The organism is Mucilaginibacter sp. P2_A4, from assembly GCF_056405015.1.
Map to the genome: position 1 here is coordinate 633,883 of NZ_JBFUCX010000001.1, position 230,686 is coordinate 864,568.

Genomic DNA, 230,686 nt, shown 5'->3' on the forward strand with positions numbered 1-230,686 from the left:
AATAAATATGGCATTAATAACGAATAACTGTTATAAATTATTCACTTTTTGCTGAAATTTAATTTTAGATATTTAAATTCACCCCCGGTATTGTGCGCTGCCCATTGCCCATCAATTTTAACCTTCAACTTATTTGTACTATGTCGTTAACTTTAAAACTCAGTCAAAGAGAAACAACTTTTAATCACGAAGTTGTAACCCGTTTTGAGTTGTATAACAGTTTATTCCAAACGCTTCCTTTTTACCAGGTAAAGGATACAGGAATTTTGTTGCCTTTTTTTAGCTCACATTGCGAAAAGGGGGCTGTAATGAACGCATCACCTACGGATATTATTGAAACCTTTTTTAAGAAGTACGTTCCGGATATTGATCATCGCGAGCAAATAAACAGGATGTTTCGTTTTATACAATACATTGAGCGCCAGGTTGTGTTGTTTGATGCTATTGAAGATTCTTCTTTTAATAAAATAGGTAAGTTTGATGATACCGGAACTTTGCAAAGCCTGCTGCAACAAGCTGCCATAAGTGATGAAACCCGCAAAAACATCAGCGAAAAGTTAAAAGACTTTTCGTTAAGACTGGTGCTTACCGCGCATCCCACCCAGTTTTACCCTGGCACGGTGCTGGGTATCATGACCGACCTTATAGAGGCTGTAAAAGTTAACGATATTAATACTATTGATGTGTTGTTACAGCAATTGGGCAAAACACCATTTTTTAACAAAACCTCACCTACGCCTGTTGATGAAGCCATCAGCTTATCGTGGTTTTTAGAAAATATATTTTACCATGCTGTATCGGGTATACAATCAAAACTCGAAGACGAGTTTGATATTGATGCCAGCAATCAGCTGCTTGAAATGGGCTTTTGGCCAGGTGGCGACAGGGACGGAAATCCTAATGTAACTACTGAAACTACCAAAGCTGTTGCCAGCTATTTAAGGCAGCGCCTGTTTAGGTGCTATTACCGCGATTTTAGAACGCTTAAACGCCGTATTACTTTCCGTGGTGTTGAAAAACCTATGGCTAAGCTTGAAAAGCTGATTTACAAAAATGCCAATGAGCAAAATGATCCTAAAAATTTGCAGGCGGAGTTATTGAGCTTGCTTCAATCCATTAAACAAACCATCATTACAGATCACGATAGCTTGTTTGTTGATGTGGTAGAAGATTTGATGCAAAAGGTACGTTTATTCGGTTGTTATTTTGCCACTTTGGATATAAGACAAGATAGCCGTGTATTGCGCAGCGTTTTTGATTTTGTGACTGAACAGGCAGAAACGGGCGTTGTTAAAGGTTATAATCAATTTGATGAAGCTGAAAAACTAAGCAAGCTAACTTTTAACGAGGTTGATTACAAATGCCCGGCAGATGCTGATGACATGACCCATGATACGCTGGATACGATAAGACTGATGAAACAAATTCAGCATAGCAATGGCGAAAAGGCCTGCCAGCGCTTTATCATCAGTAATTGTCAGCAGGCATCAGATATTTTACAACTTATAGATTTATTTTTATGGAGCGGATGGGAAAAAGATAGTCTTACTGTTGACTTTATGCCGCTGTTTGAGACTGTAAACGACCTGACACGCGCAGGCGAGATCATGGAGCAGCTATATACTCATCCATATTATGCCCAGCATTTAAAAATGCGCGGAAACAGGCAAACTATTATGCTCGGTTTTTCTGACAGCACCAAGGATGGAGGTTACCTGATGGCTAACTGGAGCATTTATAAAGCTAAAGTTGAGCTAACAACCATAGCCCGTAAGTATGGAGTAAGCCTTGCATTTTTTGATGGCAGGGGAGGCCCACCGGCACGTGGCGGGGGTAAAACACATCGCTTTTACGCTTCAATGGGTAATGAAATAGCTAATGATCATATTCAGCTCACCATACAGGGGCAAACCGTAAGCTCGCAATACGGATCAATTGAGACAGCGAGGTTTAACATGGAGCAATTGGTTAATGCGGGAGTTATATCGGCCTTGCATCCTAATCGTAATGATCTTTTGGATAGCAGGCACAAATCGCTGATATCGGAAATGGCTGATGAAAGTTATAAGCTATTTATGGCTTTGCGTGCTCATCCTTTGTTTGTGGAGTACCTGGAGAAATTTAGTCCGCTTAAGCTATTGTCCAGGATTAATATCAGTAGCCGCCCAACCAAACGTAACGCCGGCGCGCCATTGAAGCTGGAAGATCTGCGTGCCATTAGCTTTGTAACCTCTTGGAGCCAGCTTAAGCAAAGCATTCCTGGTTTTTACGGTGTAGGTACAGCGCTTAAAAAGATGAAGGATGGAGGTAACTGGCACGAAATTCAGGAACTATATCAAACATCTGGTTTCTTTAAAACCATGCTGGATAATTGCATGATGTCTATGTCAAAATCAGATTTCAGGGTTACCGCCTATCTTGAAAAAGATGAAACATTTGGGGATTTTTGGAAAATGCTGAAAGATGAGTTTGAACTAACCCGTGAAATGCTGTTAGAACTAACAGGCTCTACTGTTTTAATGGAAGAATACCCTGTTGAGCGCCGTTCTATCGCCATTCGCGAAAAGATAGTACTCCCATTGGTTATTATTCAGCATTATGCCCTGCAATGCCTAAACAACAGTAAAGATAGTGAGTTGGTGGATATTTATGATAAGCTGGTAATTCGTACGGTTTATGGTATTGTGAACGCCGGTAGAAATTTGGCGTAAGCAGAAACCTCGCCCAGCCCTCTCCAAAGGAGAGGGCTTAAAAAAGCGAGTAGAAAAAAAACAAAAAAAAGATATTGCGGAGGGATTCAACACTCTGCCGCAGAAATGATGTTTTAAAAGGTTTGTCATCCTGAACGTAGTGAAGGATTTATTCGCAGACTTTACAGGGCGAAGAAGCATGGTGAATAATAGATCTTTCACTACGTTCAGGATGACAAAGTTTTTTTGCAAAAAAACTGACGATAATTTATTTACAACGCCGGTTGCATCCCTGTGGAAATAGCAAGCCTGTTCCATGCGTTAATTGCTATGATGGCCAGTATCACTTGTGCAATATAGGCTTCAGGTAAAACTTTGGCTACGGCTTCATAGGTAGCGTCAGCAACATGGTTTTGTATCAATGTAACCTCTTCTGTTAAGGCCAGTATTGCTCTCTCTTCTTCGGTAAAAAATGGTGTTTCCCTCCAGGCATTAAGCGCATAAATACGTTGTTCGGTTTCACCGGCTTTACGGGCGTCTTTGGTATGCATATCTATACAAAAAGCACAGCCATTTATTTGAGATGCCCGGATTTTGATCAATTCGCGGTGAGTTTTACTTACAGTGCTTTTGGCAATATATTGATCAAGGTTTAATAATATTTTGTAAGCCTCCGGGTCGGTTTTACCGATATTCACTCTTGTTTTCATTTTTATGTTGTTTTGATACATCAAAAGTAGTATCAAAACAGGCGTCAAAAAATGAATCAAGATTAATAAAACAGAAGTGCGCTAACCTTTTTTCGCCCTTATTTTGCTCATAAATTGTGGAGTAAAACCAAGATATGATGCCAGCATGTATTGAGGTATTCGCTGCATAAAAGCCGGGAACAAACTATTAAAATGCCAGTATCTTTCTTCATCGCTCATACTGTAGATATATTTAATACGGGTTTGGGCTGCGGCAAATGCCCGTTGCTGTACTATTCTGAAATAACGTTCCAATTTAGGCACTGCTATAAAAAGCTCTTCGAGTTTGCTTTTTGTTATGCTGATAACCTCAGTATTTTCAACGGCCTGGATATAATAAAATGATGGGCTACTGCTATCCAAACTTACATAGTCAGTAAGCCACCAGTTTTCGATTGCAAATTGGGTTATCTGCTCGTTTAGTTTTTTGTTGATGAAATACAGGCGTAAGCAGCCATTACTTACAAAATAAAGCTCCTTACAAATATGATCCGGTTGTAGCAGAAAAGCTTTTTTCTTAACGGTTTTCACTACCATAGCCGAATTGATCAATTGCTCATCGGCTTCAGTAAGTTCGATGAATTTTTTAATATGATCAGTAAGTTTGGAGTGCATATAGATGGTGCTTAAAAGCAGTTGGAGTTTTTTTCAAGAATGTTTTATACTCAAGCTGCACAGGTTGTATCGCAAAGCTACGTTGTAAGCCGGAGATTACTTAATATCTATGGATGAAAAGTTGCAGAATCTCAGACTTACGAAGTTTTCAAAACTTCGTAAGCCTTTCCTGTGATCCTGTCAAATTATTTTTCGAGGTAATCCTTCAATGATATGCCTGTTATATGTGTCCAGCCGGCAACAAAATTTTCTTTTTTGAATGCATCTGTTTGAGGGAAGGTTTCCAGGCCTGTATGGGTGAGCTTAAGGCGGGTGCCTTCACCTTCGGGGAACAACTCCCATGTAACTTCCGAATCGCCTTCGCGACCATCATAGCGCCAGGTATAGGCAATTTTGCTGCCTTCAACAACTTGGGTTACCCTGCACAGGTGGCGATATTTAACATTGTCGTCACCTGCTGTGAACTCAAACTCGAAGCCAACTTCCGGTTTAAATTCGGCAATGTTAAAATACCATTCCTGCATTTTATCCCTGTCGGTAATGGCTTCCCAAACTTTGCTCACAGGTGCGTTGTAAGTGCGTTCAATTTCAAAAGGTTGTGTGCTCATAATTTTTCATTTTTAGGATTTATACTATCAGTGTTTTGTTCTTTGGTGAGGAATATATCCAGGGCATCAAGTTTTTGTGTCCAGAACCGGCTATACTGTTCGGCCCAATCGGTTACTTCTTTAAGTTGTTTTAAATCGGCTTTGCAAAACCGTTCGCGGCCCTGCTGCTTAATAACCAATAAACCACACTCTGTAAGGATCTTGATGTGCTTGGATACAGCGGGGCGGCTCATATTAAAATTATCTGCCACTGCATTAAGGTTCATACTTTGGTGCGCTATCAGGTTGATGATTTCCCTTCGGGTGGGGTCGGCAATGGCTTTAAAAACGTCTCGGTGCATGGTAATGATGGCTATATGAAACCTTATGGTTACAAATATATATGAAACCTTTTGGTTACGCAATAGCGAAATGAAAAATAACCTCAGGTCATTTCAATGGCCCCGGGGTTACTTGCGTCAGAATAAAGTTATGGTACTTATTTATCCGAAGGGTTTTTCTTGTTATTCAGTAACATGGTCACCATCTTAGCTAAACGTTCTTCACGCGTTTTTTCCTGTTTGGCGGTTAATATCCACAGTACATATTCTTTTTTATTGCTATAGGAGAGTTGTTGAAACCAGGCCAGGGCGGCAGGCTGTTGCTCAAGTGCACTCTTAACATTAGCGGGGAGGGTTACTGTTTTTTTATCGACATCAATAAACTCAGCGTATTCATTATTCCGGATACTTTCATTTCGCCCCTCAGAAATTTTCGACTGTCCCTCGGGCCTGAAACGCAAAGCGGTCCATGTTTCATCAATTGCTGCAGCAGCAACCGGACCCCATCCATATTTAGTTGGTTCATCCCAACTGCCCATCATCTCGAGGTCTGTTTTTATGCCAGAGCTTTTTTTGGGATAGATGATCCAGAAAATGGTATTATTATTTAATAACGGAAACACCACTTTCAGTTCTGATGCCAGTTCGGCACTGCTGTTAACAAATAATTGTATCCCGTTAAATTCGCCGGCAGTATTAAAAACAACCTCGGCACCGTCTGGTAAAGGTGATAAACTATCCGGGTAATTTGCAGGTGCATTTTGAAGCAGCCACCGGGAATCAGGTTTTATTTGCAATTTTTTTGCGAGGGCGTTCATTGGGTTAGTGGTCATTACAATTGGAATAGCTAATTTACAAAATAAATTAACTTCCCGGCAGATGAGAAGTGGGTACACATTGCAAGTAAATCACCCCCGACTATTTTATAGCCAGCTTCGCAAAGAAATCCCAAAGTACAATGCCTGCCGAAACCACAATATTGAATGAGTGTTTAGTACCAAATTGAGGAATCTCGATACAGGCATCAATATTTTGCATCACTTCATCGCTTACGCCGTTTACTTCGTTGCCAAATACAAGTGCATATTTTTTAGTAGCATCGGGATTAAATTCATTGAGCATGATACTGTTTTTAGCTTGCTCAACAGCAATGATCTGGTATCCGTCAAGCCGTAATTGCTCAACGGCTTGTAATGGCGTTTCGAAATAGGTCCAGTTTACAGATTGGGTGGCACCAAGCGCTGTTTTCTCAATTTCACGATGAGGAGGTTGAGCAGTGATACCACAAAGGCAAACCTGCTCAACCGCAAAACCATCAGAGGTACGAAAGATAGAGCCTATATTGTGCATGCTGCGCACATTATCTAATACAACCGTAACCGGTAGCTTATCCTGTTCCTTAAATTCCTCAACAGAAGCCCGGTTCAGCTCATCTAACTTTAATTTGCGAATCTCCATAGTTTATTAGTTTACTGGTTCATTAGCTTTATCAATAAACTAATAAACTTCGAGGCGCAAAAGTATTGATAAATAGCTTAAATAGCCACCTCGTTTAGTAAACCTACGCCGTTGCCAATTAAAGAGCTATATACAGATGGTGCATAGCCTATTTTACTGGTGTAGTAATCTATTACACCTTTGCTGTAATCTTCAAAGGCATCGCCTTTAACAAGGGCTATTGCACAACCGCCAAAACCTGCACCTGTCATGCGGGCACCGGCAACATCAGGGTTTGTTTTACTGTATTCTGCCACTGTATCAAGCTCAATACCGCTTACTTCGTACAAATCCCGCAGGGAATCATGAGATGCATACATGAGTTTGCCAAACTTCGCTAAATCATTATTAGCTAATGCCTTGGCAGCAAGTTTTACACGGTCGTTTTCTTCAATAACGTGTTTGGCACGCTTAAGTACAAATGCGTCAGTTATCAGGTGTTGGTATTTTTGAAGTGTTTCGGCATCAATATCGCACAGGTGATTGATGTTTAGTTCTTGCTGAAGAGCAGTTAAAGCTGTTTGACACTCCTCCACACGTTCATTGTATTTTGATTCGGCCAGTTTGCGGGGTTTGTTGGTATTGATAATGGCTAAAACATAATCGCCAAGGTTACTGTCAACCGCCTCATAGTCCAGCGTATCGCAGTTAAGCATCAATGCTTTGTTCTTTTCGCCAAATGCAACTGCAAATTGGTCCATAATGCCACAGTTTACACCGATGAAGTTGTTTTCTACCGATTTGGAAAGTTTTACCAAATCAAGCTTACTGTATCCGCTTTTAAAAATATCGTTGAGTGCAAAAGCGGTAACTACCTCAATGGAAGCAGAGGATGATAAACCCGAGCCAATAGGAATATCGCCATAAAAAAGCATATCGAGACCGTTAAGCTCATGATTTTCTTTTATAAAAGAATCGATGACCCCAATAGGGAAGTTAAACCAGTTTTCGCCAACTTTTTCATATGAGGCTTGCAAAGGGACATCCTGTTTTTCGTCGAAATTTAAACTCCTGAAACGGAAAACGCCATCTTCATTAGGTGATGTTAGCAGGTAGGTACCAAAAGTGATGGCACATGGCATTACCAGGCCACCATTATAATCAATATGTTCGCCAATAAGGTTTACGCGTCCGGGCGAAAAGTAAGCGTTGTCTGCTTCTTTGTTAAAAATTTTATTGAATTCCTGGTGTAAAGTATTCTTCATTATTCAGGTTGGTTTACTGGAAAACAAATATTGTAAAAATTGTCACATTTACAGTTATAAATTTAAATTAATTTCAAAAAAGGGCTAAAAAAGAGCCAAAAAGAAGCATTATGACTTAAAATTTTGTCTGCGTTTTTAATTTTATAGTTTTACGGCAATCAAAACAACAAGGATCAGCTTAACACACTGATAAATTAATGCCAAATTTAAAAGCCATGAAACAATACCTGATTACCGGATATGATTATACCGACGAAGGCGCTTTACAACGCCGTATGAATGTACGCCCGCATCACCTTGATGGTGCTAAAGCGCTTAAAGCAAGTGGAAATTATGTTTTGGGCGGAGCTGTGTTAAATGATGAAGGGAATATGATAGGTTCGGTTATGATATTGCAATTTGAAACCGAAGAGGAGCTTGACGCCTGGAAACAAAATGAGCCTTACATTACCCAAAAAGTATGGGAATCGGTTGATGTGAAGCCTTATAAGGTGGCGGCGGTTTAGTTTGCAGTTTTCAGTGGGCAGTTTACGGTGGGCAGCTGGCAGTTTATAGCTCGCAATAAACGGAGGAAAGCAATTTGAAAATTCATGATCAAATAACGCTCAGACAAAATAGCTCTATAAAGCTAACTGCTCAGTGCAAACTGCCTACTGTAAACTGCCCACTGTAAACTGCAAACTGAAAACCGCCTACCTGCCCAGCTTCCATCTTTTCATTTGCCAGTAACCATCTTTATCTTTAATATAAAAAGCGGTATAGCCAATACCCATCATATTGAAATCAAATGAAAACTCATTTACAGCGGGATCATCGGGCAAAAAATTTGGTAGTACGCTATCAGCTACTAAGGCAATATGTTCGCTGAGCTCATCTTTTTCTACTTTCGATACTTTAATCTCGGTGCTTTTTAAATACTCATTAAAGTTTGCAAACTTATAATGGGGTTGGGCCGGCGATTCATCTTTTAGCCTGCGGGCAGCGTTAAAGGCATCTTCCTGGCATTGCAGTTTGTAGATTTCCATCGCGCTAAGCAGGTCGGCGGCAGATATTTCGGGCATGCCATTGGCACCCCCTGTATAAAAGCTATTTAATATTTCTTCTTTGGTTTTCATGTTCGTTATATCGCTTTCAACTAAAACAAAAGGATGCCATAAACATAATGACATCCTTTTGTTTTTTTAGGCTTAAAGAGAAGTTTTTTTATACTTCGCCCAATGTGTTCAATACATCTATATCATCTTCTGATAATTGAATATCAATAGTTTTCATGTTTTCTTCCAGATGCCCAACACTTGATGTACCAGGAATCAATAAAATATTGGGCGAATGGTGCAATAACCAGCTTAATGCAACCTGGTGGATGGTAGCGTTATGCTTATTTGCTACACGTTGCAACACTTCTTCGCCTTGTACGTTACCGCCACCCAGCGGGAACCATGGAATAAAGGCGATGTTATGATCGCGGGTATATTCCAGTTCTGCCTCCCATTTACGATTATCAACGCTGTACATGTTTTGTACTGATACCACTTCGAAAAATTCCTGTGCTTTTTTTATTTCAGCAACACTCACTTCGGATAGGCCAATATGTTTGATCTTACCCTGTTGCTGTGCTTTTTGTAAAAATTCAAAGGATTTTTCGGCCGGTACTTTTGGGTCGATGCGGTGAAGTTGATAAAGATCTATCCGTTGCAATTTTAGCCGTTTCAGGCTGCCTTCTAATGCCTGCATTAAATGCTCTGGCGATGAATCTACAGGCCATTCATTGGGACCTGTACGCAGCAGGCCTCCTTTGGTGCCTATCACCAGGTCGGCAGGGTAGGGTGCAAGTGCTTCGGCAATTAACTCTTCAGATACATTGGGACCGTAGCTATCGGCTGTATCAATGAAGTTTACACCCAGTTCAACCGCACGTTTTAACACACGGATGCATTCAAATTTATCTGCCGGAGGTCCCCAGATACCTTGACCGGTAATGCGCATGGCGCCGTAGCCCAAACGGTTTATAGTGAAATCGCCGCCTAAACTAAAAGTTTTTTCAAATGAACTTGTTGTAGTAGCCATAATGTTGATTTTGTTTATTATTATTTCAACTCAAATATGGCTGCATTGTTTATGAGAAATATAACGTAAATGTCATTATAAGCAGCAAGTAATTAGCATCAGGTATCAGGATTGCGTCTGTATCGGTAATCGATAGCTGGTGCTAACTACTGCCACAAAAGCGCTATCTTTCCATAAAAAATAAAACCAATGACCGATCAAAATTTTGTCAATCACAAGCGTAATGTAATAGGCTATCATTATGTATTAAGCTTTTTCCTTTTAGCAGGATTTGCTTTGGCTATAGTAAATGTGGTAAAGCAATGGCAAACCGAGGGGCTTATGTCCTCACTGCTGATATTGCTTGTTTTTGTTTGTTTCTTTTTTATGTTCTGGTTTATGCGTGTTTTCCCGATGAAAGCACAGGATAGGGCCATACGCGCCGAAGAAGGCCTGAGATATTTTATATTAACCCGCCAGCCCTTAAGCCGCCAGCTTACCATTGGGCAAATAGCAGCCCTGCGTTTTGCACCCGATGAAGAAGTGGTACAGCTTATCGAAAAAACATTAAGCGAAAACCTTAGCCCAAACGATATTAAGAAAGCTATCCAAAAGTGGAGAGGCGATTATCACAGGGTATAATGCAGTTATAAACTATAACATTGGTGTAATTAATCTGTATTGTTAACTACACCACTGTTATTTGATTAAGTATGGATTTGACTCCACTATAGCCAATTATCTCCAGGCTCCCAAAATAGCTCCCATCAACGTTAACGATACCAGGCTGTAGCCGCCGTTGATAAGTATCAACCTCCAGCTTTTTAGTTCAAATAAACTGTGGATAGCGATAGCACTAAAAGTCCAGATACCGGCCAGGAATCCTGCCGTTGTACCCCAGGCCAGGTCTGTTTTGGCATCGGCTAAGAAAGCCGCGAGGTTAGCAGCCATTATTAATGAGAATACTGCTGTCATCCCGAACGATCGTAATTTGCTGCCTGCTTTTAATTCGTCGGCATTAAGTTTACTATCGGTCATCCAGGCATTGGCAAACAGGGCAGGGGAATACCAGATACCACCAACTAAAAATGCAGATAAGGCAGCCACTATAACCGCCAGCCAATTAATGAGAGAAGGATTCATAATGATAAGTTTATGTGTTCAATAAAATTAAGTTTTTTTATGGTAAAAGACAAAGGAGTTTCGGAGGACAGACGTTCGGACAAAAGACATTCGGACGTTCAGACAAAGGACTAAAAGACAAAAGACGTTCGGATATTCGGACAAAGGATTAAAAGACAAAGGACAAAAGATCTACTCCTTTGTCCTTGTTCTGAATATCCGAATGTCTTTTGTCCGAACGTCTTTTAGTCCTTTGTCTGAACGTCCGAAAATCCGAATGTCCAAAAATCCAAAAATCTTATTTCACATTAAAATGCAATACTTGCCGGCCTAAATTACCATCACCATCAATGCCTTCAATTATTGCACGGTAGGAGCCTCGCGCATCGCTGTTGAAAAAGCTAAAAGTTGCCACGCCGTTTTTATCGGTGGTGATTTTAGGGTTCCAATAAATTGTGTTACGCAGATCGAGCCCTATTACACTGCTTTTGCCTACTTCATATTTAGGTACATAAAAGTCTTTTGCCTTGGAATATCCCTGAACAGAGAAGGTAATTACGTTTTGTTTTGGTATAAGCGCCATCAATTGCGACAGCGAAATTTTTTCTTTTTTTATCACCTTTTTGTGGATGATCATTACACCTTTTGTACCGTTTACGCGATTGATGCCACTTAAGCCATCGGTAACAAATATCTCAACAGATTCAACTTCATCGCCACTCATTGATGCCAGGTTGGTAACATCAATTTGTGCACTGTTAAGGTAAATCTGTACAGGCTGCTTATTACCCTGATTATAGCTACGGGTAACATAAAAGTTATTATCAACATAGGTTAAACCAAGCGCCATGGTACTTAAACAATTTATTAAAATAGGGCATCCCTTAAGCTGATCGGGATTTATTTCATGATCAGCCTGTGCGCTAAGGCCAGAGAAAGTTCCGTAATCTGAGTGACTTACTTTTTTTACTATTGTTTTAGCCTTTATCACTACTTCTTTAAGCACCCTTGAGCTTTGAAATTGTTTACGGCTATTTTCCAGGTAGGGGCGTATAACACTATCAATATTTACTATCTCATCTGCTATATTGTTGTTTTTACTAATCTTCTGATAAATTTCACCATTTACATTGATCACCATGTTTCTGCTATTCACATTATTACGTGCGCTCAGGGTAATCTTAGAAGTATCTCTCACAACTACATCCGAGAATTTGAAATTCCCTGTCATATCCGTAAGTGTTTCGGCCGAGAAGTTGTTATCAGGTACTATCAGCCTGATACTACCTTTGCTTACCGGTAAACCTGTATTGGTGCGTAAAATGCCCGTTACTTCAATGCTTTGTTCGGGAGCGACATAAATAGGCGGGTTTTTGTCGGCCAGAATATCCTCGTAATTAAAACGGCTATAGCCCTGGGTAAGCATCAGGATATCGAGGTTATCCAGTTTTTCCTGGTCGGGTTTGTTAAAGTAGTAGTTTGGTTTTTCTATATAACCTTTCAAATCTGATGTTAGCAAAATGTTGCTTAAAATAGTTTGCTCATTATTTTCATCTGAAGGTATGGTGGCATCGTCCAAAACGGCAACTGAAAAACTGCCAACAACAGGAGCTGTTTTATTAAGCGCTGTAACCGACATTTTTACATTTTGCCTTACTGTATAAGAGGGTTTATCTGTTTTTAAATTGAGGCTTAACTGATCATTATGCTGAATAAAAACAGTACGCTCACAAAGTGCATAGCCTCCGGATGAAAACAACGTAACCTGTAAAATACCTGTAGGGAACTTGCTTTTTGGGATATTGGCAGAGTAGGTAAGGTTTTGCAACACCGTTGAAGCGGCATAATAAACAACCCCGCCACTTTGCGCTACAAGGTAAAAGCTTTTGTTTTGTTTACGCTGTAAAAAAACATCATTAGCTGATATTTTAACGGTTAAATTATCAGGCTCATTATTGAAAACTGCCAAGCCAATACCCATGCTTTGAACCCTGGGCAGTTTATAAGTGGCTGTTGATCCGTTAGGGAAAGTAACATTTGCTGTATAGGCTCTGTCGCTTTCGGGTGTTAAGGCAAATACGCCCATACCCAAATGTGCCGATGTGAATGTAGCAACTTCAGTTCCCTTATCATCGGTAATGTTTCCTTTAATATCTGCACCCAGTCCTTTGGCATTAATAGCCTTAAATGCTATTTTGGTACGTACTCCGTTGGTTAACTGCCCGCTTTCGGGAAAAAACTGTACATCAAAGTTGGTAATGGAACCATTTAAGGGGAAAGTATTGGTAACAAATTGGCGGTCGCCCATATCAATAGCCGTAACCAATGATGCGGATGTAATAGTTTCCGAATTATTTTCCGGCAGTTCAACCAGCAGATTCCCATTTGCATCTGTTGTGCCGCGGCCTTTGCTTATCGGGTCGCCATTGCGCATCAATTGCCAGGTGATTTTTTTATCGGCATAGGGCACGCTCGCCGGATCTTTATAAACAATATTGGCATTAAGTTTTATAAGACCACCTCTTTTGCCCGAACTTTTATAGGATATTGAAGTGTTTACCTTGTTATCAATGGCGTTCCCCACGTTTATAGTGCGGTCATAAAAATAATCCGGATCAAAATTGCGCATCCAGTTAGTATATGATCTTATGCGGTAAGCGCCTTGCTTAAATGTTGCACCATCAAGCGTTATGTTTCCGTTGGCAAAACCGTTTTTTAACTGTAGCCTGAGGCTTGTAAGTACCGAATCCTGGCTATTAAGCAGATCCACATACACAATGCCACTAAGCGCCGATGGTTGATGCTTTTCAACGGTAACATAGGCCTTAAGCCAAATTGTATCGCCGGCGGCATAGTAAGGTTTATCCAAATGCAGGTAAACCTTTTCTATAGGGAACGCGGCCGAGTATTTGGCGGTTTTTTCTATAATGGTGTTAATGGGGATGCTATCCTGCTGGGCCAGTGCGGCTAAGCTAAAAGATAATAAGAGGGATACTACGAGTAAAAATTTTCTTGATATCATTAATATAATATAAAGCAGCTAACAGGGGCTAATATAAACATTTAGGGTTGTTGCATACCGGAGGCAAACAGGATTTAACATTTTTTTACAACCCGGCGGTATTTTGAACGGGTTTATAGTTTAAATTGTATGCAATGGGTACGCAAAATTTACCACCACAGACTTTGTGCTGCGAAAGGTAAGCGCAATTGTATACATGCAGTTTAAAATAACATAATTGTTACTTTTTGGCATTATAAATGAAGTTAAAATAATAGGAGCTATTGTTATTTAGCAGCCACGGTTTTGCCCTCTACATGCACAGATACCATACTGGAATGTACAATACCAAGGGTTGATCCTGGCTTGATGTTTAAATAAAATTTAAAATAGCTGTTCATAATGCCACTCGCAATTCGGTTGTAAGCGCGCTCAAACTCAGGGCCGCTTGAGGCAAGATCAACGAGTGCGTTGCCGTAATACATACCGCCCTTATCATCAACATACATTGTGAAGGAATAATAAAAATCCTTATATGCCTTGTTGATAACGATATCATAAGTAGGGGCAAGGTAATCATCGGATGGATCGAAGTTATTTTCGATTTCGGGTTTGGTTGTGCGGCGGGTAACTTTTATCTGTGAACTTTTGCTTATAAGTTCAACCGGTTGCCTGGCCGAAAAAGCCTTCTTGTAATCCTTGTTTGCTTTTGCAGCCAAAGATTGGATATATAAGGTATCCTTACGGCTCGGGCGCCTTAATATGGATGTATCCGTGTGCAATACGTTTTTTACATAGTTATCCGCAAAAAAACGCATGTATACTTTGGTGCCTTTAATATCCAGCGAATCTCCTTTTTGTTTGATGATCTCGAGAACAAGGCTGTCTTTACTTATTTTTTGAACCTTTAACCATGATCGTGCCGCATTAAAGATGGAATCATAACCACGGGTTAACGGGAAATTGATGAATGCTTGTTTTGTTGGGCTGTATATGCTCACCGAATCATCAGATACGAACTTCATTTTCCATTGAGGCTCCAGCTGGTAACCGTATTCGTTAAAAGAAAGTCCGTTTTTTTGCCGGCGGGATACTTCTGAATAATTGATGCCATTATAGGGCTTAAAATCAATTAGTTGTTTTTTACCGCTGTTTGCTCCTCCGTTGCAACCGGTTTGTATAATTGAAATTGTAATAAACAGTATTAAATACGCCTGTTTTGTTGTTTTAAGATTCATTGGTAGCATAGCGGCTTAAAGATATATATAATTCAATAAACCGGTAAAATGGCATCAAATTTTTGAATAAAAGACCTTAATGCAAGTGACTTTAAGAATAAGCAGTAAATAAAAAACACTTGAAATTAAAAATTCAATGTTTAAAATTATTTGCCGGTACAAAAATCAAAGTAAGCAAGCGATTAAGTGCTGCCTGATTAATCTTCTCTAAAGCTTTATCTTAAATTCATCTGCATCCTTTAAAAAAGGCAGGGCGCGGCGGGCTTTCTTCACTTCATCAGCAATAATAGAGAAGGTGTATACATCATCTTCATCGCGTTTGTAATAAACTACATTACCGTTAGGGTCAATACAGGTAGAATCGCCGGAGTGATAAACCTCATTGCCATCATGACCAACCCGGTTTACACCAATAACGTAAGTCTGGTTCTCAACAGCGCGGGCCGGTAATAGGGTGCGCCAGTGCATAGCGCGGCGCTCGGGCCAGTTGGCTACTACAATGAGCAGGTCGTAAGGGTTATCGCCAACGTTGCGCAGCCATACAGGAAAACGCAAATCATAGCAAATAACTGGGCAAATTTTCCAGCCATTCAGTTCAACAAAAAGCTTTTTTGTTCCGGGAGTATAGGTGTTATGCTCTTTGCCTAAAGCAAAAAGATGGCGTTTGTCATAATAATCGTAAGTGCCGTCGGGGCGCATCCAAATGAGGCGGTTGTAGTATTTATCTTTTTCTTTGATAATGATACTGCCGGTTACTGCGCAATCATATTGCTGTGCAATCTTGTGCATCCATTTTGTAGTTTTGCCATCCATGGGTTCGGCAAGTCGTTCGGCATCCATGGTAAAACCAGTGCTGAACATTTCGGGCAGGATGATAAGGTCCGTTTTTTCGCGAATACCGCCAGATAATCGCAGAGAAATATTCTGTAAATTTTTGTCTGTATTTTCCCAAAAAAGGTACCCTTGAAAAACAGTTATTTTAAGATTATCCATAAGCGTTTTTAAGTCGACAGACCATAATCAATGGTCCATGGATGTTATAAATTTGTGGACTATATAATGTCCATGATATTAAATTTGTTTAAAGTTATTAGCTGAAACAACAAACTATCGTTAAAGGTTCAACTATTCTAAAATTAAACTTTCATTAACCTATCAACGGCTTTATCCAAAGTTTCTTGCCTTTTAGCGAAACAAAACCTTAAAACATGATGGTCGATACCTTTAGTATAAAAGGCTGAAACAGGTATGGATGCAACCCCAAATTCTTTAGTTAAACGCAATACAAAATCGGCATCTTTTTCATCGGTAATGTTGCTGTAACGTACTGATTGAAAGTATGATCCGTAGCATGGTAAAAGCTCAAAACGGGTTTGTTTCAACCCATTGCGGAAATAGTCTCTTTTTTGTTGAAAAAACTCAGGCAGACCTAAATAAGTCTCTTCATTTTTTAAATGCTCGGCAATAGCATATTGTATAGGCGTATTTACGGCAAATACCAAAAACTGGTGAATTTTTCTAAACTCCTGCATCAGGAAAGCAGGGGCCATGCAGTAGCCTACTTTCCACCCGGTAGCATGAAACGGCTTGCCAAATGATGCTACTATAAAACTGCGCTGCTGCAATTCGGGATAGCGCGCCATACTGTGATGAGTTTGCCCGTCATATATCAGGTGTTCGTATACCTCATCGCTTAATATTAAAATATCCTGATTTTTAACTAAAGCGCTTAGCTCATCAATGTCCTCCTTGTGTAAAATGGTTGCCGTTGGGTTTTGCGGCGAATTAAGGATGATCATTTTTGTTTTTTGGTTGATAAGCCTTTTTACCATATCCCAGGCAATGCGGTAATTGGGCGGCTCAAGCGCCAGTGATTTTACAACTCCGCCCATCAGTTTAATAGCAGGGGCGTAGCAATCAAATGCGGGTTCAAATATAATAACCTCATCATTTGGATGTATTACCGCACTTATAGCTGTAAAAATAGCCTGGGTTCCGCCGGCAGTTATGGTTATCTCGGTTTCTGGATTGTAAACAGCGCCATAAAGTTTTTCTGTTTTTTCGGCTATTTTTTCGCGCAGGCTCATTACACCGGCCATTGGAGCATACTGATTGTGGCCGTTTTTCATGGCCTGGTTAACCAGCTCAATCAGCGCAGGTGAGCAATCATAATCAGGAAATCCTTGCGACAGATTTATGGCACCAACCTCATTGGCCAGGGCAGACATAACGGTGAATATGGTTGTGCCGGTTTGCGGTAATTTTGAAACAACAGGTATCATGTAAAGGCTAAAATAAGCAAAAAAGCGCAACCTATGAGCTTAATCCTATGTATTTGTCTCTTTTTTGAAAATATTTAGCTTAGTATGAAATAAAATATCGCTGTTGCTTTGCAGTGGTAGGAGAGCTATCGAAAGCGATTTAATCTATTACTAAGCCAAATGTAGTATGGCATATAAAGCACCTGCTGATATGCCTATCCAAAGTAATACTCCCTGCAAAAAGGGTTTTAATCCTACAGATAATAAAACAGTTCTGGATAGTCCGGCACCGATCAGAAACAAGGTGAGGGTTAACCCGGCTTTGGCAATTAATATAAAAAAGGGGCTGATGGCCTGTACAAATGGAATATAGGTATTGGCAATCATCGCCAGTATAAATAAACCAATAAAGTAAGGTACGCCTATTTTTTTGGTTTTATTTTTAAACAGAAAGGAGGACATGAAGGCTACAGGAATAATCCATAATGCGCGGGCAAGCTTAACTGTAGTGGCCACCTCCAGGGCGTGGGCACCGTATTTGCCTGCCGCGCCAACAACAGAGCTGGTGTCATGAATGGCGATGGCGCACCATAAGCCAAATTGTGTTTGTGATAAATTGAAGTAATGGCCAATTACCGTAAAACTAAAAAGTGCCACAGAGTTGAGTATAAACACACATCCTAATGCTACCGAGATTTGTTTTTCTTCGGCTTTTATTACAGGGGAGATGGCCGCAATGGCGCTCCCACCGCAAATGGCTGTACCTGCCGATATGAGGAAGGAAGTTTTCTTTTCAATATTGAACCATTTACCTATCAGCCAGCCAAATGTGAGGGTACTTATGATAGATACGATGGTAAATAGCACACCTTGTTTGCCAGCCTGTAAGGCACTGTGCACATTCATCCCGAAGCCTAAGCCAACCACAGATACCTGTAGCAGTACATGGGTAGCCTTATGATTTAGATGTACATAAGGATGGCCTGTAAATTGGGCTATCGCCAAACCCATCAACAGGGCAATCGCCGGACTGATAAACGGCGTTAAACAAAGTGTAATGCATATTACGAATATGGCAACGCGTGTATTTTTATGAATGTTCACAAGCAACGCGCCCGAATTATTGGCTATCTGATTTTGGGTATTCATTCTTTTCGTTTTTTATATCCCAAAAGTGAGTGTTTGCAATCCGGTATTTTCATCACAATATAGAATGTGGAATAACTTTTGGTTATGGTATTGGATTTGGTTTATATATGAATTACAATTCTGATCCTGTTTATGAATCACTCATTCAATTGCTATTAGTTATGGATATGAATTATTTCAAATGGTATAATAAATAATTATAAGTGCAAACAAATGATTTCAATTTCGCATATTTATACAGAGTATTAACATATACCCACCATTGTTATGAAAAATGCATTTGTAACAGGTTTAATTCTTGGGATACTGAGTGGAACCTGGCTGTTTATCATGCGGTCGTTTGGATACACCAGTACAGGTAACCATGTAACTCCAATTGAATATTTATCATTACTGATACCTTTTTTGGGAGTCTACTTTGGTGTTAAAAGTTACAGGGAGGATGATAAGGAAGGGGAGATCAGCTTTTTGGAGGCTTTATTCCAAAGTTTTAAAATTTTACTTATAGGGGGGCTTTTTGCTTGTTTGGCTGGAATTGTTTACATCAATTATTTTAACATGGGAAGCGAGCTTTTTGCATTTTCCGGGCGTTTAATTGGTGGACTGGTGATTGGTATTTTTATATGTATTGGCGTGTCGGCTGCTTTAATGAACAAGTCGGGTAAGCTGAATTGACTAATAGCTACCTTTTAAAACTGAAAATTTACCTGTAAATACATAGCAAAGGATTTTTTTTAAAATTCAAATCGGTGCAAATGAATGCGTTAGGAATTCATAAGCGACTTCTTTGAAAAAAAATTTTGCAAGTTGATTTAAAATCCTACTTTTGCAAACCCAATCGGGAACGGGATGTAGCGTAGCCCGGTATCGCGCCACATTTGGGATGTGGAGGCCGCAGGTTCGAATCCTGCCATCCCGACAAAAGCGATACCAATCGAGTCAAAAACCCTTAAATCAACTGATTTAAGGGTTTTTTGTTTTAAAGCCAATTGGCTTATTTTATGATTTTGCCTATTCCCAGTACTCCAATGGGGGGCTATTTTTACTATTCCGCATGCTGCAAAGCGCTTCAGAATTTATAATTCACATCGCTTCTATTCAGCGAAGATCACCTTTGTACCATTATATTTTACCTTAGGCCGCTGCAATAGCCGCATTGGTAATTCTTAAAACTTAATATTACGAGAATGAGAAGCGGCACATTGAATCTTCTTGATTTCATCTATTTAACAGTGGCCCTCTAAGCAAAGTAAAATAAGCCTTTAAAACAAAGTCCAGGGTTTACAAACAGAATACCTTTGGATATACAAAAAACAAAATTATGATTGATCATATTATATTAACAGTAAGCAGTTTCGAGCGTTCAATAGCTTTTTATACAAAAGCTTTTGAGCCACTTGGCATCTCCATGTCTATGGATTTTAAGGGACAGGATGGTCACCCGGATTTAAAAGGCTTTGGTGATGGACAAACTATATTCTTTTGGCTTAAAGAAGGTAATTCAAATCCAAGTGGAGTACATATTGGATTTGTAGCCGAAAGCCATGAGCAAATTAACTCATTCTACCATGAAGCATTGAAAGCGGGTGCTCAGTCCATGCATGCACCGAGGATTTTTCCCGAATACTATCCGGGTTATTATGCCGCCTGGGTACTTGATCCTGATGGGTATGAATTAGAACTTGTTCGTAAAAGCTAAATACAAATGGAACAGAATAATTATAACGGAGCATTACAGCGTCCCTTGGGTTCAGGCTTTGATGCAGCTTCCACTATAAATGATGTGATTAAAGGCATCAACCTCACAGGTAAAACGGCAATCGTAACAGGTGGTTATGCTGGTATTGGCCTTGAAACGGTGAAGGCATTAGTTTATGCAGGGGCAACAGTTATCGTGCCTGCCAGAAACATAGAAAAAGCAAAAAGGAGATTAGCAGGAATTGCAAACGTAGAAGTGGAGACGATGGATCTTATGGAGCCGAATTCCATTGACGCATTTGCTGATAAATTTTTAAATTCTGGTAAGCCACTGCACTTGCTGATCAATAATGCGGGTATCATGTGGGTTCCGTTGCAACGTGATAAGCGTGGATACGAATCGCAACTTTCTACAAATTATTTGGGCCACTTTCAATTAACTGCAAAACTTTGGACCGCATTGGTTAAAGATGGGGCAGCAAGGGTGATTAATATTTCATCATGGGGGCATCACTTTTCTCCCTTTATATTTGATGATCCTAACTTTCTTCATAGAGAATTTGAATCCTTTTCTGCTTACGGGCAATCGAAAACAGCCAGTATTCTTTTTTCGTTAGAATTGGATAACAGAGGTAAAAAGCTTGGCGTTCGTTCATACTCATTACATCCTGGTATCATATCAGAAACCGAATTAGGCAGAAATGTGCCGCATGAGGATTTGGTAGCCTATGGTGTGTTTGATGAGGATGGACAGGTGATCAATGACCCTTCAAAAGGATTGAAATCTCTTTCTCAGGGTGCTGCGACAACGGTTTGGTGTGCAACAACTCCTAAACTTAATGGTTTCGGGGGGGTATATTGTGAAGACAATGATATTGCTGACCTTGACCATTTAGTGACTGAAGAAACAGTTGAAACCGGCCTGATGAAAAAGGTGATGCCTTATACGCTGGAAGAAGAATCAGCTAAAAAACTTTGGACTTTGAGTGAAAAGTTGACAGGTTCAGTTTTTGCCATTTAAAGTTCTTTTATTGTTTAGATTTATGTTTTAATCGATATGGCTGGAAAAGAACAAAATGAGTATGCCGAAATACTGCTATCCTGTATAGAAGAAAAATATTTCAAGGACGAGATTGCGATGGAGCACCATTCTTTTGCCAAAATTATTTCTGGTGAAATGAAGGTGGTACAGGCAGACCGATCTTATTTGTTTGGGGCTGGCGATACGCTGCTTTTTCCTTGTAATCAATTATCTACGCTGATCAAAAATCCAAAGGATGGATTACCTTATAAAGCAATTGTTATATTCTTTAGACCAGGTAGGTTAAAGGAATTTTATGCGGGCAATCCACCCCAATTTACAGAGGTTAACAACCATCAGATTAAAACTTATGAGAAGCACCCGATGCTGGAAAGCTTTTTTGCTTCGCTAATTCCCTACTACGATCTGGAAAGCAAACTACCGGAAAAAATCATATCGGTGAAGATTGAAGAGGCTATCACGATTCTACGGGCACTTGATCCCAATATTGACAATGTGTTAGCCGATTTTTCACAATTGGATAAAATCAACATCGTGGATTTTATGGAACGGAATTATATGTTCAACATGAACATTGAAAAATTTGGACTTATGACAGGGCGAAGCTTGACCACATTTAAACGTGACTTCAAAAAGGCATTCAATACCACTCCCCAGAAATGGCTCATCGAGAAAAGATTAGCACTTGCTCATCACCAGTTGGAAAAACAGGGAAGGAAACCTATCGAGGTATATTTGGAAACTGGCTTTGAAAATCTTTCGCATTTCTCCTTCGCCTTTAAAAAATATTTCGGCTATCCGCCTACTATTCTTGGCGGTAAAAAGTAGTATTTAGGTAATTTTTGAAAAATGTCGTATTTAGCTTTTTCATTATGGAAATCAAAAAGCGATACCAATCGAGTCAAAAACCCTTAAATCAGTTGATTTAAGGGTTTTTTGTTTTAAAGGCAATTAGCTTATTTTATGATTTTGCCTATTCAAAGACAGTGCAGGATAGTTCTTTAAAAGAAATCAAATATTTTCGATACAACCAATTATTCTAAACGATACCACTATTGTTGAACATCATCGTAATATGCCTTATCTGTAAAATATTTAAATGCGCAACGATATTCCAAAGTTTTAATCGGTTAAAGAATTTAAAAAATTACGTAAATACCAGCGCCCGTCAATTAATGCCATTACAAACCAACATTTAAATTTTATGAAATTTCTACGGATGATTAACGGGATGCGCATGAAACAGGTTTATCAACCAATCCTGAGCATTCGGCTTACGTTTGCAGTAACTTTTGGCCTGTCATTGTTGATAGCCGCAAATTCGGTTGCTCAAAACACCAAACAAGTACCCAAAAAGAAATATGATGTAGCGGCATTTCTGTATCCGGCTTACGCCAATGATGACCCGCGTTTACGCCCGTTCTGGCCTTCGGGTATTGGTGAATGGGAAACGGTAATGAACATGCAGGAAAGATATCCCGGGCATTACTGGAACCGGAAACCTGTATGGGGAACGGTAAATGAAGCAGATCCGGCGATAATGAACATGGAGATCAACGAGGCCACGCAGCATGGTGTAAATGTGTTCATTTTTGATTGGTACTGGTACGATGGTCGCCCGTTTATGGAAACTACATTGAACAACGGCTTTTTGAAAGCTGACAATGTAAATAAAATGAAATTTTACCTGATGTGGGCTAACCATGATGTGGTGAATACCTGGGATACAAGGCTGAACAAGATAAACGACGGAAACGTGATCTGGAACGGGAAAGTAAGCAGGGATGAGTTTGAAAAGATCTGTAAACGAAATATTGAAAAGTATTTTAAGCTTTCGCAATATTACAAGATTGATGGGAAACCGGTGTTTATGATTTACGATGTACCCCAATTGATTGCGGGACTTGGGGGAATAGAACAAACAGCTGCGGCCTTAAAGTGGTTTAAGGAAGAAACAAAAAGGGCGGGATTCCCGGGGCTTGAGTTACAATTAACCATGTGGTCGCAAAATCTTAACTATAGTGGATTTGATGGCGGCAAGGGCAAGGCTCCGGAAAGCGCTTTTGTTAAAAAACTTGGCTTTACCAGCGCCACGCATTACCAGTTTGTACATTTTGTTGATGTAAATGACGACTACATGAACATTATAAAAAAGGTAAAAAAAGAATGGGCGCGGATAGATACAACCTTTGAGTTAACCTATTATCCGCACGTAAGCATCGGCTGGGATAACAGCCCGCGGTTGGGGCGAAGCGCGGTTATGAAAAATAATACGCCCGAAAATTTTGCCAAAGCACTGCAAATGGCTAAAGACTATGTGGATGCCCATCCCCGCCAGGCTCCGCTGATCACCATAAACAGCTGGAATGAATGGACAGAGACAAGTTATCTTGAGCCGGATAATGTTTACGGTTATGGTTATCTTGATGCAGTTAAAAGCATATTTGTGGATGATAAATAAACCTATCTTTGCAAATTAAAAAGGTGGGTTGTTTCAAACAGCAGTAGTATTGAAATGACTTTTTGTGTACTTTTTCCCATTAATGATGAGTATTATTTTAAGGCAACATTTTGAACAACTGATCACCTTAAATGATGCCGAGTTTGATTATTTATTATCTCATTTCTCATTTAAAAAAGTTAAACGCCGCCGTATTCTTCTGGAACGCGGAGATCCGGTAAACAATGATTATTTCGTATTGAGTGGTTGTTTAAAGGCCTATACCGTTAATGATCTTGGAAAAGAGCACATCCTCCAATTCGCGTTTAAAGATTGGTGGATCTCTGATTATCAATCTTACTACAAGGGCACACCTGCTCAACTTTATATTGACTGTATCGACGATGCAGAAGTGTTGAGTTTGACGATTGAAAACCGAGAAAAGCTTTGCAGGGAGTTTCATAAGATTGAGTATTTCTTTCGCAAGAAATCCAATTTTGGTTATATCGCCCTTCAAAACCGGATCTTGTCATTGTTAAACAATAATGTTAGGGAGCGTTATGAACAACTTATCTTGCTATATCCCTATCTGCTTGAAAAAGTTCCCAAACAACAGGTGGCTTCCTACCTCGGAATAACGAGGGAAACACTCAGCAGATTGACCGCACCTGCAAAATAGCGTGATTCAAATCACATAAAGAGTGTGATTTGAATCCTATCGACCTATTTGTTTTGCATTGATCTTTGGGCAAAATAAATATTAAAAAAATGAAATATTCTATGAAATCAATATTGGCAGCTTTGCTGATATTAGTAACCGCGTATGCGCAGGCAAAACCTAATCCGGTAAAATTGGCAAAAAATGCAAAAGGTAAAAAGATTCTGTTTGTTGTAACGTCCCATTCAGAACTCGGTAATACCGGCAAAAAAACCGGACTGTGGATTGAAGAGTTTGCTGCTCCTTATTATGCCCTGGTAGATGAAGGTTACGAGGTGACTATAGCTTCTCCCAAAGGCGGCCAGGCCCCAATTGATCCTAAAAGTGAAACAGCTGATTTCAGCACAGGTGCTACAAAAAGATATTACAGCGATAAAGCTACACAATCAAAATTAAGCCATACAGTAAAGTTATCAGCAGAAAATCAAAAAAATTATGCTGCTGTGTTTTATCCTGGCGGCCATGGCCCTATGTGGGATCTTTCGGAGGACAAGAACTCAGCAAAATTGATTGAGTCTTTTTATAACAATAATAAACCTATTGCATTTGTTTGTCACGCGCCCGTGGCATTAAAAAATGTTGTTACCAAAGATGGTGAGCCTTTAATAAAAGGTAAAAAGGTAGCTGCTTTTACCAATACGGAAGAGGCTGCTGCACAATTAACACAAGTAGTGCCTTTTTCGCTGGAGGATATGCTTATATCTAAAGGAGCTAACTATGTAAAAGGAGAAGATTGGAAACCGTTTACTACCACAGATGGATTACTGATCACCGGCCAAAATCCTGCTTCATCAATATTTGTTGCCCAGGAGCTGATGAAAATGTTGGATAGTTCAAAGTAATTTAAACCTCCGTTTCACCAGGTTTAGATATCATAGAGATTTCATTGCGAACATCAATTTTGTCTGCAATGAAATCTCTTTTTTTGGATACGGTAAGCTGATTTAACGGGAGATGGCTTTCTGATAATTGTGCTCGGATAAATTATTTAGTTTGGCATTTCCAGTAAAAAGCGAGAAAACCTATTGCTTTTTCTTGATGAGGGGGATGAAGGGGGATTAGTCACTTATAATCTGACATTGTGGTAATAATTCTTTGATCTTTTTTAATGCAGGTTCTGAAATAACATTCCCTAACAGGAACAACATTTTTAAGTTTTTTAACTGACCTACTTCGGGAGGAATGTTATTCAAATGATTATCTGCAATAAAAAGTTGGCGTAGTTTTTTTACTTGTCCTATTCCGGCAGGCAAATTTTGCAATCCATTATTGCTTATATCCAAGGTCTCTAAATTCTTTAATTTCTCTATTTGAGTAGTCCAACTCTTCATTAAATTATGACGAAAATTTAAATTTTGCAGTCTTTTCAGCCGCGCAAATTCGATGGGCAAATGCGCTAATTTATTATATTCCAGGTTTAAGTTCTGTAGGTTGGTTAATTGTCCAATTTCAGCAGGCAAGCTTTGCAAGCCATTACTTGATAAATCTAAATTTTGCATTTTTTTTAATCGCCCTATTTCAGCAGGCAATCGGTCTAATCCATTATATTTCAAATTTAAATTTTGCAAGTTTGTTAATTGCCCAACTTCAGGAAGCAAACTTTGCAACCCATTTTCGCTTACATCCAGGGTCTCTAAGTTTTTTAGTCCCGCTGTTTGGGTGGGCCAGCTCTTCAATAAATTGTTTGATAAATCTAAGCTTTGCAGTGTTTTTAACCTCCCTATGTCGATAGGTAAACGCTCTAATTTATTATGATTTAAATTTAAGTTTTGCAGGTTCATTAATTGCCCAATTTCGGCAGGCAAACTTTGCAAACCATTTTCGCTTACATCCAATGTGTTTAGGTTTTTTAATTCCTTAATTTGCGGCGACAAACTTTGCAATTCATTTTTCCCTAAATTTAAGGTCTTTAGTTTATGCAACTGTCCTATTTCGGCTGGCAAATGCTCTAAACTGTTATGATGTAAATCGAGGTTTTGCAGGTTTGCTAATTGCCCAATTTCGGGAGGCAAGCTTTGTAAGTTATTGTCTGTTAATATTAGGTCTTGCAGCTTTGTTAATTGCTTTATTTCGGGAGGTAAACTCTGCAATACATTGTCGCTTACATCTAAGATCTTTAAGTTTTTTAGCCGTCCTATTTTGGTGTGCTCAAATTCCAGTACATTATTATGCAAATCTAAGTTTTGCAAATTAGTTAACTGCTCAATTTCAGGAGGCAAATTATGCAAGCCGTTACCTGATAGATCTAAATTTTTCAGGTTTTTTAATTGGCCAATTTCAGCAGGTAATTCCTTAATATAGTTGTGACCAAATAGAATAATTTGTAATTGCGGATATTTGAATATTTCAGCCGGAAATTTTCCCAAATATTGATTGCGCAAATCCAATGCGACAACGCGTTCGTCTAAATCTGCTAATTTGTATACTACTGTGTATTCTAATCCTGCTGTATCAATTAAATAATCAACTGTCTTTTTTGTTCTCCCCCCTACAACTTTTTTAACTTTAGCAAAGCCGGTATAGTCAAACTGCTCCACGTTTTTATACAAGTAATCAATTGCAGCATCTCCGTTTTTGTCGATAAAACCATATGCTTTATTTGAGCCTTGTGCCAAAGCGAGGTTTCCATGATAAAAATAAAAGGCATTGATCAGCTTCTTTGCATGAGCAAGGGCCGTTTGGGTGGAATCCTCAGCATTTATTGCATTCTTTTTCGCCTGCTCTGCTTTTTCTTTTTGTGTGTTTGCAATTTTTTCTGATGCATTGGCATTTGCAAGGGCTATTTTAGTTGAATCCCTGGCTTTTACTGCAATAATATTGGCAGCGTTAGCCTCTTCAAGAGCCAGCCCGGTTGAGTCCTGCGCTTTTATTGCAGCGGTTTTAGCATCGTTAGCTTCAGCAAGAGCTATTCCTGCTTTATTTTCCGCGTTGTCTGCTTGTCTTTTTTTACCAATTGCCCATATGGCTATTATCATCATTATGGCAAGCGCGGAGCTTATCACCCAAATAAAGCGCTTCTGCGAATTTTGATTTTTTTCTAATAGCCTTTGCCTTTCAAGTAAATCCCGCTTTTCCTTTTCCAGTTGTTGTTTCTCTTTTTCTTTGTAACCTGCAACTGTTTCCCGGCTTTCATCAATTAATGCCATTTCTTCGGCAGTGAGCTGCAGTTTGCCCAAAAAAGGTTCGATGAAATTTAATTGCTTTTCCGAAAATAATTCCCTCGCATTTGCTTTTAAAGAGGTATGGGCTTTTACCAGGCGTTTTATTTCTAGCAACGCAATTTCTTCGTCACTTCTTTTTTCGGCAATCCGCTGGGCCAGCGAGTCATGGGCCAATTCATATAGGTCAACATCTTCTGTATAACGTAATATCCGGCCGTTAATAAATGCTTCTACCACAGCATCAATCAATATGGCGTTTATATCTGGAAGCCGTTCGTATAACCCTTTTTTTCTGATAGGTTCTTTGGTGCCCTCAAGAGTGGCAAATGGAGATAGTATATTCCAGATGGTTGCCGGCAGAATGATTGTATCTCCCTGGCTTAGTTTTTTGCTGATGCCGGCTACCTGCTCTTCCAAAAAATTCTGTAGTATATCGCCAATGTCTCCAATCGTACTCAATGCCTCTGCGGTAAATACGGCTTCTCGCTGCCGGGTCTCGTCTCCCGTTATTTTCAGGTAAAATTTATCCAAAAAAACCTGCAGGTAAGGTAGTTGTATGGTCAGTGATTTCTCTTTATCCTTTATTTTCTCAAAAATACTCTCGGCAATCAAATTGGCCTCATCAGTTTTCAACCGTACATTGGAGTTTTTATAACTTGTAGCCCCCTCAATTACCTGCAGTACTTTGTTGAGGTTCATAGGCTCAACCCGCAATTTTTTACGTAATAGTTGTGGTACCGCCTTTTCAAAATCGTATAAATATCCCAGGTATTCTTCCCTTATCGAGAAAATCATTTTTACAGGCTGTTCTATTTGCAATATTTCCTGTACTGTGGTAATGAATTGTTGTTCCTCTTCTTTTGAGCCAAGGATAAAAAGCTCTTCAAACTGATCAAAAATGAGATAGATAGGTTTAAAAGAGTTTAAGTAGATAGCTTTAAACGCCTGCTCCAGCGGGGTTAACAGTGGGGAAGTTGAAATAACTTCTTTTTCCTCCATTAACTCGGCAAGCCAATCCATATTATCCTGTTCTGCCACAAAAGTACCTCCCGCGTCAGCCAGCGCCTTTTCAAAATTCGCGTTAATATTATTGCCCCTGCGTACCGTTAATGCCAGCCAATCATGCGATGGGAATTTACTGGCCAGTCCACACTGAATCAGGCTTGTTTTTCCTGTGCCGGAGGCGCCATAGACCAGCAAAATGGACGATTGAAATACCATTTCATAAAGGGCATTGATTTCCTCGTCCCTGCCAAAAAATATGCCTGTATCTTCTTTGCTGTAAGCATCTAAAAATTTAAAAGGATATTTTTTCATTTGATGGCCTCCTGTTGAAATTAACCGATAGGATCATTTTAGAAAAGATGGCTCAAATCATCTTCTTTATCGTCGTCGTCTATTCCTGTAACCGCTCTTTTAGCTTCATTAAAAAGATTAAACACATTGTCGAAACGCATATCTCTGAATTTTTTTGGATCGAGCAGTAGTTCATTGAAATCAACACCTGGCTTTACCGTTCCGGTATCAGCAATATTCACAACACTATTATCCTCCAAAAAAATATAATTTAAGCTTTCATCAGTATTATTGTGCGAGGCATAAAAACATATTTTTGCTCCACCTTCAAATGCCAGGGCATTTACATCAATTACAAATGGAAAAAGATTGAGGTTCTGTTGGTAGCTTCCTTTGTAAAGTAAAACAGCATCAGTATTTATAGGCGTTTCAGCGTAATTTACTCTTTCCTGGTTAACATTGGATTTATTGTCAATACCTAAAACCGTGTAGTTATACAGATAATGAGGTTTGGTGTTGCGCATTTCGAAATAGCCGATGGATTTAATAGACACCATCCTGTAGTTAACAAGGAATTTTAAATTTTCCAGAACAGTTGTTAATTGTATTTCTGCTTCCGTGCAGTCTGATTCTGTAAAGGAAGAGTTATCCTGCAAAATATTGACAGCCTGTAATCCGGAACATGCCTTTAAAAAATCGCTTTCTGCATGCAGGTTTGTTGAAAACTCATTCAATTCTGTTATAGGGAAATCCAGTTCATTATCGATAAAAATTGCAATAAGGGTTTTTAATAAACTGACGAGACCATTGACGTCCAGCTCAAATTCATCTTCAAAAAAATTCTTGCAGATAATAGTTTGGTCGGGAGTAAGAACGTAGTTTTTATCCTTTCTGTCATCCCACAATTTTGAAATAAGCGAAAAGCATAAGAGTTGAAGAATTCTTTTTGCGGTGAGCTGGCAGTTTTCCAGGTATTTTTTAAATTTATTAACCGACGACTCCTCTTTACCAATTGCCATCAGTTTACGAAGTTGGATACCTAACACGCCTACAAAGCTAAAGGCAATAATCTCTTTGGCGGGGTCGCTGAAACGGCTTTGTGTTTCCCAGTCGGTTACCATTCTTGAAGCATTTTCTAAGAATTTAGCTGCCCTGGGGCTGTAAATCCTGATACTTTCCATCAAACGGCGGGTGAGTATTTCATTAAAGGAATTTCGTTTGGGTTCATCTGCCGAAGTTTTAACTTCCGCCACAGTTTTCTGTAGAGATTCGTCCGGCATGATTATGCCCGGTAAAATGTCATCCAACTGGCTTTTAAATTGATATTTTAAATTATCAATGCCAGTATACACTGTTTTAAAGTGCCCCAGTTCACTAATTTTTTTCTTAAAGGCCAGTAGCGTATTAATTTCCTCGGTAATTGATCCCGAATTAAGAGGCGCATCTTTAAAATAGGTCCATATTTGGGGTTTGCCCGTATTTTTAAAAACCTGGTAAGCGGTGTCAAATTCTTCGGCAGTGTATTTTCCTACCTTTGTAAAAAAAAGGCAAAGAACGATATCGCATTCGCCGATGGCTTTATTATATTCGTTTTGAAGTCGGGTATCAGATATAGCGTCAAGAAAATATTCCCATTGAAGTATTTCAAGATAAATACCTTGTTTGTGTAGCCTGTCATTTTCCCTGCTAATAAAAATTCGAAATTCATCCCTGTCCGCCTTCAATTCGGAAGAAGAAGCGAGGAAAATTTTGATTGTTTTAAGTAACATGACAGGTTATTAATAATTGATTAATTTAATTTTTATATTTAGTAAAACCAAAAAATATCAAGCTTGCTCTTTTAATTCTCATTTATTTTAATTTTTTATTATAATAAAGCCTTTTCGTTATATTTAAATAATCAAATCAGCTGTAAAATGGACCAAATTACTTTTGATAAATACGTTGAAGACCGTTATATCAAACAAATGGATTATTATCAGCAGGCCTCGGCAAAAAATCAAAAAAAGTATAAGCAGTTTCAATGGGTGTTAATTATTTTATCAGCATTAACTCCTGTTATAGCTGCTTTAAATGGCGTAAAATCCGGTGCAATTAATATTTATCCACTTATTAATGTAAATATCCTGGTTGTAACAGTTTCCAGTATAGTAGCAATTTTAACAACTGGTTTAAAGACCTTTAATTACCAGGAGTTATGGATCAAATATCGATCAACATATGAAAAACTAAAACCCGAAATTTATTATTACAACTTCAATATTGGGCCTTATGCTGCAAATGATGTGGACCGGAAATCAATTTTTGTTACAAGAATAGAAGCAATTTTAGATACTGAACATACTCAATGGCCGCCCGCAAAAAGTATTCCCAATACTCAAGACAAATCAGTTGATCCTCCTATTTCAAAAAAATAGTGACGGAAGAGTTTTGTGGGGTGGTAATTGCCTTAAGGGCTTTTTGACGCCGCCGTATTATCAAAGAAAGAGAATAATTTAAGTACCGTTGGTATGCCTACTGTTATCACTGTAAGGTATTTAATGAGTGTGGAATAAGCTTCTTGTTGCGAGGCAAAAAGGAACGCTAAAACAGCAATGATCAATATCAGGAGCGGGGTTTTTAATTTATTCCAGTTGCCATTATCCTTAATCTGGTTTTTTATTTTCATGGCTTCTGAGCTGCCTATCGCGGTAAGAATAAAATATCGAAAGCCCCTGTTAAAAAGTTTAAGAACACTTCCTTCCTGTACAATTAATCCTTTGCTAAGTAGTAAAGTGAGGTTATACTCATCAAATGGATTTACAAGGCCATCCTGGGCAAGGTCATAAAGCAGAAACTTTTCCTCTTTAGTTAATGACTGCCACATGTACATATAAAAATAGTGAGCTGTAATCCCTAATTTAAATGACAGGGCGTCACTATCTGGCGGCATTTTCCCTTTACTATCGGCTTTAAGTTGGTTTATTATTGGTTGTTGCAGCTTTTTAAAAAAGTGACCATTGTTTGTTTCATACAGGATTGTTTTTTCCCATAAAGGCATATCCTCTTCTATCTTCAGGTTACCGGGGTCTAATTTTTTTATCACGATCTTAAAATGTCCTAATAATACATGCCATCTTTCCAGGTCATGTTCTGGCAGCCTTTTTTCCTCATCTTTATATTTTTCAAGGTCATTTAATGAATCCAGAAAATCTACCGGATGCACTGTGGAAATTATAAAAACCTTTGCACTATTTCTTTGCATTAAATCCTCCAAAAAGTTGAGTTTTAAGCGGTTTGTAGCCGGGTTTTTAATATCATACTCAAAATGGTTTACAATGATCAACGAGTACCGGGCATCTTTTACTGCGGTTTTTAAATTATTCCACTCTATTTGTGCTCCCATGTTGTTTTCATCATTGGGGATATGTATCATATCAGCAATCAAACAATTATTTGAAGTTTCACCAACAGGGTAAGCTATGGTTGAGGCATCTTTCCCTTTAATTTTATGTTCATGTATTAAGTTCATAACCCTATCCAGTTTACCAGAACCCGGAGAGCCGATTATGAAAAGTAATGAGTTAAGTTGATTATCGGTTAACAGCAGGTTGTCGATATTTTCCCAATAAGTTTCATTAGGCAGATTTAAGGCAAACAGCTTTCTTAAAATATGATGAAATACAAACCAAAAAAGCAGCAAAGAACACAAAAAACAACTCCAATAAGTTACGCCCAGGTACCATTTTCTATCCATTGTAATTCCAGGTAAGCTGTATTGGATAGTGTCAGATTTGACTACCAGGTAGGAGTTTGCCGATCTTTTATAGTCGGTATAATTTTCACCTTTTGTAAATAATGCTGTGTATGTCCATAAACTATCCGGAGGGAAGTGATATAGCTCCTTAATGCCGGGTATAAGATTTTCTTTATCAATAGTTAACTGGTTAAATAGGGTTGTTGCATGATAATTATCTACAAACTTTTCTCTATGAGGTTTTTTTGACACAATATTGTACGTGTTAATCCAAATGCTATCCCGATAAATATTATTGTGTGGATAATTATTTAGTAGCAGAGGGTTTTGTGCTATAATGTTTTTAATGAATTGTGTATGCCTGTAACGTGCAATAAGTTTTGTTTCGTAATTAAATGCAGAAGTATAAAAGAGGGCTACTGGCAAGCCGCTGGTAATTATAATGCGGGTAAATGTCATTAGCGAATAGCTGGTACTAAAATTCCAAATTTTTAATTTTTTAATTAAATCTTTCTCGCAAAGAACAGTGTGAATTTTCCTGGTTAATATTAAAAGAATAAATAAGGTAACTTCATAGGTTAACAGCGGCACAACTTCTGTTAAAATAGATGTGGTAACATTTATAAGACCAATAATGACGCTTAGCGCAATGGATGCATTTCTTTTTTGCTTATATAACTCAGGGTTGTTTTTTTTATAATATGCAGAATATAAATAGTTTATGAAAAGAATAGCCGCTGTGCCCGAAACTAAAAGAATAAAAAAGGACTGCAGAAAGCTGGTGTAGTTACACCAAATGATGAGTAGTGCAATAGTAATCAGATTACAGAATACGGCCAAGTTGTACTGCTGGTGAAAACAATCGTTGGGACCGATCCATGATATATCAAAATATTGTTTTTTATAGTAGATTTTTTTGATGGAAAACAAAAAGACAGCCGTTAGTATCATTGCTATGATACAGAAAAAGGCAAATAGCATAGAAAAACTAAAGCTAAAGTTATTGATATCGCGAATGTTCTTAAACGATTTATCTTCAAGTATTACAAGGTAATAAGGAAGGCCATGAATTGGACTTGCATAAGCTATGTATTGTTTGCCAGAGTACCTTGTTTCAAAGTATTTATCGGTATGTGCATCTATACTGGCTTTCAGACTTTGATAATCCGATAGCTCTTCAAACAGGTTTTGATTAAGGTTTTTAGCTGGATTAATATGATATAATACCCTTCCCTGGTTGTTGATGATACAATAAAGATAACCAGCAGGTAAAATAGTATGATCAAGACTTGTTAAGTTAATTGATATGGCCACATAAGGAGAGTTTTTATTTATTGATGGCTTGGACAAAATAGAAGTAAATGCTCCCGACGTCCAGGATACTACCTGCTCAAAGTAGTATGGCTTCCTGGGGTCATTATCCAGATAAAATGGTCTGTGATCACGAAGTTTAATAAAATAATCCCTGTATGCATAATTGCCCGGAGGCGCCGGTTCTGATTTTGTGTACCAGCCTTTTACTTCGGTACCTTTATTATCTAACCAGTAGACCTGATTCATATTTAGATCCTTGGTAAGTTGTTTTAATTTGTTTTGAATATCAGGAAATACCACCTTATTGTCCTGATCATAAATATTGGAGGTGACATTCTCCCCGGGATTATTTGTGGAGGCTATGGTGGTTTGATCATTCATCAATAGATCTGCTTTGTCCAAAATATGATAAGCCTTAGCAACCTCGATACCGAATCGATACTTTAAACTATCAGCTATATATCTACTGATTCTTGATTTTCGATACTCGGTTTTGAAAAGGGAATTGTATTTAAAGAAAGCGAAGAACAGTAATGATACCAATAGCATAGATACTGCAAATGAAAATATTCCATCTGCTGCTGTCAGCCTGTCCTTATTTCCCATTTGATAAAGTTTTAACCAGGGTAAAGCAAGTATAGCAGCGGCTGCGATTGTTAATAGTAAAAGAACTATGTTTTCCGGAAGCTTATTTCTTTCCTGTTGATAGTTTTTGGTAGTAAGTAACCCCGATACAGTGATCACTGAATCGGCATTGATGTTTAGCCTTTGTGAAAAAATCTTGTAGTCGTTCCCGCTTAAGTGTATATTTTTTACCTGTCCCTCTAAAAAAGCACTTTTATCAGATTTTAACGAGTCAGGTACAATGGTTGTTATGCCGCTGGGAAACGTTTGGTAGATGATGTTTTTTTGCCTGAGAAAAATATACTGGTCAAATATTTCGTTGGTAAGCAAAGGGTCAATAAACTGTTTTAAGGTATACCTCATATGAATAAAGTAACCTCCCTTTTGCAGGTGAATAGTTAGCCTGCGGTTATCAAATTCTACTTTACAGAGGCTATCAGTGGAGGTACTTACCTTGTTCTTATCTTCCGGCTCCTGCACCGGTTTTATAGGCTCCAGGATGAAGTTTTTGCGGGGATAACGTTCAAGGTACTTGTTTAATCTTTCACGGTTGTATAGGGGATGGTTTAATTCATATGTATTAAGTATGGTATTTAAAAGTGCAATAGAATTATCAACTTTTGATTGTATGTTTATTTCGATATTTTGCAAACATCTAAAGCGCTGAGCTTCTAATTCATTTTGGTTATTTGGAACATAGATAAAAAAGTAAATTGCACCAATTACCAGTACAAAAAATAAAGTGGCCAATACAATCGTTTGGTTACGACTAAATGAAAATCTATTTTTCATTGCACTAATTTTATCGTCCTTACTTACCGCTGCTCAGCCATTTTTCTTTAGCTGCTTTGTAAGTATCAAACCCCAGGTGAACACCTGCACCATCGCCGCGTATTAACTGATTAGGTAAACACAAACCCAGCCCGTTTACAATGAATTTAACACAAAGGCGTTTAATCAGGTCAACTTGATCATTATCTACAGCATCCATATCAAGATCCATTATCGCAACGAAATCAGCGCTGCCGTTTGGGTCGTTTTTATAAACATCAGGTGCCTCATATATTTGGGTATCCGGGTTTAATATCGGTTTTAAGCACGGGTTTATCCTCACCAAACAAGCTTCATTACTTAATGAAGGATCAATCATGGCATAGGTTATAAATGTGGCAGAATCGGGTGGGTCACCCACAATACTGGTCGACAATTTTTTTATATCGGCAAAAAACGAAGAGCTGTTGTCTGTAATGGCCAGTTTGTTGCCTTTGTTTTTATTATAAATAGCGGCAATTACAGGATCGGTTGAATTTTGATAGTCGGCAATAATGGCTTCACCACCCGTACCAGTTCCCAACGAAAGGATTTTAAAATCGCTTAGTGGCAAGTCGGGATTATTTGTCCGGGCTTCTATAAAGCCCGCAAGTACTGGGTTGTTAAAACCGGATATTGCGCCATCCCAAAACCAGGTTTTACGTTTGTCATTTCCCCCAAGTAAGTTGGTAGTAATTGCTGCAGGCGAATCAAAGTAGTTAATAGGTGCGTTACTTGATGAATGTATGGCATCCGCCAGGCTTACCTGGTAAAACTTTTTGTTATTAAAATCTGTCCTACTTGCCGGGTTTGATCTGAAGAAAACCGCTCTTTGCCTAAAATAATCGTAACCGGCAACAAGTATCTGTAAATCATTTTTGCCAATGATAGCCGGCAGTTCATTTAAGTAAGTATCTAAAATAGGCTTGGTAGCCTTTTTTTGTACAATAAGGCTATCATATTTATTCAATACATTTTTGAGTCCGCTTAGCTTTCTATCGGTGCTGTATTTGGGGCCAAGCACATTGGTAAGGCTTGCAATATTTTTAAATTTTAATTTTTCCCAGAAGGATAATTTTGAAAAAACTTGTTTTCGTTTACCTTCATCTTCAAAAACAGAAATTATTTCGCTAATTAACATGTTGTTGCATAGCGAAGCCAAAACAAGGCTACCACCTGAATTTGCAATAACGAGGTTGAATTGGCGTAAAATTTCATGTCCCGAAACATCACCATAAATATCTTTAAGTACCCTGGCCTGTATCAGGGCCCAGGAGCCGCCGCCATCTAATGAAAGTATTTTATATGCCATTTTGAAAATTGGTTTTATGAATTAGGTTTAACATTATATATTCTTCAGGTGTGTTAGTGATAAATCAACTTGTTGTTAAAAGCTATTTGAGGGGGGAGCCAATAATGCTATATGTAAAAAAACTCTTAAAAGCAAGGTTCGGGGTTTATCTTGTAGAAGCTGTTGGATGTAGCGCTAAGTACTTGCAGTTCAATGATTTAATTATTGTGCTGTATCCTGGCAGTTGGCTTTGCATAAAATACTTATTGGGTTACATATAAAGATTAAGCCAATTGCACCTCAATGATTTTAAATTCCAACATAGTGCCTCCTTTTTTATTAATTAAAGAATAAATTATCCAGGTATATCAGATCAAACTGCACAGCGGATTTACGCTGTTGCCATCTTAAATAAAAAACACTTTTATAATTAAAAAAGATTAACGCTGTACGGTAAATTAAAAGGCCGATGTCTTTTTTATTTAAGGTTTATGTACTATAAAACTCTTAAACATCATAGATACATGCAATAGTTATTAATAACTATTTATTAAGTTGTTTTAACTTTATAGATTTATAAATCAAATACTTAAATCTAAATTTCAGTATCAATACATACATTGATACTGACGAGTGTCTACAAAAAAAATAGTTATGGAAACCTATGAAACCGGGAATAATGAGCACCAGATAAGTTTGGCTGTTAATATCTTTACGTTTGGCCTTGCCGCCACCAGTGCAACAATTAAGATTGTTGATCCGCCTACTGTGGGTACCTCCGTTGCTCAATCAGAGGATGCATCTGGGGATATCATTACTCAAGCTATTGGAAAAGCGTCAGATATTCAAAACAAGCGACTTACCATTTTGACCAAAATTGATCTTATTGGGTCATTGGAAGATAGAAAAAACGCATATAATGATATAGATGCAACCTATACTTTAAGCGGTGGATCAGACGGCTTACAAACCTATGTTGATCCGTTAAAAAGTGTAGATGATGATTTTACTACAGTGCTGTTAGCTAAACCAATTGATTTAATATGAAAAAGTTAATATCATTTAGCGCATTCTTGTTATTAGCCTTAATTACAAATGCGCAGGAGGGAGTAAAATTGCAGGATCTTGCCCTTCCCAATTCACCAGGTTTTATCCTTACTGATTTAACTCCCTCATTGGTACAAACGCCAAATACGCCAAGGAAGTTTATTTTAGGATTAGCCCAATCTTTTGATAAGTCATCTTCTGGCTTCCCCGATAATTATTCGGCTGAGTTTGCACCTTACTGGTTTATCAATCCCGATGGAAAGAGTGTTTACGCGGCAGTGGGGCTTAATACTAAAATAGGTGAGGATCAAAAGTTAAAAATAGGTAGTGAAGATATTTTTTCGGGACTAAAGTTTACAAGTTTATCGGTGTCATTTATCCATAAGGATCTTATTCCTGATAATGTGGATGTATCTCAAAAAGTATTTGCATTAGGAATAAAAACTACCTTGATAAAAGTGCCGCAATCCGGGTATGCTCAAAAAATCAATAATTTAATAAGTCAATGGCATGAAGCTGCGCAAAAAGATCTGGAAGACTTTAACAACCAAAAGACATCGGTTAGCACACAATTAGATTTAGATAATTTATTAAAGAACTACATGGAGAAAAAAGGCCATAAAAGTTTGGATCTGGCAAAGCAAATTGGCGATCTATATAAGCAAAAACCCAAATTTGTATGGGATTTTGCCGGGGCTTACGCCACCTATGGTATAGATAATGAACCATGGAAAAGCGGGCGTACAGGTATATGGAGCACACTATCATATTACGCGCAATTGGCCGGCACAAATAACAAACCTTCAAATAATTATGTAAGCCTTAGTTTTTCAGCTCGGTCTTTATGGGATAATTTTGCAAAAGATGAAAATAATAATATTGTAAAAACGAACAATATTGATGTGGGAGGTAAGGTTGGTATCGATCTGGATGATCTTTCATTGGGTGTTGAGTCATTGTACCGGTACATAAATGGCAGGGGAGGCAACGAAAACAGAACTGTTGGTATTGTTACTTATAAAATAACTGAAAATATCATTTTAACAGGCGCGTTCGGAAAAAATTTCGAATCACTGGGCAAGTCGATAGCATTGTTTAGTATAAACTGGGGCTTTGGTTCCGAGAAAATAAATCTGCCGGATAAATGATAAAATAGTTATAAATGGCTATTTCACTTGTTATTAAAGATGCTCAATTTTAACGTATAGTTTAATTATGAAATATAATTTAAAAGCTATCGGGTCATATCTATAACTGATTAAAAGCCTGCAATTTCTTAAAATACATCTATACTTATCATTTTTATGGAAACTGCTTTAAAAAATAACTGGTACATTATTTATACTTTTCCCAATCTCGAAAAAAGAATATATAATGAATTAACCAGGAAAAAGATCAAAGCTTACCTGCCTTTGCAAAAAGTAATAAGGCAGTGGAGCGATCGGAGGAAGGAATTGCAGGTACCTATGTTTCCTAACTATGTTTTTATTAATTCAACCGAAAACGATCGCTTTAAGCTATTAAGTATAGGTGGCATTTTGAAGTTTATTACGTTTGAAGGCAAGCCAGCAACAATGACTGAAGATGAAATTTTAAACATCATGAAATTTGAAAAAGTGGCCTTTGAGCTGGAGCCAAACCTTATTCAGGGAGATGATGTAATGATTGTTGAAGGCCCTTTTACAGGATTGCAGGGAAAACTGTTTTTTAAACGCGGAAAAGAAAGAGTAGGAGTGCATTTAAATTCAATTAACCAATCACTTTCTATTGAGGTTTGTTCATCATGCCTCCGGAAATGTTAATGTAAAATAGTTACTATTGGCTATTGTTCCTGATTTTGAATGCACTTATTTTTATAATATAATAGTTGAGCTATTAGAGTTACACTACCATTGAATCTAAATTAGTACCAGGAATTTTACGCTTTAAACGGATATGTATGTGACAATCCTTAAGCGAAGCTTTATTTTACCGCCAAAATTCAGGTATTCCGCTTAATTACAATAAGAAAAATATTTACTGTCAATCAAAAGTATGGATAAGCTTCCGCTTGTATCATGCATCATGCCTACATATAACCGCAGGCGTTTTATACCACATGCCATCCGGTATTTTCAGCGGCAGGAGCATCAAAATAAGGAATTAATTATCATTGATGACGGAACGGATTGCATTGAAGACCTGGTTTTAAACCAACCTGGTGTAAAATATATTCGCCTTGATCATAAAATAACACTTGGCGAAAAATTAAATATGGCCTGCAGCAAGGCATCCGGCAGTATCATAGCCAACTGGGATGATGACGATTGGTACGCCCCGCATCGTTTAAAATACCAGGTACATGAATTGAATAAAAATAATGCAAAAGTTTGCGGAATAAACAACCTGCTTTATTATGATTTTTTTAATAACCAGGCCTATCAATATAAATACCCTGCAGATCAGCGTAAGTGGCTTTTAGGTAGTTCATTATGCTATTACAGATCGCATTGGGAAATGAACCCGTTTAAAAATATCGACGTAGGCATGGATGGTTTATTTGTATGGGGTACCGCGCCGGAGTATGTTACCGAACTTGAAGACACAACCATGTCTGTTCATATGATACATGATCAAAACATTAGTCCCAAACAAACTTCGGGAGATTGGTGGCATCCTTTTCCTGTAAATGATATTGAACAAATTATGCAGGCTGATTTAAAACACTATCGTGATTATCACATGGCCACAACGAATAAGCCTGTGGTCAGAAGTGCAAATAATGCTCCTGTTCAAAACAATACCCAAAAAGAAAAGAATATTTATGCATGCCTGGTGCATGAAAACCCGGATTGTATAATTGACATGGTTCGTAATTTACATTATAACGATCCTTCATCCATAATTTTAATTTTCAACGGGGGAACCGACTTTGAGCTCAGCGCCACACTGTTTCCTTTTGAGCAATTTGGTGCTGTTATATGCCCGGTTAATTACCCGGTAAAGCACGGTTACCTGCATCCTTTTGCACTTGAGTGTATGGAATTTGCGCTTGACAATTTTTCATTTAGTACATTAACAATTGTTGATTCTGATCAATTAAGTGTTCAGCCTGGATACTCATCATTTATATCCAATTTTCTTTCTGATAAAAGTAACGTTGGGCTATTATCAAGCCGGCCAGAACGCATTACTGCGGAAAACAAGGATGTATGGACATCTATTAAAGCATTTGAAGAATATGATTTGTGGAAGCCTTTGTTAAAAACCTTTCCCGATGGGGAGGATAAGTTTGTACACTGGTCTTTTTGGCCTTCTACAGTGTTCACTTATGATGCTGTTAAAGATTTGGTTAAACAATTTAAAAAAAATATTCTGCTCAAGGGAATCATGCAGCACACTGGGATATGGGCGACCGAAGAAATTATTTTACCTACAATGGTGAGTTTGCTTGGTTATGATATTTTACTGAACCCGTGCTGTAATACTTTCAACAACTATCAAAAATCCTACTCAACATTTGATCTGGATTGTGCAATAAATGATCCTCACGCTTTTTGGATACATCCGGTGGCCCGGGAGTACGATAATGAGATCAGGAATCGTACACGTTTACATCTCAATAATTATATCCCAGCCAAGAAAAATACGGTGCAGAAAGCTATTGATCAGTCATTGTTTTTTCCGTTGCAGGTAATATCCGAAACAAAAAAAATTGAGGGATGGCTAAGCGATGCCGAGTCTGAATTATTGATGGCTTTCGCGTTAAAGGCGTGTATTAAATTCCCTGACGCCCATGTGGTTGAAGTTGGTAGTTTTCATGGTAAAGCAACCATATTGCTTGGTAAAATTGCCAAATCCATATCAAATGAAATTAAGGTATACGCAGTTGATCAGCACGACGGAAAGTTGGGCGCTTTGGGCTCAAATTTGTGTGTTTTTGAACCATCTCTTGAAAGCTTCAACCTTAATATTGAAAATGCCGATCTATTAGATACCGTGATTTCATGTGTGTGTAAATCAATTGATGTTAAATGGGATAGTGCAATTTCGCTTTTATTTATAGATGGTTTACATGATTATATCAGTATCAATGATGATTTTCAGCACTTTTCATCCTTTGTGGAAGTTTACGGATATGTAGCTTTTCATGATTATGCAGATTATTATCCCGATGTGCAGGCGTACGTAAATCAACTGCTTACAAGTGGAAATTACCGGCAGGTTCACCAGGCAGATTCCCTTATCGTTATTCAAAAAATAAGCTAAATACTTTAATCGTGACTAACCAGGAATCAACAGATTTACCGGTATGGCTTTATTGGGAAGGAGATCTTCCTGATTGGATCAGCGAATGCCAAAAAACAGTATTCGCGCACGCCTCTGACGTTCGATTGCTGACATCTGAAAGCTTTGAAGAAATGCGCATTGCCGATCTCGATATCCGTCTTGAAAATCTTTGTGTTGCACACCGGGCCGATTTTATCCGGGCGTTTTTACTTGCCAAACATGGTGGTTTATGGATTGATTCGGATTGTTTGGTTGCCAAGTCTCTTAAGCCTTTAACAGATACTTTAAATAGTTATGAGTTTTTGGGGTATAGGGAACGTTCGGGCGAGGTTACCAACAACCTGATGGGTGCATCCAGGAACAGCACTATCGCCCAAAACTATTATAATCGTGTTTGCGATATTTTGAGGGATGGCCAACCTATTGAGTGGCTTACCTTAGGGTCAAAAGCATTAACATCTACACTTAATGAAAGTAATGTTCCCTGGTGCGAATTAACTGTAGAGCAAATTCAACCGGTGTGCTGGAGTAAACCCGAAGAGTTTTTTACCAAAAGGACAGATGAGGAACATCGGAAGTTTGTTAATCACGATTCTTACTGCTATATGATTTCTGCTAATATGGTAAGGAAACATGTTTCTGAAAACCCCGAAGATGATATTTTAGATAAGGACACATTTTTCAGCTACCTGGTGAGAATGTTTTTACCGGTTGAAGAGAATTTTTTGACAATTGCTTAAGTCTGGTACAATGAATGATGTTTTGGAAATAGCCTACCGTAAAGATACCGATGATGACCGTTGGGTAATTCCAGAGGTTATTGATCAGGATATGTATTGTGTAAAAAGCCTGTTAACTAATATTCAGCCAGCCGGGCCCAGTTATATTATTGATTGCGGTGCACATATTGGCGCTTTCTCCATTATGTGTGCACAGCATCTTTCAAATATCGAGGTGATTTCATTTGAACCCAACCCCGATAGTTTCATGTATTTGAGCCAGAATGCAGATCGGTTTGGTAAGATACAGGCGTTAAACAAGGCTGTTTCCATAAACGATGGAACATTAAACCTTTATGCTCCTGATCAAAGCGATTGGAGTGGAAGGTGGACAACATTGCCCAATTCAAATGAATTTTTAACGGTTGAATCTGTTGGGCTATTTTCTTTTATCAACAAACTGGATAAAGAGGTATTTATACTGAAACTTGATGTGGAAGGATATGAGGAGGCCCTGATAGATGAATTAAAAGATGGGGACCTGAAAAATATACAAGTTATCATAGTTGAAACCCACACAGATCATTTTGATCATCAGAAACTTATAAACCACGGTTATAGTCTTCTGTTTAACCCCGGCATATCATCTGCGCGGCAATTTGTTTACTCCCGGAATTGAGAGCAGGGTGCACATTTAATTAAAGATATGTTACGAACCACATTTGAATTTTTGTCGGATGAACTTAACGCTTACATCAAGCGGAAAGATTCAACAAACTTTGGTAATGAGGATGTAGTTGTGGTTTCATCATTGATGAATCCCGATGGCACATTTGCGGTTTCAACCGAAGGTAGTGACGTATCAAAAGTAATCCTGACACTTATTAACCTGGAAGAAGACCGGATAGCTGATTCACAATATAATTATCAAAAAGTTAATGACCGCATCCAGGTTATCAATCCACCTGTAAATATTAATGCTTTTGTTCTTTTCTCGGTATTTGCCAATAATTACTCTACTGCGTTGAGGTTGTTATCATATGTGATGGCATTTTTTCAGGGTCGCCAGGTTTTCGATAGTGATCAGTATCCTCAAATAAATGCCAAGGTAGATGCCGATAAACCCTGGCAAAAGGTGGGGAGGTTACTTGTAACGTTTCACTCCACAACTTTTGAACAGCAAAATAATCTTTGGGCGGCATTGGGCGCAAAATATATGCCTAATGTGATCTATAAAATAAGAACCATAAGCTTTGTTGATTCCGAACCTAAAATGGAAACACCTCCAATTACCGAGATTACAATTTCTGATAATTAAGCATGTAGTTTATATAGTAATGATAAAAATTAAATATAAAGCGCTTTTTACTTTGGAATTTGCCCATACATTCTATAAATCGGGTAAAAGTCCTGATATCATTATGCAGCCATCGGCCAGGTGTTCAACACTTATAGCATCATTGGGGCTTCACTTTTTACCAACTGCATTCGGCGGGAAATTATTTGCCAAGGTGGATGTTGTTGCAGGTAATGATATTATTAAAAACCCCTTGCCCGATGGCACAAAATTTACTTTTTTACTGAAGCTAAGAAATAATTTATTTGAAAATATTACCAATATAAATTTAATCAAACCGCCCTCAAGCCACTACTATTTTAACAATAGGGGTAACAACATGTCGGCTGATAATTTGCCGCTGCTTGTGGCCAATACCGGGAGTAAAATAGTATCAGATGCTGATCTGCTTCCTTTTGCAAGCGGCAGTTTTTCTTCGGTTCAAAACAGTACTGCCAGTACGCAAAGCGGCCAGTTAAATTTTATTGATAGTAATGAGCAATTGCTGCAGGATTTAAACAATTCAAATAATTTATTTAACTATTCTTTTGATCTCAATAAAGCATCGGGTGGAAGAGCCAGTTTTTTAGTTGATGGTACAGAAAAGGCTTCTTTTTATTCGCTTGACCCTGCTGATATGTCTGATGTATTTGGGGTGGTTGAAATATTTTTCAAAACTGATTTAAATGGCAATTACCAGTTTCAGGGTGCCGATAATTCCATCACCACAGTAAATTATAAAATTCCGTTTGTTAACCGCGCAACCAAATGGCGCTATATCATTACCCGGAAATTTAACCCGGCAATTACATCGGTAAGTGTGGCCAAAACAAATGGTTCACCAATAAATTTTAGTTTACTTGGCGGTTCTCCTGATGGGACGTTTATTGTTACTTCAAACAATGCGCTTCCATTATCAGAAGAGCCTGTAGCCGGCATCAAGCTAAGCGATAATACAAATAAAGTGCTTATTGCCAACTTGCCAAATCCTCCCTTAAATCTCATAAAAACAGAAGGAGCAGATACCTTCTCAGATATTTTAATCACCATTTAATTAAAAAAATACCGCCATGGCAGATGTATTTAAAACTCCCGGGGTTTACATTAAGGAAATCCCAACGTTTCCACCTTCGGTGGCAGAAGTTGAAACCGCAATTCCTGCATTCATCGGATACACCGAAAAATCCAGTTTCAATGGCAATGATTTTGGGAAACAGCCGCAGCGAATAGGTTCGTTGTTAGAGTATGAACAGTTATTTGGGCTTGCTCAAAAAGAAACGGCAATAACGGTAACCATAACAGATACAAGTGATGTAAATACTGTTACCAGAACAATTAACGCGGCAATTAACCCTGTCACAAGTTCTAAGTACAAGATGTATTATGCCCTTCAAATGTATTTTGCAAATGGTGGTGGCCCTTGCTACATTGTTTCGGCAGATAAGTATAATGCGGGAGGTGTTAACGCCACCAAATTAACTGATGGCCTTACAGAGATTGCAAAGGTTGATGAGCCTACACTATTACTATTTCCTGATGGTCCTTCACTGCCATCTGTTAACTACTATGCAGTTATAAACAGCGCATTAAATCAATGTTTTATATTGCAGGATAGGTTTACCATTATAGATGTTAAACAGTTAACCGGTACTATAAATGATATCAACTCATCGGCAGATGATTTCAGAAACACGGCTACTTTAGGCAGTAACCTTGATTTAATGAAGTATGGTGCGGCTTATTTCCCTTACCTGCAAACTATACTCAGCTACAGGTATGATGATGTTGATGTAAACATTATTTACAAGGTAAACGGTGTTGAGGCAACAGATATTGGCACTGGTAAAATAAGCCTGGCCTCTATTTTAAATCCGCCGGTAACTTTAAAGGCTGCGGTACGTACCGGGCTTAACCTGCAGAAACCTACACCTACAGTACCAACATCACCGCCGGCAGCGCCGCAAGTAGCCGGTAACTCTGAATTATACAACCAGATTAAATTACAATTACAAAATTTAAATATTTTAATGCCCCCTTCATCGGCAGTTGCAGGAGCTTATGCTTCGGTTGATAGTTCAAGAGGCGTATGGAAGGCCCCGGCCAATGTTACATTAGCCTACGTAAATTCGGCATCACTTCAAATTTCTGCAAGTGATCAGATGTCGTTGAATGTTGATCCTACTTCGGGCAAATCTATAAATGCCATAAGGTATTTTACAGGGAAAGGAGTAATGATCTGGGGAGCACGTACGCTGGCCGGAAATGATAACGAATGGCGGTATGTACCAGTTCGCCGGTTCTTCATCTTTGCAGAAGAATCTATTAAAAAAGGTTCAGAATGGGTTGTTTTTGAACCTAATGACGCCAATACCTGGGTTAGGGTTAGGGCAATGATTGAAAACTTCCTGATAAAGCAATGGAGGGCAGGGGCGCTTGCCGGATCTAAACCAGAGCAGGCATTTTTTGTAAGGGTAGGACTTGGCCAAACCATGACGGCTCTTGATATTTTGGAAGGACGAATGAATATTGAAATTGGTATGGCTGTAGTACGTCCTGCCGAATTTATTATCCTGAAATTCTCTCATAAACTTCAGGAATCTTAATTAACCAAAGGCTATCAAAACCTAAATAATATATAAAAACAAAAAACATGGCAAATTATCCATTACCAAAGTTTCACTTCAGAGTAGAGTGGGGCGGGTCAAACATAGGCTTCTCTGAAGTAAGCGGGTTGAATATCGAAAATAAATTGATTGAATACCGCGACGGAGCCTCGCCGGAATATAGCAAAATTAAAATGCCGGGTATGCGTGAGTTTAGCAATATTACTTTTAAAAGAGGGGTATTTGCACACGATAATGATTTTTTCAAGTGGTTAAATACCATTTCATTAAATACCGTTGAAAGGAGGGATATTACTTTGACCCTATTAAATGAAACGCATGACCCGGTTGTTGTTTGGAAAATTAAAAATGCATTCCCGGTAAAAATTCAGAGTACCGATTTAAAGGCAGACGGAAGCGAAGTAGCTATTGAACAGCTTGACGTTGCACATGAGGGTTTGGTTATACAAAACGATTAAACTAATTCTGTAATCATGAGCCTGATTAGCGGTATTGTAGATGGTCTGATCTATCCACCTCCGGGATTTCATTTCCTGGTGGTTATTGAAATGTTTCCGCAAACTCCGCAGGATATCCGGTTTCAGAGTGTAAGCGGGTTAAGCGTCAATATACCAACAGAAACTGTCGCCGAAGGTGGCGAAAATCGATTTAAACACCAGTTTCCAGGCGTACCTCAATTCAATAAACTGGTTTTAAAAAGAGGGTTGTTTCTGGGGTCGTTTGTTAGTCATTGGGCTCGCAACAGTATCGAAAACTTTGAATTCGATCCAAAAAATGTGCTGATAAGTTTGTTAAATGACAGCCATATCCCACTCAATGTATGGCATGTTTTTAATGCTTATCCTACAAAGATTGATATCTCTGAATTTAATGCCGAGCAGAATACCCTGGTAGTTGAAACGCTTGAACTTACTTATCAATATTTTAAACCAATGGGCCTCGATGATCTTGTTGCTGGTGCTGTAGGGGCAGTTGCGGGCGCAGTGTCAGGTTCTGTAAGCTTTTAAATTATGTCAGTTATAATTACGGAGATAGAAATATCTGTAGCTGTTGTTGATAGCAATTCAACAAACGGTGCCGGCTCTGCTGATGGCTCTTTAAAGCAGGAGATCATTAAAGAATGTATTGAGCAGATTATGGAAATTCTTGACAAAAAAAATGAACGCTGATGGTAAACATACTTAGTAGTTTATTGCCCGGTAAAGAAGCTCAAAAGCTTAAAATTGAATCGTGGACCGATATTAAAAGAAATGGCCCTGCCGAAAAAACATTTACTTCTTTTATTAATCCGGATGAGTTTACACTTAATTATACGGTTATAACCGAGAGCAACAATGCAGCTGGTGCCAACGGAAGTGCTGGTGGGTTTCTTGGTACCAGGCCCTTAGAAGTAGCATTAAAGTTTTTTCTCGATGGCACAAATGCCAATGGCGTTAAATTAGATGTTCCATCAAAAATTAAGGAGTTTTATGAGGCAGTTGGTTATGATGGTAAAAAACACCGTACCTGTTTCCTCAGAATAACGTGGGGACATCTTACATGGTTACGAACCAATCAATATGAATTTGATTGCGAGCTTAAAACCACCTCCATTCAATATAAAATGTTTAAAAACGATGGCACGCCACTTCGTGCTATCATTAATGCAACATTTGCAGAAAAGCTTCAGGCTGCGGTAAGACAGGCTGAAGAAAGAAACTCCTCGCCAGACCTAACACACGTTCGTATAGTTAAAGAAGGTGATACATTACCAGCTATGGTAAATAAAATTTATGGCGATTTTAAATATTATCTTGAGGTTGCCAGGATAAATAATCTTAAAAACTTCAGAGATCTGCAACCCGGACAAAAATTAGTTTTTCCGCCTTTTGATAAAAATACAAAGCCAACTGATAATGTCTGAAGAAAGAGTTATTCCTGCGATTAATACGGTAGCCGAATTTAAAATATTAATCAACGGTACTGAAATTCCCAGGGAAGTGGCGAAGCTTTCGGTTAACGTTATGAAGATGGTAAATAAAGTTTCATCTGCAACAATTGTGATCCAGGACGGTGAGGCTTCAAGTGGTGAATTTCCATTAACCGATGGGGATCTGTTTACTCCGGGCAACGAGGTGGAAATAACAGCCGGTGATCCTGATAATAGCGTTAGCATATTTAAGGGTATTATCATTAAGCAATCCATCAAGATAAGAGAGTCGGTATCGCCAAATCTGGTAATTGAATGTAAACACAAAGCGGTAAAAACCACCATCGGTCGTAAAAATGCTTATTTCCATGACCTCACCGATGCCGATATTATCAGCCAGATTTTAGAAAGCGATGGCTTTGCATCTTCAGATTTGGACATTGGATCAACAGATGTTACTTATAAAGAAATGGTTCAGTACAACAGCACCGATTGGGACTTTATATTGAGCAGAGCAGAAGCTACCGGGAATGTTATACTCACAAACGACGATAAAATAGTTACTAAAAAGCCTACCGTTTCTGGGGATGCCACACTGTCATTACTGCATGGAGCAACCGTTATGGAGCTTGATGCTGAAATGGATAGCAGAAATCAATTTGCCGCGGTAAAAAGTGTTTCATGGGATATGGCTAACCAGGCAAATGCCGAATCGACAGCTAATGACCCTGCTGATCTGGAAGAAGAAGGAACCCTTTCGGTTAATGACCTGGCGGGAGTTGCTAGTCCGGAAGATTTTGTTTTAAATCATTCTGGTTCAATCACCTCAGAAGAGCGCCAGGCCTGGGCCGATGCGCAATTATTAAAATCGCGCCTATCCAAAATACGTGGCAGGGTTAAATTTGATGGTATCGCTACTATAAACCCGGGCGACGTTATTGAACTGAACGGCCTTGGTGATACATTTAATGGAAAAGCTTTTGTCAGTGGCGTGCGGCAGGATTTCTCCGCTGTTTCAGGGTGGAAAACTAATGCCCAGTTTGGCCATACGCCTGATTGGTTTATTGATGAAAATAGTGTAACAGCACCCAAGGCCGGTGGTTTATTGCCGGGTGTTATTGGTTTACATACCGGCATTGTAACAGACAATGAAGATCCTGACGGAGAGCAAAGGGTAAGGGTAAAAATGCCATACGTAAATGCTGATGACGACGGTGTATGGGCAAGAATAGCGCTTACAGATGCCGGTAACGAACGCGGGATGTTTTTTAGGCCGGAGGTTGGTGATGAAGTGCTTTTAGGCTTTTTATATGATGACCCACGCCAACCGGTAATTTTAGGCATGTTGCACAGCTCCAATAAAGTGCCGCCGATAAGTCCTACCAATGATAATTTTAAGAAGGGATATACTTCCAGGGAAAAGTTGAAACTTACTTTTGATGATGAAATAAAAGAAGTTGTTATTGAAACCCCGGGAGTAAACAAAGTACTCATCAGCGATGACAAACAGGGAATACGACTGGAAGACCAGAATGGTCATGTCATAACAACCGAGCCATCCACCATAACCATTAAAGATTCAAACAGTAATCAGATAGTTATTGATGTAAACGGCGGAATTATTACAGTAAAGGGGAATACTAAAGTGATAGTTGACGCGCCACAAATAGAATTGGTTGACGGTGCATCGCATCCGCTGGTTTTTGGGGATGAATTGCTAAGTTATCTAAACCAGATAGTTAATATATATCAAACACATATGCACCCCGGCGAGCTTGCTTTAGGGGCATTACCGGTAACTCCAGCTCCTCCTGTTCCGCCTATGCCTCCACCAACTCCATCCTTATTATCGGTTAAAGTAAAAACAGGTTAAAATATGGCGCTCAAAGCAGGCACACCATCAGATTTTTCGGGCAGTATGGCCGAGGCTATACAAACCGCGTTTACCAACCACTACCAGGAAGTAATGGGAAGTGCGGCTCCGCCGCCAAGTAAACAGATGCAACTCTTATTTGTAGCCGTGGCCGAAGGGGTGATCAATCACCTTAAAGCACATCCCGAAGCTTTTAAAGTTAAAACAACTTTCAACGATGGAACGCCTTACGATGGTGTAGTTGAAATTTCCTGATCCGCAATAAAATCTCTTATAAATGGACAAGCTTACCAATGTTTCTGAAAAGTCTTTTTTGGGTAGGGGATGGAGTTTTCCGCCAACTTTTTCAAAAATAGCGAGCCAGGTTTTAATGACCGCCGATGAGGAGGATATTAACAAAAGCCTGGAAATACTGCTTTCAACCACTATTGGCGAACGTTTTCTCCAGCCTTTATATGGCTGCAACCTGGAAGATTATGTATTTGAAGCAATGAATGCTACAACAGAAACAGCTATTAAAGTAACTGTTAAAAACGCGGTACTGATTTATGAACCCAGAATAAAATTATTAACTATCGAGCTACTGGATGATTTTTTAACAGAAGGAAGAATTGATATACTGGTTGACTATGAAGTGATCAGTACAAACACCCGGTTCAACCTGGTATATCCGTTTTATTTAAACGAGGCTAATAACAAATCGGCATGAGCACTAAAGCTATTGACTACAAAATAATTCTTAAACGCGATGGGCAAACTCAGCAACAGCGAATGCCGCAGTTGCTTGATCCGGCCCTGGTTCCGGTTGATCAGCGTAGTAAGGAAGATTTGTATAAATACGTTCAAAAAATAGCATCACTGATCAAGTTTTACGATCTGAATCCTGCTACCCAAAAGTTGATTGAAAATGGCGCCTGGAATAACTTTTTTGATAAAAGTATTGACGAATTGAATGCCCTTGCGGCAAACGCTTCCCTGCCACCTCACATTGCTTTGCTGGATTGCTTTTTTGAACTGATGGATCAACCCAAGGCGCTGATGAATACGCTTACTAAGCGCCATCTTGATTTTTATTACCAGCAAGTTTTAATGCTGGGTAAAAAGGCGCCCGTGCCGGATAATGCGCATGTTATTTTTGAGCTTAAGAAAAATACAGAAGATACTTTGCTTACAGCCGGTACGGCCTTACTTGCAGGCAAGGATGCTACTAAGAAAGATCTTAACTACGTACTTACGCATGATATTGTAGTTAATCAATCAAAAGTTGCCCAGTTAAAGTCGCTATATGTAAACCCGGTTAATAAAAACTATTTGCATTATGCGCCAATAGCCAATTCAAAAGATGGCCTGGGCGCGGTTTTGGATCCCACAAACCCTAAATGGAATGGATTTGGAAATTCCAGTCTTCCCCTGGCTCAGGTTGGTTTTTGCCTGGCCAGCGATATTTTGATGATGAAAGAGGGGAATCGTAATGTAACGGTTAACTTAACGGTAAGAAACCTAGATGTTGCCGCCAAAAATGCGGTGTTAACAGCTAATCTTTTTAAAATAAGTATCACAGGCGAAAAAGGGTGGATTGGTCCCAAGCTTTCATCAGCTACCATCACTTCGGCAGATAATCAAGTGTTCAATGTTCAATTCACCTTTAATATAACTAAAGATGAACCCGCGGTAATTGCCTATAATAAAGCAAGCCACGGCAGCGACTTTGATACCACTCATCCTATACTACAGGTTCTTGTTAATACAGATAAATATGATTTCGGATATCGGAATTTGATTAATGCCGAACTCATTGATTCAACAATTGAAGTTAATGTAACCGGTATTTCTTCGCTCAGCCTGGAAAATGATTTTGGAACGTTAAATGCCAAGAAGCCTTTTACTCCATTTGGGCCGTTATCTGATAAAAACTCAAACTTTTATATCGGTCACCAGGAAACGTTTTCAAAACGATTAAAAGAGTTTTCGCTTGATGTGGATTGGAAAAATATCCCGGATTCAGACCTGGCATCATATTATATTAATTATAACCAATCAAATAATGGCAATGGCGATTTTAATGCAGTAGCAGCTTTTAAAGATGGTTTTACCTGGCAGGAGCAACATAAATCTGTCCAGCTTTTCAACACTGCCAATGCGCAGGCTGCTACAACCTGGAAGTTTTCAAACCCTGCATTCCCGGTTTTATTTCCGCTATACATCCTGCCACAATTTGTTACGCCATATTATATAAATCCCGGTCATTCAATACTGCAAACAGTAACAAGCAAAATGTCATACCTGCTACCCGGGTTTTCAAACCTGCAGGCTAAAACCAATTTTGTAAAAGCAAAAGCATCTTTAACACTGCAGTTATATAAACCAGTTCTTCAGTTGCTTTTTGATGTTTATAGAGATATCAGGAAAGGGCAGGTACAACTTCGTTTAGATCATAGTTTCCTGTTTAAAGATTATCGTGAAAAATATACGGCAGAAATTTTAAGATTTAGCAGGGATGGCGGAACATTGAAACTTCCATCAGAACCTTTTGCCCCCGAAATACAATCCATAACCTTAAATTATACAGCTACAACGGCTAAAATTAATTTTAGCGGAACTACGCTGAATGATTATATAAATGAAGAGATCGAATTTTTTCAATACGGAGCATTCGGGCAAATGCGCGAACATGCTTATACCCGTAGCAAGCACGATTTTTTGAACAATACGCTGGTAAAACTGGTGCCGGAGTATATTGATGAGGGATCATTACAGATAGGTTTAAGCGGCCTTTATGCCGAAGATTCTGTATGCATGCTTTTCCAGGCGGCAGAAGGTAGCGCCAACCCGGATAAACCTAAAATTGATATAACATGGAGTGTGCTTTGTGATAATTATTGGAAAACCTTAAGCAACGAAGATTTTATTTTTGATACAACCAACGGTTTGTTAACAAGTGGTGTAATAAAGATAGTTGTCCCTCCCGAAGCAACCACATCCAACACTATTTTGGCAAACGGATTATTGTGGTTTAAAGCGGCTATAAAAAATGACAGCGATGGTGTTTGTAATCTGCTTGATATACAATCAAATGCCGCCATTTCATCTTTTAACAACCAGGATAATGATCCTCAGCATTTAGTAAATGCCATGCCGCCTAATACCATAACAAAACTTAAAAATGATAACGGCAACATTAAAAAAGTAACACAGCCATACTCATCTTTTGGGGGGCATTTAATAGAGGACGACCAGGCTTATTATATCAGGGTAAGTGAACGGTTAAGGCACAAGGAAAGAAGCGTTGCTATATGGGATTATGAGCGGATGATCTTAAATCATTTCCCTACGGTACATAAAGTTAAATGCATTAATCATGCTACACCAACTTCTTTTTATGCGCCCGGCAATATCCTGATGATTGTAGTTCCCGATTTAACAAATCGTAACGCTGTTGATCCTTTTAAACCAAAGGTTGATAAAAATACCCTCGATCAGATTAACACATTTCTTACTCAACATTCATCAGCCTGGGCACAATTCCAGGTCATGAATCCTTTATATGAAGCCGTAAAGGTATCGGTAAAGGTTAAATTAAAAAGAGGATACGAGTTTAATTATTACGAAAAAATAATCGATCAAAAGCTACAGGGTTTTTTATCACCGTGGATAATATCAGACGGGGGGAACGACCTTCATTTTGGCGGTAAGGTTACCAAATCGATGATCATTAAATTTTTAGAAGACCTGGAATATATAGACTATCTGACCGATTTTTCGTTATATAAGTATTCGCCTAATAGGCAGATTTTTGGCCGTAATATTGAAGTTGCCGAGGCATCAAGCCCTGCATCTATACTGGTATCGGCTATGCATCATGATATCATCAATGATTGATACTGCATGTGGTACCTATTTTTTAACTATTAGATGAGCTGTAGCTTATTCATTTTAAACTGACAACAAGATAACCCATGAGTGATGCACTAACTATTTCACCGCAAAAACCTCAAAACAGCGCTTTTGATTTTGAAGAATTAAGAAAGGTTGGAGTTGGCCATATTGAAAAAACTGCATCCGCTCTCTGGACGGATTATAACGTACACGATCCGGGTATTACTACGCTTGAATTGCTTTGCTATGTAATTACCGATTTAAGTTACAGAACAAATAATACCATTCCCGATTTATTGGCCACACCTACCGATACCAAGGCCAATATCCTTAAACATTTCTTTTCGGCAGGCCAGATATTCCCTAACAAACCGGTAACTATAAATGATTATCGCAAACTGCTAATTGATATTGTAGGCGTAAAAAATGCATGGTTGCAAAAAAGAACCATTCCTATTTTTGCCGATATCAGCCTGAAAAAGCTACAATTTACTCAACCTTTGAGTTTGAAATGGGAACCGGTAAATGTGCAGGGTTTTTATGATGTGCTTATTGAGTTTGATACTAACGTAGCCGAAACACTTAAACAAGGGATTAAAGATAACGTTAGAAAGGTGCTGATGCAAAACCGCAACCTTTGCGAAGATTTTTTATACATAAGCGAAGTCGCCCGGCAAGAATTTAGAATTTGTACTGAATTGGAACTAAAGCCCGGTGCGGACCCTTTTGATGCCGTTGCTCAACTTTTTTTTAATATTCAATTATACTTAACACCACTAATAAAATTTTACTGGCTTAAAGATCTGTTGGCGCAGGGGTACACTTCTGATGTGATTTTTGAAGGGCCCATGCTTATTCACGGTTTTATTAAAGAAGATGAACTAATAAACGCCGGCCTGAAAACAGAAATTCATTTATCTGATATCATGCAGCAAATATTGAATGTTGATGGCATAATTAATATTCTTGATATCATTTTTAATCCCTTGGATCAGGCTACCGAATTGCCAAATAAATGGATAATTCCGGTAGCTGCCGGAAAACAACCTTTAATCAATATTCTTGATTCCAATATTTTGATCTATAAAAACGGAATCCCGTTGCGGCCGGATATGAATATCATTAAAAGCAGGTTTGATAAGTTGATGAGCGACTTCATAGTTGGCAATGACAAAGTATTAACTGAAGATATTACATTTGATACAGGCAGCTTTATAGATACAGGCAATTACTATTCTTTTCAAAATCATCTGCCCAAAAACTACGGAATAAGCCATTGGGGCTTGCCCGGCGATGCTACAGATGAACGAAAAGTGCAAGCAAAACAATTGCAGGGGTATTTATACTTTTTTGATCAGCAATTGGCCAACTATGCTTCGCAGCTTTCACATTTGCCTAACTTGTTTTCGGTAAACCAGGAATCAAGTACCTATTTTACACAAGTAGTAAAAAGCTTTAAAGATGCCGATACATTATTTGTAAACAAAAATACAGTAAGTTCAAATGTTCAATCGGCTGCCGAGGACAAGCCTACTTATTATAAACGGAGAAATTTATTTTTGGATCATTTGCTTTCGCGGTTTGCCGAATCGTTTTTTGATTATGTGAACGTGCTTTATTCCGGCTTTACCTCAAATCCTAAGGATGTTATAAGTCCGGCAGTTGTAAATCCGGATGATATTATTCAGGATAAAATTGATTTTCTTAAAAATTACCCCGAATACAGTTCTAAACGGTTTGGCGGATACAATTACACCGATGGTAGTAAAATATGGGATACGGATAACATAAGCGGCCTGGAGAAACGATTAGAACGTTTATTGGGTTTTGATAATATTACCAGGCGCAACCTTGTGAATTTATTTACGCTTATTCAGCATGGCTTAAATGCTGCTAATAAAGATGAATACTGGTTTCGGATTATGGATTACCGTACCGGCAAAATTCTATTGGAGGGGGCTCAAAAATATCCCGGACAGGAGGAAGCCGCATTTGATCTTGATGATGCACTTACTTTACTTTATACTCCTTCGGCTTTAAAAATTATTACAAATGCCGATGGCACTTTTTCATACCAGGTTTTAAATGCTGCTAAAATCATTGGCACCAGCGTTATAAAATATGCATCTGCGAATGCTGCAAGTGTTGATACTATAAAGCTGGTTTCGTTGGTAACAAAGACCAGGGCAGAAGAAGGTATGTTTTTAATTGAAAACACGTTGCTTTTACCGAGTCAGGATGATCAGCCGCCCGCAAGTCCGCCATTATCACCACCTGCAGCATCTTATAATGGCTTTTTGCCAATTTGTGTTGATGATAACTGTAAAGACTGTGATGACAAAGATCCCTATTCATTCCGCATCGGTGTTGTTTTACCGGCTTATGCACCACGTTTTCTTAATCTTGGTTTCAGGCAATTTAGCGAACAAACTATCCGGATGGAAGCTCCGGCCCACGCTTTTGTAAAAATATGCTGGGTTAGCAACGAACAGTTGGTGGAGTTTCAGGATGCTTATAAAGACTGGCTCCGGGTAAAGGCGGGGCAATCTGTTGATGTTGGTAACGTTAAATTAAATAGGTTCATAGCAATTTACACAGCGCTAAAAACAGTATACCCTGTTGCACGCCTTGAGGACTGCAAAAGCACCGAAGAGCGTACACTTTTTTTATTGAATCAAAACGCATTGGGAACACTTAAAACATAAAATTATGGGTAACGTACTCGACAACATAAGTAAAGACAATACCCGCTTTACTATTTTTGAAAACGACCAGGTTTTAACTGCCGATCAGTTAAATGATTTATTTAATTACCTGGATGTGCAAACCCGGTTAACCCGTACTCAGGCAATCGGGGTTGGTATAATTACGGGTTTAGAGATAGGGGTGCTGAGTAATAAGCACCTGGTGGTTTCAAAAGGCGCCGCCATAACCACAGATGGAGACCTGCTACTGTTTCAAAACGACCAGGAGTTTGATCAGTATGATACCTTTGAGGATAAGAATGCAAAGTACTCCTACTTTCATCTGGATACAGATCAAACTATCCCAATGTTTCTGCTTAGCAACAGCCAGTTGGTGGGGGCAACTCCCGGTAAAAACTTATCAACGCTCGAGGATACAACGGGCACGGTGTTTAAAGATTATGTGGGCATACTTTACCTGGAAGATTATGATAACGATCCGGATCTGTGTACAGGAACTGATTGCGATAACAAGGGCATGGTAGCTGTTAAGGATCTTAAGGTTTTGCTGGTTCATAAAAACAATGTGCGTACGCTTTTACAAAGTATGCCGTCAATGAACAAGGATTATTTCGCGCTCGATGATCTAAACATCCCCAGGGTAACAATCAGCACAGCAATTGATACCTACGCCGAACTGAATGCCTCTTTTAACAATGTACTGGCGGTTAAGGATGATATAAAGAATAAATTAACAAAGGCCTACCAGGTATGCCAGCTTATTGTAGAAGATGAGTTTGACAGCGGCGACCCAACCACAAACTGGGGTACCTTGCTTGATCAGTATTTTACCGCTGCTACAACCACATCTACCCAGTATGTATATGATTTTGCCAGGGATATAAGCTATGCTTATAATGAAATGCGCGAAAGCCTTTTTTCTGACGATATGCTAAGCTCTCCGGATGTTGACCTGTTTCCAAAACATGTATTGCTTGGCCTGGTTAGGGATGCAACAGTGAAAAATCCAATTATTACGTTGCCTGGTGTGGGCGGACCAACTGGTATCGGGTTGCCAATAAGAGAATTGCCACCAATTAACACTACGGCAATAAATAATTTGCTAAACCCGAGGGCTGCTTTACTCAGCAATATACGTTTTAATATAGGCGTCCTCATTCGCAGGTTTACCCCGGTATTAATTGATCTGGAATACCGCCACCATTTTTATGAGTCACCTATATTAAACAATAATGATGAATCTGATGAGCTTACCCGGTTTTGCTTTAAGCGGATACATAGTATGATCACTAATTTTAAAGTGCCCACTGCCGTCGAGCTTCAAAACCTTGACCAGGGATTTAAAATTACACCAAGCTTTTATGAAGATGCTGAATTAGGTAAACGAAGTATTCCTTTTTACTATAGGTTCAATCCAAATTTACCATTAAACCTTTACTGGAATTTTAAAGCAAATAACCGCAAAAGGGAAAATAAAATACTTTCTTATTCGGCCAGTCAATATGCCCCAAATGATGCGGCAACTTTTAACCCGTTATTGTTTAATATTCTGCCCTATAACTTCTTCAGAATTGAAGGGCACATAGGGTTTAAATTGCCCGATGTTGAGGCTGCACTTAACAGAGTGATCTTAGCTAATAACTTGCCAATAAATATTCAATCTGTTCAGGTTGAAAAGAAGCTGGAAACCATACCCGGCAGGCCATGGTATTTTCCGCATTTATATATGTATGAAAAATCAATAAAAAGCACTTTTAATGATAGGTTGGATAATGCCGATATTGTAAATGATAACCTTCAGGCTAAAGATCAAACGGTGCCTGTTACCGAGTTTAAAACAGCAAAACAAAGCGTGCTTGATAACAGCCTTGAAATTGCTAACCCTAAATTTAATATGCTGAGTTACCGTGCTGCCATATCCAATGTAGTCACCGCAGCAAGCAACGTAAAAGCTCAAACTAAACAATACACCTTTTCAAATGCAGCAATTCCTCATGATTTTATTCTAAATTCTGATGTTATCAGGAAAACAGATGTTATTTCGGGTATTTACCAGGACTCCGTTGTAAAGAAAAAAACAGGGCTTATGCTGGGTAACTTTATGAAAGACAATCCGGGGCTTGAGCATGCCGGCGGGGTTTTACGCGGAGGTACATTTGTATTGGTATATACCGCCGATGATCAAAATGTAATAGCAGATTTTATGTTACCATACGCCAACATTGATAAGGATGTAGTGCCAAATCCGCCGATTTACACGCCGTTGCCCTTGCCACTACCAGAAGGTACGCCATTCATTCCTAAATTTCCAATTGATAACGTATTTGAACTTAAGCCAACTTATGTGAAACATTTTGAAGCCAATATACTTCCGTATGCCAAGGAAGCCGAACTTGATGGTGTAGTAAGCCAAAAAGTAGCATCTACAATTGATCTTAAAATGGCTGTCACCAATGCCAGAATTGATGGCATAGCTCCGCAGATAGCAAGCTTTAATTCCCGGTTGGATGACAATTCGGGGCTATTTAAAACCGTTTTGAGTAAGGGTACTCTTAACACCCTTCCAACTGGCGGTTTAACTTTTGGCACCCAGAATCTTACCGCCGATGTTACAGATCTTCGTCAAAAACAACTTGTCTTACAGCAACTTGCGCCTGAGGATCCTACAAGAGCAGAAAAGGAAACAGAGGTCTTAAAAGCAGCGGATATTGTAACGACGAAATTAAATGATCCATCAGTTGCGGCTGATCCTAACAACGCCGAAGCGGTAAAAAGCGTTTTAGCTGATGTGCATGGAGCTACAAGCCTTGTTCAGGATGCTAATTTGCAGCAACAGGTATCCGCGATAACTACTCGAGCTAATGTTATAACCAGGAGCTTTATCAGGTAATTGTGGATGGGGATGTAATAATTTGTAAGCAAAAGATCAGGATACGGGCCTGTAATGAAAAACTTGCGTTTAGTTGTAGTCAATATATCAATGAAATAGCCAATACAGAGCTGCCAAAGATGTTTGAGCGGATCTTTCATCAAACTGTTCGATCAGACAAAGTTTTAAAAATAGATTCAATTAAAATTGATATTGGATCGTTAGCCGGAGATGAGTTTAACGATAACTTTATAAGAATAGTCGAGCAAAAGATCATCAACGAGCTGGTAAAGCAATTTGAGGCAAACCCGCAAAATACACAAGCTCCGGAATCTGGAGGAAACGACCAATGGGCACAGCATGAGCCGGTAGCTTCGTTACAATATGTTTCCCAAAGGCAACAAAATAGCTCGGCACTATTTTACTTTTTAGAAAACGGGAATTACCCCTGGTGGTATAAAAAAGAGCAGAGACAACCCCCTGCCGAACTTCTTGCCGGTCTGGATGCTGCCGAACAAAGTAACCTCCTGCTTAAGCTCATATCCAAAGCACGTAACTCTTCGGCAAAAGATGTTGAACAGTTGGTAAAACGCCTGGTTAATCATCTTGATGACTCTGCTTATAATAATTACATCGATCAAATTGTAGGCTTATTTAACAACGCTGCATTTAAGGTAAATGTAGATATACTCCTTAAGCAGAAAGAGCAATTTATATCCATTTTCGGCATAACATTAAAAGTATTTCATGAACAGGTGCTAAGCTTTGTTTTGCTACATGCTGATGAAGGTAATTTCTTTAAAGCATTTTTAAACCAATTGATGAGTTTATTTCCGGTTACTAAAAATGAAATAACAAACAGGATCAATGCGCTTGATTTAAACCTGGCTTTCCATGAATCATTAAAAGGAAATATTGATACCCTAAATGGATCGGGCGATTCTTCTGAAACGTTGCTCAATCAAAAAAAAGCAGTACGTAGTAGCCAACCCGATAAGTATGATTTATATATTGAAAATGCAGGCCTGGTTTTGCTTCACCCGTTTTTACCAGCTTATTTTCATGCATTGAAGCTTACTGATCAAAATGATCAGTTCATATCTGCAGAAGCGCAAACCAAAGCAGCTGTACTACTTTACTATCTGCAAAGCGGTGACGAGAATTATAAAGAATGGGAAATGGCGCTGAATAAAATCTTATGCGGACTGCCTGCCAGCGAAGTTATTGTAAACGGCATCGGGCTAACTGAAGAAGAAAAGGAAGAGTCAAGGTTATTACTCCAAACTGTGATTGGTTATTGGGAAGCCTTAAAAGGATCAGGGATTGCAGCTTTACAAAATACCTTCATTTTGCGGGAAGGAAAGGTAACCTATAAAGATGATTATTGGTTGATACAGGTTGAACGAAGTGGCTTTGATATTTTACTTGACCGCCTGCCCTGGGGTATTGGTACAATAAAACTTCCATGGCTTAAAGAGTTAATTTATTGCGAATGGTAAGTGAATCCCCGGTGCTAAATAAGGACGCGTATCATTTAAACGCGTCAGCCCTGCTTGATGAGATCACCTGGTTTCAAAATGTACTTCAGGCGCGCCTGGAGGGGTATTGGGGTGAAGCATCAGCAACAGATTTAGTTTATAGCATACCCCCGCCTGAATTATCAGCGGGGCGCTCTGTTTATTATGAGTTTGTTGATTTTTATAAACTAACATTTTCTGAAAGATTGGTACTAATGCTTGCATTATTGCCACATATTTGCCCGCAGGCGCTTGATGTATTTTTTACCCGCAATCAAACTAAAGATCGCGGTAGTACTGAGTTTGGGGGCTTGAAAGGAACAGCACACAGCGGCTTTTTGCCAACCGGCGAAACAGCTTTGTTTTTGCTTGCTGGCAATGACCTCAGCAAGCGTTTTAAGGCTCAGCAAATATTTGATACTGATCATTTATTTAGGGTTCATAATATTTTATGGCTGGCTTCTTCGCCAGCAAATGAACCCATATTTAGCGGGCAGCTATTGATTAATGACGAGTATGTAGATTTGTTTACCAGTGGCACACTTCGCAGGCCATCGTTCAGTATGGATTTTCCTGCCAAGAGGATCACCACAACCCTTTCCTGGAATGATCTCGTGCTTGAAAGGCACACCATGGACCAGTTAAATGATATAAAGATTTGGTTGGAGCATGGTAAAACACTCATGAACGAGTGGGGAATGAAAAAGCAATTAAAACCAGGGTATAAAGTATTGTTCCACGGACCGCCGGGTACGGGTAAAACACTTACTGCCGGGCTGTTTGGTAAACTTGCAGGAGTTGATGTATACCGGGTTGATTTATCAATGGTTGTTTCAAAATATATTGGCGAAACCGAAAAGAACCTCGAAAAGGTATTTGTTAAAGCGGAACACAAAAACTGGATATTGTTTTTTGATGAGGCAGATGCTTTATTCGGCAAAAGAACAGCCATTTCTGATGCTCATGACAAATATGCCAACCAGGAAATAGCCTATCTGCTGCAACGGCTTGAAGACTACAACGGCCTGGTGATATTATCATCAAATATGCGCAGCAATGTTGATGAAGCTTTTGGTCGCAGATTGCAATCCGTTATTTATTTCCCTGTACCCAAAAGTCATGAACGCCTTTCACTTTGGCAAAATGCGTTTAGCACTAAAACCACATTATCAGATGATCTGGATTTAAGTGCCATTGCCGATAAATATGAAATTGCGGGCGGTTCAATTATAAACGTTGTTCAATACGCATCACTTATGGCCCTGCATCGTGGTGAAAGTGTAATACGTCAGCCTGACGTATTAGAAGGTATAAGAAAAGAATTCAGAAAAGACGGAAAGACAATTTAAAAAGGAGGGAAGTATGTTTGCTACAGTTAAAAATACAGGTATTCAATCAGGCCCCGGATCATACAACAATGAGAAAACAACCATAGGGAATGATCTTTCTGTTCAACCTAAACTAACGGTCGGAAGTTCTGATGATCATTATGAAAAGGAAGCCGACTCAATGGCCGACCACGTGATGAATACATCCGACAATAACTTTATCCAACGTAAATGTGCTGAATGTGAAAAAGAAGAAGAAGTGCAAAGGAAACCATTGGCCGGCGATGTAACACCACTGATTCAGGCAAAAGGAGATGGAGGTGTTGCAGTAAACGAATCGACCTCAAATTCAATTAAATCGTCTTTAGGCAAGGGTGAAGCTCTTGATCAGCAAACAAATTCATTTATGAGCAAGCGTTTCGGTCATGATTTTAATAGTGTGAAAATCCATTCAGACGGCGAATCGGCTAAACTTAGTAACGATTTGCATGCAAAAGCGTTTACTGTAGGAAAGGATATATATTTTAATCACGGCCAGTATCAACCAAACTCAAACAACGGCAAATATTTGCTGGCCCATGAATTAACGCATACTCTTCAACAGAGCAACAGCGCTCAGAGAGTGCAAAAGTTAGATCTTTCGCTGCATTCATTTAGCAAAGGCACATGTGGCGAACGAAATGTTCAATGGGTATTTGCATTGAGCAGTCCGGCACCGGATGATGGTTACCTTGTTCAACATATCAGATCATTAGAGACCAAGGCCGATTGTCCGTCGGATATTAGTTATACAGAATTAGCGCCGAAATTAGAGTTTTGGGAAGCCTGGAAAATAAATAAAGGTGATAAACTTGACTGGACAACCGTTAGAGATGCCTGGACAGATGGAAGCACCAGACCGGCGCAGCCTAACACCAGCGGAACACAAACTTCTTTAGGAACCATTAAATTTTTTACCAAGGCTGTAACCGGAGACCTCGGCGATTTTAATGTTGCACCTGCCGGAAGTAGCAGCTGGGGACCTGGCAAAGAGCCAACAAGCGGCGCCTTACCCTCAACTAAATCCGAACCTTCATGGTTTAACGGTGCTGCAACAGAAGGGCCATCTTCGCGCTGGGCAAGTTCCTGGTGGAATTGTTGCGGTGAAGAAAGTAAACATTTTAATAAAGTTGATTCAAAGCCATAAATGGAAAATGTAATAAGCCAGGCAAAAGAACTCATAAGTAAGTTAAAGTCCTGGAAAGACGGGAATTTTACAGACGCAGACTGGGCCTTATATTTTGAATGCGCCCTGCTTATACAAAAAATGGATTCGCATGATATTATTCATCTTTTTGAAAATGAACGTGTAGTATTTACGCATAAGGATAATAATGATGTGTTACAATCACGGCTATTTATTCTTTTAAGAATCATTTTTGACTTACCTGTCCACGCAGATATTTCATTAAGGAGATCTTTTAAAGGCTGGGAAAACTGGCCCGATGAAGACGAAGAAAAGCGAGTAAACCTAAGTTGGCCGGTTAATTGGAAAAATGGTCAGCCTTATATCGAAGATTCTTACCAGGGCTCAATGGGTAAGCCCTATGCTTTGATAGATGAATTTAACTACTTCAAAAGCTTATTTAAGTATCGGAGTGTCTGAAAGATTTTAACCGACGCGGCCCTATATCGCCAGGTGATGGAGGATAATATGATTTGCATATTGCGTCCCTGTTTTAAAATTGTAATTTTTCTTAGCTATATAATTTCATTGATATTTTGTGAAGGAAGTTGCTGCTTCAGAACCCGTTGCTACTCCTGCTGCAACCGTACAGCAGCAAGATTTGCCACAAAACGATGTGTCGCTTGAGGGAAATGTGGCTGGCCCGTTCCTTCAGGCTAAATTAAGTGTTGGCGCGCCTGATGATGCGCTTGAACATGAGGCTGATAATGTTGCAGACAAAGTGGTAAATATGCCAGAAAATTCATTTATTCAACATAAAACCCATTTTAGTGAGGGAGGAAAAGCACAGCTTAGCCCACTTACAGGATCTATACAAAAGAAAAATGATATCAGTGGTACAGCGGTGCCTGGTGATGTCGGCCGGCAAATTGAATCATCTAAAGGTGGTGGTAACACCATGGATGAGGGAACTAAAAGCTTTATGGAAAGCCGTTTTGGAACCGAATTTTCTGACGTTAAAATTCATACGGGAGCTGAATCGGGCCAGCTTTCAAAAGCATTAAATGCACAGGCATTCACCGTAGGAAAAGATATTTATTTTAACCAGGACAAATATAATCCTGGTACCGATAGCGGCAAAAGGTTGCTGGCCCACGAGCTTACCCATACTATTCAACAGGGAGATGTGCCGCAGTCAGTTCAAAGAGATACAGATGTTGTTAATATGCCGCCTATGACAATAACTGCGGGAATGCCAGATACAAGTTCGTTGACTACTCCGGTTCCGGCAGGTAGCATGACGGCAGGCCGGACACAGGCGGATATTGAGTTAAATAGCCAGTTACCAGAAACTGTTTTACCTTTTACAGCCGGCGGATGGGATGGAAATGATATTGCCAACAAGCTGGGGCAGTATGATCGTATGCCGGGTACCGATAGTGATACCGTTCGTTGTGTGCAGGCAGTGGCATTAATGAGCCATATTTTAATGGGGCCGGCTGCTGCAATAAGTTACCTATCTGCAATTTCGCTGCAGGGGCTTTTACAGGCGCCCCAAGTTGGTACAAGGGAACGAACTGCTATGAGAGTCATTGATTTTGTTAAATCAAGAATTACAAGCAGGCAGGCTACTTATGGTAATATGTATTGGGCAATGGAGGCAGTGCATGACCTCTTTTTTGCTGATAATGCCGGTACACCTGCAGCAAATGCCAATACAGTTCGTAGCCAGATAACCCCAAGTCTTGATTTGTCTCAAAATATGGTAAATATGGATGTTTGGTGCAATAATAGGGCCGAGGTGTTAACCCAGGCATCATCACTCAATCCAGGTGAGCAATTAATGCTAAATACGTGGGCCGTAAGCTTTAATTCAACGTTTGATATGGCAGGTTTGCCAACTACACAACAAACTGGTACAATTACCCAGGTTGATGAACAGGGCCGTAATCCCAGAAATGTATTTATTAGAAGGATTGATGCATCGCATAAGCCCAGGGCAAATCAAATAGACAATAATAGAGATAGTAAAGCAGGGCATCAGATGCTTATTTATAAAGATTCGGCAGATAGTCACATAAAAATGTATGAGCCGGAAATAACAACGTCTGGTAAGCATTCGTTCGATCTCACGGCAGATCCTTCGGTAATTGATACTTCACTCTTTAGTGATCAGCCCAGTTTTGAATTATACCACTATGTTCAAATTTGGGGTAAAATTGTTCCATCTTCCTTAACCACTCCATTTAATCCTTAATCAACATTTAAAGAACAAAAAATTTGGAGTTCTTTAAATATTTATACGGCCTGTATCTTACAGGTTAAATGGGGAGTTAATTCTATTGTATCTTCTTAATACAAAATATTTTAGTGAAGGAAAGTGCAGTTACTGAGCCCGTTTCTACCCCTGCTGCAATAGTTCAGCCACAAGGCTTGCAGCAACATGACGTATTACCTGTTGAAACCGGATCCGGTTTATTTTTTCAGGCTAAGCTAAGTGTGGGGGCACCGGATGATCCGCTGGAAAAGGAGGCGGATGATACGGCTGATCATGTTATGCGTATGCCGGAGTCATCATTTATCCAGCGAAAATGCGCCCATTGCGACGAAGAAGAAAAGATCAATAGAAAGGAAATTACATCAACTCCACAATTGGTACAAAGGGACGGTGAAAATGGAGAAACTCCACAGCCACCAGCGCCAGCAACACAGCCACAACAAGCTACCCCGCCTGCTCCGCTTCCTTTTCATTTAATAAATCCTGCAGAACTTCAGCTGCGGGTACCTTCATTACCCCGAATTTCGCTTTTTCCAACAAGGCTGCCATCTACAGGGGTAACCACGCTTTCCATGTCAGGTTCTACTGCAATCGCTGCGCCGGCCAATGCTATTGACTGGTTTGCCATGAACCGCCCTTTTTGGAACAGGGGCGCCGGACAGATATCGGCCGGTGATTACAGCGCCATTGAAACCCATTGGAATTACTCCTTCCAATTTTTTCGCTCTATTGGTGCTTCTGCCGGCCATGCAACTTTCTTCTCAAATTTGCTGGTGCCCATGGCTATTGATTCTTCATTGCAAAGGGATAATCCCACCTGGTGGGAAACCACTGATCGTGAGTTGGGCACATCATCAAAAATTATAAGTCCAACTTTACTTCGTTTTGATCTTGATAACCTTTTTGGTACCATAAGGCCCATCTGGGATCCGTCCAATCCATACCAGATCCAGCGTAAAAGTGAAGCATCAGCTCCCGGGGTTGCCAGTGAAAATACAACTTCTCAGATCAACTCTTCCAAAAATAGCGGTAGCCCGATGCCTGAACGTACCCAAAGCTTTATGGAAAGCAGGTTTGGGTACGATTTCTCAGATGTAAGGATACATGCGGGTAATGATGCGGCAAATATGTCGCGCGATTTAAATGCCAAAGCATTTACAGTAGGGAATAATATATACTTTAACCGTGGAAATTTTTCGCCGGATACATCTGAAGGAAAACAACTGCTTGCACATGAGTTAACCCATACCTTACAGCAGGGCGGAAGCAGTGTAAAAAAGAAACAAGTGCAGGGGAGTGTTTCCGAAAACTTACGAACTAATCAAACGGAATCGTTTATTCAGCGAAAATCAAACCATGCTGAGGCTGTACAGTTAGAAACAAGTTCCGCATCTCAAACCGAAATTAAACCCGATGTTGTCGGCCAAAAAAGTATAACCGGCTCGCACACGGGTTATGCTGCTCCGCCACCTGATAATACACCAGAAAAACCAACTTCAACCCAAAATATAAATATCCAAAAGAAAGAAGATTTTAGTAGTATGGGTAAATTCAGTACCCGAGCCAATTTTCTGCAATCACAAGCCATTCAAACAGATATTGAGCCAGGAAGAATCCCTGGGGTTAATTTCATCCAACGAAAATGCGCCGCATGTGAGCAGGAAGAAAAAATACAACGTAAAGAATCTACGGGATTTTCCGCTGCAATTCAGCAACCTCAGCCAGTTGCAGGTGTCAATAATGTCTCAAATGCCCCCAAACAGCATATTCAGCGAAATTCCATTACTTCCGCGTTGGGTAGTGCCTGGGATGCAACCGGTGGTAGAGTTGTATCCGCTGTAGGCGATGCGGCATCGAGCGCAATTGAGTGGGTTGAAGACCAGGCCGAGAGTATCATTGAAAGAATTGCTCCTGGTTTACTTGATTTTTTGAGGGGCGATATTATTGATAATATTAAGAATTTACTGGCGCGTGCTGTGGATGCTGCAACCGGTGGTTTATTCAGCAGGTTACAGGCCGAAGGTTTGCAGGGCATACTTGAGGATTTTATAAGCAGCTTGATTGATACCGTTTCTGGTGGTGTTGAACGGGGATGCCAGGCTTTTGCTGTACTGGCTCAAAAGATACTTGATTTTATAAGATCGCTTGGTGGTGCCGCCCTACAGCGCATCCGCGCTTTTTTTCAGCAGGTTGGCAGTTTGCTATCTTCTTTCTGGAACAACTTTGCCCTGCCAATATGGGATGCTATTAAGGCTGTGGCCGGCACCGTTTGGGAATGGATTACCAGTACGGCCGCCTGGTTATGGGAATTGATAAGGCCCATACGCGAAACTATTGCAAGAGCCTGGAACTGGCTGATGCGGCAGTTTGGCATTGCCTGGCGGGCAGGGGGCTCTGTACTTGACTGGATAAAAGGAAAGGCTGAGCAAGCCTGGAACTGGCTGATGGAAGCCATAGAGCCAATTAAAACCCCGCTTATGGTTATTGGCGGTATACTGCTTATGCTATCGCCATTGGGGCCGGTTGTAGCAATAGGTGCCGGTGCCTATGCTATTTATCGTGGTGTTCAATGGGTTCGTGCCAATTGGAATAGTGAAGTTTTTGTTCGCTTCAGGGCATACCTGCAAGAAAATATTCTTGATGTAATAACCGCCGGAATTGAAACACTTAAAGATAATGTTGTTGGGGCCTTTAACTGGGTGGCAAATACATTACTATCACTGCAGGAACCAATAGTTACGCTTCTTGAAAATATTGGGGCTATTGCTGTTTTCAGGTTTATACAGCGTGGTATTCAAAGTTTTGCAAACACCATTAGGCGGGTAGTAACCTGGGCCGGTGCAAGGCTTACCGAAATTGGGCACCACATTATTAACGTAGCCCGGGATATATGGGAGTTTATTCGCCCATATGCAGAAATTGTTGCCAAACTGGCTTTCCTGCTTATGAACCCATGGCTAATTCCTATTGTATTGGCAGCCTGGGCCTGGAGGGTATTACCAGATTGCTTTAAACCGCCTATCATCAATTTTGTGATCCAGATTATGATAAGTGCGTTGCAGAATTTGCCAAACTTTAAGCTCTTTGGCGATACCTGGCCAGGTGTTAAGTTGCAAATTATTCAATTTTTGCAAAGAACCCTGGCAACTGAAGAAGAAGAAAAAGTTGCTGCTACAAATAGGGTAGCTCGTATGGTTTCGGAACTTGACCTGGAACTAATTAGCAATCAGATTCAAGCTGCACGTTTAATGCCAGGAGAATTTGAAGGGCAAATGGAAGAAGAGCTTTTAGGAGCTGATTTAACAGTCCCATTACCATTTGAAAGAACTGAAGAACCTACGCTGATACAGCAGGTGCAATCATCAGGAGTTGAAAGTGAAATTGCTCCCGAGGATATGAGCTTATTCCAAAAAAGCACGTATACCCAAAGTGATATAGACGTTGACCAGGTAGCGCCGCTTGAGCTTGAACCTGAACTGGTCCAATCGATTTTACGCAGGACCGGTAGTACTGGAGGCGAGGTGGAATTTGGCAACTCAACAGACGGTACAAGAACTGTTCATGATATATTGGGAGGAATGCTTCCGCAAGATGGAGCTTCAGGTGCCGGTGGGGCAGGTATTCCGGCCGTAGGAGCAGCCCCGGATTCGGGTGATGTTGCCCAACCTGCCGTTGATGCGGCTCCGCAAGGCCCTCCACTATCCCGCGAAGAAGAAACTGAAAGCCGACTCCAGGAAATGATGGCCCAGAGTGAGCAAAATATGCTTTCGCAGGCCTGTAACGCATCCCAGGAGCATGCGGGCGGACAGGCAGAGCCAGCAACAGCATTTCCAGAAGCTGCTAAATTTGGTCCGCTCAGCCGCGGTCAGCGTGCACGCTACACTTTAAACCAAATGTATACCGGTTTACGAAGGTGGTTTAACTGCAATAGCAGCTGGCTTATCCCAACTATTATTGGGACTATTGTATTACTGGTTGTTGCCGAAGTTTTAACCGGCGGCGCGGTTACTGCTGCATTACCTGTTATCATGGAAGCGATTACAACCATTATGATTGGCGTGGCTGTTGTAAGAGGAGCTTATTACCTTGGTGAATATGTTTATAAATCCATAGCTGGCGACATTATAGGAGCAGCAAAATCGTTAGCGCGTTCAATTGCTGTTGCTGCCGTTGAAGCCATTTTTGCACTGCTTGGTAGTGATGCGTTTTGGAAATCATTAAAGTCTGGCGCGGCTGCTGTGGGGCGGGTAGTAGCGCGTGCCGGTCGTGCAATAGGGCGTGCTTTTCCAACACTTGGCAGGGCCGGAAGAGCCATCTTATCTTCCATTCATGCGGTGGTGGAAAGGGGGCGGTTGATTATGCGCGGAATAGGTGAGCGCGCCGGCAGAGGTATGAAAACGTTGGATGAATTTGCTGAAAGATTGTTTTCACGAGTTCGTTTTAGAAGGTTCAGGATCAGGTTTGAAAGGCGGAGGTTTCGACTTGAAGGATACATTAACCCATGGATACTGCTGGCAACAGGCGATGTTGAATTTATTGAACGTGACGAGTTGCGTATTGTAGGCGCTGCTGATGAGACAGTGAGATTAGGAGACGATGTATTTATACGCGGGGGAAGACAAAGAGGGATTGTTGTTGGGGTTGAAAGCAACCCGCGCCAGTTTATTGACGACATTAATTCCTTATCACAAAATGCCAGGAGAGACCTGCAGCGCGATTTACGACGGGCAGGGAACAGGCAGGCGCGTCGTGCTGTTATTGAGATGCGGGAGAGTACTGCCGAGCTTAGAAGGGGAATTGCAGGCTTGCAACCAGGTAGCTTTCAGGCTCACCATGTTGTTCCCAGAGAGTTAAGGACAACTTTTCAGGATTTGTTTGATAGGGTGATTCCGCCATTTAATATTGAAGATGGTTTGCGAAACGGTATCATGGTTCCGCCGGATGCTGCTACTTTAGCCGATGCTGTTTTAACCAACCCGAATGTTGCAACACAGTTTGGTAATAGTGCTTTTCACCTGGGATCGCACCCAAATTATACTTTACTGGTGGAAACAAGGTTAACTTCCATACGTTCAAGTTTGCATGCCGGAGCTATAACTCCAAGTCAGGCACGTGTATTAATAGATGATTTGATAAGAGATGCACGTGCAAGCATAAGAAATGGCGCAGGTGTGAGTTTAAATAACATAGTATTTTAATGATGGTTTACAAACAACTTTTACCCTGGGTAGATGAGGGCGTGTTAGAATTTAACGAGTTTGAATGCTCTGCCTCATTTAGTGAGAAAATGTATAAGGGAGTACCTATAAATGATGAGCCATCCCCAAAGGTTTTCATTAAAGACCCCTCCAAAAAGATACCCGATTTTTTATCCGGGATAGGAATGGTATTACCAGTTACTTCGGTTAAGGCTACAAACTTTTTTAAGGCATCAAGTGACGCAGAATTTATTCAGTTTATTAAACCTGAAATAATTAACTATGAAAAAAAGGATGAGTTCACTATTTTAAACATTTTGCAAGTACTTGACGCTTTAGATTGGGACAAATCAGATTATGACCTGTTTGATGAACCTGGTCCCCAAGGTAATAAAGTGATAAGGAAAATGAGAAAATTAATTTTAAAAGAAGATGTAATAAACGGCAGAAATATTTTTTACCTAAAGGAGTTTCCTGCAGTTGTTTATATATCTGAAGAACTTGAAAATGATATGATAAAATCCGGAATTAAGGATTTCAGAACCCTCCCTGTTTAAAAATCAAAGCATCCCATTTTTTACAGCCCTATCAACCAATTGTAAAATGTTTTTACAATTGGATCTGCTCAGCATGTTTCGCCGGTGATTATTGATGGTGTGGATACTTATATTAAGTTCCTCGGCTATCTCTTTACTTCCCAAACCTTTGCTGGCGAGTTTTAAAACATCAACCTCCCGTTTACTGAGTACATCATTACTATCTTTTGAGTGGTAGCACTTATCTTCAATTACACACCTTTGTCCTTTTTCATCAAACTGCTCAATAAGATGGTTGATTTTTGAATCATTTTTAAAGTAAGTAATGTCGGTTAGTGAATTAATTGATCCGATGGGTATCCGGTCATAATCGTTAAAAAGATAACGTGTTCGCTGAATTACAACAGACCAGGAGTTATTGAAATTTTTAATTCGGAAGTTTGTAGTAAAAATATATTGACATTCATTATCCTTTAAATGGTGTGCTAAAAATGACATCTGATCGGGAAATATTTGCTCATTAAAAATGCTTAGATCTTCCTGGTTTCGGATTTCGTTCAAAAATGAGGGGGTTGTCTTAAATAGAAAATCTGAAGGATATCCAAGAAAATTATCCATGTTAAAAAGCCGGAAAGAATAAGTATGTTCTGTGTAATCAATCGAATATAAAGCAGAAGGGAATAAATCTTTGTTTAAAAATTCATGGTCAAATTGAGATAATTCTGGCACTTCGGGAAAGTGTGTCCCATTCCTTTTTCGGGAATACTTTAAAAAATCATAGTAGGATGATTGATAGTTATCTTTCATGGCGGGATGATTTATGTGAAGGTTGGTAGTCGTTTTTTAATAAGGAAAATATATTTGCTTGTTAATCCATATAAATTTATTTTAAGTAAATATAGGGTTGAAATCTTTTTTGGTTGAACGTATAAATACGCAAACTTCTGCGTAGTAGTACCTAAGTTCATAAGTTCTTCTCGCAATGGCCAAACCATCATGATCTTCACATATTACTTAGCTGCTTTATATATAAAACGTACCGATAATGTTTTAACATCGTGGCACATCTTCATCTTTCAACAGTACCGCTTAGGGTATCTACGTTGATTATAGATGAATTAAAAAGATGATACTTTTACTGGAAGGGCTTTCAAACAATTGGTTCGGCTATTATCGTCTTATGAAATACATCTTTCAACGTGATATAATCCTTTAAATGGCGAAAGATATTAGTTATAATTAATTAGATTTTTAGGTTATGCAATTTAATAAAAAAAATACTCAAGGTCAATACCTGTTTTATGATATTTAACTGATTATTATTTAATTAACGTATTAGATTGGGGTTTTGGAACGTAATACGCAACTGGTTTTCCAATTCGGAGAACGGTAATTGAAAACCCCCGATTTATAGACTTTAAATAGCTAAGCCTACATTGAAAGTGATTTTAATGTGGGCTTAGCTATTTATGTAAAAGAGTATTTTGGTTATGTAGTTAATTTGCCCGTCATCCATTACCGGATACGGGCTTTTTAATTTTAAGAGTAACAAACTTTGAAATAGTTTCATATTAATCGTAACACGGACGATCATCACGCTTTTATAATGTATGCTTGAAACAGGCATAGGTTTAATTTTGATTATTGGTATTTTTTAAATATTTAATTATTCAGGAATAGAGCCTGGGATGGTGCTTTTTCTTTGATTTTGGGCCGTTCAACTACAGAAAATTAACAGATGATAGCAGCATTTTATCCGGTTAATGCCCGGTGTTGGTTATTAGAGTTAAGTAATTGTAAATTCAAAGAGGATTAGAATAAATCAAGAAGAAAGTTTTACAATAATCATTTCAAAAAAGCAACGTTTACTTACCCTTTAATATTAAAATTGTGCCAACCGCGATAAAAAGATCACTTACACCTGTCATCGTATTATTCCTAACCATGTGTGCATTTGCAGTTAATGCGCAAACCGGTGCTTCTGCCACTAATCTTTATGAACAAACCAGCGAAATTGCAGGTAAAATAATTCAATACGGGCAGGATATTAATGCTATCAAAGATTTTTACTCGCCATATAATGTAAATGAGCATGCCGAAGATCAGTACAAAATGAATGTACTTAATTCGCCCGAACAGCGTAAAAGGCTGGTTGAGGTTAATAACGATTATTTAAAGCAACTGCAGCAAACAGATTTTGAGTCGTTGAGTATTTACGGCAAGGTAGATTTCATATTACTTAAAAAGCGGATTGATTTTGAGTTGAATGATTTAAAAAAGGAAGAAGATAAGTATAGCCAGGTAACAAAATACCTTTCATTTGCTGATGATATTTATTTGTTAGAGAAAAAACGCCGCCGCGGTGATTTTGTGGATGGCGAAAAGGTGGCTGCCCAGCTTAACAGTATTCTTAAGCAACTCAAAGCAGATTCGGCAGTATATTCAAAACTTCCGGGTTTGGATATGCCATTGGCAAAAATTACCCGTGATGCCCTTATTGGTTTAAAAGGACGGTTAAAGGATTTTTATGGATTTTATAATGGATATGATCCCGCATTTACCTGGTGGGTGCCTGTACCATATAAAGCTCTTGACGTGGCATTGTTGAAGTATAGTGAATTGGCAAAGCGTAAAGGCAAAATAAATACAACTCAAAAACCCGATAGCAGCGGCATAAAAGGCGTACCCATTGGCCGCGACGCGTTGATAAGTCAGCTACAGGCAGAAATGATCCCTTACACACCAGAGGAACTGATAAAACTGGCTAACAAAGAATTTGCCTGGTGTGATAAAGAAATGCTGAAGGCCTCGCAGGAAATGGGTTTCGGCAACGATTGGAAAAAAGCGCTGGAAAAGGTAAAGAACAGCTATGTGCCTGTGGGCCATCAGCCAGAATTAATTGTTAAGCTATATAACGACGCTATCAGCTTTATTAAAGAGCGCGACCTGATAACCATACCTCCACTTGCCGAAGAAACCTGGGGCATGGTTATGATGTCGCCCGAACGTCAATTGGTCAATCCATTTTTTACCGGCGGAAAGGAGATCAGTATATCGTACCCTACAAATACAATGGAGGCGCAGGATAAACTCATGAGCATGCGGGGTAACAACCCTTATTTTTCAAGAGGTACGGTACAGCATGAGTTGATTCCCGGTCATAACCTGCAATATTTTATGAATAGCCGTTATAAGGCCTACAGGCAGGATTTTACTACTCCCTTCGCTACCGAAGGCTGGGCATTGTATTGGGAGTTATTGCTATATGATAAGGGTTTTGCCAAAACACCCGAGGAACGGGTTGGTATGCTGTTTTGGCGTATGCACCGCTGTGCCCGTATCATATTTTCTTTAAACTATCATTTAGGTAACTGGACACCGCAACAATGTGTTGACTTTTTGGTGGATAGGGTAGGCCACGAAAAAGCAAATGCTGAAGGCGAAGTAAGGCGCTCTTTTGAAGGTGGATATAGTCCGCTTTACCAGGTGGCCTACCTGCTGGGCGGATTGCAGTTGATGGAACTGAAAAAGGAAATGGTTGATAGTGGCAAAATGACCTATAAGCAATTTCACGATGCTGTTATAAAGGAGAACCTTATTCCCATAGAAATGGTAAGAGCCACATTAACTAATCAGCCTTTAAAAAAGGATTTTACTACCAGCTGGAAATTTTACGATTTTAACAAGTAAGCATCAATATTTACTCCCCTATTTTTTAACACAGATCAAAGTTTTGCATGGATACCAATACATTAGTTAAATCATCTACTACATTTAAACCATCGTTAAGATTAATTGATGCAACCATGCTGGTAGCTGGTAGCATGATCGGTTCGGGTATTTTTATTGTAAGCGCCGATATTACCCGTAATGTAGGCAGCGCGGGCTGGCTACTGTTTGTTTGGCTCATAACTGGTTTTATGACCCTCACAGCCGCTCTTAGTTATGGCGAATTAAGTGCTATGTTCCCAAAGGCAGGCGGGCAATATGTTTACCTCAAAGAAGCATATAATCCGCTGGTAGGTTTTTTATATGGCTGGAGTTTTTTTACGGTTATTCAAACGGCAACCATAGCGGCCGTAGGTGTAGCCTTTGCAAAGTTTACAGCCTATTTAATACCGCAGCTTAGCGAAACACTGGTAGCCATTGATCTCGGCTTTATCACCATATCGCCTGCGCAGTTGCTTTCTATCCTGGTTATTGTACTGCTAACTTATATTAATACCCGCGGGGTAAATAGTGGTAAAATGGTTCAAACCATATTTACAATGGCCAAGCTGCTAAGTTTGCTGGGTTTAATTGTTTTTGGCTTATTCGCCGTAAAAGCGTCGGTATGGAATAGTAACTGGCACAATGCCTGGAGCATGCATAGCTTAAAGGCCGATGGATCAATTGCATCTTATACTACCCTTGCCGCATTAGGTGCGATAGCCTCGGCCATGGTTGGTTCTATATTCAGCAGCGATTCATGGAACAATGTTACTTTTATTGCCGGCGAGATTAAAAACCCGAAAAGGAATGTTGGTTTAAGTTTAGCATTAGGTACATTGATAGTTACCGTTATTTATATTTTAACCAATATCATGTACACAGGTGTGCTGTCATTACATGATATTGCCACAGCAGATAAGGATAGGGTAGGTGTAACAGCATCACAACAGATATTCGGCAGTTCGGGTACAATTATTATAGCCCTGCTTATCATGGTATCCACTTTTGGTTGTAATAATGGGCTCATCATGTCTGGTGCCCGGGTGTACTACTCCATGGCCAAGGATAAATTGTTTTTTAAACAAGTTGGTATACTCAATAAAAATTCGGTGCCGGGCTTTGGCTTATGGCTGCAGTGCATTTTTGCTTGTTTGTGGAGCCTTAGCGGTAAATATGGCGATCTGTTGGATATGATATCATTTGTGGTGGTAGTTTTTTACGTTTTAACCATTATAGGCATATTTATTTTGCGCAAAAAAATGCCCGATGCCGAACGACCTTACAAGGCCTTTGGTTATCCTGTTTTACCTGTAATTTATATCATTATGGGGCTGGCCTTTTGTTTGTTGCTTATCAAATATAAGCCCACTTATACATGGCCTGGTTTAATTATTACCCTTACCGGGATTCCTGTTTATTACCTGATAAGCAGAACTAAACAGCCAACGGATAGTAGGTCAATCTGATCAATGATTAGCATCTGATCATAAACAAAACAGTTATTATCAGTTGCTTTTTTACCTTGATAGGTATTCTTATTTCCATAATTCACTAATATAATGAACAATAATTTTTTTAATATTACCTTGTTTTAATTCTATCTTTAAGGTTATTATACCTAATAACACAAAACTTCTCCTAACGTTACATGAAGCCTAAGGCCCGGTTGTTGATCTTTTTGATGCAGTTTATTACTGCCGGCTTATTGCATGCGCAAAATACTCAGTTCCAATTTTCGCATCTTGATTTAAACAGCGGGTTATCACACAGCTATGTTACTTCAATATTGAAAGATGATAAGGGATTTATGTGGTTTGGCACCGTCTCGGGTTTAAACAGGTATGATGGCTATAAATTTAAAATATTTAAACACGCGGCAAACGATACTACAACCATTAATGATGATTACATTTTAAGTATTACGGCCGGCCCGCAAAATAAGCTTTGGGTAGAAACCCGAAACGGTTTTAATATTTATGATCCAGTTACCGAAAAATTCAATCACGATGTTAACACCTACCTGCGGTCTATCGGCATTACCGATTACCATGTGGTATCTATAAAAAAAGATCGTTCTGGTAACTTCTGGTTTCTTAATCTTAATAAGGGCATTTACAAATACGACCCTAAAATCAATAAAACCATCCATCTAACGCATGCCGTCAACGATACTACATCTATAAATTCTGATGCGGTTTCTGATCTTGCACAGGACTCCAAAGGAAATTTATGGCTAACCTACGGTAGCGGCACACTTGAAAGGATGGATCCTAAAACGAACCGCGTAAATTACCGGTCGCGGATATTTCATGAGACGCCGGTTGGACTAAACTCATCATATAAAATATTTATCGATAAGCAGGATGATATATGGGCGTTTGTACCTACGTATTCGGCAGGGGTATACTATATAAATATTAATAAACACATCTTTAAGCATATAGATAAAGGGAACGATCAATTACATCTGAACACGGATGTGGTATCAAGCGTGATACAGGATGATAAGCAAAGAATCTGGATAGCAACGGACCATGGCGGCATAAACATTTTAAATAAACAGGATTTTAAAATTCAGTATCTCCTGAATCGTGAGGATAACCAAAAAGCTATAGGCCAAAACAGTATTACCCTGATGTATAAGGATAATACAGGCATTATATGGGTTGGTACATACAAAAAAGGCGTGGGGTATTACCATGAAAGTATTATCAAGTTTCCGTTATATACTCATCACATGGCCGATCCGTTTACTGATCCCCGTAGTTTAAGTTTTAGCGATATTAATTGTTTTGCCGAGGATAAAACAGGCAATATCTGGATAGGTACAAATGGGGGCGGCCTGATTTATTTCGACAGGAGGAACGGAACTTTTAAAACCTATTTGCACAGTGCAAGTAACTCCAACAGCCTTACCAATAACGTAATTGTGTGTTTGTATATAGATCATGATCAAAAGTTATGGATAGGGACTTATTTTGGTGGTTTGGATTATTTGGATGGTAACATATTTAAACACTACAAACATAACGATGCTCAGCCTGGCAGCATTTCGGAAGATAGGATTTGCGCAATAACAGAAGATGCCGCTCATAACCTGCTTGTTGGCACACTTTCGGCCGGCTTTAATGTATTGAATCGCAAAACACAGCGTTTTACTCATTATGTTTATAATCAACGCGAAAATGCAATTCACTCCAATTATGTAAGTAAACTTTTGATAGATAGGTTTCAAAACTTATGGGTGGTTACTTCTTACGGTGTTGATGTGCTGATGAAAAAAACTAACCAGTTTATACATTATGTGCATGACGAAAAAGACCCCAATAGCCTTATCAATAACAATACAAATAATATTTTCGAAGATACAGACGGCCTCATTTGGATAAGTACCCGCGAGGGTATAAGCATATTTGATTACAAAACCGGCAAGTTCACTAATGTTACCAAGGTTGATGGTTTACCCGACAATATGGTGATAGATATGCAGCAGTATAACAGAAACAACATTTGGGTTAGCACGCCCAATGGTTTATCCAGCATTTTTATCGATCGTTCGGCGGGCAAGCTAAAGTTTCATTTTGTAAACTACAATGAAACAGAGGGATTGCAGGGACGGGAGTTTACCGAAAATTCATCATTTAAAACCCGCGAAGGGGAATTGCTGTTTGGTGGAGGAAATGGTTTTAACCTGTTTAAACCTTCAAATATCCTCACCAATAAAAAGCAACCCGGATTGATATTTACCGATTTTCAGGTATTTAATAAGAGTTTAAATGTTGGTGAAAAAGTTAATGGCAAGGTTTTATTACCGAAATCAATAACAATTTTAAAAGATCTTAAACTCAACTATGATGATAACGTATTTGCCATAGAGTTTGCTGCACTCAATTATTTTAACCCCGATAAGGTAAAATATCAGTATAAAATGCAGGGCTTTGATAAGGAGTGGATCAATGCTGATAATAAAATAAGGAAAGCCACCTATACCAACCTTGACCCCGGTGATTATACCTTTAAAGTAAGGGCCGGTGATAATGATAGCTGGAATAATAACGAACTAACTTTAAACATCAACATATCACCACCATTTTGGAAAACTACCTGGGCCTACATCATTTATATTGGCCTTACAGTTGGTTCGATATTGTATTTAAGACGGCGCGGCATTCAAAAACTACGTGCGCAGTTTTCTATTGAGAAAGAGCGCGAAGAAGCCCAGCGCATGCATGAGCTGGATTTGATGAAGATCAAATTCTTTACCAACGTTAGCCACGAGTTTCGCACTCCTTTATCGCTCATTATGGCGCCGGTTGATAAGATCCTTAAACAAATTAATGAGCCCGATGTACAGCGCCAGCTTATGTTGGTGAACCGTAATGCCAAACGTTTGCTCAACCTGGTTAATCAGCTGCTTGATTTCAGGAAGATGGAATACCAGGAATTAAAGTTGCATAAAATGAATGGTGATATTATTGGTTTTATAAAAGACCTTTCGTTTGCCTTTAATGATGTAGCTGAGCAAAAGAATATCTGTTTTGTATTTGATACGGAAATAGAAACGTACTTTACAAGTTTTGATCATGATAAGATAGAAAGGATCATGTTCAACCTGCTCTCAAATGCTTATAAGTTTACGCATGCGGGTGGGCAGGTAAGTGTTTTAATTAACCTGATAGATAAGGGAGAAGAAATAGGGAGTTTATTGGAAATAAGGGTTGTGGATACCGGAATAGGCATCGCGGCCGATAAGCTGGAAAAGATCTTCGACCCGTTTTTTCAGAATGACCTGCCGGGATCTATGCTTAACCAGGGGAGTGGGATAGGGTTATCAATAACCAAGGAGTTTGTAAAGCTTCATGAGGGCGAAATTTTTGTAGAGAGCGAGTTGAACCAGGGAAGTTGTTTTACGGTATTGTTACCGGTAGTTCAGTTAGATATTAGTGTTTTTACAGATCCGCTTTTACCGGTTGATCATGCCAATGATTTTTTAGCAGAAAACACCCTGCAAAAGAATGATATTCATAAAGAGAACCGGGATGGCAAAAAGGCAACCATATTATTGGTTGAGGATAATGAGGATTTTAGGTTTTATATTAAAGATAATTTAAAATCTACTTTTAATGTTATCGAAGCTGAAAATGGTAAAAAAGGATGGCAAAGGGCCCTGGCCCAACATCCAAATTTGATTGTAAGCGATATTAGTATGCCCGAAATGAACGGTATCGATCTTTGTTTAAAAATCAAGAATGATAAGCGCACTTCGCATATTCCTGTGATTTTATTAACGGCATTAACCGGCGAGGATCAGCAACTAAAGGGATTGGAAACCGGTGCAACGGATTATCTTACCAAGCCTTTTAACTTCGAGATATTGCAGTCAAAAATCAGGAACATATTGAGCCAGCAGGAAAGCATGCGCAAAACCTATACCAAGCAGGTGGAGGTAAATCCTACCGAAATGCATGTAGATTCGCCGGATGAGCTGTTTATTAAAAAAGTACTTATCCTCATTGACAACAATATCTCAAACCCCAATTTTTCTGTAGAGGAACTTAGCAACGATGTTTTTGTAAGCCGGTACACTTTATATAAGAAAATTTTGGCCATGACCGGCAAAACGCCTAATGAATTAGTACGGTCCATGCGTTTAAAACGGGCGGCCCAGCTTTTAGAGACAGGCCATTTAACAATCTCGCAAATTTGCCATAAAGTAGGTTTTAAAAGCCAGAAATACTTTGTAAAGATGTTTAAGGCCGAGTACAATACCATTCCATCCAAATACATTGAAGGGATGGAAGAAGTAGAGGCTTAGGTTATCGCTTCTACAACAAGAAAATTCCCAATTGATTAAGCGCTTAAGTTGAGTTGACGTTTTAAAAGGTTTGTCATCCTGAGGAACGAAGGATCTATTCGCAGACTGTACAGGGCGAAGAAGCATGGCGAATAGCAGATCCTTCACTCCGTTCAGGATGATAAAAAGGTTTTTACGAACACGTCGTGCCCCCACATATATTCGGGTCGGACCGTAATCATTACTGCATTGGGAGGTTAGGAAAACCGAATTTACTAATGATCTATATCAGCAATAAAATTCATGCCTGTAGTTGATACTATTATCTCACTTCAAAAAGTACTATCCTATTGGTATAGGTGCACATTTGTAACCTTTTAGAAGCTGCTTGTTGATTTATTTAAGGTTATATTTAATTAAGTATCTGATAATCAATTAAATGAGTATGGTTGACATTTGTGCCCCTATTTATCCACAACCATACTTTGTTTACCATATAATTTTACCCTCAACAAAACGAATATTCAATAATTGCATTTAGCACATCAGTTGAATATTAAACCTGAAGAATCAGTTTTAAATTTTAGTAAAGGTGGTTTCCCCAAATTTTTGGTGGCTTAACTGTGGATGTCGATAGATTTTTTTCGGTCGGCATTTACCTTAACCTATAATCTGTTGCTGGTTTAAAAGAACGTGTTGTACCAATTAGCAAAACCAAAAATCAACAATAAATCAATTATCAACTAACCAATTATTATGCGAAAAATTCTACGAATAGCATTGCTGTTCATTTCCTTGATAGTGTGCGCCAGGGTATCGGCGCAAACCCAGGGAACAGTGATCAAAGGTACAGTAACCGACGAAAAAGATGTTACACTGCCGGGGGTAACAGTTACGGTAAAAGGTTCCCAGGCTAATGCCATTACTGACATCGACGGAAAATTTACCATCCAGGTGCCAGCGGCCGGTAAAATACTCGTTTTTTCATTTATAGGGATGGAAAAACAGGAAGTTGCCATAGGGAACAAAAAAACGCTGAATATTAAACTGGTATCATCTTCAAAATCCTTATCAGAGGTAGTAGTAATTGGTTACGGTACCCAAAAAAGGGGAGATGTTAACGGAGCTATTTCTTCTATTACTGCTAAGGATATTGCTAACATCCCTCAACCAAGTGTTGATCAGATGTTGCAGGGAAAAGCAGCAGGTGTAACCATTACGCAAAACTCTGGTGGTCCGGGTAGTGCAACTTCGGTTCACATCAGGGGGATTACATCGTTTGGATCAAGTGAGCCATTATACGTAATTGATGGTGTTCCTGTACAGGGCGACGCCGGAAATTCCGGTACAAGCGGCCAATCGGTTCAGCTAACCCGCACAGGTGGTGGCCAGGAAGAAACAGGTGTTAGCCCACTTTCTCTGATCAACCCCAATGACATCGAATCTATTGATGTGTTAAAGGATGCATCAGCAACCGCTATTTATGGTAGCCGTGGTGCAAATGGGGTAATTATCATCACTACCAAAAAAGGTAAAGCCGGTAGCGCCAAGATCAATTACGACGGATCATACGGGATTCAAAAACAAGGTAAGTTTATTGAAATGATGAACCTGAAGCAATTTGCTAACCTTGAAAATGTACTTGCCGATGCCTTTGGTACCACAAGGCGCGGGGAATTTGCCAACGCCGACAATTTAGGTCCCGGTACAAACTGGCAAAAAGCTATTTTTAAAAATGCACCTATGCAAACCCATAACTTATCAGTATCAGGAGCAAAGGATGGATTAGATTATTACATATCAGGTGGTTACTTTAAACAGGAAGGTACCATTATTGGCAGCGATTTTAATCGTTACTCTTTCCATACAACTGTTAACTCCCAGGTAAAAGATTGGTTTAAACTGGGCACAACCTTTAATGCAAGCCGTAGTAACCAAAATGTAGGTTTGGGCGAAAATACAGGTATTGTTTATTATGCATTGCTAAGCGCACCCGATAGCCCGGTATATAATGCTGATGGCAGTTTTGCCGGCCCGGCAGTTACTTCTGGCGGCTTGGTTCAGGGGCAGGTTAACCCGGTTCAGCAAGCCTTAAGTCTTACCAATACTTTGTTGAGGAATAATATTCAAGGCAGTATTTACGGCGATTTGCGTTTTTTTCCAGGTCTTACTTTGCATTCTGAATTGAATGGAAATTTCAACTTTACTAAAGCCAAAACTTTTCAACCTACATATTCATACGGTTCAACCGGATCGGGCGCTGCATTTACAAACGCTACTGCCCGGTTAAATGAGTACAATACGGATGATACCTATTACAATTGGAAAGAGTTTTTAACTTACAATCATAACTTCGGTCATAAGCATGATATTACTGTTTTGGCAGGTCATGAGGTATGGGAATCAACCTATAACGGTGTTTCGGCCGGTATTTCTGGCTTTACTGCCGGTAATACGTTGCAAACATTGGGTTTAGGTACTCAATCGTCAGATCTTATCGGCGAAAATAAAGGCAGCACTGTAATGGAATCATGGCTTGCCCGTGGTATCTATACTTTTGATAACAAATACAGTGTTACCGCATCTATCCGTAGCGACCGCTCTTCAAATTTTGCACCGGGTCATCAAACAGGATATTTTCCTGGTGTTGCTGTTTCCTGGAGACTATCTGATGAAAAATTTATGGCAGGTATTAAACAATTTGCCGATAATATTAAAATTCGTGTAGGTTACGGTACTACAGGTAACTCCAATATTCCTGGTTACCGTTATGGTTCGGCAATTACACCTGTTAGCACAGGCTTTGGTACAGGCTTTATTGTTGGTAACATTGCCAACCCTAACCTTACCTGGGAAACGGCCATCCAAAAAAATGCTGGTATTGATTTTAGCTTATTTAATAACCGCATAGACGGATCATTTGATGTGTATCAAAAAACATCAAAAAACTTCCTTTTCCAACAACCATTGCCGGCATTTTTGGTGGGTGGCACTGCTGAGTACTCTGGTGCTGCTGTATTGCAACCGCCATATAAAAACGCAGGTGAGATAGAGAACAAAGGTTTTGAGTTCAGTATCAACAGCCATAACATACAAGGGAAGGATTTTAAATGGACCACTACTTTAATTTTCTCAAAATACACCAATAAAGTAGTTTCATTAAATGGATACCCATCACTTATTGGTAACGAAAACACCAGCTACATCAGCTTGCCTGTTACAAACACGGTAGTAGGCGGCCCAATAGGCGAGTTTTACGGTTATAAGGTTCAGGGCGTTATAAAAACTCCCGAGCAGTTATCTTACCTGGCTACACATCCTCAAAATGTTACAGGTGGTACTTCACCGGCTACCGTTACAAATGATCGCACGGTTGCTAACTCCATTTGGTTGGGTGATATTCAATACCAGGATACAAACCACGACGGCAAGGTTGATGGCACCGATCAAACAGCCCTTGGTAATCCAAACCCAACTTTTACTTATAGCATTACCAATACCTTTAACTACAAGGATTTTGATTTATCAATATTCCTGAACGGATCATACGGAGGCAAAATTTTAAATGCTTTACGTTATCAAACCGAAGGCTTATCAAGTCTTTACCAAAATCAAACAGCAGCGTCGGCAAACTTTTGGACTCCGGCCAATCCAAACTCAAACATTCCGGCACCACGTGCGGGTATAGCTAATAATAACCTCGTAATGTCTGATCGCTTTTTAGAAAGCGCTTCATTCCTTCGGATTCAAAACGTAAGATTGGGTTATAACTTACCAGCCAGGTTAGCTCGTTACGCAAAGCTTAATCACTTAAAAGTATACGTGAGTGGCCAAAATCTGTATGTATTTACCAAATACACTGGTCTTGATCCAGAAATTGGTTCATTAAACCAAAGCCCTATTCTACAGAATATTGATAATGGCCGTTACCCGATACCCCGTACCATCATTTTGGGGCTTAATGCTGAGTTTTAAATCTTAACAAAGGAATTGACATGAAAAAACATATAAAATATATTTTAAGTATGGCCACCCTGGCAAGCATTGCTGCTACAGGTTGCAAAAAAGAATTTTTTAACCGCCCGCCTGAAAGCCAGACAACAGTAGGCAGCTACTACCAAACCGCCGAGCAGGTAAAATCAAGTACCAATGCACTTTACGCAGCGCCGTGGTTTGGATTTAATACAAAAGCAGGCTGGTCTATAAGTGAATTAGCCAGCGGCAACGGGCGTACAGGATCATCAGATGTTGTTGCGTTCGGTAACTTCTCGGTATCTAACGGTAACTTTGAACTAAGCGCCGCCTGGAATTCATTATTTACGGTTATTGCGCAATCAAATGCGTTGTTAAACAATTTGCCTGCCAACGTGCCATCGTCGGTACCTGCAAGCGTGGTAAATAATGCATTGGGCGAAGCGCGTTTGATGCGCGGCCTGGCTTACTTTTACTTAACCCGGTTATTTGGTAATGTCCCCTTGATTGAGAATCCGCTTGACCAGGTTAGCAATTTTCAAACGGTAAATACCAATCCTGTAACTGATGCTTATAAATTCATCATCAGGGATCTGAAATTTGCAGAAGCAAATTGCACGGTTGGCGTGGCCGGCACCGGCCACGTATCAAGTGGTTCGGCATCGGCGTTACTGGCAAAAGTTTACCTATATCAGCAGGATTATGCAAACGCCCGCCTTGAAGCCGAAAAGGTAATCAACAGCGGAGAGTTTCAGTTATTCGGGTTAGATATTGCGGGCCAAACTTTTGAAGATCTGTTCAAGATAGCTAACAATAACAACAAAGAATCGGTTATTGCCCTACAATGGCTTGCAAATGCGGGCTATGGCTTTGGTAATGCGGTACAGGCATCATTTGCATACAGCAGTGCAATTACCCAAACAGGAGACGGCTACGGGGTATTGGCTCCAAGTTTTGATTTGATAGATGCTTATGCAGCCAGTGCTGGCGATTTACGAAGGAAAGCCACCATTATGCTGCCGGGTGATTATTACACTTATTTAGACCAGGCGCAAGGCGGTTATACACTACCGGCTAACGCAAGCTCGCAGGGTACACATGCGCAGATCAAGAAATATGTAGTCGGTTCTCCCGCTGATAACGGCGGTAAAAGCGCGTTTCAGTCTACTGGCATGAATACCTATATTATGCGTTTATCTGATGTGTATTTAATTGCAGCGGAGGCAATATTAGGGCAATCGGCTGCTCCTGCAGTTGGGCACGGGTTAGATACCACTGCAAGCACTACAGATGCAACGGCTTTAAAATATTATAATAAAATAAGGCAAAGGGCAGGTGTTCAGCAAAAAACTAAGATCACCTTCAGGGATATCATTAAAGAAAGGCGACTGGAGTTTGCCATAGAAGGCGATTACTGGTACGATCTGTGTCGTTTAGATGGTTTCAATTCTAAAAATCACCCGGTAGCCATTTCCATCATCAGCAAACAGGATAGGGGAGATTCAAGTACAGACACTCCACCGGTTAGGTACCACGATGGTACTTATACACCTAAGGATGCCGATTTCCTGTTCCCTGTTCCGGCAACAGAGGTAGCTGCAGATCCTAATTTAGTTAAAGAACCGGTTCCTTACATATTCAAATAATCTTAGTCATGAAACAAGTAATTCTGAAATCAAAAAATATATACTGGATACTATCGGCTTTGATGGTATTTGGTTTAGCTTCCTGTAAAAAGGAACATAGTAACCTGGTAGGCGGTACCGGCGCGCCGGTAATAACATCGGTTGCTACAGCCAATAAATCCAAAACCGATACCCTGATCACCATAACCACTACTTATGATGCTAATGGCGTGGCTACATCAAAAAGCGATACCAATCGTACACATAGTTCAGTTATCGCGTTTGATTCAACCACAACCGAAGGTAAAAAGCAAAACCTGTACGTTATAAAAGGGAAAAACCTGGGCAGTGTAACGCAGGTAAAATTTAATGGCGTTTCGGCATATTTTAACGCTGCCCTGGTATCTGATAATACTATTGTTTTAAGTATTCCCCAGGATATTCCAACCGGGCCAGATCAACCTAATAAATTAACGGTAGTAACATTACATGGCAGTGTTGATTTCTCCTTTACCGTTTTAACGCCGCCGCCAACCGTCTCTAAAGTATCTGATTATAACTTTAGGGCCGGTTCGCAGATCACCTTGTCAGGCGTGAGCTTTGCTACAGTAACTGCTATTACCATAAAAGGTACAACCGCAAATGCAACCATAGTAAGTAAAGTAGATACACAACTGGTTATCAAAATGCCTGCAACTACTATCAACAGGGCCAATCTTATATTTACCTATGCATCTGGTACTGCTACGTCTTCCCAGGAGTTTGTTGACCTGGATAATTCTTACACTTTTTTCTATAAAGATGCATATCAAAATGGTTGGTCTGATAATTCATGGGCGCATCCATCGGGCTTGTCAACTGCTGCATCACACTCTGGTACTTCATCAATTGTGGCAACTTATCCAGCCGGCGGCTGGCAGATAGAGGGCATGGCTAACTGGTATCCAAGCGTTGATTACTCGCCAGATTATAAATACTTAACCTTTTGGGTTAAAGGGGGTACAGTTACACATACCCTTGTGTTGGTTGGCGATCAGATGGTAGGCGGTTACGGGCAGGTTCAAAACGCCAATGCTTACGCCGCGCAGTTAATAGTTGTACCCGCAAAAGTGTGGACATATTATAAAATTCCGCTTGGGGCACGTACATCAACAAATCCTAACCTGCTTAATTTTTGGGCAAATGGAACTACATCCAAACAGCTTGGTTTCTTCCTGCAAGGCCAAAGTGGCGACGTAAATGAAACCATGTATTTTGACGAGATAGCATTTGTAAAATAATGTTCCCTCTTAATTTATAAATAATACCCTGTTTAAAATAGTTAATTAATTTTTAGGCCATCACTGGTTAAAATCATAGCTGGTGGTGGCTTTTTAATGGTAATTAACATGGAAAAATTAATATTAATGGCTTGCTTATCGCTGTGACTGATTGATGTTGGTAGTCAAATAGAATTGCTGTTGCCGGTAGCCATTTAAATATCTTGATTAGTAAACCTGTTTTGATTTATTGTGATATAAATTATTTATGACAACAAGCAATGTAATGCGCGAGATTACCCCGCTGACGGCCGGCGATTGCTTTACTGTTTTCGCGAAAAGCGATAATAAATTTGACTCACCACTTCATTATCATGATGATTACGAGCTGCATTTGATTTTGAATGCAAAAGGTGCAAAGCGGGTAATAGGCGGCCATATGGAGGTAATTGATGATCTTGAACTGGTACTTATTGGCCCCGATCTTTACCACGGCTGGTTTACCAATGAATGTGAGAGTGAAGAAATAACGGAAGTTGTTATTCAGTTTCATAAAGATCTTTTTGATGAGAAATTTTTAAGGCGAAACCAACTCAGTTTCTTAAAGGGGATGCTTCAATATGCACCTATGGGAATCATATTTACTCCCGAAACGATTTTATCGGTAAAGGAGAAGATCTTGGCCTTGAATAAAAAAAGCGGGTTCATTTCTGTTTTAGAACTTTTATCTATTCTGCACGAGTTGTCGACAGCGCCTGACATGAAAACACTGTCGGATCTGAGTTTTATAAATGAGCGGTTTTGCCATAATAGCCGGCGTATTGAAAAAGTGTTTGAGCACATGAACAATAACTATAACCGGCGGGTAACACTTGCCGAAGCTGCGCGGGTTATTCATATGCCCGAGGCTTCGTTCAGCAGGTTTATAAAAAAAAGTACCGGCAAAACCTTTACCGATAGTTTAAACGAAATAAGATTAGGGCACGCCTCACGGATGCTGGTAGATTCGACAACTACAGTGGCCGAGATAGCCTATCAATGCGGCTTTAATAACATATCAAATTTCAACCGGATATTTAAACGTAAAAAGTCTTGTATCCCCAAGGAGTTCAGGGAAACCTACCTGTTTAAATCAGTTTTTTAAGCACCAGTTCTGTTATAATCAATTTAAATATACTAAATGAAAAATATAAAGGCTTGGATAGCTTTGCCCATTATCGCCCTGGCAGGTCTGGTAGCTTGTAAAAAAAACAGCAAAGATACCAGCGGAACATCCGTTGATCAAACAACAACCATAACGCCTCAAAAAGACCCGGCACCGGCAAGCTCCGAAGGCTTTTTTATGGACGATTGGCAGCCTAAATCATTTGTTAAACCCGGTACTACAACAAATGTAAGCAAGCCCTCGGGCAGTGCCGCGGTTAATGTTACTGTTGATTATAGTAATGTGATCACTAAAGTGCCTGTATCTGTTTATGGTAACAACACCAATCCGTTTATGGGGCAGTTTGTTACAGAACCTGTACTATTAAAATATATTAATGATCTGGCACCGCGTTTTTTGAGGTTTCCGGGTGGTGGTTTATCTGATGTTTATTTCTGGAACGGCACTCCCGGTAATCCTCCGGCAGATGCTCCCAATCAACTCCTGGATGCGGGTGGCAATGCCGGTATAGCAGGTTATTGGTTTGGCAATAATACAGAGTCATGGACTTTTACCCTTGATAATTATTACAAAGCCCTCAATCAAACACATAGCAAAGGTATTATCACCATAAATTATGGTTATGCCCGTTATGGAACCAGCGCGCATCCCGATCAGGTGGCCGCGCATCTGGCGGCCGATTGGGTACGTTATGATAAAGGCAGAACCCGCTACTGGGAAATAGGTAATGAAAACTTTGGTACTTTCGAAACCGGGTATTGGATTGATCAGTCGCTGAATAAAGATGGGCAGCCAACCAAGCTTACCGGCGCACTATACGGTCTGCATTTTAAAGTGTTTGCCGATTCGATGCGCAAAGCCGCATTGGAAGTAGGAGCTGAGATAAAAATTGGAGCGGTATTGACAGAAACAGCTGCATCTGCATCAAACGCAATTCCCGGCTGGAACGCTGGAGTAATAGCAGGGGCAGGGAGTACTGCCGATTTCTATATTGTGCATAATTACTATACGCCATATAACGCAAACGTATCTGCATCGGCTATATTGGCTACACCACAGCCGGTTACATCATCTATAATGCAGTTTGTAACCAGCCAGGTAACCGGCGCGGGGGCCAAACAATTACCCATAGCATTTGATGAATGGAACATACAGGCAATAGGCGGAACTCAAAATACTTCAAATATTGCGGGCATCCATGCGGCCATGACCGAAGGCGAGATCATCAAAAATAAATTTGGACAGGCCAGCCGCTGGGACCTGGCAAATGGATGGAGTAGTGGTGATGATCAGGGAATGTTTAACAATCCTTTTAATAAAGATAATGAGCCGGGTGCCGATAGATGGAACCCGCGACCTGCCTTTTATTATATGTACTTTTTTCAGCAGTTTTTTGGCGATAGGATGGTGGCCTCAACAGTTGAGGGCTCGGCGGATATTTTTAGTTACGCGTCGTCATTTACATCGGGCGAAGCTGGAGTAATCCTGGTGAACAGGTCAAAAACAGCTGCCCGGGTAAATGTTAAAATAACCAATTTCGCGGCAGGCGCGTCTTACTACTTTTATACCTTAAACGGCGGAACTGATAATGGCGATTTCTCGCGCAAGGTATATGTAAACGGAGTAGGCCCCGCAGGTGCATCGGGTGGCCCTGCAAATTATCTTACCGTTCCGGCCGGTTTGGCGCCTATTGATGGTGGAATAAATGTTACCGTTCCGGCTTATGGGGCGATTTTTTTGGCGGCCGACAAAAAGTAAGTTATAGTGCGGTGAGTGTTCCAAACAAAATATAATGAATACTATACCAAAAACAATAAATTTCATTTAATACCACTGATTGTTAAATTGTTGCAGCGTTTTGATTACGACATAATTTGTCGTAATCAAAATTATTGCTTCTTATCCCCAAGCCCCTTGGTAACTACCTGCCCTATAATCTGGTCCCTATTACAGGTTATAAAAAAGCATTGGTAATACCTATAATACTGAAGACGGAATGTACCAGGATCATCACAATAAATAAAATGTATCCTATATTTAGGGGATGAAAAACGTGTTAAAAACCTGCATCATTCTATTGCTGATTACCAAAGCCGCATTTGCCCAGCAAAAAACCTTCACCAATCCCCTGTTGCCATCTGGCGCCGATCCCTGGGTTGTTTATAAGGATGGCTTTTATTATTATACCAATTCATTAGGGAACAGGCTTGCTATATGGAAAACAAAGGACCTGACGCAATTGAAATTAGCCGAGAAAAAAACGGTATGGCTGCCGCCCCCGGGTGGTAGTTATTCAAAAGAATTGTGGGCTCCCGAACTTCATTTTTTTAAAGGTAAGTGGTATATGTATTTTGCTGCCGATGATGGCAGTAACAATAATCACCGCATTTATGTAATTGAAAACTCCGCTGCTGATCCCTTACAAGGCAATTGGGTTTTTAAAGGACAGGTAGGTGATGAAACCAATAAATGGGCTATTGATGCTTCGGTATTTGAAAACAACGGGCAACTGTATATGATATGGGCCGGATGGGAGGGTGATGTTAATGAACAGCAAAATATTTATATCGCTAAAATGAAGGATCCTTATACCATAGATGGTTCGCGGGTAAAAATATCAAGTCCGGTTTATGACTGGGAAAAATATGGTGATTTGGGTGCAGCCTCAAATCCGCCCCATGTAAATGTAAACGAGGGGCCTGAAATATTAAAGCATAAGGACAAATTGTTTCTGGTATACTCCGCCAGCGGCTGTTGGACAGATTATTACGCCCTGGGAATGCTTACTGCATCAAAAAATAGTGATCTGATGGACCCTTCCTCATGGAAAAAATCAGCTCAGCCGGTATTTAAGCAATCACCCGAAAATGGCGTTTATGCGCCCGGTCATAATTCTTTTTTCAAATCTCCCGATGGTACCGAGGATTGGATCCTTTATCATGCAAATTCAAAACCGGGCCAGGGCTGCGGCAATGATCGCTCGCCACGGGCACAAAAATTCGGCTGGAAAAAAGATGGCTCACCTGATTTTGGCATACCTTTAAAGGAAGATACTGCTATAGCTGTGCCGTCGGAAAAACGATAGTAAATTATATTTTATGATTTAAAAATAATAAAAATATTAATGTAATAATAAGTATTGTAACAAGTTTGTTATATAGTAATTTGATAGGCTGCCAAATTGGTAAAAATTTGCTTTGCTGGTTAAAATTCGTTTAATTACTGAATAAATATTAACTGCATGCCTAAACGATATCCTGCCAAAATAATATGTTGTTTTGTACTGGTCCTGTTATGCAAAACCGCATCAGCACAGGCTGATGCCGATAGTGCAGTTTATGATGCTGCAGTTACCAATGTAGTCAATCGTTTTTACCAGGGTGTTGGTGAACAATCTCGCCTATATAACGGCCTGGTTTATGATTCATATGATTCTTCGATAAAAGGTAATGCCTACCTGGATGATATTGATGGGTGGAGGAGCGGCTCGGTTGCCTATGACGGGCAGACCTTTGAAAACGTACCCATGATTTATGATTTGTATACCGACCAGCTGGTGGTATTATTATATAATCATGCTTCTCCATTCGCTTTAATACCCAACAAAGTTTCCAGCTTTGATCTTCACGCGCGTCATTTTATTAGAGTGGCAGGTACCAATACTGGTATTAAAAGCGGTTTCTATGAACAATTGTATGGCGGCCGGTCGCAGGCGTTGAAAAAGGTAGAAAAAGTGATTAAATCCACTTCGGCGTCAACTGGCAGAGAGCGGTATTTTACCTTATTAAATGAAACTCCTGATTACTTTATTAAAAAAGGCAATACTTATTATAAGGTGAGTAGCCAGGGTTCTGTGTTAAATTTATTTGTTGATAAAAAGAAAGAACTTAAGCAATATATTAAGGATAAGCATATACAGTTTGATGGTCTTTTTGAGTTAGCGCTCACCTCAGTTGCAAAGTATTATGATAGCTTAACCAATTAATATGAAAAAAATCTACTTTACTATTATTCTTTTCTTAGCGGTTAAATTATTACATGCACAGGGTATTTCAAAAAATATAAGCGTTAATTTTCAGCAGGCCACGGTTGAACAATTTGCAACTGAGCTTGAAGTAAAAAGCGGCTACCATTTTTATTATGATCGTACGCAATTTGATAGCTTAAAAATAACACTCCAGGCAAATGATCAGCCTTTGATTAATATACTCAGCCTGGCATTTCACAATACTGTTTATCATTATGCAATAGTCGCATCCAAAATGCAGGTTTTTTTAACCCGCGAAAAGGAGATCCTGACACAACCTGCAGCCGGTTATTTTAATATTAAACCAGGGCAGGCACAGCCGGTTGTTTCATCGCCTGTAATTGACTTTACAACAACCCCTGTTAAAAAGCCAGTAATTGAATCAACGGTAGAAAACAAGTTATATGAAATAGGTATAAAAACCAATGATATAAAGGCTGGCAAGGCAACCATATCGGGATATGTAAAAAGCAGCAAATCTGGCGGGGCCATAGCGGGGGCAAGCATTTATGTGAGCAATTCAAGCCTAGGTGTAACAACAGATCAGTTTGGCTATTATACCCTTGCATTACCTCGCGGCAAGCAACTTTTAATAGTTAAAGGGATAGGCATGAAAGATGCCCGGCGGCAAATTATGTTGTATACCGATGGGGAGCTTAATATTGAATTACAAGACCAGGTAACCACCTTAAAGGAGGTAAAAATATCGGCCGATAAAGTAGCCAACGTGCGCAGTACCGAAATGGCTGTGAGCCGGCTGGATATAAAAAGCATAAAGCAGGTACCCGCAGTTTTTGGGGAGGCCGATGTTTTACGCATTGTGTTAACGCTGCCGGGAGTGCAAACAGTAGGCGAGGCTACTACCGGCTTTAATGTTAGAGGAGGCGCTGCCGATCAAAACCTGATATTGCTTGATGATAAAACAATTTATAACCCAGCCCACTTTTTTGGTTTCTTCGCGGCGTTTAACCCCGATATTGTAAAGGGGATTGAGTTGTATAAAAGCACCATACCGGAAAAATTTGGAGGGCGCTTATCGTCGGTGCTTGAGGTAACTAATAGGGAGGGCAACAAAAAAGTATTTACCGGTTCGGCAGGTATAGGCTTGCTCACCAGCAGGCTTAATGTTGAAGGACCAATTGTAAAGGATAAAACATCGTTCATATTTGGCGGCCGTACCAGTTATTCAGATTGGTTGCTGAAGTTATTACCCCAGGCGTATAAACATAGTCATGCTTCATTTTATGATCTTAACCTTGATCTTAGCCACCAGGTAAATAAGGATAATAACATTTATGTATCCACTTATATCAGCAGCGATAATTTCAGGTTAAACAGTGATACCACCTACAGTTATAGTAATAAAAATGCCAACATAAAATGGAAGCACAACTTTAACAGTAAGCTGTACAGTTTGTTAACCGTGGGTTATGATGGTTATAAATATGATATTGCAAGCAGTGCGAACCCGGTAAATGCCTACAAACTTAAATTTGGCATCAACCAAACCAATTTAAAAGCCGATTTTACCTATTACCTTAACAGGAATAATACCCTTGATTTTGGTTTAAGCTCCATTTATTATAAGCTAAACCCCGGCAGCGAAACGCCAAATAACGCATCCTCATTAATAGTGCCCGATAAGGTGGCTGATGAACAGGCACTGGAAAGCGCTATTTACCTGGGCGATAAATATGATATAACACCCGATTTTACGATAAGTGCGGGCATCAGGTATTCGTTATTTAATTACCTTGGTGCGCAAACCATTCGTAATTACGCACCGGGGTTGCCACGCACTCCTTTAAATGTGGTTGATAGCGCAAACTATGGCGGTGGTAAGGTAATTAAAACCTATTCGCGCCCCGAAATCAGGGTATCAGCACGCTATAATATAGATGATGACCTGTCATTAAAGGCCAGCTATAATACGCTGGCGCAATATATTCACCAGCTATCAAACACAACTGCCATATCGCCCATTGATATTTATAAACTGAGCGATCCTAATATCAAACCCCAATATGGCAGCCAGGTATCATTTGGCGTATTTAAAAATGCGAAGCAAAATACCATTGAAACATCGGTTGAAGTATACTATAAGCATATTGACAATTACCTTGATTATAAAAGCGGTGCCAAGTTGATAATGAGCCATGCTGTTGAGCAGGAGGTATTAAACACCCAGGGAAAAGCTTATGGTGTTGAACTTTCTGTACGTAAAACAACCGGTAAGTTAAACGGATGGATTAATTATACCTACTCGCGCACATTTTTAAAGCAGGATGATGCTACTGCCGGCCAATTAATAAATGGAGGCGCATACTACCCGGCTAATTACGATAAGCCCCATAGCTTTAACTTTACGGGCAATTATCGAATTACCCACCGTTACAGCGTTTCGCTGGATGTAACTTATAGCACAGGCCGGCCTATTACGTTGCCTATTGCCAAGTATTATTCAAACGGCGCCGAGCGTGTTTTCTATTCAGGCAGGAACGAATATCGGATCCCTGATTATTTCAGGTCCGATTTTTCTATCAATATAGATGGCAACCATAAAATTCATCAAACTTTCCATAACTCATGGACGGTGGGTGTGTACAATTTAACCGGACGACAAAACGCGTATTCAACATTTTTTCAACAGCAGGGAGGGGTTATCAATTCATACCAGCTATCCATTTTTGCCCGGCCGATACCGTTTATAAATTATAATATCCGGTTTTAATGTTGATACTAAAATATAAAAACTGATAAAAAAAGGATTTTGAATGAGTGCGATGAAGAAAATATTATACGTTTTATTTGTGCTGGCGGCAGCAACAGCTTGTAAAAAGCAGCTCAACATTGCGCCTTCGGCTAAAATAACCAGTTACCTGGTTGTTGATGGCAATATCTCGTCTGGCGATTCTACTACTATAACCCTGCGCCGTACGGTAAACCTGGATAGTAACTCAAGGGCGAACCCCGAACTGGGTGCTACCGTAACTGTTGAAAGTGCTGGCGGTGCAAGTTATAAGTTGAATAATAAAGGCGGTGGAGTTTATGTATCTGCACCTTTAAACTTGTCGTCCGGCGAAAAATACAGTCTTAAAATTACCACGTCAAATGGTGGTAAATATGCTTCGGATTTTGTACAGGTAAAAAATTCGCCCCCAATTGATAGTGTAAGGACTGCTATAAAGAATGATGGTCTGCAAATAAGTGTTGATACGCATGATGCGAGTAATAATAGCAAATATTACAGGTGGGAGTATACGGAAACCTACCAGATCCAAAGTGCATTTGAATCGCAGATTATTGTAGTTAAAAACGATTCACCACCACCACCAGACATTCAGACTCCCAGAACTCCCGAAAAAAAAGTATACAATTGCTGGGTAAGCGATACATCTAACTCCATAATTACAGGTTCATCGGCAAAGCTTGCCGCGGATAAAATAAGCGATGCACCTATGGCGCTAATTACAGCCAATTCAGAAAAGCTTCGCCTCAGGTATAGCATATTGGTAAAGCAGTATGTGATTACGGCCGAGGCCTTTAATTATTTTGAGCTATTAAAGAAAAACACCGAGCAAATAGGAGGTATTTTTGATCCCCAACCATCGGAGTTAACAGGTAATCTGCATTGCCTTAGTAACCCCAATGAGCCTGTTATCGGTTTTGTGACTGTGGGCCAAGTGGCGCAAAAAAGAATTTTTGTTGATAAGGCTAATCTCCCTGCAAGCTGGGTGCCCGAAACCCCGTATGGAAGCTGTCAGTTAAATACACTGCTATACACCCGTAAGGTAACAAGTACTATTCCAACAATTCCGCCAATATATGTCAATGAAGTAAAAGATCTGATTTATGGGGGCTTTCAGTTAGCGGTTGATTATGCTCCGGGAGGTTACCTGGCATCAACACCAATTTGCGTGGATTGTACATTACGGGGAACAAATAAAAAACCATCGTTTTGGAAATAAAAAATTATAAGCTATGAGAAAAATCAGTGTTGTTTTTTTCGCATTCGCGATGTTAACCTTAACCAAATCGTTTGGACAGGTGTTGCCCGATGTGCAGAATAGCTTTAAAGAGTATACCTCAAATACCCTGCAGGAAAAGCTGTATGTACACACCGATAAAAACGGCTATACCGCAGGTGAATTGCTGTGGTTTAAGGTATACAACGTAGATGGCATTTTTATGAAGCCGCTTAACTTAAGTAAAGTTGTGTATGTAGAGGTGCTTGACGAAAAACAGAACCCTGTTTTGCAAACTAAAATAGCCATGAAGGATGGTGCCGGAAGTGGCTCTTTGTATATCCCTGTTAATTTATCAACCGGTAATTTTGTGCTGAGGGCTTATACCAGCTGGATGAAAAATTTTAGTCCCGATTACTATTATTCAAAAAAGCTAATCATCATCAACCCGCTGAAAAGTCCGGATAAAGCAGATAAGAAAGCATGGCCAGCCTATGATGTTCAGTTTTTTCCGGAAGGTGGTAATTTGGTTAACGGTATTACAAGCGTAATTGGCGTAAAGGCCGCAGACCAATGGGGTAAAAGTGTGGATTTTAAAGGAGCGATTTTAAATCAGAAGAACGATACATTAGTGAGGTTTCAACCTCTTAAATTTGGAATTGGCCATTTTACTTTCAAGCCCGAAAATGGTGTTGCGTATCATACTGTCATAAACATTGCCGGCAAAGTAATACAAAAAGAGCTGCCGCCGGTTTACGCCAATGGTTATGTAATGAATTTGAAAGATAACGGCAATGGACAGTTAGCGGTTACAGTGCGTACAAATTTGCCATCAAAAAGTATTTACCTGTTTGCCCATACCCGGAATATGATTAAGCTTGTTGAAACCGAGGTTAATGATAATGGCACAGCTACATTCACCATTGACAAGAATAAACTGGGCGAGGGTATATCACACATTACCATTTTTGATTCCGATAAAAAGCCTGTTTGCGAACGCCTGTATTTCAAACGCCCAACTAAAAATATGGCTATTGAAGCCAATACGGACGCGCTGCAATATACCATCCGCAAAAAAGTTGCTGTTGCTATAAGTGCAAAGGACCAGGGCAATAAGCCTGTGGCTGCTGATTTGTCATTATCAGTTTACAGGCTGGATTCTTTACAGCATAATGATCCGGAAAATATACTCAGCTATTTATGGTTAAGGTCTGATCTGAAAGGGAATATTGAATTGCCTGGATACTATTTTAAAAACACCAATGCCACGGCAGATGAGGCTTTAGATAACCTGATGCTTACACAAGGCTGGAGAAGTTTTGCATGGAACGATGTATTAAGTAAAAATGCGCCTGTATTTAACTTTTTACCGGAGCTGAACGGACCCATTATTACGGCTAAGATCACTAATAAATTAAACGAGCAACCAGGAAAAGATATTGTTGCTTATTTGGGTATACCGGGCAAACATATACAACTATACTCGGCAAAAAGCGATGCCCGCGGCCGGCTGATCTTTAATATGAAAGAGTTTTATGGGCAAAATGAGGTTGTTGCAGAAACCAATACTACTATTGACACTAATTACAGGATTGATATTTTAACTCCATTTTCTGAACGGTTTGCTCCTATAGCATTACCGCGCCTGGATGTTACCCCTGCTATGCAAACCACATTTGAAGATCAAACCATAGCCATGCAGGTGCAGAATATTTACAACGGCCCCCGGATGAAACAGTTTAACGAGCCGTATGTAGATACCAGCGCATTTTATGGACCTCCATTTAAAACTTATCTTTTAGATAATTACACCCGTTTTACAACCATTGAAGAGGTAATGCGCGAATATATCAGGGAAGTTAACGTGTTTCACACGCGTAACCAGTTTAGGGTAAGGGTAGTTAGCGGGATAGGTTTCCTGGGCGAAGAAGACCCCATGGTGCTGATTGATGGTGTGCCATTTTTTAATATGAATAAAGTATTTGCCGTTGATCCGCTTAAAATTCGCAAGCTGGAGGATGTGCCTTTTAACTACTCCCTGGGTGCATCTTATGAAAAAGGGATACTAAGCCTCACAAGCTATAAAGGCGACCTTGGTGGTGCCGAAATAGATCCGCACGCGGTAGTATTGGATTATGAAGGATTGCAGCAGCAGCGTCAATTTTATTCACCGGCGTATGATACTGATGAGCAGGCGGCAAGCCACATGCCCGATTTTAGGAACGTGTTGTATTGGGCTTCATCTGTAAATACAGGCGCTGCCGGCAAAAAGCAGGTGTCGTTTTATACTTCAGATCAACCGGGGAAATATATTGGTGTGATAGAAGGCATAAGCCCTAACGGTGAAGCCGGCAGCCAAACCTTTAGTTTTGAGGTAATGCCCGGTTATTCAACACAGGTAAATAAGTAAAACTGTTTTGATAAGATATTTAAATGGCGGAGTTTTAATAAAACTCTGCCATTTGTATTAATTAGTCAAATCTCTTTTTTTGCCGGTATAGCCGGTTATAGTGATCTTTGCAACATCGGCATCAACCTCCAAATTACGTGAGGATTGCGATAGGTAAGTAGAACCATAGTAAAACTCCACCCGTTTTTTGGTGTTGTTTTTATAGGTAATATCAGCATAAAAATCATCCGGTTTAAGCTTAATAAACTTCTTCGATTTGGTGGTATTGCCCGTTTGTTGATAAACTTTCAGGCTGTCCTGGTTTTGTGTGGCAACAAAAATATTTTCTCCTTTTGCCGATTGCACTGAAGCTAATCCTTTAGCATCTCCATTAATAAATAAACCGCTTTGGGCTATGGATAGGGGAGCAAAGCCACCTTTGCCATTACCTTTCATATACAAACCCATAAAGGCGTCATGGCGGCCGGTAAAAGGCTCCATGCCGAAATCATTACCAACCATTATTAAGTCGAGGTTACCATCCTGGTCAACATCTTTAGCAACCATACCGTAAACCGGGGCCATTTGGGTAGCCAAAGGCATCGCGCTTATTTGGAATTTTCCGTTTCCTTTATTTTCGATAAAGCTGGTGTTCATATCGGTAGCTTTCATGATCACCGCGTTTTCTTTATCCTTATCGCTCCAAAGGTCATCCATGGTGGCGTGACCAAAGCCCCGGTAGCTCGGGTATTTTTTACGGATAGAAATAAGCTGACTAATTAAATCATCGCGGGTATGCATCGGGAATGGCTTTTGGGAGCCGTCTTCGGCTTTCATATAGCAAAATATCATGGCATCAAATGAGCCGTTACCATCAAGATCTTTCCCCATAATAGTCATAGGTTGGGTAAATGATGCTTTATAGTTGGAGTTTTGACCCAGGTTTCCGGCTATATAATCAATATTGCCATCATTATTAAAATCGCCGGCCACTATACTATTCCACCACCCCACATGAGTATCAATACCCGATTTTATTTTTTTAAAGCCGCTTCCATCGCCTTTGTAAAAGGTGATCGGCATCCATTCGCCAACTACAATCAAATCAACTTTGCCGTCCTTATCAAAATCTGTCCATAAAGCATCAGTGATCATTCCGCCGTGTACCAGGTCGGGGCAAAGCTGTGCCGTTACATCTGTAAATTTACCGCCATCGTTCCTGTATAAATGGCTCGCCGGCGATGATGGATAAGCGCCAGAAACTGAACGCCCACCGACAAACAGGTCGAGGTCGCCATCATGATCAAAATCTGCAGCACGAACGCAGGAACCGTTATCATACTCTACTGGTACAGCTCCAAAGCTTTTGCTGAACTGTCCTTTGCCGTTATTGATATACAAGCGGTCTTGTGCCGATGTATGATCTTTAGGGAATTCATAACTACCACTCACCACATACAGGTCAAGGAAGCCATCGTTATTGGCATCAAACAGAAGCGCGCCCATATCTTCTTCTTCCTTAAAGCTATCGTTTAAAAAACGGTTACTGTCCATGGTAAATTTGCCGTCACTACCCTGCATAAAAAACACCCCTTTGTTGCCGGCAGATCCACCGATGTAAAAATCATCATAACCGTTATTATCAATATCGCCTACAGCAACCGATGGCCCGTACTGGCTTAGTTTATGAGGTAAAGTTGGCTGAATGTTGTAGTCAATCGCATCTTTCTCCTGGTGTACATATTTTATACCGAGTTGATTTTCAGCTGATTTAAAAACAGGTTTGGCATTAACCGGTATCCCCGCCGGGTAGCTGCCCGCGCTGTTTTTATATTGCAGGGTGATGCTTTGGTTGGCCCTAATGTTTTCAATTAATTGTGTTTTACCATCGGCCCAGCGGATGCGCAGCGAATCAACTTTATTTGCAGTGCCAATACCAAAATGTGCTTTGGCATCGTCGGTACTCATATACCCCCGGCAGGGCTGCTGGTCATAAAACTGCTGTTTGCCCTGGTAATATACCCGAATGATGGCGCCTATACCATCACGATTTTTGGTGTCGCCCTGTAAGGCAACTGTTAAGTAATTATGGGCTTGGGCTACCTGTGTTTTATTGTTCAGGGTATTTTCATAAATAAAGGCATCGTCGTCAATATTGTTGATCACCAGGTCAAGATCGCCGTCGTTATCCAGATCGGCATAAACACCGCCTGTTGAAAAGGTTGGCTTAACTATGCCCCAGTCTTTTGACTGATCTGCAAACATATAACCACCCTGATTTTTAAAAGCGTAGCTGGCTGTTTTAACAACGGGGAATGAATCGGCAGCGGCCAATGTTCTGTTTTCCTTAACCGTGCGGCCCTGGTCGTTGCTGTAAAGTGCATGGTCAAGGTCGGTAACATCGCGTGGGTATCCGTTTGTGATCACCATATCCCGGTAACCGTCGTTATCAAAATCAGCTACCAGTGGTGTCCAGCTCCAATCCGTTTGATAAACACCGGCCATGTAGGCAACATCGCTAAATTGAGGGTGACCTAAAGGCGTTTGCCCTTGGTTTAATTGCAGTACGTTACGAATGTACTGATGCTCATATTTAAATTTTGTATTGTTGATGTAGGTGATATAGTTATCACCCATCAGCATGGTTTTTTTGCGCACGTTTTCTTCAGGAAGCATCTCTAATGATACCAGGTCGGGGAGACCATCGTTGTTGATGTCTACCATATCTGACCCCATTACCGACCAACCCGTATGCTTAAAATATTCGCCTGCGCGGTTGGTAAATGTTCCGTTTTTGTTGTTGATATATAACAGATCGTTCGATATAAAATCGTTACCCACATAAATATCCGGCCAGCCATCGTTGTTGATATCAGTAATAGATACAGAGTTGCCAAAACCTTCCATCAAAATGCCAGCCTCTTTGGTAACATTGGTAAATGTGCCATTGCCATTGTTGCGGTATAGCCGATCGTTGTTCTCGGCGCTGCCATCACTTAGTTTGGGGCGATAGGCAACCGGTGTTGTTTTACCCAAAAAGTTGGTAAGCAGGTACATATCCAGGTCGCCATCATGGTCGTAATCAAAAAATATGGCCTGTGTGCTGTAACCATCGTCATCCAGGCCGTAAGCCTTTGCTTCATCCTTAAAAATTGGAATGCCGTCTTTATTATTTCCCTGGTTTATATAAAGCATATTGCGGCGCTGTTCGGGGTTCGATTTGAAAGATGCGCACACATAAATATCCTGTTTTCCATCGTTATTGATATCTATTACCGATACGCCCGCGCTCCATTTACCTTCGCCATTTACCCCTGCAATATCAGTAACATCGTTAAATTTCAGGTCGCCTTTGTTAATGTATAATTTGTTGGCAACCATATTACCGGCAAAATAAACATCGGGCAAGCCATCATTATTAAAATCACCTATCCCTACACCTGCACCATTGTATAAATAAGGATGATTCAGGATGTTGATACTGTCACTGGGGGTTAAAGTGTTTTTGAATTTGATGCCGGTTTGAGATGGATCCAACAGTTTAAAAAGGGTAGGGCCGCCCTGTTTGCGCGAACAACCCTGGGCCAAAAAAAGGAATAGTATTATAAACAGTTTAAACTGGATTGGTAAACTTTTTATCATGAAATTATCGCTACTAATTGAATATTGGTTTATGCTATGGTTAAGCTTTAACTTACTGGTGATTAAACAGTAAGCGTACGTAAAGAAAATGGATTTTGACATAAAGGATTCTGCAAATCATATCAATATTTCGTCAAATAGTATCGTGTAATGTTTGTTTATGTATTTACTATTAGCTTTGATTATTAACCCGTTAGTGCCAATTAACCTCAATTGAATTATTGTTATCCGTTATATGAAGAAATTTTACTTTGTTTTATTTATTGCCTCGCTATTAATTTCCTGTTCATCCAAACAAAAGGGATGGCAAAAATTAGCCGAAGATCCTAATTATATCCATCGGTCTGTTAGGGAGGTTACAGAAGTAATGCTGCATGATATTTATTCGCCCCCCGTTGCCAGTCGCATTTATGCTTATATCACCGTTGCCGGATATGAAGCGGCGGTTAATGGAAATAAAAACTATATATCACTTGCAGGGCAATTGAAAGGGCTCGATTCTATCCCCACGCCCGAAGCTGGTAAACAATATTGCTACTCTTTAGCTGCATCACACGCTATTTTAACGGTTGGTAAGATACTGGTGATGTCGGAAGGTAGGATAGAGGGCTTTCATACTACGTTGATGGACGAATACAAAAATACAGGCATGCCCGATGATGTATACCAAAATTCCATTGATTACGGAAAGCTTATTGCGGATAGGATACTTAAATGGGCTGGTAAGGATAATTATAAGCACACAAGATCATTATCTAAATACGATGTGCAAACCGATGATGCAACCTGGAAACCTACTCCACCAGCCTACATGAAAGGCGTTGAGCCGCATTGGAACGAAATAAGGACCTTTATTCTCGATTCGGCACAGCAGTTTAAACCGGCAAAAGCGGTTGATTTTTCTTTAAAACCCGACAGCTACTTTTATAAACTGGCTGTAGCCGTACGCGAAGCAGGACTGCATTTAACTCCTGAACAAACAAGAATAGCCAATTATTGGGATGATAACCCATTTAAGGTGAATACCAACGGGCATACCATGTTTGCCACAAAGAAAATATCGCCGGGAGGACACTGGATAAATATTACCGGCATTGTTTGCAGAAAGGTGAATGCAGATTACGTGCGCACCTCAGAAGCTTACGCTTGCATGGCGGTTGTAATTGCCGATAGCTTTATCAATTGCTGGGACGAAAAGTATAAAAGCAAAGTGATACGGCCCGAAACCTATATTAATCAATACATTGACCAAAACTGGATGCCCCTGCTGCAAACGCCACCTTTCCCGGAGTATACCAGTGGGCACAGCGTAGTTTCAAATGCATCGGCTATAGTGCTTGGCAAATTATTTGGCAGTAATTTGGCTTTTACCGACTCTACAGAGGTAGAATTTAGTATTCCTGCACGCCAGTTTAAATCATTTAAAGCAGCAGCTGATGAGGCTGCCATTAGCCGTTTTTACGGGGGCATTCATTATATGCCATCCATAGTTAACGGGGTTGATGAAGGCGTAAGGATTGGTGAGTTTGCCCTTACCAAATTAAAAACCCGCAGGTAGGTACTTAAAATGTTTTAATCTTACTGTTTCTCTTATTTTGCTGATACTCCGTTGGGGTAGTGCCAAATTGTTTTAAAAAGTTACGGCCCAGGTGCGATTGTGAGCTATAACCAACCATATTGGCCACTTCATAAACTTTATAATCACCATCCTCCAGCAGTTTTGCGGCGGCTTTTAAGCGGGTAATATTGATAAGCTCGTTGATGGTAAGGTTTGATATAGCTTTAACTTTACGGTATAAAGTTGGCTTGCTCATATTCATCAAATTGGCAATGTGCTCCACATCCAGGTCCGGGTTTTGGATGTTGTGGTTAATAACCGCGTTTAGTTTATCCAAAAAGCTTTCATCAGGTTTGGAGTAAGCCATGGTTTTGATATTGGCCAGCGGCGAACTTGCAAAATGGTCTTTTATTTTATTGCGGTTGATAAGCAGATTAGCTATTTGCACCTGTAAATGCTCGGGCGAAAATGGTTTTTCTATATAGGCATCGGCACCAACTTCCAAACCTTCAATTTTACTTTGCAGGGTGTTTTTGGCGGTGAGTAGTATGATGGGGATATGGCTGTAATCAAAATTGGTTTTTATTCGTTTACACAGTTCAAATCCATCAATAACCGGCATCATTACATCACTGATGATAAGCTGAATGTTTTCAATTTCTATCATATCCAGGGCCTCCTGACCGTTGAAGGCTTTTATAACAGCATATTTATCGCTCAGGTCATCCGAAATAAAATCAAGGATCTCGGGATTGTCATCCACTAAAAGTATAATCGGCTTCATAAAATCAAAATTATCTTCTTTAACAGTATCGGTTAGTTCGTAATTGTCTGGAGTGTTGTGCAGGTCAAATTCTTTTTCCTGGTGTATGGGTAATGTGAGGTTAAAAATATTAAAATCATTAATTGATTTGTTTAAAACCAATAAGCCCTTGTGTAATTCGGCCAGCGAGCGTGAAAGCGAAAGCCCTATGCCTGTACCTATCTGCTTCTCCGATTCCTTCATCCTAAAAAAAGGTTCGAATATTTTTTCCCGCATTTCATAGGGAACTATATACCCGTTGTTCCTGATTTCGACGGTGAAAGTACAATCGTTTGGTTCACTCTTCAGTAGTTCAATTTCTACTGCTGATGTGCCGTACTTAATGGCGTTGTTGATAAGATTACTTATGATTTTGGTAAAAGCCTCTATATCCACGTAAGCATACAAGTTTTTGTCAACATGTTTTAGAGAATAGCTTTGATTTTTTTGCTCGGCCATCGGTTTAAATCTCGAAAATACATCCTCAAGTAACTCGGCAATATCGGTTTTAACAAAACTCAGGCTAAATCCGTTGGTTTCGGTCTTCCTGAAATCCAGCAACTGGTTAGTAAGATCGAGCAAACGGTTGGTGTTTTTTTCCATTATTTTAAGATTGTTCTGGATATCCGGAACATGCTCGGCCCTTTTAATAACTTTCTCCATTGGCCCCTTTATCAAAGTTAACGGAGTACGTATTTCATGGGCAACATTGGTAAAAAACTCAATTTTGGCATTGTAGATCTGCCTCTCTTTATCGCTTTCCAGTATTTCAATCAACCTGTTGTTTCTTAGGCGGTTGCGGGTATGGTATTGATTCAGCAGGTAATAAATGGTCAAAATAATTAGTAAAGCATACAGTATATAGGCCCACACACTTTCCCAAAATGGAGGGGCAATATTTATTTGAAGTATGGTTTCTTTTGTAAGCCAGGCACCATTGTTATTTGCGGCTTTAACTATAAAAGTATAATGGCCGGGTAATAATTGAGTAAAATAAACCTTCCGGTTTCGGTTCAAATCTGTCCACCCTTTATCGAGCCCTTTCATCATGTATTTATACCGGGTCATTTCGGGCGATGGAAAACTTAGCGCCGCAAAATCAATACTGAAAGATGATTGGTTATAATTTAAATCGATTTTTTTGGTGTAGATAATAGAGCTGTTGAGTAATGAATCGCTGCCTTTAACCAAAATCTCCTGGTTATGTACCTGGAATCCGGTTATGTATACCGGGGCCACAAAATTATTTTCTTTAAATGCCGATGGATTAAAACTTACCATGCCTTTTACACAACCAAAGTACATGGTGCCATCTGTATCTTTAAATGCCGAGTTGTAGTTAAACTGATCGCTTAACAGCCCACTTGCCTTGGTATAAATTTTTATACCATCGTTTATAATGTTTAAACAAACCAGGCCACGGGTAGTGCTCACCCATATGTTTTTCTTGTCATCTTCCAGAATTCTGAAAACGTAGTTGCTGGGAAAGCCATTGCTGAGGTCAAAAAATTTATAAGCTCCTGTATGCAGATTGTATTTCCATAACCCAAGCCCTTCGGTTGCAAACCATAGGTTATTGTTGCTATCTTCAAATAAACCATTTACCGTGGTGTTATTGAGCGCGTTTTTTACCGTGTACCTGTAATTAAATTTACTGCCGGTGTTTTTATCGGGATCATAACAGTAAATACCATCATGTACAGTACCAACCCACACTTTGCCGTTATGATCTTCGAGCAGGGAGTAAACAAAATCGTGCTCGGGTACCCGGTCAATAAGTGTAAAATCCTTTTTCTCCGTATTATACCGGTACAGGCCTTGAGTTGTCCCTATCAAAATTGCGCCAGACCGTGTTTTGATGAAACAGATGATGAAATTACTTTTCAGATCGTTTTTCCCCTTGCCTGCCAGGTAATAGCGTACTACCTTGCCGGTAGGTATATTCAGAATATCCAAACCGCGTTCAAACGTGCCTATAAACAGTTCATTACCATTGGCAAGTAAGCCATGTATGTTGGTATTGGTAATGCCGTTTTTTACACCCGGAAAGTAATGTGTCCAGGTGGTTTTATCGGGACTTAGCTTATTAAGTCCGTTATCTTCGGTTCCTAACCAAAGATTACCATATATATCTTTACAAATTTCGCGTACAACGTTACCATTCAGCGAATTTTCGGGACCCGGATAATACTTGTTAAAAGTAGAGTATTGTTTTGGATAGTAATTAAGCCCGCCAAAAAAGGTGCCTACCCAAATGCCACCCTCCACATCCTTATACAGAGTATATACCGCATTGTCGGAAATAGAATAGGGGTCGTTATACTTTTTTTTGAGATTAGTGAAAGTGCCTTTTGCTACATCATATATAAATACCCCCGATTCTGTTGCTATCCAGAATTCGTTTTCGGTATATTTTACAAAATCTCTTACATAAACAGCCGTTTTATTGGTGTTATAGGTTAAAAGATCTTTATAAGTACCGTTACTGCAATCAAACTCCTTGAGCCCCTGGCTGGTGGTGCCAATAAATATTTTGTTGTTGCCAACTGCAAATATCTTTTCGATAAAGGTTGAGGTAACCCACTGAGAATTTTTAAATACATTAAAGCCTGTAAACGCGTGGGCAACGGTATCCAATTTATTTAACGTACCGGTTGTTGATGATACCCATATATCGCCATTGTTAATAGCTATTGAACTTGCTTCAAAATGCTGGTATGATTTGTAATCGATTATTTTACCTGTTCTTTTCTCATACTTCATTAAGCTACCTCTTGATACAAACCAGCAGTTGCCATAGCGGTCGTTTACAATATATCTTATGGCGTTATTGTTTGTCGTAATGTGGGTGAACTTTTCGGTTTTGGGGGTGTAATTATCAAGGCCCTGGTCGGTAGCTACCCAAAAGCTGCCGTCTTTATCAATTGATAAAGCATGTACCATGTTACTGATGATGCTGTTTTTATCTTTGGGATTATGCCTGAAAACTTTAAAAGTATAGCCATCAAAACGGTTTAATCCATCTTTGGTACCAAACCATAAAAATCCCTGTTTATCCTGCAGGCTGCAGTAAACGGTATTGTTTGACAGTCCGTTTTCTACCTGGTAATGCCTGAAGTAATAAGGCTGCGCATTACAGATATTAAACGGAACAAGGAGTAATAAATAAAATAAATATATCGGTCTCAAAATGGTTCGCTTAGACAAATATAACCATTCTGATTAACGGTTTTCGTCTGAATAAAAATTGATACTTTTTGACTAATTATTGATATGATTTGGTTAATAAGGAGCACCCAAAATCCTTTTTCTTTACATCGTAATTTAAATATGTCATCCCTACATTTTTAAAAACAACAATTAACCAATAAATAAATAACTTTATGAGAAAATTTTTACTACTCAGGTATGAGGGGTTCTCCCACATGCAATGGCCACCCAGTAAATGGCGCCAAAAAGTAACATTAGTTGTATTTTCCATCATGAGCTGCCTGCTTTTTTCGCTCGGTGCATCTGCACAGGTGAAGGTAAGCGGAACCGTATCTGATACTACGGGCGAGGCGCTTACGGGCGTGGGTATACGGATACGCGGAGCGCAGGGAGGAACAACAACAGATGTAAAAGGACACTTCAGTATCACTGTACCTGATGCCAACAGCGTTTTGGTATTAAGCTACATTGGTTTTACAACTATGAATGTACCTTTAGATGGTAAAACCGTAATAACGGTACGTATGAAATCAAGTAACGCATCCTTACAGGAGATTGTGGTAACTGGTTACGGTTCGCAAAAAAAGGAATCTATTACGGGTGCAATCTCCAGCGTAACCAGTAAAGATCTTGATCGGGTGCATGCCGGTTCAACGGTAAGTACAGGTTTAGCGGGCAAAATTCCGGGCGTTACTTTCAGAATGTCCGAAGGCCGGCCGGGAGCAAGCGCCAACATCCAGATTCGTAACATGGGCTCGCCTTTATATGTAATTGATGGCATCCAGCAAGATGAAGGTCAGTTTAATAACCTTTCACCAAATGATGTAGAGAGTATTACTGTTTTAAAGGATGGTTCGGCGGCTATTTACGGGGTGCGTGCTGCAAATGGTGTTGTGGTGGTAACCACAAAGAAGGGTAGTGGTGACGCCCGCATCAATATTGATGCTTATACAGGCTATCAAAATTGGTTTAGGTTTCCCAATGTGCTTACCAACTCCTATGATTACATGCGCTATCGGGCCGAGGCAGAGGTAAATGACAATGGTTCAACAAGTATTACTCAGGCCGAACTTGATAAGTACAAAGCAGGTACTGATCCGGCTTACCGTAGTTTTAACTGGCGCGATTATGTTTTGAAAAGCAATAATAATGCCCCTCAAAACTCAGTTAATGCCAATTTTACAGGTGGAACAGATAGAGTTAACTATTATGTATCGGCAACAAATTTATATCAGAACTCACAATTGGGTAAAGAGTATAAATTTAACCGCTCAAATATCCAATCAAATGTTTCTGTTAAGGTTGCAGCTGGCTTAAAAGTTAGCCTGGATATCAATGGGCGTATAGAAACCCGCGAAAATCCAGGTGTACCGGGAGGGGACGATTATTTCCTGGCCAAGTTTGCTGTATTAAGGAATACACCTCTGGAGCGTCCTTTTGCAAATGACAATCCTGCTTATTTAAATGATATTGGTCACACCGAATCAAATTACGCGTTTTTGAACGATAAACTTTCAGGTGTATATCATAGCGATTGGCGTGTATTACAAACCAATTTTGGTGCAGAGTATCAGATACCAGGCATCAAAGGGTTAACGTTAAAAGGTTTATACTCGTATTATATTGCCGATTATTTACTAAACAACCAGGAGTATACCTACAATGCTTATACTTACAGGCCTGCAACAAACACCTATGATATAACAGGCGGGAGCACCAATCCATGGAGAGAACGTGAACAACGTAAAGAATTTGCCAAGACTTTACAATGGCAGTTAAACTATAATAATACATTTGGCAAGCATACCGTAGGTGCTACATTTGTATCTGAGCGCATTGAGCTGCAGCACTTAAGGAACTGGATTCATGCATCACCGGTTTCAAACAACCTGCCGCTTATTTATTTCCCTACTGCCGATAGATATGAGGATAGCGATAACAAAGAGGCCCGTATTGGCTACATCGGCAGAGTCAATTACAATTACGATAACAAATATTACTTAGAAGCATCGGCAAGACGTGATGCATCATACCTTTTTGCACCAGATAAACGTGTTGGTTATTTCCCCGGTGTATCTGCCGGCTGGAGAATTACCCAGGAAGGATTTATGAAAAACCTGCTGGGAGATCACAGCGTACTTAATGATTTGAAAATTCGTGGTTCATATGGTGTATTAGGAGATGATAGAAATCCTAATAACTCAAGTCAGCCGATTATTGGTGCTTATTCTTATCTGCCTGGTTACAACTACAATACAGGTACTGCCATAATTGATGGTAATGCCGTTGTAACATCCAGAGATAAAGGTATAGTAACTACTAATATATCATGGTTAAAAAGTAAGATAACTGATGTTGGGATGGATTTTAGTTTCCTAAATAGCAGTCTTACCGGTACCGTTGATTATTTTTACAGGAAACGTACTGGCTTGCTTGGTACAAAAAATGACGTGATCTTACCTATAGAGGTAGGTTATGGATTGCCTCAGGAAAATACCAGCAGCGATTCACAGCGAGGAGGAGAAATCGCACTTAATTATAATGGTAAAGTTGGCAATTTTACTTTTAATGTAGGTGGTAATTTTTCATACAGCCGCCAAAAGAATTTACAGTCATACAACCCATTGTTTTATAATTCATGGGATCAATACCGAAACTCAACAGAAAACAGGTACTCGCATATAGATTGGGGTTACCAGGTTATAGGTCAGTTCACGTCACAGGCTCAGATTAATAACTATACTGTTAACATTGATGGTAAAGGCAACCGTAGCTTACTACCCGGGGATTTGATATACAAAGATCAAAACGGAGATGGTAAAATTGACCAATACGATGATCGTCCGATTGGGTTTGGTTATGGCACACAACCTAATATTAACTTTGGGTTTACTTTGGGAGGAGCATACAAAGGGTTTGATTTTCATGCAGATTTCTCTGGTGGTGCAGGTTATACCTGGTTCCAGAACTGGGAAACAAGATGGGCTTTCCAAAACAACGGTAACTTAAATACAATATTTGAAGATAGGTATCACCATTCAGATCCATTTGATGTAAACAGCACATGGATCCCTGGTAAATATCCCGCAAACAGGGTAAATCCGGGCACCGGTCACAGCGATTACTCACATAATTCAACCTTCTGGTTACACAGCGTAAAGTATCTTAGAGCAAGAACTCTTGAATTGGGTTATTCATTACCTGCTAATTTATTGGCAAAGGTTAAGATCAGGAAAGCTAGATTTTATGTTAACGCGTATAATATGTTTTCATTTGATAACTTGAAGCAATACTCGGTTGATCCCGAAACAACGGACGATAACGGGCTTCAGTTTCCTCAAAGTAAGGTCCTTAACTTCGGTGTTAATTTAACCTTTTAATTAATCCCTTAAGTTTAAATTCAATGAAAAAAATAACAATAATAACTACGTTTGCTGCCCTGTTAATTACGGGATCATGCAAAAAAGATAGCGAGTTTTTAAACGTACCGCCTAAACAAATTGTAACCGCCGATCTGGCGTTTTCAGATCCTAACCTGGTGCTTTCAATCCTGGGCGACCTATACAACCGAACAGTTGATTTTTCTGGTCTTGATAACGGCTGGTCTTCCTTTGCTGATTTTAGTGAGTCATTCCCTTCAGAAAATGGCAGCTCATTCTTTGTACAAAGAACCGGCTGGGGCTATGGCGAATGGGGTACATGGGATTACACCTATGTTAGGGACCTGAACCTTTTTATTAAGCGCGCAACAACAGCAACTAAACTTACCGCAGCAGATAAAAATCAATTTATTGCCGAAGGCAGATTTCTGCGGGCCAATTATTATTTTGAACTGGTGAAGAGGATGGGTGGTGTACCACTGATTACCGAGCCGCTTGATTATGATTTTTCGGGCAATGTTATTCCTTTGCAAATACCACGTTCAAAAGAATCTGATGTATATGATTTCATAATCAGTGAAGCTGAGGCTATTAAAGGATTATTACCGCCAAAACCTGAAGAAAAATCAAGAGCAACACCCGGTGCTATATTAGCTATGGAAGCAAGAGCGGCTTTATATGCAGCATCAATTGCTAAATATGGCGCTACAACTCCACAGGTTACACTACCAGGCAACGAGGTGGGTATCCCTGCAAGCATGGCAACCGGCTACTATACTAAAGCTTTGGCAGCAGCACAGGCTATAATTAATGGCAGTGCCGGTAATTATTCTTTGTACAAACAACTGCCTGATCCAAGTGACAACTTTGCCAATCTATTTTTAGATAAAGCCAGTTCAGAGTCGATATTTGTGGAGGATTTTAAAGCTAACGGAGGCAAAACCCATGGCTTTACTACCAACGATCAACCTTATTCTATATCTGACGAAGGTTTAGATGCCGGCCGCTTAAATCCTTCATTAAACCTGGTTGAAGCTTTTGAAAAACTGGATAATACTTATGCGCCTTTGGCAACTAAAGATGGCTCTGGCAATCCAATTTATTATGCAGATCAGCTTGATATTTTTGCCAACAGAGACGCAAGACTGGCGGGTACCGTGCTTTTACCCAATGGTTTATTTAAAGGTAAACGTACTGATGTATGGGCAGGCTACCAGTTGGCCGATGGAAGCATACTTACCAGTGGTGATGCCGTTCAGTTAAAGCCATTGCCGGGTACAACCACTCCCGTACAGGTGGTAGGTAAGGATGGACCGGTAAATGGTTTGGAATTCCGTACTCAAACCGGTTTTTATATTCGTAAATATCTTGATCCAACTGTAGGTTCTGGTCGTCGTGGCCGTGGTAGCGATGTTAACTTTATTCGTTATCGTTATGCCGAGGTTTTATTAAACGGAGCTGAAGCAGCCTTTGAATTAGGCCAGGCAGGTGTAGCAGCCGGATATATGAATCAGGTTAGGGCCCGCGCAGGTTTAACCATACCATTAACAGCAGCCAACATTACATTTGACAGGATAGTTCATGAGCGCCGTATTGAACTTGCCTTTGAAGGGCATACATTATTTGATATGAAACGCTGGAGACTTGCTCACATAGTTTGGGATGGTAACCAGATGACAGTTGCTGATCTTGTTAGTAATATTGGCAAGGCTTCTAAACACAATACCCAGCCTTACGGATTATGGCCATACAAATATTATAATCCTGGTAATGCTAACAATGGTAAGTGGTTATTTAAGGAAGTTAAGCCAAGCTCGGTAACTGGCACCAACAGGTTTCAATTGGGTAATTATTACTCACAAATTGGGGATGATATATTGTCAGCAAACCCTAAAATTGTTAAACAACCAAATCAATAGTATTAATTAAATTACGATCATGAAAATAAAATTTCATCATATAATTATAGCGCTTTTACTTGCAACCACGGGTTGTAAGAAAGATAATTATGATGCGCCATCATCAACGTTTAGCGGGCGTTTAACTTACAAAGGCGATGCAATAAATGTGGAATATAACCAGGTGCCTTTTGAGCTTTATCAGCCGGGATTTGGTAAAACAGGCGCTATTGTGGGCACATTTGGCCAGGATGGAGTTTATTCAACACTTTTGTTTAATGGCAAATATAAATTTACTATACCGCCAAATCAGGGTCCTTTCATGTGGAAGGAACTGAGTGCAGGTAAGAGAGATAGTTTAGCTATTACCATAAGCGGCAGCCAGAAAATGGATATTGAGGTAACTCCTTACTATATGGTACGCAATGCTAATATAACCGCTGGCAGTAACAAGGTAACAGCTGTTTTTAGTATAGAAAAGGTAATTACTGATGCTAATGCCAAAGGTATTGACAGGGTGAACCTTTATATCAATAAAACCCAGTTTGTGTCTAATGGAGATAATATAGCTAACTCGGAATTAGCGGGCTCGGCAATTACAAGCCTGAATAACATCACTATGAATGTTAGTATTCCTGGTATATCACCTACCCAGAACTATGTTTTTGCCCGTGTAGGTATTAAAATAAGTGGGGTTGAGGATATGATTTTCTCTCCTTTAGTAAAAGTGTCCTTCTAAGTTAATAATTGGTTGGGGTCATGCTATTCAGTATGGCCCCTTTTTTCTTTCCAATAATTTTATTGATTCTGCTAATCATACGAATGAAAAAACTGAATTTTTGCCTGTCTGTTTTAGTCTCTGCCTGTTTATCGGCCAATGCCCAGCAAGCTGGCTGGCATCTCATAAAAGATAAAATAACTACTCCCTGGGCCGAAAAGGTGGACCCTAAAGCACCGCTTCCGGAATATCCGCGGCCTCAGCTTGTTAGGGGAAACTGGCAAAATTTAAATGGTTTATGGAACTATACTATCGTTCCAAAAACACAAACTAACCCATCGGCTTACGCCGGCAAAATCCTGGTTCCTTTCGCTATTGAATCTGCGCTGTCTGGCGTGGGTAAAACAGTTGGTAAGGATAGTATGCTATGGTATAAAACCACTATCACATTAAATAAAACTTTAAAAGGCAAAGATGTTTTGCTGCACTTTGGCGCTGTTGACTGGCGTACCGAAGTTTTTGTGAACGGCGTAAGTGCCGGCAAACACGAAGGCGGCTTTGATCCTTTTACATTTAACATTACCCCTTATTTAAAAGGTGGTTCAAAACAAGAAATTAAAATCAGCGTGTGGGATCCAACCAATGATGGCCCGCAGCCGCGCGGTAAACAGGTTAAAACGCCCGAAGGTATCTGGTATACCCCTGTTACCGGGATATGGCAAACCGTTTGGCTGGAAGGTGTGGCTAAAACGCACATAGAAGCAACCAAACAAACCCCCGATATTGACAATCACACACTTACAGTTTCGGCTGAAGTTATAAATAGCCAGCCTGGCGATAAATTGAAAATAACCGCCTGGGACGGTAAAACCCTGGTTGATGAAAAAACCATAGAGGCAGGTGCAACTGCTGTTTTGGATATTAAAGACGAAAAATTATGGTCGACAACTGATCCTTTTTTGTATGACCTGCAGGTAGCAGTGATCAGGAATGGTAAGCCGGTTGATGAGGTGAAAAGCTACTTCGCTATGCGTAAGATCTCGCTTGGCGCCGATGCAAACGGCATCCAACGCATGTTGCTGAACAATAAGTTTGTGTTTGAATATGGACCGCTTGACCAGGGTTGGTGGCCGGATGGCTTGTACACTCCGCCAACTTATGAGGCTATGAGCTTTGATATTGATAAGTTAAAGGCAATGGGCTTTAACATGATCCGTAAGCACATTAAAGTTGAACCTGCCCGTTACTATAATTATTGCGATAAAATGGGAATGCTGTTATGGCAGGATATGCCAAGCGGCGATTTGGGTAACCATTGGGAAAATCGTCCCGGTGTTTTAGACAAGGCTACCGATCAACAGCGTACTCCCGAATCTGAAGGCTATTACCGTAAGGAATGGAATGCCATCATGAACTCGCTTTATAACTATCCCTGCATTGTGGTTTGGACACCCTTTAACGAGGCCTGGGGCCAATTCAAGACGGTGGAAATTACAGAGTGGACGATGAAAAAAGATCCATCACGCCTGGTTAACAGTGCCAGTGGGGGTAATTTTTATGATACAGGCAACATTGTCGATCTGCATAACTATCCTCATCCGGCAATGCCCCGTCCAGAAATATTTGGAAAAACCAAAGCTGTTGTTTTAGGCGAATTTGGTGGCTTAGGCTGGCCGGTTGATGGCCATACCTGGCAGGCCAACAAAAACTGGGGTTACCAGAATTTTAAAAACGGAGATGATTTACTTAAGCGATATATCACTTTTACTGATAGGCTACAGGAATTAATTAAGCTGGGCTTATCGGCAGCGGTGTATACGCAAACAACCGATGTTGAAGGCGAAGTAAACGGTTTCATGACCTATGATCGTAAAGTGATTAAAATGCCGGTGGAATTGTTACATAAAGAAAATGTAAAACTGTATGATCCGGCCTTAGCAAAATAATATATTTAATGATGAATAATTGGAATAGAATAGGTAAAGGGGCTTGCCTTATAAATGCATTCATATGTTTAGGCATTTACACCGTATCGGCACAAGTAAAAGGTACAATTGTAAAGGTTAATAATCAGCAGGTAAATGCCAATTACGTGAGTAACCGCGCCCCGTTACAAAGGGAATACTTTGAAAAGCTACCTGTAGGCAGCATAAAGGCCGGTGGCTGGTTAAAAAAAGTATTGGAATTACAGCGCGATGGCCTTACCGGCAACCTGGGCGAAATAAGTGTATGGCTTTCAAAAACCAATAACGCCTGGCTTAATAAAGAAGGAAAAGGCGAATACGGGTGGGAGGAATTGCCTTACTGGCTAAAAGGTTACGCCAATATAGGTTACATGCTGGGCGATAAAAAAATAATTGCCGAAGCTAAGTTCTGGATCGATGCTGTGCTGAACAATCAGCGCGATAATGGTGATTTTGGGCCCGCCCGCACCAACAAAGGCAACCGCGACCTTTGGACAAATATGCCAATGCTCTGGTGCCTGCAATCGTACTACGAGTATTCAAAAGATCCAAGGGTTATCCCATTCATGACCAAATATTTTAAGTATGAGTTATCGGTACCCGATGATCAGTTTTTAGAGGATTATTGGGAAAACAGCCGTGGCGGTGATAACATGCTGAGTGTTTACTGGCTTTACAACCGCACAGGCGACAAATTTCTGCTCGATCTGGCTGCCAAACTTGATAAAAATACGGCCAACTGGCGCCAGGCCAATAATTTGCCCAATTGGCATAATGTAAACGTAGCGCAATGCTTTAGAGAACCAGCTACTTTTTATCTGCAAAGTCACGATCCTAAAGATCTGGCGGCAACCTATAACGACTACAACCTAATCCGTTCTATATACGGCCAGGTTCCCGGTGGTATGTTTGGTGCCGATGAAAATGCCCGCAAAGGCTATGATGATCCGCGCCAGGCGGTAGAAACCTGCGGCATGGTAGAGCAAATGACATCAGACCAAATGCTGTTAGGTTCTACAGGAGATACATTTTGGGCCGAAAACTGCGAGGATGTTGCTTTCAATACCTTCCCGGCAGCTTTTATGCCCGATTACAGATCGCTTCGTTACTTAACCGCTCCAAACATGGTGGTAAGCGATGGTAAAAATCATAGCCCGGGTATTGCCAACGAAGGTCCGTTTTTAATGATGAACCCTTTTAGTAGCCGCTGTTGCCAGCATAACCACGCTGCAGGCTGGGTGTATTATGCCGAGAACAGTTGGATGGCTACCCCCGATAATGGTTTGGCAGCACAGCTATTTACACAAGGGCAAGTATCAGCCAAGGTGGCCAACGGCACAGCGGTAAGCATAATTGAAACTACTAAATATCCTTTTGAAGATCAAATCAATTTTACTGTTAATACCTCAACGACAGTAAATTTTCCACTATACCTGCGTATTCCCGAATGGTGTAAGGATGCCTCTGTAAAGGTAAACGGTATTGCTGTAAAACTCGGCAGCACAACCGGCGACTATATAAAACTGGCTAAAACCTGGAAAAATGGCGATAAAATAACCCTGCATCTACCTATGCAATTAAAGGTTCGCCAGTGGGAGCAAAATAAGAATAGCGTGAGCGTAAATTACGGTCCGCTTACTTATTCCCTTAAAATTGAAGAGCAATATACTAAAGAAGACAGCAGGGCCTTTACCCAGGGCGATTCGCATTGGCAAGCCACCGCCGATCCGCAAAAGTGGCCTGCATATGAAATTCATGCAGCTTCACCATGGAACTACAGCCTTGTCATCGATGAAAAGCATCCGGAGAAATCAATAGAAATAATTCATCATGCATGGCCAAAGGATAACAATCCTTTTACTAATGCCAACGCGCCTATCGAGCTAAAAGCAAAAGGTAAAAAAATTCCTGGATGGGCTATTGATCAGTATGGCCTTTGCGGCGTACTACCTCAAAGCCCGGTTAAAACCGACGAGCCGGTAGCCAATTTAACCTTAGTACCGATGGGCGGTGCAAGATTAAGGATCTCCTCATTCCCGGTAGCAGAATAAAAATTGCAACGTAGTTATTGCAAACTGTGTGTTCCAGGCGTTCCTGAACACACAGTTTGTACATTATACAGGCTTTGTACTAACCAATAACAAAATATTGAAGAAGGTTAAAAATCTAATAAATGGGGTTTTAGGATTGCTTTTGATGGGGCTAAATGCCGCAGCCCAGCCTAAGGATGGTGCTATAAATCAGCAACCGCCATCACCACTTTATCGCGACCCCATTTATGACGGTGCCGCCGACCCTGTTTTGGTTTATAACCATGCCCAAAAGGAGTGGACCATGCTTTATACTCAGCGCAGGGCAAATGTGCAATCGCCTGGCGTAGCTTTTTGTTATGGTACTGCAATAGGTGTCGCTATCTCCAAAGATCACGGCCACAGCTGGACGTATAAAGGCGCAATCAACCTGGAGCATGAGCAAGGCCAGAATACTTTTTGGGCGCCCGATGTTGTTTACGAAAAAGGTGTGTACCACATGTTTGTTGTGTACATCAGGGGCGTATATAGCCAATGGGGAGGCGATGCTCACCTGGTTCATTACACCAGTAAAAACCTTTGGGACTGGAAGTATGAAGGGCCATTAAACTTACCCGATCATAACATCATCGACCCAACGTTAATGAAATTGCCCGATGGTAAATGGCACATGTGGTACAAAGATCAAAAGTTGCAAAGCATCACCATGACAGCCGAAAGTACCGACCTCATTAATTGGAAAGTTGCAGATAAACCCGCAATTGGCGGCCAGGCGCATGAAGGGCCCAAAATATTCTGGTTTAAAAACTATTACTGGATGATAACTGATGAGTGGCATGGGCAGCGGGTTTACCGCTCAAAGGACGCCCAAACCTGGGAACACCAGGGCCTTATACTGGATAAACCCGGTCATCGCCCCGAAGATACTCCAACCGGTGCACATGCCGATGTGGTGGTAAGCGGAGGGCACGCTTATATCATTTACTTTACACATCCCGGCCGCAAAACACACCAGGATGATGGCGGTTTGGATAAGGATGGCACTTATTCATACTCAACTAAACGCACCTCCATACACGCCGCCGAACTGGAATTTGAAAACGGTACATTGCTTTGCGATAGAGACAAACCATTCAACTTTTGGCTTGATGATATTAATGACAAATAATTGCAGCATAATTAAGAACCAAAGCAAGGGATGAAATTGAAAATAATAATAATTATGTTAGTAGCGGGTCTGCAATACTTATCTGCTGCCGCGCAAAACTTTAGGGCCCCTGCTTACCCGCTTATTACTCATGATAGCTATTTCAGCATCTGGTCAACATCAGATAAGCTTACTGATTCACCTACCAAACATTGGACGGGAGCTAATCAATCCTTAACTGGTTTGATAAAGGTAGATGGCACTACTTATCGTTTTATGGGCAGTGAGGATAAAAACTATGTTGATATTGTGCCTACAGCTAATTTGACAAACTATAACTTTCAATATGTAGAAACTAAACCTGCTTATGGATGGGAGGGTACTGATTTTAATGATAACTCATGGAAAGTTGGTGCTGCTCCTTTTGGCGATAATAAAGGGCAGGATAAAACCTATTGGAAGAGCGATAATATATGGGCCAGAAGAACTTTCTATCTTAAAAATCTCAACTTTAAAAAACTTTATCTTAAGATCAATCACGATGATAACATCCAGGTTTATTTAAACGGAGAGAAAATTTATAATAAAACGGGTTGGCTAAGCAAATTTGCCTGGTTTGAAATAAGCGGCGATGTTATCAAAAAATTAAAAGTTGGTAAAAATGTATTGGCTATGCATTGCGCCAACACTGCAGGCGGCACACACCTTGATGCAGGTTTATCCACAGATCCTCCAGAACCCAAGCGTAAAACGCCCATTTATGTTGCCGACCAAAAAAGTGTGGATATGAATGCCACACAAACTATTTATAATTTCACTGCTGGTAAGATAGATTTGACATTAACTTTTACCTCGCCTTTATTATTAAAGGATCTTAACCTGCTTTCGCGCCCTGTTTCTTATATAGCCTATAAGGTTAAAGCGAACGATGGCAAGACGCATAACGTGCAGGTATATTTTGGTGCATCTACCGATATTGCCGTTAATGAGCCGGCCCAGCCGGTAACCACAAAAAAATACGTTACCAGTTCTTTATCCATATTAAAGGCAGGCACGGTTGAGCAACCCATATTGCAAAAAAGAGGTGATGACTTGCGTATCGACTGGGGGTATATGTATGTAGCGGTACCTAAAAGCTATGGCAGCAGCCAGTATATAACTTCGGCAATAGATGCAATGAATAGTTTTTCGGCAATGTTGCCGATTGAAAATACAAAGGATGGAACACATTTGGTATTGAATACTATTATCCCACTTGGCAATGTAAGCAGTGTGCCCAAAGAGCAATTTATTATGCTGGGTTATGATGATATTTATGCCATCCAATACTTTAACAAAAACCTGAAGGCCTGGTGGAAACTTGGTGTATCGAAAACTATGGAGACGGAGATGGCAGCCGCTGCAAGAGATTATAAAGCTATTATACAAAAGTGTAAATTATTAAATACCGGCATGGAAAGGGCAGCCGTAAAAGCGGGTGGTGTAAATTATGCAAAGCTTTGTGTTTTAGGTTACAGGCAAAGTATCGCTGCTCATAAACTTGTAAAAAGTCCGCAGGGCGATGTTTTGTTTCTTTCTAAAGAAAACTTTAGCAACGGCTGCATTAATACGGTGGACGTAACTTATCCTTCGGCACCGCTTTATCTTACCTATAACCCTAAATTAATGGAGGGGATGCTTAACGGAATCTTCTACTTTAGCGAGAGTGGTAAATACAACAAGCCCTTTGCAGCACATGATCTGGGTACCTATCCCCAGGCTAACGGCGAGGTTTATGGTGAAGGGATGCCAGTTGAAGAATCAGGCAATATGCTGATCCTTACCGCTGCGATATGCAAAGCCGAGAGAAGCGCGGCTTATGCCAAAAAACATTGGAAAACTTTAACTACCTGGGCCGAATATTTAAACAAATCTGGATTTGATCCTGAAAATCAGCTTTGTACAGATGATTTTGCCGGTCATTTGGCGCGCAATACCAATTTATCTGTTAAGGCTATAGTTGCCCTTGGCAGCTATGCTTTGCTTGCCGAGCAATTAGGCGATAAAGAAACCGCCGCGAGATATCGTGAAAGTGTTAAGGCGATGGTGCCTAAATGGATGAAACTGGCAGATGCGGGTGATCATTACGCGCTTACGTTTGACAATAAGAATAGTTGGAGCCAGAAATATAATATGGTTTGGGATAAGGTGCTTGGTCTGAATTTGTTCCCAAAATCTGTTTATCAAAAAGAGGTTAAATATTATTTATCCAAACAGAATAATTACGGTTTACCACTGGATAGCAGAAAAACTTACACCAAAGCTGATTGGGTATTATGGACAGCAGGGTTGGCCGATAACCAGGCAGATTTTAAAGCCCTGGCCGATCCGGTACTTAAATATTCGCAGGAAACAAGTTCAAGAGTACCGATGAGTGATTGGTATGAAACCACTACAGGCAAACAGGTAAGCGGTATGCAGGCGCGGAGTGTAGTCGGCGGATATTTTATGAAAATGCTTGAGGATAAGTTAACAAATTAATAAATACACTATTATAGATTATAGATGAGTAAGATAAGGATCTGGTTAATTTGCTTGTTTGCTCCACAGCTTTTATGGGGTCAGGGTAAAACTCCTGTTCAACAAAGTTCAGCTGCCATCAATATAGTATGGGATCAGTCATCTTTAAAACAGGTATCAGCTGGCGGTGGTGCGTATGCCCGCGCCATACAGCTAAAGGATGGCAGCCTGGTATGTGTTTATGAAGGCGATGGCGGTATTCAATGCACCCGGAGTACAAACCTGGGTAAAACATGGCTTACACCTGTAAAAGTGGCATCATCGGTTAAGGGTGTTAATATGGCTGTTCCGGAGATACTTGAACTGAAAGATCATTCTCTATTAGTATCATATAATCCACGACCATATAAGATAAATGGTGTTTTGGATACTTCAAAACACTTTGCTATTGTTGTTAAAAAAAGCTACGACCAGGGCAAAACCTGGAAAAATGAACAGCTGATATACCAGGCCAGTTCAAAATTTGAAGATGGGTGCTGGGAACCGGCGCAAATACAATTACCCTCGGGCGAGATTCAGCTATATTACTCAGACGAGGGCGTTTATACGCATTCCAACGAGCAAAATATATCCATTTTCAGGTCGAACGATAATGGCTTAACGTGGACTAAAAAACCGGAGATAGTGTCATTTACACCTGGCCACAGAGACGGGATGCCGGTGCCGATTATTCTTAACGGAACAAACGAGATCCTGTTTTCTATCGAAGATAATGCAAACGGTCAGTTTAAGCCATCCATCGTCCGTAATAGTTTTAGTCAAAACTGGCAAAAAACGGTTGGCCCAAAAGATGCTGAACGAACTTACGCGTTAACACCCAGCCTGCCTGATACGGTTTATGCCGGCGCGCCGTATTTGCGTCAGCTGCATAGTGGCCAAACCATTTTATCGTACCAAAGCACTGAAAATAGGGGGAATAACTGGGAGCTGGCCTGCATGCGGGTGGCTGTAGGTAGTAACAAAGGGCAAGATTTTGTAAATGTAAACACACCTTTTACTGTGCCGGTAAATAAACATGGCTTATGGAATTCATTGTGTGTATTAAATGATGATACCATCGTAGCATTAACATCAACCGATGCGTATGGTTACAATGCCGTGTGGATGATAAAAGGGCACCTGGTAAATAAAAAATTGAAATAAACTATTAAACTCTTATACATGCAAACTAAATTAAAAGTATTGGCCGTGGCTTTATTAATGCCATTGAGCATGAGGCTGGCCGCCCAGCAAAAAGCAACAGCACAGGTATGGTCACAACAAAAGGCCAATACATGGTACGCTAAAAATCAATGGCTGGTAGGCAGCGATTTTATACCAAGCAATGCCATAAACCAGTTGGAAATGTGGCAGGCAGATACCTTTGATCCTAAAACTATCGATAGGGAACTTGGCTATGCACAAGGCATTGGCATGAATGTAATGCGTGTGTTTTTACATCATGTGGCCTGGCAGCAAGATCCGGAAGGTTTTAAAAAACGGATGGATCAATATCTTGCAATTTCCAGTAAACACGGTATCAAAACCATGTTTGTGTTTTTTGATGATTGTTGGAACAAGGTACCCAAAGCAGGCAAGCAGCCAGAGCCAAAGCCAGGCATTCACAACTCGGGCTGGATGCAGGACCCGGGACAACCGGCTTCTGAAGAAATGGCCAATTTACCCGTTTTAGAAAAATACGTAAAAGACGTATTAAAGCATTTTGCCAATGATAAGCGTATTTTACTTTGGGACCTGTACAATGAGCCCGGTAACTCTGGCAAAGAGAATAAGAGCTTACCGCTTTTAAAAAATATATTTAAATGGGGCAGGCAAATAAACCCAAGCCAACCGCTAAGTGCAGGTGTATGGTCATGGAATTTGGAGGATTTGAACCGTTTCCAGATTGCTAATTCTGATGTGGTTACTTACCATGATTACTCGCCCGAGGCCGACCATTTAAAAACTGTGCAGTTCCTTAAAATGATAGGTCGCCCGCTGATCTGTACAGAGTATATGGCCCGCCCACGCAATAGCCTGTTCGGTACGGTATTACCTATGTTGAAGAAAGAAAATGTAGGTGCCATCAATTGGGGCTTTGTATCTGGTAAAACTAATACCATTTATGCCTGGGATGCACCAATGCCCGATGGCAGCGAACCTAAATTATGGTTCCATGATATTTTTCGCCAGGATGGTACTCCTTACAAAACCGAGGAAACTGATTTGATTAAAAGCCTGACAGGCAGAGGGAAATAATTGAAAATACGCAGGTGCAGATTAATACCAGCACTTGCCACGTTACGGGTTGTAAAAATCCTAACGCCGAAGATGAAATAACAAAGCGGTGAAAGATTTACGAAGTTTTTAAAACTTTGTAAATCTTGGCTTCTACAACTTGCAATGGCTGTTATTTATATTGATCTATCTATGAAAAACAAATTAAGATATTTAATGCTATTTGCAACTTTCGGCACTGCTGCATGCAGTCATGCGCAGCCAAAACCCGAAAAGCAGACCCAAACAAAACCGGGTGTTATCAGCGTTGTGCTTGATCGTGACTTTCCCGATCCTACCGTTATCAGGGTTGGAGCTAAGTATTACGCCTATGCTACCCAAGCTTCAAGTAATGGCCGGATGATTAATATCCAGGTGGCATCATCAACAGATCATGTGCATTGGACCCATGAGGGCGATGCCCTGCCGCAAAAGCCAACATGGGCTTCCAATACTCAGAATTTTTGGGCTCCTGATGTTTTCTTTGATGCTAAGCTTAACAAGTTTGTGATGTTTTTTTCTGCCGATCCTAATGAGCTTACCGGTAAATGGATGGGAGTAGCTTATGCTGATAATCCGCTGGGGCCATTTGTTGATAAGGGTACTCCGTTAATGAAAGGGCCGGATTTTCACTGCATCGATCCCAAAGGCTTTGTTGACCCAAAAACGGGTAAGCATTTGTTGTACTGGGGATCAGATTTTCAACCATTACGGGTAAGGGAAATGAAGGACGATTGGTCGGATTTTAAAGATGGCTCCGAAGCTACCGCGGTGGTATTTCCGGGTAAGGATAAAACTTACAGCAACCTAATTGAAGGATCGTGGCTTGATTACCAGGATGGTACCTATTACCTGTATTACTCAGGTGATAACTGCTGCGGCGACAATGCCAATTACGCGGTGATGATAGCCAAAGCAAGTGACCCGTTTGGGCCATTTGTGCGGCTGGGCGAAAGTGACCACACTTTAAATAGCACAATATTGGTGAAAGATGCGGTTTATACCGCTCCCGGGCACAACTCAATATTCGATGATGGAAATGGCAATAAATTTATAGCTTATCATGCAATCGAAATTTTGCATAAAGAAAAAGGGAGGGTAATGTGTATCAGCCCCATTCAATATAAAAATGGATGGCCGGTAGTCACCAGGTAATAAACAAAGGTATGAATGTTAAAAAGTTTGATTGTTTATCAATAAAATCCGTTTTACTGATAATGCTGGCTGGCCTAAACAATAGCTTTGCCCAAAGTATCATTACCACAGATAAATTTAACACTAAACCGGGTGTAACCGTTAGTGTAGCCGATACCCGGTTTACAATAACCTGGCCTGCGGGCAAAGCTGTTAAAGGCCGTTTGGTTTTAAATTTGAAAAACAACGAACCTTTATTTAGCAATATCCAGCTAAGTAAACATGGCATTTTTCAATCCATCATTCAAAATGTTGACCCACAGTTTATTCTTACTGAAGGAAAGCGCGACCTCATATCTCAGAATGGATGGAACATATTTTTTGATAAAGTACCGCTGAAACCACATCAATCCTACAAGGTAAATTTTCATAAAAAAGATATTAAAGTGAGTAGTTCAGGTTCAAGAACCCTGATCACTCTTAGCGGGGTAGAAGCCCCGGGTTTTAAAGGCGAGCTACAGATAACGTTATATGATGGGCAGCCGCTTTTTAATGTGGCTGCAGTAGTATCAACCCAAATTGATTCGACAGCTATTTTGTATGATGCCGGTTTGGTAGGGAAACAGCAACCGGTTAAAAATATAAGTTACGCAGATGTGTATGATCATTTGCAAACAGCCAAAATAAGTCAAGCCGATACGGCCCAAAATATCGCGGTAAAATACAGAACCATAACAGGCATAAATGACCAAGGCAGCATTGCCGTTTTTCCTGCGCCGCACCAATATTTTTATCCGCTGGATGAAGCATTTAACCTCAAATTTGTTTGGTACGGTAACAACTACCGCCAAATGCTTAATGGTTATGGCCTGGGCATAAGGCAGGAGTTAAATGGCGATAAACGCTACGTACCCTGGTTTAATGCCCCGCCGGGAACAAAGCAACGCCTTAATTTTTTCTGTTTGCTAAGTACAGATGGCGCAGCCGTATTGGTGGATAATGTTAAACGTTTCACACATAACGATAGCTACAAGCCACTGCCCGGTTACAAAACCATGGCAAGCCATTTTCATAATGAATTTATCATGAGCGTGGTACTTAAGGGAAAGCCGGTACCCGATAGCCCAAGCTTTGTTAAAGTGTTCAAAAAGCTGGGTGTAAATATTGTTCACCTTGCCGAGTTTCATTATACCGCTCATCCCAAAGGACCGGATGAACAACGCTTAGTGGAACTAAAAACTTTATTTGAACAATGTAGCCGCCTGTCGTCATCAAACTTCCTGCTTTTACCAGGCGAAGAGCCTAATGAGTTTTTTGGTGGCCATTGGTTGGAGTTTTTCCCAAGACCTGTTTGCTGGGTAATGTCGCGTAAGCCGGGTACACCATTTGTAAGCACTGATGCCGAACATGGTAAGGTTTACCATATTGGGGATAAAAATGATATGCTTGCCCTGCTTAAAGCCGAAAATGGTTTGGCCTGGACAGCACATGCCCGCACGAAAGGCTCAACGGGTTTCCCGGATGCTTATAAGAATGAGGAGTTTTATCTGTCGGATAGATTTTTGGGTGCCGCCTGGAAGGCGATGCCTGCAGACCTTTCGCAGCCCCGGTTGGGTAAACGTGTGCTTGATTTGATGGATGATATGAACAACTGGGGGCTGAAAAAAAAGGTACTTTCAGAAGCCGACCTGTTTAGTATTGAACCGGAAAATGAGATGTACGCCCACATGAATGTAAATTACCTAAAGCTGGATAACCAACCCCAATTTAAGGATGGCTGGCCATCAGTTTTAAATGTGATACAACAGGGGAAATTCTTCTCCACTACCGGCGAAGTTTTGATTAACGATTTTAAGGTAAATGGCCACTCAACAGGCGAAACCATTGCTTTACCTTTCAATGGTCAATGTAATATTACCTTTAAAGCAGATTGGACTTTCCCGTTAAATTTTGCCGAAATTATTTCTGGTGATGGTAAACAAGTTTTTCGCAAACACATCAATCTTGATGCTACCGGGGCTTTCGGTGCACAAATATTTACCGTTAACACCAACCTGAAAGGCCGCAAATGGGCACGCTTAGAGGTTTGGGATGTAGCCGCCAATGGGGCTTACACGCAAACGGTATGGTTCAAATAGAGTAGGCAGCTTATCCAAGTTTAGCTGAAGCAGCCAATTTATTTGCCTTTTAAATGTTGATGCTTAAAGTTTAGCCAAAACAGCTTAACTTGTATGCCATATCAGCAAATGGATAAACAAATAAAAATCATAAACGGCCGTGTTATTACGCCATATCGTATTATAAATGATGGTACCGTACTTGTAAGCGGCAATAAAATAAAAGCCATAAGTGAGCGTGATATTGATGCACCAGGTGCCACAGTTATTGATGCCGCAGGTAAATACGTTTCGCCCGGATTTATTGATATTCATGTGCATGGCGGCGGCGGCCATGATTTTATGGACGGCAGCGAAGAAGCCTTTTTGGAGATAGCCCGCACACATGCCCGGTATGGTACAACATCCATGGTACCAACAACACTTACTGCCGAAAAAGCAGACTTGTTAAAAACGCTTGATCTATATACCCTTGCCGATGCTAAAAACACCACAGGCGCGCAATTTTTAGGGATGCACCTGGAAGGACCATACTTTGCCATGAGCCAGCGTGGTGCGCAGGATCCCCGTTATATCCGTAACCCGGATGAAGAAGAATACAAGGAGATCATCGCTTACTCAAAAGTGATTAAACGCTGGAGCGCAGCGCCCGAACTACCGGGAGCAATTAAATTTGCCAAATATCTGCAGGCCAAAGGTATCAAGGCTGCTTTAGCGCATACAGATGCCATTTATGAGGAAGTTGTTGAAGCTTTTGAAAACGGATATACATTGGCCACGCATTTGTATTCGTGCATGTCTGGTGTTAGCCGGCGCAATGCATACCGCTATGCAGGTGTTATCGAGAGTGCTTTTTTAATTGATAATATGGATGTGGAGGTAATAGCAGATGGCATCCACCTGCCTGCACCACTGTTAAAATTAGTTTACAAAATAAAAGGACCTGATCATATAGCACTTATTACAGATGCCATGCGCGCTGCCGGTATGCCCGAAGGCGAAAGCGTGCTGGGTAATAAGGAAACCGGCTTAAAAGTAATAGTAGAAGATGGCGTTGCAAAGCTGCCCGACAGATTATCATTTGCAGGGAGTGTTGCTACCTGCGACAGACTGGTAAGAAATATGATCAATATTGCAGGCGTACCCATAATTGAAGCTATAAGGATGATGACCCAAACACCTGCTACCGTTATGGGAGTTGAAAACTGCAAAGGCGCTTTAGTTGAAGGAAAAGACGCCGACATTGTAATATTTGATGATGAAATAAATATCCAAACAACAATGGTAAACGGTAAGGTTGTGTTTGAAGCAAATGAATTATTCAATTAAATAATGAAGGAAGTTATTAAAGATAGCCTGGTAGTTAAGATTTTTGATAACAAGCATTTAATGGGATTGGCTGCCGCCGTATCAGTTGCCGAAAAGATAAATGAATTGTTAAAAGCAAAGGCTTTTGTAAACATGGTGTTTGCCGCAGCGCCGTCTCAAAATGATTTTCTGGAGGCGCTGTTAAATCAGGATGTTGACTGGAATAAGGTGAATGCTTTTCACATGGATGAATATTTAAAACTGGATAACGATGCCCCGCAGCGGTTTGGGAATTTTTTGCGTGAGCGTTTGTTTGATAGGGTGACTTTTAATAGCGTGAATTACCTTGATGGCAACGCAATTGAGGCCGGTGAAGAGTGCCTGCGTTATGCAAAGCTATTGGAGCAATTTCCTGCAGATATTGTTTGTATGGGTATTGGCGAAAATACACACCTGGCATTTAACGATCCGCATGTTGCTGATTTTAATGATCCGATATTGGTTAAAATTGTTGATTTGGACAAATCCTGCAGGGTACAACAGGTTAACGATGGTTGTTTTGCCCGGATAGAAGATGTGCCAACCCATGCATTAACGTTGACTATACCGGCCTTGACAAAGGCACCTTATGTATATGTAATTGTGCCCGGTGAAAACAAGGCAGAGGCTATAAGGCAAACTTTGAATGCTGACATCACCGAAAAATACCCTTCAACCATCCTGCGGAAACATCCAAATGCCATCCTTTTTTTGGATGATAAAAGCAGCCAGCATATTTAAAATCTCAACCTATGAAAAAGATATTAGTTGTTTTATTGTTATTGGTTTGTTTAACCAATGCTTTTGCACAAAAAGGCAAAACAACACCTTCTTTATTTCCAGTAAGGGGTTTTCACCTCGATCTGCGTATACAGGTAATGACCATGCCGGCTCTTAAGGATTTCGCCTTAAAACTTAAGCAGAACGGCATGAACACTTTGGTAATGGAGTGGGAGGGTACTTATCCTTTCCAAAAACACCCGTTAATACCAAATCGTTATGCTTACAGTAAGGAGGAAATAAAGAGTTTTATAAAGTATTGCGATAGTTTGGGTATTGATGTAATACCCTTGCAGCAAAGCTTTGGGCATGTGGAATATATTCTGAGGCATGAAAGATATAAGCATTTGCGCGAAGACCAGAAAGATGTATCGCAGGTTTGTCCGCTGGAAACTGAAGGCGACAAAGCCCTGTTTACAGATCTGTATTCAGAATTGGCTGCTACCCACACTTCCAGGTATATTCATATTGGTGGCGATGAAACCTATTTGTTGGGGCATGATGCCAAATGCAAATTAAAAGCCGAAAAAGAAGGTAAATCCAAACTGTATACCGATTACATTAAAATGTTGTGCGATGTCGTGATCAAATTGGGCAAGCGCCCGGTGCTTTGGGCAGATATTGCTTTAAAGTATCCTGAAGCCATCAAATCCTTACCCAAAGAAACTGTATTTGTTGATTGGAATTACGGTTGGGATATGAGCCACTTTGGTGATCATCAAAAGCTAATGGAAAGTGGTTTTGAGATCTGGGGTTCGCCGGCTTTACGCTCAAGTCCGGATAATTATAACCTCACGCAATGGGAAAAGCACTTTAAAAACATTCGCGATTTTATCCCTGCAGCTGCAAAATTGGGATATAAAGGTATGATCATGACGTCGTGGTCAACATCGGGGCAATATTCATCCGTATACGAATCTGAGGCAGACTTAGCGGAATTATATGCTATAAGGCATGTTTACCCATTATCTGGTTTTAATATTTTGATAGCCGCTTATTTTGAGGCGCTGAAAAGTAAATCACCATTAGCTATAACGCCCTTTGTTTATAAATACGCAATAAAGCAATTTGGATTGGATAAAACGGGGGCAGCCTTGTTTTGGGATGCACTTAAAGTATCGCCTTACGAAATTCAACAGGGTGAAGTAAAATCGCCGATACCTATGTCTGTTCAGCAACTATTGGATAGTTGCACAGTAGCACAACAAAAGCTTTACGAACTGAAACCATTAAAAAATCAACAGGAATTTGAACATTTTAAGCTAATGGCCGATATCAGGGTATACTACCTGTCTTACCAACTGGTAGAAAAGCAGGTTAACCAACCAACATTTGATGATACACAAAGGCCGGCGGTTATTGATAAACTAAAACAGTTGTTAATTGATTCAAAAAGCCTTGATGAAAGATTTGCCCGGCTAAATAAAAATTTCTTATATCCAGCTGCTATTGATGCTGAAAATCAGCTAAGAAATATGAAGGTGATTGATTTATTACATCGCCTGTCTGGTAATAAATAGTAAAAATCAAATTCTCTCTTCAATTATTGCCGGCTCATGAGGTACGGCTTTGTTTCGTATATCTTAAAAACTCCTTACTAAATCATTTAACTGGTAACTACTGGGCTACGAAATATAATGACCATTATCATTAATAAACGATATAACGCTAATTTTTCTTAATGCTTTTGTTATTTAATTATCTGATAATTAGGTTTTTGTGTATTTGGCATGATGTTTACTATGCAATGCGTACGTCTGCAATGGTTTTAAAATGAAGTGTTTAAATTTTAAGGGGTGAAAAGATGAACAGGATAAAACAATTATTCCACGTACGGAAGCTTAATAGTTCACTGACCAACAAAGTGATTGAATTGCATAACACCGGTTATGATCATGATTTTCAATTACAGGGACAGCAACAGATACTTTGTCTTCAGGACAACAGACTTTTTAATTTCGATAATGTACTTATCAGGCTTATTGATCAGGGCTATGATAACCTCAGTCATTCTTTTAAATATCTCCACACTATAGATACCGGTTGCGGGCAGAAAGGGATTTTAATGGCAGGAAAAATAGCTACCCTTATTGGTGAATCTAAATCCAAAGAAAATGTATCATAACAATGCAGGTAACCCATATATGGGAGATAGCGACCTGGTATCTTGCCTGTTGCGTGATCGGTTGGAAACAAAGTTATCAGAACTTTATTCAAACAGGTATGAAGCTTTTTTTGATGAAGAGGCCGAAGTATTGAGTTATGAAGATAACACTGTTCAGGCGTTAACAGCAATTGTAAGGCAGGAGCAAAACTGTTATTATGAATACAAACAAGCCTGGAATATCTGGAGCACCATGCGGGTTGATGACAGGTTGTTTCTGCTGCAAACGTTTCAAAGGCATTTTAATCAGTTCAGCAAACGCAATTCGGCTACTCGTAACATATTGGTTTTCTGCAAGGTGTTTATTAGCGAATTTGTTCCTATTATTGCTACTAATCGTAATTGACTCCGCGGAAACTGCTCCTCCCATGTTTTAGCAAGCTATATCCTTACAGTCACCTTTTCCTTAAAAACGGGGGATTATTAGTAGTATTATAAGATGAGCCAGTAGGGTTTATTATTAAAGGAAAAAAGGCCTGTAAATATCAAAAATCCGGCGCAGCAAAAAATCAAAATATGTACTAAATTGCCTCTGTATTATATAATATGGAAATGTTTATGAAGAAGGTATCTGTACCCGGTTTTTTGTTTGTTTGCCTATCAACTTTAATGGTTAATGCTCAAACTAAACCTATTGATAACAGCAAAAACTGGGTTAACCGTTCAGATAATTTTACTCAGATGCTCATCGCGTTGGATGAAAAGTATTCTCCTGAATTTGGTTCGACAGAGGGCTTAACAATTTATGACAACCAAATAAGCGTACCTACACTGGCCAACCAACTGGCCGAACGAAAAGAAGAGGAAGCTTTGGTTGTTAAGTTTACAGATGCATTGAAAATAGAAAAAGACGCAAAGGTAGCCCAAGACCTTAAAATCTTGATTGATCATTTAAACCTCGGTTTTCGTCAGCAGGATTTTGCAATGCAACGCCAGGTGCCATTTAATAATGCTGCAAATGCGGTTTATAGCGGCCTTGAAATTTTACTTGATGACCAAACCCCGGCTGAGCGACGCCCTGCTGCCCTGATACGTATTCGCAAATATGCAGGTCTTGAAAAAGGCTACCGTCCGCTAACTGCTATATACCAGGAGCGTGTTAACCAGCAAATTGCAAAAGGGAACATGATCTATCCATCAAAACAACAAATGGAGCTTGAACTTTCCCGTAATGCCAGTATAATGGAAGGCATCCCGGAGCTTTGCAAAAAGTTTAATCTCACCGGGTGGGAAGAGCCTTATGCCGTATTAAAAAAACAGGTACAGGATTATGACCAATGGACGCGTGAGCATGTGTTATCCAAAGCACGTACAGATTTCAGGCTTCCGGCCGAAGAATATGCTTTGAATCTTGAAGCTTATGGCATTGACCTCCCTCCGGCTGAATTGGCGAAGCTGGCCCATGCTGCCTTTAGCGATATCCAGGAGCAAATGAAACCCATTGCGGCGCAGATTGCTCAAAACAGGCATTTGGCATCTGCCGATTATCGCGATGTGATAGCCGCCCTTAAAAAGGAACAGATTCATGGCGACTCTATCATACCGTTGTATCAACAGCATTTAAAAGACATTGAAGCTATTATTCGCGAACATCAATTAGTAACCTTGCCCAGCCGGCCGGCCATCATTCGTTTAGCAACTGCTGCCGAAACTGCACAAGGTCCTGCACCACATATGGTGCCGCCGCCATTTTTAAATAATACTGGTCAGCGTGGTGTTTTTGTTTTACCACTAAACATGCCTCCTGCACCAGGCGAGAAGAGTGGTGCTAAATTTGATGATTTTACGTTTGATGCCGCCTCGTGGACAATTACAGCACACGAAGCCCGCCCCGGTCACGAACTCCAGTTTGATAAAATGGTAGAAGAGGGGGTTTCAAAGGCCCGTGCTTTATATGCTTTTAATTCAACTAATGCAGAAGGCTGGGGACTTTATTCAGAGTACATCGTTCGTCCATATATGCCTTTGGAAGGCCAGCTGGTATCACTGGATTATCGCTTGCTAAGAGCCGCCCGTGCATTTTTAGATCCGGAGTTGCAGGCCGGTACGGTAACTCAGCAGCAAGCGCTTGATATTTTAATGAAAGATGTTGTTCAATCCCGTGCATTTGCACAGCAAGAGGTAGACAGATATTCACTAAAAGCTCCCGGTCAGGCTAATAGCTATTTTTATGGGTTTATTAAAATGCTGGCCTTACGCAAAGATGCAGAGGCCGCTTTGGGGGATAAGTTTAATGCCCTGCGTTTTCATGATTTTATCCTTTCGCAAGGTTTATTGCCACCAGCGCTGATAAAGGAAGCTGTTATGAATGAATTTGTTGTTGCAGATAAAAGCCGCTAACCATTTTAATCAGCAGCCGTCGTAAATTCCCGGTTAACGCTTGCAATCAATGTTTTAAATGATGATTCGGCGTTAATATATTTTGCAAGTAGTTTAAACTGGTTTTTAGCCCTGGTTAAATTGTGCCCCGGATATTGTGCGCCGTAATAAACATCGTTGTTCAAAAAATCGGTTAAAAAACGCAGTCCCTGCATATATATCATCAACTTGCCAGAGAAAATGAAAAGCTGCTTTTCGTTCTCTGTAAGGATGCTGCCCATTTCAGACATATAGCCTTTGTATATGGCCCTGAAGAAATCTTCGCGGATATATATTTTATCAAGATCGGTTTCTTCTTCATTGGCGGGCGAAAGGTAGGTACGCATCATATCGCCTACATCGCTTAAATAATAGCCCGGCATAACGGTGTCCAGATCAACCAGGCAAAGCGCGTGCTGTTTATCATCAAATAAAACGTTGTTGATTTTAGTATCGTGATGTACAGCCCTTAACGGAATTTCGTTGTTGGCAACTAACTGATTATAGGTCTGTAGGATATTGTAGTGATTGTAAACCTCCTTTATTTCGGTATCAGCTTGTGCTAATTTAACCGGGTCTGCATGTTGTGAAGCAGTTTTAAACTGATCAAACCGAAGTTTTAGGTTGTGAAAATCGGATAAGGTGTATTTAAGCAGGTTTATATCAAAATCATTCAACAGGTGGGTAAATCTGCCAAACTGCAAAGCAGCTTCGTAGGCTTTTTTTTTGTCTTCTAAAAAATTTACGGTATGCGAGCCATCTATAAATGGAAATAACCTATAAAATTTACCATCTGACGATTGAACAATAAATTCACCTGTAATAGTTTGCAGCGGTGCCACAAACAGATAATCAGGGTTAGTGGCATTTAAATATTCTTTTACCAATGCCAGGTTATTAACTATATGATCGGGTTTTTTAAAAACACTGGTATTTATTTGCTGAAGGATATAGGCTCCACCATCGCCGCTAAGCTTGTAAGTAAGGTTTATTAAACCGGAGCCAAAAGCCTGGACATTGTATTCAGAAGCGCTTAATCCAAAGCTTATCAGTATATCATCAAACATATTATTCTGGTTAACTAATCAAACATACTTAATAGCTCAGTGAAACTGATGCGCAAACGTTTGAGCGTTTTTTTTTTGATTTATTTCTTGTTTTCTACCAGTTGCGATTCTATAATGATCTTGTAGTAGGCACTTTGTTCATTGGTGCCTTTATCCTGGTGATGAAGCAGGTCCATAAGTATATCGGTAGCTTTTTGCCCCTGTAAATAAGGAAATTGTTCAACAGAAGCCGCAGGTATGTTCTCCATATAATTGATCAAAGGTAAATTGGCATAGCTTACAAACTCAAGATCCTGGTTTATTTTTATGTTAAGTTTTTGGGCATATTTAATAGCAAAAAGCGCTACATAATCATTAAAAGTTACAACAGCCGTAGGCTTTCTTTTGCTGGCCAGCAATTCATCCAACGCTTTTTTTGTGCCTTCTTCGGTCAGGTCGCAGGATACGATGAGCGAGGGATCGTACTTTAACCTGTTTTTAGTCATCGCTTTAATATATCCTTCTTTTCTTTCGCCGGTAGCTACCATGGTTTGTGGTCCGTTTATCATGCCAATTGCGCGATGCCCCTTTTTTAACAAATAGCTCACAGCCTCAATAGTACCTATTTCCATATTACAGGCTACGTAGTGGATGTTGGGCATGGGGGGTATCCGGTCAAAAAACACTACGGGGATATTATATTTCTTTAAATTCTCAAAATGCTGAAAGGAAGATGTGTTTTTACCCAGGGATACCAGCAATCCGTCAACCCGGTGATTCTTCATTTTCTCCACCAGCTGTCGTTCTTTTTGCTCATCATCATGTGATTGTGCAAGCAGTACGGTGTAGTTTTTTTTGTAAGCAGTATCTTCAATCGCGCTTATGGCCGATGAGAAAAATGCTTCAGAAAGCTCGGGTAAAATAACGCCTATGGTATGAGTTTTTCCTTTCTGTAAAAATATGGCAGTTTGGTTAGGCTCATAATTTAATTCGCCGGCAAGTTTTTTAATCTTGGCGCGGGTGGTAAGTCCTATGCTGGGATGATCATGCAAGGCCCTTGAAACTGTGGAAACCGATATACCCAGTAATTGCGCTATCTCTTTTATAGTAGTTGGTTTTGATTGCATTATCCCCAGGGCTATTAGTATGTTTTGTGAATTTAAAGTTAGGAGATTATTACGATATTATTGTCAGCGTGTGCCGCTTTGCAAACGTTTGCGTGTTGTTTAGGCATGTAAATCATTTTAATGCACCAGCTTATTAACTAATTTCATCACAGCTTAAAAATAGTCGCCGCTAATTACTATTTTAAATTTTTAATAACCTAAAATATGAGTGCTAATACAATAGCCGTTAAAAACTGGGGCATGGCAAATGGCAATAACGTTGTGCTTTATGACCTTCATAATAAAAACGGTGTAAGCGTTTCGGTCACAAACTTTGGTGCATCAATCCAGGCAATCAATATTCCCGATAGAAATGGTAATATGGCGGATATTGTTTTAGGGTATGACGATGTGGAAGGATATATCAATGATCCATATTATACGGGAGCCATTGTTGGCCGTTTCGCTAATCGTATAAACGGGGGATTGGTTATGCTTGACGATGAACAGCATCAGCTAACTGTTAAGCCCGGAGGCTTCCATCATCACGGCGGTGCTATCGGTTTTAATAAAAAAGTATGGACAGCCAGGCATTTTACCCAAAAAGATAAAGCGGGCGTAGTACTGGAGTACATAAGCCCTGATGGAGAGGAAGGTTTTCCGGGCGAACTTACCACAACAGTTACTTATACTTTAAATAACCAAAATCAGCTTATTGTTGATTTTGAGGCTAAAACCACTAAAACTACATTGGTTAATTTAACGCAGCACGCTTATTTCAACTTATCAGGCCAGGCCGGCAGTTCAATTTTAAGGCACGAGCTAATGATGCCCTTACAAAGTTATCTGCCTGTAAATCAAATGCAAGTGCCCACTGGCGAAGTTGCAAGGGTTGAGGGTACGCCTTTTGATTTTAGGGAGGCAAAGCAAATTGGAGAGCGGATTGGACAGGAAAACAAACAACTGATATTAAGTGCGGGATATGATCATTCGTGGGTAATTAAAGAAGCCGACTCAGATAAACTGCTCATGGCGGCAAGTGTAGTAGAGCCATTAAGTGGCCGGGTTCTCAATGTGTACACAACCGAGCCTGCCGTGCATTTATATACCGGTAATTTTATTGACAATAATTCGCCGGGAAAAAATGGCGCTAAATACATGCACAGAAGTGGTTTTTGCCTGGAAACACAGCATTACCCCGATGCACCAAATCACGCGGAATTTCCATCTACAATATTAAAACCTGGCGATACTTTTATAAGTAAAACAATTTTTGAATTTGCTATAGACACCAATTAATGGATAACTATGGCCAGTTTTCAAACGTTTGCGTTGAATTAATACCCTTTATTGTTTACTAAAATACTGAATGCGAGTACATTTATAAAACGGTAAGTTAATACTTTACCAAAAGATCAACTATGAAAAAAACGATCAATAATTACACAACTATTTTGGGTATACTATTTTTTAGCAGTACGCTTTTGGCTAAAACACCGGTAGCTACAGATACCACTTTACGCAAAATTATACCGGTAGGCGGCAACGCCTGGGCAGAGGCTCCGGCCACTATTACCGACGACGGTTTAACCCACTGGACAAGTGCCACATCTGTAAGCACTGTTTACTTTAGGGTTTCTGTAAAACAAACTATTCAATTGTTTTTGAGATTAAAGGTACACCAGGGAACGAGCACCATAAGGGTAATTGCAGGCAATACTGTCATAGATAAAAAAATCAGCAATACGGCTTTTGATACCATCGCTATTGGTAAAATAAATGTAACACATCCGGGCCATATCCGCATAAAATTGCAGGGTATCAGCAAAACGGGTGATGTATATGCCGATGTAAGCGACGTAATCATTAAAACCCCAAAAGCGGACGACGATGTAGCTTATGTAAAGCAAGGGAGTTCGTTTTATTTTGGAAAAAGGGGGCCATCTGTACATTTAAGATTTGACGTTCCGCGTAATATAGAGAGTAAAGTAAAATGGTTTTATAACGAGATCAGGGTGCCTAAGGGCGGCGATATTATGGGATCATATTTTATGGCCGATGGTTTTGGACAGGGCTATTTTGGCATGCAGGTAAATTCACCCACAGAACGCAGGGTACTATTTTCTGTATGGAGCCCCTACGAAACACAGGACCCCAAGAGTATTCCTGAAAATATGCGTATTAAACTAATCCATGGCGGCGAGGGCGTACATATAGGTGAATTTGGTGATGAAGGTTCTGGTGGGCAAAGTTATATGAACTATCCATGGGTGGCCGGCCAAAACTATGCCTTTTTATTAAAAGCAGAACCTGATGCGGGTACAAATTCAACCACCTTTACTGCCTGGTTTAAAGATGTTAGTGCTAATAAATGGATGCTGATAGCCAGCTTTAACCGCCCCAAAGTGGCTACATATTTGACCAACTTATATTCATTTGTTGAAAATTTTGATCCCGATTACGGCGATAAAACGCGCAAAGCATTTTTTACCAACCAATGGATAGGCGATACCGCTAACAACTGGCTGGAGTTAACCAAAGCGATGTACACCGGCGATGCAACAGCCAATGCTAACTACAGGAAAGATTATGCCGGTGGTGTCGATGTTACTGGTTTTTACTTGCAAAATGGTGGTTTTTTTGATGATTATAAGATGCTGCGCACCTTTATTGACAGGAAACCGCTTGGCGTAAAACCAATTATCGACCTGGATAAATTACCCTTAAAATAAACTATTGGCATACACGTGCCGCTAATTATAAAACTATAAATGGAAAGAAGAGAATTTATCAAGAACAGCGCGATAGTCGCCGCCGGGTTTAGCATATTACCTACCGGCAGTTTGTTTGCTTCGGCATCAGCTAAAGTAAGATTAGGTTACATAGGTGTTGGCGCCCGTGGCATGAGCCACATTGCAGAAGGTTTGCTGCGCAATGATGTTGAGGTGGTGGCTATTTGCGATACGCAGGAACATTCGCTAAAAATTTGTCGCGAATACATCGCCAAAAAAGGACATGCCCCGGTAAAAGAATACACCGGCGGTTTGGATGCCTACAAAAAACTGTTAGACCATAAGGATATTGATGCTGTGATCATCGCTACACCATGGCAGTTTCACCACTCACAGGCTATTGATGCCATGAAAGCGGGTAAATATGTAGGCTGTGAAGTTATTGCAGGCCTTACGGTAGAAGATCACTGGGATATTGTGCATACATCCGAAAAAACGGGAATGCCATACATGACCCTGGAGAATGTTTGCTATCGCCGGGATGTAATGGCCGCGCTTAATATGGTACGCCAGAACCTTTTTGGCGAGATCATTCATTTGGAAGGCGGCTACCAGCATAATTTAAGATCGGTATTATTTAATGATGGCAAAGGCAGTTACGGCAACACCGGTGTTGAGTTTGGCCCCAACGCGTTAAGCGAAGCACAATGGCGCACCCAGTTTAACATAGATGTAGATGGCGATATTTATCCAACGCATGGTGTAGGCCCATGTATGCATTATGCTAATATTAATGCCGGTAATCGTTTTACCAACCTCGTGTCTTTTAGTTCAAAAGCTCGCGGTTTGGGTGCTTACATAGAGGAGTTATCGCCGGGCCATCCCAATGCAAAGATCAACTACAAAAATGGCGACGTAACTACTACCATGATCAACTGCGCAAACGGGGAAACGGTGATGTTAAGCCATGATACGCATTTGCCACGCCCATATTCCTTAGGTTTTAGGGTACAAGGCACCAAAGGCTTATGGATGGATGTTAATAAGAGCGTCTATATCGATCATCAATCCAAGGAGGATGATTCCTGGGATCCGGCAAAAGTATGGTTTGATAAATACGATCACCCGTTATGGAAAAAATATGAAAAGTTTGCCGAGGGAGCCGGCCATGGCGGTATGGATTGGTTTGTATTCAACGCCTTTGTTGAATCTGTTAAACAGAAAAAGCAAACGCCTATTGATGTTTATGATTCAGTTACCATGAGTGTGATCACCCCGTTATCAACCAAATCCTTAAAAGAAGGCAACGCAAGTGTCAATTTCCCTGATTTTACAAAAGGCAAATGGAAGGAAAGGAAAAATACATTTGCGTTGGATGATAGCGGCTTTTAGGTAATAATTCAGGCCATAATAGTAAATGTTTATTACTCCGTGCCTACCTGTGACGTTTTTTTGCAAAAAAAAACTTTTTGTCATCCTGAACGATAGTGAAGGATCTATTATTCGCCATGCTTCTTCGCCCTGTAAATCGGCGAATAGATCCTTCACTATCGTTCAGGATGACAAATCTTTTAAAACGTCGTTTCCACCTTTAGAGTTATCCAAATTTTATCAACCACTTATTGCAAATTGTAGAATCTCAGACTTACGAGGTTTTTAAAACCTCGTAAGTCTTTAGCCGCTTGTTATTACCCCTTCAGCGTTGCCGGATTTTAAATCGTATCACGTCTGACGGGCGAAAGCTAATCTTTCCCAACTCCCTCAAAATCAAAAATTTCCGTCACCTCCCTAAATTGGGAAGTTTTTGATCCAAAGCCCCAAAATTCTTCTTTAAAAATGGCTTAAATCCTCGCAGATCTGCGCTCCTTGCGCCATTTATTACCTGCAATTTGCTATTTATCAAACGTTTGCGTAATCAAAGTTTCTTCAAAACAAACGTTTGCGCTGTGTTTGCGTGGGCATTTTTAAGCCTATATCTCTAATTTCCAATATTCAAAAACAATCAAACCATTATTAAAACGCAACAATTAATTAATACTAACACCCAAAATGTATGATTAAAATTTACACACAACTTGATCCGGGTTCCTCAAAAAGTACTTTTTCAAGAAAGAAGCTTTATGGTACCCTTTTTAAAATGATCTGCTGTTATCTTTTTTTGCTGCTGCCAACACTGGCAAGTGCACAAACAGTTATCACCGGTAATATTATAGACAAAGGCGGTCCAATAATAGGTGCTACCGTAACGGAAAGGGGAGTTAAAAATACAACCTCTACAGATCTTAACGGGAAGTTTAGAATTACCCTTAAAGGGAATTCAAAAGTGTTGGTTGTATCATATATAGGATACAAAACACAAATGGTAACCTTAGGCAGCTCAAATGAAATAACGGTAACCTTACAGGAAGATCTCAACAAACTGAACGAGGTAGTAGTGGTAGGTTACGGTTCCGTTAAAAAGAGCGACCTTACTGGTTCTGTAAGTTCGGTAAAAAGTGATGATCTTAACCTTGGTGGTACTACATCAAACTTAGGCCAGGCTATACAGGGTAAGGCAGCTGGTGTGCAGGTACAACAATCAAGCTTTGCACCGGGGGGTACTATTTCTATTACCATCAGGGGTGGTAACTCTATTAATACAAGTAATTCGCCATTATATGTTGTTGATGGTTTTATTACCGATAACGGTAACCAGATAAACCCTAACGATATTGAAGACATCCAGATATTGAAGGATGCATCTGCAACAGCTATATACGGTTCACGTGGTGGCAATGGTGTGGTGCTGATCACTACTAAAAAAGGGAAAATAGGCAAGGTAGCTATCGATGCTGATGTATCAAATGGCCAGCAGTACTTAACCTACCATCCGTCGTTATTAAACGGGCAGCAGTATACCGATATTCAGAACGCTACAGCTATTGAAGATGGCAAACCGGCTATATTTCCATCAAACTTTCCGTTGGCTAATACAAACTGGTTAAAATCAGCTACACAAAATGCAACGGTGCAAAATCGTAACCTAAGCATCAGCAGTGCTGATAAGGACTCAAAAATTTACGTATCGGGTAATTATCTAAAACAACTTGGGGTATTAAAAAATACCAGCCTGGAAAGATATACCGCAAGGATAGGCGCCGAAAAAACACTGAACGAAAACTTAAAATTAGGCGCTAATTTTTACGGCGCAAGCTCAAACTCAACACTGCAATCTTATTCTGGTGATATTACTGCGCCATTGTTTGGCCTTTTAACTGCACAGCCCAACATCCCGGTTTATAATGCCGACGGTAGTTATTATGTATACCAGGGTAAAAACAATGCCTTGGCAAGTCTTTTGGAGCCAACCAACAAAAGCGGCAGCAAACTAATAAACGGTAACATATCTTTAGATTATACCTTATTTAAAAATCTTACCTACCACTTAGGCGCAGGTAGCGAATACAGCCAGGTTACAGCCGGGCAGTACACCCCAAGAACACTGGTAGCAGGTAAGGCAAACGGTGGGATCGCTACCGAGCAAATGTCTACTGCCTTTAGATGGTTGGTTGAAAACTATTTGACTTATAAATATAACTTTAAAGACCATGCTTTCACTTTATTGGTAGGTAACTCCAACCAAAGGGATGTTGCTGAATCATTAAGTGCCGGTGCTAAAGGTTTCCCTACAGATGTGTTCCTGTATTACAACCTGAGCGCAGGTTCAACTGTTAACGGTTACAATAGCGGTAAATCAGAATCATCACTTACAGATTATTACGGCAGGTTAAACTATTCATACAAGGATAAGGTTTTGGCAACATTTACTTTAAGGGATGATGCTTCTTCAAAATTTGGTAGCAATTTCAGGCATGGTATTTTCCCGTCAGGAGCTCTGGCTTATAAATTTACCGATGAGGATTTTATCAAAAACTTAAACACTTTTTCAAATTTAAAGCTTAGGGTGAGCTATGGTGTTACCGGTAACGACAGGATTAACAACTACCAGTACCTGAGTACATTTGGTAACTATAGCACTGTATTGAGTGATGGTGGACCGCTGCAGGTAGGTATTGAGCCTTCAAGCCTATCAAACCCTAACTTAAAATGGGAAAGTACGGCACAACTTGATGCAGGTTTAGATGTGGGTTTTGCCGATGGCCGTATCAACGCTACTGTTGACGTTTATCGTAAAAAGACCTCCGATTTGTTGATCAATATCCCAATTGGTCAGTGGTGGGGCTTTAGCACCCAGTTAGTAAACGGTGGTGCTATCGAAAACCGGGGTATCGAGCTTTCTGTAAACACGAACAATGTACGTTCAAAAGGTTTTGCCTGGAATACGAGCTTCAATATAGCCTACAACAAACAAAAAGCGTTGGATTTGGGCGGTATCAAAACAATTAGCAGCAATACTGCCAATCCAAGTGGCACCGTTTCTGGTCGTGAGTTTTCAAGATTGGAAGTAGGGCAGGAGTTAGGTGAGCTATATGGTTATGTATACGCAGGAGTGCTAAAAACGGGTGAAACCTATGCACCGCAGCCAAATTCAAAACCCGGCGATCCTAAGTATGCAGATGTTAACGGGGATGGTAAAATAACCCCTGATGATCAAAAATATTTAGGTAATTCAAACCCGCACTTCACAGCAGGTTTTGGTAACGATTTCCATTACAAAGGTTTCGATCTCAACATTTTTATCCAGGGTGCCTTTGGTTATAAATTATTTAACATGAACAGGCTGGTGTTGGAGTCAACAACAAGTACTGATGCATTGAACAGGTTTGTTGCCGGTAAAAACGAAAATACAGATATCCCGCGTGAAGGTTATTTCCTGAGTACTTATGGTGGTTATGTGAACTCCCGTTTTGTTGAAAATGCTTCTTATGCCCGCTTAAAATCAGTTTCATTGGGTTATAGCTTCCCTTCATCATTATTCCAGAACATTAAAATTGTACAGGGAATAAGGATTTATGCCGAAGCGCAGAACCTGATTACCGTAACCAATTATAAAGGTACCGATCCAGAGGTGAACGTTCACACTGGTAATACATCAGGCGGATTGGATTTTAACTCTTTCCCCGCATTCAGAACCTTCGCATTTGGTATTAAAGTATCTGTTCACTAATAAATAAGCATCCCTTAGCGGATCAACATAAAATTAAAGCAAATGAAAAAATATAATATTATCCTGATCGTAGCGGCGATGTTTTTGCAGTTATCCTGTAATAAAAATCTCGACCCAAAGGTATATAGCAGTTTAACCAGTATCAATGCTTTCCGTACACAGTCTGATGCGATAGCTGCGGTAAATGCAGTTTACGCGCGTCTGAAAGGCCCGGCTGTTGGCGATAACTTTGACTATTGGACAGTGAGGCACTTTGCCCTTACGGATTTAACTACCGATGTAGGTCACTGTAGCTACAGTGGTGATCCAGGCCAGCTTTCACTGGTTCAATGGAACTCGGCAAATGGGTTATTAGCTGAGGATTGGAAACAAATCTACAAGCTGATAGCTGATGCGAACAACGCAATATATAATGTTTCGGCTATGACAACAATTGGAGCTGATTCGAAAAACCAGTTCCTGTCCGAAATGAAATTTTTGCGCGCTATTGCCTATCTGGATCTTACCGATGCCTGGGGACCTGTAGTATTGGTTACAGAAAAAGATGTGGCTAATCCTAAATATACCAGCCAGCCACCGGTTACACCTGTTGCGCAGATAGATGCGCTTTTAATAACTGACCTGGAAGCGGCCATAAACACTTTGCCTGTTGACTATGAAAGCAATAAAATTTACGCGACAAATGATGTTGGCCGTGCTACAAAGGGAGCAGCCATGACTTTATTGGCTAAATTATATTTACGCCAGCATCAATGGCAAAAAGCGGCCGACCTGACCAAGCAGGTTATGGATCTTAACGTTTACCAGTTATTTTCAACCTATGCAGGCTTATTTAAGGAAGATAACAAATGGTGTTCAGAAAATATCTTTTCGGTATTGAGTGATGCCAACGTTAATGGTACCGAATTATTAAATCACTTTGGCCCGCTTGATCACCCTGTTTTAACCGATAGGTGGCAGTATTACGCCGTAACGTGGGATTTTTACAACAGCTACGATGATCAGGACGATCGTAAAAAAATGTTCTTTACAGAGTATGCTGGTGTTGATGGTTTAACCCACAAACAAGCACCAACTTTGGGTGCTACGCCACCGGCAGGTATTTTATACATGCCCGATGTGGCAACCATGAAATATGCCGATCCAAATGGTGCAAATACTTATTATGATGGCCACAGTGTTGATATTTTGCGTTATGCCGATGTATTATTGAGCAGAGCAGAGGCTCTAAATGAGCTTAACGGCCCAAATGCCGAAAGCATTTCATTGATTAACCTGGTAAAAGCAAGATCGCATGCTAAATTGCTGGTACAAAGCGCTTTTACACAGGCAACATTACGCGATGCACTTTTACAGGAACGTGGCTGGGAGTTATATTACGAAGGCAAAAGACGTGCTGATTTGATGAGGTTTGGTAAATATGCCGAGGTAGTAAATGGCTATCTTAAAAGAACCAGCCAAACGCAAACGGTGGCTATGCCTCGTGATCAGTATTTCCCTTATCCTTTAAACCAGGTTAATATTAACCCTAATTTAAGTAATGCGGGCAGGCAATAAGTATTATTAGCTTGGATCCAACAACAAGAATATACAGCCTGTAAAGGTTGTATATTCTTTTACCATTTAAAGTAATGAACATTAAAAGCCGGTGTATAATGAAATATAGGTTTGTGTGTATAGCAATATTGATTGTCGGGGCAATTTTTACAGGTTGTTCAAGCAGCAATTTTGTTAAGGAGATACATGTTGGCTTGCATAACAATAATGAATTAAAAATTCAGGTTGATGTAACCACAACCGGGCCCGCCGATGTGTATGTGGAGTATTGGGCTGATAAAACCGGCAAAAAATTCAGGTCGGTTCTGTCAAAAAATGCAGTTTCACATTCGCTTGTACTTTGCAATATTATACCCAATACAAATTACGCTTATGATATTGTTACCAGCCATAACGATGTTAAAAGTATAAGCAAAGTATATACTTTTAAATCGCATGAGCTGCAACTGTTTTTACAGGATCAGTTTAAAGCCAAAAGCTTGCCTAAAGTACCGCTGCCTGCTGAGTTTAAAGATGGTTTAATGCTCATCAACAAACGCTTTGCACCGGGCGTGGCTTATTTGGTTGATTACCAGGGGCAAATTAAGTGGTACCATATGATTGATAGGCTGGGCTTTAAAGTGCTTCATTTTACAAAGGATAACACCCTGCTTTCCATTTTAGGCAGAAATGACGAGCCTACCAGCTATGGCAGCGAGATATTGGAAATTAATTTACTGGGCGATACGCTATTGCATCTGAAAAAGGGGCAGGGTGATTTTAAGCAAACTATCCATCATGAAATATTAAAGAATGATAAAGGCCAGCTGGTAACCTTGTTTGTAGATCAAAAAATAATGGATCTGGGTTCCATCGGTGGTGGCAAAAAAGATACGGTAAATGGCGATGGCATTATAGTAATGGATAAAACCGGTAAGCAGGTATGGAAATGGAGTGTGTTTGATGTAATGGATCCTTTGAAAGATCCGCATCTGCTTAAAACAAAAAAGGACTGGATGCATGCCAACAGTTTAAACTATGATACCGATGGTAACTACCTGATGTCGTTCTACAACAACGGCCAGATCTGGAAGATTGATTCAAAAACCGGTAAGGTGATCTATAAATTTGGCAAGGGGGGCACCATAGCTATGCCTGCCGAATGCAATTTTACCCAGGCACATGCCGCGCATATCAATCCCCAGGGAAATTTAATGTTTTTTGATAACGGGGTGGAGAAACATCAGTCGGGTGTGTTTGCCATGAAAATTGATGAGCAGGGCAAAAGTTCAAAAATAGCGATGCACTTTCAACTGCCTAAGGAGATTTTTAACGGTCGTATGGGCAGCGCATACACGATCAACGATACAACAACTTTAGTATGCTGCTCAAAAAGGCACATTATAGTTTTGGCTAACAGTAAAGGCGTTTTACAATGGACGATGGAGACATCCGTACCAACTTACCGTGCCGAATTTATTAAATACAAGCAACTTGATCCTTATTTAAAACCATAGATCATTAAAATGAAAAAGAAATATCAATACATAACGTTCCTGCTCTTTTTGTTTGTTATTGCCAACGCGGCTCAGTTGTTGTCATCATGTAATGGAGCTAAGGGAGAGCAAGCCGAAGCAGATTCATTAGCTGCCGGTACCGATACTTTAGTTAATATCGATACCTTGAAAATACCACGTGGTAAATATGGCGCCGCCGTAAGGTATGGCCGCGAACTCATGCTGCATACCGCATATTACATTGGTCCCGATGGTGTTAACGGGCATTATACCGGCAATAAAATGAATTGCACCAATTGTCACCGTGATGCAGGTACAAGGCCCTATGCCTTTAACCTGGTAAGGTCTTTTCGTGATTATCCACAATACCGGGCAAGGGAGGGGCGGATATTATCACTTGCCGAACGAATAAACAATTGTGTAATGCGCCCAAACCTGGGCAGGCCTTTACCATTGGATGGTAAGGAAATGATTTCGATAATGGCTTATTTAAAATTCCTGAGCGATTCATCCCATATTGATAATCGTACTAAAGGGTTGAAAAACATGACGGTAGAGTTGCCTGAGGTTGCCGCATCCTCAGATCGTGGTGAAAAGCTATACATGCAGCACTGCGAGCGTTGCCATGCCAAAAACGGAGAGGGCAAAATGCTGGCAAGTAATGTATCTTATGAATATCCGCCTGTTTGGGGATTGTTGGCTTACAGACCGGGCTCAAGCATGCACCGGGTGGTTAAACTGGCACAGTGGTTAAAAAGCAATATGCCATATGATAAAACCACGCCTGGTAACGCGTTTTTAACCGATGCGGAATCATTGGATATTGCGGCTTTTATTAATGATGATAAAAAGCATAAACGCCCTGTTGCTAAAACAACCAAGGAGGAGGATTATCCTAATTACGAAGAAAAAGCTATAGATTACGACAAAGGGCCTTTTAAAGATCCCTTTACCGAGCAGCAGCATAAATATGGCCCCTATAAGCCTATCATTGATTACTGGGAAGGTAAGGGCATTACACCCGCTATTTAAAGTAACAAAAACATAGTTCAAATAAGCCAGACCAATTTCGTAGAGACGCGTATTTGCGTCTACCGCTAAACAAGGTCGCCATAGTAACAAATAATGCAACGTTAAAATACCTGTCATTTATAGATAGGTATACAGATACTGACTAAATTTATACCATGAAAAAACTTTCTTTTGCCATCATCTTCCTGTTAACCGGTTTTGCAGCTTCGGCGCAAAAAATACCATATACCAATTGCGAAGGTTGCTGGCTACCCGATTCTTTGGGAAACCATAGGGTGGTGTTAACCTTTAACGGAACCGGTAAAATTGCTAAAGTAATTATCCCCTGGAGACGCAGGGATACCGACCCTGAAAATAAGCTTATAATAATTGAGGATGCCAAAACAAAGCAAAAAGTAACCAATATAAAAACCGGATTGATAAACCGCGAAAGCGGCGAGCTTTACTTTGAGCCAACATCTGGTAAGGGAACATACTTTGTGTATTATATGCCTTATAAAAATGAGGGGCGCTCCAACTACCCTAAAGGTGTATACCTTAAACCGGAAACTAAGGCTTCTGCCGAATGGTTAAACTCGGTAGGTGCAAATACCAATATTCCAGCCGCCAATGTAAAGGAGTTTCAATCCATAGATGCATTTAATAGTTTTTACCCTATGGAGGTGATTGCTACTAAAGCAGAGACAGATGCATTGATCAGCAAAAATAAAGCAGAGCCATTTTTGGTTTTTCCTGAAGATAGGTTGAACTCCATCCGCATGACTAAAGACCTGCCTCAACGCTGGGTTGAGCGTGGTCCGCAGCATACCTATACAGGCGAAGCTGCCCGCGGCGAAAATTTCGCTTTCCAGTTGGGTATCTATGCCTTGCAAAATATCAAAAATGTAAGCGTTACATTTAGTGGCCTTACTTCGCCAACAGGCAAATCTATCCCATCATCTGCTTTGTTTTGTATCAATACCAATGGTACTACCTATGATGCAAAGCCACTAACTAAAACGGTAAATGTAACAGCTGGCGAGATCCAGGCTTTATGGTGTGGCGTTGATGTGCCCGCAACTGCATTACCCTCAACTTACACTGGTAAGGCTACCATCAGCATTGACGGAAACCCGGCTAAAATAGTTACGATCTCTATAAAAGTTAACAACAAAATATCCAAAGATGGCGGAGTAAATGAGCCCTATAAAATGACAAGGCTTGGTTGGTTAAACTCCACCATGGCACAGCAAAATACAGTTATAGCTCCATATACACCATTGACTATAACCGGTAATACCGTTAGTCTGTTGGGCAGAAAGGTAGAAGTGAATAAGGATGGTTTCCCTAAGCAGATCCAAACTTATTTTACGCCAGAAATGACGGAATATGCAACCACTCCTAATAACCTTTTAACCGAGGGGATCCATTTCCATTTTATTAACGCCGCAGGTAATAAAATGAACCTGAAAAGCCAGGGCGTTCAATTTACCAAAAAGGAAGCCGGTACAGTGCAATGGACGGCAGCAAGTACCAACGATACTTTACAAATGACAGTGTCCGCGTCGCTGGAGTTTGATGGTTTTATAGCCTATACCGTAAAAGTAAAGGCCCTGCAGGATGTGAGCTTAAAAGATATCACCATGCATATCCCTTTTAAAAAGGATTATGCCAAATACATGATAGGTCTTGGTCAAAAAGGTGGCAATCGCCCCGAAAACTTTGAGTGGAAGTGGGATGTGGCACATAAAAATCAGGATGGTGCATGGGTAGGTAACGTAAACGGAGGTTTGCAGTATTCCCTGCGCGATGAAAAATATGTTCGTCCGCTGAACACCAATTTCTACCTGCAAAAACCATTAATCCTGCCATCATCATGGGGCAATGATAACAAAGGCGGTATCAAAATAGCCGATGATGGCAAGGCGGTGCTGGCTAACAACTACAGCGGCGAAAGAAACCTGAAAAAGGGCGAGGAGCTGTATTATAATTTCACGTTGTTAATTACACCGTTCCATACCATTAATACCGATTTTCAGTGGGCAACAAGGTTTTATCACGCTTACAAGCCTATAGATACCATTAAGGAGGCAGGTGCAACGCTTATCAATATTCACCATGCTACTGCTATAAACCCAACTATCAATTATCCGTTCATCGCATGGCAAAAAATGAAAGCCTATGATGATTCGGCTCATGCAGCAGGATTAAAAGTTAAAATATATAATACCATCCGTGAACTATCCAACCATGCCTATGAAACATTTGCCTTAAGGAGCCTTGGTCACGAGATCTATTCGCCCGGTAAAGGCGGAGGTTTCAGTTGGCTGCAGGAGCATGTGGGCGATGATTACATTGCCGCCTGGTTTGTTCCCGAAATTAAGGATGCGGCCATTATTAACAGCGGCATGAACCGTTGGCATAACTACTATGTGGAAGGCATGAACTGGCTAACCCAAAATGTAGGAATCGACGGTATTTATTTAGATGATGTGGCTTTTGACCGTGTTACCATGAAACGTGTAAAACGTGTGCTGACAAAGGATGGTCACCCCGGCATAATTGATCTTCATTCGGCGAATCAATACAACAAAAGCGATGGTTTTAATAACAGCGCAAACCTGTATATGGAGCACTTTCCATACTTAAACCGTCTTTGGTTTGGTGAGTATTTTGATTACGAGAAAAACGATCCTGATTTTTTCCTGACCGAAGTAAGTGGTATTCCATTTGGTTTAATGGGAGAGATGCTACAGGGCGGTGGTAACAAATGGCGAGGTATGGTTTACGGTATGACTAACCGCATGCCATGGAGTGATGGTGCAGATCCGCGCCCGATCTGGAAAGCCTGGGATAATTTCGGTATGAAGGGTGCTAAGATGATAGGCTATTGGGTTGATGATAATCCTGTAAAAACCGATAACCCTAAAGTACTGGCTACCGTTTATAAAAAAGCAGGGGCGGTTATGGTATCTGTAGCCAGCTGGGAAAACGGAGATACTGATTTTCAGTTAAAGATTGATTGGGCAAAGTTGGGTATCAATCCGGCTAAAGCAACTATTACAGCACCAGAGATCAAAAGCTTTCAGCCTGCAAAAACATTTGGCTTGAATGATAAGATCCCAGTTGAAAAGGGTAAAGGCTGGTTATTGATCATTAAGTAAAGCTTAGTTCTCATGAAAAAACGATGGTTGATAGCCGTATGCATTTGCATAGGCAACTTAAATGCTTTTGCCCAGCAGGACGCGAGTATTAAGGAATACAACAAAACTATAACTACTTATCCATTCGCGGATCCTAACCCAATCCCGGCGTTTACCAACATTTATCCCTATTTCCGTTACGATGGATTTACGGATAAGCCGGTGCAAAAGGAATGGAAGGTTGTGGAACTGGAAAACGAATATATAAAACTGACCATCTTGCCGCAGATAGGCGGCAAGATTTGGTCGGCTATTGAAAAGTCAACCGGTAAGCCCATTGTTTATGAAAATCACGTAGTAAAGTTTAGGGATATTGCCATGCGTGGCCCCTGGACAAGTGGAGGTATCGAACCAAATTATGGCATCATTGGGCATACACCCAATTCGGTTACGCCGGTTGATTACCTGGTGCGCAAAAATCCTGATGGAAGTGTAAGCTGTATCATCAGTGTACTTGATCTGCTAACCCGCACTACCTGGACAATGGAGGTGAACCTGCCAAAAGATAAAGCCTATTTTACTATAAAATCGTTCTGGTATAATTCTACCCCAACGGAGGAGCCTTATTATCACTGGATGAACACCGGTATAAAAACAAAGGGAAACCTGCAATATATTTTCCCGGGCACCAATTACCTGGGTCATGAGGGAGAGTACAGCGATTGGCCTGTAAACAGGCAAAACGGAAAAGATATATCTTTCTATGAGAACAATAATTTCGGCGGCTATAAGTCATATCATGTGTTTGGCAAGTACACCGATTTTTTTGGCGCCTACTGGCACGATGACGATTTCGGCATGGCTCGCTATGGCGGTCATGAAGATAAAGCCGGCAAAAAAATCTGGATCTGGGGGCTGTCTGATCAGGGCATGATCTGGGAAAAACTGCTTACCGATCATGATGGTCAATACTCCGAGATACAATCGGGGAGGTTGTTTAATCAAACTGCGGTAAAAAGTACATTTACTCCCTTTAAACATAAAGGTTTCGCGCCGGGCGCTTCAGATTCCTGGACAGAGTACTGGTATCCTGTAATGAAAACCAAAGGATTTGTAGAGGCTAATAATTATGGCGCTTTAAATGTTATAGCTCATAATGGCTGGCTGAAATTATACTTCAACCCTGTACAAAAGATAGATGATGTACTTGAAGTTAAACAAGGCGATAAGGTTATTTACAATAAAAAACTCTCGTTAAATCCGCTGCAGATCTTTGCCGACTCCATAAAGGCAGGCACCGGAGATGTTGTTGTTTCATTGGGCGTCAACAAACTAACCTATCAATCTAAAGCGGACGCAGATAATTTAAGTCGCCCGCTTGATTTGCCTAAGGATTTTGACTGGGACAGCGCATATGGGCTATACACTCAGGGTAAGGAGTTCATGGATCAGAAAATGTATCCATCTGCCGAAGAAAAACTACAGGCTGCGCTAAAAAAAGACGCTTACTTTTTGCCTGCCTTGGTACAAATGGCCGAACTGCAATTTCATAATATGCGTTATGCCGATGCTTTAACCTATGCAAAAACAGCATTGAGTATTAATACCAATGATGCCGCGGCAAATTATTATTACGGCGTCATCAATGCGCAAATGGGCAACATAGTTGACGCCAAAGATGGTTTTGATATAGCTTCTTTATCGGTTGAATACCGTAATGCGGCGTACTCGGCTTTGAGTGGTCTTTATCTCCGGGAAAAGAATTATTCAAAAGCGTTGGAATTTGCATCCAAGGCATTGGATTTTAACCGATTCGATATTTCGGCGTTACAGGTACAGGCCATTGCTTACCGTAATTTAAATGATCACAAAAGTGCCATACAGGTATTGGATACCATATTAGCTTACGAGCCGCTTAATCATTTTGCAAGGTTTGAAAAGTATTTATGGCAATCATCCCAGGAAAATAAAACCAGCTTTACATCCATGATCCGCAATGAGCAACCTATTGAAAGCTATTTAGAACTGGCAGATAGCTATTATAAAAATGGATGCAATAATGAAGGCGAAAAGGTTTTACAACTATCGCCTGCCAATGCTTTGGTTAATTATAAATTGGCTTTTTTGCAAAGTAAGGCGGGCAAACCCTTTACACTGTTTTTAGATAAAGCCAATGCTTCAACAGTTGCTTTTGTATTTCCTTTCCGCAACAGTGATGAAGAAGTATTGCAATGGGCCATCCATCAAAGCAACAACTGGAAACCGAAATATTTCCTGGCGTTGTTATACAAGGATCGAAACCGCATTGATGAAAGCAAAAAGTTGTTTGCTCAATGTGCTAACCAACCAGATTTTGCACCTTTTTACGCCGCCCGGGCAGCAATGTTAATGGGAGATGCTAATGATCTGGCTGATTTGAAAATGGCGGTAAAATTGGATAAGGGCTGGCGTTACAATAAATTATTGGCCGAGTATTATGTAAGCCATAACCAATATGCAAACGCGTTGACTACCGTTGAGCCCTTTTACAAATTGCACCCGGATAATTATATCATTGGTATTTTATACGCTAAAACGCTGCTGTTAAACAAGCGTTACCATGATTGCGGCATACTTTTATCTCATTTAGATATTTTACCTTTTGAGGGAGCAACCATTGGCCGGGAGCTATACCGGGAAACCGAGCTGATGCAAGCCGTTCAGAAGATGGGATCTAAAAATTATAGTAGTGCTTTAAACTTTATCAATGAGGCAAAAAAATGGCCCGCTAATTTAGGTGTAGGCAAGCCATATGCCGAAAACCTGGATGAACGTTTAGAAGATTGGATGAGCTACCAATGTTATCTTAAAATGGGTAAAAACGATGAGGCAAAGCAATACCTGCAAAAGATCATCGCTTTTAACCCTAAAACAGAAAACACGGTAAGTAACTTTTTGCCAGCTAATCATTTAGTAACCGCATGGGCTATTGAAAAGCAAGAGGGTAGGGACAAGGCAGGCGCCTGGCTTAATGAGGAGACTAAACAATACCCGAATGATTTAGTGCTGCAATGGTGCAAGCAAGTATTTGCTGGCGGGCAGCCTCAACAAACTGCTATCAGCGATTCGGGGATCCGGATATTGGAAAGCTTAATGCAGTTTAAATAAATATCGACTTTTCTAAACCTATATTACTATGAACAAAAACGGGCCCTAAAAGGCCCGTTTTGTTTGAAATGATCTTGTTTAATTATTTACCAGTAATCTTAAAGTCGGCTGTTAACTTTTCGTCAGCCGAATTACTACCCAGAATCAGCTTATAATCGCCGGGATAAAGCTTCCAGTTGTGCTTTTGCAAATCCCATTTCTGAAGTTCTTTAACCGGGATTTTTATAGTGACAAGTTGCTCATTCCCTTTGGAAACGGTAACTCTTTTAAATCCCTTCAGTTCTTTTATTGGCATCCTATCCAGGTTTGGATACTTGATATAGGCCTGCACAACCTCGTCTGCATCCATGTTGCCGGTGTTTTTAACCTTAACGGTTATGCTAATACTATCTTTCGCTGTGTATTGTTTTGGCAGCGCTGAAACCGCCTCGTAGCTGAAAGTAGTATAGCTTAAGCCAAAGCCAAAAGGATATTGAACAGGTCCGTTAAAATATCGGTAGGTACGCCCCTTCATGCTATAACTTTCATATTTAGGCAAATCATTAACCGAGTTATAAAACGTAAGCGGCAGGCGACCAGACGGGCTGATTTTACCGAACACAATATCGGCCAGCGCGTTACCGCCTTGTTCGCCGGGGTACCAGGCAAATACAATGGCATCAGCATATGGTGCAATAGCCGAAACATCTACGTCGCTACCTGCGGTAATTACGGCAATGATTGGTTTTTTAACGCCTTTTCTAAGAGCTTTCATGAAGGCTATTTCGCTCGCGGGCAGGCTCAGGTTCTTTTTATCGCCACCAGATTCGGCCAGGAAAGCATCGCCTGCTTCACCTTCCAATACAGGTGATAAACCAATTACAGCAATTGTAACATCAGCATTCCCTGCACCCCAGATGCCACCAAAGTGGGTAGTATCCCTATAATCGCAACCGAGATCATATTCCACACGGGTTGCCGGATCAACTGCCGCTGTGATGCCTTCTACAAAATTAACTACCTTACTGCTCACGCCATGGTAACTGCCTATCATAGCATCTAAAGCTGCAGCGTTTGGCCCCAGTACCATAAAGCTGGAGTATTGACCTGGCTTAAATGGCAATATATTATTGTCGTTTTTTAGCAACACCATACTCTGTTGGGCAACTTTACGCGCCAGTGCTATATGCTGCGCGTTATGGATACTATCTGCACCATATGATTTAAACGGACTTGCAGCCGCGTCATCAAAAAAGCCAAGTTTAAATTGGGTTTTCAGCAGGTGGGTAAGGGCAACGTCAACTTCTTTTTCGGTTAATAATTTTTGCTGCACCGCCTTAACAATGTCATTCTGGAAAATGGACGAGCAATCAAGATCAATACCTGCTTTAATTGCGGCGGCTGCGGTTTCGGTTGCTGTGGGGATGGCTTTATGGGCCAAAAACACATCGTCTAATGCGCCACAATCGGTTACTACGTGGCCTTTAAAGCCCCATTCGTTCCTTAAAATATCCGTAACCAAATTTTTGTTCACGGAGTTTGGTACACCATTAATGCTGTTATAGGCCGTCATTACGGATTCAACCCCTGAGTTAACCAGTGCGTGGAAAGCATACAAGTAAGTTTCCCGCATGTCTTTTTCATCAACTATGGCATCAAACGAATCGCGGGTAGCCTCTGGTCCGCTATGTGCCGCGAAATGTTTTGCAGTAGCCGATGCTTTCAAATAACGGGGATTGGTTCCCTGCATGCCTTTTACAAACGCCGAGCCAATGTGTGCCGTTAAAAACGGATCTTCACCATATGTTTCCTGCCCGCGGCCCCATCTCGGATCGCGGAAAATATTGATATTCGGCGTCCAAAAGGTGAGGCCCATGTATTGCAAATGACGATCCATGGCTGTAGATACATTGTATTTTGCCCTGGCCTCTGTTGATATCACATTAGAAACAGAATCAACCAAACTTTCATTAAAGGTTGCCGCCATACCAATAGCTTGTGGAAATATGGTTGCTTCACCGGCGCGGGCTACACCATGCAGGCCTTCGTTCCACCAATTATAGGCTGGGATGCCCAAACGGGGAACAGCTTTACTCCGGTAACCTAATAAGGAAACTTTTTCTTCTAAGGTTAACTTGGATATCAAATCCTTCGTTCTTGATTCAATCGATTGCGAGGCATCTTTATAAATAACAGTTTTTTGTGCCATAACCGGCAACGATGCCAACAAAAAAGCACTGCCTAAAAAGCAGGCGGCGCTTTTTTTTATTAATTTTTGAGCTGTACAATTCATTCTTTGGTGGATGTTTATGTAGATATAGGAAGATTATTTAGTTTGCGGCAAGATACCAGCTTTTTTTATTTTGACGATAATTCCGGCTGCAACTTCTTTACCTTGTTTGTTCCCTTTTTCAATGCTTTCCATATAATGGATGCCGCCGTAAAACCGGGACATTGATGCCTCGGCTGCCGCCTCGCGGAATGATTTAAAATCGCGCTGGCTGCTGCCGAAGGGGATTTCTGTATTATCGGTATAAGTAAAGTTATCACCCAGTAAATAGGTAAGCAGCTCGGCCGATGCATTGGAGATAACCGCATGGCCGCTGGTATACTCCGGAAATGGAGGGGTTTGCAAAACGGGCTGCCATTTTACATCCATATACCGGTTAATATAAGTTTCGGGGCGGATACGGTTACTGCTGAATTTTTCCTCCCAGCAGCTTATAAATGCATCCATCAAAGTAACACCCTCTAAAGCGGTCACCATTACAGCGTGGTCAAAATCAAGGTGTGCTTGTTTGGTAACCAGGCCCGTTATATGCATCCAATGCCCACCCGGGCTTATTTTTTTATAACCGATAGCCATGTGGCCGGAGGTAGTAATGGCAAATGGGTTACAATCCCAAAACAATGCTATATTAATTTGTTCAGTTGTGAGGTTTTTAGAGACCTGGTAAACTGCCTTTACCTGTTTATAAAATGCCGATGTGGTATCCTTGCTAAAAGGAATTAAAGGCGTTGGTTTATACTGATTGGCCGAATCAATCACCATGGTACGGATAGTGCGCCAGTTTGGCTCAACAGCTTCAAAATAGCCCGGAGGTGTAGGGTACCATTTACTTTCATCCTTTATAGGCGTATACCTTTTAAGTGCGCTAAGCTGGCTGTAATGGTCTGATTTTGAAAAGCCTACCGCAACCTTAGATGCAAGCTCTGCCACTTTAACAGAATTGTCAATTATTTTTTGATCGACCTTAGTTTTTTGAAGCAGCTGAATAAACGCGTCTTCATCATCCTTCAGCATAAAGCCTGATGGCAACATAAGTTTGCCGGTTTCCAGGATGCTGTAATAGGCGGCTATTTTATAATCATATCGGGTTTTGATAGTATCTAAGCTGTTGTTGGGTTTATAATCCTTAATGAATTTTTGCAATTCGGGTATGGTTTTATTGTTGGCGGCAACAATATTGTAAGCACCCAGCATAGTATAGGCATAGTAGCGTGCAGCAACCGGCGGACTAACCACATCATGCACCATCACCATGGTTACGGCGTTCACCGCATGATCTGGCTGCAAATAATCCGGATAATTATTCTTAATGTTTTGAGCATAACACTGCTGAGCAGTTATAGTACAAAACACAATAAATGTTTTTTTTAAGTAATTCATTATTCTTTATAAAATTGAAGCGGCCCATCGCTTATGCCTATCAGCAAGTACGGAGTTTTGTTAACGTTGATCTCTACAGCCGATTTTACATCGCCCATAACCGAAAGCCCGGATGATGACTGATCTATATATATAAAGCCGCCTTTGCCATCGCCTTTAAGCAGGCAGCCATAGTTGGCATCAATACTTCCAATTTTAAGACGATTGTCTGAGTGATTTCCTAACAATAGCAAATCTGTATGCCCATCACGATCAAAATCGCCGGTTATGATCTGGCTCACCGGTGCAAACTGTGCTTCCATTGGTAAAGCGGCAGCAGTAAACTTGCCATTTGTATTGATGAAAAGCGTAGTTTTTATATTATTAATGACCAGCTTTCCGGCTTTGGCCAGGTCATCGGCACTAAAAATTTCATTAATGGTGGCGTCGGCGTACATCTTGTAGGAGTTGAACTTCCTGCGCATGGGGTAAATCTGTTCGTTCAGTTCATCCCTGCTTACAAAAGGGTAGCTTTTGCCCTGGATATAAAAGTTAAAGAAAGGATCAATTGAGCCGTTGTTGTCCAGATCGGTAAAATACATTTCCGCAGGTTCCTTATCAGTTGCCCTGATCTGGGTGTTTAAGCCCAGGTTGCCAGCTATCAAGTCGGGCTTACCATCGCCGTTTACATCGGCGAAGGAAATTTTATTCCAGAATCCTTTTTGAGGGGCATCAAAATAATCACTGGTTTTGTCTATGAATCCGTCTTTGGTATTTATAAAGATAGTTATCGGCATAAATTCACCACATAATACTAGATCTTTGCGGCCGTCATTATTCATATCAATCCATTGTGCATCGGTAACCATTCCAATTTTGTTGAATAGGATAGGCGCGGCTGTGAATTTACCTTTGCCATCATTTACCAACAGATAGCTTTGCGGGGCAACCGGATATTGGCCCGGTATTACCCTGCCACCTACAAAAAGGTCGATATCTCCATCGCCATCAAAATCGCAGGGTTTTACAACAGATTTACTGTTGGCATTAAGCACAGGTAAGGCGGTAGGAGAGAGTACAAATCGCCCGTTACCTTCATTAATATAAAGCTCATCCTGTAAATCGGCAGTATTTGGTTCGTATAACGAATAACCACCTTTTGCAATGTACAGGTCGGGTTTGCCATCGCCATTGGCATCAAAAAATGCCGCTGCCGATGTAGTGCCGATGTTATCAGTATTGCCGCGAATGATATCTTTGGCTATGTATTTGCCCCCTGCCTGTTGCAGAAACAATTTACCCGGACTATCCTTTTCTCCGCTTACAAACAAATCCTCCAGGCCGTCGCCATTTACATCGGCTTTTGCAATAACAGGCGCAGTTTTGGAGTACATGAACAGCATTAATAACTGGCGTTTAAAATCGTTAAGGGTGATCTCTTCGGGTTTAAAATCGATAATAGGCTCCGTATGTTTAAAAACGGTTTTCTTTACAAGAACTCCCTGGTTAAACGACTTTTCTGTTGGTTGATAGTTGATGGTCAATAATTGATTAGCATTCACATCCTTAAGCAACTGCGAAGAGTTATCAGGCCAGATGACGCGTACAGAATCAGCTTTTTTGATATCGCCTAAACCAAAATTTAATGTTGTTGATACACATGAAAGATATCCCCGGTTTGGGTTTACTTCCTGGTACTGTATGTTTTTACCTATGTAAATACTCACCTTGGCGCCAATAGCATTGGTGTTTTTACCGGTGCCTTTTAGTTTTACAGCCAGGTAGGATGTGTTGTTATTATCGCGGCTCATGTTTTGATAAACCGATGCCGGCTGATTGATGTTATTTATAACCAGGTCAAGGTCGCCGTCATTATCCAAATCTACATACACAGCTCCGTTTGAAATATTTTGTTGATTAAGACCCCACTCCACCTGTTTGTTGGTAAAGGTAAGGTCGTGGTTGTTTCTGAAAATGTAATCGGGTACAGATGTTGAGGGCATCGCCATTACCAGGTCCATCAGACTGAACGGTTCGCCGGCCACCGCTTTTTTTATTTTATAATCGCCCCAGTAGCGTAAAAAGTCTTTGTTGGTGTAATCTCTCAAATATCCGTTGGTGATAAATATATCCTTGTATCCATCGTTATCAAAATCGGCAATGAGGGGGCACCAACTCCAATCGGTATTGGAAACGCCGGCTAATTGTGCTATTTCGCTGAATGTGCCGTCGCCATTGTTAAGCTGCAGCATATTGCGCATATATTGTTTATAAAGTCCCTGGTTTTGCATTAGTGCAAAAGACTCATAGTTTTCTTCTAATTGTAATGATTTTTGCCTGTGGTTATCCTCGGGCAACATGTCAAGGGTCATAATATCGGGGAAACCGTCATTATTAAAATCGGCAATATCAACACCCATAGAAAAGTGCGACATGTGCCTGAGCATATCTTTTGATTTTTCGCTAAACGTACCGTCGTGGTTATTGATGTAGATGTAATCAGGTTCGTTATAATCGTTGGTAACGTAAATATCAGGCCAGCCATCTTTATTGATATCGGCAATGGCTACACCCAAGCCAAAGGTGAGTGGATTTTGTACTATGCCGGCTGCTTTTGATACATCGGTAAAATGTCCGTTATCATTTTTAAAAAGTTTATTACTGGCTAAATCATCAGTTTGATTTTTATAACGGGCCAGTTCCATATTATCTATCTTTTTGATGTTATGATTTAGCAGGAACATATCCAGGTCGCCATCATTATCATAATCAAAAAAAACAGCCTGCGTACTATATCCGGGGTCGGCCAGGCCGTAGGCTTTGGCTTCTTCCTTAAATTTGTTATTTCCCTGGTTTATGAATAATTGGTTACTGCGGGTCTCATTATCAGTTTTACCGGAGTAACAAACGTAAATATCTAACAAGCCATCGCCATTAACATCGGCCATGGTAACGCCCGTTTTCCATGAATCTGGCCTGCCACCCAATTCCGGGCAGGCATCACTGGTAATATCCTTAAACTTGAGGTGTCCCAAATTCAAATAAAGCTTATTAGGCTTCATATTCCCGGTGAACATGAGGTCGGGCAAACCATCGTTATTAATATCGCCGACAGCTACGCCACCACCATTGTAAAAATACTCATATGATAAAACGTTAAGCGATTCGGTCTCATTAATATCATTGATGAATTTGATATTGGTTTCTTTACTGTTCAGCAGTTTAAATAAGGATTGCTGGGAGTAGGAGGTAAGAGATGACAAACAAAGTGCCGCAGTTGCTACAGCAACGGGGCTGAACATACCTTTAGGAGAATATAAATTAAAAAGGGACATAAGTACTTTAATAAAAACTCATGGTCGGGGATACGCAATTCTGTGAACAGAATTATATAAAGGTAATAAAACAAACAGGGAGACAATAATGTCTCCCTGTTTGTTAAGGAAATTAAATTTTATTTATCCCAGTAAACACGTGTTATGAATGTGTCGCCACCCATTCTTGCAACAGCGGCAGCAAAATTTGCGGCGTTTGTTGATGATAAAGTAACAGGATAAGCGATTCTTCTTGGAATATCTGTAGCAAACTGATTTGGGTAAGCAACTTTAGTTAAAACAGGGAACCCGGATCTTTTCCAGTTATTCCAGTTTTCGTTAAAGTTGAAAACTGTTGCAGTTTCAACGTAGTACTCCATGTTGATTTGCTGTAGTGCAGTAGCCGGAACCAATGGATGTGTAGCAACATAAGCAGTTATTGCAGCAGCATCAACCGATGTTGTACCAAATTGAGATAAGGTTTGCATGTCTGCAGTTAATGCGTTAGCATAATGAATAGCTGCAGTTCCTGTAGCCCATCCTCTAAATGCGGCCTCTGCTAATAAAAGTTCAGTTTCGCCATAAGTTAACAGGAAGTTATAACGATTACGATCATCATACACTGCAAATTTAGGACGGGAGTATTTACCAACCGGGGCTGGAGAATCATCCTTAACCGACGGATCTGCAGGTGATGTACCAGGATAGCCGGTAGCTTTTGAAATATCAGTTGAGCCACCCTTTAAGTCAAAACCATTAGGCATACCAGTTTGCAAGGCGAAGGTGCTGATACCAACAGCTTTGTTTTCATTAGCTGTTTTGCCAGTGCCTGCAGAAATTTCTGCTATGGCGCTAACACGTGGATCTGCGCTGCTTTTCATAAAGTCAACCAGCGTTTTCCCCCATCTTACTTCTCTAAAGTCATCAGTAACCAATAATGCTGCTGCATCAGAGTTACCGTTGCTGTTGCCATAGTCTGCTTTTACTTTCGCATTATCGGCGATGCCGGCCATTGTACCTCCTGTATATGCTTTTTCGGCATATTTTTGAGCGGTAGCAACATCAACTTTGGTTAAGCGCATAGCAGCACGAAGCATTAATGAGTAACCCAATTTTTTCCATTGTGCAACATTACCACTATAGAAAAGATCACTTGTAGGGCCGGCTTTTGATACATCTAACGCGGTGCATGCTTTATCCAATTGGTCAAGCATAGAAGCGTAGATATCTTTTTGAGCATCAAATACCGGTGTAAATATTCCTGATTTTGCCTGCCCTTCCTGTGAAAATGGCATATCTCCATAAGCATCGGTAACACGCTCAAGCATCAATACGCGTAAAATGGTGCCACAGTTATCAAGGTTGCTATAATCTGCTTTGCCCTTTATCAGATTTTTCATCTCGTCAATAAGAGTAGTTGCGCTGTAACCATTGTTCCAGGTACGGGCTTTATAATCCTGAAAACTACCTGTAGCTACATATTTATCACCATTACCGTAATAATCATAGGTAGATGAAAGCGCTTGCGACCACATACTTTGAAAAAGCAATTGATCATAACCAGTATTTGAAAACTGGATTTGTGCTTGTGCCATTAAAAAGTTTGGATTAAACAAATCAGCATTAACTTTGGTAGGGTTAACGTTAACCTGATCAAAGTTTTTTGAGCAGCTTGCAATAAGCGTAGCCCCGGCAAGCAAACAACTATATATATATCGTTTTTTCATCTTTTGTTATTTTTTAAATTTGAAGTTTAAGTTAAACCCATAAGTCCTAACAGCAGGAACGCTTGTGCCTTCAATACCGGCATAATTTATACCGGGAGCAAAATTTGATTCAGGATCGATATTGTCGGTATGCTTCATGATAGTCCATAAATTTCTGGCTACCAATGAGAAGGTAATTGAGCTAAGCGGTGTATTTGCCAAATAGTTTTTACCAAATGTATAGCCGAAGGTTATTTGACGAAGCTTAATAAAGCTGCCATCAAGCACGTTTAATGCTGATACACCACGAGCTAAAGCCTGGTAATAGGTTTCGGCAGGTACATTTACTGTATTTGTTGCACCAGTTGCAGTAACACCTTGACCAACTACACCGGTTTCACGGCCTTCAAGCGTCATTTTATTTAAACCACGGAAGATGCTGTAGTAATTAGTTGCAGAAAGTACTTTGTTGCCAAAACGGTAATCAACAAGGAAACCAAGATTGAAGTTTTTGTAGTTGAAATCGTTGTTTAAACCACCATAAAATTTAGGGATAACACTACCCATCGGGATGCGTGCAGTAGCTGTTGGGATACCGTTTGCATCAAAAATGATCTTTCCGCTGGCATCGCGGGCGTAATCATTTGCTAATATTTGCGGACCTGCCAAGCCTTTAACAAACGCTGTAGTAGCGTTTAATGGACGGTATGTACCTAAGCCAATATTTGCACCACTTTTATCTGTTTCTAAAACTTTATTTTTTACGTAGGTAAAGTTAAATGAAGGAGACCAGCTAAAGTCGCTTGTTTTAAAAGGTGTACCATGTAACTCAACCTCAATACCTTTATTTTGTACAGAAGCAGTAGCTGCATAGGCATTTGTGTAACCTGTTGACCAGTCGATGCTGCCATTAACTATTTCATTCTTTGTTTTGCGATCGAAATAAGCTACATCTAACCCGAACCGATCATTGAAAAACTTCATTTCAGTTCCAATTTCAAGCTCTGTCAGGGTATAAGGTTTTAACAAAAGGTTTGCTAACTGAGAGCTAAAACCACCGGCGTTTACACCGTTGATAGAGTTGTTAACGCTATAATAGATTTGGTTGGCATATGGATCTGCACCCGCGCTTGTTTTTGCGTACGCAACACGAAGTTTTCCAAAATCAAGACCATTGATATGTGCAAGGTCAGAGAAGATAAAGCTTGCAGAAACAGATGGTGTAAAGATACCCGGACCCAGGTCTTTTCCGATACTGCTATAGTAGTCATAACGGCCGGTTGTACCTATTACTAAGAAATCTTTAATAGCAAAATCAGCTGTGTAATATGCTGAATGTACTTCAAGTTTTTTAGGGTCAAGATTGCCGCTGTTCCTGGTTGGAAGGTTTGATAAATCGTAAAAATAAGGGATAATAAAGTTACTACCACCGATAGTAGTACCTGAATAGTCATTTTTACGCACGTTACCACCGAATGAAAGATCAAGATTCAATAAGTCTTTCACCAGGTCGTGTTTTGCCCCAAATAACACGTCTGCGTTGAATTCTGTAGTTTGAGACGTTTGGGTATTCATGTTACCATTACCACCAACATAAGCAGTACCTGTTGGTTCGATATTTAACCTGTTATCGTTAATTTTATCATAACCAATACGACCTTGCGCATAAGCCCATGGTGTAATAGCGTATCTTGCTGATATAGATGATATTAAGCGCTCTCTTTTGGTGTTGTTTATGAATTTGTAAGCCGCAAAGTAAGGGTTGGTTACATAAATATCATTGGTGAATGATGTTTCTTTACCGGCCGAGTTATAACCTGGCGCTAAAATGCTTTGAGCTTCGTTTGGAGCAAGGAACTGAACGTTGTTTGGGTTACCCGGGCCATCACTTAAACCAGAGCGGTTTTTTGCGTTGTCTATAACATAATTGGCAACCAGGTTTATATCCAGATTTTTTATAACAGTTTGTGATCCGTTAAAGTTAAAGCTTTTCCTGTTTAAACCGCTATTAGGTGTAATAGCATGGTTATTGAAATCTGATAAGGATAAACGGAAAGCTCCACTTTCACCACCACCTGTTAACGATACAGTATTGGTAAAGGTACCACCGGTTTTATAAAATTTAGCGTAGTTATCACTTGTTTTTGAATATGCATAGTTTTTACCATCAAATTGTATTACTGATGAGCCATCAAGCTTTGCGCCCCACGCAAGGTTACCTGAACTTAATGCACCAGCAACAGTTGTTGGTTTAACACCATTTTCTCCCTGGCCATATGCAGTTTGAAAATCGGTGTTATCATATACCTTATCCATCTGGTAATTGGTATTGTATTCAACACCAAAGCCCGAATTTTTCTTGCCTGATTTGGTGGTGATCAAAATTACACCGCCTGTTGCACGTGTACCATAAAGTGCGGATGCCGACTGACCTTTTAAAACGGTCATTGTTTCGATATCATCGGGGTTAATATTGGCAATACCGTCTCCATAATCAGCACCTCCCCATTCGCCCGATTGGCCTCTTTGGGTGTTATCCATTGGTACTCCATTAATTACAAACAAAGGTCCTTGAGTAGTTCCTGTGCTGGTTACACCACGTAATAAAATACGCGCTGAAGAACCCGCGCCACCATTGGCACCGCTTATACTTAAGCCTGCAACACGGCCCTCTAATGACATGGCAACGTTTGACTCTTTTGCCTTATCCATTACGCTACCGTTAACTGTAGTAACAGCGTAACCTAATTTTTTTGAATCCTTTTTAATACCTAACGCAGTTACTACCACTTCGCTTAAGCTTTTGGCAGACACGGTTAATTTAATAGAAAATTCTTTTTTGCCCGCAACCGCTACTTCCTGGGTTTCGTAACCTAAGAACGAAAATACCAGTATAGCATTATCAGGAGCATTTACAGAGAAATTACCATTTGCATCAGTAATAGTGCCGGTTGTAGTGCCTTTTACCCTTACTGAAACGCCAGGAGCCGGAGTGCCATTTTCGTCAACAACCTTACCATGAATAATAGCTGCATTTATGATCTCATTTTTTTGAGAGATAACGATCAGGTTATTTTCCAATTGGGTGTATGTGAAATCAGAATTAGCCAACAGCTTGTTCAATACCGAAGTAACCTCTTCGTTTTGTACGTTAAGCGTGATCTTTTTTGTTGACGGGATCTTACGCTCGCTGAAAACGAAGTGGTAGTTGGTTTGCTTTTGAATGGCGGAGATAACTTTGTTAAAATCTACCGATTTTACATTAAAGGTGACTTTTTGTTGTGAGTATACTTTCGCCATGGTTTGCAGGCTAAAGAACACTGTTAAAATAAATGTCAATTTCATTATTAATATGGACTTAAATAGCCAATAGTTATCTCTTACACCCTTGGGGTGTTTAAAATATTTCATACTTTTACTTAATTAAAGGTGACTTGATTAAATGGCAATGTTCTGTTCGAGAGAGCATTGCATGATTAACTAACAGATCTTCATCTTCACGGGGGTTACCATTGGTAATTCCCGTTTTTTGGGTATGTAAAGGTTACTTTATTTCATAGGCTTATTTAATTCAGTAGTTAGGTTAATAAATATATACGGTTTCATTTTTGTACTTATAGGAAAATGATTCAATCAATTGCAAAGCGCTTAGCGCTTGTGTAACGCTTTCTTTTTCAAAAACACCGGTAAAATGAAAGTCTTTCGCGGCTGAGTTTTTAAATTTCACTTTTATACCATACCAGCGTTCCATTTTGTTTGCTAATTCATTAAAGTCTTCGTCTTTAAAAACAAGCCTGTTATTTACCCAGGAGGTTTCAACAACTGTAGTATCGTTTGATCGCAGATAGGTAAGATTAGTTAAAGCATAGCTGGTTTTGGCTGTATCGGGAGTTTGGGCTACTAAATTTCTATTTATAATGTGTTTTTTAAAGGTGGTACTTTTTAAAATCAGCTTTTCATTTGGTTTTAAAATGATGCGGTCAGATGGTCTGTCGGCCAGGGTTACTTCAATAGCACCTCTAATGAGGGTGGTTTCGCTTGTTAAATCATTTTTATATGATTTAACGTTGAAGGCTGTCCCTAAAACTTTGATACTCATATTGCCCGCGTGTACTATAAACGGATGACGATGATCCTTGGCCACGTCAAAAAAGGCTTCACCATTAAGGTAAACCTCGCGGGTTGATCCTTTAAATGTAGGGGGATATTTCAATGTCGTTTCTGAGTTTAAAGTAACAATTGAACCATCGCTTAAATAGATCTTCGACTTAACGCGGCTCGGCGTTTTTTTTTGTTGCAAATCGGCAACTCTAAGATCCTTTAAATTATAACCCCAAAAATTGTACGCAGCGAATATGCAAACACCTGCAATAAGAATTGCCGCGATGCTACGTATCACTATCCGACTGCTTTTATAACTATTTGCAATCACTCCGGTTTCAGTTTCTTCGGTATCTTTTTCCGGAACTTCAATTTTGCTCCTGATCCGTTGAAACATTAATTCGGTATTTGAATATTGTTCCTCGTTTTTAACCCAATAAATTTTAAAAAAATTATTTTGCTGCCTGCAAGCCTCGTCGTTCGCGATCAGGAAACTGAATTCTTCTAATTCTCCTGCATCGATCTCGTCCGAGAGTTTTTTTGCGAGCAGTTCAATAAATCTTTCGTTAACCATTTAATTGCGTAAGCGGGCTTGTTTTAAGATAGGACAATACTTTTTTAAAAATTGCCTACAAGCTTTTAAAAAAAAATTAAAAAGAATTTTTATAAAAACAGAAAGGCTATGATTTGGCTGTCGGAAGAGCTTTTTTTAAAATTACCTGTAAGCTTTAAAAAAAAATTTAAAAAGAATGACTATAACAACGGAAGCCCTATGATGTGGTGACCAGAAGAAGCCCTTTCAGACGATTTTGATGCTAACTGATGCCCCGAAAGTATGATGCTCAGTTTTTTCATTGATCTGAAAAGTTGGGTTTGAACAGTACGGGGAGATATGTTTAAAATTTCGGCAACTTCTTTGTACTTCATGCCATCCTCTTTAATGAGTTTGAAAATTATACAAGCTTGCTGCGGTAAGGATCCAATAGCTTTATCTAATAAAAAGTGAAGTTCTTTGCGTTCCAGTTCCTTTTCGGGGTCAAAGGTGTTTACAAACTCAATTTCGTCCGAAGCTTCTATCTGTACAAGATGGATATTGGAGAATTTTTTAAGGTAATTGAATGATTGATTTTTTACCGCTACAAATAAGTAGGTTTCCGGATTAGCAATTTCGGTAAGATTTTTACGCGATTCCCAGCATTTAATAAATACATCGGATACAATCTCTTCTGCTGCCTCCTTTTGGCGGATGTAAAACACACAAAACTTTATAAGCCGGGTATTCAGCGCGTGGAACAGTAATTCAAATGCTTTGATATCGTCATCAAAACAAACTTGTTTCCATAAATCCGGAGTATCAGTTTTAGAGATTTTCAATAGCAAGTCAGTTATGTGTTTTCAGAACAGTTATTATGACGCAATGTAATAATTTGATAACAAAAAGAAGCATTTATTTTAATTTCGACAAGCAATTAATGAAAAATTCATTCTTCTCGAAATTTATTTACTTAGTGTGTAGGCAAATTGAATAAAAAAGTTGTCAATAGGGTGTTTAGATGCCATATTTAGCTATTTTAAAATGTAAAAATGACATTTTATATCTCAATTTATACTAAAATAGTAGGGTAAGTATAGTGTATGTATACTATTTTAGCATTTTAAATTTCAAACTCATCATTGTATTGTATACACTAAGTGCTGTTTTTGATGGATTATTACGCATTAAAAAGCATATAAAATGTTCGGATTTTATCCTTTCATTTACGAATTTTATCCAGAAGATTTTATTATGGCGGTTTAATTGGTTACCTATATAAAGAAACAAAAAATACAATTATAAATGAAAAAAATCCTTGTTTTTCTCGCATTCCTTTTGCCACTAAATAATCTGATGGCACAACAACATAATATGTCAAAGGATTATGTAATACCCCAAGACTCATTGGTTCAAAAGAAACTGCATAAATGGCAGGGACTAAAATTTGGATTATTTATGCACTGGGGTACTTACAGCCAGTGGGGGGTTGTTGAAAGCTGGAGTATTTGCCCCGAAGATGAGGGGTGGACACAACGCCGTGGCCCTTATGGCGGCGATTACTATAATTACAAAAAGGCTTATGAAAATCTGCAAACCACTTTTAATCCTACAAATTTTAATCCCGAAAAGTGGGTTGCTGCTGCAAAATATGCGGGGATGAAGTATGTAGTTTTTACTACCAAGCACCACGATGGTTTTTGCATGTTTGATACCAAACAAACCGATTATAAAATTACCAGCTCAAAAACGCCTTTCTCGGCCAACCCCAGGAGTAACGTAGCTAAGGAGGTATTTAACGCTTTTAGCAAGGAGAATTTTATGATTGGAGCTTACTTCTCAAAACCAGACTGGCATACAGAAAATTATTGGTGGCCATACTTCCCGCCTAAGGATAGAAACGTAAATTATGATCCTGCTAAATATCCAGAGCGCTGGCAAAAATTTAAGGATTTTACCTTTAACCAGATCCAGGAGCTTATGACAGGTTATGGAAAGGTAGATATTTTGTGGCTTGATGGCGGCTGGGTTAGGCCAAAGAATACAATAGATGCAGACGTGGATTGGCAGCGTACTATTCCGTATGACCAGGATATTGATATGGCAAAAATAGCCGCGGCGGCAAGAATAAAACAGCCAGGTTTAATAGTGGTTGATCGTACTGTTGCCGGGCAATATGAAAATTATACTACGCCAGAGCAACAGGTGCCGGATGCGCCTTTGGATCATCCCTGGGAAAGTTGTATTACCATGGGTAATTCATGGAGCTATGTGCCCGGTGATCATTATAAATCTGCCAATGAAATAATAACTTTATTGGTGAAAATTGTATCCCGCGGTGGTAACCTTTTAATGAATATAGGTCCCGGACCTGATGGTGATTGGGACCCTGCTGCTTATAGCCGCCTAAAACAAATTGGCGACTGGATTAAAATTAACGGTGAGGGCATTTATAATTCTAACGCGATAGCACCTTACTCCGAAGGAAATATATATTATACCAAGGCTGGCAAAAGCATATATGCATTTGTTTTGGCCGAAAAGGACAAGGACGCGGTTGTTTTGCCTTCAAATATCTCATTACATCTAAAGGATGCTGATAAAATAAAAAAAATAAGTTTGCTGGGTATCAGCAAAAAACTGAAATGGACAGTGGCCGAAGGTGTAATTAAAATAAATATACCCGCATCTTTACAAACACAAAACGGTTTGGCGCATGCCGCCGTATTTAAAATTCAGTAATTATCAACTTATATATTCACTATACATATAACACATCTATAATTAAATAAAATGCCCCAACTATTAATATTCAGGCCCGCTAAATTATTTTGTACGCTCATCTTATTTTTAATCGCAACCAATATATATGCGCAAAGCAGCTATGAGCTCAACTCAGGCTGGATGTGTGCACCTATAAGCAGCGTAAAGGATAACGGATTAGTACTATCAACAACAGCATTCAATAACAGCAGTTGGATGCCGGCTACAGTGCCGGGCACTGTTTTAACTACGCTGTTAAACAATCAAAAAATACCCGACCCGTTTTGGGGCATGAATAATGAGCACATACTTGATATTTACAATACCGGGGCAGATTACTATACTTATTGGTTCACCAAAGATTTTAAAGACGTACCGGCGCTAAATGGTGGCCAGGTTTACCTCAATTTTAGAGGTATAAACTATAGCTGTGATATTTATTTGAATGGACACAAACTAAATAAAACCATTCAAAAAGGAATGTTTTTAAGGTTTACCTATAATATAACATCCTTTTTAGCCAAAAATGGCAACAATCGTTTAGCCGTATTAGTGCACCCGCCTGATGTATTAGGTAACCCGAATGGCGGTCAGGGTGGTGATGGTACCATCGCCAGGAATGTTGGGTTGCAATATACAGCAGGCTGGGATTGGATTCAGCCGATGAGAGATAGAAATACCGGGATATGGGATAAGGTTACCATCCAAAAAACCGGCGCAGTGCGCATTACCGATGAACATGTTATTACATTGGTTCCGGGAGTAAGGCTTCCTGAAGGTGCCCAACAGCCTGCAGTTATTAAAGTATCGGCCGCATTAAGTAACCCTACAACAGCACCCGTTAGCGGTACTTTAAGTTTTGAGCTGGGTGGTAAAGTAATTTCAAAAAGCATCAGTCTGAAACCAAATTCAACTGCTGATGTAAGTTTTAATGATTACAGTTTGCCTAACCCTAAACTATGGTGGCCAAATGGTTACGGACCGCAAAATTTGTATGATTTTAAGTTGAAGTTTGCGGTTAATGGCAAAGTGATATCTGATCAGCATTTGCTTAAAATAGGGGTAAGGCAATTAACCAGCGAGTATAATGAGCATACTGGCAGCAGGCAGATAGCGGTTAATGGTCAACGGATATTTATAAAGGGGGGCAACTGGGTTATATCTGATGCCATGCTACGCTTGTCGGATATGCGTTATGATGCCGAAGTTCGTTTTCATCGGGACATGAACCTAAACCTGATCAGGGTTTGGGGAGGCGCGATGATTGAACGACCTGAGTTTTACGAAGCCTGTGATAAATACGGTATGCTGGTTTTCCAGGATTTGTGGGGATCTGGCGATTGCAACGGTCGTTGGCAGGATCCTCAGAAACTTGATGATCAATGGACACGCCGTAAATACCCGGATGATCATGGCTTGTTCCTGCGTTCGGCAGTTGACCAGATAAAGATGGTGCGTAATTATGCATCGCTGGCTATATGGTGCGGTGGCAATGAAATTACTCCGCCCGAGGATATCCTTACTGCTTTACGGGATACCATTTTGCCTAAGCTTGATAATACCCGCTGGTTTGTTGATTATTCTAATTCAGATAGCATGTCGCACAATGTGCTGGGTGGTAATGGCGATGGGCCTTACGGTATTCAGCCTTTATCGGTGTTTTGGGAGTACAAAACTTTTCCTTTTAATTCAGAGGTAGGTTCTGTTGGTGTAGGCGATTATGAATCATTGAAAAGATTTATTCCAACGGCTAACATGGTTCCGCCGGTTTATGATGAAGATACACACAAAAACAAAGTAGACAGTGTTTGGGATTACCATAAATACATTGGTTATGATACCAGCATCAATAAATATGGCAAAGCTAAAAGCGCTGCCGATTTTGCTATGAAAGCACAACTGGTAAATTATGATCAGTACCGCGGTCTTGCTGAGGGCTTCACCTCGCATATGTGGGATTGGTATACCGGTTTTATCATCTGGAAAACCCAAAATCCATGGACAGCCATGCGCGGGCAGATGTATGATTATTACCTTGACCCTAACGCCTGCCTGTATGGTTTACACAATGGCAGCGCGCCATTCCATATTATGTACAACCCGGTTAATGGCAATATAATGGTAGCCAACAATACCTTTAAAGCCCGGCGCAGTATGATGATGGTGGTAAAAACCTATGATATGCAAGGTAAAGAGAATCTGCTGACCCAGGTTTTTGCTGATATAAATGCCAATACGGTTAAAAAATACTTCTCTGTTAAGGGATCTGTTGATAAGCTTGCCGCCAAAGAGGGCGTTTTTCTGTCATTACAGTTATTGGATGAGGATAAGAAAGTTATAACGGATAATACTTACTGGATTCCGGATAGTAAAGGCGCGTTTTCTGGTTTGCAAAAAATGAAAACTGAAGAATTATCCGTTAAAGCAAAATATTTAAAACCAGGTAGGGTAGAAGTTACGTTAGTTAATAAACAGAATAGTGTACTTGCTTTTTTTAACAGAGTTTCATTAGTGGATGCGGACAGTAAAGCAAGGATTTTGCCAGCATTTTACAGTGATAACTATATTACAGTTTTACCGGGAGAAGAAAAAAAGGTAATAGTTGAATACAATGCCGCCGCAAATAATAAAAAATTGGTGGTGAGTGTTGACGGTTGGAATGATGGAAATAGTCCCCAAACGATAAGTATTGATCAATAAAAGTAAATTATGAATATCAGACTGATCATCTTAACGGTGCTTTTTGCGATAACGTTGATGATCGGTCTGAATTCATTAACCTATAGCCCTGTTACTGCAGGGGTAAAGCCGGCAAAGGCAGATGATGGGGGTAAGGCCTTGTTCACCACGTTTTGCGCTACATGCCATATGTTGCCAGATCCCACCAGTTTAACTAAAGATGTTTGGCGCTTGCATGTGCTTCCTGTAATGGCCTCCAGGATGGGAATCATATATCCCAACTATGATCCGTTGCGCGGATTATCTGATGAAGAAAAGATAATCGTAAAAAAAAATAACATCATTCCCGATGCCCCTGTTTTAAATTTGGATGAATGGAACAAGCTGGTAGCGTATGTGATCAGTTTAGCGCCCGATTCCCTTATTGCCGATGACAGCAGGCTAACCCGTAACAGCCCGCTAAAACTGTTCACCAGGCAGGATATTCAAATTGATGACCAGGTACCATCATTAATAACCGGGTTAGAGTATAACACCGAAACTAATACCTTATGGATAGGGAATTTTCTTAACAAGGTTTACAACTGGAAATATAATATCGGCGTTACAAAAACAATAACTACAGAAAGCCCCGTAGTTGATTTTAATTTTTATAAAGGAAGTACTTATTTTACCGAGATAGGTAAACTGTACCCAACCGAGCTGAGTTTAGGGTCATATGTAAACTATAAAGACAGTACCAGCTCCGTATTGCTAAGTGCCTTGCACAGGCCCGTTAATTCTCAAATAGTTGATCTGAATAATGATGGTGTTCCCGAGATTGTTGTTTGTAATTTCGGGAATAAAACAGGGGGCTTATCGCTGTTTAAAAAGAATAAAGCCGGCAAATATGTGGAAACTGTTTTACTGCCGCTTGCCGGGGCTATTAAATGCTATGTAAAGGATATGGATGGCGATGGCAAAAAGGACATTGTAGCTATGTTTTCACAGGGCGATGAGAGTGTTTACATCTTTTATCAAAAAGATAATCTGAAATTTAAAGCCCAGAGAATACTGCGTTTTCCGCCCAATTATGGTACTACGGACATGACGCTGGTTGATTATAATCACGATGGACTTACCGATATTATAACCGTGCACGGCGACAATGCTGATTACTCACAGGTATTAAAAGCATACCACGGTATCCGGATTAATATTAACCAGGGCAATAACGTTTTTAAAGAGCAGTTTTTTTATCCGATATACGGCGTAACCCGCGTTTTGGCCGAAGATTTTGATAAAGACGGTGATATAGACCTTGCCTGTAGTGCTTTCTTTCCCGATTTTGGCAAACTGGTGGATGAATCTTTTGTATACCTTGAAAATACAAACCAGAGGAAGTTTACTTTTAAACCTTACATCCTGAAGAGCGAGATCCCTCTGAAGACTTTAACCCTGGAGAAAGCCGACATTGACGGCGATGGCGATATTGACATTATAGCGGGTAATTTTGCCCAAAGCCCCGGTGCTGTTCCTAAAGATCTGGATGCTAAATGGAAAGGCGCAAAGTATGGCATCACTGTTTTTATGAATCAGCTTTATCAGCCAAAGAAATAACCTTATCTAAAGAGATAAAGAAAACCCTGTTTCCTAAATAAAAACCCGGTATCTACCTAAAGATAACCGGGTTAAAATATACTACGGGAAGATTTTAATGCACAGCAAATGCTTTAACAAAAATGCCGCTGGCATCAAATACTACAGCATATTTGGTACTGTTTGATGTAATTACCACATCATACCCTTTTAAGGTACCACTTACACTGTAAGAAAATGCCTTGTCAAGCACATAGCCTGGGTAGGTTGTTGTTAAGTAAGTTGTAATAGCAGCCGGCAAACTGGTTTCGGCAATTGCAGTGTGTTTGCCTGCATGTTTATCAATTTGGGTGCGTTTAATTAATGTACCGTTTGCTTTGATAGCAGTGGCAAATAAGCCGTTATTTTTACTGATGAGCACGTAGGCACTATCGGGAGTAATGGATGCATGCAGCAGCGTATCTGTTGGATAGGTGGTTTTGAAGTAGCTGGTTACAGCAACAGGGAGGGCAGATATAGCGATAGTATCTCGGTGTTTGCCATCACGATTATCAAAGGGGCCGCCATGGTGCCATCCCTGTCCCATCAAATCATGCCCTGCTCTCTGCTCCAATATACTTACAAATGTTCCATCAGCAGTGAATTTTAAGCCTACCAAAGCACTGTTGTATTTAATCACCACTATATAATTAGTAATTGCTTTGGCGCTATCGGTAATTGAATAGGCTTTTTTAAAGGTATAACCGCTGTAGTTTGCAGTTAAGTAAGTGCCAATTGAGGATGGTAGTGCACTGGAAGCAACCGTGTCTTTTTTGCTATGCTTGCCGTAGCAGCCAACCACGTAAACGGTATCTGTTGTGCCAGATGCCAAACTAACGGCGATAGCCCCTGTTGACGTGATGGTAGAGGAAGTTGTGGTGGTAGCGGAAGCTGATTTGGAAGCGCTTTCCTTTTTACACGATGCCAGGCACCCTGCAACACTCAACAATAATAACAATTGGTAAATTGATCTCATTTTCATCTGAATTAATTTTAAGTTGATAGTTAGTATGGCCTTGATGGCCATTTTCTTATCTAAAATTAACTCAGCAGCAGCGGCGTTGAAATTATGTGTCGATGAATAGCTATTATAAATCGATGAATAAAAATCGCCTCCTTTAATTGTTTTTTAACCCAATTTGGTGATTGTCATAATCAGTTAGGTATTCATTCTTTATAAAAAAGTCGATACTTAAAATGGTACGGTAATCGGCGGTATTATTAGGGTTTTGTACCTCGGTGAGGTTGCCCGTATTTGATGTCGTGTAAGTATATGTGAAACCCCTGTTGGTAGTTATTGTTACCACGGAATTTGCCGGCAGCGCCCCTATGGCGTTTGTGGCCAGCCTGTCTTCAATAGTAGTTACAGAGGGTGTTCCGGTATCAAACAGGAACTGTGCTGCAATTGTTTTTCCGCTGTAAGTTATTGTTCCGGGTATATTTGGCGAATAACCGCTGGTGGTATTGGTAAGCGGGTGCATAATAAAATTTGATGAGGAAAGGTCTGATGCTGTAAGCCCTATAGTAAGCAAGCCGGAAACGTAGGTGGGCGTACCTAAAAAACTGGTTGTATTTAAAGTGGCAATCTTAAAGCCGCTTGTAAGACCGGTGCCGTATTCAAAAAACCTTAATGGACTTGAAATTTCGCTCCGGGTGTTGCTTAATCCTGGCCCAACGCCAAAAACATCAGCCGAGTGGGCACTTAGTTGCTTGCCGGTTCCATCAACTATTTTATAATATAAAAAAATGGGTACCCGCTTCAAATTCAAACTTCCTAAGGAGTTGCCTACCTTAATGTTGGCATAAGCAAGGTTCCCGTATTCCTTAGTAGTACCGGTAGCATCGCCAAAACTTATAGTGGCAGTTTTGGGAGTTACGGTAATACCATTAACAACTGTAGAATCGCCGGTAACGGTGATTCCGGCTGAAGTGATCATGGATGCTGGAAGTATCCCTGTGGCATCTATGGTTAGTCCCGGCGAGCCAGTATCAAATATAGTTCCATAATTTACCGTTTGCGTACCAACCTGGGTAATTGGGATAAGTACTCTTTTATTTACGCCAAGGGAGTATTCATATAAGCCCAAAGTTACCGGCGTAGCATTTACTACCACAGGCGTGGTTTTGTCTTTTTTACAAGAACTGAATATTAAAATAAACGCCAAAAAACCAATGATTTGCGCTTTTAAATATATTTTTACTTTCATGTATATAGTATATACGATTATATTAAATTGACAGATTGAGTGGTAACTTAATAGTTTTAAATCATGATAAAATTAACCCAATCAAAAGTATAACATTATTCCCTGAACATTGCCCGGAATCGATAAACGGGCTTAATGACCCGATTAATTACACCTGTTTAAACCATCGGTACTGGAAGCATCCGCGGGCTTAATGATTAATGCTCTTTCAAAAAGGGGTTTGGCATCTGCTTTTTTACCTGTCATCAGGCTACTCCAGGCCAGCATGTGGTTACCATCATAATCAAAAGGATAAAGGGTAACTACTACTTTAAAACACCTAATGGCGGCATCATATTGCTTTCGGTTATAATAAATTACACCAGCCCAATAATTGGCCTGCGCATTTTGAGGATCAATCCTCAATATGGCCAAATATTGTTCAAGTACTTTATCCCAGCTCTGTAAAAACGATAACGGCTTTACATATCCAAATTTTGCCTCAATAGCGCCCGGTTTTATACTGATGGCTTTTTGATAATAAGATTGCGAAGCCGTATAGTTTTTATTGAGATAATGGAGCCAGCCTAAACGGATATTAACCTCATAACTGTTATCACTAAGATAAGGATAAATATCATTAATAGCAGCTATATAATTTTTGTTCTGCTCATTGGCGTAGCTATTATGGAAAGCTTTTTGCAGCACAACATTGGTTTGCGCCTGCAATCTTATCACCAGTAAAATTAAAAATACTGCTATAAACGTTTTCTTTAAAATTTCCATGTTATACCTAACGTAACAGAATTTTGATTGTAATTTACAGCGCGGTAAACGTCTGTTTTATTTTCATAAATATAGTTCAAATCCAATAGCGCGTGAGAACTCAACTGGTAAAAAACGGTTTCTCCGCATTTAAATTTTGTAGGGTCGATAGAATTATAAACGTAAAGTCCATCAGCATCTAAGTAGTCATCCTGGTTACCAAAAGCAGCCAATGTTTCAAGCCAGGTTTTATTCAATACCTTAAACCCAATGGCCTGGCTATAAATAAAATTATTTGCTCCGCTTAAATTTAAAACGGATGCCCGGCTAATGGTATATAAGTTAAGGTTACCTAATGGATAAAAATCCATCCTAGCGTTATATTGTTTTAACGTTTTATTGATCAGTTTTCCAAAATTAATATCCCCCTGTAAATCAATATAGCGGCCAAAATATTTTATACCTAACAAACCAAGGTTGCTATTATTAATATTACTCCTGTAAGTGGTATATATATAATGATATGAGCCTACAATAGTCAGGCAGTTATTGAGCGCAAATTGTGTTTTAATAAAATATTCCAGCTGTTTATCAGTTTTGCCAAATAGGTCCTTATTATTGTCTTTGTCTTTATATGATGACCGGAATATATTTTGGTTGAATGAAATTGCCGATTGTTCCAGCTGCAGGTGCCAGCCTAAACGATTACTGATGCCTATCCGTTCAAAAAAGCCATTGTCGCGCTGGTTATTATTGGGCAGCTTAATGCCGCTTTCTGCATCGGCATCAACTAAGCCAAAAGGGGTAAGTTTTATAGAATGCAAGGTTTCCTTATCAAGATAAGCGGCATGATATGATGCGCCTAAATTATTATTAAGATAAGTATTACAATAGTAAGCGTAGAGCCGTGCTGTTGAGTTAAAGGAATCCTTATTTAGCACTTGGGTAAACTGGCTGATGGCAGCTTTATAATTGCCGGTAACCATGTAAGCATATCCCATTTTAAAACGCAGGGCGGGGAAATCCAGACTATCAGCAATTGATTTATTTCCAAAAACAATCAGTTGTTTCCAGTCGCCGGCATTGTATAGTTGCTCAGCAGTACTATCTGCCAGTTCAAATTTGTTGTCCTGCGCGTAAGTGGCAACATTGGCAAATATTAAGGCAAGAAATAATATTAGTTTTCTGTACTCCATTGTGCCTTAATGTGTTTCCCGTTTAAATTGATGCTCAAAGCATGTAAGCTATCATGATCTATACAAAGTGTTGCTTCCATTATTGGAGTTTTTTTACCGGCAAATGCCATGTATTGTTCAGATCTGATACTTAAGCCCGTTTTTTTAACCTGGATACTGTTTTGGTAACTTATATTGATAAACCTGTAAAAAGGTGCTACAAAATCCTGTAAGCAAAGCAAGGCCTTATTCGTGGTTAGATGCACAGGGAAATCATCATTAACCAGCATCGTCTCGGTATTGTTAAAAATGACCTTGTAAGCAGCCAGGTAAAAGTAGTATAGCAATGATTGCTGATCGCCATAAAAACTGGTGAAGTAAAACATAGTGCCATTGTTTATAAAATAGGCCGCGGCACCTGTGGTTTTGCTATAGATGCAGGCTTGGCCTAACTCATCTTTAAAAACTTCCCAACTCTCGGTTGCTTCGTTTTCACGGGTAAGTTTTGCTGTGTAACCCGGTTGCAGGTCGAAGGCCTTTTTAATGGATGGATTAACTTCGGGGTTGCCAATTAATTCTCCTTCGGCGGGAACGCTATAGCTTGCCAGGCTGTTTTTATTATCCACCCGGTTAAAATAATAAGCAAATGGATAGCTCAAAGTTTTTGAGCCAATATAAGGGGTAGCCTGTATTTGGAAATGTAAATGAGGCTGTGGCGAGCGGCCCGAATTACCGCAAAAGCCCAGGAGGTCGCCTTGTTTAATCACATCGCCTGGTTTTACTTTGATGGACTTTTTTTTAAGGTGTGATACTTTGGAATACAACCCGGTGGCGTGAAAAATAACTACCGTATTGCCCCAGTTATCTTTCATGTTTTGGTCGCCTATGGCATTATCCTCAATATGGTTAACTACCAGTTCTACAATGCCATCGCCGCAGGCTAATACGGGCTTATTGTAACAATAAAAATGCTCGGGCAGGGTGCCGGGATATTGAAAAGCGTTTTGTTCCTCATCACAGATTACAAAATCCAGCGCTTGGCCCCAGTCGCCTTTGTGCGTAATGCTGCCGTTGTAACCCTGTGAAACTGTCCAATAGCCCATAAAAGGCAGGGTCAGTTTAAAGTATTTAAAATCGTTAAGCCTGTTCCTGAGGTTTAAAAACTGGTACAGGTTTCTTTCAGGAGCGTAATGCTGCACCCGCGCTAATTGCAGCTTACCAGCATATCTGCGTAGCGTTAAAAAATATAGCAAACTGATATTGACTATGCAAAATGGAAGCGAAAAAATTGGCAACGCATGAACCGACATAAAGCCTGTAAGCGCATTGATGACGATAAAGCCCAGCGGGATACATAATATCGCCAGCAAATAGGAGCGCAGGGAGGGTATGGTAAAAAAACTACCGATAGCCACAGACGTCATCATAATATTTGCGCCTAAGTGATAATAGCTGATGCCTTCGGGATAGGTATGCGTGATGCTGTTGAACCCACAGGCAGCTATGAAGCTGATGATAAGTAAACTAAAGGCAATGCGGGAATGGATGAGCATGCCAATAGTTATAAGCATGCCCGCAAGAATATTATGCTGAAATAAAATGGCACTTAACGATCTGAAAAATAAGCTTACAAATGGTGGCAGTACCAGGGCCATGTAGCCGTCAATCCCTGCCAGGTTACCCGGACCGGCATAAATTTCGGCTAAAAGGTAGCTGCTTTTTTGCAGCAAGCCCATATTGAAAATACTGTTTGAGGCCAGCAATATCATCCAGAATACCAGGATAAATGGGAGAGATAGCATAGGCAGGCCAATTTTGCCGAGGCGATGCCCCAAAATAACAGCAGCAATTATAACCAGGATGCAGGCAACAAGCAGCCATATAACAAATAGCAGGTTAACATGGTAAAATGTCCCAAAAGCAATGCCCAGTAATAAACTGTTAAAACTATAAATACCCCTTTGAAGGTCAATCCCCCCCAACTTGAGTAGTTTGCAAACCAGCAGGGAGAAAATGACGCAGCTTAATCCGGCAAATCCCGAGGTTGTGTTGAAAAAAGAAACCACCAGCAAAATGATCCCCAATACCCGGTTCTGCGAAAAAAACAGTACCGAATAGGAATTGATGACCGATTTTATGAATGGTGGAATTTGCTTCACTTACTGGCTTTTAAATGAGTTGGAATAAGCTCCGGTTCCTGGGTATAATCAAGTGTTTCATTAGCGCGGATAAGGTGTGGATGCTGTTGCTCATCGATCAACACAACGGCGGGTCGCAGGGTGATAAACTGCATCCACTGGGTCATGTTGTAGGCGCCTACTTTGTGCACCACTACATGGTCGCCGGGGTTAAGCAGGGGCAGGTTGATGCTTTCTCTTATTACATCTATATTCATGCAGAGCGGGCCATATATTACCATGTTTTCGCTGTGTGGCATAAAATCCTGCGCAGGGCTTATCTGGTGCTCATACCAAAACGAGGTGAATAAAATGTTTACACCAAAATCCACAATGGTAGCCTTTTTTCCATTGCTTAATCGTTTGTTGGCTATAACGGTACCCAAAAGATATCCGGCATCATCAATTAAAACCCGTCCGCTTTCTAAAATAAGTATGGGGAGATCTTCATTGGCAAAACCGAAGTTGAGCAGGGTAGAGGTTATTACTTCTGCAAAATCATCTACCGATGGTACAGTATCATTCCCCGGCAGGTAAGCGCCTTTTAAGGTATTGGTTGACGGGAAACCGCCGCCCATATCAATGTATTCAATTTTGTGGTTCAATTGGGTTTGGCAGCGCATGGCCAGGTTGCACAGTTTAGTGGTTGCTATACTGTATGCATCTGTAGCAAGCATATAAGTGCCTATGTGGCAATGTAAACCAACTAATTGCAGCTTGTCCGAATCAATAACTTTTGATAAGGCCGTCCAGGCTTCGTCGTTTTCATAGTTAAAGCCAAAGCGATCCCAAAGGGGGTATACACCGGTATCCATATTAACACGGATAGCCACGCGCGGTTTATTGGTGAACTCCTTAGTTAAATTAAGTAGTTGGTTAAGTTCTTCAAAATGATCTATATGGATGAGTGAATCATTGTCGATGGCTATTTTTAAATCATCATTTGATTTACCAGGGCCGTTAAAAATGATTTTGTTGCCCGGTACGCCATTGCCCAATGCTTTGCGATACTCAAAACCTGATACCACTTCGGCCCAGCTGCCTTCCTGGTGAAATACCTGGCAAATGGCGTTGAGGTAGTTGGTTTTATAGCTCCATGCAAATTGTACTTTGGGGTAGCGCGTGCTGAAGGCCCGGTATGCCGAGCGGTAATTTTTACGGATCTGCTTTTCGGATAATACAAAAACAGGGGAACCATAATTTTCAATCAGGCTTTTAACCGAAACCCCATCGATGCTTTTAACAGGCTGCACACCGGTACGGGTGCCAAACTTGTTCATAACACCGGCGTGCAGCTTTTTAATATATGGTTTTTCGTATTCCAGCTTTTTCATTGTAATCAAATTATAGTTCGCCAAATACCGAGAATTGTTGAAAATCACTAATGTCGGTTACGTGGTCCCAGGAGTATCGCACAAATAATTTACCTGCCTGGTAGTCATCAAAAGGTTTAACAATATCTCCCAAGGCCATTTTTACCAAAGCTTCCGGTTGATTTTGCCCGGCTGCCGCCGTTAAATAAATCCATGCCGGAAACCGCGGGTTGATCTCCAGGATATATAAATGTCCCTCCTCGCTGCTCATAATCTCCATTTCATAACCACCTTTCCAACCGGTAGCAAGAGCGAAATTATTAGTCAGTTCAATAAACTTTTCATCCTTAATGGTAACTCCCGCCCAGGCCTTTCCTTTATCGGTAATGTATAGCTTGCGCATCGCCACTATACTTGTATTATTGCCTTTACCGTTGCCAAGGGCAGCTATATTAATCTCAGTACCTTTTATAAACTGCTGCGCTATCACCGGTACACCCCAGGCCGCGTTTAACTGATGAAATGCTTTAATAGCCTGATCCATAGTGTAAACTACAGAGGCCTCATAAAACTTACCCTTTATTACCATGGGGAAGTTGAACTCATCGACTGCTTTTTTTATATCATCTATAGTATAAAGTTTATGATCGGCCGGTACGTAAAACCCATGCTTCAATCCAAAATCCTTTAAATTCACCTTATCCCTCACCGCTAACTGCTGATGCGAGGGCAGGAAACTCGCTATGCCAATCTGCTTTAGTTGCGGGGCTATCTTTATGAAATTAAACAGCTCCGAATCAAAATTGGGGACAATAACATCCAGCTTTTCCTGCTGGTGTATGTAAGTGAGCCGTTCAAGTAAAGCGTTTGCTCCTTCGGTTGGATAGGGGATCTGGTAGGTTTTATTTACATGATCGCGCAAATAAATGCCCGGCTCCAATGGTTCATAAGATAAACCGATGATCCTTAGCCCGGCTCCAAAGCTCTCCCTTAGTGAACGGATAACGGCCATTCCCGGACCCGGATTGTCATTTGCATTTATACCGGTAATGGCAATACATAAATTAGCGTATTTGTCTGCCATTATCCTTCGGTTTCAAGCAAATTCGCTTCCTTCAGTTGTATCATCCAATCTTCCCAATCGCGCTGCAGCTGGTCTGCACCTACATCATATTTGTCAAGAATATCTTTTTTGATCTCGTGCCCTGATTTACCACTTTTCATGGCCATTAAAAGATGTGCGGCCATGGCATTACCAGAAAAGGAATCGCCGGTGGCCGGGTTAAAAATAAACCCATTTTCGCTGGTTGCTATGTTACTCTTTATCTTCATTTATAATTGCAGGGAATGTAAATAATAAAGGTTAAACTTAACTGGTTTAGGTGAGTTTTACAAAAGCAATACCCAATATGGTGTTTAATTATAAAGCCTTATTTATGATGCCATTAAATATTGCATCCGCGATGCCAGTAGTTCCATATCCAATGGTTTAACAAAAAGAGCATCACATTTATAGGATTCCTGCTGGGCCTTTTTTGTTTTAAAAGCAGTAACAACAATGATAGGGACACCCTTTAATTGCTCATCCTCTTTAAAATCCTGGCATACCAGGGCACAATCCATATCAAGTAATAAATATTCCAGGATAATAAGGTCGGGATGGATCAACTTTGCTTTATCATAAATCGCATTGGGATCATAGGTTAAATGAACATCAAAATCACCATAGTACATAATGTCATCAATTACTGATAACATCCTGCTGTTTTTATCAAGGATCAGGATCTTTTTTTTGTTTCCGGTAGTTTTCATGTGCTTAGGGGTAATTGATGCAGGAATCAAGACAAAAGGTCTGTTGCCCTGGATATCAATATGGCTGGTTTTTAAATAGTGTTAACTCTGATATAAAATTGAGCTTATTTTATGCTGTATTAAACAATGTGTCGTTAAATACCATAAATGTGCCGATGAATGGCTTAATGCTCAGCTATCTGGCCCAGTCTTTAATGAAATCGGCATAGTTGGTGCCAACAGGCAACTCTATATTACGCAGTTTAACTTTACGGTTATATATTGATCTTATCTGCGCTTTAGCAACCACAAAGCTGCGATGGATACGGATGAACTGGGCAGCCGGTATTTTTTCCATAATGCTTTTTAACGACATAAGGGTAAGTACCGGTTTTTCGGAACTTAGTAAATGGATTTTGATGTAGTCCTGCATACTTTCGATGTACTCAATATCCCTGATGCTGATCTTGATCACCCGGTACTCTGAGTGTACATAGATGTACTCATCTTCGCTGGTTTGGTTGGTATTCTTAAACTGGTAATAGTCAATAGCTTTATGTATTGCAGCGCCAAAGCGGCTACTGTTTATCGGCTTTAACAAGTAATCCAACGCTTCCAGCTCAAATCCTTCAAAAGCAAATTTTTTGTATGCTGTGGTAAATATGATCATTGGTTTTTCTGGCAGCGAACGCACCAGATCAACACCGGTAATATCGGGCATATTGATATCTACAAAAAGTACATCTACTTTATTGCTTTTTAAGTATTCGGCGCCAGAGATGGCATCTTCAAAAGTGTTTACCATTTTCAATGCCGGATAGTCGGATACATATTTTTTGATGATCTCCAACGCCAGTGGTTCATCATCAATGGCTACACATTTTAACTGCATCATGGTGTTCATTTAACTATCAATTTCCAACTCCACCCGAAACGTAGTGCTATCCGAACTAATGTTGAGCTTATGCTTTCCGGGGTAAATATGCTGCAGCCGCTGCCGGGTATTGGTTATGCCGATACCTTTACGGCTGGATGTGGGGCGATTATCAAATATGGTGTTCTCGCAGGTGAACAATATTTTACCAGGGGTTACCTCCAGGTTTATGTTGATCACAGATGGAGCATGTTTGCTTACGCCATATTTAAATACATTTTCAATAAAGGTCATCAATACCAGCGGCGGTATTTTCTGCTGATCGATATCGCCAGAGAAATTAAAATTAAGTGTTGTTTTTTTACCCAGCCGCAGTTTTTGCAGGTCAATGTAATCATTGATGCAATCTATCTCGCTTTGCAGCAGCACAAAATCTTCTGCAACTTCATCAGTAACATAGCGCATGATGTTGGAGAGTTTCATAATACTCTCTGAGGTGTGTTCACTATCTGTTACAGATAGCGCGTATATATTATTCAGTGTATTGAACAGAAAATGCGGGTTGATCTGTGCTTTAAGAAATGATAGCTCTGCATGAGCTTTTTCAGCCTCGGCCCTGATCACCATTTGCTCGGCAAGTTGCCATTTTTGAACCGTGCTCATGGCAATACCTAATCCTATAACAATGACGAAGATAAATAGGCCCACCATATCAATATTCGCCGATTGATGGATGAAAATGATTTGGTTTGACGGTTTTACCAGGCTTGGATCCTGCATCCGCAAATCTTCATGAGGCAGCGGGCCAAAAGGCATGTTTTTAGGGGCCGAGGTATCGCTATCCGCTCCAGTCATCGGCTGTGGCCCTATGATGTTTGTAGTAGTACGCCTTTCCTTGAGTAAATTATGCAGTAAGAGGTTATCAAAAGGCTGTAAGTAATACACACAACCCGAAAGTAAAAGCACAATAAGCCCATACGCTATATATTTCTTGTGGAACACAAACCGTGGCACCAGATACCAGGCATTAAAGTAAAACATAAAAATATAGGTAAGACAAAACAGCCAGTAATAGGGCGATAATATAACGTTATAGGTGCTGCCGCTGCTTTGTTGCGTACGGTTCATAAACAGGAGGGGGAAACCAAAAAACACCAGCCAGCCGGCAGCGTGAATAAATATGTTGGTGGCTTTTTTGGAAAGGATCATCTGGTTAAAAAATTTACTAAATATAGCAGCCGTTATGCTGCCAATTAATGATCATCTTAAATTAGTTAAACTTTCAAATAAAGCCCTTTTTCATTTGATGCCATCTGCTGATTTGTGCAGGTTTATAAATAAGCGCCCCATACATGTACAGGGCGCTTTTAACTTTATGAAAAACAGAACACAATAACCCAGCGGATGTCCCTATTCCTGAATCATTGGCTCAAAGGTGATGAATGATGGAGCTGCAACCAATGGTTTATCGGTGAACCGTGGTTTTGTATAGATGAATGGGGATATGCAGCTTATTTCATAGTTGAAAAATTGGTATCGATCTATAAAATAAATTGAACGCAACTGCATATTATTCTTTAAGTGCATTATCCCAATGCTCGGCTATTTTACCATCCTCTACACGCAGCATTTCAAAAGAGGCGGTTGTGTATTTTTTGCCGGGTGCTTTTGGATCGGGGTGTTCCTCTTTAAAGCTCAGTACAACCCAATCGCCTTCGGCAACTATGGAGATCAGGTTTGCTTTAATAGTTGCACTAATTGGCTGTGCTTTGGCAAACTTTGAAAAGAAATCAATAAAACCCTGCCTTCCGGTAGGTACGTTTGGGTTATGCTGGATGTATGTCGGGAGTAGATATTTAGAAGCCAGGTCCAGGTGACCGCCTTCTAATACTTCGCGCCAGAAATCATAGACCAGTTTTTTGTTTTTGGCAAGCTTAGGTTCCTTACTATAGAGCATTCTCTTTTGATTCTGGCCAAAAGAATTAAAAGCCAATAAAAGTGTAAAACTTAACAACAGCAATGCCTTTTTCATGTGATCAATAATTGGTTGTTTAAAGGTATTGAAATTTTTGCTCCGGTTAATTCTTTAATCTAAAACGTGGGTTATACTTTATAACAATCAAAGTTTTAGTAAAAACTAAGTGTTTGGACGTTAATTGATTGCGTGTTTTTACGCATTGTTGAATTTTTTGAACTGAAATAATTTAAGATAGGGAAATATTGCATAACTTGCTGAAAACCTTATAGTAATGAAGAAAATCGCTTTGCTTTTTGTGGTTGTGAACGTCACAGGAGCAGTGTATGCCCAGGTTCCGGCAACACCAAAAAAAACAATTGTTGATAATTATTTTGGTATGAAGGTAAGTGATAATTATCGCTGGCTGGAAAATACTAAAGATAGTACTGTTCAAAAATGGTTTAAAGCCCAGGCCGATTACACAAATAGTGTTATAGATAAAATTCAAGGCAGAGATAGTCTTATAAAAACACTTAAATACTATGATTCATTGGAACCCTTTAAAATTCGCGGTATAATTAAAAAGGGTGGCCGCTACTTTTACAAGAAAACCCTTCCTGCAGAGAATGTAGGGAAACTTTATTACCGTATCGGCGAAAATGGCAAAGAAATTCTATTGTATAATCCATTGCCAATCAAGGGGAAGCAATATTCTATAAACTATTTTCAACCGAGCGAGGATGGTAAAAAGATTGCCTTTGGTATATCTGTAAGCGGTTCAGAAACCTCGACCATCTATGTAATGAATGTCGATACCAAAAAGCTATATCCCGAAAAAATATATCCGTCGTGGTTTGGGGTAAGCGGGTGGTCTGCTGATAATAAAGGATTTATTTATACCATTCAAAATAGCGGCGATAATACGGCCATGAACTCTATGACGGATACCCGCAGTATGTATCATGTAGTTGGCACAAAGCCGGCTGCTGATAAATTGATTTTTAGTCGTAAAAAATACCCTCATCTTGGTATAACGCCAGAGGATCTCTGTTTTGTAGGTTACTCTGAAGATCTGAAATATGTTTTTGGTATTTTAGCAGGGGTAAACCGGGAAATTAATTGCTTCTATGCACCCACAACAGAACTTTTTAAATCCACTATCGGCTGGAAAAGGCTGTTTAAAATAGATGACCATGTTACCAATTTTGTTTTTAAAGGCGATGATGTTTATATGCTTACTTATGAAGGCGCTACAAAATTTAAGATCACCAAAACAAACGTGAAAAAATTTAGCATTGCCGATGCGGAAACCATTATACCAGAGCAACAGGCTACTATTGATAATATAAGCCGAGGAAAGGATTTTATGTATTTTACTACTAACGATGGCATCAATTCAAGAGCATACCAGTATGATTTTGTAAAGGGAAAGTCGGAAGAAATAAAGCTGCCGGTTAGTGGTACAGCGTACGTTGGTCCTGTTGATATTAAAAGCAATGAGGTGCAATTGGGTATAACCGCATGGAAACAGCCATTTACTATTTACGATTATAACCCGCTTACCGGTGTAGTAAAACCATCTGTATGGACGCCTAAAGTGGAGTATCCGGGTGTTGAAGATGTTGTGGTGGAAGAGAAAGAAATAAAAGGGCTTGATGGCACCACAATTCCCCTTACCATTATGTACAATAAAAATGTAAAACGCGATGGTAGTGCCGTTTGCTACATGACCGGTTATGGGGCTTATGGCATATCCTCAACCCCATATTTTAGCATCTATGAACTGGCCCTCATGAACAAAGGCGTTATAGTTGCCGAAACCCATGTGCGTGGCGGCGGTGAAAAAGGGCAGGATTGGTATAAAGCTGGTTATAAAACCACCAAGCCTAATACCTGGAAAGATTTTATAGCATCTGGCCAGTACCTTGTTGATAATCATTACACCAGTACCACGCACCTCATAGGTGAGGGAACCAGTGCCGGAGGGGTGCTGATAGGACGTGCCATTACCGAGCGGCCCGATCTTTTTGCCGCTGCTATCAGTAATGTAAGCTGCAGCAATGCCCTGCGGATGGAGAACTCGCCAAATGGATTAAATAATACCAAAGAGTTTGGTACCGTAAAAGATTCTGTTGAGGCAAGGGGGCTTTATGAAATGGATGCTTTTCAGCATGTAAAGGAGGGTACGGCCTACCCGGCAGTAATTTGCATTGGCGGGATGAATGATCCCAGGGTAATTGTATGGCAGCCGGGTAAATTTGCAGCCGCACTGCAAAACGCGTCCACCTCCGGCAAGCCTGTTTTAATGTCTGTTAATTATGATAATGGCCACTTTACCGAAAATAAGGAGATCTCCTATCGTAATTTTGCTAATCAATACGCCTTTGCCTTGTGGCAGGCAGGACACCCGGATTTTCAGCCAGCTAAATAAAAAGCTTAAAAAATAATCTTACAAACACTTGAATACGCCAGGACAAGAAGTTTTTACACTTCTTGTCCTGGCGTATGGTTAAGCTAAAAAACAAATCCCCGTTGCTTTGCCTTTTCGTAAATTAACGCGCCGGCATCTGCATCCAGCAAAATTTCGCAGTTGGGATGTAATTGAACTACCGAGGCTGGAATATCTGTTGAAACCGGGCCTAAGATGGCCTGTTCAATAATGCGGGCCTTGTGCGCGCCTTTGGCTATCAGGATGAGTTTACGGGTATGCATAATATTTTTTATGCCGCGGGTTAATCCACCTAATACCACATCATCAGGTACTTGTGTTTCCCGGCGCACACGGGCTTCAAAATCAGGATCCATTGGTGATACCCATGTTTCGGTTTCAAATGGCGTACCGGGCTGGTTTATGCCTATGTGGCCATTGCTGCCAATGCCAAGCATCTGCAGGTCGGCGCCGCCACGTTCGGCAAGGCGTTGTTCAAATAGCAGGCTTTCGGCCTCAAAGTCATCACTCATGGTAGGGGGCATAATAAAGTTTTCATCGGGTATGCCCAGCGGCCCGGCAATCTGGTTCAATATCATGGTGTAGCAGCTTCCTGCATATTCGCGTGGCAGGTTGGTGAGTTCGTCCACATTAAAAAGCGTAACGCGCGATACATCAAAAGGGTATTGGGTGTAAATATCAGATACAATACGGTGCATATCCATCGTAGTTTGGCCTGTTGAAAGACCTATCACTGCGGTAGGTTTTTCAAGCATCTGGCCTATGATGCGCCATGCCGCTGTCTCATTAAATTCACGTTCGTTTTTGGTGATCGTTATCTTCATTACAAATGTTTTAGTTCTTCGTGAAAAAATATATCAATGGCTACCATGGCGCTTACTTCATCCTCGCCGTCAATAATAATAGTGATGGTATCATCGCCCTTTGTTGCCAGCGAAAGTATGTTGAGCAGGCTATTAAGCTTTACGGTACGCTCGCCCTTTTTCATGCTGATGGAAGATGTGAACTTTTTAGAGAGTTTTACCAACGCGGTTGCCGGCCGGGCATGAATCCCCTCGGCAGCGGTGATCTTATATTCTTTTGAGATCATTTATTTACCTCCTTTAAATATGCGGCAATAGCAATTGAATTATCCATAGCCATGACCTGCTGTTTTACCTGTTTTGCAAACTCCATATCGCTTTGAATAATCGTGTTTTTTATATGGGGTATGGATGTAGCGCTCATAGAGAACTCCCTTAACCCCATGCCTAATAGCAGCAGGGTGGCGTCGGGGTCTGATGCGAATTCGCCGCACATGCCAACTTCAATATTGTTTTTGTTTGCCTCATCAATTACATAACTTATCAGCCTGAGTACTGCCGGATTGTAAGGGTCATAAAGGGTTTTCACCTTCTCATTCATCCTGTCAACAGCCAAAGTATACTGGCAAAGATCATTTGTGCCGATGCTGAAGAAATCAACCTCTTTGGCCAGCAGGTCGGCTGTGATAGCTGCAGAGGGAATTTCGATCATGATGCCTATCCCGATAGTTTTATCAAAACTAATACCAGCTTTATCCAGTTCTTCCATAGCCTGGCTCAATATTGCTTTCGCCGCACGAATCTCCTGTACATTGGCTATCATCGGGAACATGATCTTAAGCTTCCCAAATGCACTTGCCCGTAATATAGCTTTTAACTGTGTAATAAAAATATCAGTTCTATCTAAACAGATCCTGATGGCGCGGTAGCCCAGAAAGGGGTTTTGCTCGGCTGGGAAATTAAAATAGGGCAATTGTTTGTCGCCCCCAATATCCAGTGTACGCACAATAAGCGGTTTGCCTTTTGCTTTTAACGCCACTGCTTTATAAAATATAAATTGTTCTTCCTCTGTTGGTAACGAATCGCGGCCCATAAATAGTAATTCGGTACGTAGGAGCCCGCTGCCTTCAGCTCCAAAGCTATGGGCATGTTCCATGTCATCAGCATTGGCAATGTTTGCAAATAGTTGTATCGCTGTGCCGTCGGTAGTTATTGCCGCTTTATTTTTCAGCGACTTTAATAACGCCGTTTCGGCAAGCCAGTTCTCCTTTTTTACCTGGTATTCAATAATAGTTTCCTCATCCGGGTTTATGATGATTTCACCAGTTTGGCCATCAAGAATCAGGTGATCGTTGTTTTTAATGTTTGCCAATGTGTCTCCGCAACCAACTACCGCGGGGATACCTCTTGATTTGGCAATAATAGCAGCATGCGATGTTTTGCTGCCGGCCTGTGTTGCAAAACCAATAATATGGGTAATGTCCATGCTTATGGTATCAGATGGGGTAAGGTCTTCTGCTATAATTAGAGTGTTGGGCTGATATATTCTTGCAGCGGTTTTGCCCGTAACGTTTAAGTGTTTTAAAATCCTGTTGCCAATATCCTGTACATCTGCCGCGCGGGCCTGCAGGTATTCATTGTCCATGCCTTTAAACATGGCAACGGCATCAGCAATTACTGCTATAACCGCGTCATTTACGTTCCTCTTTTCTGTCGTTATTTTTTGGGCTACATCCTCTTTAATTTGCGGATCGCTTAACAATTCTATATGGGTTTCCAATATTTCCAGGCCCTCATTGCCATTGTCTTCATCATAACTATCAATCATTATGTTTATTTCTGTTAAGGAACTATTTACAGCCGTGTCGAATTTCTCAATTTCGAAGGCGATGGCCGAGTCATCAGTCAATACCAGCCCCGTTAAGGCGGCTTCCTGCTTTTTAAGCATATAAGCATTGCCTATTGCAATTCCGGGAGATGCGCCTGTGCCAGTTAATATCATACAAACAAATGGATTATACTGCCTATAAAACCCAGGGCCAACAAGCCTAACAATAGCCATGTGGTTTTAACCTGCTTTTTTACAAAATAATATACCAAAAAGGTAAGTGCAAGTGGTATCATAGCTGGCAATATCTGATCAAGGATACCTTGAACCGATACCGCCGATGATGAACTGCCAATGCTCAGTGGTGTTTTGATAACCATTAGTGTGGCCGGCATGGCGCCAACCACCATTAGCCCTAAAATAGCCGCGCCTGCTGTAAGCCTGTCCATCACATTGTTTTTAGCAAGGTTTTGCAGAAATTTAGTGCCTGTATTGTAGCCTATAAACGTGAGATTATACCTTAGTAGTAAATGAGGTACATTAAATATCAACAGGAAAAGCAGGGGCCCCAATATATTGCCTTTTATCGCCAACGAAGTACCCACACCCGCAGCGATAACCTTGAATGTACCCCAAAACAAAGAATCAAACACCCCGGCCAGTGGCCCCATGAGACCTAATTTTACCGAACTGATAGAATCTTCGTCAAAATCTTTATCCGCTTTATTTTGCTCTTCCATGGCGGCAGTAATACCTATGATTAACGTTGAGCCGTACGGACTTGTGTTGAATAATTGCAAATGTCTGATAAGTGCTTTTGACATTTCTGCCTTGGTTTGATAGAGTTTTTTTAACACGGGTATCATAGCAAATACAAAACCGGTATTTTGCCATGTTTCAAAGTTAAAGTTGGCCTCTAAAGTAAGCGAGCGGAAAAATAATTTACGCAATATGCCCTTGCTTAATTTGTGTTGAGGTTGTGCCGGGATACTTTCGGCAGGAGGATCGTCAAAATCAAAGTCACTATCCGCGGCGGTTACCGGTTTAGGCGGGGCCTGGGTAACTATCAGCGCTATAATTACACCAAGCCCCCCAATGGCAATTATGGGCAGCTTTAAAAAGGCAGCCAGCGTAAACCCCAGGAAAAAATAGGGGGCAACTTTTTTATTGAACATCAGGTTCATCAGCAGCGCGAAACCCAACGCAGGCAGCATATTGCCCGCCACCTGCAGGCCTGATTGTACCCATGCAGGTATGAGATTTAAAAATGATTTAATGGCGGTAGATCCTGTTTCGAGCGCTACAAAAACGATGATTCCCATGAGCAGGGGTTTTAACAGGCCCGATAAAATATGCAGCCGTTGAATACTTTCATAATCTCCATGGTCTGCATATTGTGCAAATTTTTTATTGTATATGGCCCGGAAAACAAACAGGCCGCTAATTACCATTTCGGCTAAAATGGATATCGGCACAGCCAAAGCCAGGGCTATAGCGGGGCCTTTGTGCGATAGAATGGCAAAAGCAGTACCCAACACACCACCTGTAATAATATCGGGAGGGATAGCAGCACCCACCTTAATATTGCCCATGAAGATTAGTTCCAGCGTAGCACCAATCATTACCCCCTGTTTAACATCTCCCAAAACCAAACCCACCAGCGGCCCTAATACTAAAGGCCTGCTCAATAGGGTAGTTCCCAAAAAATCCTCCAAATGCCCAAAAACGGCTATCAGGGTAAGGAGAAGGAATGTTGCCAACACTTTATTGGGGTATTAATGTTTCTATCATTACTTTTTTATCGGTAGGTACTTGTCTTACTTCCAGCTCAAGTCCTTTAGCCAGCATTTCTTTTATAATTAAAATATCTTCGTCGGTAAGAGCGATGGCTTTTGAAATTGATCGGGTGCCTTCCTTAGTACGGATCCCTCCAAAGTTTATCGATCTGATGCCGCTTATTTCATCAACCAAAACAGCCGCATCCCTAACAGAATTAACGATGAGTAAAATTTTAAGGCTTTGGGCGCGGGGATCATTCAAAAAAATAGCGGCATCAGCCAGTGATTTGATCAGCAACTTTGCCGATGCGGGTTTAGCCAGGCCAAGCGTCATTTTCATAAACTCGTCCTTTGCCACTTTATCATTGGCCACAACTAAACAATCAGCATCAAGAGCAGGCGTCCAGGTAAACGCTACTTGCCCGTGTACCAATCTGTCGTCTATCCTTATGAGTTTAATCATTGTCAAAATTGTTTTGTTGTTCTTCTATGAGTTTATTGACATAAGCAAGCTGTGCTTTGGCATTTTCAATGGCGCTTTCTATCACTTCGGCAATTGGGGTATCGGTATCGCTTAAAATAACTTCTATTAACAAGGGTAAATTAAAGCCCGAAAGGATGTGTACATTTTCGCGCAGTGCTTCCCTTAGCATAATGTTATTTACGCTTCCACCAAGCAGATCGGTAAAAATGATCAGTTCATCATCATCACTAAGGCTATCCAGGATAGGTTTCAGCTCATCTTCCACAGAAACGTTCTGGTCTAAATAAGCACCAATCAGGAATAGGTTTTCGGTTTCGCCAATGATAATTTCAAGGGAGGATTTTACCCCATTGGCAAAGGCTCCATGTGTAGCTATCAGGAATTTTCTCATACTTTAAAGGTTATAGCGGTTTATTGCAAGCCAACACCAGGCAGCAATAAAACCGTTTTATCAAACTTATGGGTAAGCGCTTTGGCTGTCGCTTAATTCAGGTTCTAATACGTTGCAAGTATGCTATAAAGTTAAACTAATTTATAGTTTGCGTGCACTACATTACCACTACATATAATTTAACAACCTTATTTAAAAGTATTTATCACTTAGTAAATGACGATTTACAGCACTACAGGTAAAAATAGTAAATGACTTTTTTAGCTTTCAATTTTGACCTGATAACGGATTGTTAACGGATATAAATTGGCGGCTGTAATATTTATATGGGTAGTGGTGATGTAGGGCTGTGCAAATTAGCAATGGAAAATACTTATGATGATTTTTGTTTGGAAGAAAAAATAGATATAACATCATTAAAGTTTAAATACCAATTAAACCAACCTAATATTTACTAACGTGAAAAACACCCTATTACTATTTTTATTATTGGTTTTAACCTGCTTTGCAAGCTTTGGCAAATCGCCTGCCAATCAACCTGGATTTGGTGCAGGCCGGTCATTTTACCAGCAGCGTTTGAATGATAAGGAGGCTGTTTATTTTACGCCCGATAAGTATGCTATTAAAGCTGATGGCAAAACTGATGTATCTAATGCTTTGCAGCAGGCAATTAATGATGTAAAGGATAAAAATAATTTTGGCGTGCTTTTTATCCCCGAAGGGAAGTACCTTATCAGTAAAACCATTTTTGTGCCAAGGGCGGTACGGTTAATTGGTTACGGTAAAACGCGACCGGTTATTATCCTGGCTAAAAACTCACCCAGCTTTCAGCAAGCCGATACTATAGATAAAGGAAAGGCTAAATACATGTTCTGGTTTGTGAATAATATCTCCAAACCGGGCGAAGAGGTTTACGATGCCGGAGCATCTACCTTTTACAGTGCGCTGTCAAACATCAACCTGAAAATTGAAGACGGCAACCCGGTTGCTGTTGCCCTGCGTACGCATTATGCCCAGCATAGTTTTATTGCTCATGCAGATATTGATGCGGGAAATGGCAAGGCAGGCATGTTTGATGTGGGTAACGAAATGGAAGATGTGCGCTTTTTTAATGGCGATTATGGTATTTATACCACCAAGCCATCGCCCGGCTGGCAATTCATGATGGTGGATACTTATTTTGAAGGTCAGCGTAAAGCCGCGATACGCACACAGGAAGCCGGGCTTACCATCGTACGCATGAATGTTAAAAACGTGCCCACGGTGATTGATATTAACCCAAACTATCATGAAAAACTGTTTATGGAGGATTGCAGTTTTGATAAGGTAAGCGGCCCGGCCATTATTATCAGCAACGAGGATAACGCTTTTAACCAGATCAGCCTGCGCAATGTGGTGTGCCGCGATGTGCCGGTTTTAGCCAGGTATCGCCGCAGTGGAACTCAGACAAAGGGAGTGGGGCCTATCTACAAAATAAAAAACTTTACCTACGGTTTGCAGATTGATGACCTTAGCGCCGACCCCGTTTATAAAACTACTAATGAAATTGAACCATTGCCGGTATTTCCTCCGCCTGCAATAAAAGATATACCGGATTTTCCCGCAATAACCACCTGGGCAAACCTGCAATCGCTTGGCGCTAAAGGTGATGGTGTTATCGATGATACCAGGGCTCTGCAGGATGCTATTGATAAATATGCAACCATTTATTTGCCGCAGGGGCAATACCGCATTACCGAAACTTTAAAGCTTAAATCCAATACGGTACTCATTGGCTTAAACCCAATAGCAACCCAAATATTGATTGCAGATAATACGCCGTCCTTTGGTGGTTTTGGCAAACCTGTAGCCATGATTGAAACCTCAAAAGGTGGCTCCAATATTATTACCGGTATAGGTATTTCTACGGGCAGGATTAACCCAAGGGCGGTGGCGTGTAAATGGATGGCCGGCGAAAAATCATACCTCAACGATGTGAAATTTTTAGGCGGCCACGGTGGGATGAATAAGCCAGGCGTAAAAGATGCTCCTGGTTTGTACCGCGGGAATGATAGCGATATGTGGGATACCCAATACTGGAGTCTTTGGATAACTGATGGAGGAGGAGGCACATTTAAAAATATTTGGTCGGCAAATACCTATGCTACTGCGGGTGTTTATGTATCAAATACCAGTACGCCCGGCAGAATTTATGCTTTGTCTGTTGAGCACCATGTACGTAACGAGGTACGGTTTAATAAGGTAGCCAACTGGAAGGTTTACGCTCTGCAATTGGAAGAAGAAAGCCGTGAAAGTACCGAGTGTCAGCCTCTGGAGCTGGAGCAAACCAGCGATATGATTTTTGCCAACCTGTATATGTTTAGGGTGATCAGGGTGAATAAGCCTTATCCTTATGCCATCAGGAGCTGGAACAACAAAAACGTAGAGTTACTGAACGTGCATAATTACAGCCAGATAAAATATACCACTACCAACCCCTTATATGATATTGGCACCAATATGGAGGTGCGGCCATGGGAGTTTGCAAGGCTTTTTATTAGCGGAACGCTGAAATCGACTACAGAAATTGGCAATGTAAAACAGTTGGCCAAAGGGTTTGAGTTTGCTAACAGCGTTTGTGCCGATAGCAAGGGCAATATTTATTTTAGCGAAGCCCGGATGCGCCGCATTTATAAATGGAATGTAAATACAGAAACCATTAGCTTATTGGCCGATTACCCATGGGAACCACTTTCGCTGGCTTGCGATCAGAACGATAAACTATTGGTAGTTTTTAAATATGTACCCAAAACCGGCTATTTGATCAACGGCAAGCAGGAAGAGTTTAAGAACCCGGCAGATGCCGCCGGCACATCATTCAGCGGATGGGGAAACTCGGGCTTTGCCAGTATGGCTTATAGTATTGACCCGGAGAACCCGGATGAAACTATTAGCGCCCTTAAAAAAGAAGCGATGCCGATTGGCAAAACCGTTTATCGTGCATTGTATCCTGCACACCGATGGAGGGACTATCATGATTTTAATGCCGTATCAGTAAATAAACCAACCGAATGTTTTGTAGCGCCCGATGGGGTAACGATTATCCCGGTAGTATATGACCTGGCCCGCGCAAGCGCTTTAACTGCAGCATATCCGGGTAAACCGGTTTACACTACTGATGAATATGATAAGCGAACCGTTCAAATGGATGTGAGTAAGGAAGGTTACTTAAGCAACCTGAAATACTTTGCAGAGCGTGGCGAGTTTGCATCTGCCACGGACACAGAAGGTAATGTGTTTATTGCCGATGGTGAAATTTATGAATACAATAGCGCCGGTAACCAGATCAACGTAATAAAAGTACCGGAACGACCAACAGGATTGGCTTTTGGCGGTAAGGGTGGTAAAACGCTGTACATCACCGGGCATAATTCATTATATTCGGTAGAAGTAAAGTGATGGAAAGAGAAATAAACGAGAAGTAAAAGCAAGGGGCGGTGCGATTCCCCTCTCGAGAGGGGCGGAGGGGTGTGTTTCTGAAAGCGGCCCTATAGAAAAGACTTGAAATAGATATGATTAAATTAAGCATATGATCAATAAAAAAATACAATCTTTCCTCATAGCGATGGCCTTACCGGGCATTGCCCTGGCGCAAAACATAAAAGTAGTTACCAACCAGGTGGGGTACGAGGATACGCAGGCTAAAAAAGCAATTGTGGTAACTGATAAGCAGTATTCCATCAGCTCGTTTGAATTGTTGGATGAAGCTGATAAAACCGTATTTAGTGGTAAGCCTGTTTACAGTGGTAAGGTAAATGGCTGGAAAGGGCGGAAATTTTATACAATTGATTTCAGTGGTTTTAATACAGATGGTACTTACAGGGTTCAGGTAGATCTGCCTGGAAAAAAAATAAGCTCGTACCCTTTCAAAATCGGTAAAAATGTTTTGGAGCAGGCAACCCTATCGGATGTGGTTTACTATTTTAAAGGGCAGCGCAGCGCCGGCGAGATAGATAAGGCCGATCATCACCTGTTGTTGGCAGGTAAAACTACCGATACCGTTGATGCTCATGGCGGTTGGTATGATGCTACCGGCGATTATGGTAAGCATCTTTCGCATTTGTCGTTCTCCCTGTATTTTAACCCGCAGCAGATCTCCCTGGTGGTTTATAGTTTATTTAAAACTAACGAATTGCTTAATAAAAAAACGGTAACCGATTTCAGGCAGATCAACCGCAGGGTTTTGGACGAGGCTATTTATGGTGCAGATTACCTGGTACGGATACAGGCAAAGGATGGTTCGTTCTATAGGTCGGTATCGGCCCCGGGGCCGGGCAAGCTGGCGAAAGACAGGGTGATCCGGGCTGAGGATGCATCATACCGCATCAAACAAACCAAAGATCAAACACTGAAAAATGACGCGCAAAACAGCGACTGGCATCGCTACCAGGCCAGTTTTCGATCGGGTGGTGGTATAGCCATCGCAGCCCTTGCTATGGCATCGTCAGCAAAAGCAAGCGGCGATTTTAGCAATGCCCAATACCTGCAGGCTGCCGAAAACGCCTTTAAATTTCTGCAAGCCAATAATAAGCTCATGACCTTTGATGGTAAAGAAAATATTCTTGATGACTATTGTGCCTTAACTGCGGCTACAGAATTATATAAAGCCAGCAAAAAGCCGCAGTATTTAGTAGCCGCAACCAAACGTGCTAATAATTTAATAAACCGTTTATCCAACTGGGGAGATTATAAAAATTATTGGCGGGCAGATAGCGCCGATCGTCCTTTCTTCCACCCGTCTGATGCAGGCTTGCCGGTAACCAGTTTAATTTATTATTACCCTTATGCCGATGCCGGCATGCAGACCGCTATCAAAAAAACCATCAAAAGTTCTTTTGAGTTTGAATTAAAGGTGACGCATGAGGTAAACAACCCGTTTGGTTATAGCAGGCAGTTGGTGCAGGATACTTTGGGTAAAAGGCGCACATCATTTTTCTTTCCGCAGGGCAGTGATGCCTCACCATGGTGGCAGGGCGAGAATGCGCGTTTATCATCGATGGCTACAGCGGCAAGATTGGCCGCCGGTTTGTTTATGGATGATAAGCCCTTTCATGATCAACTGGAAACATTCGCCATTGATCAGTTGAACTGGGTATTGGGGCTCAATCCATTTGATGCCAGTATGCTGCAAGGCACGGGTCATAATAACCCGGCTTACGGCTTCTTCGGCACGTTTGAGTATACCAATGCTCCCGGTGGTATAGTAAATGGTATAACGTCAGGCCTCAATGATGAGAATGATATCGATTTTAACCTGTCATACGCCCAGATACACAAAGATTATGACTGGCGCTGGGCCGAGCAGTGGCTGCCACATACTGCCTGGTATCTGCTGGCCGTTGCCTTACATGAATAATTAATTTGATGAAACATGAAGCCAATTAAAAATACCCTGCCATTGTTTTTGCTGTTATTTGTAGCAGCTTTTGCCACCGCGCAGGTAAGCCGCACTACACTGGCAACCGGCGCTTTGGCACCAGATTTTAATTTACCCGGCATAGATGGCAAAACGTATTCCTTGCAGTCATTTAAAGATGCCAGGGTGCTGGTTGTGGTTTTTATCTGTAATCATTGCCCCACATCACAGGCTTATGAGGATAGACTGGTGAAGCTTACCGGCGATTATGCCGGTAAAGGCGTAACGGTGGTTGCCATCAACCCCAACAATCCGGCCTCGTTGCGTTTAGATGAATTGGGTTACAGCGATGTGGGCGATTCATTTGAAGATATGAAAATAAGGGCTAAGCAAAGGCATTTTAATTTCCCATATCTGTATGATGGCGAAACCGAGATCGCCTCAAATAAATATGGTCCCGTAGCTACCCCGCATATTTTTGTTTTTGATCAGGATAGAAAGTTACGTTATAACGGCCGGATTGATGATATGGAAAACCCGGCTAAAACGCCCAAATCGCTGGATGCCCGTAATGCTATCGAAGCGTTGCTGGCCGGTAAGGAAGTTGCAGTACCGGTAACCAAAACCTTCGGGTGCTCCATCAAATGGGCCGAGAAGCAGGACTGGATCCAAAAAGCTGCCGTAAACTGGGCCAACGAACCTGTTAAACTGGATACAGTTGATGCCGCAGGTATTGTGAACCTTGTTAAAAATAAAACTGATAAACTAAGGCTAATTAACCTTTGGGCAACATGGTGCGGCCCCTGTGTGGCCGAATTTCCAGATCTGGTAACCCTGATGCATCTGTACCGCGACAGGGGCCTCGAACTTGTAACTATCAGCGCCGATGATCCCGCCCGCAAAGATAAGGCCCTAAGCTTTTTGAAAAGCAAACAGGCATCCGGCCTCAATTACCTGTACACCGGCGATGATAAATACAAAATGATTGAAGCCGTTGACCCCAAATGGGACGGCGCCTTACCCTATACCATGTTAGTTGACCCGGATGGGAAAGTAGTTTACCGCCACCAGGGAGCCATTGACATAGAAGAATTAAAGAAGGTTATTTTTGACGATGCGACGATGGGTCGGATATACAAGTAGTTTGTAGTCTATAATTTATAAAGAGTTTTAATGAAGGCAGATTAGCAGGTGTTTATTTAGTTATTTCGATCAGGAAATCATACAAATTAATCTCGGTAGTTAAAACCAGTTTTTTTCGTACCCGGTATCGGCTAATCTCAACTCCTTTGAGGGAAATGTTCATTAGCTGTGCTATTTCTTTAGAGGTAAGGTTGAGCCGCAGGTAGGCACAAAGCTTCAGATCGGTAGCACTAAGGCATGGAAATTTGGCCTTCATGGTGGTAAGGAAGTTATTGTGAACCTGGTCAAAATAAATGGCGAAGCTGTTCCAGTCATCATCTTTTTTCTCAGAGTCGGTTAGTAATCGAAAAACGCTCCTGAACTCGTGAGTAAGATCGGGTTGTTTTAGTTTTTTAATGATATTGGTTAATTCCTCTTTTAAATTCAGCAGGATGCGGCCCCGTTCTACCTGTTGCATGGTGATGGTGGCCAATTCTTTGTTCTTAAAGTTCAGCTCAGTCTGCAGGTTATCATTTTTGAGCGCGATGATCTCTTTCTCATTCCTATCCAGTTCCAGGCTGTGCAGGTAACTTAGGCGGCGTTGCTCTTCCTCGTGTTTTTGTTGGTGTAGTTCAAAGCGTTTGTGTTGTGCCTTGTAAGCATAATAAAGGGCATAAACCGCTAATAAAATGTAAAAGAAATAAGCCAGGATAGTTTGGTACCAGGCTGGCTCAACTATAAAAGTGTAATTAACTGCCGGGGATGAGTTGCCCAGATTGTTACGCACCCTTACCGAAAAGGTGTATTTGCCGTAAGGCAGGTTGGTGTAATCTTTCTCGGTTTTTATCGACCATTTTGACCATTCATCATCAAATCCTATCAGTTTATAGGTAAACTCCTCATTGCTTTTTTGTGCGAACAGGGTAGATGAATATTCAAAATGAAAAGAGTTCCAATGTTTGGATACACTGGTTACCTGCCTGGTGTTTTGCAAGTTAGTAATACGACCACCTTTCATGAAGTAGCCGCCGAAGATCAAACTGTCTTTTTCGGCAATGGCTTTTACTGAGGTGAGCAGCACGTTTAGTTTAGTTTCTGATTTAACATACTGACGATAATTGAGGTGGAAAATGCCGTTATTTGAACCGATGAAGATATTCTCCATATCATAGGGATATAAATAAGCAGCACCTTTAATAGTTTGCCCCGCGAGCTCAGGAAAATAGATCACGCTGTATGATTTACCTGCCGATGGCTTGCTGAAATCCATTACCCCAATCCGTTGGTCGTTAACAAACCAGATATTACCGTAGCTGTCTGCTGTTAGATTTTTTATGGTCGAAATGCCAAAAACAGGCTTAAAGTAGGCCGATTCTTCAAATTTATTGCTGGCGGCATTGTATTCGTAAACGCCCTTTTCGGTAGCAACCAGCACTTTATTTTTAATAAAGTATACCTGGTTATTTAATACTGACGGTAATCCGTTTTTATCGGTATACTGGGTATAACGGATGATCTTTTTTCTATCGGCAGAAAGCTGGATTTTGTAAACGCCCCTATAGGGATGCGATGCCCATATCACATTGCCATTATCCCTGGCTAAGTTTGATAGCGACTCATAAATGCCTTCAATTTTACTATCATTCTTAAATTCGGCGCCATTGTTTTTGAGTAACTGCAAGCCGGTATAGGTGCCCGTAATAATATCGGGTGATGAGGGGATCGGAACAAATTTCCAGGCGCCTTGTCCGGAAGTGATAGGTTCGGCCTGGTTGCCTTTAATTACAAAAGCTCCATCTTCATGGGCCATTAAAAGGTAGTTGTTAACCTGTGCTAAGCTCCAGACCTGGCCCCGGGTATTCTGTACTTCGGTAAATAAGCTTTTACTATTGCTGAAATCTTTTTGCTGCTTATCTAATGAGGCACTAAACAATCCGTCGGATGTGCCAACGTATAGTTTATTATTAAATATGCCAATGGCGTTACTTTTTACCTGGTTTTGTTTACTTGCGTAAATGTGTTTTATAGCTGAACTGTAATTAATGAAATCCAAACCGTTCTCTAATCCAAGCCATAGGTTTTTATCCTTATCGGGGAGTAGTGTAAGTATGTTATTGCTCTGTAAGCCATCTGCGGTAGAAAATCTTTCAATAAGCTTCCCTTTTTCGTCAATGATAAAAAGTCCCTGGGCTTTTGTACCGATGGCATAACGGTTGTTATCTATCTTTCTGGCACAACTTACAAGGTCGTTATTTAAAAATTGATCAATGGCCGTTGTTTTTTTGATGAGAGTATTGCCGGTAAGTAAGAATAGTCCTTTTTTTAAAGTAGTTACTAAAACGGTATCCTTTTTATAATCCATTACCCCGGTTATATGCAATTCTGCAGTAAGCAGGTTTGTTTTGCATGGTTGCCATTGCGAACCCTTAAAACTCATCAAGCCCTCGTCCTTATCCTCTGCAAGTAATTGCCCGCCTGCATAGTCAAGTAAACGCCAGCCGCCGGGGGCGTCAAAAGTTTTTATTTCATTATTACTGTACTCAAACACACATTCAATGGTGCGGAAGAAAACTTCGTTTTTGTAGAGTACTATGCCCCAGATATCTGCAAACTGCCTTGCTTTTTGCGGCATGAGTTGCTTTATGGAGTGGAAATGTAAAATACCATGAGCATCCGGGAAAAAGTAACCAATCTCGTCCTGTCCGCCGGCAAAGATCCGGCCCGATGGGTCAATAGCTAATGATTTTATAGCCGCCTTGTTGGGCAGGGGATAAATTTTCCAGTAACTGCCATCGAAAGTGAGTAATCCATCGTTATTTGCAAAATATAAGATTCCGTTCCTATCCTGCTTTGCATCGTAGATTTCGGTGCTGGCATTAAAATCGGCATGTGTGTAGTTTTTAATTGCCGGTATTCCGATGGTAGTTTGCCCTATCGCAGTAAAAATAAAGGCATTATAAACAAGAACAAGCAGGGCAATTTTTTTCATCAACAGGGTTATTACGGCTTATAAGGTAATCTGGATGAAATTTAATTAAAGATTTTCAGATAACGAACGTTAGAATAAAATGTAGGGGATGAATTAGCTATAAATGGGATTGTTTGTAGTATTTATGTAGGGGAGTTATTGACGTCGTCATTAGTGCATACCCGCAATAAGTATGAAAGAGAGCTGTTTAAGCTGGTTACTTTTTCACTGCCCAAAATATTGAATTTATCACGAGTGTGGTAAAATTATTATCCTGAAAAAGTTCTGGAAAATGCCCCATGGCAATATAGATGTTTTTGGCCTTAAGATGGCCATTGGTCCAGATCACGGGATGATCTCCCATTTTAATGTTGATGTTTGGCACAAAGGAATTTTCGTCAATACTGGCCAGTACGTGCACATTGGCGCGCGGGCTTTTATTGTAAGTATACCATTCATCTTTAGTGCTAAAGGTAGCAGGTAAACCTTTTAAGGCGGGGTGGTTTAAGTCTTCTATTTTAAGGGAGGCGGTAGTACCGCCATGAATACAATCTTTAAACTCGATGCCACCCATAAATTGCGAGTACCACTGCCACATAGGGTAGCCATCAAAAACACCCAGCAAGGTGGGGTGATGAAAACCTATCCAGCCGCCTTTGCCATGTTCCAGGTAGTTTTTAAAAGCCTCCTGAGCTTCCTTTCCCCAGGGGTATGGCGGATAGTCTAATTGGATAAAGAGTTGGTATTGCTTCAGAAAATCTTTGGTGATAGGTTTGGTATCACTAATGTAATCGATTGTGAAATTACTGTCGATAGCCAGTTTATTGAGCCAGATGCGGGCAGCCGTATCAAACCGGGCATGGCCGCCACCTGTTTCGGCAATGGCAATAGCTTTAAAACGGGGTTTAGGGGTTTGACCTAAAAGCGTATAACTGCTGAAAAAGATGATTAGAAAGGTAAAAAGTGATAAGGTTAAGGTTTTCATAATTGTAGCGTTGTTGCTAACTGAAAACAATTATAGGCGAAACTTTTTAATCAGAAACAGTAAACACCTCATCGTAGTGGTAAAGTAGGGCGTTATCCCGGGCCTTTTGTAATAGTTAATATTGATATTTGAAATGCAGATACGGCGCACAGTATAAACCTTACCCAAATTATGAAGCAAAAAATAAAATCCGGGCTATTGCTTTTTACTTTATATATGCTGATTCCATTGGCAAATTATGCCCAGCAGGATACCGCCAAAATATCCATCCCAATGAAAAATGGAAAGATCAATTACGAGCAGACGTTCACCACAAATAAAAGTAAAGGCGAGGTGTTTGTACGGGCCGAAAAATGGTTTGCCAAAACTTTTCCTGATGAACCACCAAAACTCTATTCATCTGATAAAAATACCGGAGAGATAAAAGGTATCGGCATGTTTAAAGTGATCACCAGCGACACAGGTAATTATTACTGGCTTAAGTTTGATGTAAACATCAGGGTAGCAGAGTCGGGTTACACTATAGTAACTAATAATTATTATGAAAAACCTATAGAGAAAGGTATAAGTAATGAATATTCAAAAATATCATACCGCTGGTGGGATTATCGTCAGGGCCATCCATGGTCGGTAGAGGATAAAAGGCTGTTTACCGGACTTGATCAAAATACATTGCAGCTCATATTATCATTAAAACAAAGCATCGACCAATAATCATATCAAATACAAATGAAAAAATTATTATTTCTCATCTTGCTTTTGGCTTCATTTAATTTGATGGCCCAGCCCAAACATTTTAAGGTATTGGCATTATATGAGAATGGTGGGCACCATATTGAGTTTTCAAAACGGGCCAAAGTATGGCTGGATAAGTTGGCAGCCGAAAAGGGTTTTACCATTGATTATATCCAAAACACCAATAAAATTGATGACGCGTTTTTAAGTCAGTACCAACTTTTTCTTCAGCTTGATTATGCACCATACGCCTGGACAGATAAAGCGACTGCTGCCTTTAAAAAATATATTGATGAGGGAAAAGGGGGCTGGGTAGGGTTTCATCATGCCACATTATTGGGCGAATTTGATGGCTATCACGAATGGCAATGGTTCTCGGATTTTATGGGTAGAATAAGCTGGAAGGCATACATAGCCACTTTTGCTAAAGGAAAAGTGAATGTGGAAGATAAACAGCATCCTGTAATGAGTGGCGTTCCTGCCTCTTTCCTTATTGAGCAAGAGGAGTGGTACACTTATGACAAAAGCCCGCGTGCCAATGTACATGTACTGGCCAGTGTGGATGAATCAACCTATGAGCCCCAAGGTGACGTTAAAATGGGTGATCACCCGGTTGTTTGGACTAATGAGCATGTTAAAGCCCGTAACGTATATATTTTTATGGGTCACTCACCAAATCTGCTGGATAATCCTGCATGGGTTACGCTGGTTACCAATTCAATTTTGTGGGCCGCCGGTAGGTAATTAATATTAGAACAAGAGACTATGTTAAAGAAAATTTTAAGCCTGATCACAGCTGTGGCGCTATGCTCATTAGCGCATGCCCAAACTCCTAAATTTAGGGTGCTGGCGCTTTACACCACAACGGTGGAATCGGATCATGTGGATTTTGCCAATGATGCCATTAAGTATTTTACAACCCTCTCTGCTAAAAATGGTTTTGTGTTGGATACTACCACCAACTGGAAAAATGTAAATGATGAATATCTCAAAAAATATCAATTAATCATCTGGCTTAATGATTTTCCGCAGAATGAATTGCAGCGCGCCGCTTTTGTAAAATATATGGATAAAGGCGGAGCCTGGCTGGGTTTTCACGTAGCAGGCTATAATGATAAATACACCAAATGGCCCTGGTTTGTGAGCTTTTTGGGTAGCGCTGTATTTTACAACAATAGCTGGCCTCCATTGCCCGCAAAACTGATAGTGGATGATCCCAAACACCCAATTGCAAAAGGCATACCGGTACATTTTGTATCGCCCATAAATGAATGGTATGGATGGTTGCCCAGTCCGCGGTTAAACAAGGATGTAAAAGTGTTATTGACGCTCGATCCTGCTAACTATCCTTTAGGAAAAAAGGATATCCTGAGAGGGGGAGATATTCCCGTAGTTTGGACTAACACCAAATACAAAATGCTTTATATCAACATGGGGCACGGTGATATGATCTTTACATCCGATATACAAAATAAGTTGTTTGAGAACGCCATAATGTGGTTGGGCGAGAAGAAGTAGTATTTGAGCTAATAAATATTAAAAGAGTTTTTGTCATCCTGAACGCAGTGCACTGTTGTCCGGTAAAATCTCGTTTGATATATAAAAACATCTCTTAAGGCCTACAAAAGGCCTTTTTTTGTGCATTTTCAAAACCAAGCCCCCTAAAAACTCAATAATTCATTTCTTTTTTAAGAACCGGCTGTCCGGTAAAAAAAGCACGCAATCCTCGATATTTTTGCCATTTAACCTGTTGTGAATGCGCTATAGCTTCAAAAAAAAGTTTTCACTGAAAATATCGCAGCCATTTCTCAACCGGCTGTCCGGTAAAGTTTTATTCAAATCTTTTACCGGACAACAGTGAACGCAGTGAAGGATCTGTTATTCGCCATGCTTCTTCGTCTTGTAATATTTGCGAATAGATGTTTCTCTCGTTATCTATGGCAAGTTGTAGAATTCCAGACTTACGAAGTTTTTAAAACTTCGTAAGTCTTTCGCCGTTTGTTATTTCCGCTTCAGAGTTCCGGAATTTCATCACTACCAATGTTTTATTTAGCCTCCAGCCGCTCATCTATCGCATCCAATAAATATTCTTTTTTATCATCGGCATACTCCCAGAACATTACACCAGCCATTTGGTGATCAACCATGTACTGGCATTTGTTTTTTACCGACCATTCATCGTCAAAGGTGATAAACTGTTTGGTGCTTGCTTTAAATAAGTAAGGGGCACCGGCAGCATTGTCACGGTAATAAGTGAAACCATTTCGGTTGAGCAGACTGTCTTTTAAATGGGTATAGCCGCCAACCCAGATATGTTCGCCGGTTTTCATGCCAACACCATTTTGGGCCGAATCCTTTACCATTACCGACCGGCCATAAAATGCGATGCCCATAACCAGTTTGCTGGCAGGTACGCCCTGGGCAAGGTAAGCTGATACCGCTTTATCGGCGGAGTTATCGGTTTTGTACTTGTCAGAGGCAAACAGGTTGGTATGATGTACAGCAATACCCAGGGTATCCTGGAAATAATCATAGGTCATGAGGTTAATATAGTCAAGGTATTGGGAAACTTTACCCATTTCTGTGTGCTGCAGAAAACGGCTGAAGCCACCTACTGCCGCGGTTAGGAGTTTTTTATTGCCGGTTTCTTTTTCAAGTGCATCAAGCTCTCTTCTTAAATCGGCGAACATGAGGGTATAGTTTTGCTCGTCTTCTTGGCGTACTATGTTATGATCGCCTTGCAAACCGGGGTATTCCCAATCTATATCAACACCATCCAGTTTGTATTTGCGGATGAGATCAACCGCGCTGGCCGCGAAAGCCTTACGCGCGGTATCGGTAAGTACCGCATCGGAGAAGTTTTTGCTCCATGTCCACCCGCCAATGGAAATCAGGATCTTCAGGTCCGGATTTTTCTTTTTTAACGTTAAAAGATTACGGAAGTTGATGGTGTCGGTACGTTCATGCGTGAGCCATGCCCGGTTGTTGCGCACATTTACAAAAGCATAATTAATATGGGTAAGTTTTTCTGGGTTTACCATGCTCATATCGGTTAGGCCCCTGTAGCCACCAACGTAGCCAATTACTACGTATTTGGATTTTTTAAGCTGTGCTTGAAGGATAAAAGCAGGCATTAAAAACATTAAAAGGCAAAATGTTGCTTTTATTACTAATGTCTTCTTTCTTAAAAGTAAAGTGGTCATGGTTAGGTTATATTAAATGGTGATATGAGGTTTTAGGATTTTAAATTTTTAAACGGATGCGTTTCTTTTCCATTAAGCCAACTATCGCAATCAGTATAAAAGCGGTAGCCATGCTTCGTACTAAACCAATGATTCCATTGTTTAATATCTCTGAATATTTAATATGGAACAACATCAGAATAAACACCTGGAAATACGGCATCAGGTAGCAGGTAAGCGTACTTGTTCCTGCAGGCCAGATTAGTTTAAACCAGTCTTTTTTGCCCTTTACATCAATCAGGAAGATCATTAGTTCGAAAACCAGTATGGTAATACCACTGCAAATAAAGATCCAGGCAGGGGTGGAGTGAATTTTGGAAATACCTTCGGCGTAGGGGCGCACCAATAAACCCAACGCAATTAGCAGTAAGCCAATGCTGCCAAATATCACCCATAATAATTGTGTTTTGTTTTTTGATACCAGCAGGCTATATATCCCGGAGATCATAACACCGCCCATTACTAATGATACCGCTGATGCATCACCTAACAAAGGGATTTTAAAATTGATAACATCGGTATGTTTGCCAATATTTATAGCTACAAAAACTATTAGCGCAATTACCAGGATGTTCATTTTTCCTTTGGCTAAAAGATAGATCAAGGCACAAACAAGGTAAGCCCAGCCAATGATGCCTAAAATACCCCACCAGGAAGTATGCATGCCGTGTACTAATCTGCCGTTATCACCGCCTTTGTATATAACAGCCATGGTGATGAGCAGTAATATTCCAGCCCCGGTAAAGGTGTATCGCCTTATTTTGGTCATGGTGCTGGGATAATCAAGCCAGATAAAGAAAAATGCAATGGTTATTAATATGGCCCACAAAGCTTTAGGTATAATGCCCGCTGCTGAGTTGTAACTTTCCAGGTTTACATGAAAAAAGCCCATGATAATTAGCGCTGCGCTGCGGGTGAGTATATAGATTAATATGGATGAAAATGAATTGCCTTTAGCCATCCTGTTTTTGATGGCGAACGGCAGCGAAAGCCCGACAATGAACAAAAATGCAGGGAAAATGGTATCCGCAAATCCCATGGCATCAGCATCGCCATCCGCATGATCTATCCACATAGGTATATGCTTTACGCCACTGGCATCATTTACAAATATCATGAGCAGCATGGTAATGGCGCGCAGTACATCAATAGATAAAAGGCGTTTGGGAAGTTGATTCATTGCGATGTTTTGATTTCGGATTTATCTTGGAAACAAAGCTATAAGGTAATATTCTTAAGGCGTATTGGCAAGCCACTACATTACTACTACCATGGTAAAAGACAGGTATTTTGAAATAAAAGCTTTGTATTGGAGTACAAAAGATTGAACAATAAGATTCAATTAAAGAGTTAAAAACGGCATTGGCAAAATACTCCGCAGGAATATCATCGTTACCTAATTAGTTTGTGAGGCAGTAATATTGAAAAAGCTTAATTAACGGTATAATTATAAATTTGCCGGCCAATATTGCCTTTGTCATCGATTCCCTCAATCAGGAGGCGATAGGTTCCGGTGCCATCTGAATTATAAAAACTAAATGTAGAGTTGCCGTCCTTATCGGTTAGTAGTTCAGGGTTCCAGTAAATGGTTGATCGTAAATCCGGTTGATTGATTATTTTACTTTCATATTTTGGTGCGTAAAATTCCCGTGCTTTATAAAATCCATCAACTGTAATAGGTAATATTCCTTTTGAAGGAATATCCTTCGCCTTTTTTCCTTCGCCCCGCCTTGTTGTTATCACCAGCACACCACCGGCTCCGTGCATGCCAAAAATTGCTGCATTAGGGCCGTAAAATAATTCAATTGTTTCAATATCAGATAAATTAAGGGATTTGATGTCAACATCGGGTACACCATCAACATAAGCAGCACCCGCTTTATGGCCACGAAGTTTTTGAGCCAGGACATTTGAAATATCGGGACCCAGTAGTTCTATTTCTTCCCTGCGGATAACTATGTTAGCACCGCCCGGCCCACCTGGGGCCGATGAGCGGTAATCATCATTTCTTTTTGCAGATTTTATCCTGACCTCTTTCAGTGCAATTGGCCTGCGGCCGATATATTTCAATGTATTTTCCTGTTGCTTTTTAGTATTATCTAAATAAGCGGTCATTAACTGGTTTATATCCCCGTTATTGTTAAAAGTAGGGCGGGTAAGTACAGGCGGATTTTTATATTGATTATAAGTAAGTACGGTATTATTACCGGCTTTAGCATTGATAGCTTGTAGTATAAATTGGGTGCTATCAGTAAAAATCAGGTTGCTGAAAGTGTAGCTCCCGTCATTGCCCGTAATCTGACTCAAAATATCACCGCCGTGCCGTGGCAAAAGTGATACCGTTCCGTTTACAAGTGGCTTACCCCAGATGCTTTTTGCGGTGCCGCTTATTTCAAGTCCTTTCTCTGGTTGGTAAGCAAGCGCAGGGTAACTGTTATCTAACAGTGGTTTCCATTGAAACCTGCGATAACCATGTGTAAGCATTACCAGATCAAGGTTTCCTGTTGTTTCCTGGTTAATGTGGTTAAAATAATAGTTAGGTTGTTCTATAAAGCCTTTCAAATCACTTTTTAATAACAGTTGAGCAAATATGGAGTTCTCTGCATTATCATCAACCGGTACTTTGCCCTCATCAATCACCGATACCGAGAAATGCCCTTCGGATGGTTCATCTGCCCTGTTTTTTACATTTAAACTGATATTTACTTTGTCACGGTTGGAGTAAACCAATTTATTACTATTGACCGAGATGTTCAACCTGTCGTAATTTTGAACAAATTTTAAGCGCTCACACAAAGGTTCTCCTTCGGGCGAAAAAAGGGTAACCGTGGCAACGCCCGTATGCAATCTTCTTTTCAGAATGTCAATATCAACTACCGGTTTATCCAGCTTGCAGGCTATGGAGGTAAGCACACCGCCAGACCAGATCAGCAACCTATACTCCTTATTTTTATTTTCATCAAAATATAGCTTATTAGCCTGTAGTCTGACTGTCGCTTTGGGTATCGAATCGTTATCAATAGAAAAAGCCAAACCCTTGTTTTCAATAGCAGGCAGGTTTATCATATTTTGAGTTCCGTTTGTGTAGGTTAACCTGGCCTTGTAAGTTTTGCCCTGCTGCGGGGTTAAATAAAAATAACCCATGCCCAGGTGTGCAGATACAAAGGTTGAAACAATATTATTTTCATCATCCACGATCACACCGTTAACATCAACGCCTAAGCCCGATGGGGATATCGACTTAAAAGCTATTTTGGATTTAACATCAGCAACCAGCTTGCCTCCCTCCGGAAAGAATTGTACATCGACCTTATTATTCGCAGCCGATGTTTTTTGAGTACTGTTTTCTGGTATTTTATAGTCACGTATAGAAGCAACCGGTATAACCTGTTCAAAATAATTGTCTTCGCCATCGTTTCGCATCCAGTTGGTATAGGCCCTTATTCTGTAATTTCCTTTTGGCAACGAATCGGCCAGCGCGAAATCGCCCCAGGCCACACCATCTGCCAACTGGAGTTTTATTGATCTATCAATCTTGTTGGTAGTATTGATCAAATCAACATGGAGTACACCGCTCAAACTTGTAAGTTGATGATCATCATCCTGTGTAACATAGGCCTTAAAATACACGGTATCACCGGCGGCATAATAAGGCTTATCAAAATGGAGGTAAGTTTTTTCATTGATATGCTGGTCGGTAAAGGTTTTTAGTTTAGCTATGGCATTTTCTGCAAAAGCAGGAGTTGGCGCCGTTGGTAAACTTTGTGGGGCCTCATAATCAACCGGCAAAAGCTCTGCAACGCGGTAATGCCCCCAGGCTCCGCTAAATGATAAACTGTTAGGGTCGGCAAGGCCTCCATTATTATCAACCAAAGCGTTTGGTGTATTAAAGCTTATTAAAGTAGTTTCGGTGTTGATGGGGTCGTTTATATGGTTTAAAGCACCGTTTTTACTAAAGTGGCCATCTTCATTATAGGTAACGTGTAATCCGTCCAGCTCGCAGCTAAGGGCATACATTTTGGGCTGGTCGGTAGGTTTTAGTATATCCGTTTGATCAAGAGGGAAATTCCTTAACGTTTGGAATGTTTTATCCAGCTTTGATTTTTTAACCCAATAGGAGATTGAATCCGCATAGTGTTTATTGCTTGCTTTCAGTTTGGTAAAGTGATCTATTTTTGTGGCAATTATATCGTCCGCCGGTCTTAACGGGTTGGGCTCATAAGCATATTGAAAAATCCGGAAACCTTCTTCATTAATCCGGTTGGCTAGAACCGACCGTAAAAAGTGTATAGGTGAATTTTGATAAACACGCTGGCGCTGTTTTTCCCATTTCTTTTGCTGCGATGGTGTACCCTGCATTTCCTCAAAAAAAACAGAACCTTCATAATGTGTTTTAAGCGTATTAAAATAGTTGCTTTGTTTATAAAAATTACCAAGCAGGTATTTTAACCGGTAACCCAACGCCAGGTTTTCAATAACCAAAAAATCAACAGATGACGCGGTGAGCGTATTGGTTTCATCGTTATATTCAAGATCCAGCATTTCGGGGTTAATGATCTTACATTGCCTGGCCAGCTGGGACGTACCTATAAATGCATCCCTAAATTGTTGCAGGTATTTTTGTCGGTTGGCATCATTCTGTGGTTTTATTTTAACTTCCATCAGGCTGATGGTTTTGGGTGCGATGCTTAAATTGGGCAAAGCAATACTGATATTATTCACGATGATTTGCCTGCGATAGGTTTCGAAACCAACAATAGATACGATCAACTCATATTTGCCACTTTTAACCTTGTTTAAAATGAACGTACCATCATTGGCAGTTTTAGCGCCTATGGTGGCATTGCTTAAAAAAACACTCGCATTGGCCACCGGCGATAGATCTGCCTGGTTTACTATTTTGCCGGATATATTTACCTGCCCAAGACATGTAAACGGGAGTAGCAGAAAAACATAAATGATGGGATTTCTGATCATAATAATATGGTTATAACTATGGTGTTATTTTCTTTTTTACCGTAAAGTTTAACTGCTTGCTCCAAACTTCTTTTTCGTCTGCACCCTGTATTATTACCCTGAACCGGCCTGTGATATCGCCGGTGTAAAAGGAAAGGTCAACTTCATTATTGGAATCTATTTTAACACCGTAATTCCAGTAAATGGTAGAGAAGTATTCAGGCTCGGGATTGTTTAGTAAATTTTCATCTATGGGATAATACTCTTTTACCTGGTTTATGCCTTTAATTGATTGTCTGTATTTTTCGTTCGCATTATAATCCTTGACGAATAGTACACAGCCTTTATAAATAATTTCAATAGGTGAATTGGGCTTTTTGTAATGACCACCTATAAATGGTTTATAGGATCCAAAAGAGCTTATCGTATGATATGGGCAATTTAAAAAATCAAACTCGCAAACAAAGTCATTGCAAATGCCTTTACCATCTGGCTTATGCCATTTGATATTGTCTATAAATGAATCAACATTATAATCTTTTATAATCACTTCTTTTAAAGCGATAGCCTTTTCAAATCCACTAATTATTTGCTTTCCGGTGTTTGTTTCCTTTGAAAACTTGCGTTGTTCAATTATCAGTTGAGTTGCAAGGTTATTGTTGATTTTCTTATACGGATTAACTACATCAATTGTATAAATATCAGGGAAGTTGCTGGCAACCATCAACGTGATTTTTTTATCGGGTAACGTAACCAAGCTTTGGGGAGTTAAATCAAATTTTCCTTTACTATTTGTATTAAATGTTAATACACCATCTTCTTTAACCACAGTCATTACAGCCGCCTTTTTAAGGAGTTTGCCCGCTATAGTTACATTTCCTATAAACCGTGCGGATGAATCATTATTCAGCGTGTCATTTGCGGTCGTTTCAACCAGGTCCGACCATTTATACCTTCGCCAGCCTTTTACCAAAAGTAAGTCCTGTACATAATCCGGGTTGGCATAATTTTTACCCAGGGGATCGGCAGGTAATTGTTGCAGATCATGCTTCAGGTAAACATAAGTATCAATATCAGTTTGCCTGGTGCTTTCAATACGGTTGTCCTGCACACAAGCAACAGATACACGGCCATGAGTAAGCAGGCCATCAATGTTATTTAGTTTGAGTTTCAGGTTTACCTTTTCGCGAGTGGAATATTCAGCCCTATCTGTTTCCAGGGAGATTGTGGTCTTTTGTTTATAATGCGCAAAAAACAACCGTTCGGCTAAGGGCTGGCCCATGCTATCTAACAAAGTAACCGTTGCCAGGCCTTTTGGTGCTTCGTTCAATAATATTTTAACAGTTGTTCCGGTTGGGATTGCCGTTAATTCCTTATAAGCAATGATGTTTTGGTAATTGTGCACCAGCAGGATTACCGTTTGTGATTTAGTGCTTTTTAACTGAATATTTAAGGTGTCTTCGGCCAGTACATTGGTTATATGCATAACCGGTCCATAAGGTAGGGCCTGTGGTAAATTATAGATGGTATCCTTCTGGTTAATAAAACTGCCCGATTTTATCAGCCGGAAAGTATACCTGCAATTTTTTTGGGGAGCGAACTTAAACTTACCAATGCCATAATAATTGGTTTGTATAGTATCGGTAGGTTTATCGTTTTTATACAATACCCCACTTAGTTTTAAGTATTCGCCTGTTGATGAGCGGGCCTCCCAGCCAATAAGATTACTGATACCCTCAACCATGTTGCCGCCTTCGGGGAAAAAACGAATTACAGGTGAGCCCTTTATTATCGGTAAATTGAGGCTAAGAAATTGCAGATCCTTGCCTTGTTTTATAGCTACTCTAAGTAAATTGCCTGCAGTTTTAGGTATAGTTATTGCGTATTCGCCATAAATATCGGTTTTAGCATTGTTTATCTTTTGGCCGAAGGCGTATTCGATATGGGCGATGGGCTTTATTTTTGGATTTTTATTCTCTACCCTTATTATTGCTTTTAAATTGCCTGTATCATCCCGCACCGTATCAACTAACCTCAGCGAAGCACTGAAGCCTGCTTCCCCGGTTGTTTTAATGGTAATAAGTTGACTAAAAACATCTGCCGGCTTGCCATTTTTATCTAACACATTACTGTAAGCCAGCAAATGATAATTGCCTGGTGGTATAGTATCGGGCAGGGTAAGGTGACCAAATGATAAGCTATTGGTTATCGCGAATAAGTCTTCCATGGCTATTTTCCTATCGTCGTCGTTTACCAGGGCCACAGAAAGCGTGTGGTGTTTTTCTTTATCAGCGCTGTTTAAAAGATAGGCCGTAAACCACACATTTTCGTTGTTGGTGTATACTGTTTTATCGAGGTGTAAATAAAAAAGACCTTTATTGTTAATAGTATTATACCGATCTATTTTTTTAATGATGGAGTCTGCTGAAAAAGATGCGTTATTGACATGCCTGTAATAATTTGCAGCTTGTATTTCATCAACAGGCGTTAAAGCCTTGGTTGCAATAGAGCTTTGCCCAAAACATGTAAACGGGAGTAGCACTATAAAACAAACTATAGTTTTGATCATGGCAATTGCATAAGGTAACCAGGCCCTATAATTTGCTTATAAAAACATGAAACACCAATGAAGTCACCAGTAGCTAAATGTTGTTATCTGCCTTATTATTAAGCTTGTATTTTTAGGTTTATTAGATTTTACTAAAGTTATGAAAAAGATTTAATTCATTCACTTATTAGTTGTTGGAAGATCTTTGAACCGAATATGGGCTTTAGCGGTATTGGAAGCGTTTTATTAAGGAAGGCTTATCGATAAATTATCGAGGTGTGTGCATCGTGTTTGTATCGAAATTTATCTCTAAAATTTAGATTTATGCTATTGTTTTTGGTTTTCTATGATATGTCTTTGTTTTTTTTTATCTATTTTTTTGTTTTTAAATTTAATTTATCTTTTTATGTTAAATAAAAGGCATTTTTAAAATTTATTTATAAGTTAAATAGATTTTGTATTAAAAATTTTAAAGTTTTGTGTTTTATTTTAAGTGTTTTTCAAATAAATATAAAATTAAATAAAAATTTAACCTGTATTTATATTGATTTTATGTTAAAATGATAATTTGTGAATAAATAATGCTAATTTGTAGGTTAATCAACAGAGTTAATTAATCCAATCAAACAAAGCATGAATTTAAAACTACATTTTTTTCTTTTTGGAGCGTTTTTACTGCTCTGTTCTCCAACTTTCGCGCAAAAGTTAACAGGTACTGTATTAAGTGCCGGGAAATCTATAAGTGCCGGTACCATTAAGGTATCGCCAACAGGTATAGGTACCACAACCGACATTGATGGTAAATATACCTTAACCTTAAAAGCGGGTTCATACCAGGTAAGTTTTTCGGCCGTGGGCTTCGAAAAGAAAACCGTAACTGTACAGCTTGCTGCTGGCGAAACCAAAGTATTAGACATTGAACTGGCTTCTTCTCAGGAATCTTTAAAAGAGGTAGTAGTGGTAGGGAGCCGTGGTGGTGGCCGTACAAAAATGGATTCGCCGGTACCGGTAGATGTGCTCAAGATGAATCAAATTGGTGAAACTACTGCAAAGCCCGATTTGATGAGCCAGTTAAATCAGGCTGTGCCGTCCTTTAACTACAATAAGCAAAGCGGCGGCGATGGATCTGATGCTATTGATTTTGCCAGTTTGCGCGGCTTGGGCTTTGATCAAACATTGGTGTTGATTAATGGTAAACGCCGCCACCTATCGGCCTTTGTGAACCAGGTAGGTACCCGAGGGCGTGGTAACAGTGGTACCGATTTAAATGCCATACCTGAAGCAGCTATTGACAGGATTGAGATATTGCGCGACGGCGCTTCTGCACAATATGGTTCTGACGCCATTGCGGGTGTTATTAATATAGTTTTGAAAAAAGATGTAAACAAACTGAATATCAACATTGGTGGTAGCGGTTACTATGACCATAAATATAATACACTGAATAATGTTGATCCCAGTCAGTATTATACAGGCTCACAGGTAGACGGTAAAACATTTACGTTAGGGATGGATTATGGACTGGCGATAGGTAAAAATGGCGGCTTTATCAATTTTGGCGGCAACTTTTTGAAGCAGGGTAAAACGTTTAGGGCGGTGCCTGATACCAATTGGGCTACTAATCCAAAGGCTTTAAGTGTTGATGCCTGGAGAAGAGCCTTTGGCGATGGTTCTGTTACATCGGGCGGGGGAATGTACAATATGGAAATTCCTATCGCCGGCAGCCAAACTACTTTTTATTCTTTTGGTGGCTACAACTATAAACATTCAAATGTTTATGCCTGGACACGCAGGTGGAGCAGTAGCAGCAATCATATAAAATTCCCTACCGATGATAAAGGTAACCTCATATTTGTACCCGGTATTATGCGGGTGTTTGACCCCACACCAGGGGTTTTAGATACAGCCAATGTGTACTATAATCCACAGGAAGATGTTTACATCAAAGATATGTCCAGTGCATTGGGTTTCAGGGGTACCATAGGCGATGGCTGGGACTGGGATTTGAGTAACAATATTGGCTATAATGATTTTCATTATTGGGGTAATCAAACCTTTAATGCTTCCCTGCCTTTACCAGAGCAATATACCAAAACCAGGTTTAATGACGGGGGCTTCAGTTTTTTACAAAATACAGCCAATTTAGATATAACCAAGCATTTTGACCATGTGGCGCAAGGACTAACACTGTCTTTTGGTGGCGAAATGAGGTATGAACGTTATAAGCTATATGCGGGCGAACCAGACTCCTACAGAAATGGCGGGGCCACTTTAGATGGTGTTTCTAAAGCTTCGGGATCAGAGGGGTATCCTGGCTATCAGCCAACGGATGCAACTACGGCAAACAGAACCAATGAGGCTGGTTATATAGAAGGTACTTTAGATGTAACCAAAGCATGGCTGGTTGATGGTGCTGCCCGGTTTGAACATTACTCTGATTTTGGAGGGGTGAGTACATTCAAATTAGCAACCCGCTATAAGGTAAGCGACAATTTTAATTTAAGAGGCTCTTTCAGTACAGGGTTTAGGGCGCCTTCTTTGCAACAAATGAATTTTAGCAATACCAATACCAACATCATTGCAGGCGAATTGGTTTATGCTAAATTGATTCCAAACTATTCTGACGCAGCCCGCCAGGTTGGGATTCCAAAACTTAGTCAGGAAACTTCTACCAACACCAGCTTAGGTTTTACATGGAAACCTGCTTCTGGTTTTAATGTTACTGTTGATGGTTATATTATTAAAATAAAAAACAGGATAGTAATTACCGGTAGTTTTGATACTACTGTAACCGCCATAAAAAGTTACTTGATAGCTAATAATGTAACAAGCGCCAACTTCTTTACCAATGCGGTAAATACAACCAACAGAGGGCTTGATGTTGTATTGGATTATCGTAAATCATGGGGAAAAAACAGGTTCACGGCATTACTTGCCGGGAATATTCAGGGAATAACTATTGATAAAGTAAATATCCCGGCCGCGCTGAATGATACCTACGCTCACCAACAAGCTTACTTTAGTACAAGGGAGGCCGCCTTTTTAAAAGCTTCTGCTCCACGCCAAAAATTTTCTTTAGGGCTTGAATACGGATATGGCAAATTTGCGGCAGGTACTCACATTACTTATTTCGGTCAATTGACAACACAGGGTTTTGGTTATAGTAGTGTGCCGGGTGCAAACCCAGACGGACCGGGAGGCGCTAATACTTCTGCTTCGGGCAATGGATGGGATCCTTATGTTGATTTAGATAATGGTAAAGGCGTTGTTCCCGAAAACTTTGTTTTCCACGGAAAAGCTACTACTGATTTATATGTATCATATAAGGTAACTAAACAAATATCATGGACTGTTGGTGTAGATAATATATTTAATGTACATCCAGATTTAGCGGTTACAGAAGGTGCCCATCAATCATCCTGGGGTGATAGTGAATCGGGAGGACCTTTTGATGCTGTACAAATGGGCTTTAATGGCATGAGAATGTTCACCAAACTGGCATTCCATTTTTAATCGAACTAAGTGTAAGTATTATCCCCCGACTCTTTTGAGCCGGGGGATTTTTTTTGATAGTGTCGCTGCTTTTTTTACAAATATTATCCCGTATAATGAATTAATAAGAAATTTTATGGTAATATTTGCTTGTTAATGAGTGAGTATATATGAAGGTTTTACAGTTTACCATTCCTGTGCCCCATGATAAAAGCGTAATTGCTGATCAATTTAGTCTGCCTTATTTTTATCCATATCTGCACAGGCATAAAGAAACGCAGATAACCTGGATACAGCAGGGTGAGGGCACCCTCATTGCCGGCAATAATATGCATCACTTTGCCCCTGGTGATGTTTTTTTATTGGGTGCCAATCTGCCTCATCTGTTTAAAAGTGATCCGGAGTATTTTGAAAATGAAACGGAGGATGCTATAAGTGCATTGAGTATATTTTTTAATACGGAGGGGATACTTACCGCGCTTTTTGATTTGCCCGAAATGAGGGCTTATAAGTTATTTATCCAGCAGCATCAACAAGGTTTTAAAATACCGGCAGATGATGCGGAGTACATTTTAACGAATATGACCTTGCTGCGGGATGCCAGTGGGGCGGATCAGCTCATGCAATTTATGAAATTGTTGAAAGGCCTAAGTGGTATAAATCAACAGCTGCAACCGCTTTCATCCTACGGAAATTTGCCGGGCATCACCGAAAATGAAGGAATTAGGATAGGCAACATATACAATTATATTATACAAAACTACGCCGAAGCTATCACGTTGGAAGATGTAGCCAAAGCGGCTTTTATGACGTCCGAATCTTTTTGCCGTTACTTTAAAAAGCACACGGGCAATACTTTTATAACTTTTTTGAACGAGGTGCGTATCAATGAAGCTTGTAAAATGCTCACAGGCAATAAATCAGATAGCATAGCTGCGGTAGCTTATAGATGCGGGTTTAAAAGTATCACCAATTTTAACCGGGTGTTTCGGTCGGTAACGCAAAGTTCTCCAAGGGAGTATCTGGAAAATTATAATGGGAAAATCAATTAGCTCACTTTACTGTCAACCTTACCAAGTACTGTTGATATTCATCTTCCAGTAAAACTTCCATTTCAAATCCGGCTTCCTGAACAATAGTGATCAATGTTTTTTCATCAACGTAAAGCCATGGGAACCAATCGGTTTTTGCACGATTGTATTGATACTGGTAACTGAGTTCACCATAGTATTTGCCGGTATCGGGCAGGTTTCCCTCGTAGAGGTACGCAATATCCGATGAATCGAATAATAACTGACCGCCTTTATTAAGCAAGCTTTTTACATGCTCTAAAAACACTTTAAGATTTTCTAAGGTTCCTGTCAGGCCGATGCCGTTCATTAGTAACAGCAGTGTATCGTATTTGCGTTCTTTAAATTCAAATATATCGGCGGTGATTATCTTTTTTACACCACGCGCCTGCATTACATCTGCGGCAAAGGCTGATATCTCAAGGGCAGTTACATCAAAACCACGTTCCTGCAGTACCAGGGCATGGCTGCCGGCGCCTGCACCAATATCAAGAACTTCGCCACGGCACTCGTTAAGTGCAAGCCATTCTATATCAGGCATATCATCCTCATCGCGGAAATAGGTTTCAATAGGCATTTCTTCCTTTGGGCCGTATTGGTTGTTGATCCAAAGCTTATGTGGAGGATTCTTGTAATAATGATCGTGTATGGCCTGACCTAAAATATCTTTCATGCAGGGGCAAAAGTATGAATTGATCGCTTAGGTAATGTGTTTAATGTAAGATTTAAATTACTGATTCTTAAAGGTGTTTCTAATCTGGTGGCGATATTTTCTCGAATTTTATCCACATAAAGGCAAAGGAAGCGGTTAAAAAAAAGAATACCAGAATGAAATTGATATATATAATAATTTGTGTTAGGAGAAGAGGATTTGAAGATTTTAACTGAATAGCATTTTCTGTATTTTCAGGCCCATACTCATCAAGGTATTCTTTTAACGATGTCATGTTTTTTTGAATAAGGTATTGCTTCAATTCATTATTAATCCATAAAGGTTGAATCGTTCCTCTTGAACGGGCGCCCTTGGGGATATTACATGATTTATAAACTTGTAAATAAGCAAATAAGGATGATAAAAATAATACCATACAAATTACCGCCTGTATGGTGTAGAATCTCAGAGAATATTTTTTTAAACTTTCCTTATTTAGCCAGATCAGTAAAATAATAAGCGCACAAACGGCCTCAACCATACCGCCCATAATTTCTTTAGAAAAAGACGGAGGGACACCCAGATTGGTTTTCATTATTGTTAATCCGGGAATTAGCCCAACGGTGTTAGTTGCCCATTTTAACCAGTTTTTTGTTGTGTTAGTATTCATGGAATCGGAAATGAGAAATTTTTAGGGGTTACCGTCGCAGGGTCCATAAATTTTACATAATATTTTCCTGCGTAGGAAAATATTAAATAGTATGGTTGATCATGCGCATTAAAATATATGTCGGTTGCTGTATTGCCAATTCTGTGATTGGTTAGCCCCTTCGCAATTGGGGCGGATAATACACTTTCCTGAGGATGAGGTAAATGGAATTTATCCTCCCAATCTATTTTAGGTACTTCGTAAACCTCTGCGGTTATGCCTCTGGGTATGGAAGCGATATTGCAAACGATAACATTGTCTTCATCAATTTCAAGATAATGTATGTTTTGGGTCAATATTTGTACGCTATTTCCTCCCGGATGATTAACATAATATTCCCGGGTAAATGTTTTAATTTTATTTGTATTAATATATTTCTTTAAAGTATCCGAGTTATAAACTATCACATTTAATCCCAATGACCGGGCGCGCTCGAACTGATCGAATTGTATTTTAAATTGTATTTTTTTTAAGCTTGCTTTTTGATAGTTATCCGGTAAAATTATCACCGTATCTGCCATGGAATTGGTAACATCAATTATTAAAGGCTCTAAATTATCACTATCCTTGAAAATTAAGTTAGCATATATTTTGTCTATTTTTTTACCCCCTGTTTTTTCTGATTCAAGTAGTTTGGTTAATGCCTTATCATGAGTATCAATAAGCACCGATTGTGTTTGTGCACAAACGCGATGACTTAATGCGATAATGAGAATTAAAACTAACTTTTTCATGATATGGCTTGGAAAAGTGAATTTAATGATTTTATTTAATTATTTTACTTACTGTCTTTATATATTATTGATACTACTTTGTAGGTAGAAGTTCATCTAATAAATACCTTTGGTAATATGTTTAGCGGCTATACTTTATTAATACTCATTATAATTACAGGAATAATTTACAGCGTGGCCGCCCGGAAACTAACTTTTGCCGCAGCCTTAACTGGTGGGGTAGTAGCTTACAGCGTTTTTATTGGCGCTGGTTTCACCGGTATTGCTATGATGACTACCTTTTTTATCTTAGGATCGGCGGCTACCTCGTTCCAGCAAAATAAAAAGCAGGCTTTTACTATTGCAGAAGAACGAAAAAGCGGGAGAACAACCGGGCAGGTGCTGGCTAATGCAGGGGTAGGGGGAATAGCGGGGTTATTGGTGCTGTTATATCCTCAATTAACTCATTTGCTGGCGCTGATGATGGCAGCCAGTTTTGCTTCGGCTACGGCAGATACGCTGTCATCAGAATTGGGTACGGTTTATGGTAAGCGTTTCTATAACATCATCAGCCTGAAACCGGATCAGGGTGGATTAGATGGGGTGATAAGTCTGGAAGGGACATTAACAGGCATTGCCGGAAGTTGTGTAATCGCGGTAATTTATGCTATTGGCTTTGGGTGGGATTTAAACCTCATCTGGATTGTTGTTGCAGGAACAATAGGGAATTTAAGTGATTCGGTAATGGGCTCGTTACTGGAGCGTAAGCATTACATCGGCAATAACACTGTAAACTTTTTAAATACCTTGATAGCTGCTTTAGTGATGCTGTTGTTTTACTTTATTTAATATTGATATTTACCAAATGACTTTTATTTTAATAGGTTTTATTGTTTTTGCGTTGGTTGCTTATTTCTTTTTAAAGAACAATAAAGCAAAAACAGCCCGTAGTATTTCAAACGCAGGTTACAAATCAATATTAGCGCAACATATTCAATTTTATCAGCAGCTTGATGAAGCAGGCAAGCAGGTATTTGAGCAGAAAATAAATGTATTCCTGAGCGGCATTACCATCGAAGGGGTAGGCACTATAGTTGATGATACGGATAGGGTGATGATAGCCTCAAGCGCGGTAATACCCATCTTTGGATTTAAGGATTGGAGGTATCAGAATTTAACCAATGTGATATTGTATCCCGATACCTTTGATAGTGAGTTTCAGTTTGAGGGTGAAAACCGGAGCATATTGGGGATGGTAGGTACCGGGTATATGAATGGGCAAATGATTTTATCGAGGGCGGCATTAATAAAAGGGTTTTCAAACTCAGCCGGAAGGGAAAATACCGCCATTCACGAATTTGTGCACCTGCTGGATAAAAGCGATGGAGCAACTAATGGTGTGCCCGAAAATCTACTGGCGCACGATTATGTTTTGCCCTGGTTAAAAATGATACACCAGGAAATTCATAAAATAGAAGAAGGTAAATCTGATATTAACCCTTACGCTATTACCAACGAAGCCGAATTTTTTGCTGTGGCGGCCGAGTATTTTTTCCAAAAAACTGACGAACTAAAGCACAAACACCCGGAGCTATATGGAATGCTGAGCACTATATTTATGCAGGATAGGGCAGGGGATTAAATTTTACAGCGAATTAAAACCAAAATCCAGTTGACCGGCCATTTCTAAAGTATTGCCGGTATGGCCAATATAATAAACCGGTGTTTCCTCATGCCTCGAGGCAACTACTATTTTGATCCCATCGGCACAGTTTGTAAACAAGTCTTCTACCAGTTTGGGGTCGTTATTGTTTTTGGATAGATGGGCCAGTAATAAATGCGTCATGTGGGCCGGTCGGTGAGTCATAAACAGTGCTAATGCTTGTTTGTTGCTCAGGTGGCCTTTGCCTCCGCGGATTCGCCTTTTCAGGTGATAAGGATACCCGCCATTCTCCAGCATGTCTTCATCATAGTTAGCTTCCAAAAAAGCGGCATGGCACTGGCTAAAATAGCGGATCAGCTGATCGCATACAACGCCAAGGTCGGTAAATACACCTACTTTAATATCGCGGCAGCTAACAATAAAACTATGTGGCTCGGTAGCGTCATGTACTTTAGGGAAAGAAGTAACTTCCAGTTCACCTATGGTTACTGTTTCAAATTCCCGCAGGTGATGAACTAATTTCTCATCCACAGTATTACCTAAATGGAGCAATGTACCGGGCGTGATATAAACCGGGAGGTTAAATTTTTTGGCCAATACCGGGATGCCGCGAATATGATCGGAGTGCTCATGCGATACAAAAATCGCTTTTACTTTGCTCATGGAAAGGCCAAGCCGGGCCATCCGTTTTTCAGTTTCACGGCATGATATGCCGGCATCAACCAATATAGCTTCCCGCTCGTTCCCTACGTAATAGCAATTGCCGTTACTCCCCGAATTTAGTGATGTAATGAATAAAGACATGTTTTTGAGCCAAAAACTGAAGGCCGAAAGCAAAAAGCTGCCCTTCAATTGTATGGTACAAAGTAACGGTTTTAGCCCCTATTTTTAGTTGTTGCAACCTCTTACTTTTTAAAAATAAGTATCAATTTTTTGAGGTTATAAAAAGCTGCTTATATTTAACCATGGATTCACCACAAACTTTACCCATACTTGATGCAGTTGAACTGCGCGTGCTTGGCTCGCTAATGGAAAAAAGCAAAACCACGCCAGATTATTATCCAATGACTCTCAATGGTTTAACTGCAGCCTGTAATCAAAAAACATCGCGCAAGCCGGTAGTGAATTATGATGATGGTACGGTTACCGATGCCTTAAATACGTTAAAAAGGCGTGGACTGATTTCGACAGCAACCGGCGGATCTATCCGCAATATCAAATACAAGCACAATTTTGCCATTGTTTTCCCGGTGATTCCCGCCGAGGTAGCATTAATTTGCCTGCTGATATTGCGTGGCCCGCAAACACCGGGTGAGCTGAATACCAATTCGGGCAGGTTATATGAGTTTGAATCGATAGAAGAAGTACAGGAAATGCTGGAGAAACTGGCTGATCCGGCTATGCCTTATATTGTACAATTGCCGAAACGCCCAGGTCAAAAAGAACAGCGGTATGCTCATTTATTAGCTGGTACGCCGGTGATAACCGACGATGACGAAGTGGAAGAAACCGGCGGTAGATCATCCGGTGGATTAGAAGCACGTGTTGTTAAATTGGAGCATGACCTTGCCGAAATGAAGGAGGCTTTTGATAAGCTGATGAAGGAGTTGATGGGGTAGATTACATTCAAAGAAGTTTTAATTTAATATATGAATTGGATTATCCGGAAAACACTAAAGCTATCCTGTCACACGTACTTGAACGAACTTTTAGCCCCTATTTTAGAAGACCTGGAAGGATTTAATTGGTTGATAACTGATATAGAATATAATACTTCAGGTTTGTTTGAAGGCCAGAAGTTACCTATAAATCACGAAGATGATTATTTTTTGTTGTCTGAAAATGAATTGCATCAATTGCTCGATGCGCGTGTGCAAATTTATTGGGCGGTTATTTTAGGTATACCTTCGTTTACGAAACCCTTAGTGGATGAGCAGAATTTGCCATTTGCTGAAGGTAATCCCCTGATCTGGAAAAATGGAAATATACAGCACCCTGATGCAGAGATAGAGATTGTTTGTTACGACAGTGGATATACGATTGTAAAATTCAGGGATCAGTACCTTTCCGAAAAATTTAAAAGTTATTTCACCGAAGCTATAGATTTGGAACGTTTTAAGAGTAAAACATTGCCATATTATTGATTTAACTAACCTTTTTTACCCACCAAACTCATCATCTTATAAGCTGCCTTCAAAACTGTAATTAATCCCTCCGGTTTCATGGGTTTGGCAATATAATCATCCATACCTTCACTAATGCACAGGTCGCGGTCATCAGGGCCGGCATTAGCGGTCATGGCTATGATGAAAGGCTGTAGCTTACGGTTGCTTTCGCGGATGGAACGGGTGGCCTCAAAACCATCCATTTCGGGCATTTGGATGTCCATCAGTATCACGTTAAAATGCTGTTCTTCCAGTTTTTGCAATACATCAAACCCATTTTCGGCCAAAGCAAATTCATACCCCAGCTTATTTAGCATGCGGCTAATGAGTTTTTGATTTACCAGGTTATCTTCCGCAACCAGGATATGGAGCGGGAACTCAGCGGCGAATTTTTCATCAAGAAGCTTTACAGCTTTAGGTTCAATCTCGGGCGTATTTCCATATCCCCTTAATTCTGCCTGGATGCTTTTACCCAGTTGATTTTGCTTAACAGGCTTGGTTAAAATGGCCGAGAACAGTCCCGGATATTTTGTTTTTGAACCGTCGCCAATGGAGCTCAGCATTATAATAGGCATCTGTGCATATTTAGCCTTAACGGCCGTAGCAAAACCGACACCATCCATAAATGGCATCTCCATATCTGTAATGATGAGATTGTAATCCTGGTTATTGGCCAGCAAATCAAGACCCTCCGCAGCTGATGAGGCAGTTGTGGTGATTAATCCCCATTGCTCCAATTGGGTTTTAAGTATAAAAAGGTTGGTTTGGTTATCATCAACAACCAATACTTTTTTGCCTTCAAGAAGGGAAGTGTCAAAAACCAACGGCACATGTTTAGATTGCTTTTTACTTACCGCAACTTTAATGGTAAACACAAATACCGAACCTTCGCCGTAAACGCTTTCTGCCCAGATATCTCCTCCCATCAGTTTTACCAAACGCTGGCTGATAACCAATCCTAAACCGGTACCGCCATACTTACGTGTAGTTGATGAATCTGCCTGCCAAAAGGCATTGAATAGGCTGGATACCTTTTTTTCGGGGATACCAATTCCTGTATCCATTACGCTAAAACCTATCTCAATATCACCATTACTATGAGTTTTTGAAAGAAAAACCTTTATAAATACTTCGCCTTGCTGGGTAAACTTTAAAGCATTGCTGGTTAAGTTACTCATTACCTGTTTTAAACGTAGGCTATCACCCACAACCTGGTTTGGCAGGGCAGCATCTATCTGGTAAACCAGCTCCAGGCCTTGCTGCGAGGCTTTAGGTGCAAACAGGTCAAGTACATCTTCAATACAATGGCGCAGATCGAAATCTTCTTCCTCCATCTCCATTTTGCCCGATTCTATCTTTGAAAAATCGAGAATATCATTGATTACGTTAACCAGGCTATCGCCGCATGATATGATCGTATCCGTGTATTCACGTTGTTCCATATTCAGTTCGGTTTCACTTAAAAGTGAAGCCATACCAATCACACCGTTCATGGGCGTACGTATTTCATGGCTCATGGTAGCCAGGAATATACTTTTGGCCTGGTTGGCCTTATCTGCTTCTTCGCGGGCCTCTTTTTCATGGGTCATGTGAACTTCCAGCTCTTCTGATTGCGATAGTAATTCTTCATTAAGAGCCTGCAATTCTTCAGATTGCGCCTGCAGATCGGAATTTAATTGCTGCAGATCGTCGGATTGTTTTTTTATCGCTTCAGACTGGTATAAAACCTCGGCGGTACGTTCAGATACCTGTTGTTCCAATAGATATTTTTGCTTTTCTATATTGTTTACCTTCCATCGGTAAAGGCTGTAAATTATAGCAAATACACCCAATAAAGTACCCGAAATAAACCACCAGGTTAGCCAGAAAGGAGGTAAAACGGTAAGATTCAAACTCAATTCGTGTTTTGACCATTTGCCGTCGCCGTTACGGCTTTTTACCTTAAATATGTAGTTACCCGCCGGCAGGTTGGTATAAGTAGCTGAATTTTTGCTGCCAACATAATTCCAGTTTTTATCGAAGTTCACTAACTGGTATGCGTATTCTTTTTTATTGGCCTGCACAAAATCCAACGATACAAATTCAAAAGAGATAACCGATTGCCTATGGAGCAACGTAATCGATTTTGTTTCAGAAATGTCCTCTTTTAAAGGGGAGTGGTCGTTATCATTTTGAGCTACAGGAACCGTTTTATTAAAAATTTGGAAATCTGTTAATATCAGTGGTGGATCATAGGTAGTTTCCATTACCTTATCCGGATCAAACATATTGAACCCGTTAACGCCACCAAAATAAATAATACCGTCGTGGCTCTTTACTGCCGAGTGAGGCTTAAATTCATCCGATTGCAAACCGTCCTCAATATTGAAATTATGGAATTTTTTTGTTCGCGGATTAAACCTCGATACGCCATTGTTAGTGCTTATCCATAGGTTGCCATTATTATCTTCCCTTATAGCATAAGTATAATTGTTTGGCAGGCCATCGTTTGCTTTATAGGTAAAAAACTTGTTTGTTTTTGGATCAAACCGGGTAAGGCCGTCATAAGTGCATATCCATATGGTTCCAACATGGTCTTCAAACAAATCAAGCGCCGCATTATTACCCAAACTGTTTTTTGAAACGTTGTATCTGAATATCTTAAAGGTATTGGTTTCTGGCTCAAACAAGTCAAGGCTGCCATCATTGGTGCCCACCCAAAGGTTTCCTTTAGTATCACTTAAAAGGGAGTTTATATTATCGCTGCTAATACTTTTCGGGTTAT

Annotated in this window: 153 protein-coding genes and 1 tRNA gene (1 of these 154 cut by a window edge); 94 read left to right on the plus strand and 60 right to left on the minus strand. The window is 40.4% G+C overall.

Annotated elements, in window-relative coordinates; all coding sequences use genetic code 11:
* Window positions 1-140: 140 nt before the first annotated feature.
* The gene (locus AC1DYB_RS02525; protein ID WP_477432140.1) at window positions 141-2,711 is read left to right on the plus strand and encodes a phosphoenolpyruvate carboxylase; all 2,571 of its coding nucleotides are present in this window, start codon (window positions 141-143) and stop codon (window positions 2,709-2,711) included.
* Between the two features lie 251 nt (window positions 2,712-2,962).
* Here AC1DYB_RS02525 and AC1DYB_RS02530 read toward each other — a convergent pair whose 3' ends face one another.
* From AC1DYB_RS02530 to AC1DYB_RS02560, 7 genes are all read right to left on the minus strand, one after another.
* On the minus strand, window positions 2,963-3,400 hold the full coding sequence (locus tag AC1DYB_RS02530) for a carboxymuconolactone decarboxylase family protein (RefSeq protein ID WP_477395459.1): 438 nt from the start codon (window positions 3,398-3,400) through the stop codon (window positions 2,963-2,965).
* 81 nt (window positions 3,401-3,481) lie between these two features.
* Window positions 3,482-4,054 carry a Crp/Fnr family transcriptional regulator gene (locus AC1DYB_RS02535; protein ID WP_477432142.1) on the minus strand — a complete coding sequence of 191 codons (573 nt, stop codon included), beginning with the start codon at window positions 4,052-4,054 and terminating at the stop codon, window positions 3,482-3,484.
* A 185-nt stretch (window positions 4,055-4,239) separates the two neighbouring features.
* Window positions 4,240-4,662 (minus strand): SRPBCC family protein, encoded by a 423-nt coding sequence (locus AC1DYB_RS02540; RefSeq protein WP_477432144.1) that lies wholly within the window; start codon window positions 4,660-4,662, stop codon window positions 4,240-4,242.
* Window positions 4,659-5,003, minus strand: coding sequence for an ArsR/SmtB family transcription factor (locus AC1DYB_RS02545; protein WP_477432147.1), 345 nt, complete (start codon window positions 5,001-5,003; stop codon window positions 4,659-4,661). The genes AC1DYB_RS02540 and AC1DYB_RS02545 overlap by 4 nt, the downstream gene beginning before the upstream one ends.
* Window positions 5,004-5,140: 137 nt before the next feature.
* The gene (locus tag AC1DYB_RS02550; RefSeq protein WP_477432149.1) at window positions 5,141-5,815 is read right to left on the minus strand and encodes a YdeI/OmpD-associated family protein; all 675 of its coding nucleotides are present in this window, start codon (window positions 5,813-5,815) and stop codon (window positions 5,141-5,143) included.
* Between the two features lie 85 nt (window positions 5,816-5,900).
* A complete protein-coding gene (locus tag AC1DYB_RS02555; protein ID WP_477395491.1) occupies window positions 5,901-6,434 on the minus strand; it encodes an RNA methyltransferase in 534 nt (177 codons plus the stop codon).
* 83 nt (window positions 6,435-6,517) lie between these two features.
* Window positions 6,518-7,684 carry a galactokinase gene (locus AC1DYB_RS02560; protein ID WP_477432151.1) on the minus strand — a complete coding sequence of 389 codons (1,167 nt, stop codon included), beginning with the start codon at window positions 7,682-7,684 and terminating at the stop codon, window positions 6,518-6,520.
* Window positions 7,685-7,881: 197 nt separating this feature from the next.
* Between AC1DYB_RS02560 and AC1DYB_RS02565 the strand changes: the two genes are divergently transcribed.
* Complete coding sequence (locus AC1DYB_RS02565) at window positions 7,882-8,190, plus strand: YciI family protein (RefSeq protein WP_477395471.1); 309 nt, start codon at window positions 7,882-7,884, stop codon at window positions 8,188-8,190.
* 186 nt (window positions 8,191-8,376) lie between these two features.
* Here AC1DYB_RS02565 and AC1DYB_RS02570 read toward each other — a convergent pair whose 3' ends face one another.
* Both AC1DYB_RS02570 and AC1DYB_RS02575 read right to left on the minus strand, forming a co-directional pair.
* Window positions 8,377-8,799: a hypothetical protein gene (locus AC1DYB_RS02570; protein ID WP_477432153.1), complete on the minus strand. Its 423-nt coding sequence runs from the start codon at window positions 8,797-8,799 to the stop codon at window positions 8,377-8,379.
* Between the two features lie 88 nt (window positions 8,800-8,887).
* On the minus strand, window positions 8,888-9,751 hold the full coding sequence (locus tag AC1DYB_RS02575; RefSeq protein WP_477395475.1) for an aldo/keto reductase: 864 nt from the start codon (window positions 9,749-9,751) through the stop codon (window positions 8,888-8,890).
* 189 nt (window positions 9,752-9,940) lie between these two features.
* Here AC1DYB_RS02575 and AC1DYB_RS02580 point away from each other — a divergent pair, with 189 nt between their 5' ends.
* Complete coding sequence (locus tag AC1DYB_RS02580; RefSeq protein ID WP_477395477.1) at window positions 9,941-10,372, plus strand: DUF6526 family protein; 432 nt, start codon at window positions 9,941-9,943, stop codon at window positions 10,370-10,372.
* A 96-nt stretch (window positions 10,373-10,468) separates the two neighbouring features.
* Here AC1DYB_RS02580 and AC1DYB_RS02585 read toward each other — a convergent pair whose 3' ends face one another.
* The 6 genes from AC1DYB_RS02585 to AC1DYB_RS02610 form a co-directional block, all read right to left on the minus strand.
* Entirely contained in the window at window positions 10,469-10,873 is a 405-nt protein-coding gene (locus tag AC1DYB_RS02585) for a DUF1761 domain-containing protein (RefSeq protein ID WP_477432155.1), read from the minus strand.
* A 277-nt stretch (window positions 10,874-11,150) separates the two neighbouring features.
* On the minus strand, window positions 11,151-13,874 hold the full coding sequence (locus AC1DYB_RS02590) for a carboxypeptidase regulatory-like domain-containing protein (protein WP_477432157.1): 2,724 nt from the start codon (window positions 13,872-13,874) through the stop codon (window positions 11,151-11,153).
* Between the two features lie 266 nt (window positions 13,875-14,140).
* Window positions 14,141-15,091 carry a hypothetical protein gene (locus AC1DYB_RS02595; protein ID WP_477432159.1) on the minus strand — a complete coding sequence of 317 codons (951 nt, stop codon included), beginning with the start codon at window positions 15,089-15,091 and terminating at the stop codon, window positions 14,141-14,143.
* A 207-nt stretch (window positions 15,092-15,298) separates the two neighbouring features.
* Complete coding sequence (locus AC1DYB_RS02600; RefSeq protein WP_477395484.1) at window positions 15,299-16,084, minus strand: amidohydrolase; 786 nt, start codon at window positions 16,082-16,084, stop codon at window positions 15,299-15,301.
* 143 nt (window positions 16,085-16,227) lie between these two features.
* On the minus strand, window positions 16,228-17,373 hold the full coding sequence (locus AC1DYB_RS02605) for a methionine aminotransferase (protein ID WP_477432161.1): 1,146 nt from the start codon (window positions 17,371-17,373) through the stop codon (window positions 16,228-16,230).
* Window positions 17,374-17,523: 150 nt separating this feature from the next.
* Window positions 17,524-18,501, minus strand: coding sequence for a YeiH family protein (locus AC1DYB_RS02610; protein WP_477432163.1), 978 nt, complete (start codon window positions 18,499-18,501; stop codon window positions 17,524-17,526).
* Window positions 18,502-18,768: 267 nt separating this feature from the next.
* Between AC1DYB_RS02610 and AC1DYB_RS02615 the strand changes: the two genes are divergently transcribed.
* The 8 genes from AC1DYB_RS02615 to AC1DYB_RS02650 all read left to right on the plus strand — a co-directional run bounded on the left by AC1DYB_RS02615 (window position 18,769) and on the right by AC1DYB_RS02650 (window position 25,241).
* The gene (locus AC1DYB_RS02615) at window positions 18,769-19,176 is read left to right on the plus strand and encodes a DUF4199 domain-containing protein (protein ID WP_477432165.1); all 408 of its coding nucleotides are present in this window, start codon (window positions 18,769-18,771) and stop codon (window positions 19,174-19,176) included.
* A 170-nt stretch (window positions 19,177-19,346) separates the two neighbouring features.
* Window positions 19,347-19,420, plus strand: a tRNA-Pro gene (locus AC1DYB_RS02620).
* 402 nt (window positions 19,421-19,822) lie between these two features.
* Window positions 19,823-20,200 (plus strand): VOC family protein, encoded by a 378-nt coding sequence (locus AC1DYB_RS02625; RefSeq protein ID WP_477432167.1) that lies wholly within the window; start codon window positions 19,823-19,825, stop codon window positions 20,198-20,200.
* Window positions 20,201-20,206: 6 nt separating this feature from the next.
* Window positions 20,207-21,220 (plus strand): SDR family NAD(P)-dependent oxidoreductase, encoded by a 1,014-nt coding sequence (locus AC1DYB_RS02630; protein ID WP_477397245.1) that lies wholly within the window; start codon window positions 20,207-20,209, stop codon window positions 21,218-21,220.
* Window positions 21,221-21,256: 36 nt separating this feature from the next.
* Window positions 21,257-22,069, plus strand: coding sequence for an AraC family transcriptional regulator (locus tag AC1DYB_RS02635; protein ID WP_477432169.1), 813 nt, complete (start codon window positions 21,257-21,259; stop codon window positions 22,067-22,069).
* 376 nt (window positions 22,070-22,445) lie between these two features.
* Window positions 22,446-23,702: a glycosyltransferase WbsX family protein gene (locus AC1DYB_RS02640; protein WP_477432171.1), complete on the plus strand. Its 1,257-nt coding sequence runs from the start codon at window positions 22,446-22,448 to the stop codon at window positions 23,700-23,702.
* Window positions 23,703-23,784: 82 nt separating this feature from the next.
* A complete protein-coding gene (locus tag AC1DYB_RS02645; RefSeq protein ID WP_477432173.1) occupies window positions 23,785-24,360 on the plus strand; it encodes a Crp/Fnr family transcriptional regulator in 576 nt (191 codons plus the stop codon).
* A gap of 101 nt (window positions 24,361-24,461) precedes the next feature.
* Window positions 24,462-25,241 carry a type 1 glutamine amidotransferase domain-containing protein gene (locus AC1DYB_RS02650; RefSeq protein ID WP_477432175.1) on the plus strand — a complete coding sequence of 260 codons (780 nt, stop codon included), beginning with the start codon at window positions 24,462-24,464 and terminating at the stop codon, window positions 25,239-25,241.
* A 216-nt stretch (window positions 25,242-25,457) separates the two neighbouring features.
* On the opposite strand, the gene AC1DYB_RS02655 is transcribed toward AC1DYB_RS02650, so the two are convergent.
* Window positions 25,458-28,877 carry a leucine-rich repeat domain-containing protein gene (locus AC1DYB_RS02655; RefSeq protein WP_477432177.1) on the minus strand — a complete coding sequence of 1,140 codons (3,420 nt, stop codon included), beginning with the start codon at window positions 28,875-28,877 and terminating at the stop codon, window positions 25,458-25,460.
* Between the two features lie 38 nt (window positions 28,878-28,915).
* The gene (locus AC1DYB_RS02660) at window positions 28,916-30,625 is read right to left on the minus strand and encodes a hypothetical protein (protein WP_477432179.1); all 1,710 of its coding nucleotides are present in this window, start codon (window positions 30,623-30,625) and stop codon (window positions 28,916-28,918) included.
* Window positions 30,626-30,772: 147 nt separating this feature from the next.
* On the opposite strand from AC1DYB_RS02660, the gene AC1DYB_RS02665 reads away from it, so the two are divergent.
* Window positions 30,773-31,273 carry a DUF4231 domain-containing protein gene (locus tag AC1DYB_RS02665; protein WP_477432181.1) on the plus strand — a complete coding sequence of 167 codons (501 nt, stop codon included), beginning with the start codon at window positions 30,773-30,775 and terminating at the stop codon, window positions 31,271-31,273.
* Between the two features lie 32 nt (window positions 31,274-31,305).
* Here AC1DYB_RS02665 and AC1DYB_RS02670 read toward each other — a convergent pair whose 3' ends face one another.
* A complete protein-coding gene (locus AC1DYB_RS02670; protein ID WP_477432183.1) occupies window positions 31,306-35,322 on the minus strand; it encodes a cache domain-containing protein in 4,017 nt (1,338 codons plus the stop codon).
* Window positions 35,323-35,341: 19 nt separating this feature from the next.
* Window positions 35,342-36,652 carry a patatin-like phospholipase family protein gene (locus AC1DYB_RS02675; RefSeq protein WP_477432185.1) on the minus strand — a complete coding sequence of 437 codons (1,311 nt, stop codon included), beginning with the start codon at window positions 36,650-36,652 and terminating at the stop codon, window positions 35,342-35,344.
* Window positions 36,653-37,285: 633 nt separating this feature from the next.
* Here AC1DYB_RS02675 and AC1DYB_RS02680 point away from each other — a divergent pair.
* The 26 genes from AC1DYB_RS02680 to AC1DYB_RS02805 all read left to right on the plus strand — a co-directional run bounded on the left by AC1DYB_RS02680 (window position 37,286) and on the right by AC1DYB_RS02805 (window position 71,901).
* On the plus strand, window positions 37,286-37,678 hold the full coding sequence (locus AC1DYB_RS02680) for a hypothetical protein (RefSeq protein WP_477432187.1): 393 nt from the start codon (window positions 37,286-37,288) through the stop codon (window positions 37,676-37,678).
* Window positions 37,675-38,826, plus strand: a complete 1,152-nt coding sequence (locus tag AC1DYB_RS02685; RefSeq protein WP_295721239.1) for a hypothetical protein — start codon at window positions 37,675-37,677, stop codon at window positions 38,824-38,826. Before AC1DYB_RS02680 ends, AC1DYB_RS02685 begins: the two co-directional genes overlap by 4 nt.
* A 156-nt stretch (window positions 38,827-38,982) precedes the next feature.
* Complete coding sequence (locus AC1DYB_RS02690; protein ID WP_295721237.1) at window positions 38,983-39,480, plus strand: UpxY family transcription antiterminator; 498 nt, start codon at window positions 38,983-38,985, stop codon at window positions 39,478-39,480.
* 232 nt (window positions 39,481-39,712) lie between these two features.
* A complete protein-coding gene (locus tag AC1DYB_RS02695) occupies window positions 39,713-41,926 on the plus strand; it encodes a glycosyltransferase (RefSeq protein WP_477432190.1) in 2,214 nt (737 codons plus the stop codon).
* Between the two features lie 11 nt (window positions 41,927-41,937).
* The gene (locus AC1DYB_RS02700; protein WP_477432192.1) at window positions 41,938-42,687 is read left to right on the plus strand and encodes a capsular polysaccharide synthesis protein; all 750 of its coding nucleotides are present in this window, start codon (window positions 41,938-41,940) and stop codon (window positions 42,685-42,687) included.
* A 10-nt stretch (window positions 42,688-42,697) separates the two neighbouring features.
* Complete coding sequence (locus AC1DYB_RS02705; protein WP_295721231.1) at window positions 42,698-43,345, plus strand: FkbM family methyltransferase; 648 nt, start codon at window positions 42,698-42,700, stop codon at window positions 43,343-43,345.
* A gap of 27 nt (window positions 43,346-43,372) precedes the next feature.
* Window positions 43,373-43,984, plus strand: a complete 612-nt coding sequence (locus tag AC1DYB_RS02710) for a Pvc16 family protein (RefSeq protein WP_477432195.1) — start codon at window positions 43,373-43,375, stop codon at window positions 43,982-43,984.
* Between the two features lie 19 nt (window positions 43,985-44,003).
* A complete protein-coding gene (locus AC1DYB_RS02715; protein ID WP_477432197.1) occupies window positions 44,004-45,056 on the plus strand; it encodes a hypothetical protein in 1,053 nt (350 codons plus the stop codon).
* A 16-nt stretch (window positions 45,057-45,072) separates the two neighbouring features.
* Window positions 45,073-46,605 carry a phage tail sheath family protein gene (locus tag AC1DYB_RS02720; protein ID WP_477392241.1) on the plus strand — a complete coding sequence of 511 codons (1,533 nt, stop codon included), beginning with the start codon at window positions 45,073-45,075 and terminating at the stop codon, window positions 46,603-46,605.
* A gap of 47 nt (window positions 46,606-46,652) precedes the next feature.
* Window positions 46,653-47,084, plus strand: a complete 432-nt coding sequence (locus AC1DYB_RS02725; protein ID WP_295721222.1) for a phage tail protein — start codon at window positions 46,653-46,655, stop codon at window positions 47,082-47,084.
* Window positions 47,085-47,099: 15 nt separating this feature from the next.
* Window positions 47,100-47,633, plus strand: coding sequence for a phage tail protein (locus tag AC1DYB_RS02730; RefSeq protein WP_295721220.1), 534 nt, complete (start codon window positions 47,100-47,102; stop codon window positions 47,631-47,633).
* 3 nt (window positions 47,634-47,636) lie between these two features.
* Window positions 47,637-47,795, plus strand: a complete 159-nt coding sequence (locus AC1DYB_RS02735; RefSeq protein WP_295721219.1) for a DUF5908 family protein — start codon at window positions 47,637-47,639, stop codon at window positions 47,793-47,795.
* Entirely contained in the window at window positions 47,795-48,529 is a 735-nt protein-coding gene (locus AC1DYB_RS02740) for a CIS tube protein (protein WP_295721217.1), read from the plus strand. The genes AC1DYB_RS02735 and AC1DYB_RS02740 overlap by 1 nt, the downstream gene beginning before the upstream one ends.
* On the plus strand, window positions 48,522-50,408 hold the full coding sequence (vgrG, locus tag AC1DYB_RS02745) for a type VI secretion system tip protein VgrG (protein ID WP_477432200.1): 1,887 nt from the start codon (window positions 48,522-48,524) through the stop codon (window positions 50,406-50,408). Before AC1DYB_RS02740 ends, vgrG begins: the two co-directional genes overlap by 8 nt.
* Before the next feature lie 3 nt (window positions 50,409-50,411).
* Window positions 50,412-50,663: a hypothetical protein gene (locus AC1DYB_RS02750; RefSeq protein WP_295721212.1), complete on the plus strand. Its 252-nt coding sequence runs from the start codon at window positions 50,412-50,414 to the stop codon at window positions 50,661-50,663.
* 22 nt (window positions 50,664-50,685) lie between these two features.
* Window positions 50,686-51,117, plus strand: a complete 432-nt coding sequence (locus AC1DYB_RS02755; RefSeq protein ID WP_295721211.1) for a GPW/gp25 family protein — start codon at window positions 50,686-50,688, stop codon at window positions 51,115-51,117.
* On the plus strand, window positions 51,114-54,287 hold the full coding sequence (locus tag AC1DYB_RS02760) for a hypothetical protein (protein ID WP_477432202.1): 3,174 nt from the start codon (window positions 51,114-51,116) through the stop codon (window positions 54,285-54,287). The genes AC1DYB_RS02755 and AC1DYB_RS02760 overlap by 4 nt, the downstream gene beginning before the upstream one ends.
* A gap of 77 nt (window positions 54,288-54,364) precedes the next feature.
* On the plus strand, window positions 54,365-56,989 hold the full coding sequence (locus AC1DYB_RS02765; RefSeq protein ID WP_477432204.1) for a hypothetical protein: 2,625 nt from the start codon (window positions 54,365-54,367) through the stop codon (window positions 56,987-56,989).
* Window positions 56,990-56,993: 4 nt separating this feature from the next.
* On the plus strand, window positions 56,994-59,879 hold the full coding sequence (locus AC1DYB_RS02770; protein WP_477432206.1) for a hypothetical protein: 2,886 nt from the start codon (window positions 56,994-56,996) through the stop codon (window positions 59,877-59,879).
* Window positions 59,880-59,881: 2 nt separating this feature from the next.
* The gene (locus AC1DYB_RS02775; protein ID WP_477432208.1) at window positions 59,882-61,357 is read left to right on the plus strand and encodes a contractile injection system tape measure protein; all 1,476 of its coding nucleotides are present in this window, start codon (window positions 59,882-59,884) and stop codon (window positions 61,355-61,357) included.
* The gene (locus AC1DYB_RS02780) at window positions 61,351-62,724 is read left to right on the plus strand and encodes an ATP-binding protein (protein ID WP_477432210.1); all 1,374 of its coding nucleotides are present in this window, start codon (window positions 61,351-61,353) and stop codon (window positions 62,722-62,724) included. The genes AC1DYB_RS02775 and AC1DYB_RS02780 overlap by 7 nt, the downstream gene beginning before the upstream one ends.
* A gap of 13 nt (window positions 62,725-62,737) precedes the next feature.
* A complete protein-coding gene (locus tag AC1DYB_RS02785) occupies window positions 62,738-63,889 on the plus strand; it encodes an eCIS core domain-containing protein (RefSeq protein WP_477432212.1) in 1,152 nt (383 codons plus the stop codon).
* Window positions 63,890-64,348, plus strand: a complete 459-nt coding sequence (locus AC1DYB_RS02790) for a hypothetical protein (RefSeq protein WP_477432214.1) — start codon at window positions 63,890-63,892, stop codon at window positions 64,346-64,348.
* Window positions 64,349-64,466: 118 nt separating this feature from the next.
* Window positions 64,467-66,125, plus strand: coding sequence for an eCIS core domain-containing protein (locus AC1DYB_RS02795; protein WP_477432216.1), 1,659 nt, complete (start codon window positions 64,467-64,469; stop codon window positions 66,123-66,125).
* Window positions 66,126-66,238: 113 nt separating this feature from the next.
* The gene (locus AC1DYB_RS02800; protein ID WP_477432219.1) at window positions 66,239-71,344 is read left to right on the plus strand and encodes an eCIS core domain-containing protein; all 5,106 of its coding nucleotides are present in this window, start codon (window positions 66,239-66,241) and stop codon (window positions 71,342-71,344) included.
* On the plus strand, window positions 71,344-71,901 hold the full coding sequence (locus AC1DYB_RS02805) for an imm11 family protein (RefSeq protein WP_477432221.1): 558 nt from the start codon (window positions 71,344-71,346) through the stop codon (window positions 71,899-71,901). Before AC1DYB_RS02800 ends, AC1DYB_RS02805 begins: the two co-directional genes overlap by 1 nt.
* A 3-nt stretch (window positions 71,902-71,904) precedes the next feature.
* On the opposite strand, the gene AC1DYB_RS02810 is transcribed toward AC1DYB_RS02805, so the two are convergent.
* A complete protein-coding gene (locus AC1DYB_RS02810; protein ID WP_477432223.1) occupies window positions 71,905-72,687 on the minus strand; it encodes a response regulator transcription factor in 783 nt (260 codons plus the stop codon).
* 1,083 nt (window positions 72,688-73,770) lie between these two features.
* Here AC1DYB_RS02810 and AC1DYB_RS02815 point away from each other — a divergent pair.
* From AC1DYB_RS02815 to AC1DYB_RS02875, 13 genes are all read left to right on the plus strand, one after another.
* Window positions 73,771-75,570: a DUF885 family protein gene (locus AC1DYB_RS02815; RefSeq protein ID WP_477432225.1), complete on the plus strand. Its 1,800-nt coding sequence runs from the start codon at window positions 73,771-73,773 to the stop codon at window positions 75,568-75,570.
* Window positions 75,571-75,617: 47 nt separating this feature from the next.
* Entirely contained in the window at window positions 75,618-77,057 is a 1,440-nt protein-coding gene (locus AC1DYB_RS02820; RefSeq protein WP_477432227.1) for an APC family permease, read from the plus strand.
* Window positions 77,058-77,239: 182 nt separating this feature from the next.
* Window positions 77,240-81,406, plus strand: a complete 4,167-nt coding sequence (locus AC1DYB_RS02825) for a two-component regulator propeller domain-containing protein (RefSeq protein WP_477432229.1) — start codon at window positions 77,240-77,242, stop codon at window positions 81,404-81,406.
* A gap of 735 nt (window positions 81,407-82,141) precedes the next feature.
* Window positions 82,142-85,360, plus strand: a complete 3,219-nt coding sequence (locus tag AC1DYB_RS02830) for a SusC/RagA family TonB-linked outer membrane protein (protein WP_477432231.1) — start codon at window positions 82,142-82,144, stop codon at window positions 85,358-85,360.
* A gap of 20 nt (window positions 85,361-85,380) precedes the next feature.
* Window positions 85,381-87,003 carry a RagB/SusD family nutrient uptake outer membrane protein gene (locus tag AC1DYB_RS02835; RefSeq protein ID WP_477432233.1) on the plus strand — a complete coding sequence of 541 codons (1,623 nt, stop codon included), beginning with the start codon at window positions 85,381-85,383 and terminating at the stop codon, window positions 87,001-87,003.
* Between the two features lie 8 nt (window positions 87,004-87,011).
* The gene (locus AC1DYB_RS02840; RefSeq protein ID WP_477432235.1) at window positions 87,012-88,262 is read left to right on the plus strand and encodes an IPT/TIG domain-containing protein; all 1,251 of its coding nucleotides are present in this window, start codon (window positions 87,012-87,014) and stop codon (window positions 88,260-88,262) included.
* A 247-nt stretch (window positions 88,263-88,509) separates the two neighbouring features.
* Window positions 88,510-89,385: an AraC family transcriptional regulator gene (locus AC1DYB_RS02845; RefSeq protein ID WP_295721193.1), complete on the plus strand. Its 876-nt coding sequence runs from the start codon at window positions 88,510-88,512 to the stop codon at window positions 89,383-89,385.
* Between the two features lie 36 nt (window positions 89,386-89,421).
* Window positions 89,422-91,164 carry an alpha-L-arabinofuranosidase gene (locus AC1DYB_RS02850; RefSeq protein ID WP_477432237.1) on the plus strand — a complete coding sequence of 581 codons (1,743 nt, stop codon included), beginning with the start codon at window positions 89,422-89,424 and terminating at the stop codon, window positions 91,162-91,164.
* Between the two features lie 286 nt (window positions 91,165-91,450).
* Window positions 91,451-92,491 carry a glycoside hydrolase family 43 protein gene (locus tag AC1DYB_RS02855; protein WP_477432239.1) on the plus strand — a complete coding sequence of 347 codons (1,041 nt, stop codon included), beginning with the start codon at window positions 91,451-91,453 and terminating at the stop codon, window positions 92,489-92,491.
* Between the two features lie 156 nt (window positions 92,492-92,647).
* Complete coding sequence (locus AC1DYB_RS02860; protein ID WP_477432241.1) at window positions 92,648-93,391, plus strand: hypothetical protein; 744 nt, start codon at window positions 92,648-92,650, stop codon at window positions 93,389-93,391.
* A 1-nt stretch (window position 93,392) separates the two neighbouring features.
* On the plus strand, window positions 93,393-96,164 hold the full coding sequence (locus AC1DYB_RS02865) for a TonB-dependent receptor (RefSeq protein WP_477432243.1): 2,772 nt from the start codon (window positions 93,393-93,395) through the stop codon (window positions 96,162-96,164).
* A 52-nt stretch (window positions 96,165-96,216) separates the two neighbouring features.
* Complete coding sequence (locus tag AC1DYB_RS02870; RefSeq protein ID WP_477432245.1) at window positions 96,217-97,401, plus strand: DUF4249 domain-containing protein; 1,185 nt, start codon at window positions 96,217-96,219, stop codon at window positions 97,399-97,401.
* A 13-nt stretch (window positions 97,402-97,414) separates the two neighbouring features.
* A complete protein-coding gene (locus AC1DYB_RS02875; RefSeq protein WP_477432247.1) occupies window positions 97,415-99,808 on the plus strand; it encodes a hypothetical protein in 2,394 nt (797 codons plus the stop codon).
* 57 nt (window positions 99,809-99,865) lie between these two features.
* Here AC1DYB_RS02875 and AC1DYB_RS02880 read toward each other — a convergent pair whose 3' ends face one another.
* The gene (locus tag AC1DYB_RS02880) at window positions 99,866-103,429 is read right to left on the minus strand and encodes a VCBS repeat-containing protein (protein ID WP_477432249.1); all 3,564 of its coding nucleotides are present in this window, start codon (window positions 103,427-103,429) and stop codon (window positions 99,866-99,868) included.
* 235 nt (window positions 103,430-103,664) lie between these two features.
* Between AC1DYB_RS02880 and AC1DYB_RS02885 the strand changes: the two genes are divergently transcribed.
* Window positions 103,665-104,987 carry a vanadium-dependent haloperoxidase gene (locus AC1DYB_RS02885; protein ID WP_477432251.1) on the plus strand — a complete coding sequence of 441 codons (1,323 nt, stop codon included), beginning with the start codon at window positions 103,665-103,667 and terminating at the stop codon, window positions 104,985-104,987.
* Window positions 104,988-104,991: 4 nt separating this feature from the next.
* Here AC1DYB_RS02885 and AC1DYB_RS02890 read toward each other — a convergent pair whose 3' ends face one another.
* Entirely contained in the window at window positions 104,992-108,978 is a 3,987-nt protein-coding gene (locus tag AC1DYB_RS02890) for a hybrid sensor histidine kinase/response regulator transcription factor (RefSeq protein WP_477432253.1), read from the minus strand.
* Between the two features lie 194 nt (window positions 108,979-109,172).
* On the opposite strand from AC1DYB_RS02890, the gene AC1DYB_RS02895 reads away from it, so the two are divergent.
* The 17 genes from AC1DYB_RS02895 (at window position 109,173) to AC1DYB_RS02975 (ending at window position 134,833) form a co-directional block, all read left to right on the plus strand.
* Window positions 109,173-112,379 carry a SusC/RagA family TonB-linked outer membrane protein gene (locus AC1DYB_RS02895; protein ID WP_477432255.1) on the plus strand — a complete coding sequence of 1,069 codons (3,207 nt, stop codon included), beginning with the start codon at window positions 109,173-109,175 and terminating at the stop codon, window positions 112,377-112,379.
* A gap of 23 nt (window positions 112,380-112,402) precedes the next feature.
* A complete protein-coding gene (locus AC1DYB_RS02900; protein ID WP_477432258.1) occupies window positions 112,403-114,298 on the plus strand; it encodes a RagB/SusD family nutrient uptake outer membrane protein in 1,896 nt (631 codons plus the stop codon).
* Window positions 114,299-114,317: 19 nt separating this feature from the next.
* On the plus strand, window positions 114,318-115,016 hold the full coding sequence (locus AC1DYB_RS02905) for a DUF3823 domain-containing protein (RefSeq protein WP_295721180.1): 699 nt from the start codon (window positions 114,318-114,320) through the stop codon (window positions 115,014-115,016).
* 83 nt (window positions 115,017-115,099) lie between these two features.
* Complete coding sequence (locus AC1DYB_RS02910; RefSeq protein WP_477432260.1) at window positions 115,100-116,941, plus strand: glycoside hydrolase family 2 protein; 1,842 nt, start codon at window positions 115,100-115,102, stop codon at window positions 116,939-116,941.
* A gap of 8 nt (window positions 116,942-116,949) precedes the next feature.
* Entirely contained in the window at window positions 116,950-119,010 is a 2,061-nt protein-coding gene (locus AC1DYB_RS02915; RefSeq protein ID WP_477432262.1) for a beta-L-arabinofuranosidase domain-containing protein, read from the plus strand.
* A 97-nt stretch (window positions 119,011-119,107) separates the two neighbouring features.
* Entirely contained in the window at window positions 119,108-120,157 is a 1,050-nt protein-coding gene (locus tag AC1DYB_RS02920; protein WP_477432264.1) for a family 43 glycosylhydrolase, read from the plus strand.
* 54 nt (window positions 120,158-120,211) lie between these two features.
* The gene (locus AC1DYB_RS02925) at window positions 120,212-122,656 is read left to right on the plus strand and encodes a glutaminase family protein (protein WP_477432266.1); all 2,445 of its coding nucleotides are present in this window, start codon (window positions 120,212-120,214) and stop codon (window positions 122,654-122,656) included.
* A gap of 24 nt (window positions 122,657-122,680) precedes the next feature.
* Complete coding sequence (locus AC1DYB_RS02930) at window positions 122,681-123,838, plus strand: sialidase family protein (RefSeq protein WP_477432268.1); 1,158 nt, start codon at window positions 122,681-122,683, stop codon at window positions 123,836-123,838.
* 18 nt (window positions 123,839-123,856) lie between these two features.
* Window positions 123,857-124,933, plus strand: coding sequence for a cellulase family glycosylhydrolase (locus AC1DYB_RS02935; protein WP_477432270.1), 1,077 nt, complete (start codon window positions 123,857-123,859; stop codon window positions 124,931-124,933).
* A 171-nt stretch (window positions 124,934-125,104) separates the two neighbouring features.
* Entirely contained in the window at window positions 125,105-126,106 is a 1,002-nt protein-coding gene (locus AC1DYB_RS02940) for a glycoside hydrolase family 43 protein (protein WP_477432272.1), read from the plus strand.
* Window positions 126,107-126,117: 11 nt separating this feature from the next.
* A complete protein-coding gene (locus AC1DYB_RS02945; RefSeq protein WP_477432274.1) occupies window positions 126,118-128,223 on the plus strand; it encodes a CehA/McbA family metallohydrolase domain-containing protein in 2,106 nt (701 codons plus the stop codon).
* Window positions 128,224-128,316: 93 nt separating this feature from the next.
* The gene (gene nagA / locus AC1DYB_RS02950) at window positions 128,317-129,531 is read left to right on the plus strand and encodes an N-acetylglucosamine-6-phosphate deacetylase (protein WP_477432276.1); all 1,215 of its coding nucleotides are present in this window, start codon (window positions 128,317-128,319) and stop codon (window positions 129,529-129,531) included.
* 3 nt (window positions 129,532-129,534) lie between these two features.
* Complete coding sequence (locus AC1DYB_RS02955) at window positions 129,535-130,290, plus strand: glucosamine-6-phosphate deaminase (RefSeq protein ID WP_477432278.1); 756 nt, start codon at window positions 129,535-129,537, stop codon at window positions 130,288-130,290.
* 11 nt (window positions 130,291-130,301) lie between these two features.
* Complete coding sequence (locus tag AC1DYB_RS02960; protein WP_477432280.1) at window positions 130,302-131,849, plus strand: beta-N-acetylhexosaminidase; 1,548 nt, start codon at window positions 130,302-130,304, stop codon at window positions 131,847-131,849.
* A gap of 284 nt (window positions 131,850-132,133) precedes the next feature.
* Window positions 132,134-132,454 carry a hypothetical protein gene (locus AC1DYB_RS02965; protein WP_477432282.1) on the plus strand — a complete coding sequence of 107 codons (321 nt, stop codon included), beginning with the start codon at window positions 132,134-132,136 and terminating at the stop codon, window positions 132,452-132,454.
* Window positions 132,444-132,839: a hypothetical protein gene (locus tag AC1DYB_RS02970; RefSeq protein WP_477432284.1), complete on the plus strand. Its 396-nt coding sequence runs from the start codon at window positions 132,444-132,446 to the stop codon at window positions 132,837-132,839. The genes AC1DYB_RS02965 and AC1DYB_RS02970 overlap by 11 nt, the downstream gene beginning before the upstream one ends.
* A gap of 212 nt (window positions 132,840-133,051) precedes the next feature.
* A complete protein-coding gene (locus tag AC1DYB_RS02975) occupies window positions 133,052-134,833 on the plus strand; it encodes a DUF885 domain-containing protein (protein WP_477432286.1) in 1,782 nt (593 codons plus the stop codon).
* A 5-nt stretch (window positions 134,834-134,838) separates the two neighbouring features.
* Here AC1DYB_RS02975 and AC1DYB_RS02980 read toward each other — a convergent pair whose 3' ends face one another.
* Together AC1DYB_RS02980 and AC1DYB_RS02985 are read right to left on the minus strand one after the other, a co-directional pair.
* Window positions 134,839-135,918, minus strand: a complete 1,080-nt coding sequence (locus tag AC1DYB_RS02980) for a phosphotransferase enzyme family protein (RefSeq protein ID WP_477432288.1) — start codon at window positions 135,916-135,918, stop codon at window positions 134,839-134,841.
* Between the two features lie 80 nt (window positions 135,919-135,998).
* The gene (locus AC1DYB_RS02985; protein ID WP_295721164.1) at window positions 135,999-137,024 is read right to left on the minus strand and encodes a LacI family DNA-binding transcriptional regulator; all 1,026 of its coding nucleotides are present in this window, start codon (window positions 137,022-137,024) and stop codon (window positions 135,999-136,001) included.
* Window positions 137,025-137,228: 204 nt separating this feature from the next.
* Here AC1DYB_RS02985 and AC1DYB_RS02990 point away from each other — a divergent pair, with 204 nt between their 5' ends.
* The 9 genes from AC1DYB_RS02990 (at window position 137,229) to AC1DYB_RS03030 (ending at window position 155,196) form a co-directional block, all read left to right on the plus strand.
* Window positions 137,229-138,302, plus strand: coding sequence for an aldose epimerase family protein (locus AC1DYB_RS02990; protein ID WP_477432291.1), 1,074 nt, complete (start codon window positions 137,229-137,231; stop codon window positions 138,300-138,302).
* Between the two features lie 122 nt (window positions 138,303-138,424).
* A complete protein-coding gene (locus AC1DYB_RS02995; RefSeq protein ID WP_477432293.1) occupies window positions 138,425-139,735 on the plus strand; it encodes a DUF3472 domain-containing protein in 1,311 nt (436 codons plus the stop codon).
* 39 nt (window positions 139,736-139,774) lie between these two features.
* The gene (locus AC1DYB_RS03000; protein ID WP_477432295.1) at window positions 139,775-141,127 is read left to right on the plus strand and encodes a Gfo/Idh/MocA family protein; all 1,353 of its coding nucleotides are present in this window, start codon (window positions 139,775-139,777) and stop codon (window positions 141,125-141,127) included.
* 661 nt (window positions 141,128-141,788) lie between these two features.
* Window positions 141,789-144,842, plus strand: a complete 3,054-nt coding sequence (locus AC1DYB_RS03005) for a SusC/RagA family TonB-linked outer membrane protein (protein ID WP_477432297.1) — start codon at window positions 141,789-141,791, stop codon at window positions 144,840-144,842.
* Between the two features lie 42 nt (window positions 144,843-144,884).
* Window positions 144,885-146,399 carry a RagB/SusD family nutrient uptake outer membrane protein gene (locus AC1DYB_RS03010; RefSeq protein ID WP_477432299.1) on the plus strand — a complete coding sequence of 505 codons (1,515 nt, stop codon included), beginning with the start codon at window positions 144,885-144,887 and terminating at the stop codon, window positions 146,397-146,399.
* Between the two features lie 98 nt (window positions 146,400-146,497).
* Entirely contained in the window at window positions 146,498-147,895 is a 1,398-nt protein-coding gene (locus tag AC1DYB_RS03015) for an aryl-sulfate sulfotransferase (protein WP_477432300.1), read from the plus strand.
* Between the two features lie 9 nt (window positions 147,896-147,904).
* Window positions 147,905-148,927, plus strand: coding sequence for a c-type cytochrome (locus AC1DYB_RS03020; RefSeq protein WP_477432303.1), 1,023 nt, complete (start codon window positions 147,905-147,907; stop codon window positions 148,925-148,927).
* Between the two features lie 155 nt (window positions 148,928-149,082).
* Window positions 149,083-152,070 (plus strand): glycoside hydrolase domain-containing protein, encoded by a 2,988-nt coding sequence (locus AC1DYB_RS03025; RefSeq protein WP_477432305.1) that lies wholly within the window; start codon window positions 149,083-149,085, stop codon window positions 152,068-152,070.
* Between the two features lie 12 nt (window positions 152,071-152,082).
* Window positions 152,083-155,196: a DUF5107 domain-containing protein gene (locus AC1DYB_RS03030; protein ID WP_477432307.1), complete on the plus strand. Its 3,114-nt coding sequence runs from the start codon at window positions 152,083-152,085 to the stop codon at window positions 155,194-155,196.
* Window positions 155,197-155,278: 82 nt separating this feature from the next.
* Here the strand turns inward: AC1DYB_RS03030 and AC1DYB_RS03035 are convergent, their stop codons facing one another.
* The 7 genes from AC1DYB_RS03035 to AC1DYB_RS03065 form a co-directional block, all read right to left on the minus strand.
* The gene (locus tag AC1DYB_RS03035) at window positions 155,279-157,468 is read right to left on the minus strand and encodes a glycoside hydrolase family 3 N-terminal domain-containing protein (protein WP_477432309.1); all 2,190 of its coding nucleotides are present in this window, start codon (window positions 157,466-157,468) and stop codon (window positions 155,279-155,281) included.
* A 33-nt stretch (window positions 157,469-157,501) separates the two neighbouring features.
* On the minus strand, window positions 157,502-158,845 hold the full coding sequence (locus AC1DYB_RS03040) for a vanadium-dependent haloperoxidase (protein WP_477432311.1): 1,344 nt from the start codon (window positions 158,843-158,845) through the stop codon (window positions 157,502-157,504).
* Window positions 158,845-162,159 (minus strand): VCBS repeat-containing protein, encoded by a 3,315-nt coding sequence (locus AC1DYB_RS03045; RefSeq protein WP_477432313.1) that lies wholly within the window; start codon window positions 162,157-162,159, stop codon window positions 158,845-158,847. The genes AC1DYB_RS03040 and AC1DYB_RS03045 overlap by 1 nt, the downstream gene beginning before the upstream one ends.
* A gap of 119 nt (window positions 162,160-162,278) precedes the next feature.
* A complete protein-coding gene (locus tag AC1DYB_RS03050) occupies window positions 162,279-163,865 on the minus strand; it encodes a SusD/RagB family nutrient-binding outer membrane lipoprotein (protein ID WP_477432315.1) in 1,587 nt (528 codons plus the stop codon).
* Between the two features lie 6 nt (window positions 163,866-163,871).
* Window positions 163,872-167,255 carry a SusC/RagA family TonB-linked outer membrane protein gene (locus tag AC1DYB_RS03055; protein ID WP_477432317.1) on the minus strand — a complete coding sequence of 1,128 codons (3,384 nt, stop codon included), beginning with the start codon at window positions 167,253-167,255 and terminating at the stop codon, window positions 163,872-163,874.
* A 172-nt stretch (window positions 167,256-167,427) separates the two neighbouring features.
* Window positions 167,428-168,519, minus strand: coding sequence for a FecR family protein (locus AC1DYB_RS03060; RefSeq protein ID WP_477432319.1), 1,092 nt, complete (start codon window positions 168,517-168,519; stop codon window positions 167,428-167,430).
* Between the two features lie 179 nt (window positions 168,520-168,698).
* Window positions 168,699-169,319 carry an RNA polymerase sigma-70 factor gene (locus tag AC1DYB_RS03065; protein ID WP_295721146.1) on the minus strand — a complete coding sequence of 207 codons (621 nt, stop codon included), beginning with the start codon at window positions 169,317-169,319 and terminating at the stop codon, window positions 168,699-168,701.
* Window positions 169,320-169,782: 463 nt separating this feature from the next.
* Here AC1DYB_RS03065 and AC1DYB_RS03070 point away from each other — a divergent pair, with 463 nt between their 5' ends.
* From AC1DYB_RS03070 to AC1DYB_RS03080, 3 genes are read left to right on the plus strand one after another with little or no spacing between them, the layout of a single operon-like run.
* Window positions 169,783-171,219, plus strand: a complete 1,437-nt coding sequence (locus tag AC1DYB_RS03070) for an alpha-L-fucosidase (protein WP_477432321.1) — start codon at window positions 169,783-169,785, stop codon at window positions 171,217-171,219.
* A 51-nt stretch (window positions 171,220-171,270) separates the two neighbouring features.
* The gene (locus AC1DYB_RS03075) at window positions 171,271-173,940 is read left to right on the plus strand and encodes a glycoside hydrolase family 2 protein (protein ID WP_477432323.1); all 2,670 of its coding nucleotides are present in this window, start codon (window positions 171,271-171,273) and stop codon (window positions 173,938-173,940) included.
* Between the two features lie 9 nt (window positions 173,941-173,949).
* Complete coding sequence (locus tag AC1DYB_RS03080) at window positions 173,950-175,518, plus strand: FG-GAP repeat domain-containing protein (protein ID WP_477432325.1); 1,569 nt, start codon at window positions 173,950-173,952, stop codon at window positions 175,516-175,518.
* 94 nt (window positions 175,519-175,612) lie between these two features.
* Here AC1DYB_RS03080 and AC1DYB_RS03085 read toward each other — a convergent pair whose 3' ends face one another.
* The 12 genes from AC1DYB_RS03085 to AC1DYB_RS03140 form a co-directional block, all read right to left on the minus strand.
* Complete coding sequence (locus tag AC1DYB_RS03085) at window positions 175,613-176,512, minus strand: PepSY-like domain-containing protein (RefSeq protein ID WP_477432327.1); 900 nt, start codon at window positions 176,510-176,512, stop codon at window positions 175,613-175,615.
* Window positions 176,513-176,654: 142 nt separating this feature from the next.
* The gene (locus AC1DYB_RS03090; protein ID WP_477432329.1) at window positions 176,655-177,743 is read right to left on the minus strand and encodes a pepsin/retropepsin-like aspartic protease family protein; all 1,089 of its coding nucleotides are present in this window, start codon (window positions 177,741-177,743) and stop codon (window positions 176,655-176,657) included.
* A 144-nt stretch (window positions 177,744-177,887) separates the two neighbouring features.
* A complete protein-coding gene (locus tag AC1DYB_RS03095; RefSeq protein ID WP_295721140.1) occupies window positions 177,888-178,508 on the minus strand; it encodes a tetratricopeptide repeat protein in 621 nt (206 codons plus the stop codon).
* Complete coding sequence (locus AC1DYB_RS03100) at window positions 178,496-179,683, minus strand: tetratricopeptide repeat protein (protein WP_477432332.1); 1,188 nt, start codon at window positions 179,681-179,683, stop codon at window positions 178,496-178,498. Before AC1DYB_RS03100 ends, AC1DYB_RS03095 begins: the two co-directional genes overlap by 13 nt.
* On the minus strand, window positions 179,665-181,821 hold the full coding sequence (locus AC1DYB_RS03105; RefSeq protein ID WP_477432334.1) for an urea transporter: 2,157 nt from the start codon (window positions 181,819-181,821) through the stop codon (window positions 179,665-179,667). Before AC1DYB_RS03105 ends, AC1DYB_RS03100 begins: the two co-directional genes overlap by 19 nt.
* Window positions 181,818-183,173 (minus strand): hypothetical protein, encoded by a 1,356-nt coding sequence (locus AC1DYB_RS03110; protein ID WP_477432336.1) that lies wholly within the window; start codon window positions 183,171-183,173, stop codon window positions 181,818-181,820. Before AC1DYB_RS03110 ends, AC1DYB_RS03105 begins: the two co-directional genes overlap by 4 nt.
* 10 nt (window positions 183,174-183,183) lie before the next feature.
* Complete coding sequence (locus AC1DYB_RS03115) at window positions 183,184-184,236, minus strand: ATP-grasp domain-containing protein (protein ID WP_477432338.1); 1,053 nt, start codon at window positions 184,234-184,236, stop codon at window positions 183,184-183,186.
* Window positions 184,236-184,484, minus strand: coding sequence for a PqqD family protein (locus tag AC1DYB_RS03120; protein WP_477432340.1), 249 nt, complete (start codon window positions 184,482-184,484; stop codon window positions 184,236-184,238). The genes AC1DYB_RS03115 and AC1DYB_RS03120 overlap by 1 nt, the downstream gene beginning before the upstream one ends.
* Before the next feature lie 102 nt (window positions 184,485-184,586).
* The gene (locus tag AC1DYB_RS03125) at window positions 184,587-184,964 is read right to left on the minus strand and encodes a response regulator (RefSeq protein ID WP_477395887.1); all 378 of its coding nucleotides are present in this window, start codon (window positions 184,962-184,964) and stop codon (window positions 184,587-184,589) included.
* Window positions 184,965-185,139: 175 nt separating this feature from the next.
* A complete protein-coding gene (locus AC1DYB_RS03130; RefSeq protein ID WP_477432343.1) occupies window positions 185,140-185,838 on the minus strand; it encodes a LytR/AlgR family response regulator transcription factor in 699 nt (232 codons plus the stop codon).
* Window positions 185,839-185,847: 9 nt separating this feature from the next.
* The gene (locus AC1DYB_RS03135) at window positions 185,848-187,026 is read right to left on the minus strand and encodes a sensor histidine kinase (RefSeq protein WP_477432345.1); all 1,179 of its coding nucleotides are present in this window, start codon (window positions 187,024-187,026) and stop codon (window positions 185,848-185,850) included.
* A gap of 361 nt (window positions 187,027-187,387) precedes the next feature.
* Window positions 187,388-187,849 carry a nuclear transport factor 2 family protein gene (locus tag AC1DYB_RS03140; RefSeq protein WP_477432347.1) on the minus strand — a complete coding sequence of 154 codons (462 nt, stop codon included), beginning with the start codon at window positions 187,847-187,849 and terminating at the stop codon, window positions 187,388-187,390.
* 217 nt (window positions 187,850-188,066) lie between these two features.
* On the opposite strand from AC1DYB_RS03140, the gene AC1DYB_RS03145 reads away from it, so the two are divergent.
* Entirely contained in the window at window positions 188,067-190,205 is a 2,139-nt protein-coding gene (locus AC1DYB_RS03145) for a prolyl oligopeptidase family serine peptidase (RefSeq protein WP_477432349.1), read from the plus strand.
* Window positions 190,206-190,288: 83 nt separating this feature from the next.
* Here AC1DYB_RS03145 and AC1DYB_RS03150 read toward each other — a convergent pair whose 3' ends face one another.
* The 6 genes from AC1DYB_RS03150 to AC1DYB_RS03175 are packed head-to-tail and all read right to left on the minus strand — an operon-like array spanning window position 190,289 to window position 195,507.
* Window positions 190,289-191,047: a 6-phosphogluconolactonase gene (locus AC1DYB_RS03150; protein WP_477432351.1), complete on the minus strand. Its 759-nt coding sequence runs from the start codon at window positions 191,045-191,047 to the stop codon at window positions 190,289-190,291.
* Window positions 191,047-191,313, minus strand: coding sequence for an HPr family phosphocarrier protein (locus AC1DYB_RS03155; protein ID WP_477432353.1), 267 nt, complete (start codon window positions 191,311-191,313; stop codon window positions 191,047-191,049). The genes AC1DYB_RS03150 and AC1DYB_RS03155 overlap by 1 nt, the downstream gene beginning before the upstream one ends.
* Window positions 191,310-193,028: a phosphoenolpyruvate--protein phosphotransferase gene (gene ptsP / locus AC1DYB_RS03160; RefSeq protein ID WP_477432355.1), complete on the minus strand. Its 1,719-nt coding sequence runs from the start codon at window positions 193,026-193,028 to the stop codon at window positions 191,310-191,312. The genes AC1DYB_RS03155 and ptsP overlap by 4 nt, the downstream gene beginning before the upstream one ends.
* The gene (locus AC1DYB_RS03165; protein WP_477432357.1) at window positions 193,025-194,614 is read right to left on the minus strand and encodes a PTS system mannose/fructose/sorbose family transporter subunit IID; all 1,590 of its coding nucleotides are present in this window, start codon (window positions 194,612-194,614) and stop codon (window positions 193,025-193,027) included. Before AC1DYB_RS03165 ends, ptsP begins: the two co-directional genes overlap by 4 nt.
* A 4-nt stretch (window positions 194,615-194,618) precedes the next feature.
* Window positions 194,619-195,095, minus strand: coding sequence for a PTS sugar transporter subunit IIB (locus AC1DYB_RS03170; RefSeq protein ID WP_477432360.1), 477 nt, complete (start codon window positions 195,093-195,095; stop codon window positions 194,619-194,621).
* Complete coding sequence (locus tag AC1DYB_RS03175; RefSeq protein ID WP_477432362.1) at window positions 195,088-195,507, minus strand: PTS sugar transporter subunit IIA; 420 nt, start codon at window positions 195,505-195,507, stop codon at window positions 195,088-195,090. The genes AC1DYB_RS03170 and AC1DYB_RS03175 overlap by 8 nt, the downstream gene beginning before the upstream one ends.
* Window positions 195,508-195,966: 459 nt before the next feature.
* Between AC1DYB_RS03175 and AC1DYB_RS03180 the strand changes: the two genes are divergently transcribed.
* From AC1DYB_RS03180 to AC1DYB_RS03190, 3 genes are all read left to right on the plus strand, one after another.
* Window positions 195,967-198,945 carry a glycosyl hydrolase family 28-related protein gene (locus AC1DYB_RS03180; protein ID WP_477432364.1) on the plus strand — a complete coding sequence of 993 codons (2,979 nt, stop codon included), beginning with the start codon at window positions 195,967-195,969 and terminating at the stop codon, window positions 198,943-198,945.
* A 130-nt stretch (window positions 198,946-199,075) separates the two neighbouring features.
* The gene (locus tag AC1DYB_RS03185) at window positions 199,076-200,902 is read left to right on the plus strand and encodes a glycoside hydrolase family 9 protein (protein WP_477432366.1); all 1,827 of its coding nucleotides are present in this window, start codon (window positions 199,076-199,078) and stop codon (window positions 200,900-200,902) included.
* 15 nt (window positions 200,903-200,917) lie between these two features.
* Window positions 200,918-202,045 (plus strand): redoxin family protein, encoded by a 1,128-nt coding sequence (locus AC1DYB_RS03190; RefSeq protein WP_477432368.1) that lies wholly within the window; start codon window positions 200,918-200,920, stop codon window positions 202,043-202,045.
* Between the two features lie 52 nt (window positions 202,046-202,097).
* Here the strand turns inward: AC1DYB_RS03190 and AC1DYB_RS03195 are convergent, their stop codons facing one another.
* On the minus strand, window positions 202,098-205,013 hold the full coding sequence (locus AC1DYB_RS03195; protein ID WP_477432370.1) for a triple tyrosine motif-containing protein: 2,916 nt from the start codon (window positions 205,011-205,013) through the stop codon (window positions 202,098-202,100).
* A 196-nt stretch (window positions 205,014-205,209) separates the two neighbouring features.
* A complete protein-coding gene (locus AC1DYB_RS03200; protein ID WP_477432372.1) occupies window positions 205,210-205,977 on the minus strand; it encodes a ThuA domain-containing protein in 768 nt (255 codons plus the stop codon).
* Between the two features lie 171 nt (window positions 205,978-206,148).
* Between AC1DYB_RS03200 and AC1DYB_RS03205 the strand changes: the two genes are divergently transcribed.
* Genes AC1DYB_RS03205 through AC1DYB_RS03215 form a run of 3 tightly spaced genes read left to right on the plus strand, consistent with a single transcriptional unit; the run spans window position 206,149 to window position 208,230 of the window.
* A complete protein-coding gene (locus AC1DYB_RS03205; RefSeq protein ID WP_477432374.1) occupies window positions 206,149-206,691 on the plus strand; it encodes a DUF4468 domain-containing protein in 543 nt (180 codons plus the stop codon).
* Window positions 206,692-206,706: 15 nt separating this feature from the next.
* Window positions 206,707-207,456 (plus strand): ThuA domain-containing protein, encoded by a 750-nt coding sequence (locus AC1DYB_RS03210; protein WP_477432376.1) that lies wholly within the window; start codon window positions 206,707-206,709, stop codon window positions 207,454-207,456.
* Between the two features lie 21 nt (window positions 207,457-207,477).
* Window positions 207,478-208,230, plus strand: coding sequence for a ThuA domain-containing protein (locus AC1DYB_RS03215; protein WP_477432378.1), 753 nt, complete (start codon window positions 207,478-207,480; stop codon window positions 208,228-208,230).
* A 527-nt stretch (window positions 208,231-208,757) separates the two neighbouring features.
* Here the strand turns inward: AC1DYB_RS03215 and AC1DYB_RS03220 are convergent.
* From AC1DYB_RS03220 to AC1DYB_RS03235, 4 genes are all read right to left on the minus strand, one after another.
* On the minus strand, window positions 208,758-209,915 hold the full coding sequence (locus AC1DYB_RS03220) for a glycoside hydrolase family 18 protein (protein ID WP_477432380.1): 1,158 nt from the start codon (window positions 209,913-209,915) through the stop codon (window positions 208,758-208,760).
* Between the two features lie 40 nt (window positions 209,916-209,955).
* Window positions 209,956-211,134 carry a DUF5009 domain-containing protein gene (locus AC1DYB_RS03225; RefSeq protein WP_477432382.1) on the minus strand — a complete coding sequence of 393 codons (1,179 nt, stop codon included), beginning with the start codon at window positions 211,132-211,134 and terminating at the stop codon, window positions 209,956-209,958.
* 251 nt (window positions 211,135-211,385) lie between these two features.
* Complete coding sequence (locus AC1DYB_RS03230) at window positions 211,386-214,931, minus strand: carboxypeptidase regulatory-like domain-containing protein (RefSeq protein WP_477432384.1); 3,546 nt, start codon at window positions 214,929-214,931, stop codon at window positions 211,386-211,388.
* Window positions 214,932-214,947: 16 nt separating this feature from the next.
* Entirely contained in the window at window positions 214,948-217,479 is a 2,532-nt protein-coding gene (locus AC1DYB_RS03235) for a hypothetical protein (RefSeq protein ID WP_477432386.1), read from the minus strand.
* 612 nt (window positions 217,480-218,091) lie between these two features.
* Here AC1DYB_RS03235 and AC1DYB_RS03240 point away from each other — a divergent pair.
* Window positions 218,092-220,971, plus strand: a complete 2,880-nt coding sequence (locus tag AC1DYB_RS03240) for a TonB-dependent receptor (protein ID WP_477432389.1) — start codon at window positions 218,092-218,094, stop codon at window positions 220,969-220,971.
* 149 nt (window positions 220,972-221,120) lie between these two features.
* Complete coding sequence (locus AC1DYB_RS03245) at window positions 221,121-222,002, plus strand: AraC family transcriptional regulator (RefSeq protein WP_477432391.1); 882 nt, start codon at window positions 221,121-221,123, stop codon at window positions 222,000-222,002.
* A 1-nt stretch (window position 222,003) separates the two neighbouring features.
* Here the strand turns inward: AC1DYB_RS03245 and AC1DYB_RS03250 are convergent, their stop codons facing one another.
* The 3 genes from AC1DYB_RS03250 to AC1DYB_RS03260 all read right to left on the minus strand — a co-directional run bounded on the left by AC1DYB_RS03250 (window position 222,004) and on the right by AC1DYB_RS03260 (window position 224,115).
* Entirely contained in the window at window positions 222,004-222,693 is a 690-nt protein-coding gene (locus AC1DYB_RS03250; RefSeq protein WP_477432393.1) for a class I SAM-dependent methyltransferase, read from the minus strand.
* Window positions 222,694-222,772: 79 nt separating this feature from the next.
* Window positions 222,773-223,342, minus strand: coding sequence for a hypothetical protein (locus tag AC1DYB_RS03255; RefSeq protein WP_477432395.1), 570 nt, complete (start codon window positions 223,340-223,342; stop codon window positions 222,773-222,775).
* Window positions 223,339-224,115 (minus strand): hypothetical protein, encoded by a 777-nt coding sequence (locus AC1DYB_RS03260; RefSeq protein ID WP_477432397.1) that lies wholly within the window; start codon window positions 224,113-224,115, stop codon window positions 223,339-223,341. The genes AC1DYB_RS03255 and AC1DYB_RS03260 overlap by 4 nt, the downstream gene beginning before the upstream one ends.
* Window positions 224,116-224,232: 117 nt before the next feature.
* On the opposite strand from AC1DYB_RS03260, the gene AC1DYB_RS03265 reads away from it, so the two are divergent.
* Together AC1DYB_RS03265 and AC1DYB_RS03270 are read left to right on the plus strand one after the other, a co-directional pair.
* Complete coding sequence (locus AC1DYB_RS03265) at window positions 224,233-224,943, plus strand: DUF92 domain-containing protein (RefSeq protein WP_477432399.1); 711 nt, start codon at window positions 224,233-224,235, stop codon at window positions 224,941-224,943.
* A gap of 16 nt (window positions 224,944-224,959) precedes the next feature.
* Window positions 224,960-225,736, plus strand: a complete 777-nt coding sequence (locus tag AC1DYB_RS03270) for a M90 family metallopeptidase (RefSeq protein WP_477432401.1) — start codon at window positions 224,960-224,962, stop codon at window positions 225,734-225,736.
* A 3-nt stretch (window positions 225,737-225,739) separates the two neighbouring features.
* Here AC1DYB_RS03270 and AC1DYB_RS03275 read toward each other — a convergent pair whose 3' ends face one another.
* Window positions 225,740-226,561: an MBL fold metallo-hydrolase gene (locus AC1DYB_RS03275; RefSeq protein WP_477432403.1), complete on the minus strand. Its 822-nt coding sequence runs from the start codon at window positions 226,559-226,561 to the stop codon at window positions 225,740-225,742.
* A 161-nt stretch (window positions 226,562-226,722) separates the two neighbouring features.
* On the opposite strand from AC1DYB_RS03275, the gene AC1DYB_RS03280 reads away from it, so the two are divergent.
* The gene (locus AC1DYB_RS03280) at window positions 226,723-227,376 is read left to right on the plus strand and encodes a YceH family protein (RefSeq protein ID WP_477432405.1); all 654 of its coding nucleotides are present in this window, start codon (window positions 226,723-226,725) and stop codon (window positions 227,374-227,376) included.
* 30 nt (window positions 227,377-227,406) lie between these two features.
* Window positions 227,407-227,901 (plus strand): hypothetical protein, encoded by a 495-nt coding sequence (locus AC1DYB_RS03285; RefSeq protein ID WP_477432407.1) that lies wholly within the window; start codon window positions 227,407-227,409, stop codon window positions 227,899-227,901.
* 5 nt (window positions 227,902-227,906) lie between these two features.
* Here AC1DYB_RS03285 and AC1DYB_RS03290 read toward each other — a convergent pair whose 3' ends face one another.
* Window positions 227,907-230,686: the 3' portion of a two-component regulator propeller domain-containing protein gene (locus AC1DYB_RS03290; RefSeq protein WP_477432409.1), read on the minus strand. 1,519 nt of this gene lie beyond the right edge of the window; 2,780 of the gene's 4,299 nt are visible here — the last part of the coding sequence; its start codon lies off the right edge, out of view; the stop codon is at window positions 227,907-227,909.

Coding starts and splice junctions, on each gene's coding strand:
- AC1DYB_RS02900 (WP_477432258.1), top strand. CDS start 112,403: ATGAAAAAAATAACAATAATAACTACGTTTGCTGCCCTGTTAATTACG.
- AC1DYB_RS02730 (WP_295721220.1), top strand. CDS start 47,100: ATGAGCCTGATTAGCGGTATTGTAGATGGTCTGATCTATCCACCTCCG.
- AC1DYB_RS03205 (WP_477432374.1), top strand. CDS start 206,149: ATGAAGCAAAAAATAAAATCCGGGCTATTGCTTTTTACTTTATATATG.
- AC1DYB_RS03020 (WP_477432303.1), top strand. CDS start 147,905: ATGAAAAAGAAATATCAATACATAACGTTCCTGCTCTTTTTGTTTGTT.
- AC1DYB_RS03265 (WP_477432399.1), top strand. CDS start 224,233: ATGTTTAGCGGCTATACTTTATTAATACTCATTATAATTACAGGAATA.
- AC1DYB_RS03235 (WP_477432386.1), bottom strand. CDS start 217,479: ATGATCAAAACTATAGTTTGTTTTATAGTGCTACTCCCGTTTACATGT.
- AC1DYB_RS02810 (WP_477432223.1), bottom strand. CDS start 72,687: ATGAAAGATAACTATCAATCATCCTACTATGATTTTTTAAAGTATTCC.
- AC1DYB_RS02670 (WP_477432183.1), bottom strand. CDS start 35,322: ATGAAAAATAGATTTTCATTTAGTCGTAACCAAACGATTGTATTGGCC.
- AC1DYB_RS02640 (WP_477432171.1), top strand. CDS start 22,446: ATGAAATTTCTACGGATGATTAACGGGATGCGCATGAAACAGGTTTAT.
- AC1DYB_RS03260 (WP_477432397.1), bottom strand. CDS start 224,115: ATGAAAAAGTTAGTTTTAATTCTCATTATCGCATTAAGTCATCGCGTT.
- AC1DYB_RS02955 (WP_477432278.1), top strand. CDS start 129,535: ATGAAGGAAGTTATTAAAGATAGCCTGGTAGTTAAGATTTTTGATAAC.
- AC1DYB_RS02760 (WP_477432202.1), top strand. CDS start 51,114: ATGAGCACTAAAGCTATTGACTACAAAATAATTCTTAAACGCGATGGG.
- AC1DYB_RS02790 (WP_477432214.1), top strand. CDS start 63,890: ATGGAAAATGTAATAAGCCAGGCAAAAGAACTCATAAGTAAGTTAAAG.
- AC1DYB_RS03080 (WP_477432325.1), top strand. CDS start 173,950: ATGAATATCAGACTGATCATCTTAACGGTGCTTTTTGCGATAACGTTG.
- AC1DYB_RS03185 (WP_477432366.1), top strand. CDS start 199,076: ATGATCAATAAAAAAATACAATCTTTCCTCATAGCGATGGCCTTACCG.
- AC1DYB_RS02990 (WP_477432291.1), top strand. CDS start 137,229: ATGAGTGCTAATACAATAGCCGTTAAAAACTGGGGCATGGCAAATGGC.
- AC1DYB_RS03240 (WP_477432389.1), top strand. CDS start 218,092: ATGAATTTAAAACTACATTTTTTTCTTTTTGGAGCGTTTTTACTGCTC.
- AC1DYB_RS03075 (WP_477432323.1), top strand. CDS start 171,271: ATGCCCCAACTATTAATATTCAGGCCCGCTAAATTATTTTGTACGCTC.
- AC1DYB_RS02885 (WP_477432251.1), top strand. CDS start 103,665: ATGAAGAAATTTTACTTTGTTTTATTTATTGCCTCGCTATTAATTTCC.
- AC1DYB_RS02575 (WP_477395475.1), bottom strand. CDS start 9,751: ATGGCTACTACAACAAGTTCATTTGAAAAAACTTTTAGTTTAGGCGGC.
- AC1DYB_RS02910 (WP_477432260.1), top strand. CDS start 115,100: ATGAAAAAACTGAATTTTTGCCTGTCTGTTTTAGTCTCTGCCTGTTTA.
- AC1DYB_RS03005 (WP_477432297.1), top strand. CDS start 141,789: ATGATTAAAATTTACACACAACTTGATCCGGGTTCCTCAAAAAGTACT.
- AC1DYB_RS02835 (WP_477432233.1), top strand. CDS start 85,381: ATGAAAAAACATATAAAATATATTTTAAGTATGGCCACCCTGGCAAGC.
- AC1DYB_RS02585 (WP_477432155.1), bottom strand. CDS start 10,873: ATGAATCCTTCTCTCATTAATTGGCTGGCGGTTATAGTGGCTGCCTTA.
- AC1DYB_RS03060 (WP_477432319.1), bottom strand. CDS start 168,519: ATGGTTAACGAAAGATTTATTGAACTGCTCGCAAAAAAACTCTCGGAC.
- AC1DYB_RS02980 (WP_477432288.1), bottom strand. CDS start 135,918: ATGTTTGATGATATACTGATAAGCTTTGGATTAAGCGCTTCTGAATAC.
- AC1DYB_RS03285 (WP_477432407.1), top strand. CDS start 227,407: ATGAATTGGATTATCCGGAAAACACTAAAGCTATCCTGTCACACGTAC.
- AC1DYB_RS02680 (WP_477432187.1), top strand. CDS start 37,286: ATGGAAACCTATGAAACCGGGAATAATGAGCACCAGATAAGTTTGGCT.
- AC1DYB_RS02610 (WP_477432163.1), bottom strand. CDS start 18,501: ATGAATACCCAAAATCAGATAGCCAATAATTCGGGCGCGTTGCTTGTG.
- AC1DYB_RS02895 (WP_477432255.1), top strand. CDS start 109,173: ATGAGAAAATTTTTACTACTCAGGTATGAGGGGTTCTCCCACATGCAA.
- AC1DYB_RS02550 (WP_477432149.1), bottom strand. CDS start 5,815: ATGACCACTAACCCAATGAACGCCCTCGCAAAAAAATTGCAAATAAAA.
- AC1DYB_RS02535 (WP_477432142.1), bottom strand. CDS start 4,054: ATGCACTCCAAACTTACTGATCATATTAAAAAATTCATCGAACTTACT.
- AC1DYB_RS03085 (WP_477432327.1), bottom strand. CDS start 176,512: ATGAGATCAATTTACCAATTGTTATTATTGTTGAGTGTTGCAGGGTGC.
- AC1DYB_RS03155 (WP_477432353.1), bottom strand. CDS start 191,313: ATGATCTCAAAAGAATATAAGATCACCGCTGCCGAGGGGATTCATGCC.
- AC1DYB_RS02570 (WP_477432153.1), bottom strand. CDS start 8,799: ATGAAAACCAAAGAAGAAATATTAAATAGCTTTTATACAGGGGGTGCC.
- AC1DYB_RS03230 (WP_477432384.1), bottom strand. CDS start 214,931: ATGATCAGAAATCCCATCATTTATGTTTTTCTGCTACTCCCGTTTACA.
- AC1DYB_RS03170 (WP_477432360.1), bottom strand. CDS start 195,095: ATGATTAAACTCATAAGGATAGACGACAGATTGGTACACGGGCAAGTA.
- AC1DYB_RS02740 (WP_295721217.1), top strand. CDS start 47,795: ATGGTAAACATACTTAGTAGTTTATTGCCCGGTAAAGAAGCTCAAAAG.
- AC1DYB_RS02540 (WP_477432144.1), bottom strand. CDS start 4,662: ATGAGCACACAACCTTTTGAAATTGAACGCACTTACAACGCACCTGTG.
- AC1DYB_RS03090 (WP_477432329.1), bottom strand. CDS start 177,743: ATGAAAGTAAAAATATATTTAAAAGCGCAAATCATTGGTTTTTTGGCG.
- AC1DYB_RS02770 (WP_477432206.1), top strand. CDS start 56,994: ATGGGTAACGTACTCGACAACATAAGTAAAGACAATACCCGCTTTACT.
- AC1DYB_RS02970 (WP_477432284.1), top strand. CDS start 132,444: ATGTATCATAACAATGCAGGTAACCCATATATGGGAGATAGCGACCTG.
- AC1DYB_RS02685 (WP_295721239.1), top strand. CDS start 37,675: ATGAAAAAGTTAATATCATTTAGCGCATTCTTGTTATTAGCCTTAATT.
- AC1DYB_RS03050 (WP_477432315.1), bottom strand. CDS start 163,865: ATGAAAAAACGATATATATATAGTTGTTTGCTTGCCGGGGCTACGCTT.
- ptsP (WP_477432355.1), bottom strand. CDS start 193,028: ATGATATTAACTGGCACAGGCGCATCTCCCGGAATTGCAATAGGCAAT.
- AC1DYB_RS03275 (WP_477432403.1), bottom strand. CDS start 226,561: ATGTCTTTATTCATTACATCACTAAATTCGGGGAGTAACGGCAATTGC.
- AC1DYB_RS03010 (WP_477432299.1), top strand. CDS start 144,885: ATGAAAAAATATAATATTATCCTGATCGTAGCGGCGATGTTTTTGCAG.
- AC1DYB_RS02870 (WP_477432245.1), top strand. CDS start 96,217: ATGAAGAAAATATTATACGTTTTATTTGTGCTGGCGGCAGCAACAGCT.
- AC1DYB_RS03190 (WP_477432368.1), top strand. CDS start 200,918: ATGAAGCCAATTAAAAATACCCTGCCATTGTTTTTGCTGTTATTTGTA.
- AC1DYB_RS02830 (WP_477432231.1), top strand. CDS start 82,142: ATGCGAAAAATTCTACGAATAGCATTGCTGTTCATTTCCTTGATAGTG.
- AC1DYB_RS02905 (WP_295721180.1), top strand. CDS start 114,318: ATGAAAATAAAATTTCATCATATAATTATAGCGCTTTTACTTGCAACC.
- AC1DYB_RS02925 (WP_477432266.1), top strand. CDS start 120,212: ATGTTAGTAGCGGGTCTGCAATACTTATCTGCTGCCGCGCAAAACTTT.
- AC1DYB_RS02960 (WP_477432280.1), top strand. CDS start 130,302: ATGAAAAAGATATTAGTTGTTTTATTGTTATTGGTTTGTTTAACCAAT.
- AC1DYB_RS02865 (WP_477432243.1), top strand. CDS start 93,393: ATGAAAAAAATCTACTTTACTATTATTCTTTTCTTAGCGGTTAAATTA.
- AC1DYB_RS02655 (WP_477432177.1), bottom strand. CDS start 28,877: ATGAAAAAATATCCTTTTAAATTTTTAGATGCTTACAGCAAAGAAGAT.
- AC1DYB_RS03040 (WP_477432311.1), bottom strand. CDS start 158,845: ATGAATTACTTAAAAAAAACATTTATTGTGTTTTGTACTATAACTGCT.
- AC1DYB_RS02985 (WP_295721164.1), bottom strand. CDS start 137,024: ATGCAATCAAAACCAACTACTATAAAAGAGATAGCGCAATTACTGGGT.
- AC1DYB_RS03120 (WP_477432340.1), bottom strand. CDS start 184,484: ATGAAGATAAAGAGTAACATAGCAACCAGCGAAAATGGGTTTATTTTT.
- AC1DYB_RS02785 (WP_477432212.1), top strand. CDS start 62,738: ATGTTTGCTACAGTTAAAAATACAGGTATTCAATCAGGCCCCGGATCA.
- AC1DYB_RS02645 (WP_477432173.1), top strand. CDS start 23,785: ATGATGAGTATTATTTTAAGGCAACATTTTGAACAACTGATCACCTTA.
- AC1DYB_RS03030 (WP_477432307.1), top strand. CDS start 152,083: ATGAAAAAACGATGGTTGATAGCCGTATGCATTTGCATAGGCAACTTA.
- AC1DYB_RS02845 (WP_295721193.1), top strand. CDS start 88,510: ATGACAACAAGCAATGTAATGCGCGAGATTACCCCGCTGACGGCCGGC.
- AC1DYB_RS02665 (WP_477432181.1), top strand. CDS start 30,773: ATGGACCAAATTACTTTTGATAAATACGTTGAAGACCGTTATATCAAA.
- AC1DYB_RS02755 (WP_295721211.1), top strand. CDS start 50,686: ATGGACAAGCTTACCAATGTTTCTGAAAAGTCTTTTTTGGGTAGGGGA.
- AC1DYB_RS02690 (WP_295721237.1), top strand. CDS start 38,983: ATGGAAACTGCTTTAAAAAATAACTGGTACATTATTTATACTTTTCCC.
- AC1DYB_RS02715 (WP_477432197.1), top strand. CDS start 44,004: ATGATAAAAATTAAATATAAAGCGCTTTTTACTTTGGAATTTGCCCAT.
- AC1DYB_RS02840 (WP_477432235.1), top strand. CDS start 87,012: ATGAAACAAGTAATTCTGAAATCAAAAAATATATACTGGATACTATCG.
- AC1DYB_RS03250 (WP_477432393.1), bottom strand. CDS start 222,693: ATGAAAGATATTTTAGGTCAGGCCATACACGATCATTATTACAAGAAT.
- AC1DYB_RS03100 (WP_477432332.1), bottom strand. CDS start 179,683: ATGGAGTACAGAAAACTAATATTATTTCTTGCCTTAATATTTGCCAAT.
- AC1DYB_RS03095 (WP_295721140.1), bottom strand. CDS start 178,508: ATGGAAATTTTAAAGAAAACGTTTATAGCAGTATTTTTAATTTTACTG.
- AC1DYB_RS02565 (WP_477395471.1), top strand. CDS start 7,882: ATGCCAAATTTAAAAGCCATGAAACAATACCTGATTACCGGATATGAT.
- AC1DYB_RS02720 (WP_477392241.1), top strand. CDS start 45,073: ATGGCAGATGTATTTAAAACTCCCGGGGTTTACATTAAGGAAATCCCA.
- AC1DYB_RS02635 (WP_477432169.1), top strand. CDS start 21,257: ATGGCTGGAAAAGAACAAAATGAGTATGCCGAAATACTGCTATCCTGT.
- AC1DYB_RS03270 (WP_477432401.1), top strand. CDS start 224,960: ATGACTTTTATTTTAATAGGTTTTATTGTTTTTGCGTTGGTTGCTTAT.
- AC1DYB_RS02975 (WP_477432286.1), top strand. CDS start 133,052: ATGAAGAAGGTATCTGTACCCGGTTTTTTGTTTGTTTGCCTATCAACT.
- AC1DYB_RS02820 (WP_477432227.1), top strand. CDS start 75,618: ATGGATACCAATACATTAGTTAAATCATCTACTACATTTAAACCATCG.
- AC1DYB_RS02750 (WP_295721212.1), top strand. CDS start 50,412: ATGGCGCTCAAAGCAGGCACACCATCAGATTTTTCGGGCAGTATGGCC.
- AC1DYB_RS02630 (WP_477397245.1), top strand. CDS start 20,207: ATGGAACAGAATAATTATAACGGAGCATTACAGCGTCCCTTGGGTTCA.
- AC1DYB_RS03115 (WP_477432338.1), bottom strand. CDS start 184,236: ATGGCAGACAAATACGCTAATTTATGTATTGCCATTACCGGTATAAAT.
- AC1DYB_RS02765 (WP_477432204.1), top strand. CDS start 54,365: ATGAGTGATGCACTAACTATTTCACCGCAAAAACCTCAAAACAGCGCT.
- AC1DYB_RS02940 (WP_477432272.1), top strand. CDS start 125,105: ATGAAAAACAAATTAAGATATTTAATGCTATTTGCAACTTTCGGCACT.
- AC1DYB_RS03280 (WP_477432405.1), top strand. CDS start 226,723: ATGGATTCACCACAAACTTTACCCATACTTGATGCAGTTGAACTGCGC.
- AC1DYB_RS02560 (WP_477432151.1), bottom strand. CDS start 7,684: ATGAAGAATACTTTACACCAGGAATTCAATAAAATTTTTAACAAAGAA.
- AC1DYB_RS02705 (WP_295721231.1), top strand. CDS start 42,698: ATGAATGATGTTTTGGAAATAGCCTACCGTAAAGATACCGATGATGAC.
- AC1DYB_RS03140 (WP_477432347.1), bottom strand. CDS start 187,849: ATGAAAAAGGCATTGCTGTTGTTAAGTTTTACACTTTTATTGGCTTTT.
- AC1DYB_RS03035 (WP_477432309.1), bottom strand. CDS start 157,468: ATGAATTGTACAGCTCAAAAATTAATAAAAAAAAGCGCCGCCTGCTTT.
- AC1DYB_RS02615 (WP_477432165.1), top strand. CDS start 18,769: ATGAAAAATGCATTTGTAACAGGTTTAATTCTTGGGATACTGAGTGGA.
- AC1DYB_RS02590 (WP_477432157.1), bottom strand. CDS start 13,874: ATGATATCAAGAAAATTTTTACTCGTAGTATCCCTCTTATTATCTTTT.
- AC1DYB_RS03125 (WP_477395887.1), bottom strand. CDS start 184,964: ATGAAAACTACCGGAAACAAAAAAAAGATCCTGATCCTTGATAAAAAC.
- AC1DYB_RS03145 (WP_477432349.1), top strand. CDS start 188,067: ATGAAGAAAATCGCTTTGCTTTTTGTGGTTGTGAACGTCACAGGAGCA.
- AC1DYB_RS03135 (WP_477432345.1), bottom strand. CDS start 187,026: ATGATCCTTTCCAAAAAAGCCACCAACATATTTATTCACGCTGCCGGC.
- AC1DYB_RS03055 (WP_477432317.1), bottom strand. CDS start 167,255: ATGAAATATTTTAAACACCCCAAGGGTGTAAGAGATAACTATTGGCTA.
- AC1DYB_RS03215 (WP_477432378.1), top strand. CDS start 207,478: ATGTTAAAGAAAATTTTAAGCCTGATCACAGCTGTGGCGCTATGCTCA.
- nagA (WP_477432276.1), top strand. CDS start 128,317: ATGCCATATCAGCAAATGGATAAACAAATAAAAATCATAAACGGCCGT.
- AC1DYB_RS02675 (WP_477432185.1), bottom strand. CDS start 36,652: ATGGCATATAAAATACTTTCATTAGATGGCGGCGGCTCCTGGGCCCTG.
- AC1DYB_RS03110 (WP_477432336.1), bottom strand. CDS start 183,173: ATGAAAAAGCTGGAATACGAAAAACCATATATTAAAAAGCTGCACGCC.
- AC1DYB_RS03025 (WP_477432305.1), top strand. CDS start 149,083: ATGAAAAAACTTTCTTTTGCCATCATCTTCCTGTTAACCGGTTTTGCA.
- AC1DYB_RS03130 (WP_477432343.1), bottom strand. CDS start 185,838: ATGATGCAGTTAAAATGTGTAGCCATTGATGATGAACCACTGGCGTTG.
- AC1DYB_RS02930 (WP_477432268.1), top strand. CDS start 122,681: ATGAGTAAGATAAGGATCTGGTTAATTTGCTTGTTTGCTCCACAGCTT.
- AC1DYB_RS02935 (WP_477432270.1), top strand. CDS start 123,857: ATGCAAACTAAATTAAAAGTATTGGCCGTGGCTTTATTAATGCCATTG.
- AC1DYB_RS03045 (WP_477432313.1), bottom strand. CDS start 162,159: ATGTCCCTTTTTAATTTATATTCTCCTAAAGGTATGTTCAGCCCCGTT.
- AC1DYB_RS02605 (WP_477432161.1), bottom strand. CDS start 17,373: ATGATACCTGTTGTTTCAAAATTACCGCAAACCGGCACAACCATATTC.
- AC1DYB_RS02965 (WP_477432282.1), top strand. CDS start 132,134: ATGAACAGGATAAAACAATTATTCCACGTACGGAAGCTTAATAGTTCA.
- AC1DYB_RS02545 (WP_477432147.1), bottom strand. CDS start 5,003: ATGCACCGAGACGTTTTTAAAGCCATTGCCGACCCCACCCGAAGGGAA.
- AC1DYB_RS03225 (WP_477432382.1), bottom strand. CDS start 211,134: ATGAATCAACTTCCCAAACGCCTTTTATCTATTGATGTACTGCGCGCC.
- AC1DYB_RS02780 (WP_477432210.1), top strand. CDS start 61,351: ATGGTAAGTGAATCCCCGGTGCTAAATAAGGACGCGTATCATTTAAAC.
- AC1DYB_RS02725 (WP_295721222.1), top strand. CDS start 46,653: ATGGCAAATTATCCATTACCAAAGTTTCACTTCAGAGTAGAGTGGGGC.
- AC1DYB_RS02880 (WP_477432249.1), bottom strand. CDS start 103,429: ATGATAAAAAGTTTACCAATCCAGTTTAAACTGTTTATAATACTATTC.
- AC1DYB_RS03015 (WP_477432300.1), top strand. CDS start 146,498: ATGAAATATAGGTTTGTGTGTATAGCAATATTGATTGTCGGGGCAATT.
- AC1DYB_RS02855 (WP_477432239.1), top strand. CDS start 91,451: ATGAAAAACGTGTTAAAAACCTGCATCATTCTATTGCTGATTACCAAA.
- AC1DYB_RS02525 (WP_477432140.1), top strand. CDS start 141: ATGTCGTTAACTTTAAAACTCAGTCAAAGAGAAACAACTTTTAATCAC.
- AC1DYB_RS02530 (WP_477395459.1), bottom strand. CDS start 3,400: ATGAAAACAAGAGTGAATATCGGTAAAACCGACCCGGAGGCTTACAAA.
- AC1DYB_RS02805 (WP_477432221.1), top strand. CDS start 71,344: ATGATGGTTTACAAACAACTTTTACCCTGGGTAGATGAGGGCGTGTTA.
- AC1DYB_RS03245 (WP_477432391.1), top strand. CDS start 221,121: ATGAAGGTTTTACAGTTTACCATTCCTGTGCCCCATGATAAAAGCGTA.
- AC1DYB_RS03000 (WP_477432295.1), top strand. CDS start 139,775: ATGGAAAGAAGAGAATTTATCAAGAACAGCGCGATAGTCGCCGCCGGG.
- AC1DYB_RS02695 (WP_477432190.1), top strand. CDS start 39,713: ATGGATAAGCTTCCGCTTGTATCATGCATCATGCCTACATATAACCGC.
- AC1DYB_RS02915 (WP_477432262.1), top strand. CDS start 116,950: ATGATGAATAATTGGAATAGAATAGGTAAAGGGGCTTGCCTTATAAAT.
- AC1DYB_RS03150 (WP_477432351.1), bottom strand. CDS start 191,047: ATGAAGATAACGATCACCAAAAACGAACGTGAATTTAATGAGACAGCG.
- vgrG (WP_477432200.1), top strand. CDS start 48,522: ATGTCTGAAGAAAGAGTTATTCCTGCGATTAATACGGTAGCCGAATTT.
- AC1DYB_RS03195 (WP_477432370.1), bottom strand. CDS start 205,013: ATGAAAAAAATTGCCCTGCTTGTTCTTGTTTATAATGCCTTTATTTTT.
- AC1DYB_RS03210 (WP_477432376.1), top strand. CDS start 206,707: ATGAAAAAATTATTATTTCTCATCTTGCTTTTGGCTTCATTTAATTTG.
- AC1DYB_RS02735 (WP_295721219.1), top strand. CDS start 47,637: ATGTCAGTTATAATTACGGAGATAGAAATATCTGTAGCTGTTGTTGAT.
- AC1DYB_RS02595 (WP_477432159.1), bottom strand. CDS start 15,091: ATGAATCTTAAAACAACAAAACAGGCGTATTTAATACTGTTTATTACA.
- AC1DYB_RS02825 (WP_477432229.1), top strand. CDS start 77,240: ATGAAGCCTAAGGCCCGGTTGTTGATCTTTTTGATGCAGTTTATTACT.
- AC1DYB_RS02650 (WP_477432175.1), top strand. CDS start 24,462: ATGAAATCAATATTGGCAGCTTTGCTGATATTAGTAACCGCGTATGCG.
- AC1DYB_RS02995 (WP_477432293.1), top strand. CDS start 138,425: ATGAAAAAAACGATCAATAATTACACAACTATTTTGGGTATACTATTT.
- AC1DYB_RS03175 (WP_477432362.1), bottom strand. CDS start 195,507: ATGAGAAAATTCCTGATAGCTACACATGGAGCCTTTGCCAATGGGGTA.
- AC1DYB_RS02860 (WP_477432241.1), top strand. CDS start 92,648: ATGCCTAAACGATATCCTGCCAAAATAATATGTTGTTTTGTACTGGTC.
- AC1DYB_RS02600 (WP_477395484.1), bottom strand. CDS start 16,084: ATGGATAATCTTAAAATAACTGTTTTTCAAGGGTACCTTTTTTGGGAA.
- AC1DYB_RS02945 (WP_477432274.1), top strand. CDS start 126,118: ATGAATGTTAAAAAGTTTGATTGTTTATCAATAAAATCCGTTTTACTG.
- AC1DYB_RS03255 (WP_477432395.1), bottom strand. CDS start 223,342: ATGAATACTAACACAACAAAAAACTGGTTAAAATGGGCAACTAACACC.
- AC1DYB_RS03220 (WP_477432380.1), bottom strand. CDS start 209,915: ATGACCACTTTACTTTTAAGAAAGAAGACATTAGTAATAAAAGCAACA.
- AC1DYB_RS03200 (WP_477432372.1), bottom strand. CDS start 205,977: ATGAAAACCTTAACCTTATCACTTTTTACCTTTCTAATCATCTTTTTC.
- AC1DYB_RS02850 (WP_477432237.1), top strand. CDS start 89,422: ATGAAAAATATAAAGGCTTGGATAGCTTTGCCCATTATCGCCCTGGCA.
- AC1DYB_RS03070 (WP_477432321.1), top strand. CDS start 169,783: ATGAAAAAAATCCTTGTTTTTCTCGCATTCCTTTTGCCACTAAATAAT.
- AC1DYB_RS02875 (WP_477432247.1), top strand. CDS start 97,415: ATGAGAAAAATCAGTGTTGTTTTTTTCGCATTCGCGATGTTAACCTTA.
- AC1DYB_RS02580 (WP_477395477.1), top strand. CDS start 9,941: ATGACCGATCAAAATTTTGTCAATCACAAGCGTAATGTAATAGGCTAT.
- AC1DYB_RS02660 (WP_477432179.1), bottom strand. CDS start 30,625: ATGTTACTTAAAACAATCAAAATTTTCCTCGCTTCTTCTTCCGAATTG.
- AC1DYB_RS02710 (WP_477432195.1), top strand. CDS start 43,373: ATGTTACGAACCACATTTGAATTTTTGTCGGATGAACTTAACGCTTAC.
- AC1DYB_RS02625 (WP_477432167.1), top strand. CDS start 19,823: ATGATTGATCATATTATATTAACAGTAAGCAGTTTCGAGCGTTCAATA.